Origin of the sequence: Candidatus Photobacterium acropomis (genome assembly GCF_030685555.1) — a bacterium.
GTDB classification, from domain to species: domain Bacteria; phylum Pseudomonadota; class Gammaproteobacteria; order Enterobacterales; family Vibrionaceae; genus Photobacterium; species Photobacterium lucens.
In genome coordinates this window covers 576,714-807,399 of record NZ_CP131608.1, presented here as the reverse complement: position 1 = coordinate 807,399, position 230,686 = coordinate 576,714, and the positions used below count along the sequence as shown (strand labels likewise).

Here is a 230,686-nt window from a genome sequence, read left to right as displayed (position 1 = left end):
ACTGGGTATTACCATGCATACCTTCACAACGTTTAATTAAGTTATCAATAGTCCTTCCTGTCGCTAACGAATACTCTAATTGAAGAAAAAAATCATTCCTAAATTCAGCAAGGTTAATCATTTATAATTCCTTTATATCAACATATCGATAGGTATTGTAATAAATATAATCTATAGTAAAACCATCTAGTAATAAGTGGTTATTTTTATAAAAATAGACACAGTTCAAATAAGAACTGCATTTGTTATCGAAAGGAAAAATAAAAATTATAACCTAAAGATTTAAGTAACCTTAGTCCAAGTTTCCACATTAGTATCTTCCGGCCACTGAATCCCCTTCTCAACATCATTATCACTAATCACAAAAGGAACGACCCATAGCTTTAAGGTTTTCTCACCTTGAATCGGGAAATCAAAACTATGTGGTATAGCCTGCTTAAAACCTGAGTGGGAAGGATATACCAAGAACATCTCTGGACTTTCTATTTCAGTGTCAAAGTAGTGATGACCGTATGCCAACATCTGATAAAAATCACTTTGCGATAAGCCATATTTATCAGTGCCATTGGCTTTTGATGAATCAAGTAATTTCCACTTAGTGTCTAAGACAGTTACAACTCTACTATTATGCTCAATTACCATATCGGGCTTAAGCTTGAACCAGCTAGAACCCTTGTGGGTAACTAAACTCTTACTTTGTACCTGTGCTTTCAAACGATGTGTTTGTTTCAACGTTTTACTAAGTGATTGAGCAACGTAGTCTTCAAATACACGTTCCATTGGGAACAACAGCGAAGCGGCATGATGATCACCTTTCATTGTTTGTGGCGAGAATCCGTCTAAAATCAACTTCACCCAAGCTAAAGGCAATTCATAATGATTCATCCCCCTACCTAGAGCCACCAGCGAAAAATCATGTTTATGGTTAAGGCTGACAGGCACATCATGAAAGACGAACATCAATTCTTGTAACAACTTTTGATTTTCTGCGCTTCGTACGACTCCATTTACTTTCATTAAAGCGGCATGAATTAATCGATTGGCAGGGCGATCTAACAAGAACTCATCATATTCACAGTAAAATTTGTGCTTATTAATAAAATTATTACGAAGTTGCTTTCCTACATTGAGCTTACCTTTTAAGAAGGCAAGGTTATCCTCTTTAGGCACATAATCACTGCGCAAGCCACGCTTAACGAGAGCATTAATCGATTGCAAAAACTGACTAATGAACACTTCAAGCAGTGGCATTTTTCGACTCACAATATTAGCGTTAGAGGTTTGAATATGTTGAAAGCCTTTTAACGCCTTTAACATGATCAATAACGACTGACGTGCATCTTCTTCTACTTTTTTGCTCGCTGATCGGTTTTTACCGATTTTAGGTAAGATCTCAAGTTGCGTACCATCAGGGGTAAATAACACCCCTGCATAATTTTGTACTTGCAGCACTTCCATACCTTGAACACTTTTTAGTTTAAGTAAGTTACGTTCCCGCTCATCGCTTAAACACATGCCTTTGAGGTACAAGTAAGCGTTATCTGAAATAACCTGAATATGATCATGTTCGTTCGCTTTACGATCGTTGGTAATATAGCCAAATTCAAATAGCGTAACGGTGTTTTTCACTTTCATGCTCAACCATTAGCCCTTGGTATAAATAGCAATATAAGCTTCAGGTTGATCCCATACAGAATCATGACCATCAAACGACGCAAGCAGGAAAGTCACTTTTGTATCTTCATAAAGATTAAGCCCGTGATCAGCTCCAAATAAAGATTCATAGTTATCTTCATGTTTGGTCACGAAACACAATGCTGCTTCTTTTTGATTATCACCCAGTACAAGACGGATCTTGTTCCAGTCATCAAAGAAGTACTCTTCCAACAATGGAATAATTTTGTTTTTAAATGCCGATTTTAACAGTTGGAAGGCTTTATCTTCGTCTTGTTCATTGTAGACAGGGAACAAAAAGGCGTGACCAAGGGTATGCTCACGATCATAAAGCACTTCAATACGCTTATTGAGTGTTGTTAACAGTTCAGATAAGTCGATATTTTTAACAGTCTTATGTTCAAATAACTCAGGTTTTGGCATCATCTCAACGAAATCAAAGCGGCGACGCAGTGCGGTATCTATCATAGCAAGAGAACGGTCAGCCGTGTTCATGGTACCGATGATATGTAGATTATCAGGTACAGAGAAAATATCGCCAGAATATGGCAAGGTGACTTCTAACGCTTCCTCTGCCCCTTTACGTTTTGATGGCTCAATTAAGGTGATCAATTCACCAAAGATTTTAGAGATATTGCCACGGTTAATTTCGTCGATAACTAAAACATAAGGTTGTATTTGCTTCTCATGTTGTGAAATCGGCGCTAAATTCAAATGTTCTCGCATATATTCAAGCAAACCTCGAACATACGAAATATTATAAATACCATCTTTATTACCCGTTAAATAGAGTTTTTTGATGTTTTCAAGAGATGCAGAATACCCACAAGACCTTCCAGCCGAAACGGGGTCAAGTAAAAATGTCTTTCCACCACGATAAACAACATCAAACTCAGACTTGTTCGACGTTTTCACACGCAAAGGATTTTGCTCGTCTGAACATAATTCTTTTAACTTTTCTAGAGCACTATCAAATTGTTGGTGTTCGGCATTAGAACTTTTAGCATCTTGGCATATTTGTTTAAAAATACCCGCCTCAACACAATAGCTGATTTGACCTTCATCATTACATTCAGCTTTCAATCCTTCCACAAACTCTTCATAGCCATAGCTTTGATGGAAAGTTACAAAACGGATGCGTTTAGAATCAGATAACGCTTTGAACTTACTTTGAAGTTGAGCTCGTTGTTCTTGTGTTGCCCCTTTTAGCTGGTCGATATTTAAATCTAGGTAGAATGTCGGCTCAGCTGCTTTTACGGCGGCTTCTATGGTATGAAAGGTTTTGCCTGTACCAGGAGGGCCATAAAGGATTTGATTTAATGGCATAAGTGATACTTTCTTATTTTTTATTATATTATCGACTTTCACATGATCCGATTTCGAGGAAGCGCCCTCTTTAATATCAAGCCATTCAGATAAACATTCGTTCGCAATATCTATATCAGCTTTATTCGTTATTAAAGGATACATATAACCAATGCCTTTTATATGTTCCGGTATGCGCATCTTCTCATCAGAAGATAAATTTTTTAATGAAAACTCTAATTTTAGGTTTCCTTCAGAACTAAAATAAAATCCACCATAAGCATTTTTTGCTGATTTATTAATATATTTTTCGGCAAAAAAAATAGCACCACCATCATGTTTCTTCGTATACGCGACAGCAGATTTTTTCTCTACATATTGAAGAAAAGGTCTGAAATCATCACCTAACAAATAGGATTTTGCTAATGGTGATATGTTATCTAACTTAGTTTTAACTTCATCTAAATTTGAATTTAGAATCGATATATCAATATTGAATTGATGTAGATATTCAATAAATTTTTGTGAAAATTCCAAAACCTTTCATCCCTAAAAAAGCACGCCCGAAAGCGTGCTGATGATTTCGATTATGATTCTTGTGCAGATTCTTTCTTTACTGTACGTTTTTTTGCTGTTTGCGCTTTCTTGGCAGCTTTGGCCAATGCTTCTGCTTCCTTGCGAGCTGCTGCAATGCGCTCTAACAGTTTATCGGCAGGCTCATCGTTTGGATCTTGTTCCACCAGCTCACCACGGAAGGCTTTTGCTAAAATGCTTTGGGTCAGGTTGTCTACTCGTGTTTGCGCTTTTTTCACTTGCGCTTCAATTGTGTCAGCGAAAGCGAAGTATTGATCGACTAAGCGTACGATTTCTTTTTGTTCTGAAATAGAAGGTAGTACAAACTCCAAAGCAGATAATTCTTTTGAGTTAATATTATTTACTCCACTAGTCGAACGAGCACCCAATTCGACAACATCTCTCACGACTCTTGAACTCAAAACATTTAACAAGAAACTTGGTAATATTTTTTCTCTATCACACCTAATTCTGATCAAGTAGCCAGCATATAAAAAACCTTCGTATTGAGGTTCTACTAGTGCGGGTTTGGCCACGAGTTCTAAACTACCATTCGAACGAATAACTAAAAGATCGCCTGTTATAAGAGCTAACTTTTCAAGTTCTCTCTCAGTAAAGTCTGCTGATTTCAAATCTGAAGTATCTAGTTTTCTATCCCCAATATTAGGAATTCGAATTACAGGTGTACTTCCACCTTTATAATCACATTTTTTGGAAGTCCCATATCTAATATCTTCAGATACTTCCCCTATTGTTGTAATTTTCGTTTCATTAAGATCAATCAACTTACCCGATACCGCAGCAGCGAGGACAGATTGACGAAAGCGTTTAAGAATCGCAGGAATGCCATCTAAACGAGCTTTGATGGTGTCGACCTGTGTCAATACTTCATCGAGTTTTTCAACGATGCGTTTTTGTTCGTTTAGTGGAGCTACAACAATGGGCGCTTTCTTACCGTCTTTGGTACCCAATCTAGGCATATTTACGCCATAACTAACAGCGTTAACATAATCACTAAACTGCTTACCTTTAAGCCAATAAAAGAGGAATCGATTATCAAATAATTCTCTAGGTATTTTTAGCGGAACTATTTCAGTCGTACAAATACCATCTTCCGAAGCAATTAAAATCTTATTTAAATATGGACGAAGCTTGCCATAAAGAACGTCACCTTTCTTAAAAGAATTCTTCGAACTTTTAGGCATACGCTCAGAAAAGTTTATACGCTTTAGTAGCTTAGATGAGTCTTTTTCAATATCTTCTAACTCCAAGACCCAACATTCTCCATCAATATTAATTAAATCAGGTTTTTCAGTTGCCCCATAGTTAGTAACATTTCCTAGTTCTGTTTCAACCCACCCATTCGGCAATTGACTCATCACACTTCCTCCGGCTTTTCTTCTAAACCAAAGGCTTGTTCTAGCAGTTGCTTTTGCGCTTCTGCTTCATCGTTCGCACCCAATGCTTGCATCAACTGATAAATACCTGCCATGGCTTCGGTAAGCTCCGCCATTGCTTCACCTGCAAGCACTTCTGGTTCCGGTAGGTTTTCTGCGCTGCTGGCTTCTAAGTCTTTCATCCACGATATATCAAGGCTATCGCCCTTTTGATCACGAATATACTCACGGCTAAATTGGCGAAAACGGGCATTCTCTAACGTTGGTTCATTGTCAGATTCTACTTCACCTAGCTGCTGCCACACACCTTCTGCACGCTTTGATAAACCATTTACATCATCACCAAAAGCGGCAATAAAGGAATCAAAGTGTTTTGCCGTTAATGGGCGGCGCTTACCAAAGGTATTCATATTGGTACGCATGTCGTACACCCACGTAGATGTGGTGCAATTTTCCTCTTGCTCTGGGTTATCCTTCGTGCCTTTTTGGAAAAACAGGACGTTAGTTTTCACCCCTTGTGCATAGAAAATACCCGTTGGCAAACGTAAAATGGTGTGCAAGTTACACTTATTCATTAAGTCAGCACGAATTTTTTGCCCTACGCCACCTTCAAACAATACGTTATCAGGCAGTACCACAGCCGCTCGACCACCCGGTTTTAAATGGCGATAAATATGCTGTAAGAAAGCCAACTGTTTATTACTGGTGTCAAAGGTTAAATCGTCACGCGTTGGACCGCCGCCACCCTTAGAAGTACCAAATGGAGGGTTAGACAGAATGATATCGACTTTGGGTAGTTTCGCCCCTTCACCGCTTAACGTGTTACCTTGGAAAATAACGCCTTCGCCATCACCTTCAATACCATGTAATAAGCAGTTCATTAAAGCTAATCGGCGTGTCGATGCCACCAGCTCCATACCGTTGTAAGCTTTGCGCTTTTGGAAATCTTGCTGCTTTTCATCTAAGTCAAACAGATCATCTGTGTTGGCTTTAATAAACTCATGGGCTGCAATTAAGAAACCCGCAGTACCTGCCGCAGGATCTTGAATGGTTTCCCCAACTTGTGGGTTAGTCAGTTTTACAATGGTGTCGATAAGTGGACGAGGGGTGAAGTATTGACCTGCACCCGATTTGGTTTCGTTGGCGTTTTTCTCTAATAAGCCTTCGTATAAGTCGCCTAAGCCATCTTCACGCGCAGAGAACCAATCTAACTCATCAATACGCTTAACAAGCTGACTTAAATGTTTTGGCTCTTTTAGGCTTGTTTGCGCCCCAGCATAGATTGCAGCTAATAATGGATCGTGGTGTTTACCTAAATCTAATAGCATTTGGCGGTAAAAGTCGTACTGCTTGATACCTGTTTTGTCGGTGATATCTGTCCAGCGCAACCCTTCTGGTAATACGTGCTCTGTGATCCCTGCTTCTGCCTGCTCGTTTTCCATTTTGATGAATAACAACAGCACCAACTCAGTCACATAGTCAGTGTAGGTAATGCCGTCATCACGTAATACGTCACACAGCTTCCATAGTTTTTGTACAATTTCGTTGTTATTCATAAGGCTCTCGTTTGAAAATAGCGTTTCGCTCGATGGCTCTTATACACCACTAGCGATAAAAATACGTTTAAATGCAATACTGCCGCTAAGTTTACCACTTAGCGGCAAGGTAAAAATAAGATTAATAATAACGTCGTTGTGATTGGCTAGGCTTTAAGCATATTAGGTGGCTTGCTGCTGCCAAATTTGATCGTTGAGCGCGATTAATACTTGCTCTAACTGTCCACCCAACTGTTTATCCAGCCCTTTGCTGCCACCAGCTTGAGCAAAACTGCGGTTGATGTCTTCGTTTTGCAATACCACTTCTTTTTTCAACTGCTTGGCAATGCGTTCAAGCCATTTTAGTTGCGGTTTCGTCCAAGAATGCATGGCATAAATGCTATCCATCGCCATATCAATACGGCGCTCAAATGGCATTAATGCTTCACCCAATGCCGCACGACGAATATGACCCACGATGGACGCGGCAATGTCTCGGTTGGTGGTTTTCTTCCAAGCACTTTGTAGATCCACTTCTTTGAAGTTTTGGTTATCCAATAAAATGCGGATCTCTTTTAGTTGCTCGCGAGTCAGCTCTTTCGGTTTGTTGACGACTGCTGCCAATGCCGCATTGTTATTGATATTGTCCTTGATGAAATGATCAAAAGCGGTGAGGTAATCTTCTGGCTTACTGTAAGCAGAGAAGTTCTGTTCACGCACTAAAAACTCATCATCGTGGTTAGAAATTACGTATTTTTCACCACCACCGAGCATTGAACGAACACTTTCTACTCTTTTGGCCAAGTTACTGTGTACTTTAAGCATTTCAGCCGCTTTCGCAGGCCCTGCTTGATGCAATTTCTGATGAATTTGATCAGCTGGACAGCCCCACTCCTGCTCGATACTTTCAAGCTCTTGTTTGATGATGGGATCTTTTTCTGCTTTAGCTTGCGCTTTACGCATTACACGCATCACTTTCTGGCTGAGCTCATCCAATGAATCTTGTGCAAAGCTGCTGCCTTCTTCTCGCCCTGATAGTTCAAGATTACGAGGTTCGGAAATCTCATCAATAAGTTGCTCAATGGAAATATTCGGACGCTTCACCACAGATTTCATGGTGTTGACTTGCTCCAATGATGCATAGAGATCGACTGGATCAAAAATACGGAAGACAGTTTTACCAATATCATCACAACGGCGCGTCGCACGACCTAACATTTGCTCGTATAAAATACGTGACTTAACACGACGCATGAACACGAGGTTACAAATTTCAGGTACGTCTATTCCCGTTGTTAGCAAATCAACGGTAATCGCAACACTTGGGTAAGTTTCGTTTTTGTATTTTTTGATCGCCTCTTTGACTCTGTCTGTGCTGCCTGTGATTTTTTGTACTGCATGTGCTGGCACATCATCACCATAGGCTTTTTGAAACGCTTCAACTAACAGTCGTTCAACCCGATCAGCATGTTGATCGTTAACACAGAAGATCATGGTTTTTTCTTTACCTGTTGGGTCGATATCTTCTGCTAACGCTTCACATACGGTTCGATCAAAGTTTTCATTGATGACGGTACGGTTGAAATTCTCTACGTTAAAATCCAGCTCGTCTTCAAGTTCTAAGGTGTTAACTTCACCAGAGAAGGTATCCACCATTTCAACCATTTCACCTTCTTCAAACTTAATACCTGCTTGGTTCAGTTTGGTTTTGTAGAGGATAGGTGCTTCATGATCGATCAGGTAATCTTCAGCTACTGCTTCACGGTAAGAATAGGTATAAACCGGGTAACCAAAAATTTCGGAGGTATGTGCTGCAGGTGTTGCTGTTAAGCCAATTTTCACTGCATCAAAATAATCCAGTACGCGACGGTAACTAGAGCGATAAAGGTTTGGATCTCGTGCAATCAGTTCGCTTTCATCCATTTCTTGATCGAGGGTATAACCACGGTGCGCTTCATCCACAATGATGCAATCGTATTGATCGATAGGCAAAATGGTGGCATTAGCGTTATCACTATCTTTGTCTTCAAATAAGCGTTTTACCATCGCTTGTACCGTTGCTACATGCACACGGGTTTCCGCTTCTGGTAATTTATCCGCCATTTCTTTGATGTCATAGATCTGGGTAAGCGATTGGTTTTGCTCTAAGCGTGTTTCTGTAAATGATTCGGTTGCCTGATCCCCCAGCGATGAGCGATCAACTAAAAATAGAATGCGCTTAAAACGTTCTGCTTTCAGAAAACGATAAAGTAAACCGATGATAGTACGTGTTTTACCTGTACCTGTTGCCATCGCTAACAGACACTCACGTTTATTCTGCTGTAATGCTTCCTCTACGGCGATTACAGCCTTTTTTTGGTATGGACGTAAGCCAAGGTATTCAAAAGGCTCTAACGCCATCTCATGCTGTGCTTGTTGATGATCTCGTGTTAGGAGGTCAAGCAAGCCTGCTGGACTATAAAAACTTTCACACGCACGTTTAGCATTCGTCGGTAAACGACAGTCTCGAAACCATGTACCACTCTGCTCAGGCATTTGTCTTAAGAACGGCTTACCATTACACGCAAACACGAAAGGAAGTTTATACGATGCCTCCCCTTCGCATCCTTGCCAAGGACCTTCACGTTTCATGAGTTCCCACGCAGGTACCATAGGTTGTTCTAACTCTGTCGCAACAGGTGAAAAAGTATGGCTGTAACGTTCAGCTTGGGTGATAGCCCCTGAGACATTAACACGCTTACGTTTTGCTTCTACTGCAGCAATAGGTGTCATGCCAACAAATAAAACGTAGTCTGCTGGGCCTGATGCCGTTGGCCATTCAGCTATCGCAAGGTTTTTCTTAGGATGAGGACGAGCACCGTTATTGAAGGTCAATTCCTGGGTATCCGCTTCCCAACCAGCATCACGCAGTTGCTGATCGATAATAAATCTTGTTTGAGCTTCGTTAAGATCAAAATGACTATGCTTTAACAGCTCAATTCGCTGTTTGAGCTCTTGAGATGCTTTTGCTTCATCTTCTGGCTCAGTATTTAGTGAATCTTGTTGCTGCAGTTGCTGTTCAAGCTCTCGAATTCGTGCTTGAGCTTGATTTAAACTTTCATTGTCTTTTGCTTCAAGAAATGCAAGCTGTGCTTGTCTAACATCAAGTTCAGGTGACTTCTGTGACTCTAGCTTTTCGATAATCGCGTTAAGACGAGCAATCTCTTCATTCGATTGTTCAATCAAATTATCGTTCTGCTGTTCTGAAGGTGCTTGATATGGATTAGGTTTAAAGCTGCCATTACCCGTTTTAACACGGTAATAAATTGTTGCAGCCTTGTGGGCAATTTCTAGCGCATAGGCCGCAGCGGTGGCATTGTTGTAATAACCATGCGCAGCTTTGTTACCGTGTTTACGTAAAGCATGAAAGATGGCTTGACGTTCTTCATCTAAGTAGCCCTTATTCCCAAGCTGCTTCAGCTGTTCAAATGTCGATAACCCTTCATCAAGTTTCACTAATTCAGAAATGTAATTAACAATTTCTTCAGACAGTAAACGCACCTTAAACAGCGTGGTATGCGGATCTTGATATAAGTTACGTTCAGCAGATAAAGCTATGACATACAGTGTGTCGTTAACACCTTGTAAAAATTCGAAATTTGATGAATACATAGGTCATCCTAGACAAATGAGAGCTCACGCAATAATACAACAGGTTGCATTTATTTGTCACACATAGTGTATGTGTACTCCCCTCATATTATCTAAGAATTTAGACTTCGACTAAAAAACGATCATAATTGCTATTCGTTTCGTGCCGACAGCACTTTTTACTTATTTCTTTTTTAATGCCCCCCTCTAGATTAAAACAAAAAACAACATAACTAACTGTTTGTAATACGTTTTATTATTAAGCAGATTTTTTGCGTACTAAAAAGCGATCATTATAGAAAAATTTATTGTGATCGCTTTTCCTCAAATCCAACAAAAACTTATTCAAATAACAGCTAATTTCCACTTTTCAACATAAATAGTTGTATATTCCCCTGTGATAAATTCTAAAATAACCGTCTAAGCCTTACTGTATATGGTGTTAGCTGATCAGGTAATACAAAACATACCATCCATGTACCGACACAATAATTTAACGTTCTTAACTTTTTTAGATAACTCACTCCTTTATTATTTCTTTATTTTTAAGGTTAATAATATTGGTTATCAAATGGTTGTAAGATGGTTATATATGGTTACATTGCTAATTTAATAGTTACACCATAAAAATAAGCCATTGTTTTACATTGAAAATATTGAAATTCCGCATCTATTTTATGTTTTTAGTAAATCTAGAATGATGGAATTAGGAATCTTGAATTATGTAATTTGGAATCTAATATGGTGTGAAAAGGTATCCAGCATGATAATACTTGGTATGTAAGATGATGGAAAACAGATCAAACACCAACAGTTTTTAAACACAAAACAAACAGGTTATGCACAGGTTTTATAGTCACTTCAAAGCAGCAATGCCTATCTATATGTGCAAACTTTCAAAACAATACTTGTAAGAAACGATGAAGATATAATGGTATGGCATCAAGCTCCGCATATCGGAGCTGCCAAGAATTGAGAAAGGCCGAAGTCTTTGAACGTCTGTGGCAAAAGGGGCGACTGAAAAGTGAAGAGCTTAACCTCATCGAATGGTCATGGTTATCAATGGATGGCGCTTTAAAGAAAGCTCCCAGGCGGGTTCAAAAAACAGGACGGAATCCAACCGATAGAAGCAAACAAGGAGTAAAACGTAGCCTACTGACTGACACTCATGGTCTTCTTTTGGCAATCGTCATTAATGGAGTAGCACTTCATTCCTCATGTTTGTTCTCATGAAGAAGAAAAAATAGAGATCGCAAACTCAGAAGAGAAACAAGCTCGTCGTTAGCTTATAATCTCATCGTTTGGAATAAGAACTATATTTATAATATACACTTACAAAAAATGCCCTCATTTTATTGAGAGCATTTCACCGGTAATGAAAGAAATTATTTATACTTTAATCTATCTGAGTCTTTATCAATATACAGATCGATATTAAAAGACTTCAAGCAATCTAAATTCTTATTTAAACTCTGGCGAAAAGTTTTTACCGATTTAGCTTTGGAACCACATATTTTCATTGCAGTTTCGATTGACATTGCATACTTATTATTTTTTTGATGACTTCGATGATATAAATGCATCCACTTAGCTATATTACTCTTTAGAACTCGGCGGTGTTCAATCTTTATTCTTGTGTAACATGATGATTGATAAAACACCTCTAGACCTATTGGCAAGCGATAACAGATTAATCGAGATGAATGTTCACATTCTAGCGACTCAATTAAATTAAAATTAAAATCATATTTCTCATTCACCCCATCATAATTTTTACGAGTGATGAAACCATCAATGTTTGCATTTAGAAGTCGACGTAAACATGCATCTAGCTTTTTATAATAATGCGTTTTTTGAGGCCATCCTAAAGCATTCAATAATTTAGAACGTTTAATTTCCAACATTACAGAGATATCCTTGTCTCGAGCATAATGTAACAATTCAAGAAAAACATCTAAATCATCTTGCCTCAATACACGACCAGTATAATTAATTTTTGTGGGTTGATTTTCTGGTTTAGACTCAAGAATAGTTTTATTTTTATAATTAGAACGAGCTTTATTTTGACAAACAGAAAACATTGGGCAACGAATAAACTCATTCGGTATACATCTAACGTTTTTAGCCCAAGGCTTATTTAATAAGCTTGTACTTTTTTTATTAGCTGCTGGTTTTGAATAATTACGCTCTGGAGGAATAGAGTCATCATTACTTGCAGAATCAGACAAATAGCGTTTACCGGTATTATAAGAGGTGCGTGAAAGTGATTCACTAGAAATGATGACACCACCGCAGATACAATTAAACATGTAAGCTCCTTACCTATTTGCTGCTTTTTACTGTTTCAATACGACGCTCTAACCAAAGCTCAATATCACCTTCAAGCCAGCCAACAGCACGAGCACCTAAAGAGATAGATTTTGGAAAATCTTCATTTGACATAAATGCATAGATGCTGCTTCGTGAAAGGCCAGTTCTTGCTTTTACTTCTGGTAGGCGAATAATTCTTTTTGTCATAAGAAATCTCTTATCAGTTAGCTATCGTGGCTTTTCCAGTACCGTACTAAGCCGTTTGATAGACAGTCTAAATGGCTCAGTTTTTACATCATCAACATAAAAATGTTTTTTTACTTTTATGATAAAAAAGGCTTCGACCATATTGAAATCGATCAGGATTAATACATAGAAACTAAAACGATAGCTTTGCTTGTAGAGAGTCAACTCACATCAATTATGATAAACTTAGCCACAATTTTTAAGCGCTTGGCAGTAAAGTCTTTATCAACAATAAAGTATCTATCTCCCTAGCAGAAACTTTTAGTACCCCTGGTTGTACCCCAAGGGACACATAGAACAAATAAAGAGTATATAAATCAAATGAGTAGTAACAGTATCCAGTGGTTTCCGGGCCACATGCACAAAGCTCGTAAAGAGATCGAGGAAGCACTACCGAAAGTTGATGTGATCATTGAAGTATTAGATGCTCGTATCCCGTTTAGTAGTGAAAACCCACTGATCAAAACGTTTCGTGAAAAAAATGACAAACCTGTCGTTAAAGTACTGAATAAGCGTGACTTAGCTGATCCTGAAATGACTCAACTTTGGATTGATCATTTAGAAAAAGAACAGAACGTTAAAGCTATTGCGATCACGACTGAAAATATCAACGAAGTGAATATGATCACTGAGTTATGTCGTAAACTTGCGCCTAACCGTGAAGAGATGGGCAAGAACATTCGTACCATGATCATGGGTATTCCAAACGTTGGTAAATCAACCATCATCAATACCCTTGCAGGTCGTAAAGTCGCAATTACAGGTAACCAACCTGCTGTTACTCGTCAGCAGCAACGTATCAATTTACAAAATGGTATTGTGCTATCAGACACACCGGGAATTTTGTGGCCAAAAGTTGAAAACCCACACAGTGGCTTCCGCTTAGCAGCAACCGGTGCCGTTAAAGATACAGCGATGGATTACATTGATGTGGCGTTCTTTACGGTTGAGTATCTTGCGCAAGCCTACCCTGAATTATTAAAAGCTCGCTATAACCTTGATGATGAGTTCCCTGAATCTGAAATGGAGCTACTAGAGGAAATTGGCCGTAACCGTGGTTGTCTACAAAGCGGTGGCCGTGTAGATCTACATAAAGTTTCTGAAATTCTAATCAACGAGCTTCGCAACGGTACGCTAGGTAAGATCACGATGGAACGCCCTGAGATGATCACTCAAGAGTTGATTGATGTTGCGATTGAAGCGGAACGCAAAGCCGAAGAAAAAGCAAAAATCAAAGAAGAACGTCGTAAGCGCTACCTGAAAAATAAACGCTAATCGATAATACTCTAAACCACCTCGCTATAGTCCATAAGCTATCGCAGGTGGTTTTTTACTATTTGTAATCCAAACATCATCTTAGTTAATCAAGTTACTTATACAATTTTGAAAATAATTTGTTCTAATTGGCGCTTTTTATATATAAAGCAACATTTACAACACTAATCATTTCCGTGACTATAAATCATTTTTCCTCATTCTTTTTTGCGCTAATACCTTAATAATAAATATATTAAACAATAAATTCTCACTCATATAATCATTAGAATAAGCATAACTCTAATCATTATTTTTTATCATTATCGAATATTATCAGAAACGCCATTTCTCATTAGTTTTTCTCATTTTACTAATCTGAATATTAGATGAATAATCGCCGCGTTTTCAATCGAAACACCTTTACAATCAGTGCTGTCTTCTTAGTGCCAGTGATCATTCCTTGATTTCTGGACTTTCGCATTCTTAGCGTCAAATTCTTTAATAAAGACAGTGAATTACAACCTCTTTAACTTGGAGATCAAGGTAGTGCAAGACATCACTACTTCTCGCGCAACTAATGGCGTTTTCGTGCCAGTTGCAGGACTAACGGTATTCGCAATTGCATCAGGCTATCTAATGAGTCTGATCCCACTATCATTAGGTAATTTTAATATTGATAGTTCTTATGCCAGTTGGTTAGCGAGCATTTATTATGTTGGTCTTCTTGTAGGATCAATGATGATTGAGCCAATCATTGCAAAAATTGGTCACCGTGTTGCGTTTATTACATTTTTAAGCTTACTTGCTGCCACTGTCGTTGTATTACCTATTTTTCCTAATAAGGAAGTATGGTTATTTGCACGTTTAGTCGCAGGTATGGCTGTGGCTGGGATCTTTGTCGTTGTTGAGTCTTGGTTACTGATTGGTGATAGCCCAAAAGAGAGAGCAAAACGCTTAGGCTTTTACATGACATCACTGTACGGTGGCACTACGATCGGTCAGTTAGCTGTAGGTGTCTTTGGCGTGAAAGGCTTTATTCCTTTTATGGTTGTTATGGCGTTACTACTTATCGCTATTTTACCACCACTATTAGTAAAACAAGGTCAACCAAACAGCGATGCGCACCAAGTGCTGTCATTTAAACAAATTACACGTTTAAGCAAGCCTGCGATCATCGGTTGTATGACTTCAGGTGTTGTGATGGGTAGCATTTATGGTTTAATGCCACTTGCTTTAAAGCAAAGCTCACTTTCAACAAACCAAGTGGGTGTACTAATGGCATCCATTATCCTAGGTGGTATGGTGATCCAACCGATCATCAGTAAACTTTCAGTGAAAATGAGTAAAACACTGCTATTAGCACTGATGTCTTTAGTGGGTGTATTTGCAATGGGTATCACGCATTTATCATCTGATTTTACTGTATTGGTAACAGCACTTGCACTGCTTGGTATGTCGTCTTTTGCGCTATACCCTATTGCCATTACACTGGCATGTGACAATTTAGATTCGTCTTACATTGTTGCTGCAACACAAGTGATGCTATTTAGCTACAGCATTGGCTCTGCGCTTGGTCCTATTGGTGCAAATACCTTTATGGCTCAGCCAAATGGCTTGATGGATTTCTTCTTCATTGTGCTATTAGCAACAGCAATTTACATGCTATTTGCAAGTCTACAGCGCAAGCCACAAGTATTGGCAAGCTAAGACAAAAGAACTTTAAAAGGCGTGTCTTCTACTCTTTAAGTTAAAGGGTATGAGCCACGCCTTTTGTTTTATTTATACGTTGCTAAAGATGTTTTACCAATGCAGCAGCCCCAAATACTCCGGCACTGTCGCCTAATTCTGGTTTCACAATCTGGGTATTTAATTCTGAATTAAACAAATGTGGAAGAATGAGTTGGTCAATATTTTGATAAAGTTCATCAACATTACCGACACCACCACCAATCACGATAACTTCGGGATCAATAACATTAATGATCTTCGCAACCGCTAACGAAAAGTAATGACGTAAACGCGCTATCGTTTTCTCGGCATTCGCATTACCATTTTTTGCAGCGGCAACAATTTCAGGTAACGGTAAGTCTTGCCCTGAAATCTCACGATAATAACGCTCTAAACCTTTTCCTGAGATCACTGTTTCAACGCAACCTTGCTTACCACAGTAACAATCTGCGCCTTGTGCTTCGATAACGTTATGTCCCCATTCACCTGCAATACCATGACAGCCATATAGACATTTACCATCAACCACAATGCCCGAGCCAACACCCGTTCCCATGATGATACCAAACACAATTTGCGCATCAGGCTTGATGCGTTTAACAACACCATAATGGGTTTCAGCAAGAGCAAAGCAGTTCGCATCGTTGGCTAATACTGCTTTAATATTCAACAACGCATTAAGATCTTTATCTAATGCTTTGCCATTTAGCGCTGTGGTATTGCAGTTTTTCATTACCCCATGAATAGGATCTAATGTACCAGGAGTACCAAACCCAACAGATTTAGGATATTGACCTAATTTATCTGCGCAGCGATCAATGAGTGTCTTTATTTGCTGCAAAATATGCGTATAACCTTTTGCACTTTCCGTGGCAATCCGCTCACGAATAACACTTTGCTCGGTGTCACGATCAATCACAATACACTCAATTTTAGTGCCGCCTAAATCTATTCCCCAGTAATAACGATCCATTTGATTCCCCTAGAAAATTCACCTTGAGAGTATAGCTGGTTTGATATTTTGTTCTCTGGGTTCTATCACTAATTAGATTAAAATCATTTGGCTCGGCTCCCTTTTCACAAGCCTGTTTTCAATAAATTTATCACTTAGATTTTCACTCACTTTATTCACAAATTTGCTCACGGTACATTTCGTTGCACTTTTTATCTTGCAGACAACGAGAAGTCACCTAAAGTGTCGGTTATTTATATCTTCTGCGTAAATTCGCGTGAATATTGAAGTACACGATGAATAAATTCCGTCCTTATATCGATGTTCCATTACTGATATCGATTTTAATTCTGATCACTTTCAGTTCATTGAGTGTGTGGAGTGCCAGCAGTTTTAGTGTTCCTATTATTGAACGTCACTTAATCCGTGCAGGCGTAGCGATTGCTGCACTGTTGTTTATGTCGTCAATTTCACCGGCTACATACGAGCGCAGTGCCCCTTATTTATTTTTAATCACTGTCCTACTTCTGGTCGGTGTATTTGTATTAGGTGACAGTACCAACGGTTCACAACGTTGGTTAGCATTAGGCCCTATTCGTTTTCAGCCTTCTGAATTGGTGAAAATAGCAATACCTATGATGATGGCATGGATCCTGGTAAGTGATGCCGGCCGACCTAGCCTCAAGAAAATCATGATCTGTTTGATCCTAACCGCTATTCCTGCCGGTTTAATTTTTATTCAACCCGATCTGGATGGTGCGATTTTCACTATCATGTATGCCCTATTCGTCCTGTATTTTGCAGGTATGTCATGGAAGCTAATCGGCTCTGTGGTGGCAATTATTGGCGTTAGCTTGCCCCTTGCTTGGTACTTTGTAATGGAAACGTACCAAAAGAAACGTATTTTGCAGTTTTTAGATCCAGAATCCGATCCACTTGGCTCGGGCTATCAAATCATTCAATCAAAAATTGCCATTGGTTCTGGTGGCATGACGGGTAAAGGTTGGATGGATGCAACCCAAGGTAACTTAGGTTTTATTCCAGAAAGCCATACTGACTTTATCTTCTCTACCTTTGCTGAAGAATGGGGCTATATCGGTAGTTTTGTGATTTTAGCGATATACACATTTATGACATTTCGTGTGTTATGGCTGGCGAACCAATCTGAATCAACGTTTGCTCGATTAGTGAGTGGCTCTTTTGCACTGAGCTTTTTCTTATATAGCTTTATTAACATCGGTATGGTGAGTGGTGTACTTCCAGTTATGGGGAGTCCGCTACCTTTCTTTAGTTATGGTGGTTCAGCAATTATTACCCAAGGTGCAATCTTCGGGATTATTATGGCGTTATGTCTGCGAAAAAAATCAATTTGTGCGCCAACTAAGTAATTGTATAAACATAAAAAAAGCGCCTAATCGGCGCTTTTTATTATAAGTAATTCAGTTATAGATTGTTTTCCATCGCACAGCAATCTGGACGCTCTGCAGCATCTTCTGTCGCTAGTTTAAACGCAGGTGAATATACCTCTACACGGCGGTTAGCTGCACGACCTTCCGCAGTATTGTTAGAAGCCACTGGATTTTCTTCACCCATACCCTTTGCTGTGATCTGATTTGGGTTTGCTACATACTGAGAAAGTAAATGAGCGACATTCTTTGCACGCTTTTCAGATAATTTCTGGTTATAAGCAGCAGAGCCTGTATTTGATGTATAGCCAGTAACTTCCACTGTCGCACTTGGGTAACGAGTTAAACGCTGCATCATTGGCTGAAGTTTCTGTTGATCTTCAGCTGATAAATGTTTTCCATTCACACCATAAGCAATACTTACTGTCGCAGGTTCAATTGTGATTGTTTTTGCTTCTTGTGGTGGCGCAGTGTTTACAACAGGTTCAACAACAACAGGCTTCGCCGCTCCCCAATTGTACACAAGGCTTAAACCATAGAATTGAGTATCGAAGTTATACTCTTGGTTTGTGTAACGCGGATTAGACTTAAGATCATGATATAGCTGATACTCAAGACGTGTAGATAAATGATCTGTTAATTGATATTCCACACCAGCACCAACAGTACCGACAAGGTGCTCATCAATATCTTTAATACCATAGCCATGGAAGTCAGTTAGCATGTAACTACCACCTAACTTACCAAATACCCCCCACTTATCATTTAAGTGCCATGTTGCTTTGCCTGTTAAGTCAAAAGCATGTTGCTTAATTTTATTGTGTTGGAATTTAGCTTCGCCTAACCATGTATAACCAGTTTCAACAGCAAACCAAGGCGTGATGTTGTAACCAGCAAACAAACCAGCAGCAACGTCATCTTTGTTTAAGTTAATGCCTGTTGCATCTTGGTAGTTTTGTTGAAAATTAGAGTAATGAGCACCACCAACACGTACACCAGCATAAAATGGGTTCATAGTTGCAGCAGAAGCTGCTGTAGAGATAATTAACGCAAGCGGTAATAGTGCGATATATTTTTTAGACATATTCATTTTCTTTATTATTGTTTAAATATTGAACAAATATTACATTTCAATAAATATTTGTATTAGGAATAATATTCTATATTTAATCATTCAACTAGCTTATTTATCAATAAAGTGACAATGAAATATCCAAAATCAATAGCAAATGGAAATTACATTCACAAAACTAATAACAAGTAATCGCAATACCTATTTCATCTGCTAGTAATCGTAATTGTTCATTTGAATCTAACTTCACTGACCAATTTATTCCACTACCAACAGCCGTTACCACATTTGCACCAGCAATAAGAGTAAGCTCGTCTATTTGTGCTTGAAGGTTAATCCTTGCATTACCATTAATACGTACAACAACTTCATGCTGTGTCGCTATTATCTTTCCTTGTTCAAATTCTATTATCATTACGGACTACTTCTTTTTATTACTCATTACAGCCATAGTTAAACGACTAGTGCAAATTAAACGCTGACGTTCATCTTTTATTTCGATTTGCCATACCTGAGTCGTTGCACCAATATGTATTGGTGCTGCGCATCCTGTTACAGTCCCCTCTCTTATTGCCCGTATATGGTTAGCGTTAATATCTAAACCGACGCAATATTTATCAGTACCCACAGCTAGATTTGCAGCCAAAGAACCTAAGGTTTCTGCTAGCACGACAGATGCCCCACCATGAAGCATACCAAGCGGTTGATGTGTACGATGATCAACGGGCATCGTTGCCGATAGTGAATGATCATCAAAAGCGGTGTACAAAATTCCTAAATGTTCAATAAGGGTCTGTTTTGATGTGGCATTTAAGCTCGCGAGGCTAAACTCTCGTTTCCAAATAGACATACTAGTTTCTCATCTCTCAACAACGCATCTCATTTAAGCAGCCAGTTTACCACTATTATCACAGACACAAAAAAAGCGCCTTTCGGCGCTTTTTTTTATAACTCAGAAAGAGTTAATTATTGTGCAGCAGCTGCTTCTGATTCGATTTCGAAACCAGGAGTAGTTACGTCTACACGACGGTTTTGTGCACGACCTTCTGCAGTATCGTTAGAAGCTACTGGATCTAGCTCACCACGACCTTCGCCTTTAACACGGCTTGCATCGATGTTGAAGTGCTTCATTAGGTATAGAGCTACAGTCTTAGCACGCTCTTCAGATAGCTTCTGGTTGTAAGCTTCTGAACCACGGCTATCAGTGTGACCGATAACTACTAGTTCTGCGTTAGGGAAGTTAACTAGACGCTGAGCGATTGGCTCTAGGCGTGCTTCGTCTTCTGCAGTTAGCTTGTCGCTGTCAAATGCAAAAGGCATTGTTACAGAGATTGGCTCAACTTGAACAGTTGTTGCTTCAACAACTTCTTCAACAACTGGTGCAACAACTGGTGCTGGAGCGCCCCAACCGTAAACTAGGCTCACGCCGTAGTAGTTTGCGTCCCAGTTGATCTTAGTATCTGTACCAGTCGGCTTAGTTTCCATGTTGTGGTAGTACTGGTATTCAGCACGTGCAGATAGGTTGTCAGTGAAGTGGTACTCAGCACCTAGACCTGCAGTTGCAATTAGGCTGTCATCACGGTCAGTCGCGCCAAAACCTTTAGCACGAGTGAACTGCCATGCACCACCAACTTTAGTGTATAGATCTACTTTATCAGTAGCTTGGTAAGTGAACTTACCTACTAGATCGATAGCTTGTTGCTCAATTTTACCTAGATCGTGGTGTTCGTCGTACTTAGCAGTAACTTCACCTAACCAAGTGTAACCACCTTCAATTGCAAACCATGGAGTTACGTTGTAACCCATGAAAATACCTGCAGCGAAGTCATCACGATCGATACCGTCAGAACCGTTACCGTAAGTACCGTTTGCGTAATCTTTAGTATCGAAATCAGCGTAATGAACGCCACCAGCACGAACACCAGCGTAGAATGGGTTTTCAGTTGCTGCGTTTACTGCACCAGAAATAAGAAGTGCAAGAGGTAAAATCGCAAAACGTGCTTTAGACATGTTTTTTATCCTTTATTTTATGATTGTTGCCACTACAGGTGCTTTTTTAGATGCTTAACGTCACAAATACAAACCTAGATTTATCTTTTGCGGTACACCTCAAAAAAACAGAGTTTAATTTAGCAAAGAAAAACACAAAAAGCTATACTAAAATATTTTTTGTAACATTTAATAAATTTAACTCGCTGTATTTTAAAGATTCATAAATATTACAAATAAAAACCAGCTCGTATAAAAAGAAATCGACATCACATTTTAGCAACAAATATAAAACCATTCACAAAGATGGAATTTTACATTTGCAATATTGACTGAGCATATATTTATATTTTTTGTATTTTCCAATTACTATTTAATCAACCTGTCGATAACTCATCCGGAAAAACATAAAACCAAAGTGGATCCAACTTTATATTTCTCTCGTAGTTTTAAACTTGTAAAATGCATTTCAATTGGTCAGCACAATTCATGTCAGACAAAGCATTTAAAATAACTATTATTGAATTTCAGATTTAAGCTTAATCATTATGAATATATCGAGAAACAACTCATCTGAGTGTATGCCCCATGCTACCGTTGGGATCATTGGAGGCGGCGTGGCTGGCTCAACCATAGCGCTTCGTTTAGCTGAATTAGGAATTTCAATAAACTTGTTTGAAGAAGGAAGAAGCCTTGTAAATGGCCCACCCATCTGCCATTTACATGCAGGAGGTAACCTTTATCGAGAGATCTCTGAGAAACAATGTCTTGATTTATTGAAGCAATCTATTGATACATTAAGAGTTTTTAAATATACAGCAAATATTCGTCCAACAGTCATTGCGGTACCTATGGATGATAAGGGCTTTCCTTGCGAGTTGCTCCCAAGGCTTAAAGTGCTTAATGATGCATATTCATCACTCGTCGCACTTGATCAAAAGAATAAAGTGCTAGGCGAGCCATCAGACTACTTCACTTTATATAGCCAACAAGATTTAGAACGTTTACAACAATTAGATAATCCAACTCACCCAGTAACGCCTGATGAATGGATGATCCCTGTTGCTAAATCATTACAGCTAGATCAATTCAAATACCCTATTGTAATGGTTCAAGAGTACGGCTTAAGTGTATTTCGTATTGCTGCCACCACTGCTTTGGCTCTAGATAAAATGGTTAACTGTCATACATTAACCTCAACTAAGGTCACGAACGTACAGTACGAATCCTCATCTAAACAGTGGCAGATTACTTATCGAACTTCTGATAACAGCGAGCAGCGCTGTCACGTTAATTATTTAATAAATGCTTGCGGTTACCGCTCAGGTTCTATTGATGATTTAGCCCATATACCTCGTGAACGTATGGTGGAATTTAAAGCCGCTTATGTCACTCACTGGGCACAATGTGAAGGTGAATGGCCTGAGCTGATCATACATGGTGAGCGTGGCACACCAAAAGGTATGGCACAGTTAACACCCTACCCTAATGGCTATTTCCAATTACATGGTATGACCCAAGACATCACCTTATTTAAAGATGGTTTGGTGTCATCATCAAAGTGTACGGCTCAACCAGTACTGAATGCCTCATTCCAAGAAAAACTAAACCGCCAATGGCCACAAACTGAAGTCGTTGAACGAACAGAAAGAGCCATAAAGCATGTGGCTCAATACGTACATTCATTTAAAGATGCTGAAGTTGGTGGAAAACCGTTATTTGGAGCGCAACAGATCCCTGGCACAGATCCAACGTTACGTGCTGCTGATATTTCATTTTCAGGCTGCAATTATGCACGTTCTGAAATAGTTAAAGCTTCTTCAGCACTTTCGGCAGCCGATGCTATTGTAGCCGAACTAATTAATAAGCAATTAATCGCTCAACCTGATAAAAGCAACGCAAGAGAGCAATCATTCCCTGTCACGCTAGGACTATCAAAAGATGAGATCGTCAGTTACGCAGAGAAAATTGCTGAAGAACGAGGGTTCCCTGCATCCTTAGCTCAACCTATTGGCTAATAAGAAAAGAAAACGCCACTAATATCTACTGGTAATCATAGATATAGTGGCGTTTTTGTATTGAAAAAGGGCAATTTAAGAGATTTAAGCACCAATCTTTTTATTTAGATCTGCTAACGCTTGCTTTAATTTTAGCTCCTTCGCTTCTGCTTTACTGACCTCTGCTTGCTGGGCATTGTATTTATCACAATCTTTTTGTGATACCCAATTCCAACTATCACCAGATTTAAATTCATCACACGCTTTTTTTGATTTTTTGCTTTGCGCTTTTAAATCTGCAGTCACTTTTTGCGCTGCCGCTAGCTCACTTTGTAATTTTGCTTTTTGTTCGAATAGTTGACTAGAGTTATCAATTACTTCTTTTTGTTGCTTAGTTTGCGTTTTTAAAGCTACTACTTCTTTGTCTAATTTTTTCTTTGTGACAACCAGTTTCTTTGCTTGTTCTTGCTGCTTTTGTTTAACTTGCGCTTGTTGCTTCTGAATCGTTTCCAGCTGCTGACTTAACGCCACTAGCTGCTGTTTCTGCGTATCTAACTGTTGATTTAGCTCTGTCAGTTTGTTGCTGGAATCATCCATTAATTGTGTTTTTTCTTCCGCAAGCTGCTTTACCAACGCTTTTTCATGATCCAATTCGGAAACTAAGCTTTGATGCTCGGCTTGTAATGCCTTGTAAGCCTGATTATCAGGGACGTTATTATAATATTGCGCTCCAGCTCCCAAAGCACCGCCAACAACTAACCCTGCAATTAAAGACAGTTTCCAATTAATTTTGGCAGTATTTGTTGCCATGTTGCTTCTCCCTTAATAATAAAAACAGCAAAATTTATAAATATATTGAATGTCTTACTGCGTAATTTAACACTTAAAATGTAAACAATTGTCATAATTATGATATAGCTATGAGCATCTTCACTACATCAGCCTTAAAAAGTACTCTATCAAGTAAAGTAGGATACTTGTCTCAAAACTAATAATGTGTATCACAAATAATAGATCTTGCTGTTAGCTACATTTTCATTTGCCACAAGCACTAGTGTTTAAGTAGAGGCAAAATGTTGTAGGTATTTGTTAACTGTCTTTATCTTTTAAAAATGGTGCGCACTATGATTACACCACTACTTTTTCTGACTGTATCGGCATTTTCAACTCCACTGCTTGAAAACTCTGCGTACATCAAAAACAACTCAGCATGTACTTTACGTATAAAAGAAGAGCGCTATCAAGATAAAATTGTTTTAGCATTATCTTCTAATTACCATAGAAACTTTGAAATTAAAATATATCATTTCAATGACTTGTCAGCACCTTCACGTGGAAAACTAATACAAGAGCCTATTTTCAATAAAACTAAAGCTGACATTAACTATCTTGTTGATCATAACTTTTTTAAGCGAATTGATAATGAGAACGTTATCTACAGCACCACTATCGCTAATGATAATGTCAGTCCTAAGTTATTTATCGACACTTTTCGCTCTCATGGAAACCGCTCCCGCATTCAAATTGAGGGATTAGAACATCCGCTTTCATTTGTTGCGGATCATAAGCAAGCCCAAGACTTTTATAAGTGTACAGATAATTACACAGCTAACTCTGGTGTTTTAGCAAAGAAAACGAAAACAATTTCACCGTTTACGACACCCTAAAACGATAATGAATGCACATTTCTGTTTAACGGTTTGCGTGTGTTAACAATCGCATTCCGAGTGATGGCACAATACAACAATATGAAACCATATTGATATTTTTCATTACCTTCAAGCTCTCATACTTTATATTTGATAACAGTAGTTTGGAGGTTGTGCGATGACGTATACAGTTAGCCCTGACGTTAACAAAGTTAAAACTCCCCTCAATCCTATCGCTGCACTGATTTTATTATCACTTTCATTTTCGGCTCAAGCCGGGCTAGAGATAATGAAAGCAGAGTCCCTTGATATCCAGAAAATCACCGCCAACAACGCTGAGACAAATTCCCCTGAATTTGCAATCAGCGAATATTTGATCAGTGAAAAACTAGATGGCATTCGAGCCTATTGGAATGGCTCAGAATTACTAACACGCTCAGGCAATAAAATTTATGCGCCAAGTTGGTTTACCGCAAACTTCCCCAATACCACTTTAGATGGTGAATTGTGGATAGATAGAGGTAAGTTCCAGTTACTCACCCAGATAGTTATGGATAAAAAACCAGACGAAGCAGCGTGGCGCTCAGTGAAATATATGGTATTTGATTTACCCCAATCCCCCCTTCCTTTTGAGCAACGTTACTTAGCACTAGAACAATTGATCACCAGTATCTCCATGCAAAATGATTATCTTTTTGCAATTGAACAAAAACGTATTAGTGACATTACTATTTTGACTCAGTGGCTCGATATTGTAGTCAACAATCATGGTGAAGGCTTGATGCTACAACACAGCGACAATCTCTATGTAGCAGGAAGAACCCATCAACTATTAAAGCTCAAACAGCATCAAGATGCTGAAGCCATTGTCATTGGTTACGAAGAAGGGAACGGTAAATACCAAGGACTAATGGGAGCTGTTTGGGTAAAAACAGCAAGCAATGAAACCTTTAAAATAGGATCAGGTTTCACCGACCAACAACGAAAAAGCCCACCAGCGATAGGCACTACCATTCAGTATCGCTTTAACGGTTATACCAATCGAGGCATACCTCGTTTTGCACGCTTTAGCCGAGTCAGAGTCTCACCTGATAGTTAGTTAGCATATTACTTCAAAAGCAAGTCGAGTTATCAGTATAAAGCTCCAGAAATTATTAACTGATAACTCTATTTACGAACCTTTCCACTGTATTCTTTTCTTTACTGTTATATCAGCAGGAAACCTCAAGCAAGTTGTTGTCAATTCGTTACACTTAAATTATCCAGTTCAAGCCGTTATAACGATTAGCCTCTTTAGTTGATGACTTTAGAGCGATAAACACAAGGAGCTTGGGATGACCATTCAAACACAACCCATGCATCGTTATATTGATCATTGTGGCAAGCTTGTAAGCCCCCTTCCAGATTGGGCTAGCAATGAGTTATTACTACGTTTTTATCGTGACATGGTATTAGTTCGTCACTACGACAAGAAAGCGATAGCGTTACAAAGAACGGGAAAGTTAGGGACTTACCCTTCACACCTCGGCGCTGAAGCCATTGGTATTGCCATTGGTCGAGCCATGAAACCAACCGATACCTTTGCCCCCTACTACCGAGATATGCCAGCATTATGGGCCCGTGGCGTTAGCATGGAAAAGAATCTCCAATACTGGGGCGGTGATGAATTAGGTAGTGATTTCCCCCCTGCGCCAAACCAATTACATAATGACGATATGCCATTTTGTGTGCCTATCGCGACACAATGTTCTCATGCGGTCGGCATTGCCGCTGCCATGAAAATTAAAGGTTCACATCGGGCTACTGTTGTCACCTGCGGTGATGGTGCCACTTCTAAAGGGGATTTTCTGGAATCACTTAACTGTGCTGGAATCTGGAATATTCCATTAGTCTTTGTCATTAACAATAACCAATGGGCGATATCAGTCCCGCTTCATTTACAATGCCATGCTGAACATCTGGTCGATAAAGCTAAAGGCGCAGGTATTGAAGGGATATTAGTTGACGGTAATGACATTATTGCCATGTACGACACCATGCTATACAGCTTAGATAAAGCAAGAAAAGGCAAAGGTGCCACCTTAATTGAAGCCGTTAGTTATCGACTCTGCGATCATACCACCGCCGATGATGCCTCTCGTTATCGTCCTGATGATGAACTTGAGCAAGCATGGCAATTTGATCCTATCGCACGCCTTAAAACTTATCTCATCAATCAAGCCTTATGGTCGGAAGCACAGGAAATCGAGTGGCAGCAAGAATGCAAACAACATATTAATGAAGCCGTTGAACACTATCTTGCTTTAGTCGCACAAGCGCCTGAATCAACCTTTGATCACCTTTATGAACATATCGATGACGATCTGCAATATCAACGTGACAGCTTGATCAATAAAGCACTTCGAATGGAGAAACAATCATCAGGAGGTGATCATGGCTGAAATCACGTTGTTAGAAGCGGTTAACCTCGCCCTTCATTATGAAATGCAACATGATGATAATGTTGTTGTTTTAGGTGAAGACATCGGAGAAAACGGTGGTGTTTTTCGAGCAACCGTTGGGTTAAAACAAACGTTTGGTTGCAAGCGAGTAATGGATACCCCTTTGGCAGAAGCACTCATTGGTGGTATCACTGTTGGCATGGCATCACAAGGGCTTCGTCCTGTTGCCGAATTTCAATTCCAAGGCTTTATTTTCCCCGCCATAGAACACTTAGTTTGCCATGCCGCAAGGCTGCGTCATCGTACCCGTGGTCGTTTAACCTGCCCTGCGGTTTTTCGTGCGCCTTTTGGTGGCGGTATTCATGCGCCTGAGCATCACTCAGAAAGTGTCGAAGCATTATTTGCTCATATTCCCGGTTTAAAAGTCGTCATTCCCTCTTCTCCACAGCGCGCTTACGGCCTATTACTTGGTGCGATTAGAAGCAATGATCCCGTATTATTTTTTGAGCCAAAACGTATTTATCGCACTGTAAAGTCGCAGGTTGAAAACAACGGTATTGCGCTACCTATTGATTGTTGTTTCACACTTCGTGAAGGGCAAGATATCACCTTAGTCACTTGGGGAGCCTGTGTGGTCGAATCTCTTCAAGCCGCAGAAACCTTAGCACATCATGGCATAGAACTTGAAGTTATTGACTTAGCCAGCATCAAACCTATCGACATGGCAACTATTCTGCACTCACTAGAAAAAACAGGGCGTTTATTAGTTGTCCATGAAGCAGTTAAAACCTGTGGGGTTGGTGCAGAGATCATTACGAGAGTAGCAGAAAGTGCCATGTGCTTACTCAAAGCACCACCCAAGCGGTTAACTGGGTTCGACACCATCATGCCTTACTACCGCAATGAAGATTATTTTATGATCCATCACGATGACATTGTAAATGCCGCACGTGAACTCATGGAGGGTTGGCAATGAAAGCATTCACATTACCCGATCTTGGTGAAGGTCTAGCAGAATCAGAAATTGTACAATGGCATATCAATATTGGTGATACTGTTACAACGGATCAAGTCGTTGTTACCGTTGAAACCGCCAAAGCAACCGTCGATGTCCCCGCGCCCTATAGTGGCAAAATTATTCATCGCTATGGTAACGAAGGTGACACCATCAATATTGGTCAGTGTTTATTAGAAATCGATGAACTTCGTACTTCAACATCATCGACAACCATTGATAAAGTAGAACAAGAATCAAACGACAATTCATCAGCGACTGTTGTTGGGCAAATATCGCAACTCGATAAACATGTCGATATTGATCATTTCTCTTACGATGAAGTGCATGCCATTCATGTTAATTCCATTACCAATGCCGATCACCCTTTGATTGCTACCCCCTCTGCCCGATTACTGGCTCAAAAGCTAGGCATAAAAATAGAGGACATAGAAGGTTCAGGTACCAATCACCTTATTGTTGATAATGATATTTATCAAGCCTACCAACAACAAACACCGGGCACAGAATTACTCAAAGGTGCGCGTCGCAACATGGCTAAAAATATGGCGCAATCACACCATGATGTCGCCTCAGTCACCATTACTGAAGAAGCACACCTATATCACTGGCATAAAAACGATGATATTACCGTTAATCTTGTTCAAGCGATTAATCATGCCTGTCATACAGAGCCTGCGTTAAATGCATGGTTTGATGCCGATACCATGACACGCTGCTTGCATAAAACCGTCAATATTGGGATTGCCGTTGATAGTGCCCATGGGTTATATGTTCCCGTGCTGCACCATGCAGAGCAATACCATAATGAAGGAATTCGTCGTTGGATTGATCGTACTGCAGCCAGCATTCGTGGTCGAAAAATAAGCCGTCATCAATTACAAAAAGCGACAATCACCCTATCTAACTACGGCGCAATTGCAGGTATTTATGCCACCCCTGTCGTCACACCGCCGCAGGTTGCGATTGTCGGTGCAGGTAGGATCATGGATAAAGTCATGATGGAAGGTGAACGAATAAATACCGTGAAGGTGTTACCACTCTCTATCACCTTTGATCATCGAGCATGTACTGGTGGTGAAGCCGCACGATTTATTAAAGCGCTTGTGCACAGTTTGGAGCACCTAAGCCATGACAAACTAGAATAACCTTAACGTTAAATAACAGTTTGTTACATCAAACCATAACAATATATTGCATCGCTGCAACAAGTGCCTATGATGAATATTACCTATTCTTATTCAGTCGTACTTATGCGCTATTCACTATTTACTGCAAGTCTTGCAACCCTACTTTTTTCCAGTTCGCTAATGGCAATGCCTGAAGGTGATGCAAGCAAAGGTGAAATTAAAACCCCAAGCTGTCGTTTTTGTCACGGCAGCGACGGTATTGCTCCTCGTCCTGACTACCCTAACTTAAAAGGTCAACAAGCGGAGTATCTCTATAACGCTATGCAAGCTTATCTCGATGACAGCCGTACTGGTGCAATGTCGGCAATGATGAAGGCGCAGCTTAAAAATTTATCGCAACAAGACATTGCTGATATTGCTGAATATTACGCCCAAATGAAGTAATAGATAACCAATCACCAGCCGCTATTTCCATTGTGAACAGCGGCTGGTGTTTTATTAGTCATACAAACTTATTTCCCAAACTTTATAGCGGAAAAAACATCATAGGCAGTCTATCTTTGTGATAACTTGAGATTAAAACCTATAACGAGAATCATAAAATGAAAATCTTCAGTAACTTTGAAAGTGGAAGTATCAATGTCGTAAAAGCAGACAGCAAAGACGATATCCAACTTACCATTCCTAACGACAACAATTCAGAGCTACACCAATGGTTCCATTTCCGCTTGGAATCTGAAGCTCAGCAAACACATAACTTCAAAATTCTTGATCTAGCAAATTCAGCTTACCCAGAAGGCTGGAAAGGCTATGATGTAGTCGCATCTTACGATCGTGAAGAGTGGTTCCGCATTCCATCTGAATTTGATGGCGACACCTTAAGCTTTAGCGTGATCCCTGAACACGGTTCAATGTACTTTGCCTACTTTGCACCATACAGCTACGATCGCCACCAAGATCTACTGCACCTTGCACAAAGTCACTACAACTGTCGCTTAGAGACACTAGGTCATACACTCGATAACCGTGATATGAGCCTACTGGTGATCGGTGATGAAGCAAGCGACACAGAAAAGAAAAAAGTATGGGTTATTGCACGTCAACACCCAGGTGAAACCATGGCGGAATGGTTTGTTGAAGGTTTAGTACAACGCCTGCTTGATGAAACAGATACGGTAGGCCGCGCTTTACTAGAAAAAGCAGTATTCTACGTAGTGCCAAATATGAACCCAGACGGTAGCGCCCGTGGTCACCTACGCTTAAATGCAATTGGTGTAAACCTTAACCGTGAATGGCAAACACCATCATTAGAAAACAGCCCTGAAGTGTACTACGTACGTGAAAAAATGTTTGAAACAGGCGTTGATCTCTTCCTAGATATTCATGGCGATGAGGCGATCCCTTACAACTTCGTTGCAGGCTCTGAAGGCATTCCATCATACGATGCTCGCCTAGAAAATCTTGAAAATATGTTCAAGCAAGCACTGCTAACTATTACACCTGAATTCCAAGTAGAACACGGTTACGACAAAGACAAACCAGGTGAAGCAAACTTAACCGTTGGCTCTAACTGGGTTGCAGAGCAGTTTAACTGCTTGTCTTACACTATTGAGATGCCATTCAAAGATCACAATAACCAACCAGATAGTCTGTACGGTTGGTCACCTGAGCGTAGTGTTGCTTTTGGTAGCGATACTCTAGCAGCAACGCTTGTGGTGATGGATCATTTGCGTTAATCGCATCTAACTCCTAATAAAAACGGTCACATCAGTGACCGTTTTTTGTTTATTTCGCCAGCATCGGATAAGTGAAAAATATCAAATGACTAAGATTAAATAGAAAATGTACAGCAACTGCCGCCCACAATCTGCCTGTTAAATAGAAAACCAAGCCATAACCCAAACCTGCAAGCGCTGCGAATACAACCAGTAACATCCCACCAGCGAAATGTGCTAAACCAAACAGTAAACTCGCAACAATAACGCCCGTTACCCAACCAAACCGTTGCGATAATCCTTGTTGGATAAAGCCTCGGAATAAGGCCTCTTCAGCCACACAAGTAAATAGCAAGTTGTTCAGTATAAATAGCCATAACCAATGGGGAGTCGATAGCGAAAACGTTAATGCACCTAAACCCACAGCAATTGGCAATAACGATAAAACGCCTACCACCACCAAGCCAATCACTTTCAGATCACAAGTTTTCTTTTGCCCTAATAACGTTGGGAATGCCAGTAATAACCCAAAGAAAACAAGAGGCTTATCAAGATTGAAGTACATGGTAAATGGGATGCTATCACTACTTGCATATACTTTGTCGAGCACCTTTAGGTTATCAAAGCCCGGAATCGCATGAGCAAAAAACGCTAATGACCAAATTAACATGAACGTTAATCCGGCATAACGCCACTTCCCTTCTTGCTTGGCTGTGAAATAAGCAACACCAAAGCCAATCACAATACTACTTAGGGCAATAATTGATAATCGAGCTTGCAGTAGAGCAGCAACAATACTCAATACAACTAGCGCTATTGTCAGCCACTTTTGTCGAGTAAAACCACTGATCACAGCACACGCAAGTGATCCCCATATCCAAACTGTTGGTTCCATTTGTTATTCCATTAATAATAAGAGTCTTTATCATCTAGATTATCAAAAGCACAATATTCCATGAAGTAATAATCATTCATTCTTTCATTTTTATGCCCAATAAATCGGACAAAGGTAATACTAACCATCCTGACATCGCCAAATTTCAGGTTATACTGCTTGTTCACCAGTAAAAGAGATCCCCTATCCATGGCAAAAAACAAACCAGTCATTCACTTACATTCATACGGTATTTTCACCACTTGGGATGCAGAATCCAAAAAGCTACCGAAAATCAAAGAATTTACACTAGATATACCTGCCGAAATTGATATTGAATTTGGCTTTACTGTGAATATCAAAAAAGCCAAAGGGGAAAAGCTTCATTACTGCATTTATCACCCCAATATCACCAATGATGACGGTGAAGTACTCGACCCCTTCGATGGTTATGTCTATGTTCGCAGCAATGACTGGGACTTTTACCTCGGCGACACCATATGGTCGCCAATAAGTAATAAGATTGGTCCATGGCGGATGACGTTAGAAATGAACGGCACCATTATCGCGGATAAAACCTTCAATGTTTTTAATCATGATGAAGGACAATTCTGGAAACGTCGCGGCTGTTAATTCATTTTTGGAACAAGATGATTCCATTATTGAAATCTAACCTTGATTAGCAACGTCCTTTTTTGAAACAAAGTTGTCACATGGCCACTTTAGTTTAGTGAGCAAATAACTAAGCAGCCAAAGGACGCAACATGACTAAGTCACTTCTTACACTTTCATTAATTCTAAGCACTGTCGCAGCTTCAAGCTCAGCGATGGCTGCAGAGCACATTGCTGTATCAGGTTCTACATCTGTTACTGATGTGATGGAAGTTTTAGGTGAAACTTATCACAAGAGTCATCCAGACGTATTTATCGACATCAATGGTACAGGCTCAAGTGCTGGCATTAAATCTTCAATTGAAGGTGTGAATGATCTAGGTATGGCATCACGTAACCTATCTGCAGATGAGAAAAAAGCAGGTCTGGTTGAAACTGAAATTGCACGTGATGGTATCGCCGTTGTTGTAAACCCGAAAAACCCTGTAAACAATTTAACAAAAGCACAAATTGAAAAACTGTTTAAAGGCGAAATAACGCAGTGGTCAGCTGTTGGCGGCAACAGCGATCCTGTCGTAGTCACAACACGTGAAAATGGCTCAGGTACGCGTGGTGCGTTTGAAGAGCTAATGGAACTAACCACCAAAATCAACGGTGTGAAAGTATCGACAATTAGCCAAAAAGCACAAGTGGCCAGTGGTAATGGTATTGAAAAGACTGTTGTTGCTAGCAACAAAGATGCGATTGGTTTCGTTTCACTAGGCTCTGTTGATAAAACTTTAAAAGCTGTCAGTGTTGATGGTCACAAAGCATCGGTTGAAGATGTGGTTAACAAGACTTACCCACTATCACGTCCATTCTTGGTACTGAACCAACCAGGTAAACTAAAACCTGCTGCTAAAGCGTTTTTAGCGTGGATCATGTCGCCAGAAGGACAAAAAATCATTAAAGATAAAGGCTATATTTCAATGTCTTAATTTTTAAGATTGCATCGCCACATGCCTTTCTGTGGCACGAATGAACTTTCACCCAAAGTATTTCGGTACTTTGGGTTGAAACCCTACTCGTCTCATATTCCGTAACCACCTATCGCACCATATATTTTCTCTATCACATCTCACTTTTAACCTGATCTTTACCTTAAGTCCTATACCATGGTGTTATGTTTCTGCTAGTGTAAAAAACACAATTCGATTAAAATCGAAAAACGACACATAGATGAACTAATGTTTTAGTTATCAAGGATAAAAGGAATAACAAATGGGTCTTTTTAACGCGCTGTTAGGCAACGCAGGTGAAATGAGCATCGCTGACGCGACTGAGGAACTATCAACTATCCTTGGTCCAAACGAACATATTGAATTAGCTTACAAGCTAGTTCGTGACATGATTGTTTTAACCGATTACCGCTTAATCCTTATTGATAAGCAAGGTTTGACAGGTAAAAAAGTGGAATACCGCTCTATTCCTTACAAAGCAATCACCATGTACGCAGTAGAAACCAAAGGGCATTTTGATTTAGATGCTGAACTAAAACTGTGGATCTCTGGTCAACACGAGCCAATGACACTAGAGTTCAACGGCAAGACCAACGTTTATGCGATGCAAGGTCTGTTAGCGGCAAAAGTCGCTGGTAAATAATTCCTCGCTCTGAACGGAAAAAGCCTGTTACTTCATGTTTCAGATAGATACATTGAAGAACAGGCTTTCTTTTTAGATGTTATTAGCGAGAGACACTGATCAACGCATCTGCTAAATGATCAATCTGTTGCTCTTGCAATCCGGCAATATTAATACGGCCATCCCCTACTGCATAAATCCCATATTGTTCACGAAGGGTTAGAATTTGCTCAGGCGTTAACCCTGTTACCGAAAACATACCTTTGTGCTGCTCAATAAAATCAAACTGATTTGAACCTCGCTGGCGAATCGCTTGAGTTAACCCTTGTCGTAAACGCAAAATACGACCATGCATTTGATCTAATTCATCTTTCCACGTTTGGGTTAACTGTTGATCATTTAAAATTTCAGCCACTAAAGCTGCACCGTGATCTGGCGGCATAGTGTAGCTTGAACGCGCTAAAGTAAGAATACGACCTTTGGCTTTTTGCGCTTCTTGCTGGCTATCACTAATAATAATTGCAGCTCCTGTACGCTCACGATACAAGCCAAAGTTCTTTGAACAAGAGGTAGCAACAACCATCTCTTCAACATTATCAGCCATGTATTTAAGGCCAGCACCATCTTGCTCAAGTCCATCACCAAAACCAAGATAAGCAATATCAACGAATGGCATAAAACCGTTTTTATTGGCTAATGCTGTAATGGCTTGCCAATCTTCAAAGCTAATATCAGCACCAGTTGGGTTATGACAACAACCGTGTAGTAATACCACATCGTTAGGACCTGCTTTCGCTAATTCCGCTAACATTGCTTGACTGTTAACTTGCTTGGTTTCAGGATCAAAATAGGGATAAAACTTCACTTTTAGCCCAGCAGCTTCCATCACTGGCTTATGATTAACGTAACTTGGGTTTGTTAACCATACCGTTGTATCTGGCTGTGCTATATGAATAAGATCTGCCAACATCCGAAGAGCACCACTTGCTCCCGGTGTTTGTACAGCCGCGCATCGAGCATGAGCAGATGTCTCTGACAATAACAAGTCGATCATTGATTGATTAAACACTTCACTTCCCGCAAGCCCGACATAAGACTTGGTGGTTTGTGATTGTAGAAGACGTTGCTCTGCGAGAGAAATAGCTTGCATGATCGGTGTTTCGCCTTGACTGTTGCGATAAACACCAATACCTAAATCCATTTTATTTTCACGGGGATCTTCTCTATACGCTATCGAGAGAGAAAGGATAGGATCTAACTGGGCTGGAGAAAGCGATTTAAACATCAAATTAATTCCATTTATATAACAATGAAATTAAGTTATCACTTCATTTAATTAACGTCATTAGAAAAGCGACAAATCGTGTTTTTTCTTAATGGAGCACAAACAAACTGTACTACTTCCATCCTAGAAGTAGCACACATATTTATATTAGTAGCGTAAATTACCTGATATTGAGTGCAAACATGTTGCTTGTTCAATACTGGTATATAAACGCTCAGCATGTGCATACAATAATTTACTCGCAAGATCTGCATCGCGACGTAATACTGCATTCATCACCGCTTCATGCTCACCTTTGTCATGATAACGATTCATTGGTTCGATATCTTTTCCTAATAAGAAATGACGATATCGATCTTGCTGATCATAGATGTGGGACAGTAGATCTAACAAAAATTCAGAGCCTTTACATTCAACAATGGAAAGGTGAAATTCTTTATGACGTTTATCCCATTCATCAACATCAAAGTCATCACTGTCAGGATTTAAACGGTTAAGCTTATGAAAAGCTGTAAGAATATTTAATTCCCATTGTTCATCACCGACTGCAACAGCTTCTTTTAAAGCGATACGACCAATAGCAAAGCGGCTTTGAATAATGTGCCTTAATTCATCCAGTGAGACATCAGCAACCCAAAACCCTTTTTGAGGTTTCATTACTAAGTACTTTTGCCATGCTAATTGCACCATTGCTTCGCGTAGTGGTGAGCCACCAACCTTATAATGTGCTTTTAAATCGTTAAGAACTAACTTCTGTCCGGGCTGATAGGTCCCATTAAGAATGTCTTTCTTAATAACTGAAATTAAACGATCGCTGATCGTCGTAAATTCCACTTTTTCCATAGTAATTTATATTACCTATTTAAACTGACTTTTTTATTTTTATAATTAGGGTGAAGCTTTATTCGTTGAGTATAGTTTTTTTGCATGAATTATCATACTAAATCAACCAATATACTTTAAAAAGTATTAGTAAATGTCACAAATATTCACTGAATCATTGATATTGCAATATTATGCAATCAAATATTTTAGCATATCTAGTAGTGATTATTTATATTCCAATAATTAAGCATAAAAAATAAGGTTAATATTTATCGTTATTTTTGTTGTCATTTAGCAAGAAAACAGATAAAAACAGTAAAATCATACATTTAAAACCAAACCCCATTTAAAGCCTTTATTACAATCTAATATAAAAAAATGATAATAATCAGATATCATATAAAATTCGCTACGCTTAATTTGTAAAAAAAGTAATGAATTATTTATATTATTGGTAATTTATTTTTATAGCTTAGTAACAAAATGGACTTTTAATACAATCACAAAAGTTAATAAACAATTAACCACAATATTAATACAAGTATTAATGCATCAAATATCACACAGGTTTTTAACAAAAGCTGTTAAAATAAAACACAACTTCAAACATAACCCAGTTCAAAATTTTCACATTACCTTTATCGTAAACCTCATTTTTTAACGTTTTATTGATTTAGTTTCTGATATTTTTATTTTTATTCCGTTTAGAGTGCTCTTTATTACTCCTATTAAGTGGTTAGAAGCGATATGACAACAATCAATCAAGAGCGCCTTATCTCTCATTTTATTGAGCTAGTAAAAATTGATAGTGAATCTGGTGATGAGAAAGCCATTGCAGAAACGTTAGCTGAACAACTTGGTGTACTTGGTTTTAGTGTTACCAAACTGCCAGTTCCTGAAACGATTTCAAACGGCTTCAATATCTACGCCAAGCTTCAAGGTGAATTAGATGACAGCATCGTTCTAAGCTGCCATATGGATACAGTAACACCGGGTAATAACATTGAGCCTATCATCGAAGACGGTGTGATCCGCTCTAAAGGTGACACCATTTTAGGTGGTGATGATAAGTCTGGTATTGCAGCCATTATGGAAGCCGTACGCACTATCCAAGAGCAAAACCAAGCCCATCGCACCATTGAACTCGCTTTTACAGTGCATGAAGAAGGTGGTCTACAAGGCTCGAAACACTTCGATATGTCACATATCACTGCCAACAAAGCAATCGTGCTAGATTCAGGCGGTGCCATTGGTGCAATTGTAACTAGCGCACCGGGTCAACAAAGCCTAAAAGTCACCATTAAAGGAAAACCTGCACACGCGGGGCTTGCGCCAGAAGAAGGGATCAATGCCCTAACGGTAGCATCAGATGCGATCATGAATATGAAACTGGCACGTATTGATAGCGAAACAACCGCCAACATTGGTGTGGTTTCTGGCGGTCAAGCCACAAATATCGTTATGCCAGAGCTGTACCTTGCCGCAGAAGCACGCTCATTAAATGATGATAAACTGGCTGCGCAAGTAGATCACATGGTGGAAGTATTTAATCAAACTGCTGAGAAACACGGTGCACAAATTGATATTCAATCAAACCGCGCTTATAACGCTTACTCTATTGCAGATAACGATCCACACGTTGAAGACATCATGGCAAGTTTCACCCTAATGGGCTTAACGCCATTTACTAAATCAACAGGTGGCGGTAGTGATGCAAACATCTTCAATGAGAAAGGTTTGAAAACAGTTAACCTTTCAACGGGGATGAGCAAAGTTCACACCACTGAAGAGTTTATTACCGTTGAAGATATGACCAACATTACTGAATTTTTATACACTTACTTGACTAAAAAGTAAGACAGCAACGTCTATAATTTAACATAATAGATAATGACAACCTCAAGCCTGCACCATTTACCATGCAGCTTGAGGTTTTTTATAACCACAAATTTTGACCCACTATTAACATTTGCCGCTCAGTTATTCAGATATTATTCATCTACGTTGTGCCATGATACGGGTGCTTAATGAATAGATGTAGGATGACTGCGATGAAATCTAACCAGAATAACGCCATTGATAAAGACACAATGATCACTGCGTTAAACGAATGCTACCGTCGTCTGAACGAAGCTGGCTTAACGGTAAAAGACCTTTCTAAAGAAGGCTTTACCCTACTTTTCCAATCTGCTTATAAATCAGTGACAGCCAATTAATTCACTTTTACTGGCACATGTTTCCGTAAACTTAGAAAGAATATTCAGAAAATATTCAGGATGAACAGTTGGATGAATTCTCTTCAAAAAAATGACGTTAAGCATTAGCTTTAACGTCATTTTTTGTATTAGCCTTTAATCTAACAACGAGAGCAAGTTAATTAACCACGATAATAACGCTGTGGCACAAATGGCATCTTTTCAATGGTCATTGGCAGTTTCTTACCACGCACTTCCGCAAAGACCACCTCACCCAACTGATTGGCTTCAGTAGCAATATACCCCATAGCAACAGGCATGCCTTTAGTCGGACCAAAAGTACCACTGGTTACAATGCCAATTTCATTATCATCAGCATCAAACAATTTAGTGCCTTCACGCACAGGCGCTTTAGACTGCCCCACTAACCCAATACGTTTACGTGACGCTTGTTTATTCGTGATTTGCTCTAGAATGATCTCAGCGCCCGGAAAGCCCCCTTCACGCTCGCCACCAGCACGACGAACAGGCGTAATTGCCCACAATAAACTGGCTTCAAACGGTGTAGTCGTCGGATCAAGATCATGACCGTATAAACATAACCCACACTCTAAACGCAATGAATCACGGGCTCCTAAACCAATCCACTCCACATCATTAAAAGCTAGCAACTTACGAGCAAAGGCTTGTGCTTGATCACTCGGTACAGAGATTTCATAGCCATCTTCACCCGTATAACCAGAACGACTGACGTAACATTCAACGCCCATTAGTTCGATATGTGCCGCATCCATAAACACCATATCCGCAACCGCAGGGTTGAGTTCAGACAATACTGCAGCGGCTTTTGGTCCTTGTAACGCCAGCAAAGCACGATCTTCAATCACTTCAAGTTCAACACCATCGACCAAATTGGCTTTAAGGTGTGCGATATCTTGTTCTTTACAGGCAGCATTGACCACAAGGAATAAGTGATCACCGAAGTTTGTCACCATCAAATCATCTTCAATACCACCTTGAGGATTGGTAAATAATGCATATCGCTGTTTACCAACAGGTAAATCAATAATATCGACAGGGACTAAACTCTCAAGAAACGCAGCCGCTTTGTCACCTTTCAAACGCAGTTGTCCCATGTGCGACACATCAAACAAGCCCGCAGCATCACGGCAATGAATGTGCTCTTTCTTCACCCCTAATGCATATTGCACTGGCATATCATAACCAGCAAAAGGCACCATTTTTGCGCCCATTTCAACATGTAGGCTGTGTAGCGGGGTTTGCTTAAGTTGTTGCGACATAATTGCACTCCGTTTGTAAATTGGTATCCATCAACGTGGTTAAACTTTCAAAGCTGCGATGATTAAGAAGCGGTAACCCATAAGATCAACGCATCATCTTCACTGAACGATATCAGCATATGCCCCATAGTGGCATCGTAATAAACCGAATCACCTTCTGTTAAATTAATGGGTTCGTAAAATTCTGAGAAAAATGTGATCTCGCCTTTTAGTACCAATAAGAACTCTTCTCCGTCGTGACGGATCCAATCACCATAATCATTAAACGAACGAGCACGAACGTAAGATTTAAATGGCATCATTTTCTTATTGGTAAGCTGAGTGGCGAGCAGTTCATGTTCATAAGTCGAGGTAGGATGCGGTCGCCCTTCACCACAGCGAGTAATATCACGACGACCTGTCGCTGTTATGGTTTGTGGCGGCTCAAATAACTGAGGAATATCAATCGCCAACCCTGCGGCTAATTTTTGCATGGCTTGAAAGGTGGGTGAGATCTGCTCGTTTTCTATTTTCGATAAGGTTGAGCGTGCAAGCCCGGTCAGTTTACTGGCTTCTTCTAAGGTTAAACCGTGAGAGACTCGGATCTCTTTCAAACGCTCACCGAGCTTCAAAGGCGCAATAGGTTGCGATGCCTGCTCTTTTGCGACACGCATGGATGGATAGATGTCTTGGATCTGTTCCTCTGCCATATTGCTTCCTTCTCAATCCCTTTTCGATTAACTCAATCACGAGATATATCAATCATAGTTTCCTATAGGAAACTTAATAAAACCTAGCTCACAAAGTCACAATATTTTTAAAATAATGTTACCTATAAGGCATACTTTATTGCAATTTACCCCTATAACTAAGCGATAACATGAGTTTTATTCGTGATTAAACGCAATTTTTAACTAAATTTAAACTAAGTATAACCATTAGCGCAACAATCTAGCATGACAAATAGCAAACGTTTGCGTAGAATCACACAAAACAAATTAAAAACGTGTTCCACTATAAGAAACTTTGTATCAATACATTTTTATCGGTGAGTTAAGGAGTACAAACATGGAATCAACACTAAAGTATACCAGTAGCCACGAGTGGGTCCGTGACAACGGTGATGGCACGGTAACTGTAGGTATTTCTGATCATGCGCAAAGTTTATTAGGCGATGTGGTTTTTGTTGATCTTCCTGAAGTGGGTGACACAACAGATGCAGGCGATACGTTCTCTTTAGTCGAATCAGTAAAAGCGGCATCTGATATCTATGCCCCAGTCACAGGTGAAATTGTTGCAATTAACGAAGATCTTGAAGATAGCCCAGAGCTGGTGAATGAAGAGCCTTATGAAGGTGGCTGGATTGCAACAATCAAACTCAGTAATGCTGATGAGCTGGCTGAATTAATCGATTCAACAGCTTATCTTGCTTCTATCGAAGAAGACTAATTCATAACAACAAAGATCGAGCCCATGCTCGATCTTTGTTTATCTAGCGTTAACTCATCATTAATGAAACCGTTAGCGCTTATGTGAAAACGTACAACGTTCAGGAAAGAACCATGACCAATACTACTTTTCTACAAACACTCAGTGACGATAACTCTTTTGCTCATCGTCATAATGGCCCTAATGCCAACGAACAACAACGTATGCTAGAAACTATCGGTGTCGGTAGTATTGACCAACTTATTGCGCAAACCGTGCCCGCTACCATTCGCCTCTCCTCGCCGATGGAACTGCCGCAAGCTCAAAGTGAAGCCGCTATGCTTGCCGATCTGAAGCAAATTGCCCGTAAGAACATTATTAACAAAAGTTATATTGGTCAGGGTTACTACAACACCTTTACCCCTAACGTCATTCTTCGCAATGTATTAGAAAACCCAGGTTGGTACACCGCTTACACCCCTTACCAGCCAGAGATCTCGCAAGGTCGTTTAGAATCATTACTGAACTACCAACAAATGATCATGGATTTAACCGCGATGGAGCTCGCCAATGCCTCACTGTTAGATGAAGCAACGGCAGCAGCAGAAGCCATGACCTTATGTAAGCGTGCAGGTAAAAATAAAAGCAATGCGTTTTTCATCTCAACGGATCTTCACCCACAAACCATTGATGTAGTCGTCACACGTGCTAAATACGTCGGCTTTGAAATCATCACAGGTAGCGCAGAAGAATTAGCGCAACACGATGTATTCGGTGCTTTATTACAATACCCTGCCAGCAACGGTGAATTACTTGATCTCACCGACATCATTGCAGCAGCTCATGAGAAGAAAACATTAGTGGCTGTGGCATCGGATCTATTGGCATTAACCGTACTAAAAGCACCGGGTGAAATGGGTGCAGATGTTGTTATCGGTAGTGCGCAACGCTTTGGTGTACCAATGGGCTTTGGTGGTCCACACGCTGGCTTTATGGCAACGAAAGATAAGCACAAGCGTACAATGCCGGGGCGTGTTATTGGTGTATCGAAAGATGCCAAAGGCAATCAAGCGCTGCGCATGGCAATGCAAACTCGTGAGCAACATATCCGCCGTGAAAAAGCGACATCAAACATTTGTACCGCCCAAGCACTGCTTGCCAACATGGCGGCATTTTATGCTCTCTATCATGGTCCTGAAGGCTTAAAGAAAATCGGTCGTCGTGTACACCACTTCACAGCTGTATTAGCCGCAGGTTTAACCAACAACGGTTTCGAGCTAGAAAACCAACACTTCTTTGATACTTTGACCATCAAAACTGGTGTTCAAACTGACGCTTTATATCAAAAAGCCCTCGATGCTGGCGTTAACCTTCGCAAATACAGCGATAAGCTAGGCGTAAGTATTGATGAAACCACCCTTGCGACAGACATTGAGCAACTACTTAGCTTGTTTACCAATCAAGAGCTAAAAGTGTCGATGTTCAGTGATGACATTGCCGCCGATGAGTTTGCCGCCATTCCACCAGCGTGTCGTCGTAGCAGTGAATACCTCACACACTCTGTGTTTAATCGCTACCACAGCGAAACACAAATGATGCGTTACATGAAGCAGTTAGAAAACAAAGACTACTCATTAACTCACGGTATGATCCCGCTAGGTAGCTGTACCATGAAGCTCAATGCCGTCGCTGAGATGATCCCCGTCACTTGGCCTGAATTTGGACAACTGCACCCATTTGCACCAGCAACGCAAACCCTTGGCTATCAAGAGCTGGCAACCAAGCTATCAGACATGCTGTGCTCAATCACAGGTTATGATGCGTTCTCGCTACAGCCGAACTCTGGCGCACAAGGTGAATACGCAGGCTTAATTGCGATTCAACGTTACCATGAAGCCAATGGCGATACTCACCGTAATGTGTGTTTAATTCCAAGCTCGGCACACGGTACTAACCCAGCATCGGCTGCCATGGTTTCAATGAAAGTGGTCGTGGTCGGTTGTGATGAGCTAGGTAATATCGATATTGATGATCTGAAAGCGAAAATCGACCAACACCGTGATGCGCTGTCGTGCATTATGATCACCTACCCATCAACTCACGGTGTGTATGAAGAAGCAGTACAAGAAGTGTGTGATCTGGTACATGCTGCTGGCGGTCAGGTTTACCTTGATGGTGCTAACATGAACGCCCAAGTGGGTTTAACCAGTCCGGGCTTTATTGGCTCTGATGTTTCTCACCTAAATCTACACAAAACTTTCTGTATTCCACACGGTGGTGGCGGCCCGGGTATGGGACCTATTGGCGTAAAATCACACCTTGCCCCCTTCCTACCGGGACATGTTGAAGGTTCAAATACACACGAACTGCAATATGCAGTTTCTGCGGCCGCACTAGGATCTGCGTCGATTCTGCCGATCTCTTATGCCTACATTGCCATGATGGGCACACAAGGCTTAACCCAAGCAACCGAGCTTGCGATCTTAAATGCAAACTACGTGATGGAACGCCTACGCCCACACTACCCTGTGCTTTACCGTGGTACTGAAGGTCGTATTGCTCACGAATGTATTATTGATCTGCGCCCTATTAAAGAAGCGTCCGGCATTTCAGAAGAAGATGTAGCAAAACGTTTAATGGATTACGGCTTCCACGCTCCAACCATGTCGTTCCCTGTTGCTGGCACATTAATGATTGAGCCAACAGAATCTGAAGATCTTGCTGAGCTTGATCGCTTCTGTGATGCGATGATCGCCATTAAAGAAGAGATCAACCTTGTGCAATCTGGCGAATGGTCATTAGACGATAACCCACTGGTTAACGCCCCACACAGCCAAGTCGATATGATGGAGCAAGAATGGCAACACGCTTATAGCCGTGAAGTGGCTTGTTTCCCATCCGCACACACCAAAGCGGCGAAATACTGGCCGAGTGTCAACCGTGTCGATAACGTATTTGGGGATCGCAATTTAGTGTGTTCATGCCCGAGTATTGAGAGCTACATCGAGGACTAAACACCTGTTTTGGTACAATAAAGTTTGTGCACTAACCAAACGCTACCCTTAAAATAAAACAAAGGCTAAGTGCTGAACACTTAGCCTTTTTCGTGTGTTTAATTCACGGTTTGTATCAGCAAGCTAAATATATTAATTAGCTACTTTGACCATTCAAAGCTAACTTAATGCGCTCATGAGTACGGTAATTTGGGATCGAAATAAACTGATTATTAATGGGTTTAGTTCGAGGGTTATCGTAACCATAAATATCAGGACGCATCGCTAACTGACCTTCTGGTGTGACCCAAGACGTTAAGTAAGCCACATCCAGATCCACATGCTTCTTCAAACCAATCTCACGGTGCTTATTTGAATTAATCATGTCATCGACAGATGGCAAGTTTGACATATTTTGGTAAGACAAAATAATCTTTGCCATCTCACGCGGCTTTTGCACACGCATACAGCCAGAGCTTAAATCACGGTGACGACGTTTAAACAACGGATACTCTGATTGCTCTTCATCGTGCATATACACAGAGAACGAATCAGGCATCAAGAACGCCACACGACCTAATGCGTTTTCAGGACCGGGATCTTGACGGAACTCATGTGGGAATGTCTTTGGATTCACCGTAGCCCAATTAATCGAACTTGGTGGCACAACAGAACGATCACTCCAACTGTTAATCACATCCATATGGTTACGCTGTAAGAAATTAGGATTCGCCTTAGCCGATGGAATCGTATTCTGCACTTTGATGGTTTCAGGCACATACCAGTAAGGGTTAATCACAACCGTATTAATGTATGACTGGAACAAGTTCGTTGGGCGTTTTGGCATCCCGTCAATAATGTCCGACTCAAACACCGGCTTTTGATTCTCGTATAGCGTCATTGTGTAATCAGGAATGTTCACAATAATTTGTGGATCATCCCCTTCCAACTGAGCAAAACGCTCACGCTGTAGGTTCAATGCCGCAATACGTGCCAAACTCGAATATGGGCGAGTTAATTGCGCTACCACTTCATGCCCAATAATACCGTCAGCCTTTAAGCCATAATTCGTTTCAAAGGCTTTGATCGCTTGATTCATTACACCAATATTGATGATTTTCTTCTGTGCAATCACTTGTTGGTACTGAGGCTGAGTTAAATAACCCAAATTCCAAAGCACAGTCGCCACATCACTACCATAAGGAATGGTTTCACCCGGTAACACCGCCTTAGCAAAGTGAACGTTATCGGCATCAAGTGGATTAGCTGGCAAACTTAACAGGTGGTTAATCACCCCCATTGTTGGAACAAATTGCGAAGAAGGCAGAAGAGAATTGATCTTTTGTACCGTTAATGGGAAATAACTCTGTGCCATTTGCAGCGTTAACGGTGCTAATGTCACGCGTTTTGAATTATACAATGGACGCGGATCTTGCATTAACTGATGTACATAATCGATGTAAACCAAGTAAGTATCGGTTAATAACAGATCAAAACCACGCTCATCACGCTGTGTCTTTAGGTTCTTCAACTCATCTAAACGCTGCTGCATACCCGGTAGTGTTTTAGAATCTGCTACTGCTTGTAATTGCGGCATAATGGCATTCACTAATGCAGGATCTAACCAATATGGCATAAAGTTATTATCCGCATACAACGCATCTAAAATCTTATCGTTGCATACTTTAGTCATCGCATTCGGAGACAAAGACGCTGTGCTCTTAACCGTAACACCATCTAATACATGCCAATCCAGATCCGTCTTTGCCGCACTCTCAGCAGCGACAGCCGAACCACAAGCCAATAATGCCGAAATGGTCATTACCGAACGAATTACTGTACTTATCTTTTTACGACTAAATTTCATCTAACGTTCCTTATCTAAAAAAGCATGCTTTTCTAGAATCGAAATCAATCACCATTAACAGTGATAATGATCTCAAAAATAACTAATGAACGTAATCTATGCTAAAAAACGATACGTGAAAATATCAGTTTCGGAATATTAAATTTTATCTGAACTTTGTTCGATTAAGGTTGGTAAATTAATTGATGCAATAAAGATAATGAGTTGTTTGTTTTATTTAAATAAGTATAAGTTATTAAACAAAAGTTTAAATCTGTCTTAGACTGTATTGCTTACTTATACCCTTCAATGAGTTAGTTCAAATATTCATTCATGTCGTATTAATGTGATTTGAGATTAATTTTCTTTATATAGCTCCCCTTATTAACAGCAATTATTACGTTTTCTCTGTGATCTTCTATAAGCGTAACAAAGTATTTCTACCATCGTGACTAAATATGAACAAACAAGTATATTTGCCTAAATTTTTAGTCAGTACTGTAATAGTAAAGGTACTGATTAATAATCTATTAGCAATACAAATTAAAACAACATACAGACGAAAAAGGTGTACGTAGTATGGCTAGGAAAGATGATATTAAAAAGATACTGGATAAGCGTGGTATTACAGTACTGTTGCACTTTACTCAACTTGAAAATTTACCAAGTATTCTGAGAGAAGGGTTAAAAACTAAGGATGATTTAAATGAAAAAGCCAAATGCAATGATAAGCTTCGCTTGGATAACCATACAGATACAATCTCTATGTCAATTCACCATCCAAATGACCCAATGTTCTATAAATATAGAACCGAACTAAAGAAAGAAAACCCTAAAACAGATTGGTGTATTTTGGGGATACCAGCAAGTATCTTACTCGAACAAGATGCACTATTTTGCAAAAGAAATGCGGCTTGTGCTTCTATTAGTGCTCAAAGCGAAAATGATTTACGTAAACCCGAATCTCTAGAGGGCATGTTTGACGAAATTCCGGGATATACACCTCGAGACGAGCATTGCTTGAAAGACAATGACCCGACAGATGTACAAGCAGAAATTTTAGTCAAAGGAACAATTTCACCTGATAAAATTAAAGCTATAGTATTTACCTCAAGACAAGCTAAAAAAGATCATCAAGATATCATTGGTGAGCGTGAGACAAGAATTCATGGTGAAAAAGTGACATACTTATCCAGAAGAGATATTCAAAGGAAGTTTAAGTAATGGCAAAGAGACCGGTATTTTCACCAAATCTTAGCAAAGTTGGAGTTGAGGAAAAGCTTATAGACTTTAAATGGTATTCAGGCTTTGCCGTGTCTCAAAAGCAAAAATCGATACAATCTTTACATAAAGAAGCGCAAGTCTTTGGCTATCATGATTTGCTAGAAATTTCTAGCAAATCGGAAGATGAGCTAGGCGTTTCTATGAGTGCATTTAATCTGACAATAACTACAAAAAAATATAATCGTTCGTTCTCTGTAGAGTCAGCATTTCAAGGAAGTAAAGTCTTTGAGAGGGGTGGGCCATATACAGACTTGTTTATGGTAGACTCGCTGACAGCTAAACGAGATATAAGAATCAAGGACTCAGGGAATCTAACCGGCTTCAAGTTTTTTAATCAAAACTTCCCCAACGAGCCTCGAACCTTTTTCTACGACTGGCTGTATATTAATGCGCTTGTTCAGAATGTTGATATTTGTAATTCAATTCGTGATTACGATGGGTTTACAGATATAGAGTTTAACCCAGAAAAATCAATTAACTGTCAAGCTCATGCTGTAGCTCTATATAGAAGTCTTGTTCATAATGGCGTATTGCAACAAGCCTTGAGTTCATCATCTGAATTCTTAGTATTAACAGCAGAACACTATGAACGCCAAAAAAGAAACGTAATGATTCAAAAACATATGTTTTAGATTAGAGTACTTATTTTTGCACTGCAAACTATTCAAGAATAATTCACAACGCATGACATTTTAGCTATGCGTACATTCAAAATGGTATGCGTTGACTTGATATTGCATTACTCATCAACTTAATAAAGCTATAATTATTAGGAGATTTCACATTAAATGGACTTAGTTATAGAGTTACTACAAAATGATGATTATTGGATTGCTATTGTTGTTGTGATCATAACCATTGCAGCAAATGCTCCTAAAATAACTGAATACTACTTCTCCCTTCGTAAAAATAAAATGTCTCAAATTTTATCTTCTTTACAAGAACCAAGTATTTCGGAAGAGCTAAAGACCCATTTAAAAAATGAGCTAGATATTGAGTGTTTTAAAAGTGTTCATGGTATTCGTATTAGCCTACCAATGTTAAAAACAGTCTATGTACTCAATGAGAGGGTTGGAGGGTCAGTTTCTTTCAGACATGTTTTGAAAACTGTCCAACATTTACCAGATATTTCTGGTATAGAACTCCTATCATACCAAATAAGGCTAAGTACCCTAGATAAGGTAATCGCTTTTTATAACTTATTGCTTGGGTTATTCATAGCTTGCTTTGGGTTTATAACATTTTTGCTATCTATTAATTCTATTACTTCTGGTTTTGACCCAAGCCTTCTTCTTACTGGTATTATCTTCTTGCCTTTAGGTTTTTATATGATGAATGACGGTAGTGCAATTTTTTCTGTACACCATGTTAATAAAGCCCTTAGTGACTATGAGAGGGCTATAGAGACAAAACCTTTATAGCCAGGTGTTACATTGCCGAATGCTATCGTTATTTTTCCTAATATCCACAAATGAGTTAGCCATCTAGCTAACTCATTTGTGATTAACGGCAATTCTGCCGTATCGTCGTTACCAAACAGCTTTTAAGCTATTTACCCTACCTCACGACCCCAACAGCTCTTTCCTAATAATCTCAGCACCTGCACTTAAAGCTTCTAATTTACCTTGTGCAATGTCTTGTGCCAGTGGTGCCATACCGCAGTTGGTGCATGGGTAGAGTTTATCTGCATCAACGAATTTCAGTGCGTTGCGTAAAGTGTTAGCCACTTCTTCAGGTGTTTCAATCTTATTGCTGGCGACATCAATCGCCCCTACCATGACTTTTTTACCACGGATCAATTCGAGTAAATCCATTGGTACATGGGAGTTATGACATTCAAGCGAGATAATATCGATGTTTGATTGTTGTAATTTCGGGAACGCTTCTTCGTATTGTCGCCATTCAGAGCCGAGGGTTTTCTTCCAATCGGTATTGGCTTTAATGCCATAGCCATAACAAATGTGAACAGCGGTTTCGCATTTCAGCCCTTCAATGGCTCTTTCTAAACAAGCGATACCCCACGCATTCACTTCATCAAAGAACACATTAAAGGCTGGCTCATCAAATTGAATAATGTCGACACCTGCCGCTTCTAGTTCTTTCGCTTCTTCATTCAGGATTTTGGCAAATTCCCACGCCAGTTTTTCACGGCTTTGGTAATGCGCATCATAAAGGGTATCAACCATGGTCATCGGCCCCGGCAATGCCCATTTGATGGGTTGTTTGGTTTGCTGGCGTAAGTATTTTGCATCTTCAACAAACACCGATTTTTGACGAGAAACAGGACCAACAACAGTAGGTACACTGGCATCATAACGATCACGGATTTTAACGGTTTTACGGGTTTCAAAATCGACGCCATTAAGGTGTTCAATAAAGGTAGTTACAAAATGTTGGCGAGTTTGTTCACCATCACTGACAATATCAATTCCTGCTTGTTGTTGATTTTGCAGCGATAAACGTAGCGCATCTTGTTTACCTGCCGATAATGCATCCCCTTCTAGTTTCCACTCAGACCAAAGCTTTTCAGGCTCAGCCAGCCAATCTGGTTTCGGTAAGCTTCCTGCTGTTGATGTCGGTAATAATGTTTTCATGATAGTTAACGTCCTATGTTGATATAAATGATGAAAGCAATGTTGATGTTAGCTAGTCACGAAATTCGCTGACCATTGCTCAAGCACGGTTTGGTATGGTTTGATGAAGTGCTGCTCGGCAAATTTGCCTTGTTCACCCGCCAACCTGCTGCGCTCTTCTCGGTCATACACAATTTTGGTCAGTGAATGATCCGGGCACTTTAAGTTGGGTTTATAGGACTTTCCAGCCACTGCGTTTGCATTATAGATTTCTGGTCGATAGATCTTTTGGAATGTTTCCATCGTGCTGATGGTGCTGATCAACTCAAGGTTGGTGTAATCATTTAATAAGTCACCAAAGAAGTAGAACGCCAAAGGAGCAACACTGTTTGCAGGCATGAAGTAACGTACCTGTAAGCCCATTTTTTGGAAGTATTGCTCGGTTAATGACGACTCATTGGGTTTATATTCCACGCCCAATATTGGGTGCTGATTTTCGGTGCGGAAATAGGTTTTATTGTCTGACACGCTTAAACAAATCACCGGTGTCTTTTTAAAATTCTCTTTATAAACAGTAGAGTTAACAAAACTTTGGAAGATTTTGCCATGCAGCTCGCCAAAGTTATCTGGAATACTAAACTGCGGCTTACCTTTATTATGGTTTTGCAGTAATACGCTGAAATCGTAATCACGCACATAAGAAGAAAAGTTATTACCGACAATCCCTTCAATACGCTGGTTGGTTTGATTATCAATAATGTGGGTTTTTAATACTTCGATGGATGGGAATGTTTGACCTTGCCCTTCAATGTCGATATCAACCGAGACAATTTCAAGCTCAACGGAATAACGATCACCTTGAGGGTTATCCCAGTTCGCCAAGGCATTAAAGCTGTTATTGATCATGTTTAATGCGTTACGTAGATTCTGTTGGCGACTTTCCCCTCTCGCTAAGTTAGCGAAATTGGTAGTAATACGTGTGTTGCTAGCGGGATGATAATTTTCATCAAGGCCCGTCTTATTAATAGTAAATGTGAAATCCTTTGTCATAGCGGCCTCTTCCTTTTAGCTGAAATAAGTAGAATGCTGATGCGCTGTCTGTATTTAGTTATACGGAGAGGAGTTGATGAAAAAAAGTGGATTTCTTTCACATTCAACATGAGAAAAATTCAAGTTAATAGGTTTGAGTTGTTACAAACTTGTAAGCTATAGTGCTCAACCAATTTTGAATGGATGTATTTTTGTTCAATAACTTAACTAAGATTGCGATGAAGAAGTGAATGGAATGACTGAATTATTGTTAATAATATATTGCGCATTACTTGGCAGTGGCGTGGGCTTTTTAGCGGGATTATTAGGTATTGGTGGCGGCTTAGTCATTGTGCCTATCTTGAGTATTATTTTACTCCACTTTGCGATTTTACCACCTGATCAGGTGGTGATTGTTGCCATTGCTACTTCGTTAGCGTCTATCCTGTTTACTTCGACTTCTTCAGCAATTGCTCACCATAAAAACGGCAATGTGCCTTGGGAGTTAGCCCCTTGGATCATGACGGGGGTTGCCCTTGGCGCTCTGATCAGTGGCTTTCTTGCCGCCTTATTACCAGCCAATGTGGTACGTATAGTATTTGCTGTGAGTGTGGCATTAATTGCACTAAAGATGTTCTACAGCAGCACCCAAAAGGACAACGCCAAAACACGTAATATGCCAAACAATGTTGTGCTTACCTTTTTAACTACGATAACGGGCGGTTTGTCTGCGATGATTGGCATTGGTGGCGGTGCACTGTTAGTGCCTTTATTAACTTTCTTCTCGCTTGATATGAAAAAGGCCATTGGCTGTGCCTCGGCATGTGGCATTGTGATCGCGCTGTTTGGCTCGATTGGTTATATCACCTCTGGTAGCAGTTATTTAGCTATCAGTGATGGTTTTGCAGGCTTTGTATATTTACCAGCACTATTCGGTATTGTGTGTACCTCTTGGTTCACCGCTCCATTAGGTGCAAAAGCCACTCACCATTTACCTGTGCCGACGATCAAAAAAATCTTCTCAGTGTTATTACTAGCAATGGCGACCAATATGGCGATGAGTTAACAACTTTTCATAATTAAACAAATAAAGATAAAAAAGCGAACTCTAAGGTTCGCTTTTTTATCTTCATATACAGTGATATAGATACTTAATAGATCCTAAAAGTATCGCAATATAAGGTGCCGTAGCCTACGTTGTAACATACCGCACTTTTCTGATTTGATGACTTGTTAGAGCCAATCACTTTCGTACTATAGTTGCCTAATGGTACGATAGGTGTGCCCGTTAATGGTAATTTGATTGGGTTAGTATCAAACTGCTTATCTTGATTTAAGTAACAATTGACTGCGTTATTTGTTGGATCGTATTTACACAAATCATCACGTCCATCGCCATCCACATCATTAAATTCGGTACCGCCTAAATCAAATATTTGGAATGGTAGATGAACTGAATAATCCTCAAGCTTATTGTCTTTATTAATATAAGAGCAATGGAAATAGTCATGATTACCAACAACGCGACAATAGTGCGGATGTTCGTAGGTCATTTTTAGTGAGAATCTTAAGTTGCTATAACCACCATCAACATAGCCTGTTTCCACGGTTTGCCATGTATTATCCTTTTTGTGCAAGTTACAGCGTAGATGCGTCCAGTTATACACCAATCGACAGTAATCCTCTTCACCATTCCCATCAATATCTAACCAAATACGAGAATTAGCCCAGCCGCTATCATCATCATTAAAATCACTAGAGTTACCTGTTAAATCACTACATGTTGTTTGTGTTGATGATATTTGTCGGCATAAATTGCTTTTATGATCAGAAATATTTGTCCAATGGCGGCTTGAATCATAGCCAGCATTCACATATTCACCTTCCTGGTTAACGCTAAATGGTTTTTCAATGGTTGATAATGAGCACACTGGGTGTGTCCTATTGTATTGGAGCCGACAGTAATCGGTTTTTCCATCACCATCAGCATCGACAAAATCTTGCCCTGCTGCCCAACCATAATCAGGTAATACCACTGTGGTAGTTTTAAAATGAAAGTTACCGAGATTTCGTAAACACGTAATGTATTTTTTATCACTATAGGCATCGGTATTAAAACCACAGTAGCTTTGATTACCTAATCCATCCAGATCAACCCATTTGTGTGGATAATCATGAAGTGGAAATACCATGCTGTTACTTGTGGTTGTCTCTGACTTTTTAACGATTTTAGAAACGTGCATTAATGAACGAACATTTTCTAAATACTGATAAGCCTTATCAGATTGTGCTTGTAAACAGGCTTGGGCATCTAATGCTTTTTGATTATCTGTGGTGCTTCTTTTCACTATTCGCGGAACGCCACATAAATCAACATAGTTATGCCAAGGAAATTGTCGCCAAGCGTTGTGATCAATCGGGAAACCAGCAAATTGGTAAGCATCCCACGCTGGTGAAATATGTAAGTTCTCATACAAGCTGCGTCGATAAGCTCTATTTTGCGTCATCGATGCTGATATCACACCGCTAGTGACAGTGTACCAACCCATGACTTGTGACCATGGAATACCCCCTAGCGCCGCCACTTCGTGTTCATCTGGGTGTGGTGAAAAACGACCTAGCACTTCATTAACATCAATTAAATTAGGGGCTGTCGCTATAACATAAATATAGTAACGAGGATAACCAGACAATATAGTTTGCCCCACGACGTGAGCACTACGCATAGAATGTGATGTCGAGACATAACCATCATTATCACGAGCCATACCCGTTTGTGTACCTTGAGCATGAGTCAATAAATTAATATTCATTGGCCTATTACGGCTGAAATACTCCTCGAAGCCTCGCGGATTAAAACCATTAGTGGCTTGTATGTCTTCAGGAGAACGCGAATCTGCCCGATATAATGGTGGATCGTCAGCAAAAACGGGAAACGATAAAAATATTACTAATAATATTCCGATATAATTAAACATAAAAAATTTAAATGCAAAAAAAGGTGACAACAGAATAACTAAGCATTTTATTTAACTAAATAGAAGATAATCAAAAACAACAAAAAGCAATAGTATTTGGTTTCATATATAAAAATAACAAAAAGTAATTTCCAGTGTTTTTATTAATTAGAATAAAAACAATTAACATCTATAAATATCTAATAAAATAACGAGATAATAATAAAACCATGAAATAGAAATAATATCGATTTTATTATCTGATATTTAATTTGAATCTATTTATTAAATACTGCATATTCTTATCACTAACTATAAGCAGCCAGATAAATGGCTCAACTTCAAAAGGCAGGTGACGTAATGCGTGAGATAATATTATTACGCGGATTATTTAGAGGCAGTTTCCATTGGGGGGATTTTCCAACAACACTACAACATGCATTTCCTCATTGTTCGGTTACTTGCATTGATATACCCGGCAATGGTGAGTTATCGACTCTCACCTCCCCTATGAGTGTTGCTGCTATGGTAGAAAGCATTCGTGCCCAACGACAAGGTAAAGGTAGTGTGAATCTTCTTGCTATTTCTATGGGCGGTATGATCGGACTTAAATGGGCAGAGCTTTACCCTAGTGAAATTCAATCGCTCATTTGTATTAATACCAGTGCTAAAGGTTTTAGTCCGTTCTATGAGCGTTTACTGCCACAAAATTACTTTAAAATTCTAAAGGCATTAGCCTCTAAGCCATTAGCAAGAGAAAGTGCAATTTACCAGATGGTTGCCAACCAACCTCTTGATATTAATATCGTTAATGCATGGGCTAAGTATGGTAACGAGCACCCAATGAGTGTAGGTAACTTCTTGCGCCAATTGTACGCTGCCAGCACATTTAAAACCGTACGCCCTCAATGCGAACTGCATTTTATTTCTTCCACACAAGACAGACTTGTCAGCTGCAAAGCCAGTCAAGCTATCGCAAACGCTTGGCATAGTCCGCTGATCACCAATAATACTGATGGTCATGATATTCCGTTAGATAATCCACAATGGCTAATAAACACCATCAGCACCCTGTGGCAGCAAGCGTCGACTAATTCTTAAATTGATATCGTCGTCTGAGTTATCAGACGACGTATTTTTAGTCCTTATCTATTTTTAAATTTTGGCAGTAACCCATTGACCTTACGCATATAATCAATGTACTGGCTGCCAAACTGACGAATAAGATCCTTTTCTTCCAATGACTTACCAATAGAAATATAAACAATCACAAAGACCGCAAACAGCAAGTGCTCTATGGTCATAACATCAGTGAACATAAAGCCTATAATGAATCCAAGATAGATTGGGTGTCTTACATATTTATAGATATAAGGCGATTTAAGCTCACCTGTTAGCTTGCTACTGATACCAAATGACTGCTTTACGCCATACATGCCTAATGGGTCAATCAGTAACGATGATATTAACGCAATACACCACCCCAATAACGAAACAGCAATTAACACATAGCCAAAGATTGTTCCCTGAAAATCCCACAACACTATTCCTGATTCTTTAAAGTTAAACGGAATTAAAAACATCAAGCTGCTGGCGATTAAAATATATGTTGCACGTTCAACGCCATAAGGAATAAATCGCTTTATGCTATCTCTTGCGAGTAAACTATGATGAACAGAAAAGATAAGAAGAAAAAATGTATTGTTTATTATCGCCAATAATAACGGTGATTGTTCTTGAGGTTGAAATAAGTCAAAAGAGAAAAATCCAATGGTATAAACACTTGCCAACAGAAATAGTGTAATAGAGAAAACACAATATGTTATTTTTATAAAACGCATAAATTTAAAGCAATAATTTGATAATTAAATTATTATATCAATAAGTAGTTATTATTTACATATCAATGGGTGCTTAACTTTTTACTATTCAAAAACACTATTACTAAAAATGAAAACGTTTATTTGACAGCAAATTTTATTACTAACAAATCCAACGATAAAAACTTACCAGTCGTTATATACAACTTAATTTAAAGTGTTATTTGTTATTAGAAATTTGATTGATAAATATCAATTCAAACATAAATTAGTTTAAATTTTTCTATACAAGATCCATCATCGACCTCAATATGACCACAGGAGCATATCGATACAGGGAGGTTATAAAAAATGGTATTAAACATCAGTGATAATTTAACACTAAGGCAAAAGCTCGATCATCTTAATACGCTGATCCAAGACTGGTATCCTGATTATGTCGGCTTTGCGATTGCTATGTTAGACAATGATAATAACTTGTATTCGGTTTATCGCAGCCAAGGTTATGGGGCTAAGTTTCCTGATTTTATTGAAGCTATTCATAAATCATCAAGACTTTCCACACTAAGAGAGAAACGCTCTCCTGACATTATTGATGATATGACCTGCCACTTACCCTCAATCAAGCATATTCATCAAACATTGATCAGGAAATCTTGTTTATCAAGTATGGCTACGCCTATTTATAATAAGAACGATGAGTTCGTTGGGATAATGTTTATAAACGCTCGTATTCCCTACTTCTTCAGCCAAAATCTCAACTTTTTCAATACAATTTCGCTTATCGCCTCACTCTTTATTAATGATGATCTCAATGTGAAGCGTTCCTTTCACAATATAATTAAAACCATCTTACTGATCAGCCACCACAAAGATCCTGAAACCCAAAATCACTTAAAGCGAGTCGCTGAATACAGCCGCTTAATTGCACTCTATCTTGGTAGAAAAAAACGCTGTAGCGGTGATTTTATTGATGCGGTTTATCACTATGCCGATATGCATGATATTGGTAAGTATATGATCCCTGATGAAATTCTATTTTCTACTAAGATTTATACGCCAGAAGAGCGGCAGATCATGAATGAGCATCCAGAGCTTGGCTATCAGCTTATTTTAAAAACCTTAAAACAATGGGGTGGGATCACTGATGATAATTTAAAAGTCATTCTCAATATTATTAGGCATCATCATGAGCGCTTTGACGGTGAAGGATTCCCACTAAAGCTTAAAGGCGAAGATATTCCTTTAGAAGCCCGTATAGTCACCGTTGCTGATGTCACTGACGCCCTACTCAGCTACCGCCCTTATAAGAAGCCATGGCCTGTAAGTGACGTTATCAACTATTTGCAAGATGGCAGTGGTAAACAATTTGATCCTCTTTGCGTTGAAGCAATCACTAAAAACATCACAAAAGCGACGTTAATTCAAAATAAATACCCAGATCATCTCACTGATGAAGGCTAATGATAAACAAAATCACATTAAGGATTGAGTTATGAATGTAAGCTAAATGTCATGAAAATCGCCAAAAACAGCCATTAAAGTCATCTCTTTGTTAAAACCAAACCATTCACACCATGAATGCTTGTTTGTGCTTTGTTCATAATCTAACATCCGCTGCAACATTTATTCATAAATTGAAAAAAGGGTCTTGCATGAAGAAGTTATGTTTAGCAGCAATGGTAGCTACAGTACTTGTTGGTTGTAACGCTGGTGATGAAGTTGTAGAGCATGGTGGCATCGATATTAATAATATGAGCCAAGCGGATCTACAAGGCTACGCTGACGTGACAGCTGACGCAGTGACTGTTGTTGCTCGCGCTGCACAAGACTGTGCGACAGGCCTTGCAGTAGGTAATACTAATCAATGTGATATCCCTGAATTTCAAGGCAACATCGATATTGCCGTAGCTAAAGGTAGTGTGAAAGTAGAACGCCAACAAAACGAAATCATTATCCACACACCGACAGCAATGCAGTTCACTACTCATAACGCTATCACCAATGGCGAAGTGATCACTTTAAGCTTTAACAGCACAACAGATGATGATTACATCATGACAATGAATGACTACGGTCAGATCATGTTTAAAGGTATGTTGATTAATACTGCTGAAAGTAATGCTAAATACTGGTCTACAGAAGCGAAAGCACCATTTACTTACCAATACGATGCAAATACTGTTCACCCATACCTAACAAAAGGTAACGGTGTTATCACAGGTAGAGATAACCAGCACTTTAACTGGTATGCAGACGATGAAGGTCACATTTCAGTAGCACGTTAATCCTAACGTATGAATAAAAAAATAGCCCAGCTCTCATCAAGCTGGGCTATTTTATTGATTAAATTAACTGAAGCACTTGTTTAATCATTGCCATTCCTTCAGGTGTGAACGACAAAATAAACGCTGCACAGTTAACAATAATGGTTAACCATAAAATCGCTTTAAATGGCTGTTTTTGCGATTTATGACGTAGAATTTTTTGTGCCCATAATGCACCAGGCCAACCGCCAATTAATGCTAATAAATGCAGTGTTGCTTCTTTGGTTCGCCACTTATCAGCTTGTGCTGCACGTTTATCATGAGCATACACAGCAAAGGTCACCACACTTAATACTAAATACGCCACCAGCACTTGGTATGGGCACTGAAATAGCACTACTGACAAAGCAACAAAGCCTAAGAAGATCACGCTAAACCACTGTGCTTTTGAAAATGGTGCGGTGTATTTATCTAATCCTGAATGAGCATTTACAAACGCAACATTACTTGCTGATAAACGCCCTTTGCTATCAGTACCCAGTTTAAAGTTCACTGGTTCTTGGATACGTGGACGACTTTGCTTATCAGTTAATGCTGAAACGTGAAAAAAAACATCATCACCGCCATTGTCTGGCGCAATAAATCCAAAGCCTTTTTGCTGATTCCAGCTAATTATTTTTCCCTTTTGGGTCATGTCTGTTCCTAGCTAATCAATATTACTGACCGCTACATGATGCGTTGTGTTAGGTGTTGGTGCGCTGAATCTGAAATATCATTACCCCACGCTTGGCGAGATAACTTTTTCGCAGCAACGAGTGTTGAACCTGAACCAAAGAATGGATCAGCAACCACTTCTCCTTCCACACTGCTTTGTTCAATTAAAATCTCTAGTAGCGGTACGGGTTTTTCTGTTGGATAGCCGCGATATACCCGCTTACATTCCAATACATCTGGAATTGATAAGTTATTGAGTTTTCGTTTCCCTTTTTCGAAAAACAATATGAATTCATAACGGGCACGATAATGGTATCCCATACCAATCGCGACTTTATCCCACACTATTGGTTTCCAAAATTTGAAACCCACTTGTTCTGCAATCGGCTTAATGTGAAACATGGTTTCTTGATCGCAAAATAAGTAGAAGTGACTATTTTGTTTTAAAACTCGGTAGGCTTGTGTCAGCAGAGTTTCAAATCGCTCGTTCGGGAAGATATTAAACCATTGGTTACTCGAACCTTTACTCTGTTTTAAGCGGGTTGTTGTACCAACTGCACGATGCTTTTCCAATGATTCATAAGGTGGATCTGTGATCAATAAATCAATACTTTGATCGGGTAAAGAAGATAACCACTCAACCGCATCTTGTTGGAATAACTGCATCGAAAAACCTAACTAACCAATGAAATATGTAAATAGCGAGCCATATCATACGTCAAATTATCTGTTTTCTCATAAATATGTGATCCTGCGTTCAATCTATTGATATTCTTAAGAGTAATATCTATAAATTCCATATAAGAATAATCAACATAGGAAATAGTAATGAGTAAACGCGCTTTAGTTGTCGAGGGTGGTGCAATGCGTGGTATTTTCGCCACGGGGGTTTTAGATGCCTTTATCGAACGAGAATATAACCCTTTTGACTTTACCATCGGCGTATCAGCAGGCTCGGTTGTTCTTATGGGATACCTTTGTGAAAGCTATCAACGTAACTACAAAGTGATCACCGAATATGCTCGCAGCAAGGAATTTATTAATTACAAACGCTTTGTTAAAGGCGGCAATCTCATTGATATTGATTGGCTGTGGAATACCAGTATTAACAACTTGCCGTTAGAGATCCAAAAATACGAAAACCGTAACGTACCACTTTATGCAACGACGACTGTGGTTGATACGGGAGAGCCTTCTTATGTTGAAGTCACACGCCATAATTTAGATGAAGTGATGACGGCAACATGTGCCCTACCTATTATTTACCGTCAGTTTCCACAAATAGATGGTATTGCAATGAGTGATGGCGGTATTGCCGATCCTATTCCAGTGATTGAGGCCTATAACAAAGGGGCGCGTGATATTACGGTGATCCTGTCTCATGCTCAGGGCTTGTTTGCAAAAAATCGTCAAGTGCCTTGGCTTACTCGTCGCTTGTTTAGAACTAACCCTGTATTTGGACAAGAGTTTCTCACCAAGGAATCACGTTACAATAAGGCGTTATATTTTATTCATAACCCACCGAAAGATTGCAAAATCACGGCGATTGCTCCTGACAAAACTTTTGTGATCAAAAGGCTCACTAAAGACTTAGAAAAATTGGATCAAGGCTATCAGCAAGGACGTAACGCAGGGCTTAAATTAGTCGATAATGATCCTAGCTTTAAGGGCTAGTCATTATTTATTCATTATCACTACTAAAAAAATAACAATTACGTATACTGCCGTCTTCACTTAACACCACGGTTAGTTTTACATGATTATTTTTACGACCAATGTTGGCGATATCACCATTGAGCTTAATAAACAAAAAGCCCCTGTTACTGCAAAGAACTTTTTGAAATATTGCCAAGATGGTTTTTATGAAGGAACGATTTTTCATCGCGTGATCAAAGGCTTTATGATCCAAGGTGGTGGTTACACCGCTAACATGAAAGAAAAGCCAACACGTGCGCCTATCGTGAATGAAGCTAACCGTGGGTTAAAAAACGTAATTGGTTCTATTGCAATGGCAAGAACAGATGCCCCCCATTCTGCCACTGCTGAATTTTTTATTAATGTCGCTGATAACGATTTTCTCAATCACACTGCAACAACAAATGCTGGTTGGGGATACGCGGTGTTTGGTCAAGTGACTGCTGGTATGGATGTGGTTAATAAAATCGCCAAAGTGAAAACAACCTCTATCCGTGACTATGAAGATGTGCCTAAAGAGCCAATCGTGATAGAGAAAGTGACTATTCTTGATTAAGCGTTTAACGCTATACAACCAACACAAAAAAGCCCGCCTCTTTTGCTCTTAATAATAGAGCTCAGATTCGGGCTTTTTTACTGCGTCTTTGACTAACTATTCGCTATCAACCGATAACACCATCGACACTTTTCTAGCTTCACGTCTAGCTTGTGATTGTAAACGTGAAAAGTGGGTTTTAATAAATTGATCGACAAACGGAAAATCCGTTTCACTGTAGTTACGTAGTGCTAAGCCAATCGCTTGTTGCACTTCATATTCACTGTCATCAGCAAGGTGCAAGATGGTGTCACATAACAGCTCAACATTGGTCTCTGTTTGATGATTCATTTGCGCTAATAACGATGCGCGTCTTAACCATTTATTATCAGAGTCTCGCCAAGCAATCACATCTGATTCAAATTGACGATGTTGCTTCAGTACAGGGCTGATCAAGTTTGTCACTAAACGATCGCCTACGTCTACACCGTCAACTGTTTCTAACATTTCAGTATAAATAGGCCATGCCTGTTCATTAATAAACGACTGATAATACTCGCCTGCATCCAATGCAAGATAACGCTCTTCACGATATACCCCCGACCACAACCAAAGCAGTAATCGATGATAATTATCAGCTGTATCAATCGTAGTATGAGCCACTGCCAATTGAAAAATGTCGTGTCGTTGTTCTGTGCTTATCCCATAACAAGGCTGTTTAACACTAAGAGAAGATTGCATCTGTGCTGCAACAGTTTTATTAGCCGATTGCGCTAAATGCTGCTGCATATAGATAACCATGGGTATAACAAATGACATGATGGAAACATTTCCTTTTGCACAGTGTGGTCGTGGTATCACAACTACACATTGTTACGAAGTTACTGACTTATATTTATATATATCTTTTATTATTCTAGCGAAACCAAATGGAGTGCTGTTTATTGAACTGTTTCATATTAGCAGAGAAAGCACAATAAATTTATAAACATAGCCCTGTGAACATTGGTATTGTGCTGCTGTCTTTCTGTCCACTTGCCACCTTGAACAATGTACAAAACCTCCGTTCTGTAAACCTCAATTCACAAAAACGTAATTTTTCGCATAAATCGTACTTTTACAACCATTAGCTATTTGCAATCAGAACAATGCGTGATAGAAATGTTAAATATGTAAACACAAACAGGCTAAATAACTTAATAAGTAACGATTCATGGTTAAACATAAGCAATCACACACTTAGTAAATGGTTATTAAGCCAACAATATTTATAACAATTAAGATTTAACATTAAATAGCTAACAGGATGTTTTATGGACGTAAATAGTTCAACTAGCCCAAGCCGAGGAAACTGGAGTTCCAAAGTCGGCTTTGTGATGGCAGCAGCAGGATCTGCTGTTGGTCTTGGTAACATTTGGAAGTTCCCTTATACCGCAGGTGAAAATGGTGGTGGTGCATTCGTTGCCATCTACCTACTTTTCGTTATTTTTATTGGTTTTAGCGTGATGCTGACCGAATTTGCTGTTGGTCGTAAAACAGGTTTATCAGCCGTTGGCGCATTTAAAACTACAGATCGTCGTTGGACCTTTGTCGGTATCATCGGGGTATTAAGCGGCTTACTAATCATGGGCTTCTACCCTGTTGTTGGTGGCTGGGCAATTGCTTATATCTACAAAATCTCTACTGGTCTATTAAGCCAACCTGCAGCTATTGGGGATAGCTTTGGTGGCTTTATTGCAGATCCAATGCAGCCACTATTCTGGATGGGACTTTACCTTTTACTGAATATTTTTGTCGTTATCCGTGGTGTCTCAGGTGGTATTGAAAAAGCAGGTAAAATCTTAATGCCACTGCTTTTCATTATCTTGATTATTGTATCTATTAAAGGCTTAACCCTACCGGGTGCAATGGCAGGTCTTGAGTTCCTTTTCAAGCCAGATTTCTCGAAAATCGATAGCTCGGTAGTGCTTGCAGCACTTGGTCAGGCATTCTTCTCACTAAGCCTTGGTATGGGCTGTATGCTAACTTACGGTAGTTACTTACGTAAGAAAGAAAACCTTGTTCAAACCACAGCAATGGTCACAGCAATGGATACCGGTGTTGCGCTACTGGCTGGTATTGCAATGTTCCCGGCGATGTTTGCATTTAGCATGGAACCATCAGCAGGTCCTGGCCTAGTATTCGTGGTTGTTCCTCAACTATTTGCTGAAATGGGTGGCATTGGCTTTATTCTTGCGCTGCTATTCTTCATTGGTTTGAGTGTGGCTGCATTAACATCGTCTGTATCGCTACTTGAAGTGGTTGTCGCTTACTTAATTGATGAGAAAGGCTTTAGCCGTGTAACAGCGGTGATCTCTGCAAGTATTGTAATGGCGCTACTGTGTATCTTGGCATCACTGTCTATCGGTGGTCTTGGTCCTAAGCTGTTTGATACAGGTGCATTTGATGTATTCGACCTATTAACCGATAAGATCTTCCTAGCGGTTGGCGGTATGTTGGTGTGTCTATTTGCAGGCTGGCGTTTAGATCGTAGCGAGCTGAAAAAAGAGATCACTAACGACGGTAAAGTATCATTCCCACTGTTCAACCTATGGTACGCACTGATCAAGTACATCATTCCTGTTGCTATCGCTATTGTTGCAATCTCTGGTGTGAAAGCAGGTTTCGACAGTGATAAGGGCGACATCATGTTACTTGGTTTAGCCATTATTGCGCTGTGTGGTGTGTTCTCTAAGAAACTATGATCTCGCTAACAAGCTAGAAACCAAGCAACCTAGAAAAACAAGGGCTTACTATATGTAAGCCCTTTTTAATTTCTAATAGCAATAATTTATCCAGCCATTATCCATTTAGAGGATAAAGCTGATAAAATCTATTTATCGGATACTTAACACCAAGGATATGAAATGAAAACGACGACTAAACTAGGGCTGCTATTTGTAGCAATAACAAGTGCTCACCCTGTTTGGGCTGCTGATCAAACTATTAAATTGGAAGATGGCCGCCAAGTTGTTCTTCACGATGACTTTACATGGAGCTATTTACAGCAACCTGCCATTGCTTTGTCTGCCAACAGTGCAGCTACAAAACCAGCAACTACAATCGAAGCTATTCCAGTGAAATCTGGTCTTAATAGTCAAAGCGCAATCCCTGTAATTACAGCGGCAAAAACGGCAAAAGTTTCATTAACATCACCGAAAAATATTCAGCAAATTAGTGATAGCGGTGTTGATATTCTACTACAAGCGCCACGTTACGAAGATGGTGAGCTGATCATCCCAACCATGATGACTAACCAAGGTTCAAAATCCGTTATGTCTGTTGCTTTGCGCGTTACGCTAAACGATGCAGATAACCAAAAACTTGAATCAAAAGACGTTGTATTGTGGCGTTCAATTAAGCGTATGCCTGACACTTACTTCCGAGCAAAAACACAAGAGCATGGCAAAGATATTATTTTCTCAGTACCTAAAATGGATAACTACACCATTCAAGCTGAAGTGATTGATATCGAGCTTTGGTAACAACAATATTCGCGCTTAGGGTATCGAAGCTCTAAGCGTTTAATTATAAAACCAAGTATAACCGTATAAAAATAAACATCTTTTCAACATCATACCTTTTTTATAAAACTCACTTATCACATTGATAGTACTGCATAAAAAACATACAATGCAAAAAATAGCATTTTGTTTATCAGTGCCTTAACGACTATATTAGACTCAGAAAAATCGCTTAAAGCCTCCACCTTCATCTGAATTAAATAATTTCGCTAGAACCAATATAAAGATAATAACCATATTATTAGGTGATCTATGTTTAAACGCTTCGAACGTTTCACTGAAGCTTTTCCTCAGCAAGAGCCAACTCAACCACCCGAAGGGATCTTCGCTTTTTGTCGTCATTATACCCGTGGATTTGAAAAGCCATTGCTCTGTATGGCACTACTCAGTGCGACCGTGGCTATCATTGAAGTGGCCTTATTTGGCTTTATGGGAAAGTTAGTCGATTGGCTTGCAGCTAGCGATCCTAAAACCTTTTTAGCAGAAAATAGCACGACATTGCTCTGGCTATCGCTGGTGATCTTGATTGTTATGCCTCTGCTGGTGTTAGTTTCTTCCCTGCTTTCACACCAAACGTTACTGGGTAACTACCCAATGTCGATCCGTTGGCAAGCACACCGCTATTTGCTGAAACAAAGTCTGTCTTTTTACCAAGATGACTTCGCCGGACGTATCGCAACCAAAGTCATGCAAACCTCATTAGCAGTACGTGAAACAGTAATGAAAACCGCTGATGTGTTTGTTTATGTGTCGGTTTATTTCACTTCAATGTTGGTGATCTTAGCCCAAGCAGACTGGTTACTTATGCTACCTATGCTTGGCTGGCTAATTGCCTATATTGGCATTCAGATCCACTACATTCCTCAGTTGAAAAAAGTCGCAGCCGAGCAAGCTGATGCCCGTTCACTCATGACTGGGCGTATTGTGGATAGCTACACCAATATCGCCACGGTGAAATTGTTCTCACACAGTAAGCGTGAAACAGAATATGCCGAAAAAGGTATGCAAGGCTTCTTGGCGACGGTTTATCAACAAATGCGTTTAGTCACAGGCTTTGATGTATGTGTTCAACTGGCGAACTATATCTTATTATTTAGTATTGCTGCTCTGTCGATTTACCTATGGATGCATGATGCTATTCAAATCGGTGCTATCGCCATTGCTATTAGTTTAGCGTTGCGTATCAACGGCATGTCGATGTGGATCATGTGGGAAGTCGGTGCGCTATTTGAAAACATGGGTACTGTGGTTGATGGCATGAAAACCCTATCTAAGCCTGTTGAGATCCAAGATGCACCACAAGCTAAACCGCTAGATGTGAAACAAGGTGGTATTGAGTTTGATAACGTCAGTTTTAACTATGGCGAAAACAAAGACGTGATCAATCAATTAAACCTAAATATTAAACCCGGTGAAAAAGTCGGTTTAGTGGGACGTTCAGGCGCAGGTAAATCAACACTGGTTAACCTATTACTGCGTTTCCATAATCTAGAAAACGGTCATATTCGTATTGATGGACAAGACATTGCTCAAGTGACCCAAGATTCGCTACGCAGCAAGATTGGTATGGTGACACAAGATACGTCCCTGCTTCACCGTTCAATTAAAGATAATATTTTGTACGGTGATCCTGACGCTAGCGAAGCGCAATTATATGCCGCTACCAAACAAGCACATGCTCATGAATTTATTGAGACCCTTACCGATCCGTTTGGTAATGTGGGCTATGATGCGCAAGTAGGTGAACGTGGTGTGAAGCTTTCTGGCGGTCAACGACAACGCATCGCTATTTCACGGGTACTACTGAAAAACGCGCCTATCCTGATCTTAGATGAGGCCACATCTGCGTTAGATTCCGAGGTAGAAGCCGCGATACAAGAAAGCTTAAACGAACTAATGGAAGGTAAAACCGTTATTGCGATTGCTCACCGTTTATCGACCATTGCTGCGATGGATCGTTTAATTGTGCTCGATAAAGGGCAAGTTATTGAACAAGGCACCCACCAAGAGTTAGTCCATAACGGTGGTATTTATGCGCAGCTTTGGGCGCATCAAACCGGTGGTTTTATTGGTGAGAAAAACGAGACCGCTGAAACCATTAATTAAGCAATAAACTTTCCCTTGCAATAACGAAGAAAGCCGCTAACTTTTAGCGGCTTTCTTATGCTTACTCAATGCGTTAGATGATCTCATTCATAACTTAGTGCTGATTTCTTTCAAGACTTTCGCCGGGTTACCACCAATAACGACATTGTTTCCAAAACTCTTTGTCACAACGGCACCAGAAGCAACAACCACATTATCACCGAGCGTTACCCCCGGATTAATAACAGCATGACCGCCAATCCAACAGTTATCACCGATAGTAATAGATTTTGCACATTCTAAACCGCTATTGCGTTCAATAGGATCTAACGGATGTGTTGCTGTATAAATACCAACTTGAGGTGCTAGTAAGCAGTTTTTTCCAAATTTCACTTCCGCAACATCTAAGATCACACAGCCAAAGTTTGCATAAAAATTATCACCAACATGAATGTTAGCGCCATAATCACAATTAAAAGAAGATTCTATATAGATATTGTCACCTGTTGTGCCAAATAAACGCTTAATTATCTCCACACGTTTATCCTGACACGCCACAGACGTTGCATTTAACTCTTCCGTTAGCAATCGCGCATTCAACCTTAACTGCACTAATTCGTCATCAGTTGGATCATATAGCTCACCTACTAACATTTTTTCTTTTTCAGACATTAACTTTGGCTCTAAAAGCAAGTGACTCATAATAGAAATCCCTTAGATGAAACGCGCTCGATATCAATAAAAGAGGCTTAGATGTGTTAAACACCTAAGCCATTCATTCTTTATTTATAAAAACCTCAGTATGACGATTAGACTAAGGTTTTAACGCTTATTTTGTTGTGACTATGGACACGTTACTACATCCCAGAACCACGAATTTGCACTTGGCGTTTCCCAACTCCCCGGACTGTTCTTTGCTTGATAACAAGTATTGTTATAAGTAACGATATCTCCATTTTTAACCTTAGTTGAACCCGGTATAAACTCAACAGCGGTTGTTGGTGGTAGAGGATCTGTTGGCGGCACAGGCTCTGTCGGTGGTTCAGGATCAGTTGGTGGCGTAGGGTTATCTAAACATTCAACGGCAGTCCAAAACCATGACGTATTGCTTGGGATCTCCCAACTGCCAGGATTATTTTTGGCTTGATAACATTGTCCATCGTACGAATAGATATCACCATTGATGACTTTGGTTTTACCAGGGATAAACTCAACGACTTCTGTTGGTGTTTCGGGATCAGTCGGTATCTCGGGTTCTGTAGGCGGATCAACAACAATTGAATCACTAGGAAGTAGCTGCCAATCATCAAGATAAGCTGAAAGGTTATCAGTGCGGATACCTATCGTACCCTCTGTTAATAAGTCATTGTTAACAGAAAGTAGTTCAACGCCATCAAGGGCGAGTGTTAATTTATTACCCACAACAGAAAAGTGAATGTCATACCATTGACCAGCAGCAAGTTTACCTTCTGTATTAAGGTAGTTTTTAACGCCATTGGTTAATTTGGTTTGAGCAAGAGTGGTATATGCCCCTTGGTATTTAACTTTAATCGTGACATTACCGTCATAACGAATAGAGCCAACATACAAGTCATCAGATGTTTGATAACGAGCAAACGCATGTAAACCAGACCATGCAGGTATAGAGCCGGAGTTTTGCCATGTTTTAATGTACGCCCGATATTGATTCGTGTGGTCGGTGTACTTTATTTCGCTACCGTTACTGTCTTTACCAATCGCAACAACACGAAATACTTTATCGTCCGTCCAACCTAGTTTCCAACTATCCACATATTTAGCCTGTAAACATCCAGAAGTAACATCAAAATGATCTACGGCGCTTTTATTATTCGAACATTCTAGCTGCTGACCATCGGTATAGTTTGAGAAGTCTTCACCTAACCACTGTAAATTTTCAGATGCAGGACCACTAATATAAGGCCCTTCACTTTCAGGATATGCATCATAAAATGCAGCAGCCGAGCTACTCACTGTAATTAAACAAAGGCTACCAATGTAGTTAAATATATTTTTAACTCTAAAGTAATTTTTGACCATTTTTGTATCCTTACGTTATGGTTATCTATCCGTTAAGATAATTATTATCAATATCACCTTAGTCACCCCACCAAACAAAATAAATGAACACCAACCATCAATGGCGATAGTAGTGCACTCCATCCCATTACTCGTTGGTTAGATACATCACTAAACTTCAAATATGTGCCGACTACTCGACACATATCCTTATTTGTTAGCTATGGCTTATGATTGGAAGAACCTCAGCACTTTCATTATCGAGCATACTTAATACACTCTCATAACCATATTTTGACTGCCAACCAAGTTCTTGTTGTGCCAACGTTGAATCATAAACACGATCAAGTGATTGAGGCAAACGCCAACCTCGATTCGCGAAACTTTCAGCAAGGTCTGGAGCAAACTCTTGTATAATCTCATCCGCGTTTTGATACAGCCTTTCACAACATGTTTTGTTAAATGGTGTTTGTCCAGAAATAATATAACGTCTAAATCCCGATAAACGTTTTTCTACAGCACAAGCATGAGCACTGGCAACATCTCGAGCATCAATGCCACGAGTTAAACGATAAACAGCCATTAAGTTTACTGGCTCTGGGAAACAGCGAGACATTTGCAGAACAGTGACAGGTAAATTGAATAAATTAGAGATATTTTCAAGTATCTGTTCTGCCTGAATCTTTGATTTATGGTAAATCGTTTTAGGGCTTGGCGTTACTGTTTCATTCACCCAACCCGCGATTCCCTCTGGTGTTGATGCAAAACCATAAAGGGCTGTCGTGCTCGTAAACACAAAATGTTTAATGCCCTTTTTTACACCCAGCAAGGCTAATTGCTCGGTTGCTTTTATATTAATGTCTTCAAATTCATTGTCAGATACCAGTCCTACATGAGGGGCATGCAGAGCCGCAGTATGAATAATAACCTCCACACCCTCTAAAGCTTTATTCAATAAAGCGGTATCACGGATATCCCCAACGTAATCAGCGGTTGAACATGGTGTCCTATCTATTCCAACAACTTCATGGTTTTTCATTAGGTTGATGTAGATTGCACGACCTACTCTACCCGCCGTGCCTGTAATTAAAATTTTCAACTTTACTGCCTATTTGAATACACGAAACTGTTTTAACAGCTAACGCCTGCATTGAAGTTTTTCCCCTGCTGCCAACATGTCATGCAATTAACGGGATTTTATTATAAATCAGAGTATTAAAATTATTGGTTCACACCAAAGATAACGCTCGACTACTTTTTGTAATCACCCTTCATGCTATTTCCAATATTTACTTATATAAGGTGGCTTGGGCTTGTCCAACACTTCGGATAGGTGTCGACTTCGCGACACATATCCTTATTTATTATACGTTTACTCAAAGGCTGCACAGTTAAAACCTTGTAGCATCAACCCTGTTTCGTTGTTTATTTTGCTGTTACTGACTTTGTTCTGTTTAACAAATGAAGAGTATTCTTGGTCGATACGGTTTAATGGCTTTCCAAACAATACACGCGTGTTGCCACCTTGCATTGCAATAACTTTATGCCCCCAAACTGGATCTGCCTCTAGCAACAGATTATCTTTAATTTCTGTTACTTTGTATTCCACAGCTACGTTTCTATTTTTGTTTATTACATAAACACTATCACCAACTTGAACTTGGCTATATTCCTCCCAGCCATGTTGAGAGCTTTCTAAGTCAAAGAATGCACCCGCGCCATATATCTTCGCATGGCGCCGATCCGCAATGTTAGAAACTAAATACTTAGGCATATTTCCCTCCGAAACGTATAACGCTGCATTAAGGTGATGAGATGGTCTCCCTCTACCTCTTCGCATGGTCTTGAGCCATGCTTGATATATTCAATCAATGTGCAGATAAAGACCATGCCTCAGAATAAAATCATCAGTATCGACTTAGCAAAAAGTATTTATTTCTTTTTGAAATCAATCATAAAAGAAAGAATTTTTGTCCTTAATACCAACATGTCATGCAACGAGCGAGAATATTTCGCCCTAGATAACCGACGTTCAATAATAAGGATAATGGCTTTCACGCTTCAGAACTAAAGAGGATTTTATTATAAATCAGAGTGTTAAAATTATTGGGTTACACCAAGGATAACGCTCGACTGCTTTTTGTCATCACCCTTCATGCTATTTCCAATATTTACTTATATAAGGAGGCTTGGGCTTGTCCAACACTTCGGATAGGTGTCGGCTTCGCGACACATATCCTTATTTGTTATACAAATTTTAGAACGGTATCTCTGGGTCATCACTCACGTATGGCTTAAATAACTCTAACCATTCAGATTCACTGCCACCTAATGATGAAAGTAATAGTCCACAAAATGAGATGTAAAACTCACTGACATTTGGCTCAACACGTTTATAGAACTCACAAAGCGAATTACTGCAAAAAATTTCTAGACCTTTAAACTCTTTGATATTGGCTTTTTTGACATCATCTGTAATCTTACTCGAATGCTTCAAAGCATTCGACACCTTACGCAGGTCGTTAATTGCCTGATAATGTTTTACTTGAGAAATACTAACGCTCTTAGACTTGGTAAACGCTTTTAGGTTACTCCAATTGTAGAGTCCATGGGTATCTGCGTCAGGGTAAGCTAATGAAACAAAGTGCTTTAGCGCTATTTCGATATTCCTATATTTATAGATAACTTCAAGCTCTCTCATTACATATATCTTCGATTCAACGTACTCCAACTCCATCTGGTTTTCCATTTGACCAATTATTAAGTCATTGTAATAGTCAACGCTAGTTTCATTGCTATCAACCAAACCAAGTTCATTTTCAATACGGAATAGTTCACCTTTACACTCATCAATCTGAGCAGCAAATTCTGAGTACAGTTCATCACTTAAATAATCGAGAGTTGAAGTCGTGCTATTCACTAACTTCAAGTACCTGTTTCTAAGTTCATCAATGTTCATGGAGTACCTATTTGTATAACGCCAAATTAAAGTGAACAACGCTAACCACCCGACCTAAAGCATTGTGCCATAGACACTAAACTGGCTTGAAGTGAAAGCACCAAGCGTTGTGAATCACTCTTAAATTTATTGTTAGCTCACAATGTACGAAGCTCGAAACTCTTCAACTTTATCGACAAACTCTGTTTTATGAATCATGCGATGACAGTTGGAGCACAGCACCGCGAAATCTTTTACAGGGTCTAATCCCACTTTCCTGCCCTTGATTTCGCTAACCGGTGTAAGGTGGTGAGCCTCAATGAACCCCTTACCAACTTCTCCGTATTTTTTCTCGAAGTCAAACCCGCATGCTTTACAAGTAAAGCCTTGTACTTTTTTTACCTTTTTAGATAAGGCTTGATTTCTTTCGACTCTCTTGTGCTGCCTTAATTTTGTGCCATCTTCGATTGATAGGCCCATTTCATCATCTTCTGCTTGCCCTGAACTCCCAACACTAAGATTTAGAACTAATTGAAGATAGAGCGTGATAAATTCTTCAAGATCGTTTTCAAGCGTTTCATTATCAGGGAAATTGCCTGATTCATAATAGAGTGAATAAATAGCACCATGTTCATATAGATTACCTAAAGAACCTTTTTGAGACGCAGCAAGATCAATAGGTCCTTCAATTAATCCATTTTTTGAATACTTTAATTGTTCACGAAAATCAGAGCCACCAATCTCTAATGCACGAGAAACTGACCGGCCATATTTTTTCTTGAGATCTGTTACACCCTGGTTGAGCGAAAGGTATAGACCTTTTCCATCCTCTCGAAGCAAATAAACTAAATAAAAGCCATTCTGTGGAGATGTAGTAATTGTTATATCCATAACTGCAATCCAAGGAATGTTTGCCCAATTACTTTGACCAGCGCTACCTTTAACACAATATCGATCTTGAGCTCCTAGCAAGGAAACCACTGACGATGGGATTACTTTTCTTAAATGATTGGCAAGCGCATTACCGGTGAATATTTCTTCTTTCTGTTCGATATAATTATCAGACAAATGTACTAAAGACTCTCTTAATTTCACTTACTACTCCGAAATCAATTTTGTGAGCTAACGCCGCATTAAGGTGATGAGATGGTCTCCCTCTACCTCTTCGCATGGTCTTGAGCCATGCTTGATATATTCAATCAATGTGCAGGTAAAGACCATGGCTCAGAATAAAATCATCGGTATCGACTTAGCAAAAAGTATTTTCTTTCTTTTTGAAATCAATCATAAAGGAAAGAATATTAGCCGTAAAAAATTACCTCGAAGTAAGCTTCTAAACTATATCGCACAACAAAATGAATGCACCATCTCGATGGAAGCTTGTTCCTCTGCACATTATTGGGCTAGAGAATTTTCCAAACTTGGGCATCAAGTTATGCTCTTTCCACCACAACATGTAAAAAACCAGCGTCATAAACAAAAGAACGATTACAACGATGCCGAGGCTATCGCTGAAATAACGCTTTATCAAAGACATCATCCCGTACCGCATAAATCTATCGAGCAACAAGATATTCAATCGGTCATTAAAATGCGCAAGCTTCTTATCACTGAAAGAACTCGTCTTATTAATCAAGTTAGAGGACTTTTATCGGAATATGGCATCATTATTCCAAAAGGAAAAACAGCATTTGGTAAAGCCATACCAAGTATCCTTGAAGATGCTGAGAATCAACTTTCATCGATGTTGCGAGAACTCATTTACCATCAACATGAAAGATATAATTATATCAACGAGCAAGTAAGCTGGTTTGATAACAAGCTAAATCACACCATTCAGCATTTTGCTAATGCCAAACTACTTACTTCAATCCCTGGATTTGGCCCTTTAACTAGCCAAGCTGTTGCTGTTTGGATGGGTTCTGGACAACAATTTAAAACAGGAAGAGATGCTTCCGCAGCCATGGGTCTTGTACCCAAGCAGAATTCTACAGGTGGTAAAACCACGCTGCTTGGTATCACTAAGCAAGGCAATACCTATATTCGTTCCTTACTTGTTCATGGCGCAAGAGCGGCTTTAAGACGAGCCAAATTTAAATCAGATAAACTAAGCTTATGGGCTGTAGATATTGAAAAGCGACGAGGCGCAAACCGTGCGGCTGTCGCTTTAGCCAATAAATTAATGCGGATAGCTTGGGCGGTAATCAGTAAAAGCGAGGAATATAAACCAGCATAAACAACAATCACCAACCTTTGCAAAGTACGTAGTTAGATGAATATCAGGATAAAATCCTACACGATGAAAACCTTCTGCTCACACTGGCTTTTAAAGTCGATAAGGTGATTAGGACTTCGTGTTCGACTGCCTCATCTTGGCCAAGGCACAAGCCGATTTAACAGGCCGTATATATGGTAGTTAACCTGCACTTTTGATCAAACTGCTGGCTTGCAAAACAGAGGGAGACCATATATGTGAGCTGCGCTCGGCTATACTTGAGCGAAGCGAAAATGCCGAGCGTTGCGAATCACTCTTAAATGCTTTGTTAGCAATACTATGCCACTTGTCTTAAGTCAGCTGCTTGCAAGTCATTGATTCGTTGCTGAACCGAACGTTGGATAATTGCATTATTCTGTTCATTTGAACAAACAACGAGGAATCTAGACCGGAAAGTATTCTCACCCAGTTCTAGGAGAGCTTTACCCAACACTTCATCTGCAAAGCTACTCGAAATTACGGGCAAATCATTAAAATTCACAATGATTTTACTCTCGGTCATTCCGACAAAATTGACTAACCGCGCCTTTAGCGGAGAGCCAGCAAACCTAGTTCCATATGAACGAGCTTCATCTTTCACTATGAAGTTAATGTGATCATGATCCTCATCTTCATAAGAAGTACTTATAAAATCAACTGGCTCATACTGCTTACCGTTAATTGTCAAAGCACTTGCCATAAGATTTTTAGTCGAAAAATCAACTGTTACCTCAACGATAGTCCCTTTATAAATCGAATCAGTTTTACTGATTGATAGGTTTCCTTTTTCATGACTCAGGATTGCATTATTTGAGAGTGCCTTAAAGGCACCTTTTCCCTGATGGCTTATTTCATAAGATCCAAACAAACCGTTACCTTGACCAACACTTTTATCACGAGTAATACCTTCCCGAACTGCTTTATCAAGTACAGAAACCTCTGACTCACCCTCGAACACTTCGCCCAGAGTGTCTGTAATGCCACGACCACAATCAGCAACAATAAAGTTAACTTTTCCCGCACTACGATCGATTTTATTAACCAACAGAATTCCCCCTATTGGCGATTCTGAGTGTACTAGGACATTGTCAGACACTTCATTTATTGACCATTCTAATGCGGCATAATCAGCACGGCCAATACCTTCAGCACCGGAAAGTATAACTTTAAATATCTCATTCACAATTGCGAAATGCTCATCACTATTAGTGTATTGCTGCGCAGGATAAAAGCTAATGCCTTGGTATTTGGAAATCATTTGATCCTGACCTAAGAGGTATAAAATATTCTTATCTCGCCAGTCCTTCGAAAGCGAAGTCTTCTTAGGTGGAACTATTTCGAAATGATGCCCATCATGTTTTTTCGATACCACTTGACACACCAATCCTAAAAGCTCTCCCATTGGTGCAGACTCGATATTTTTAAAATCTAAATTCCATTCATTATAGCTTTTAGAGTTCAATACTATTGCTTTCTCTAAGACCTGAACATCCGACAGAGTTAGCTTTCCTTTAAATGTGAATTTATTTTTTCTTCTGTTTATCACGAAACTCTCTCTGTATTGCTAACAGTATATTAATAAGCATTCTTACTTTCACGCTCTATTAATACGCTAAATAAACAGCATTTTACTCAATAAAAGCATTATTTTTCATAGCATTAATCGCAAAAATCAACTTTCAATTGATAAATTCCTTTTGATAAAAGTAAGAACTGTTTTTCACCCGTCGGATTAAAAACACATCCACAAGAATAAAACCATTAAATATCAATAAGTTATAAATTTGCATTGAGATAATTAAGAAATTTTTCTTATTAAATACAGAGAATAACTAGATATTTCCCCTAGCTCTATTATAACTGTATATAAACACAGCAATGGAGCGCATTATGACAACATCCCCATTTATGCAGAAAGTAAGAACGGAGTTGCGCACTCATCAATACAGTCTTCGTACCGAAAAAAACTATATGTATTGGATCCGTTTATTTATACGTTTTAACGATTTAAAGCACCCCGAAGATATGGGTAATCACGAAATTGAACGTTTCCTTAATCATCTTGCCGTTAATCGCCAAGTAAGCGTATCAACGCAAAATCAAGCCTTATGTGCCATCATTTTTCTTTATCGCTATGTCGTAAGAAAAGAAATTAGTAATCTCAAATATCATAATGCCAAATTACCTAAACGTTTACCTACAGTCCTTAGCAATAATGAAGTTAAAGCTATTTTTAATAATTTAACAGGTGAATATAAATTAATTTCAGGCATTCTCTACGGTTGCGGATTAAGAATAAATGAAGCACTTTCACTAAGAATTAAAGATATTAATTTTGAATCTAAATCTATTTTTATTTTTAATGGCAAGGGACGAAAAGATAGGTATACACTCCTGCCTAATACCATAATTACCCCTTTAAAAAAGCAAATTGAATACGTAAAAAGAATACACTCTGATGATCTTCATCATGGTTATGGTACCGCTTCAGTCCCAACAGCACTTTATCGAAAATACCAAGGCGCATTAAAACTTTGTGGTTGGCAGTATATATTCCCATCAAAACATCGTTGCACTCATCCTTACGATGGGTATATTTGTCGACATCATTTACATGTATCGGCATTTTCAAAACATTTACATCGTGCAGCAAAATTAAGTCAAATAGATAAACGTGTAACTGCACATACTTTTCGCCACTCTTTTGCTACTCGATTATTAGAAAATGGCACCGATATACGTACAGTACAAGAACTTCTCGGACATACTGATATTCGAACTACTGAAATTTACACTCATGTTGTTGGCAATCGCAGAGCGGGGACTAAAAGCCCTATGGATTGTCTTTTTAACTAAAAAAAGCCCTGACTTTCATCAGAGCTTTGATTTTCTTTTACGGCTTTAACAGTAATGCTAATTACAACAAGCGATTACCGTTTTCATCGATGATGACTTCGCCATCTTCTTTGATTAATGGTCCTTTCGGCCAGTTTTCTAATACGTCTAATACTGCTTCACTTGGTCGACACAGTTTCACGCCTTTAGCAGTACATACGATTGGGCGATTCACCAATACTGGGTGCTCTAGCATGGCTTCTAGAATCACTTCGTCTGATACGCTTTCATCCAATAAACCGAGCTCTTTCGCTGGTGATTTGCTGGTACGCAGTGCTGTGCGTGGGGTTAGGTTTGCCGCTGCAAATAACGCTTGAAGCTGAGGCTTGGTCCACCCTTCTTGAATGTATTCAATCACGACTGGCTCATAGCCTGCATCTTGGATAATTTGCAGCACGTTTCTTGACGTACCACATTCTGGATTATGGTGAATAACAACCATGTTTTACTCTCCGTGTACTTTTGAAATAGTGTTTGATGGCATTTCGTTTTCATCAAACCAATGACGGGTACGGTTAGCAAACCATACTAAAGACAACATTACAGGTACTTCTACCAGTACGCCCACAACCGTGGCAAGGGCTGCACCTGAATGTAAACCAAACAGTGAAATCGCAACGGCTACTGCTAATTCAAAGAAGTTAGAGGTACCAATCATACACGCGGGTGCTGCAATGTTGTGGGCTAACTTCATGCGTTTTGCAGCCCAATAAGCAATAGCAAAAATCGCATAGGTTTGAATTAACAATGGGATCGCAATTAAGACAATTGCTTCAGGGTTTGCCAGAATCGTTTCCGCTTGGAAACCAAACAGTAAAACCACTGTTGATAACAAACCAATGATTGACCAAGGCTTTAGCTTGGCTAGCAGGTTATCTAAACGAGAATGATCATTTGATTTATCAAGCGCTTTACGGGTAATTGCACCTGCAACTAATGGGATCACCACATACAGCACCACTGATAATACTAGGGTATCCCAAGGTACAGTAATGTCTGTCACACCTAGCAAGAATGCAGCAATCGGTGCAAACGCAAAGATCATGATCAAATCGTTAACTGATACTTGTACCAAGGTGTAGTTCGCATCCCCTTTGGTCATTTGGCTCCACACAAATACCATTGCGGTACAAGGTGCAACACCCAATAAGATCATACCTGCGATGTATTGAGAAGCAGTTTCTGGCTCAACCCAAGAGGCGAAAAAAACTTTGAAGAACAGCCAGCCAAGAAACGCCATGCTGAAAGGTTTTACTAACCAGTTAATCACCAGCGTTAGTACTAGGCCTTTCGGTTTTTTACCCACATCTTTGATCGATGAGAAATCGATCTGCATCATCATTGGGAAGATCATTAACCAGATCAATACCGCAATCACGATATTAACGTGTGCATATTCTAGTGAAGCCACCACACTAAACAGTTGTGGGATTGCACTGCCAAGAATAATACCGGCAATAATGGCAGCCCCTACCCAAACTGTTAAGTAACGTTCAAACAGTCCCATTTTTTTACCCTTCTTTTTGGTTTACACGTTGCATTAATTGTTCTGCACTTTCGACACGTTCTGAATAACGATCGACTAAAAAATCACTGTTATCACGGGTGAGCAGCGTGAATTTTACAAGCTCTTCCATGACATCAACGATGCGGTTGTAATAACCTGATGGCTTCATACGATCGTTCTCGTCAAATTCTAAAAACGCTTTTGCGACAGAAGATTGGTTAGGAATGGTCACCATGCGCATCCAACGACCCAATACACGAAGCTGGTTCACGACATTGAACGATTGAGAGCCACCACACACTTGCATTACCGCCAGTGTTTTACCTTGAGTAGGACGAACAGCCCCCATTGATAGTGGGATCCAATCAATTTGCGCTTTCATAATGCCCGTCATCGAGCCATGACGCTCTGGCGAACACCACACTTGCCCTTCAGACCACAGGACTAATTCTCGTAGCTCTTCCACTTTTGGATGCGTTGGATCTTCAGCATCAGGAAGCGGTAAACCTTCAGGATTAAAAATACGTACTTCTGCACCCATTTTAACTAATAAGCGTGCGGACTCTTCTACCACTAAACGACTAAATGAGCGTTGGCGAAGTGATCCATAAAGCAGCAAAATACGTGGCTTATGCGTCGATTTTGGTGCGATTAAATCTTCAGAAACCGTTGGTTTAAACTGGCTTTCATCAAGATTCGGTAATGAGAAGTCTTTGATTTCCATGTAATGACCTATGATCAATATGTCGTTGATATTCAGTAAGTAATCTAGCTTTGACCTTGCGATTAGCAGTTAGAGCAATCGCTATTTAATCGAGATAGACAGTCTTCTAAATATTGATGACTGTTTTGTGACGATGTTGAAATAATGTCATTCATCCATGTCGGCATTGCTGGGTTTAACTTGTAATACACCCACTTCGCACGACGCTCATCCACCAGCAGTTCATTACGACGCAACTCCGCTAAATGACGGGATACTTTCGGTTGGCTGATCTCTAGTGCATTTTGTAAATCACAGACACAAAGCTCCCCTTTTAGGCTAAGAAGCATCAGTACTTTAAGGCGAGTGTCGTCCGCCATGGCTTTGAAGAATGATAGTGTTTCCATAAATCTCACATACGATTTTTCATATATATGATTATACATATATGACGAGATAGATTTTTTGTCAACGAATGAGGTGAAATAAACAGTAAAAAGAGGAATAAATGGTGAGATTTTCACCATGAGTGAGATATTTTGCGAAAAAGCTTTCCTAAGCAAAAGACGATGAAAAACAAGTAAAACGATTCTACACATTGAGACTTATCACAATACATAAAGCCTATGTTGATAATGTCATCGGAAAAGAGTCATTAAGATAACGAAATAAAATTAATTATCACACTGAATATATCGTTAACAATAAATACAAATAGCTTAAAATAAGAAATAAATAACTTAATAGTTATATTAAGCGTATAAGAAAAACATTATCTCGATTATCTAAACTGCATTAAACCAGTCAAATTATTGACCATCATGATTATTTATTAACTCAAAAACAATAAAACTGCTTAACATAGTAATATTTTTGCATAAAAGCTATTTTTGATAACTATATTTCTATTACTAGCTATATTCGCCTTCTGGCATTCCTCTATATGCTCATGCTAATAAAATATTGGAGATTTTATCATGCGTGAAAATATAGCTACTTACCTATTATTATCTTTTTTTTCACTACCTTGCTTTGCACACAGCATTAAATTAGGTCAACAGCAAACCGAAGTCTTACCTAAAGATGCTCAATATTCTAATAACGTGATGATTGGTGATAATACCTCGATCACTAATAGTAATAATTCGGTATCTATTGGTTATGCAGCATCTGCGAAAGGACAATCCAGTGTTGCTGAAGGCTATTCATCTGACGCTGATGGTAATGCTGCTGTCGCTATGGGTATTGCGGCAAAAAGTAAGGGCGATCAGTCCGCAGCGTTTGGTTCAAATGCTCAGACTTATGGTAACAGTTCATCTTCTTTTGGCTCGGGTGCTGTAGCGAAAGGTATCCAAACGGAGGCTTTTGGATCTACAGCACAAGCCAAAGGTAATACTGCTATTGCTTTTGGCTCCAGTGCTAAAGCGACAGGTTATTCAACAACAGCGATGGGTACTACAAGTGAAGCAAAAGGTGCATATACAATGGCTTTAGGCACAGGTAGTAAAGCAGATGGTAACTATTCAATCGCTATCGGTACAAAAGCGACAGCATCAGGAACATCAGGCTCAATTGCAATAGGTAACCAATCTGTATCAACAGACGGACAAATTTCATTCGGTAATAGTAAAACACAACGCCGTTTAGAGCATGTTCATGCGGGTATTGCTGAAACTGATGCAGTCAATGTTAGCCAGCTTCATCAAGGGATCACACAGGCAAATAACTATACTAACGCCACAACAACAGCAACATTGAATAAAGCCAATAGTTATACTAATCAACGAGCGGCAATAGTTATTAACCAAGCTAACCACTACGCAGATCGTGATGCAAATAAAGCACTTAGCACATCAGAACACTATACCGATACACGCTCAGCTTCAACATTACGAGCCGCCAATAATTACACAGACCAACGTGTGAACGCGCTTCACCAAGATATAGATAAAGTTCACAATGAGGCCAACGCTGGCATTGCAAGTGCCATGGCAATGAGTGCTATCCCTATGCGTCAGGGCTACCATTACACCATAGGTTTAGGAACCGCTAACTATGATAATCAATGTGCTGTAGCTATTGGGGGTAAATTTGATGTTGGCAAACGTTGCATTGTCACTATCGCAGCTTCAGATGATTCTGAAAATAACACAGGAATAACTGCAGGTGTGGGTTTCGGTTTTTAACGCTAAAGCATTATTAATACAATCAGTAACCACGTACAAAACTATCAATTGTTATGTACGTGGTTACTACGGTGAGTTTGTTTTACTCAAAGACAAATAAACAAAGTAGAGAAGAAAGCAATTAAAGCTATTCATCACATTGGTTAGTCTCGTAATTGAAGCTATTGCCCGCATCTAAACACGCATCAACGGCAAAGAAATCTTTAAGTACGATACCGCCATAAAACAATGCTGATACCACTGTTATTCGAATCACAACATCAACCCAGTTGTAACCCGTCCACATTCTTTTCCCGTTCATGAACTATCCCTGCTCTCTAAGATTTTTTGGTTCGTGTTCGCTTTGCTTTTTCATGCAGCCAATGTTCGCCATCAATTTGAGTATTGTTGTGCTCTTCTGGTTTTAACTTTCTTGGCTTTTTGACTGGTTTAGGTTTCGTTGTTTTTTTTGCTGCTACTGGTAGTTCTGGCTCTATCTCTGATTCAATTTCATCATCATCTTCGTCATCAACATCACGTATCGCTTGAACACTTGACACAATACGACGCTTCAAAATAGTAAAATGGCTTTCTCGACGCAACGGTTTGCGTTTTCGAATAAACAAATTGAAGATCAAAAATAAGGCGACAAAAGGAACAAACCACAACAGATCATTTAACATCTCTTTGCTCCTTTGTGATAGATATTCGTAATTATTTCATTAACATAGCAAAAATATATCGGACTATTCTACCGTCTATCTCGGTGAAATGGTAATGCAGATCCATCTGAATCACGCATTCATGCCAAATTCAGTCAATAGAGCACATGATGATAGACAGCATTAAGTAAACAATTGCTTTTATTGCATCCAGCGATAAGACTCTCCATAATTTATGGCGATGGAATTTGCTGGATATATATATGAAGCTAAACTCAGCCCTTTTACTGTTAACCACAACAATGATTTTAACTGGCTGTGTGACTGAAAGTGTCAGAGTCGTGCCGAAAAAAGTCAGTGTTGATGCTGGAATTGATTTTAATCCTTGCGGTAGTGATGTTGAAGGCTATCAGTTTTCACCTAATGGCATGATCACTATTTCCTGTACTAATGGCACTGTGTATTCTGTGCGTAACAAAGCCGAATTGAATAAACTGAAAGAGAATGTGATTCAATGCCAAAATAAAGGCTTTGACGATTACACTGAATGTTTAGCAGAAATGAAAAATAAGAAAAAGTAACCCTTAATTTATAAAATACGGTATTTTTTAAACAAAAATAAATCGCTGTATTTTATATTTCTCAATTATTTTTATAATTTAACCTAATGTTAACCTGAATTAAATCGTCAAAAAACTGACGCTTTATTACTTTTTTTAACTATATACTCACGCTTATTTGCATAAATAAGCAACTTCCCTGCTGATTATGCATTTTTGATATCTTTAATACCATTCCTATCTATATAAGTTTTAATCTTGATTCCTATATGCTGCCGCCAACGACAATATTAGAGGGCGTATTATGCTATCAAATAAAACAGCCTACTTATTAGTTTCTCTTTTCTCATTACCTACTTTTGCTCAAAGCATCAAAATAGGTAATCAGCAAACAGAAACCTTACCTAAAGGCGCTCAGTACTCAAATAACATTATTATTGGTGACAATGCATCTGTCACCAATAGTAATGACTCTGTATCCGTTGGCTACAACTCATCAGCAAAAGGACAATCAAGTGTTGCCGCAGGTTATGATTCTCACGCTAACGGCAATGCAGCTATCGCAGTAGGTATTGCAGCAAAAAGCAACGGTGAGCAATCTGCCGCTTTTGGCTCTAATGCTAAAACTGATGGTAATAGCTCCTCTTCTTTTGGCTCTGGTGCTGTTGCAAAAGGTGTTCAAACTGAAGCATTTGGTTCTACTGCACAAGCTACTGGTGATGCTGCGATTGCTTTTGGCTCTGGTTCAAAAGCTAATGGTTTTTCAAGCGTTGCACTAGGAACGAATACCGAAGCGAAAGGTGAATATGCCATGGCGGTCGGTTCTCACACAGTGGCAGACAAAAAAGACATTGCTATTGGTAACTATGCTAAAGCCACTGGTAATGGCTCAATGGCAATTGGTAACCAATCAGTCTCTACTGATGGTCAGGTATCTTTTGGTAGCGATAAAATTCAACGTCGTTTAGAGCATGTTCATGCTGGTATTGCTGATACAGATGCTGTTAACGTCAGTCAGCTTCACCAAGGTGTTGCACAAGCTAATCACTATGCCGATCAAGATGCCAAGAAAGCTGTCACTCAAGCCAATCAGTACACTGATAGCAAGGCTGTAACAACATTAAACCAAGCGAATAGCTACACCAATCAAAGAACAGGTGCTGCTGTTCAGCAAGCTGAGCACTATAGCGATCAAAGTGCCGCATCAACATTAAAAGCTGCAAACAACTATACCGATCAACGTTTTAATGCATTAAGCAAAGATATTGATCGTGTTCATGACCAAGCTAACGCTGGTATTGCTAGTGCAATGGCAATGAGTGCAATTCCAATGCGCCAAGGCTATCACTATACCTTTGGTTTAGGTACGGCTAGTTACGATCACCAAAATGCGATTGCCATTGGTGGTAAGTTTGATGTGGGCAAACGTGGCATTGTCACTGTGGCTGCTTCAGATGATTCTGAACATGATACTGGCGTTTCTGCTGGTGTTGGTTTTGGCTTCTAACTAAACCAAATTGAGTGGCTCAAACCACGTTCTAAGCGTATTTGTTTACAACATTACTCAAAAGTACGTGGTTGCCACCACCAATGATAAAACCGTTTCATCCCTCTTTTAATGTCTGCCAAGATCAAATATAGCGAAGGGACAAGTAACAGTGTAACAACGGTAGCAAACAAAATACCGAACGCTAATGAGGTCGCCATTGGGATCACAATTTGCGCTTGTAAGCTATCTTCTAGCAAAATTGGCGCAAGTCCGAAGAAAGTCGTCAGCGAGGTTAACACTATCGCTCTAAATCGCGAACATCCAGCATCGACCACGGCTTGATCTAACGCTACACCTTGCTTTAATGCCCGATTAATAAAGGTAACTAGCACCAGTGAATCATTCACCACCACCCCTGCCAACGCCAATATGCCAAACACACTGAGCAGATTTAAGGTAAGTCCGGCTAAGTAATGCCCTGCAATGGCACCAATAATACCAAATGGGATCACCGACATGATGATCAAAGGCTGACTGTATGAACGTAACGGGATCGCCATTAATGCGAAGATAGTGAACAGTGCCAATATCGAATCTCGGATCAAACTACCTTTAGTATTCTTTTCATCCTTAGCTCGCCCATCTAAAGCGAATTTCACATTTGGAAATGCCTGTCTTAACTTATCTAACTTATTATCTAGTATGTCGTTATAAATATCTGACGGTGAGGTTTGTGATTTATCAACGTTAGCAGAAACAATCACCGAGCGTTGGTTATCTACCCGATTAATACTGGTATATGACGATTCAATATTCGCTTTCGCAACTTCAGTAAAAGGGGCAAAACGCCCATTGGGTAATGCCACTTTCATGTTTTCTAAATAGCCTATCGTGCTGCGCTCTTGTTGGGGATAACGCACCATGACCTTTACTTCTTCATTATTTCGCAGCACACGCTGCACTTCATAACCATAAAACCCATGACGCACTTGGCTTGCTAATGAGGCTAACGACAATCCTAATGCTTCCCCTGCTTTAGTAAGTTGCAGTTTCACTTCTGGTGTGGGTGACGAAAGATCATCTTTGATATTCAGTGTGCCATCATATTGAAAGAGCAATTGCTGCATCGCTTTTGAAGCTTGCGCCAACTGAGCTAAATCCTCTCCTTTTAAACTAAACTGCAAATCACTTTGTTTTCGCCCAATAGAGGCTTCAAAGGTGATGTTTTTCACGCCCACTAATGGCGGCATTTGAGCTTGCCACTGCTTTAAGATCTCAAAGCTAGTAATAGGCAATGTTTCGGTTTTATGCAGTTCAGCAAGAATGAATAAGTCTTGGCGGTTCTCCATATTGATATAAGAGTGCTTAACCACATGCACGCCAAGCCCTTGATAAATTTGGGCATCGGTTTGATACAACGCCTCTTCTATTTGAGCGGCAACTTTGGCGTTATTTTCATCCGATGAAGAGGCATTCATATCAACATTGACCTGAATATAATCAGAAGGAAGATTGGGGAAAAACACCCAACGCAATTGTCCGCTTATTACTAAGGCTATCGCTAATAATAAAATGCCACTAAAAGTCGCTAACACACTGTAACGATGCACAATACATATTGAGATAAAACGACGATAGCCCTGATTAATAAACCGATCGACCGCCAAATTAAAACGCTGTTTAAGGCGAGATAATGCATTGGTTCGCGACTTAGCTTGTGCTAATCGGGCACGTGCTAAATGCGCAGGTAAGATTAATTTTGATTCAATTAATGAAAAGGTTAAACACAGTAAAACAACCCATGCAATTGCTTTAAAAAACTCAGTACGAGGCGCATCCGAAATCAACATCGGAATAAACGCTGCCATGGTTGTTAGCACCCCAAATGTGGCAGGAATGGCAACTTTCTTCGCCCCTGCGATAACGTTATCAATACTGTGCCCTTTGTGTTCAACTTCACTATAAACACTTTCGCCCACTACTATGGCATCATCCACCACTATCCCGAGCACCAAAATAAAGCCAAATAGCGAGATCAAATTAATGGAGACAGCCACCAGCGGGGTTGGCATGAAAAGCAAGGTTCCAAGAAAACAAAAGGGAATGCCAAGGATCACCCAAAAAGCGACACGGATATCGAGAAATATCGCCAAAATAATAAAGACCAATATGCCACCATAAAACATATTGGAGAGCATCATGTTCAAACGCCCTTCCAAATAATGGGACATATCAGCCCATGAATCTAAATAAACCCCTGTTGGTAATTTTGCTTGTGCTTGTTCAACATATTTACCAACTTGCTTGGCAATTTTTGTGGCATCTTCATCGGTGAGATTACGCACTCGGATCACAGCGGCACGTTCACGATTAAAGCGATTTAAAATACGATTTTCGATAAAGCCATCAGAAACAGTCGCAACGTCAGCCAGATAAAGCCGACTACCATCTGGGCGGGTTTGCAGCACTATCGACGAAAATGCATCACCGCTATCAAGCTGACCATTGGTGCGCACCAGTAAATCACCGTCTTTGGCTTTGATCATACCGCCTGGTAAATCAATCGAACGCTGCTGGACAACTTGCGCTACCTGCTCAAAGGTTAAGCCATATTTACGCAGCGCATTTTCTGACACATTAATGGCGATTTCATAATCCTTAACGCCAGATACAACAACATCAGATGCCTCGGTTTGTTGTAAAATATCGTCACGAATTTGCTTGGCATATTCCTTTAATTGACCTTCATTCAAATTGCCATAAAGAGAAATGAAAACAACGTTACTGGTAAATTCTGCCCGTTTGACTAACGGTGTTTCCATATTAACGGGAAAAGTAGAGATTGCTTCAACTTGCTGTTTTACATCATCTAATACTTGTTCAAGTTCCGCACCAGATTCAAGCTCTAAGGTCAGAGAAGCAGATCCTTGTGACGCCACAGATTTAATCCGTTTAATGTTTTTAACATTATCTAACGCCTGCTCTATTTTAACGTTAATACTTTGCTCTATATCTTCAGGTGAAGCTCCGGGATAACTCGCTGAGATCATGATCCGATTTAAGGCAAAAGCTGGAAAGATCTCCTTATTGATCAAGTTAATAGAAAACAAACCACCAAGCATCACTACCAGCATCAACAAATTTGCAGCAACATGATTATGGGCAAACCAAGCAATCAATCCCTTGTGCTTCATGGCGATTCTCCTGCATTCACCACTTTAGGCTCTACTGCCATTAACGGTGTGATTTCTGGCGAATAGCTTTGACTCATGACAGTTTTTACTTCGGTGCCATCAATTAAACGGTCAGATCTGATCAGTGAAACAAGCTCGCCATCTTCTAACCCACCGATGACATATGCATTTTCATTATCAGCACGCACAACCTTCACCTGACGGGTTTGGGTTTTATTCTGGCTATCAACCACGATGACTTGCTCGGAGCGAACAACGTGACGAGGTAACTTGATCACATCTTTGACGTTCTTGCCTTGAATGGTGGTGGTAACAAAGGTACCAAACTGCAAAACAGGTAAATAGAGAGACGGTGATGAGGTAGATTGTGTCGAGGGCTTAATCAATGGGGATTTTAAATTGTACGGATCATCAACTTCCGCAATAAGGTAAATCATCCGATTGTCTTTATCGATGATCCCTTCACTGCGTACTAGTTTCGCAGCCCAATGGTTGGCTTTTATCTCACCATATTGCGCTTCAAGGTTGAGCTTTCGATTATCTAACCGATTAAGATCCAAATAAGACAAGGAATTTGGGGTAACAGGTAAGCGAATTTCTGCAGTTTCTGTGCCATATAGCTCACCAATTAATTTACCTTTGGTTAAATAACTCCCCATATTGATGTTCTTCATTTTAACTAACGCATCAAATGGTGCTCGAATTTCAGTTTTAGCTAAATTACGTTTAGCACGCTCAACAGCCGCTTGTGCAAACTTAACATTAGCTTCTTCTTGTTTTCGTTGCGGCTCCCGTAAACCTAATGCGGTTTGTTTATTGGGCGACACATCACGCAAGGTCTTTTTTGCCACTTTCCCTCGGGCAATTTCTTCTTTCAGTTTGGCCTGAGCTTGTGCCAGAGACGCTTCTGCTTGAGCAAGATCCGCATGGTAATCGCTATCATCTAATCGGGCTAATAGCTCACCTTTACTAACAAACCTACCGACTGCGAAATCGGGTGAAATATAATTAACGGAGCCGATAACTTCTGAAACCACTTCCGCTTTGTATTTGGGCTCTACTACACCATAAGAATTGACGGAAAGTTGAACATCTTGCTTTTCTATTTTGATCACTTCGAGAACAGGCGTTCTCACTTGTACTTTTTGTTGTTCAGGACGTTTCTTGTTATTGAGCAGTAAAACAGACATCGCAATAAAGATCGCAATGATCACTAAGGGCAATATTCGCCTTACTATTACATGCATGCATTCCATCCCTAATCAGCGCATTAGAATTATCAGCCTTGCTATTTTAGTGTAGAGCAGGAAGTGCTGCTGACGTTAAAAAGGCTTCTTCACGTTATACGCAATAACAAGACAATTCGTTCACACTCTATTGAAATACCTCAGACTGTAATCCGGCACAAGTTCAAAGAGAAAAGGTTGAACTCTTCTCACTTTTCCCCTTGAAAAGGCAAATATCGCCCTTATTTTTATATGAAGAGCAGCAAGATTGTTTTCAATCTTACGTCGATTCAGGCTTATAAATGGCTTAATGTCGTTAATGCTCAACTTTTTTAGTCTTGGTTAAGATGTAAAATCAATTAGTTACACAAAAACCAACAAAAAGATTAGAAAAACTTATTAAAATGTGTTGACCGGATAACTCCGGAAGCATATATTAATTACACGAACTGCCAAATGGAGTTCTAAATGCTAGTAAGATTCGCCTTTTTAGGGAATGCCTTATTAGTGATGTTTTATCGGATCACTCTATCGATCCGCTTAGTGTTAAACGACAGCTTTATCTATCTTCTGTCGACACTAAGACTATTGCTTATTATTGAGGATAGTTACTATGCGTAATGTAGATTTCACTCCCCTATACCGCCACGCTATTGGTTTTGATCGCTTATTCAACCTCGTTGAAGCAAGCAGTAACAAAGCACAAGCAACCGGATACCCTCCGTACAATATCGAGCAAACTGATGAGAATAATTACCGCATCACAATGGCTGTTGCTGGATTCTCTGAAGATCGCTTAGATCTTACTCAAAATGAAAATATGCTTGTTGTAACAGGGACTAAGGCTCCTGAAGAAAACAAGAACTTTATCTATCAAGGTATTGCAGAGCGCAACTTTGAACGTAAATTCCAACTTGCGGATTACGTAAAAGTGGTTGGTGCTAACTTAGAAAATGGCCTACTTCATATCGACTTAGAGCGTGAAGTACCAGAAGCGATGCAACCACGTAAAATTGCTATCGGTAAAGCAGCAACACTGCCAACTGAAGAGTAATCTCAGCGCTATTTATTAGCCTTGAATAGATAACAGAGTAAAGAGCTATCACCCTTTTATTTCGACCTAGTATCGACTGGTTGATAGCTCATCATATTTATCCCCTATCGGGAAATCGTATTTAAATTACATTGATATTTCATTTTGATGCCACTTCATCAAGTGAAACATTCTTATCTTCATTAAAATATCGAACAGAGTTCAGATAAGAATAACTAATCAATGTAATACATTGAGGAAAAAATTTATGAGTAAAATTATCGGTATTGACTTAGGTACAACTAACTCTTGTGTTTCTGTATTAGACGGTGACATGCCACGCGTGATTGAAAACGCTGAAGGCGAACGTACCACCGCTTCTGTGATTGCTTACACCGATGGTGAAACCCTTGTTGGTCAACCTGCGAAACGTCAGGCGGTAACTAACCCAGAAAATACGCTATTTGCAATTAAGCGTTTGATCGGTCGTCGTTTTGAAGACGAAGAAATTCAACGTGATCTTTCTGTAATGCCTTACAAAATTGTTAAAGCAGACAATGGCGATGCATGGGTGGAAGCGAAAGGCCAGAAAATGGCTGCGCCTCAAGTCTCTGCTGAAGTTCTGAAGAAAATGAAGAAAACAGCAGAAGAATACCTAGGTGAAAAAGTCACTGCTGCGGTAATTACTGTACCTGCTTACTTTAACGATGCTCAGCGTCAGGCAACCAAAGATGCTGGTCGTATCGCAGGGCTTGAAGTTAAACGTATTATCAACGAGCCAACAGCCGCTGCGCTTGCTTATGGCTTAGATAAAAAAGGTGGCGATCGCACTATCGCTGTGTACGACTTAGGTGGTGGTACTTTTGATATTTCAATCATCGAGATTGATAACGTTGATGGCGAACAAACCTTCGAAGTATTGGCAACCAATGGTGATACTCACTTAGGTGGTGAAGATTTCGATACTCGTTTAATCAACTACCTTGTAGATGAATTTAAGAAAGAGCAAGGCATCGATCTACGTAATGATCCACTTGCAATGCAACGTGTAAAAGAAGCCGCTGAAAAAGCAAAAATTGAGCTTTCTTCTGCACAGCAAACAGACGTGAACTTACCTTATGTGACAGCGGACGCAACAGGTCCTAAGCACTTGAATATTAAGATCACACGTGCAAAATTGGAATCACTGGTTGATGAGCTAGTACAAGGTACTTTAAGCCCTGTAAAATCAGCGCTAAAAGACGCTAACTTGAGCGTGAATGACATCACAGACGTTATCTTAGTGGGTGGTCAAACACGTATGCCACTAGTACAGAAAACTGTTGCTGATTTCTTTGGTAAAGAGCCACGTAAAGACGTAAACCCTGATGAAGCTGTCGCTATGGGCGCTGCAATTCAAGGTGGTGTGTTAGCCGGTGACGTGAAAGATGTGCTTCTTCTTGATGTAACACCACTCTCCTTTGGTATCGAAACCATGGGTGGTGTGATGACAACATTGATTGATAAGAACACCACGATCCCAACTAAGGCAGAACAAGTGTTCTCTACGGCGGAAGATAACCAAAGTGCGGTAACCATTCACGTACTACAAGGTGAACGTAAACAAGCGATGCACAATAAATCACTTGGTCAATTCAATCTTGAAGGTATTCAAGCTGCACCTCGTGGTATGCCGCAAATTGAAGTGACATTCGACCTAGATGCAGATGGTATCTTGAATGTTTCTGCAACAGATAAGGCAACTGGCAAAGCGCAAAAAATTACGATTCAAGCATCAGGTGGTTTAACTGAAGCTGAGATTGAGAAAATGGTTCAAGAAGCTGAAGCGAACAAAGACGCTGACATGCAATTTGAACAACTGGTCACTGCTCGTAACCAAGCTGACCATATGATCCACAGTACACGTAAGCAATTAGCAGAAGCAGGTGATACACTTCCAGCGGCTGATAAAGAGCAAGTTGAAAGCGCTATTACTGCACTTGAGAATGTAAAATCTGGCGACGATAAAGATGCCATTGAACAACATACTCAAGCACTAATGGCTGCGGCACAAAAGCTGATGGAGCATGCTCAAACTCAAGCAAACAGCCAGCAACAAGCTGATGCTCAAAGCAATGCAAAAGACGACGATGTTGTTGATGCAGAGTTTGAAGAAGTGAAGTAATTGCTATAGATAGGACGCTATCAGTGATAGCATCCTAGCGCAAAGAATAGATACGGGCGTAGAGATCATCTCTCTCGCCCTTTTCTGCAATAACAACCCGTAAAATGTAAATCTAATTTGGCTAACTATCTGCGCCTTTTATCCATTCAATACGCTTAAACCAATTATCGTTTTTGGGTATGATAAGCCACAGAATGTTCCAGATAGTTATCTCAATTGGGATAAGAGGTGTTACCAATGTCAAAACGTGATTTTTATGAAGTTCTTGGTGTCGCCAAAACTGCATCAGAAAAAGAAATTAAGAAAGCTTACAAAAAGCTCGCAATGAAGTTTCACCCAGACAAAAATCCGGATGATCCAACTGCTGCTGACAAATTCAAAGAAGTAAAAGCAGCTTACGAGATTTTAACTGACAAAGAAAAACGTGCCGCTTACGACCAATTTGGTCACGCTGCGTTTGATAACCCAGGCATGGGTGGCGGACATCATGGCGGTGGTCACCAAGGTTTTGGTGGTGGCTTCGGTGGCGGTAATTACGCTGATTTTGACGATATTTTTGGCGGTGCATTTGGTGATATGTTCTCTCATGCACGTGGTGGTCGTGGTGGCTTCGGTAGCCGTCATTCAACACGCCCTCAAAAAGGTGAAGATCTACAATACACCATGGAAATCGATTTAGAAGATGCGATTAACGGTGCATCTCGTGTGATTGATTTACCTGTGTTTGAAGGTAGTACCCAAGTCAATAAAAAGCTAAACATCAAGATCCCTGCTGGTATCGAAGATGGTGGTCGTATCCGTTTAAGCGGTAAAGGTCATCCTGGTATCAACGGTGGTCCACAAGGTGATGTGTTTATTCAAATGAATATTCGCCCTCACCCACGTTACACTCGTGAAGGCAACAATTTACATTGTAAAGCTACCACTGACTTCGTAACGGCTGCACTTGGTGGCAAAATCGAGGTGAATACCTTAGGTGGCGCAATTAGCCTTAAGATCCCAGAAGGGACACAAAGTGGCCGTAAGTTCCGTCTAAAAGGTAAAGGTGTTACCGATCGTAAAGGCAATACCGGTGACTTAATTGTTCAATTACACATTGAAACACCACAAAACCTAAGCGAGCGCCAAAAAGAATTACTTGCCGAATTTGCGACAGCATAAACATCATTATCGTTCAGGTTCCTATAAAGGAACTACTGGTAAGATGGACACAGACAAGATATGAGAAGCTATAACCAACATGAGGATCGAATGCTCCTCTGTTAAAACAGGACTAAGAGCCATCATTTGGTTATAGCTATCAACAGGATTCAGGTCACATAGTGCGTAATGATCGGGACATCATTATAGAAAGCCGACCTGTAACCAACGTCATTATTAAGCTGATCAAGAACGGAAAAGCACTCACCATTGTTATGGTAGTGATGGATAAACTCTGCTGGGCATTAACCACTCGGCAAAGTCATTGTCCTATCTCATCGCTTTTTTATATCGCGCATTTAGTAAGTAACTGTAAATTAAAACTCTTATGACAACATTCAAACAGCTTTCCTTAGCAGCAACTATCGCTGCATTATTCTCCTCCAGTACAGTATTTGCTACGCCTAGCAACGATGCCGTGAACACTATGCCGAATAGTGATTACTTCGCAGCAACGCAATACAAAGACGCTCAAGCGCCACTTAATAGCTTCGGTGCTATCGACGTAAAAACCAGTATTCCAGAAAGTGTACAAGTGCCAACTGCACCAGTAGAAGCCGGTGGTAATAATGGGATCCCAACACCGCTAGTACAAAAGTGGACTCAGGCAGGTGTATTCCCTCCTAAACTTGATGCACGCGCTTTTATTTTAATGGATGCTAATACCGGACAGGTGATTGCCGCTTCCGATGCCAATATGCGTATGGCACCAGCAAGCACAACAAAGTTAATGCTCATGTACATTGTTGAGCAAAAACTGGCTAACGGTGAAATCTCACTAGATTCAAAAGTACAAGTGCCAGAAGTCGCATGGCGCACCGGTGGCTCAAGAATGTTCTTAAAACCTGGCACTTATGTTTCAGTGCAAGATCTTATTCAAGGTGTGATTGTTGAATCAGGTAACGATGCCGCTGTAACACTGGCAAATTACATAGCAGGCTCACAATCTTCATTTGTTTCGATGATGAATGCCACTGCCGTTAAGCTCGGCATGCACAATACCCACTTCACCACTGTCATGGGTTTACCAGCGCCAGCACATTTCTCCACCGCTTATGATCTTGGGCTGCTCGGACAGCACATCATGAACGACTACCCTCAGTACTTTCATTTTTACGGTCAAAAGTACTTTGAATACAATCATATCCGCCAACCAAACTTCAATCGCTTATTGTTCACTTATCAATATGCGACGGGTATGAAAACAGGTAGTACAGAAGCTGCGGGCTACTCACTGGTAAGCTCTGCAGAGATACCGAATAACCCGATGAAGTTAGTAGGCGTTGTTCTAGGTACACAATCATTAAATGATGTTGCCGCTCAAAGTAAGGCACTATTTAATTACGGCTTCCGCTTCTTCAAACAAGACACCTTATATGCGGCAGACAGCAAACTTTCTGAACAAAACGTTTGGGGAGGAAAACAAGATACTGTCTCTGTAGGTCTTGAGAAGCCACTCACCTTGGTTCTTCCATCCAGCATTGATGAAAAAGCACTGCAAAGTAAGCTCCAAATCGACAGTGAAATCAAAGCACCAGTTGATAAGGGAGAGAAATTAGGCGAAGTTACCGTGACTTATAATGGCAAAGTGATTCAAACCGAGCCACTTGTTGCCCTTAACAGTGTTCAAGAAGGTGGTTGGTTCACCCGAATCTGGGCAAATATCTCACTGTATTTCCATAACTTGCTAGCTTCTCACAGTCTGTAGCCCCTAAAAAAATAGGACTGTGGTTTGGGGTTATCTCACTAACGGATAACCCTTAGCACCACAACATCATACGAATAAAGCCAATATTTTCACTTTAAAAAGAATAAGATATTGGCTTTTTATATGGATATAACAATGCCAAAAACATTACTTAAATCATCTTTTACGCTGCTCTCTTGTACCCTTCTGCTTACAACATCAACGGTATTTGCTGCAGGGATCAATGATATTAACCGAGCTGTAGAGAACAGCCGTCATCTAGAGCCGGGAGAGACGTTTACTCTTGATCAACCTTGTAAACTGTTTAATAACTACGAGCATAAAATCTACCATTGCACTGGCATGATTGGTCCTTTATCTCTGCTCAAAGATAAAACCTTAGCTGCGACGAGTTCGAGTGATGATCTGCTCTATCGCGATATTGCTTTTGTGCGTAAAGAAGATGGTCAGCCCGTATTTCAACTCCTACCCAAAGCAGCCAATAAGCCTAAATCGCAAACAGAGCCAAGCGAACAATCTGCCAAGCAGCAACTTTCCCATGTTGGCTTTCTCGCTAAGTAACACTTGTTTACAATATCAATTAAACACTGCTTTATTAAATCTATCCAACTGAAAAATAATGAGTTAGTTTCAACTCATTATTTATAATTTTTAACTAATTAGCTTATTAATTGTTTGTTTTCAGCACTCCAAAATAAATTCGCTATGTAATTTAAAGCATGCCACTTAAAATGCGCCTGCGTATTCTCGCATTATGATGTTCTACTCACGTTTGATAGTTAAAACATGATTGAAGCAAAAATTGAGCATTGGGGACTAAGACGTGTTGAACGTTATCTACCCGTCACCCATAACCTTTTCAGCAAAATTACTGATAAACGACTGTGCCAACTGTGTGTTGCTCTGTCATTTTTTATTGGCTTTATAACGACTTTCTTTATCGTTGCATTCGAGATTTATTTAGAGTTATTAGGAGAGAACTGGTTAGCCTTAGATAACCTGATCAAGCTGGCGTTAATAAACTTAACCTTTATTGGCTTAGAGCTATTTTTGTTGTTTGAAGTCGGCTTTATTACTACTGCAATTCTGATCAATCGTGCCAGTGCTAAATATCAGTTTTGCGATAAAATGAAAGCCTCACTGGTACGTGCTGTTATGGAGTTATCTGAGCCTATTGATAACATTCACGGCATAAAACCGTATAAGCAATACAGTAAGTTCCGTTACATCAAAGTGGCGCTATACACTGGTAAAGACATTCTCAGCAACTTTTTGATTAAGGCGATCCTACAAAAGTCGATTTCACGTAGCAGTGTTCGAGTGTATATCCCATTGGTATCAACTCTGATCACAGGCTTTTGGGATGCTTGGGTACAACAAAAAGCATTAAGTGAAGTACGTTTGCGTATTTCAGCCCGTGTTTATGTCCTTAACCAACTGGCAGAGCTTGAAGCAAAAGAAATGAGCCAAGCTTATATCACGGCATTACTACGCTTAATCGCTGTAAGACAAAGCTACAAGCAAGAGTGTGATGTGAATTTGGAGTATTTCTACGATCAACTTAATAAGAGTAAGCAATGTTGTTTAACGGAATTAGAATCGGTGGATTTGCTGCTAGATAGCGTAGATGCCCTGACAGCAGAAGAAAAAGCAGAGTTAATTGTGATGACGGAATACCTATTCTATTTCCGACGCTCTCCAACCCGAAATGAAAAAGACTTGCTGTGTAAACTCGGCGTGTTGCAAGCGTCTAAAACAAACCCTCTTCTTTGCTAACAAGCATCATTAACAATCTAAAAGCTAGCGGATACTTTCTAATTTTACAGGTGAAGGTTTGACGCTAGCCTTTTTGTCTCTGCGACAACTTAAATGCAGTCAAACTTTGCTCTTACTGATACAAGATCAATACCTTCAATCTCACACACCGCTTGAATCGTCGTATTACACATCAATCGCTCTAAGTATTGAGATAAATGCGGCAATGGTGTCGATGATGTTAGCGGAAAAGACCACCCCACCAACATAAATAAAAAATAATCACAGGCTGATAACCTATCACCTAATAAATACTGCTTATTCGATAATTGGTCATTAATCATTGCTAGGCTTTCAGCAATACGTTGCTCTTGTGCTGAGACAATACTGAATATAGCACTTTGATCTTCTGTATTACGGTGTGGGTAATAACGAACCATCAACTGTGCTTGCAATGTGTTAGTGAGAAACATTAACCACTGAAAGAATAACGGACGAGTATGATCACCAAGCTCAGGGATCAATTGATACTGCGGGAACAACTCACAAATATGAATACAAATGGCTGCACTTTCAAAAATAACCTGATCGCCTACCACCAAGGTAGGAATACGACCCGCAGGATTTAACGCTAAATAGGATTGGGATTTATGTGCCTCTGATTTTTTATCCACCAATACCAATTCATAATCAGCATTAACGTGATGAAGTAAAAAGTGCGGAGCTAGACTGGCATTATTGGGATAGTAATAGAGTTTCAACTTCGTTTTAATATCCATCGATTTCCTCTATGACTGGGTTTTAGCAACGAAAACATAGCTACATAACGTCAAGCCAACCACAAAACAGACAAACTGAAATGTTGGTAAAACGCTTGATAATGAACCGACCATTAATCCAGCCCCGAGCCCTAATGCTAACTTTCGATAAAGTGCCATAACAAAATCCTTTAACTAAACTAACGTCTAGGACACAGTAATAAGATCTTGCCGTTTCCCCAACGTTAATATCCTATTATTAGAAAGGCTTCATAAATAAACCTGCACAATTGCAACAACATAAACGTAAAACTGTTTCTCTCCCACTTCAGTATATTTACAGTTGTAAGTAGCGTCGGGTATTCGTTTCTATTATTTGCTGTAATTGCGCTACTGCTAGTTGGTGATGTGCTGCTAACGCCGCCACTACATCATGGATCATCATTGGCTCTCCAACTTTACCATTGTATTTACATGGTGAATCAGACTCTACCAGCAACATATCAAGCGGTATTTTCTTGGCAAACTCAAAATAATGTGGCTCAACAAAAATCCAAGGGCTGACTGAGATGAAATGTCCTTGTTGATGAAGTAAGTCAAGATTTTCATCGCTCCCCTCATACCAATGAAATAACGCCCCTTTTATTTTATAGCGTTGCAAAATCGGTAAGGCATAGTGGATATCCTCTTCCACAACATGAAGGTTCACAGGTAAGGAAAGCTCTGCAGCAATCTTAATAAAACGCTCTAACAATACACTTCCCTGTTGTTTGATAAGATGTTTTTCTGGCTCGGTTTTATCATCCAAATAGAAAAACGGAATACCAATTTCGCCAATGCCAGAAAGTAGATCTCGATGACTGTAAATCAAGTCGATAACAGTTTGGATCATCACCTCGTCACAATCTTTTTCAGGATGAATACCAAGGAAAAGGTAAATATTGTCAAGATATTGCAGCTTCAATTGGATTAACTGCTGAGCACTTTCTTCCGTCATTGATACCGCACCAATGCGTCCATTTTGCGCAATGAACGTATTTAATCGATCAAACGGAACACTTTCTAAATGGCAATGAATATCGGTCAACACAGTATTTTCTCCAAACGAAAACAGTAGGGATTATACCCAATTACATAATGACTGAAGCTCTATTTTCCCATTTGCTTTCTTCGTGATATGAAAAAGCCTCCAATAGTCATGAATACTATTGGAGGCTTTCCTAACAAGCTAACCGCATTTATTTGGTCGTTGTTTGTGATGCTGTAGGCTGAGCAGGAGCTGCATCTTTTAATTCAATTTTATGATTAGGTTGCTGAGCCATGTTTTGCTGCGCAAACTGTTGAAACTGCTTTTGCATTTCTTGCATTTGCTGTTGTTGTTGCGCCATTAAATTTGCCATGTTCATTTGCATACCGCCCATGTCATTCCACGAGTTGGCAAATACGTTATTCATTTCAATCTGTTGTTTTTGTAGTTGATCAAAGAAGGCTTTATCAACTTTGGCGTTATCACCCTTAGATTGGAACTGGACAATTTCGTAGTTCATTGGACCTTGTGGGGTTTGCACCGTACCTTTGGTAACGGTTTTCTCACCATTGTCTGTTTTAATGGTTTTCGTGGTCTGGTTTGGCTGAACATTCGCTTTTGCTGTTTGTGCATTTTTAACGTTTGCCAGCTTGATCCAACCAGTTTGACCATTGCTTGGGTTGCCGACTTTCGCCCAACCATCTTGCTTATAAATCGTAATTAATGGCGTATCAGCTTTAACCGTTTCTAATACTTTTGCTGATACATTTGGCTCATTGTATAACTTTACACCATCGGCATTGTTCGTTGCAGCCCATACAGCTGTACTCATACATGCAACTGCTGCAATACCTGCGAATGCTAAAACTGAACGCTTCATAAGATATCCCCTATGCATAGTGACTTTGATTAAAAGGTGAAAAATACTGTTACACCATGCATAACCTTTAATAGATATATTATGTATTTAAAATTAATTGAAGATGAACGAAATACTGTCTGTTTACTTTTCAGCCGGAGAGACAGTGATGTATTGTCGTTTTAATTTTGACTTTTTATTCTCATACATTTTTTTATCAATGCTATTCATCGTTTTGACTAAATCACTTTGATAAAAATCTGCACCATAACTGAAAGTAATAAATGAAAACTCATCAAATTCATGGCTAATCTTTTGTTTTAAAAGCAACATTCTTTTATCAACAGCTGAAATATAATTACTCTCAGTAATAATAATAAACTCATCACCACCATAGCGAATAACACTATCATCTGAACGAAACACTGAGCGTAATAATGCAGAAAAACGTTGTATTAATTCATCGCCTTTTACATGCCCGTAATGATCATTTACTAATTTAAAATTATCTAAATCAATTAAAATGATCAGACTCTGGGCGGTGAAATGATAGTTTTTCAAAAAACGCTTGTTGTACAGACCACTCAACTCATCAATTAATGATGTTTTTAAGTACAGTTCTTTTTCACAATAAAGATCCGTAATATCTTTGGCTATCATATAGTAGAAAGTATTACCGCCAACTTGTGTTTCAAACTCCACCACATCAAAATAGCTTGTTGTATCTCCTAGCTGACACTCTATTACATTGCTAGATGACTGCGTATCCTGAACGATACTCAGGTGATGATAAACTCGCTTTATAGAGCAAGTTGGAATAATACGCTCAGCAACTAACTCATTGTATGTTTTACCTATTAAGCAAGTCTTAGTGTAGGTTTCTACCCACTGCTCTAACCTATTATTTATAAATACAATGCGATGTTCCGTATCTCTTACGCACAGTAGTCCAGGAAAATTGACTAAAAAAGGCGTTAAATAGCCATCAACTTTATCAACCATGATTTAATGTATAAATGCGTGAATATTTGCAAAATGTATAATAGAAACCACTCTAAAAGCAAGGTTTTTATGCAATAAAGTGCACATGCATATATTTCAATTATCTTACTCTTTTATCACTATAATCTGTTTCGGATAGCGTTGTACTAACTCATTAGTCAAATAGGACGATGTTCCTTGCTCAAGCTCAGAAATGGGAGCTTCAGTAACAACATCAAGGCGGATACCAAATTCGTGTTCATGCGCTTTAAAGCTATCAAATACCTTTTTCTCTTCTTCCGTTAAATGCGTTAAGTCTTTACCTTCCAATGCCATGACTTTATCTAATAATGCTTTATTTTCGATATTCATTTATTCACTCACTCAACAATAACCATTCTTATAACGGTACTCCTCTCACTTTTTTATTGCATCTTTATCTATGTAGAATAGGGTCTTAATTATTGTAATTTATTAGAACCCATAAAATAAAACGCCTCATTTAATAACGAGGCGTTTATTTTTTCGATAATTATTCATTTTGTTCAGACTTTGCAACCCAATGCTCCGTTTCATCAAAAGCGTTATCACACAAATCAATTGAGAAGCCCATTTCAGCAATTTCTTTCAGTGTTAAATTATCAGCTAATACTGCCACTTCGCCTTTATTGTTTGTTAATTCCATTCTATTTCTCCATTATTAGTCTCAACATCTATATGAGTATAACCATGGATAAAATTATCGATGAAAAAAAAGCCTATTCTGATGACGATTCACAATAGGCTACTTTTACAAGGTGTCTTACTTCAACTTTACAAGTTCCCACGGCGAATCAGGGCGATCTGGTTTGTCGCCTTTCGTCCACCACTTCGCTTGGTATATATTACCTCGATATTCAACTCTATGACCGCCACTGTAAGCAACTGAGGGCTTCCATTTGGCAACCGTACTCGATTCTGTTGAGCTGTCTTCAACCCAAACCGGTGATATATCTGGTCGCTCACCTTTTGTCCACCACTGAGCGATATACTTCTTACCGTCATAAGCAACTTTATCGCCACCGTTATAAACAGTATCTGCATTCCATTCATTCGCATCTGGAGCTAATGGGGCAGGCAATACATCAACTAGCGTTGATTTAGACACGCTCGCCTCTCCATCAGAAACAATGATGGTAATACTGCTCTTTATAGCTTCCGTTATGTGTGGTGCAGAGTAAGTCACTGTAGCGGTGCCATTATTATGATTTGTAACATTGGCATTAACAGCAGTAAATGTTAAAGCATTATTATCAATATCTGTCGCTGAAACTGAAAACGTGACAGTCTGTCCTGATTCCACAGTTAACATATTAGGTGTAGTTAAAACTGGCGGTGTATTTTTATCACTGTGACTAAAAACATGATCTACAGCTTCAGCGAGTGGTGAGCGTAACTGAGTACATTTCTTTAGCCTATTACCATAATTAATAAATGTTCCTTCACACTGAATATCTCCATTTGCTTGCCAAATAATCACACCACCCAGATCATGATTAAGAACATATTCTGCTTTTTTTGTGATCGACTCAGGGTTATCGTAACTTAAGATATATTGATCTTTTACTGCATAGGGAATGTCTGCATTGGCATCCCACAGATGCTCCCATCCTGTCGATTTTACAATTTCATTATAATTAGGCTGTCCATCATGTGCAGGCCAATTAGTCACATCGGCAGCTGAATATGCAGGTCCATCAATTGCAAAAGTCATATTTCTTTTCGCTGTTGGAGCACCGATATAAGCTTTAGACGCAGTTGTTTGTACCCCTCTGCCGTAAAAAGCCAAACCTAAATTAACTTTTTCAGATGAAATACCATGCTCAACCAACCATTTTCGCAATAACTCTAAATTTAGCGCTTCACTTTCTTGCTCAGGGTATGGGTATAAAGGCGCATTATGTCCAGCAACATCAGACCAGCCGCCATCAAGATTGAATGTGAGCATATTAAAGAAGTCCATCGACTTATCTAACCGATTCCAATCAAAGCCTTCTAATTTTGCAGTCGATGCAGAAAATGCCGCTGAAAGTAATTTATCACTACCAATGCGAGCACGAATATCTTCCATCAATTGAGCAAAATTATCGAAATCATCAACACTGCCACTAAAGTTTAAGCCACCAAAACCAGGGTATTCCCAATTAATATCAATACCATCGAACCCCAGTGCCATTAAACGATCAACATCAGCTAAAAAGCGTGCTTTTTTTGCAGGATCTGCGGCCATTGCCGGAAAGTGTTTAGACATGCTCCAACCACCAATCGACGCCATGACTTTAACGCCATTTTGGTGTGCTAAATCAATTAAACCGGGGGCTCCCCCTTCCTTTTTTAATGGAATAGGTAAATTACCGGTAATACCTGAAGGCTCGTGTAACCAACCATGTCCTGATTTCACAAAACCTTGTTCTTTTACTTTTGCCATATTTTCCCCATCAGAAACTTCATCAAATGGAAAATAATTCAAGTATTCAAGTTCACCCCATAAAATAGGTAAGTCCCAACCGCTATTCTGTTGAGTATTCAATAATGATGCAGGCTCTTGTTCAGCACCTTCTACATATAATGTCGGGTTACGAAAATCAGCACTGTGTAACGAGCCATTATTCGCCACCCCAAAGAATGAGAAGTTAATAATAGAATAAATGTCTAAATTGACATTTAAGTGTGTGGCCTCACCTTGAGTAGAATACCCAGCTTCAACACCTTTTGATGCTTCCCATTGCGTTAAATAGCCAATGACATTTTTATCGTGTGTCGGTGCTGCGCTAATACTCATGGATACGCTACTGAATAATACTCCAGCTGCAACATTTGCAATCCATGCCTTTTTATTAATTTGTTTCATATTCCGCTCCACATATCTATATAGATAGTGCAATTACCTAACCAACAGAAATACACTGTAGTTTCCAACTACTTATTCTGTTATCATCCATGCATTAAGCTTTATATTGTTATTATTAAACCAACTTCCTATTTGTATTGTCATAATTAAAAGCCATATAAATACAAATGATGATTGGTAGTTATTATATTTATGTATTAATCAATATTATTAACAAATCAAATAACATTGAAAAACATAACGAATAAAGCGTATAAGGTTACATAGATTTAATTATCAAAATAATCGATCGTGTGCGGATATTCCCACAAATAAATTAATTTATAAATAATATTTGTTTTACTATTAAAGCAAGATCAACAAGTAAAGTTTATTAATTTTTAATAATGTGACAGATATAACACATCATAAAATATATAAGTTATTTATGCGTAACTTTAGCAAGTTCACAATTCATTGCTACAATGTTACAAAGATAGTAAATTAATATAAAATATCAATTTAATGGACTAGGTATGATAAAAAATACGACTAATACATCACAAGGGATGTTGTTATTTAAATTATCTGCTCTGCAAAGCTTTGCCATCGGGACTCTTAAAGTCAGAGAAATCGTGCCTTACACCAATTTGAGTGTTATACCAAAATCTCATCCTACCGTTTTAGGGACTACCACACTACGCGGGGATACCGTACCCGTTATTGATATGGCAAAAGCCATTGGCTATCCTGCGATCAGTCAAGAAGAACGCCAGCGCTGTTTTATTATTATTACCGACTGTCGTCGAAAGCTTGTCGGTTTTTTAGTCCGAGGAATTGATCGAATCACCGAATGTAATTGGCAAAATATTGAAGCGCCGCCACAACATTTAGGCAGTGATATTTTCGTGACGGGTGTTATGCGTGAAGACAATAAGCTAATTCAGTTATTAGACGTCGAATTACTCCTCTCTAAAATATTTCCAGATGATCCTTCTACGTTATTACCTTCGTTAACAGATATTGAAAGAGAAACCTTACGTCCACTTAAAATCTTATTAGTCGATGATTCAGCTGTAGCCAGAAGACAGTTAACTCAAGCATTGGAAAGTATCAGTGTGCCCTATTTTGTGGCAACAAACGGACAAGACGCTTTTAATATGATGCAAAGTGCAGCTCAAGCCAATGAACCGTTCCATATTTTAGTCAGTGATATTGAGATGCCGGGGTTAGATGGCTATGAGTTAGCCTTTAATGTGAAAAATAGCGACTTACTCGTGTCGACCTACATTATACTTCACACATCACTATCAAGCGAAATCAGTGTGTCTCAAGCACATCAAGTTGGGGCACAAGAAGCATTAACGAAATTTGAAGCCAATGAACTGATTCACGCAATGCTTCGAGGCGCAGAGCAGCATAAAGCCTTAATCAGTTAAATAAACAAAAGCGAGAAAGTGTCATTATATTTGACCCTTTCTCGCTTCTTACTCACTATTTAGCTTATAACTTAACGAATAAAGCGGTTATAAATAAATAGAATGATGAAAGCACCTAAGGTTGCAGTCACAATACTACCGATATTGACACCTGTCGCATGACCTAAACCAATAAACTTACCTACATAACCACCAACAAATGCACCACCAATACCTAGTGCCATTGTTACGATCCAGCCACCGCCGTCTTTACCTGGCATAAGAAACTTAGCCAATGCGCCTGCGATCAAACCAAGAATGATCCAAGAAAAAATACCCATAGGAACTCCTATATAAACCCAATATAGTAAAAACGCATATTTGTTAATTGTAGACTGATCTTATTTGGTAAGGTTCAAAGCTAATAAGGTATATTTATAAAAATATTGTTCAATTGCTTATTAATCATTCAATTACAGTATCTTTTGCACGTAAAACATTCCCGATTTATTGATAATTATATAAACATATAGCTAATTCTTAGTGTAAGATGCGCGCTTGTTGATGATTTTCAGATAAAATAACATGCCGGGGTAAGTGCAAAATGAAATACGATTGGATTCTCTTTGATGCAGACGAAACTTTGTTTTCTTTTGATGCATTCAAAGGGCTTGAGCTCATGTTTTCTCGTCATGGTATTCGCTTCACTGAAACGGATTTTATTGAGTACGAAAAAGTTAATCGTCCATTATGGGTTCAGTATCAAAATGGGGAAATTACCGCGACAGAATTACAACAAACCCGTTTTCGACCATGGGCTAAAAAACTCAACACCACTGAGCAACAACTCAATGATGATTTTATGAATGCTATGGCAGATATATGCCAAGCCTTACCGGGCGCAAAGTCTTTATTAAATTCATTAAAAGGCAGAGCTAAATTAGGCATCATTACCAATGGCTTTACCGCATTACAGCAAATTCGTTTAGAAAAAACAGGCTTTGCCTCTTACTTTGATCTGCTTGTTATTTCAGAACAAGTGGGAGTTGCCAAACCCGATCGCCGTATTTTCGATTACAGCCTTGAGAAAATGGGCAATCCAGCTCCTTCCCGTGTATTGATGGTTGGCGATAATCCCCAATCCGATATTCTTGGTGGTATTAATGCAGGCTTTGATACTTGTTGGTTTAACCATCAAAACCAACCTCAACCAGAAAATATTACCCCAAACTACCAAGTTGCTACCTTGGCTGAGCTTGAAAAAATCCTTGAATAATATCAACAGGTTGTAATTTATAAATTGTATTTATCACTATTTTATCCTGCATTATGGTGATAAATACACTGTTCATGAAAAATGAAGTACAAATAAATACCGATTATAGCTTTACAATCCACTTAAATAGATTTAGTTTTAGGTCAATTATTTCATCAGGCGCATATATTATGTATTCAATTAGCCAAAACAATTTAACAGTATCTTCTGCTGTATTTGTTATGAATACATCTGTGCTTGTCTCTGTCGTCGTCGTCAACTAAACGCTGACGTTTAAGTTTATTCGTCAGTTACTGCTGGCGGATACTATCTCACCTCTTTTATCTTCCAGCACACTGACTTTCATTGAGAAGGTATGCCATTTGAAGAGAAGAGAACTAGCCGCGATTGGATTTATGACCTTTGCCTTGTTTTTAGGGGCAGGTAATCTGATCTTTCCACCTATGATGGCGCAGCAAGCTGGTGAAAACTGGCTGATTGCAATTGGTGGCTTTCTATTAACTGCTGTTGGTCTACCCGCTTTAACCTTGATTGTTCTTGGTCGCCTATCTTCAGCCAACAAACTTACAGCTTCGCTACCGAACTGGATGGATCGCACTTTCTGGTTCTTAGTATTAACAACCCTTGGTCCTGCCTTTGTTTTACCACGCGCTGTAACTGTCGCTTATGAAATGGGCATTAAGCCTTTCTACCACGGCGACGGCTTAATGGTGTTCTCCATTCTGTTTTGTTTACTGACGTTAGTATTGGCACTAAAGCCGGGGAAACTCGTTAATTACATCGGTAAAGTAATGACACCAGCCCTGATCGCGATGCTGGCTTTATTAGTTATCGCTGCACTTGTTAATCCATTAGGCTCACCCACTGATGCTAACGCTGTTTATAAAGCAGCACCAACCGTAAACGGTATGATCCAAGGCTACATGACGCTCGATGCTATTGCTGCTGTCGCATTTGGTTGGGTGATCATCCAAACGATCCGCAGTACAGGCGTTAAGTGTGATAAAGCCATTTCTTACTACACCTTACGTGTAGCAGGTATTTATGCGGTATTGATGTCGCTATGTTACCTAGCGATGGGTTACCTTGGTGCAACATCATCGTCTATCGCGCCAAACTCTACCAATGGTGGTGAAATTTTAACGCGCTACGCTGCTGGCGAATTTGGTACCTTTGGTCAAATCCTCTTAGCAACCATCACTTTAATGGCATGTTTAACCACCACGATTGGTTTAACTAACGCAAACGGCGAATACTACAAAAATACTTACCGTGTACCATTTACCATTAGTGCAACGGTGATCATGACGCTAACAGCACTGATCTCTAATGTGGGCTTAGAAACCATTATCGAAGTCAGTTTACCTGCTATTTTGATCTTATGCCCAATCGCTGTATCACTGATCATTGCTATTATTTTCATGCCGAAAACAGTGAGTAATGAAACACGTAAACTGTCTATGAGCCAAACCATTATTGTGATTATCGCAACCCTATTTGGCACCATTGATGCGTTGAATATTCTAGGCAAGATACCAGCATCAACCCTAAAAGAGCTCAATACATGGTTGCCTCTTTTCCATGCTCATGCCTCATGGTTACTGCCTGTGTTAGTAACGGTTGTGATCAGTAAAGTGATCCATACGACTCAACGTCGTAGTGATGTTGTAGCCCAATAATACCAACGGCTGAAGTTATGTTCTCTTCCCTAACTTCAGCCTTTTCCTCTTGAAACCTTCAATTCGTCCCTAAGTTAAAGTATTTATAAAAAACCGATTTATATTTCATTCGCTGCTAATATTTTGATTATTAACAGTCAATTCATCTACTATTGCTAGTAAAAAAACGCATACCATAAAAAAATCATTTACAACACTACGTTTTCTTTATATGTTGTAAGCGTTAATTTCGTCACATACCAGAAGTTGTTAAGTTATGTATTCAGCAAAGCTAGAACATAAAACAAGAAAATACTTAGCATCGAACCAGCTATCCAGTTGGGGCGAAACTTCTGCTGCTGTGTTACAACAAACAGCACGAATTATTACCGCTATTATCCTAGTGATTATTCGCTAGGCTGGCGGTTAAACTTCCGTCAGCCGAGCTGGCGGAGGATACTATCAAGTCAACTATCTTCTATCAGCAAACCTGCGGAATACAATTTTAATCATGGATGTGTAGCTCATTGCGCAATACGCCGATGTTTGTCTATAACTTCAAAAAATGCAGGTATCCAATTTGAAAACACAAGACATCTTCGTACTAGGTCTCACGACATTCGCCCTCTTTTTGGGCGCTGGTAACTTAATTTTTCCACCAGCGATGGGTTTAGACGCAGGTACTTCACTTACTTCTGCCATGGGTGGCTTTTTGATCACAGCAGTTGGTCTACCTGCTTTTACTATTATCGTGTTAGGTCGTATTGGTAATACCAATAACCTTACTAAAGCACTGCCTAAATGGTTAGGTACAACGTTTTGGGTGCTTCTATTTACTGCAATTGGCCCGGCTTTTGGTATGCCACGTGCTGTAACAGTAGCTTATGAAATGGGTATTCAGCCATTTTTCAAAAGCGATCACCTTGTTGCGTTTTCAGTGATCTTTTCAGCACTCACATTATTCCTTGCTTTTAAACCGGGTAACCTTGTGACTTACATCGGTAAGATCATGACACCTGCATTGATCCTTCTATTATGTGGTCTTGGTTTATCTGCTTTTCTAAACCCATTGGGCGTACCAGCAACACCGTATGGTGATTACCAAACAAGTGCTGTGACTAGTGGCTTGATCCAAGGCTACATGACAATGGATGCGATTGCGGCAGTTGGTTTTGGTTGGGTGATCATCCATGCAATTAAAGCGAAAGGTGTTACCACTCAGCAAGGAATTGCTTCTGCTTCTATTAAAGTAGCATTGATTTATGCTGCATTAATGGCTGCTTGCTACATTGTAATGGGCTACGTAGGTGCAACCTCTTCATCTATTGCTGAGCATGGCGTAAATGGTAGCGTTATCTTAACCCGTTACGTGGCTGGTGAGTTTGGTCACTACGGTCAATGGTTACTGGCAGCAATTATCTTGATGGCATGTTTAACGACAACGGTTGGTCTAACGAACGCTTGTGCTGAATACTACCAAGATACGTTTAAAGCTTCTTTTGGCTTAACCGCGACCATTATTGTGGTACTGACTTGTATCATTGCAAACTTTGGTCTAAACGACATTCTAAAAGTAAGCTTGCCTGCTATCTTAGTGCTTTGCCCTGTTGCGATTGCACTAGTATTAGCATCATTAGCAGCCTCTACACTGACAGTATCTCGCTTAACGCATACTACAGTATTAGTGACAGCCACGGCTTTCGGCACTATTGATGCGATTAATATCTTAGGCAAAATGCCAAAAGAGTTAGGTACTTTCTTTGCTGACGCATTACCGCTATACAATGCCCATGCAAGTTGGTTATTACCTTCTCTATTCATGCTGATTGCAACAGCGGCTATTGGACGCACAGCAGTGGCTGAGAATAAATTCGGTCGTGTCGATTACCGCTTAAAAACAGCGAACAACGAGTAATAAAAAAGCAGCGATAGTTGGGGCTATCGCTGCTTTTGTTTTCTCGAAAGTAAAAAGCCTCTGTACTATTCAGTGCAGAGGCTTTTTTAATGCTTATTCAGGCTTACGTTCGCCAGTCATAAATGCATGAAGAATTTCTGGCGTTAGCTCACCTGCTTCTTCTAAACGCTTTAATTCAGCAACAATTTTCTTTTGCTCATCAATCTCAGGGATCGGTAACTCTGGCTCTTTTTCGAAATCATCAGGAATAGATAGATTTAAATCATGCATAGGAAAACCCTAACTTTTTAAAATAATAAATATTGGCTTGATTATACACGTAAATGACCATTGAGCGCACCTGGATTAGGCAAGACGCTTTGGGGAAGTCTTTGATGAAAAACAATTTAAAACAACAGATAACGGTTATAAAAACAGCAGTGATATCTGTAATATCACTGCCGTATAACAAGCTAAATAATCGTGTTATTAATTACTTAATAGATTGCTGATGCTTAGCAATTAACTGCTCCATTGCCTCTTGAGCACGTTGCTGAGCATGTACCATGGTATCTTCATGCAGCATTGGCTCAACCACCTCGTAGTAGCATTTTAATTTAGGCTCTGTGCCTGATGGTCTTACAATCACACGGGAACCACCTTGTAAGTGATAAATAAGCACATCACTGACAGGTAGATCAATCGCTTCTACTGTGCCATCACTGAAAATACGTAGCGATTGTTTATAATCTTCTGTGCAAACAATGGGCAAACCAGCTATTTCTGTCGGTGGTGTTGCACGTAATGTGTCACCAATCGGTGCAGCTGTAGGATCTAACGCAATACTTCGTTGCGCATTAACATATAAACCATGTTCACGGTAAATCGCTTCAAGTTGATCCCAAATGGTTTGTCCTTTGGCATGTAGCTCTGCGGTTAACTGAGCAAAAGCGACCAATGCTGATAAACCATCTTTATCCCATACTTTACTACCAACGGTGTAACCTAACGCTTCTTCATAGGCAAATAGGAATTGATGCGTTTCTGTTTGCTGTGCCATAGCAACATTCGTCAACCATTTGAAACCCGTTAAAGTCTGGTAATAACGAGCCCCTAATGTAGCCGCAATTTTGCCTAATAGGCTTGATGAAACAATGGTGTTACCGACAAGGTTTTGGTTTGCTGGCGCATGACTTAATAAATAATAACCAAACAGAATGCCCACCTGATCCCCTGTCAGCATTTGGTATTCACCATCATCTCGACGAACAGCGACAGCAAAACGATCAGCATCAGGATCGTTGGCACAAGCTAAAACGGCATCATGCTTTTTCGCTTCCGCAATAACAAGATCCATCGCCCCTGCTTCTTCAGGATTCGGAAATTTAACCGTTGGGAAAGTACCATCTGGCTCTCTTTGCGCTGCAACACTGTATACATGGGTAAAACCAACGTCAGCCAATAATGTTTCTGCCATTTCAGCACCCACACCATGCATTGCGGTGTAAGTAACTTTAATCGCTTGCGGCTCGGTATGATTCGCCAACAACGGATTACTGTTCATGGTTTGACGATAAGCTTGGTAATAGTCATCATCCAGCCATACCAATAGCCCCTTTTCCGCCGCAACTTCTAATGATAATTGTGATAATTCATGCGTTGTCGCTTTATCTATTTCTTCAGCGATACCCGCATCTTGCGGTGGAATGATCTGAGCGCCATTACCCCAATACACTTTAAAGCCGTTATATTCAGGAGGGTTATGACTTGCAGTAACAACAACTGCGGCTGCGGTATTCAGATGTTTAACACCAAAGGCGACCACAGGTGTAGGGGCTACTTTAACCGTTAAGTACACTTTGATGCCCTGTGCGGTTAACACTGATGCCGTATCATGCGCAAATTGCTGAGAATCAGGACGACCATCATAGCCGATGACCACACCTTTACTGGCTGCTTCAGGTACTGAGCGCAATAAATATTGCCCTAACCCTGTTGCAGTTTCCTGTATCACCAGTCTGTTCATTCGATTAGGACCAGCACCAACAACACCTCGCAGACCCGCTGTACCAAATGCTAAACGACCATTAAAACGATCGGCTAATTCTGCTTGGTTATTGTCTTTAATTAGCTGTTCAAGTTCATTACGTGTTTTAAGATCAGGGTCACGTTCCAACCAACGAGCGATATCACTATTCATTATTATTGTCCTGCTATGTTGATGATTATCTTAATCACTATCGAATGTCTGATTCATATAATAGCCATTTGCTATTGATATCACTACTTAACCACAAATGATAAACATTCGCATTAGATATAATGATATTTTTACCACACTCACACCCATCTGTTTAATTATTGCACACGCAAACGATAGCGTAAGTTCAAAGTTATACAATGCTATTACTGCGATAATCTTGGTTATATTTAAGTACCGTTTATTGCTTTCTAGGTCGCGAAATACCTAGCCTACCACTGAAAACACATGAGTAAATTCCGCTCTTAACCAATGACCAACACACCGATAAGATTTGACGTAATAACATAAAATCATGGGGTTATTCGCACATAATTATGATTAAACACTGACACAAGCCCATTAGGCTAAACCTATATACCTCATTTTGCTGTCGTTAACTGAATATATAAGGATATTGTCATGCGTGCGATTCTCCTCTCTCTTGTCCTGCTTATTACTGCTTGCTCTCAGGCTGAAAGCTCACCTGAAAATGCAAATGTAGATCTCGCATTTTTACTGAATAACCAACGTTTAGTGGCAACAACACCAAAGGAAATTATCCCCCCTCTTGCGGTAAAGGTGTATTCATTAACAGAGAATGGTGAATGTGATAATGGCTCATGCCCACCAACACAATTTTATATTGCTGTATCACAATATGGCGAGATGCCACAGCAAACCTATTTCGTAACAGAAAAAGAGCCGAATTTAACCTTTGAGCATTGGGATTGGATGAAAACAGCTAAATATTCTGAAAAGCGCCCATCAGTGTCGTTTGTGGTCAGTTATAGTGAGAACGGAAAGAAAGTATTTAAAACCATCACGGTTGATATGAATGACATTCACTACGCAACCGAAGAGAAAAAATAAGCCATATTTGTGAATAGAAAAAAGCAACAAAAAAGCCGATGTCGTAAATAACATCGGCTTTTTTCATGCATTACTAGCAGTAATGATTTACCACATCAGATCGTCAGGGATAACAAAATCTGCATATGGGTCATCTTCATCAACAATACTGTCATCAACCGTATTGTTAAGCACAATGCTAGACTCATCACGAAGTGCAATCTTATCCGCAACAGCCGCTGGGATCACTTCGTAACCGTCTTGGTAACGTGCAATCGCTAAGCGACCATTTACTAACTGATCTTGCATTACTTTATCAACATAAATCTTCTTAACCGTTGAGCCATCAGTAAAGTTATAACCGATGTCACCGTCTTTACGATCTAAGCGATTCATCTCAATAAGCTGTTTAATTTGAGAGGCTAACTCTTTTGCCTTCACTTCTTCGTCACGGGCACGGTTAAGCTCTTTATCTTTTTCTAACTGCGCCTGACGATTTGCTTCAACAGCAGCTTTTGCTTCTTTCGCTTGAGTGCGCGATTTTTTAGACGATTTACCCGCCTTTTTAAGCTTTTTCTTATCAATAAGCCCTGCTTGTAGCATCTGCTCTTGTAGACTTAGCTTTGCCATTGAAACTCCATAAAATTATTCATGCATTACCAGTGTAGACCCACTGATTTATGGACGTATTATCACTTTTAGCGCTAAAACAGGTCAAGCGTAAACACAAAAATTACCTCATCGTTATTATGAGCTTTACTCCCAGAGATTAGACAGATACATTCATGCAATAAATCAATGTTCAAAATTTAACCAAACACCATTCTATATATTGCAATAAAACACTGTTGTCATTCTTCATTTTTAAAAAATATGCTTTCTTATAAGGATATAGCTTATCGATAAACGATGACCTAGTATCGAAATCAAACCGTATCTCAATAAAAATGACAACAACATCTAAGCACAACAGAGAGTTGGGATTGAGCATACTTTCCATAAGACTTAATTCAATAAAAATGAGTTGTTCTTAAATTTTCGTCTAGTCTTTTTAATGACTATTTCTTCATTTAGGGAATGTAAACAATGGGTTTATTAGATTTCGCACGTAATATCGGCACAAAATTATTCGGTAACGAAGAAGAAGCACCTGAGAAAATCACACAGCATATTGAAGACAATAACCCTGGTGTTTCTGATCTTAAAGTTGAAGTAAAAGACGGTGTTGCAACACTATCTGGTCAAGCTGATAGCGCAGAAGCACGTGAAAAAGCGATCCTGATGACAGGTAATACTGAAGGTATTGAATCTGTTGTAGATAACATTTCTGCACCTGCATCAACAGAAGAAGTGTCTTACTACGAAGTTCAATCTGGTGACAGCCTATGGAAAATCGCTGAAAAAACACTAGGTAACGGCGCTGATTACGAGAAAATCTTTGAAGCTAACCGTGAAGTTATCATTGACCCAGACAAAATCTTTCCAGGTCAAAAGCTTCGTATCCCAGCAGCAGCTTAAGTTCAATATTTAAGGTTTAATTATGGATATCGCAGAGATTCTACGTATTGGTGCTCAACTATTTGCACAATCAAGTGCAAATACTGATGGCCTAAACGAAAACAACATTATGTCAGCACTGGCTCGCCTACTTGGTGGTAACAGCAATGGTGAAGGTATTGATTTTAACAGTATCCTTCAATCACTTAACGGTGCTGGTTTAGCGAATATCGTTGCATCATGGTTGGGTAATGGTGAAAACTCACCAATCTCTGCTGATGATATTGCTAAAATTTTCAATCCAGATCAGTTATCAAACTTTGCTAACGATCTACAAATGCCTAAAGATGAAGCTGTAACAGGTTTACAGGAAACGTTGCCGGGTATGATTGATAAAGCAAGTCCAAACGGTGATATCGCATCTGAGTTGTTCCAAGCTGTTGGCGGCATGGACGGTATCATGAACCTAGCTTCAAGCCTATTTGGTAAAAAATAACCATTAGCTTGTAGATATGTTTCTAAAGGCGATAAGTAGACTTCTACTTATCGCCTTTTGTTTATTTATAAGATCATTGTTGAAAGTTATAAATCGAGCCAAGGTTTAATATTTGCGTTAGCTCATCTAATGCCGTGCGTGATTCCACCAGCAAATTAGGATCTGCTAAATCCGCTTCTACCAAGCAATCACGATAGTGCTTATCAACCCACTGATTCAAGATAGTAAACTTTGTATCTGTCATTAACACATCAGGATTCACCGCTTGCAGTTCTTGTTCATTAAGCACCACACGCAATCGTAGACACGCAGGTCCCCCGCCATTTGCCATGCTCTGCTTTAAATCGAAGATCATCACTTTATCTATACCTTGCTGACTATTTACTAGCTGCTCGACATAGTGTTTCACTTGACGGTTTTCTTCACACTCCTGCGGTAACACCAATACCGTTTCCCCATTAGGTAACGATAACAATTGCGAATTAAACAAATAGCTGGAAATCGCATTATCAATCGACACACTGGATGTTGGTACTTCGATGATCCTGAAGTCATCCCCCATTTTTTGCCTTAACTCTGCATAAACCTTGGCTTGATCAACATAGGCTTGCTCGTGGCAAAACAAGGTATTTCTGTTACCCACGGCTATGACATCGTTATGGAATACACCTTGATCAATCACGGCTGGATTTTGTTGCGCAATAACAACACCTTGCTCATCTAACTGATGCAAACGAGCTAACGCTTCACAAGCTTCAAATGTTTGTCTTGCCGGGTATTTCTGAGGTTGAGTAAAACGACTATCAAAGGCATAACGTCCATGAACAAAAAACTCAACACCTGCATCACCGTATTCATGACAAAAACGCGTATGGTTTGCCGCTCCCTCATCGCCAAAGTGATTTACTGTTGGTAAAGCATCATGATAATGAAAATGCTGCTCATTTGGAAACATTGCTTTTAGGATCTTTCCTGTCGTTACATGCTCAATCGAGCGATGGAACTGGTTAACCAAATTTGCAGGTGTAAAGTGAACCCGCTTATCTGATGTATCAGCAGAGGGAGAAACCGTCGCCGCATTAGCTGTCCACATACTCGACGCAGAGTAGCAAGAAGCCAACAGTTTCGGACTGTATTTTGCTGCCTGTTGAATGATATGTTGCTCAGAGCCAGAAAATCCCAAACGACGTAATGTGACAAGATCAGGTCTTTCTTGTGGAGCAATGATCCCTTGTACTAAACCAAGATCAGCAAGAGCCTTCATTTTCGCCAGCCCCTGCTTGGCGGCTTGCTTCGGGTTAGAGGTTTTTGCGCTGTTTTTAGCAGACGCAATATTACCGTAAGAAAGTCCACTGTAATTATGCGTAGGACCAACTAATCCATCAAAGTTTGCTTCTACTGCTTTCATTTCTCATCCATGTTATCTGCTAATCACATAACAATTAACATAACAAAGTTTTTACATTTACAGCAACTAAACCTATTTATGGTTATTTAATCATTATTAGTAGATTATTATTTCATTGAAATTGGAGATCTTCGCTATTTCGCTATGTTGCCGTATTTTTGAGGTATACAAGTGAATAACTACGCAATTTTAGGCAAAAAAAAGCAGCCAGATTCGGCTGCTTTTTTCCTTTATATTGCTAACTAGTGCGTGTTATCTAGCTTAAATGCATTGTGATCGAACAGTGAATTCACAATATCAACAGACGATGCACCATCCATTAAACCAAGATCCTGAACAGGGTTAATGTTATCTAAAACAATGTTTTGCTGTTTACCATCATCTGTTGTGATATCCAGTTCAACATTACCTTTATCATCAACACCTGCGCTAACATGCTTCAGTAAATTATCCATATCAGATTGGCTGTCATCACCTTCATTTGATAACAACTCACGGATATCGATCTTATCTTTTCCTAGCTCAAAATCAGCAATGGTATCGGCATTTGGCTTATCTGATGACAATGATGTTTCATGCCATGTAAACAGATCATCACCAGCACCACCAGTTAAGATATCACTACCTTGACCTGCAACTAACGTATCGTCACCATCAAAGCCAAACAATGATTCACCTTGGTTATCTGCAATTAAGTCATTGCTCTCTTCATTACCAAAGTTCTTACTAAGCTCAAGGCTACCGTTATTCAATAACGTCGTTAGCTTATCCGTTGCAGTCATCTCACTAGACGTGCTACCAAATAAATCATGGTTAGTTACGCCATCAAGAATGATATTCTGAACCACCTTATCTTGATCATTAGATATCTGGATTAAGGTGCTACCATCTTGCTCTGTGATGTTTAGGCGATTATTCAAATCCGCTAATGAGTGGATATCTTTGGTGTCTAACGCATCACCTAGGCTGATGGTATCTATGCCAACTTCAAAGTCCATGATCTTATCTGTTGCTGGTGCATCAGCAGTGCCAAAGTCGCTAGCAGTCCATAGGAAGGTATCTTTCACCCCATCACCATGACCGCCTAACTCACCACCCCATAGGATGTCGTCACCTGCACCACCGACAAGAATATCTGAGCCTAAGCCACCCACTAATACATCATCGCCGGCACCACCATACAATGTTGCTGCAGCTGTACTGTCGATGATCAGATTATCTCCATCAACATTTGAGTTATTGCCTATCACATTATTTGTTTGTGATAGATCATCAACCACTACATTGATGTTTACAGGGTCTGATTCTGCATAAGAACCATCAGATTCAGTCGAAACAGCAACAACATTAATTGAGTGCGTACCTTGATCAAGATCTTTGATGTACAAGCCATCAACCTTGTCAGCTGGTACTTCCCAGTTACCATTACCAAGATCTTTACCAATCACATTGCCATCTTTATCAACAACCTGACCTGAGCCTAAATTCGTTAACTTAACGGTTAAAGTTTCAGATGCATCTGCCGATGCCGCAGCAATCAGCCCAATCAGTGGCAACATCGTCCCCATAGAGCTTCTGATCGCAGCAGTTTGTAAATGCTCTGGGTTAATACTTAACGATGGCGCATCCGCTTTCGGCACCACATTAATCTCAACTTTATTGGTAGCAGACTGATTACCGCCTGATCCTGTATTACCACCATCATTAGTAGTAATAATTAACTCATCTTTACCACTGTAGTTTTCATCACTAACGTAGCTAACATTACTGTTAAGTACCGCATTAATGTCATCCATCGAGCCTTCAAGAGTGACATTACCCGTACCATTATCTACCACTTTCACTGAGCTGTTTTCTGGTAATGTAATAATTAACGAGCCATGAGCTACGCTTAGCTGCACAGACATACCCGTATTATTCGGTAACTCATTAAAGTCTGCATCAGATACCTGCAACCCTGTGATCACCGTTGCGATATCTTCATCTGCCGTAATACTCGTTGGCACATGGTTAACAGGCGCATCGTTAACAGGCGTAACCGTAATATCAACTGTATCGGTATCGGTTAGTACACCACCAGCACCAGCGTTACCGTTATCACTTGTGGTCATGGTTAGCTGATCTTTACCAGCGTAATTCTCATCACCTGTATATTTGATACCATCAGCCAGTAATGCGTTGATCTTATTAATATCACCGCTGATAACTAACTTACCGTCACCGTTATCAGTAATATTCAAGCCTTGTGTATCAGTCGCGATAATCGCTAATTGGCCATGACCAACAGCTAACGTCACTGTCATATCACCAGATGCACCATTTTCTTTCGCGTCCACATCACTGATCTTAAGACCACTGATCACATGGCTACTGTCTTCATCAACAGTAAATGCATCAGGTACTGTATTCACTGGTGCATCGTTAACGGGTGTAACGGTAATATCAACGCTATCGGTATCTGTTAATGCACCACCTGCACCAGAATTACCGTTATCATTGGTTGTCATGGTTAAGCTATCAGTGCCGTTAAAGTCTTTATCACCAACGTAATTGATGCCTTCATCCAGTAGCTGATTGATCTTAGTAATATCACCTTCAATGGTTAATGTGCCATCACCATTACCTTTGATCACTAGACCTGTTGTATCAACACCATCAGCAATGCTCAATTGACCATGTTGAACACTTAGCGTCACTGTCATGTTCATTACAGCATCATGATCATTACTATCTACATCAGTCACTTGCAGATTTTTGATCACTAATGTTGTGTCTTCTTCAACCGTTAGCGGATCCCTTGGCATATGGTTCACAGGCGCATCGTTATCAGGTGTCACATCAACGTGGATTGTTTTATCCACCGCGACGCTATCTGTACCAACAACACCATTATCCACTGCACGAATATCAAAATCTAAATCACCCGTCCAAACCTTACCGTCAATAACGGTTTGGTTATTCGCATCACCTGGGTGGAAGATCAATTTATCAAGTTCAGAACCATCAACTTTAATGATCCATGAGCCATCTGCTTGTTTCTCACAGCTACCTTTTACGCCATCTGGTAAGGTAAATGAGCTTGAATCAGGCACATTAGTAATGGTGATTTGTAGCGATTCAGCACCATTTTCATGCACATTGGAGTCAGGATGCTTAACTGTATTTTCATCATCGTAAGCTTTAATACCTAGATCTAATGTGATTGAACCATTTTCATCACCAGACGCATTCGGATTAACATCAGTATCTACTTTGTCAGCAACAGGCTGAACATCAATCGTGATAGTTTCACGGTTTGCTGCTGGTATATCTAAAGTATCTTCTTTTGAATACACCACAATACCAATATCAACTTTACCGCTGAAATCTTTTGGCGGCTCAACCTTCACGTTACTTAAATCGAACGTTTCACCTGATGCCGTAATCGTCCATACGCCATTGCCATTGTTCACCGCACCTTGAACGATAAAGCCATCAGGCACGTTTTCTAATTTGATTGAAACAATGTGCTCTGAACCATCACTATCTTGTAATGAACCACCAATACCACTCAATGAAATTGCTGTATCTTCATTACCAATAACTGGCTTATCAGTGCCATGCCATTTGATATCGTCATTAACCGCAACAACCTCAAAGCTCACTGTGTTATCAAATGTCTTTGATGCTGATACTTCTTTGCCACCAGCAGTTTCATCATAAACAGTGATATCGACAACTGTGGTTTTAACATCAATATCAACCTTGCCACTAAAATCAGGTGCTGGACGGAAATGAATATTCCCCATCTGGCTAGCATCAATGATGATAGATGAACCTAGTACATTGCCATTTGCATCAATAAACACACCGTCAGTGCTGTCTTTAAGCGTTAATGTCACAGACTCAACGCTTTCTTTACCATCAGTTAGTTCTGTGCTGACATCTTTTAGTGCAACAGATAGATCGAGCTTGATATCGCCATCTTCATAAGCAACATCTTTGTAAACTTGCTCTGTTTTATCATCAGATGACGAGATCGGCTGCTTATCACCATTTAAACCATCAGTTTCAACAACCTTAATTTCAACCGATTTAGGACCATCAACTTCAGGTGCAATTTGAACATCAAGGGTGGTTGTTTGTGTTTTATAATCACCACTTTCAATATCAGTCGTTACAAACTTCACATCTAACTTAAAGTCACCTGCGAAATCTTTTGGCAAATTAATGTGAATGCTAGATAAATCCACTTCACCAGTGTCAGAAACAGGCACTTTCAATACATATTCACCAGTTTGGTGGTTATAGTCAGAGCCTGAGATCGAAGCACCTTTAGGTAGATCACTTGCATCAATAACAATAGTCAATTCATCATGCGATTGATGACCACCATCTGTACTCACTTTAATAATGTGATCAGTGATTTGTTTACCTAAATCAACGGTGTGATCTTCTGTACCCGTTACAACGTGATCTTCAATGACGATGTCTGCCGCTTTTTCATCGTGACTTTCAGTATTCTTACTAAAATCAAGCGTAATAGTGTCTTTCTTAACCACTAATGCACTTGGATCACCATCGTCACTTAAATCTTGTACAACCGCACTAATTTGCAGCACTAACGTATCTTTAAAGCCTTCTGGGGCTTTGATCTGCAAGTTGCCTAATTGCGACTGAGGAATTGTCCAGCTACCATCACCATTGTTAATACCACCAACAATCACAAAGCCTGTCGGAATTGGCTCAAGTACCACTTGCTGAATCACTTCAGAGCTGGATTTATCGTCATTCACCCACGTAATTTTGCCGTCTGAATCAGTACCATTAGAGAGATCAATAACACCATCACTGTCACAACTAATATTGGTAACAGTATTACCATCATGGCGAACAACTAAATGACCATCACTTTCCACAACAGCTTGAATATCAACAGTTAAAGTACCTGTAATATCTTTCGTGACGGTCTCTTTATCGCCATCAACATCCGTTTCAGATACCGTTACTGTTGAAGTTAAGGTGATATCTTTATCTGAGTCATCTGGCGCATGCAGGGTTAACTTAGTGCCATTCAATAGCTGTTGTAATTGGCTATCCGTAAAGGTGATTTTTCCTGAAGCATCGGCAACTAATAACGTATCACCTAAGAACAACTGATAACCTTGCGGTAAACCATTTAGCGCTACTGCGGTAATGTGTTCTTTCGGATCAGTAAACTCAGGTGGTAACCAATCAATTTGAATCGGTTGATCTTCAAAACCTTTAGAAACCGTATCGTAGTCAGTCGCATCAATTACAGGCGTAACATGAATAACCAATTCGCCATCAAACGCCTTACTCGCACCGTCGTTTTCAGTCACTACGACACGAAGATCAAGCGTGATATCTTCTAAGCTATTTTCTGGCGGCACGATTTTTACATCGTTCAACGTTGTTAGGTTTACCTGATAAATAGGTTGACCATGTTCATCTTCACCAGCGTAAACCAAGGTTTGAAGATTACCGTTCTGATCGTACAGTTTTGCTCCTTCTGGAATACCAGAGACCACAATACTTAAGGTTTCAGAACCGTCAGTTTTACCATCAACAGTGTGCTCGCCTGACACCACTTTAAAATCAAACTTAGCGCTACCATCTTCTTTAATGGTTGTTTCAAGTCCGATTTTGCCATCTTCTAATGGTTTCCAATCTGCACTATCAGATTCAATCACTGGCGCATCAACCACACCGGTTAGTGCAATATCAATAGATTGTGGGCCAACCACTTTCTCGCTAGTTTCCGTTGTCACATTACCATTAGCATCAGTAATGGTTGCGACATCTCGGATCACGCCTTTAACTGAGATACTAAAATCAACGTTGCTATCTAATGGCGGCTGAAGTGATAAACCGTTTAGATCTTCATATCTAATTTCATACATACCATCGGCATTTGGCGTCAGGATGTGATTATTTAAGTACAATACTGCACCTTCAGGAAGTGCTGATATTTGTAGGAATAAATGCTCAGAGTTATCGGTATTATCATCTAACGACACAAAGTTAATATGAGTAGATAGATCAATACGCTCATCTTCTTTCGATTCAACACGTGTCACTTTTAACGTGCCATCATCGGCTTGAGGATTCACATTGATAACAATTTCTTTCGCTGTCGATTCAGCTGTCTGATGACCATTTACAAAGTTATCTAGCTCTTTACTTTCAGCGGTAATGGAAAGCTTAATATCACCACTGAAGTTATCTGCAGGATTAACCTCAACAGACTTCATTTGCTCAGCATCTACCTTGTAGATACCTGAACCCGGTGATGTTTCAACTAACGTTTTACCGTCAATTTCTAGCGTACATTTATCTTGGTACTCTTTTGGTACCGTAATGTAGTAGAACAGTGCTTCTGAGCCGTCAGTATCTTGCAGATCAGCAACCACACTTAACTGAACATTTGAGCCATCTTCGTCGACAACATAGTGATCAACAGAGCTTGAATTCCATGTTGGCGTATCAGCAATACCTTGAACATTAATCGAGAATTCACCATTCATTACAGGGTGATTACCGCCATCCGTGGTATTAACTTGTGCGCTAACATCAAACTTAATGCCGTTAGCAGAGGTCGAGAAATCTTCTGCAGGAACAAAGGTTATGCCTTGCAGGGTATAATTCTCACCACTAGCGTCTGCTTTAAATGCACTTGCAGGGATCGTAATTGAACCATCGCTATTTACAGCTAAAGGTTGACCGTTAAACATAAAGACACCGTGTGCTTCACCCTGTGGATGAATCGTTACAGTACCAATGTGTTCACCACGATCGTTATCACCAACGTTAATACTCATGTTGATGGCAATACCATCACGATTTACATCAACGTTATCGTTAGGATCGGTAGAGTGACGACCGTCTTCTTCCTGACCTGTGCTGTTTTGCAAGCTTAAGGTTGCATCTTTATCCGACACTTCAAGCGTGATCGTACCTTGTGCCTTATCACCGTCACCATCGGTCACCTCAAAGCCAATCTTCTTGATGATCTCTTCTTGGTTATGATCCAAATTATCGTTAGCAGCAAAGTAAGTCTCACCATTAGGTTTGATCATCAGATCACCTAACTTTTGACCATTTTCTGTGACTTCATAGATACGGTAACCGCCAGACTCACGCAGTGTTGATAGATCAATATGCTGACCATCAACAATCAGGGCAGTAACTTGTGCGCCATCAGCACCAACATTGACTATCACGTTTTCAAGTGTCGTTGTGCTGTGTTCAACCGTATTAAGCGTTACGTCATGTACAGATGGAATATCATCTTTAATTAATACATCAATATTAACTGCACCGCTGATATCACCGTCTTTATCAACGGCGTAAACAGGGAACTCAATCTTAAACTCATCTTCACCTTGAGTTGGGTGATCAATGGTTCCTTTCAGATCGAAAATATAGCGACCATTTGGTAGCAAGGTATACGTAAACACAACTTGACCGTTTGCCGTACCTTGATATGTCCCAGGCCCTACCTCTTTCAGAACAACATCATGCCCTTCAGATTTAATGCTGTTTTGCTCATTAAACGCGTTAACATCAACTTTAAAGTCAGCAACATAGTCACTACCTTGATCGACCTGAATATCACCTAAAGCAGACACGCCACCATGTGAAGTATGCGAACCATTCGCCAATGCATCTTCATCAACACTCAGTGCTGGTGCAGAAATAATGACAGGTGCAGCACCATCATTAATAGTGATTTGCGCATTTACATAATTATCAGGTTTATCTTCGTTACCTAAGTAATCACCATCGGTATCTTTAACTTGTATAGGCACATCAATCACGATCTTGCCGCCATCAACGGAAACAAAACCATCGTTGTTAGTTCCACTATGATCTAAAGGCACATACTGAGTAATAGAAACTTTTACATCAACGTCATGACCGTCAGCAGCCTGCTCAGCAGAAACAGTTACCGTTAATACTTTTTCACCATATTCCGAGATGCCCACTAGTTGACCATCTTGATATTCAAAGTGAATTTTTTCACCCGATGCGGTTAGCTCTGACTGTAACTCGTTTATTAAATCAGTAAGATGCTTATCATCAATCGATACTGTATTAGGATCTAAACGATCGGCACCAGCTTTAACGGCAATGGTGACATCACCAGAAACTGGATAGCCTTGCTCACCTGCTGTTGGCTGTAAGTCGCCTTCAGTGATAACAATAGAGCCAGTTTCACCACCTTTTGCGTTTTCACCATCATGAATATTGATCGTGATCTGACCTGGCTTACTCTTATCACCGTCATAGTCTTGAGCAACCACATCTAGCTTAATAACTTCATTATCTTTCGCTGTATCGTCAACCTGATCAATAGGTTGCTGCTGCTCAACAACATAATGACCATTCACATCAATCTTGATTTCCATGACAACTTGAGATGGATTGTCTTTTAATACAACGGTGATTGTTGAACCATCTGGACTCAATGAATACGTTGTCACATGGCCATTACTGGTTAAACCGTCTAACGATGATTGCTGATCCGTAAAGTACACTTTCGCAACTTGGTCACTACCAGTATCAATATCGATAGTGCCAGATGCCGTGCCATGACCAGATGCACCTTCTTCAACAGTCGCTGTTGAATCATGACCGAATGAAGGATTTTGACCATCTTCGATAGTGATATTCACATCGACAGGTTTCTGTAATGAGTCGCCATCAGCATCTTGCATTTGAACAGGTACATTAATCGTGATCTTACCGTCTGTAACATCAATGTACTTTCCATCAGCATTGAGGTGATCAAGTGGTAGAGACTGCTTAATAGCCAAATCAACCGTAACATCACCATTCGCTAATGAAGATGGCGTCATGGTAATACTCACCGCTTCCTGACCACTCGCTGTCACACCTGTAATCGTGATCACACCATTAGCATCAGTATGTACCGTGAAATTCAGTACTTCACCATTTGACGTTAAGCCATTGAGCTCTTTCACTAAGTCAGCTTGTGCGCTATCAGCAATCTTTAAGCTGTTCGCCACTAATGCATCATCAGTTGCATTAACAGTAAAGTGCGTATCCGCAGAAACTGGGTAACCCTTACCTGCTTTTGGATCTTCAAGATCGCCTTCTGTAATGGTGATGTTTGCGACAACACCTTCACCAGTTGGGTTTAAGCCATCTTTAATATGAATTTCTAATTCGCCTGTGTTACTTACATCACCATCTTTGTCGGTTGCAGTAACTGCCAGATTAATATCAACGGTATCGCCTTTGCTGTTGTCTTGCTCTATTGGCAGATATTGATGAACCGTGTAACTGCCATCGATATTAATTTCAATCGTCATGACCGGTGCGCCATCATTCGCACCACCATCGATAACAACTTTAATTTCATTACCATCAACCACATAACGGGTTGCTTGGTTATTAGAAACAATACCTTCAAGTGACGGCTGAGACTTCGCAAAATCAATGTGCGCAATATCATCAGAGCCCACATTTAACGGGATCTTACCACTTGCAGTTGCGCCTGTTTCGGTTTCCGTAATCGTAGTACCAGAATCTTTACCAAATTCAGGGTTAGCACCATCAACAATGGTAATATCAACAATCGCAGGCTTTTCTAATGAGTCGCCATCAGTATCTTGTGCTTGAACAGGTACATTAATTGAAATGTCGTTACCGTTAACCGTTACAAAACCTTTGCCATTGCCCGAGTCTTTATGATCAAGCGGTAATTCTTGGGTGATTTTGATTTCAACGTTAACGTTTTGACCGTCTTGCTTTGATGTTAATTCAACACGTACTGCAACCGTATCAGTCCCTGCAATCGTACCAATCAAGTTACCATTAGCATCAACAGTAAAGACTAGCGCTTGACCGCCCGACGTCAGTTCAGTATTTAACTCTTTGATTAAATCTGCTTGCTTACTTGCATCAATAGCTACAGAGCTCGCAACCAGGCGATCTTCACCAGCAACAAGAGTTAACTCACCTGTTTTTTCTACTGGATAAGTCGTATCTGCACCACCAGTACTTGTGCCACTACCATCAACATCACGGTCGCCTTCAGTTAGAGTGATCGTTACCTTCTCACCACCAGCAGCGTCATTACCGTCTTTAATCGTGATATTTAGCTCACCTTTCGCGGTGTCACCGTCTTTATCGGTTGCAGTTACATCAAGCTTAATATTGGCAAGATCTTCACTATTTTGATCAACAGGACCTGTCACTTTTACCGTGTAAGTGCCGTCGTTAGCGATAGTCACTACCATCACAGGATTTGAGTGTGAATCAAGTACGGTTAAGACGTTACCTTCCACAGTAAACGTGGTTTTCTCACCGTTACTGGTGATATTGGCAAGGTCTGTTTGCTCAGCATTAAAATGAATTGACTGAATATCATCAGAACCCACATCTAATGGAATATGACCATTCATTACCTTGTTTACGTCTTTCGACTCATCAATGGTAATGCCTTCGTCTTTACCAAATTCAGGGTTAGCACCGTCAACAATCGTAATATCTACAGTTGCAGAATGCTTTAACGGATCACCATCAGTATCTTGCGCCTGAACTGGCACCTTGATAGAGATATCATCGCCATTAACCGAAACATAAGTGCCATTGACTGAACCATTGTGATCCAGTGGAAGTTCTTGGATGATTTTGATTTCAACGTTAACGTTTTGACCGTCTTGCTTTGGTGTTAATTCGACACGTACAGCAACCGTATTCGTACCTTCAATAGTACCAATCAAGTTGCCATTAGCATCAACAGTAAAGACTAGCGCTTTACCGCCAGAGGTTAACTCTGCGTTTAACTCTTTAATAAGCTCAGCTTGTTGAGATGCATCAATAGTAACAGTTGTTGGATCTAAGCGATCTTCACCTGCAACTAGAGTTAACTCACCAGTTTTAATAACAGGATAAGTCGTATCATCACCACCTGTACTTGTGCCACTACCATCAACATCACGGTCACCTTCGGTTAGGGTGATATGTACATTCTCACCACCAGCTGCATTAGTACCGTCTTTAATGGTAATGTCCAACTTACCTTGAGCGGTATCACCGTCTTTATCGGTAGCGATAACATCAAGCTTAATATTGGCAATATCTGCACTATTTTGATCAACAGGACCTGTTACTTTAACTGTGTAAGTACCGTCATTCGCGATAGTCACCACCATCACTGGGTTTGAGTGAGAATCCAGTACAGTTAGAACGTTACCATCAACAGTAAATGTGGTTTTCTCACCATTGCTGGTGATATTAGCAAGGTCTGATTGCTCAGCATTAAAGTGGATATGTGCGATATCATCAGAGCCCACGTCAAGCGGGATTTGACCATTAATGATTTTATCTGCATCAGTGCTTTCATTGATCACGACACCTTTATCAGTACCAAACTCAGGGTTCGCACCGTCAACAATTGTGATATCAACTGTTGCTGCGTTATCTAATGGATCACCATCGGTATCTTTCGCCTGTACAGGCACTTTAATTGAGATGTCATTGCCGTTAACCGTAACAAAACCGTCGCTGTTACCAGATACATTATGATCAAGCGGTAATTCTTGGATGATTTTGATTTCAACGTTAACGTTTTGACCATCTTGTTTCGGTGTTAATTCAACACGTACCGCAACGGTATTCGTACCTTCAATGGTACCGATCAAATTGCCATTAGCATCAACAGTAAAGACCAGCGCTTTACCGCCAGAAGTTAACTCTGTGCTTAACTCTTTAATTAGATCTGCTTGCTTACTTGCATCAATCTCAACGCTATTTGGATCTAAGCTATCTTCCCCTGCAACTAGGGTTAACTCACCGGTCTTAACAACAGGATAAGTCGTATCATCACCGCCCGTACTTGTGCCGCTACCATCAACATCACGATCACCTTCGGTTAGGGTAATGTGTACATTCTCACCACCTGCAGCATCTTTACCATCAAGAATATTGATGTTCAGCTCACCTTGAGCCGCGTCACCATCTTTATCCGTTGCGGTTACATCAAGCTTAATATTGGCAAGATCTTCACTGTTTTGATCAATAGGACCTGTTACTTTTACTGTGTAAGTACCATCATTAGCGATAGTCACTACCATCACAGGATTTGAGTGTGAATCAAGTACAGTTAGTACGTTACCTTCTACAGTGAATGTGGTTTTCTCACCGTTACTGGTGATATTGGCAAGGTCTGTTTGTTCAGCATTAAAGTGAATTGACTGAATATCATCAGAGCCCACATCAAGTGGGATTTGACCGTTCATTACCTTGTTTAAGTCTTTCGACTCATCAATGGTAATGCCTTGGTCTTTACCAAATTCAGGGTTAGCACCATCAACAATCGTAATATCTACTGTTGCAGAATGCTTTAACGGATCTCCATCAGTATCTTGCGCCTGAACTGGCACCTTGATAGAAATATCATCGCCATTAACTGAAACATAGGTGCCATTACCTAAATCTTTGTGATCCAGAGGCAGCTCTTGGATGATTCTGATTTCAACGCTAACGTTTTGACCGTCTTGCTTTGGTGTTAATTCAACACGTACCGCAACCGTATTTGTACCTTCAATAGTACCAATCAAATTACCATTAGCATCAACAGTAAAGACCAACGCTTTGCCGCCAGAAGTCAGTTCGGTGTTTAGCTCTTTAATTAGGTCTGCTTGCTTACTTGCGTCAATAGTCACGGTAGTTGGATCTAAACGATCTTCACCCGCAACTAATGTTAACTCACCGGTTTTAACAACAGGATAAGTCGTATCATCACCACCCGTGCTAGTACCGCTACCATCAACATCACGATCACCTTCAGTTAGGGTAATATGTACATTCTCACCGCCTGCAGCATCAGTACCGTCTTTGATCGTGATATTTAGCTCGCCTTGCGCCGTATCACCGTCTTTATCGGTGGCTGTCACATCAAGCTTAATATTGGCAAGATCTTCACTTTTCTGATCAACAGGACCAGTTACTTTAACTGTGTAAGTACCGTCATTTGCGATAGTCACTACCATCACAGGGTTTGAGTTTGAATCAAGTACAGTTAGAACGTTACCATCAATAGTGAACGTGGTTTTCTCACCGTTACTGGTAATATCTGCAAGCCCTGCCTGTTCAGCATTAAAGTGGATATGTGCAATATCATCAGAGCCTACATCTAGAGGGATCTGACCATTAATGATTTTATCTGCATCAGTGCTTTCATTGATCACTACGCCTTTGTCAGTACCAAACTCAGGATTCGCACCGTCAACAATCGTAATATCAATATTAGCAGCGTTATCTAGTGCATCGCCTTCAACATCTTGCGCTTGCACGGGTACTTTAATTGAAATGTCATTACCGTTAACGGTAACAAAACCATCGCTGTTACCAGATGCGTTATGATCAAGTGGTAATTCTTGGATGATTTTAATTTCAACGTTAACGTTTTGGCCATCTTGCTTTGGCGTTAATTCAACACGTACCGCAACAGTATCAGTACCTACTATCGTACCGATAAGATTACCATTAGCATCAATCGTGAATGTTAATGGTTGACCACCAGAAGTTAACTCTGTGTTTAGCTCTTTAATAAGTGCAGCTTGCTGGCTTGCGTCAATCGCAACGGTATTCGGATCTAAGCGATCTTCACCTGCAACTAGGGTTAACTCACCCGTTTTGACAACAGGGTACGTGGTATCAGCGCCACCTGTGCTTGTGCCGCTACCATCAACATCACGATCGCCTTCAGTTAATGTCACTGAAACGACTTCACCGCCAGCGGCATCAGCACCATCTTTTACAAAGATGTTAACTTGACCATTTGCAGTATCACCATCTTTATCAGTGGCAGTTACATCTAAATTAATGGTTGTTAGATCATTAGTGTCTTGATCAATAACACCCGTTAGGGTCACAGTGTAACTACCATCCTTAGCCATAGTCACAACCATTACAGGTTCGTTGTCACTATTTAAAATGGTTAATTCATTACCTTCGCTATTAATAGAAAAGCTCGTGGGTTTACCATCACTTGTGATGCTTGATAGCCCAGCTTGCTCACCATTAAAACGAATAGAAGCAATAGCATCAGATCCCAGATCTAATGGCACATCACCACTGATGGTTTTACCCGTTTCAGTAGCTTCATCAATGTATGTACCTTTATCTGTACCGAATTCAGGGTTAGCGCCATCAATCACACCAATATCAACATTAACTGGTTTTTCTAGTGAATTACCGCTGCTATCTTGCGCTTGAATAGCCACATCGATATTAATTTGATCGCCATTGTGTACTACATAACCATCGGTGTTATTGCCCGTATGATCGATAGGCTGATTGATGGTTGTTGTCACAGTAACTGTCACATCACGACCATTGATTGACGTTGCTTCAAGTGCAATAGACATCACTTGCTTGCCATCAAGCGTACCAATAATGGCATTAGCTTGAGTGTCATAAATGAAAGTAACCGCTTGACCACCAGAGGTAATATCGTGGCTTAATTCAGTCAATAATGCGTTGACGGTGAACGGGTCAAAAACAAAAGATTGAGGATCAAGAGGTAACGTGGACGCTTCAACTAAAACAGATGTTGAAGAGCTCACTGGATATGTTTTATCGCCAAGATCACCTTCAGTAACCACTAAAGATGCAGATTCACCACCATCTGGTTGAACAATAACAAGAGGATCAAGCTCATTACGTGCTTGATTTGGATCGTAAGCTGTATCAAATCCCGCCTCAGCAAGCATTGAGTCGTTATCATAATTAATCGATACAAAACTCGCAGCTGAAGACGAGCCATTGATACCTACATTACCTGCAGATTCATTACCAGCTGCCGTTGGTTCAAACAACAATGTCGGGTCTTGACCCAACAAAATGGCAGATTGAATTGCATCAATATTATTAGAGTCAAAAGACGCATTACCCATGCCTTCATAGTTAAATGCGATCTTTTCATCTAAATCAACAGATTGAATACCTTCTGGTGTGACAACAGTACAAGTTGGGCATGGTTGATTAACCACCTGTTCAACGCCATCTTTTACAAAGATGAACTTTGCATCCCCATTAGCAACCAAAATTTCATCAGGCTGAAGCATAAATTCGTCAATTACAGGCTGAACATCTTTTCCAGCTTTGATTAAAAATCCATCACCAGATACTAGTTTCATTCCGTCCTGAGTCTTTCCATCAGCTTTCATAACGTACTTTCAACCTTCCTATTCATTTATTCAGTTTGCCAATTCAAATATTTTTTAAGAAAAACAGTATAAAAAAACGCCATTTTATTGATATTTAGTCTTATTTTTATACTTAAACAGCAATTTATTCTACTTGAGCAAATTTTTCGCTCTAAAAAAAACTTTACGTCAATAATTTGACGTCATATCATTGGCAATGCCTAATTAAAATACAATTGTATTTTTGTAAGTCTTTGTAACAATATTTATATGAGACGCAACCAAAAATACCCTTGTCGTATGCAATTAATGTACAATATACTTCAATAAATTATTGATAGCTATATCACCAAATGGTCATGTACCTGATAAAAAAATCATTAGGAATGACATTTTATTTTACAAATAAATATTAAAAAATTAGACGATCACTGACCCTTAGTGATTTCCTGACTTGGATAGATAATGAGCAAAAAAGACACCCCTGTTGCTGCTAGTAATCTAGATTTTGTCGATGATAAGTCGGCTGCTTTGTTACTTAACACCCCAAAAAGTGCACGTGTTATCTTATGGGTAATGGTGCTCTTTTTTATTACTGCTTTTATATGGGCATATTTTGCTAAGCTCGACAAAGTCACAACAGGCTCAGGTAAAGTGATCCCATCGTCACAATTACAAGTCGTACAAAACTTAGAAGGCGGTATTGTTAAGAAGGTACTGGTTAAAGAAGGCGAACAAGTAAAGAAAGGTCAAACCTTACTTTTAATTGATGACACGCAGTTTAAATCAGATTTTAAAGAGAAAACGCAGAGCTTAGCTGCAATGCAAGCCGATTCTCTACGTTTAAATGCCCTACTCGCTAGTGTAACGGTTAACAATAAAACAGATAACACCAAATGGCGTAACAGTGTCACCGTTGAGAGTAAGCCACCTGTATTTGATGATGCATTTAAAAAAGCACACCCTGAATTGGTACGTCGTCAACTAAACCAATTTACAGATAAATTAAACAATTTACAAAACCAGCTTGAAGTTGCCTCACAACAAGCATCGCAAAAAGAAAGAGAATTAGCAGAAACACGTTCTCGTGTAAGTAACTTACAAAGCAGTTACGGCATTGCGATGAAAGAGTACAACATTACAAAACCACTTGCTGAAGAAGGCGTGGTACCGCGTATTGAGCTATTAAAATTACAACGCTCACTCAACGATACCAAACGTGATCTGAACTCAGCAAAAATGCAGATCCCAGTGACCCAAGCGGCCATTCAAGAAGCGGGATTTAAATACATTGATATTGCTTTGCAGTTCCGCTCAGATATTCAAGCGCAACTGAATGAAACAAGCGATAAATTATCAAGCCTTAGCGAAACACAAATTGGTCTAGAAGATCGTGTTAAACGAACCACTGTTGTTTCGCCTGTTAACGGTACGATTCAAAAGATCCACGTGAATACAGTAGGTGGCGTTATTCAACCCGGCATGCCGTTAGTTGAAATAGTCCCAACTGAAGACACGTTACTCATAGAAGCTAAAATTGCGCCACAAGATATTGGTTTCCTACGACCAAATTTACCAGCGATAATTAAATTTAGTGCCTATGATTTTACTAACTATGGCGGTTTACATGGAACACTCGAAACCATCAGTGCAGATACAATTCAAGACAAAGAAGGTAATAGTTTTTACCAAGTAAGGATTCGTACTGATGCAAGTAGTTTGAAGGGACCCGATGGGGAGGCTCTGCCCATTATTCCTGGTATGACAGCCACAGCTGATATCATTACAGGCAAACGCTCTGTTCTTGATTATCTTCTTAAACCAGTCCTCAAAGCGCGTCACACGGCGTTAAGAGAATAATAAAATGACGATGAAACATAAATTAAAAAAAGCAGCCCTTCTCGTTGGTCTTCAATGTGTTACTGCACCAGTAATGGCACAGTCACTGGAGCAAGCAGTAGCGGAAACTATTTCGACAAACCCAGAAATTAAGAGTGCTTACAATGAATTCCAAAGTAAGCATGAATTAATCAATGCGTCTAAAGGTGACTACTTACCTTCTGTCGATCTTGAAGCGGGTGTTGGCTATAACAAATACAATAACTCAAATTTAAAGTCAGAAACGGATCCTCGTAGCGCATCGATTAATATCCGCCAGCTTATTTGGGATGGTTCTATTACGTACAATGACATTCAACGTAATAAATCTGAAACAGAAGCTGAACGTTACCAATTACTATCTGATGCTCAAGACAAAGCACTGAAAGCAACAGAAGCATACTTAAACGTATTGCATGCACAAGATGTCCTAGCACTGTCTGAATCGAACCTAAAAGTTCACCAAAAAATGTATTCAGATATCAAAAAACGTGCTGATTCAGGTATTGGTTCAACAGCCGATCTAGCACAAGTTGAAGGTCGTTTAGCAAGTTCTAACGCTAACCTACTTTCAGCAAAAAGTAATTTACATGACAAGATCACCCAGTTTATTCGTGTTGTAGGCCAGTATCCAAAAGATCTTGTTAAGCCAGAAGTAGACGTAAATTATTTACCAAAATCGCTAGATGATGCGTTAGAAAAAGCCAATAAATACAACCCTGTTGTACATATGGCAGCTAACGATGTTGATGCGGCTGAATACCAATACAAGCAAGCAACAGGTACTTTCTACCCTTCATTTACTATCGAAGCATCTCAAGAATGGGGTGACGATCTAAATGGTGTCGAAGGCAATACTGATGAGCTTAAAGCGATGCTGAAAATGCGCTACAACCTATTTAATGGTGGTAGTGATGTTGCTAAGTCTCGCCGTGCGGCTTACCAAATCAATAAATCTAAAGACATCCGTGATCGTGCTCATCACATGTTAGAAGAAGGTACACGCCTATCTTGGAGTGCGCTTGATTTAGCTAAGAACCAAAAACTGTTCCTACAAGAACACGTTGATGCTTCTGCACGCACTGTTATTGCATATGAAAAGCAATTTAAGATCGGTCAACGTACACTACTTGACGTTCTAAACACTGAAAACGAACTATTTGAAGCACGAAAAGCTTATTTAACGGCTGAGTACGACGGCATTTTAGCGAAATACCGTGTACTTAACGCAACCGGTCTGATCCTTGATGAGATGCGTGTTGACATCCCTGAAACTTGGGCTAAGTCAGTTAAATAAGAGGATTTAAGAATGAAATACGTAATTACTGGTTTACTGGCTTTATCTCTATTTGGTTGTTCATTAACTGTTCAACAGCCACCAGTGGCAAAACAAACTAAAAACCTTTACGACCAAGACAGTGATGGTGTGATTAATCAACGTGACCGTTGCGCAGATACGCCTATTGATGCTGTGGTTGATAACGATGGTTGTCCAACGTTTGTGAAAAACTCTGAAGAAAATAACATTCACGTGCTATTTGCGAATGACTCTTCAGAAATCCCAGAAAGTTACATGGAAAATATCGCTAACATGAGTGCATTCTTAGCGAAATATCCTGATACACACATTGAACTGAAAGGCTATGCAAGTCCAGTAGGTAGCGCATCTTACAACGTTGCTCTGTCTAAGCGTCGTGCACAAGCTATTCGCCAAGCATTGATCACTGAAGGCGTATCACCAGCTCGCATTAAGACTGTTGGTTTTGGTGACAGCGATCCAGTTAAAGCTGACGATGTTGAAGAAAGTAATACACTTAGCCGTCGTGTTGTGGCTCAAGTTGTTGGCTCTCAAGGCGATGTTGTGAAAGAATGGACTATCTACACGGTTCGTGAAAACTAATAGATAGAATCCACGTTGAAGAAAATAACATTCTGGATACTGTGTTTTGTGCTGGCAGCGAACGTGTTTGCTGCCAGCAACAAACAACAGATCGATAAAATAAAGCAATTTTATGGGGAACGGGCTGGCAAACGAGCAACGGCATGGCGAGCGCTAATCCAAAATTCACAGCATTTATCGGAAAGGCAAAAGCTACGTGCTGTCAATAACTTCTTTAACCAATTTGTTTTTATTAGCGATCAGAAACTTTGGGGAAAAGAAGACTACTGGGCTACACCTTATGAATTCGTAGGTGTTGGTGCTGGTGACTGTGAAGATTTCAGTATCGCAAAATACCAAGCTTTAAGAGAGCTCGGCGTTCCTGACAAAAAATTAAGACTAGTTTACGTTAAGGCCCTTGAATTAAATCAATTTCACATGGTAGTTGCCTACTATCCTACTCCCTCCTCTGTACCTGTGATTTTAGATAATCTCAAAGGCGAAATTTTACCTGCAACACAAAGAAAAGATTTACTACCTATCTATAGCTTTAACGGTAGCAAATTATGGCTGATCAAAAAACAAGGCCAAACCCAAGTTGCAGGCAAAGCGTCACGCTTAAGTCTATGGAATGATCTTCGTAATCGTTCTAATAAAATAATATTACACCGCCCTAAAAATACTTATTAACGAGTGAACACCAATGACACTTTACCGACAACTTCTATTATGGATGCTAGTTGTATTCTTCGCGCTGATAAGTGCAGTCTTTGCTATCCAATTTAACACTACCAAAGACTACCTTGTACACCAGCAATCAACAGAATTGAGTAATGCAATAAGTTCAGTCGGTTTTGCCCTTTCTCCTTACCTTGAAAACAAAGATATGGTTTCGGCAGAATCTGTAATTAATGCAACGTTCGACTCAAGCTTTTACAGTGAAGTAAAACTGTCACTACTTGATTCTGATAAGGAGATTGTTCGTCAATACCCTCAGTCAATCGCTGGTGTTCCTGACTGGTTCCAAACATTAGTAAGTATTAAACCGATTACCCAATCAACGACTTTAACCAGTGGTTGGATGCAACTTGCAAACCTGACGGTTACCAGTAGCCCTGCGTCTGCTTACCAACAGTTATGGAAAGCGACACTACAACTAATGCTTGGCTTTGTGGTGTGCTCTGTTATCGGCGCAATTATCTTGTCAGTAGTATTAAGAAAAGTACTAGAGCCACTAAAACAAATTCAGAAAAGTGCAAAAGAAATGGCTACTCAGCACTTTACTTCATCTTTACCAACACCACGTACTCGTGATCTGGCAGACGTTGTTACTGCGTTTAACGCAATGAGTGAACAGTTACAAAGCCATTTTGAACAACAGGCACAAGAAGCAGATAACTTACGTATTCGTGCATACCAAGATCCTGTATCTGGCCTTGCGAACCGCAGTTACTTACTATCAAAAATCAATTCATGGCTTTCATGCAAACCTAACGGCGGTATGGTGTTGTTAAAAGCAGATGCAATTGAAGATAGCTACGCACAATCTGGCTATGAGTCTGGTGATAAACTCGTTCAAGAGCTGTCTGCCCGCTTAAAAGACTTGGCAAATGATGATGTAACCATTGCTCGCTTAAACCAATCTGAGTTCGCTTTAATCTCACCGAATGCAACAAAAGATGAGTTAATTCAAGCTGGTCGAAAAATGCTATCAATGACATCAGATCTTAATGCTGATCCTCTTGGTATTGCCCCACTCAATGCTGCCGTTGGCATCGTACTTTGTTCTGAAAATGAAACTATTTCTACTCTATTAGCAAGTGCAGATAACTCATTAACCAAAGCTCGCCAAGAACCAAAAGAACCATTAGCAATTATTGAGCCTAGCGACAAAAAAGAAATGCCAACCCTAGGTAAGCAGCAGTGGAAAGCGCTAGTTGAAGAAGCTATTGCTAATAAGCTGATTCACTTTACGTTCCAAAAAGCTATCGATGTTGCAAACAATACAATCCATAAAGAAGCATTTGCCTACATAAAAAAAGATAACCAACGTTACAATGCAGGCCAATTCTTATCGGCGATTGAACAGCTAAACGAAGGTGCTAACTTTGACCGCTACATCGTTGAACAGCTATTCAATCAATTAGAACAAAATCCGAAATCAGTTCCTGTTGCTATCAACATTACTCAAAGCAGCATCAACGATACTGGCTTTATTCGCTGGTTAAACAGTAAGTTAAAATCAACACCACAACTAAAAGAGCGTGTATTATTTGAACTTCCTGAAATTTGCTTTATTAAACAAGTAGATAATGCATCACTGCTGTGTGAAATCATTCACCAAAATGGTTTCCGATTCGGTATTGATAATTATGGGCACAACTTCAGCTCTACAGGCTACTTAAACAAACTACGTCCAAGCTATGTAAAACTAGACTTTGCGTATACTTCGCAACTTGATGATCAGATTAAGACAGATGTACTTCAATCTATTACACGTACGGCAAACAACTTGTCTGTGAAGACAATCGCCACACGTGTTGAAACAGTTGAGCAAAAGGATAAATTAGCCGCAATGGATATTCTCGGCTTCCAAGGTTTTGTTACTGATCAGTTGAAACACGAGAATTAAAATGAAAGATCCTTTACTGCAGTCACTCGTATACATCAGCCGCTTTTATGGTCAGGCAAATTCACCTGACGCACTAATTGCAGATTTACCCCTAACTGATGGTTTACTGTCTCCTTTTCTACTGCCGCGTGCAGCAGAAAAGGCAGGCTTACAAGCGAAAGAGAGTAAAATGGAGTTAGAGAGTCTCTCTTCACTCCTATTTCCTGTTATTGCCCTACTTAAAGGTGGCGAAGCTTGTGTCGTTTTAAGCATTGATAAAGAAAAAGGCGAAGCCGAAGTTGTGCTACCGCAAAATGACGGTAGCGAACAGTGGATCAAGCTTGATGAGCTTAATGCGCAATACTCTGGTCGTTTATTCCTGATCAAAAAACGTTTCCGTTATGATGAGCGTTCACCGGAGATCTTAAAAACCCGTGATGGTCACTGGTTTTGGAGCACCCTATGGGAATCACGTAGCATTTACCGTGATGTATTTATTGCCTCAATCTTAATTAATATTTTTGCTATTGCGGCTCCCCTATTCACACGCTTGGTGTACGACAAAATCGTCCCTAACTTAGCGTTTGATTCACTGTGGGTATTAGCAATCGGTATCAGCGTGATCTTTATCTTCGATTTAGTATTAAAGCTACTGCGAAGCTATTTTATCGATCTAGCTGGTAAGAAATCAGATTTGCTCATTTCAGCTAAAATTTTTAGTCGTGTCATGGGTATTCGTATGGAAGCAAAACCAGCCTCTGTTGGTGCTTTTGCTCGCCATTTGCAAGAGTTTGAATCAATCCGTGAATTCTTTACATCAGCAACGGTGTCATCACTGATTGACTTACCTTTTGCTCTGTTCTTCTTGCTGGTGATCTACATTATTGCAGGTCCTTTAGCGTTAGTACCTTTGGTTGCGGTTCTGATCTTAGTGGCTTACAGCTTCTTAATTCAGCGCCCATTACGTCGCAGCATTGAAGAAGGTTCACGCCTTTCTTCTCAAAAACACGCAAACCTCATCGAGAGCTTATCTGGCCTTGAAACAGTGAAAATGTTTGGTGCGCAAAACCAATTCCAATACCGTTGGGAAGAAGCTGTATCACACATGTCAAACTGGGGCTTAAAAACCCGTCGCTTGACTGATTCCGTGCAAAACACCGCCGGTTTCTTACAGCAGTTTGTATCTGTTGCCATGATCGTAGTGGGTGTTTATCTGATTGCTAACGGTGACTTGAGCATGGGTGGCTTGATCGCTTCGACCATGTTAAGCGGTCGTGCTGTCGGTCCTTTAGTGCAACTTGCTTTACTATCAACGCGTTACAATCAAGCAAAATCTGCGATGACAATCCTTGAGCAGCTAATGGCAATGCCGTTGGAGCAAGAAGATGGTAAGCGTTACATTCACCGCCCTGTTATTCGCGGAAAAATTGAATTTGATAACGTGTCATTCGCCTACCCTAATGCAACCCATGCTGCGCTTAGGAATATTAACCTCACCATTAATCCTGGTGAAAAAGTAGCGATCATTGGTCGTATTGGCTCAGGTAAAACCAGTTTAGAGCGTCTATTAATGGGCTTGTATAAGCCAACGGAAGGTTCTGTATTAATTGATGATACTGATATCAATCAGCTACATCACATTGATATTCGTCGTAACATTGGTTGTGTACCACAAGATATCACGCTGTTCTTTGGTTCAATCCGTGACAACATCACCTTAGGCCGTCCATTAGCAAGCGATAAGGAAATTCTAAATGCAGCAGACCGTGCTGGTGTAACAGCCTTTACTCAGCATGATGCAGCGGGTCTTGAGAAACAAATCGGTGAAGGTGGTCACGCTATTTCTGGTGGTCAACGTCAGGCAATTGCAATTGCTCGTGCGTTTTTATCAAATCCACCTGTGATGATCATGGATGAGCCAACCAGTAGCATGGATAACCGCTCAGAAATGTTCATCAAGCGTCAGCTACATAATATGAGTCCGGAAGAAACATTAATTCTGATCACTCATAAAACCAGCATGCTTGATGTAGTAGATCGCCTTATCGTTATGGAACAAGGTCGTATCGTGGCCGATGGTCCTAAAGAAACGGTATTAAAATCGCTTCGCGAAGGTAACGTAGCTCAACCAAAAGCAAGCTAATTCACCTTAGCGACATAATCAAAAAAAGCCGATAACTTAAATTGTTATCGGCTTTTTATTATCTAGAAATCAGCCATGTGTTTATTGTGTTGAGATTTCCCACACGGCAACACTGCCTGAAATTTCATTACCAATAATAACTAGTGGCTTACCTGTTGCGCTGTTTTTTGCAGAAACAAATGTCATCCCTTCCGGTGCTAAATCCCCCGTAACCGCTTTAGCTTCTTCTAAACCTCTATTGATAAAATAATCAACATAATGCGCCTTACTTGGTTCCGTAATATCATAAACAACCACGCCCCCCATACGCTCTAGGCCAATAAAAGCATATGTTCTATCGCCTACTTGACCCACCGTTAATGCTTCAGGTTCAGCACCTTTTGCATCTGAACGCGCATCACCCGCATTTTCATCTTCATCATTATTAAATGCCTTACCGTGGATCTTAGCGGTTAGCTGTCCAATCTCATCACCAGAATCAAAAATCATCTTACCTTGGCTATCTAAAATAGAAAATGAACGCCCACCGAAGGTATATAGTGCTTCATATTTTCCATCGCCATCTTTATCACCTAGTTGAGGATTGACTTTCAAACGACCAATATCACTTTCATCATTTTTTAAATAATCAAAGTTACTTGCCAGTGTTAATTTCTTAGCGCGAATATCATTAACAAAAGAGACACAGCCATCTTTCTTATCAAAATCAACACCACCTTGTGCTTTACAAGTCGCTTCATCTTTAGCATCAAAGAAATACTCTCGCCCATCACCTTCATTGGCAATCACAATATAATTTTTACCATTAACACTATAACTCGCTAATGTATCTGGTTGGTACATGCCATATAAGCCAGGATAAGCCTGCATATTAATGCCACCATCTTTATCAGAGGCGTCCATTTTATATTTTGACCAATCCTTAAAACCTAGCCCTTGCAAAGTAATGCTATTGGTTGCCAGATCAACAATCGCAATACCGTTATTTTCTTGCAATGAAACATAAGCAGTTTTGCTATCTTTTGATACTGCGACATATTCAGGCTCAAGATCTTGAGCAACCGATGTGCTAATTTTCTTACCTTTTATAGTCTGTCCATTAGGATTTGAGAAAACCATTCCTTGTTTTTCAAGCTTGGCTTGCTGCTTATTAAATTGGCTAAAGCCTAGTAATGTTGCTTTATCAGCTATTTTTCCATTATCAATCGTGATAATACCAATCGATCCTTCTGGGTCTATGAGATAATCACCAGATGGCTCGCTTTCATTGGCAACAATGACTTTGGTTTCATCTGGCGTAAATGTCACCATATCAGGCAAATAGCCCACTTCGACATTCTTAATAAAAGCAGGCTTATCTCCACTTATGTCATAAAAAGCAATCGCGCCTTTTTCACCGGTTTTATCTGCAGCAATCGCCACAGCAGCAAGTGCCTGTTTTTCCGCTATCGCAATGCTATTTGCATTACCTTTCGTATGTTCTGCTAAATTAATTGTATAAACAGAAGATAGATTACTATTATTAGTTACATCATTAGCAGATTGTTTTAAATCAGATACATTAAATTTAGCGGCATCAATAATTTCGACTGTAGATGTTTTACCTGAGCCGTTGATGGCAAAAATTCGTTTTTTACTATTTTGATAAGCGACAATTTCTGCTGCACCTTCCGGTGATTGTGCATTTAATAAAGCGCGACCAATAAGTTTTATTTCAAATGGCTTTTCAGTGGCGTGGGCAAAATTAAATGAAGAGGATAAAGAAGAAATTACTAGTGCTGCCAATAATTGTTTTTTCACGGTCAATCCTTAACGTTAACAAAAAACTGCCACACTTTTGCAAAGCTATATGTAATTTTTACTACGATTGTGGGATATATTTATGACAACTAAGAAAAAATTCATATTTCCTAACATCACAACTCTCTCTCTAAGTCATTCATTTAATAATGGAAATTTTTTAAATGAATGCAACATAACTGATTAATTCACTTTTTTGGATTGCGCTATTTGATTGATTTAACTAAAATCAACTCATCGGATGAGTCGTATAGTGCGACACACTCCACAAATAAATTTGTGCGAATGTAAATTATCGCTACAATACGCGCCCTCCCCAAAGGTGGGATTTTCAACGAAGGTTATGCTCTATGAAAGAAAAAGTAGTCGATTTCATCAAACGTAAGCGTGAAGTTTTATCACATCACCAGTTTGAATTTAAAGACTGGCTATCACCAACAATCCGTGACTATTGGGTTGAGTTCCTAAACAAAGCGAACAACAGCCAATTGGCTTCATGGGTGAAAGAGCATAATTTAGTCTCTGTGGCGAATGGCAACTCAGTAGAAACAGCAAAACCAGAGCCGATTGAAATGCATCCTGAAGCTGAAAAGCTGATGAATACATTACTGGAAACATTAGGCGAAGAGATCCATGTTGGCCAATGGTTAACCGTTGATCAGTCTCGTATTGATCGTTTTGCTGATGTCACTGAAGATCACCAATGGATCCACACAGATCCTGAGCGTGCACAAGCAGAATCACCATTTAAAACCACTATTGCTCATGGCTTTTTAACGCTATCACTACTGTCTGTACTAACAGATAGCGTTGATCCTGCAAATCAGAAGTTCCCAACAGCAAAAATGACGGTGAACTACGGTTTAAACCAAGTTCGTTTCCCATACCCAGTGAAATCTGGCACAAATGTTCGTGCACGTACTAAAATTCAATCTGTAACACCTATTAAACGTGGTTTAGAAATTGTTCAAGAAATCACGGTAGAAATTGAAGGTTGTCGTCGTCCAGGTTGTGTTGCTGAATCTGTTGTACGTTTGTACTTCTAAATTATCAACGTATTATACAAGCCGAGCCTCTGCTCGGCTTTTTTATATCTTAATATCCAAGCACAAGGCTGCTTCAGGGTAAACCTAACTTTTCATTAATCGATCTTTATCAAATTAAATACGGTGGTAAGGTACAAAGCTATTCCGACTATTGGTATCTCATCATGAAAAAGTGGTTTAAATTTATCCCTCTTATCCTACTCGTTGGCTACTTCATTACCTACGATGTAGTAACTCAGGTTGAAAGCCCTACCCCTTCTGCACAAACAAGCCAACAATAAACGTATTTTCATAATTAGCTGCAGCATGGTTTTATGCCATGCTCTGATCGCAACTTTTTTAAACTATTGGCTTTTCAGGTCAAATATCTTTGACTACGCTTAATAAAAGAAAAGGTTAGAAAATAAAACATTATGTTATCAACCTAACCTTTCAATTATCGCTATACATACGTTTAACAGCCAATGTTATGCTTAATACACGCACTAGAAAGCATTAAGACTCTCTAAAGCGAAAAAACACTGTTACCAAATCATATATTCTTCCAGTTTATAGTATATGATTTGGTTTTTTTTCATCTCCTCTATTTTACCAATACCATTCTTATCGCTTTGCCATATAAGACAGAATTTGTCGTTATCTTCCACACCAACAGCACGTTATACTGCTTTACCTGCATAAACTTACCATGTAAATTTAAAAATATTCTCAAGTAACAGTCAGGTATACTTAATGCCATCCACTACTCGCGTTTTTATTTCTCAATCTACACACCCATGGTTCAACCTTGCTGTTGAAGATGCGATTTTCCGTAATATGCCAGCAGATCAACAAGTTCTCTTCTTATGGCGTAATGCTGATACTGTCGTTATTGGTCGCGCTCAAAACCCATGGAAAGAGTGTAATACAGGAAAAATGGAGCAAGATGGGATCACGCTGGCTCGTCGTCAAAGTGGTGGTGGTGCCGTTTTTCACGATTTGGGTAATACCAACTTCACTTTTATGGCAGGTAAGCCAAAGTACGATAAGAATGTTTCCACTAACATTGTATTGTCAGCATTAAAAACACTAGGCATAAATGCTAAAGCAACAGGTCGAAATGATCTGGTTGTTGAAGTGGGTGAAGATGAGAGAAAATTCTCAGGTTCAGCTTACCGTGAAACCATGGATCGCGGTTTCCATCACGGTACATTATTACTCAATGCCGATCTCACGCGCTTAGCAAATTATCTAAATCCCGATAAAAAGAAACTGGAAGCAAAAGGGATCACTTCGGTACGCTCACGTGTAACTAACCTGTGTGATATAAACTCTGAAATCAATCACGATAGCGTCTGTGAAGCCATTAAAGAGGCTTTCTTTGCCCACTATGATGAACGGGTAGAGGTTGAATATATTTCACCTGAAAACCTACCTGATATGCCAGGCTTTACTGATAAGTACCAAACTCAATCAAGTTGGGAATGGAACTTCGGTAACACGCCCCAATTTATGCATACCATCGATGAGCGTTTCACATGGGGTGGTGTTGAGTTACATCTAGATGTCAAAAAAGGCCGTGTTATTGCTATTAAAACCTTTACCGATAGCCTAGATCCGGCCCCTATCGAGTTATTAGAAACCGCGTTACTTGACATCGAATATAACGCGACAGCATTCGATGCAGCGATAACTCAACTCATTACGCAATACCCTGAGCATCGAGATGTGCTAGGTGACATTAACCAATGGCTTAAAGACACCATTATCTAATTCATTAATAAGCGACTCTTTCTATAATAAACACTGAGTCGCTTATTAGCTATCATCCCAATTAATCACCGAGCCATGATCATAAACACCATCACTATAAGCTGGCGTATAACTTATAAATACATTATCTTTATTAATCGGCAAAGTTGATGATATATCTTTAGCTATCAGTTCCATTAGAAACATAATATTTTGTTGTGAGTAATAATTAGGTGCAGTTAATTCAACTAATAACGGATGCGTTAATTGCTGCTGTTTATCTACCACTTCCCCATTATGAATATAATGATCGTTCTTTATCCATTCCCAAGTGATCATAATATGTTCTAATTTTATTTTACACTGAAGCGAAATTTGTTCTGATAAAGACTTCAATGCATCTTCTATTTCAACACCAGTCTCGAAAGGCAAAGCTTTAATCGCGATTAAGGGCATAATACAACCTATTTAACGGCATATAGGTAGTTTAACTATAGTAAGAGGTGTAGTTCTGCTATATCACGAAATAGCGAATGTCTTGCTAATAATACGATGGCTTAAAAACAAAAACGGCGATGTTAAATACACCACCGTTTAGTTTCAATCATCAAGTCGAGGATTTCATATCACTATCACAGTCATCACAACACGGATTAAGCACTCTTTCTTTACAGTTAAACGGCTCAATGTGAATGATAATATCAACAACCTCATCTAACTCTTTCAGTAAGTGAGATTTAAAGTTCTCAGCAATAGTATGTGCTTTATCCACGCTCATATCGGGATCAACTAACAGGTGAAAATCAAGCAGAATCGTACTGCCCGTTCTACGACTACGAATAGCATGAACTTCTTTAATGTCACTGTCTTCTGCCGCATAAGATTGAATTTTGCTTTCCATATCAGCATCAGCTTTCGCTTCTGTGATTTCTAACACTGCGGGCCATAAAATTTCAGCGGCGGCTTTCAAGATCATCGCAGTAACAATCAAAGCTGCAATTTGATCTAAATAATGAAGCTCTGGCACAAAGTAGTTTGCAATTACAGCAATGGCAACAGGTAGTGAGCTCAACGCATCAGAACGGTGATGCCATGCATTAGCATACAGAGCACGACTATTGATTGCTTTCGCTTTAATCACTGTCCAGCGATATAGCACTTCTTTCACCACAATAGATGCAACAGCGGCTGCAAAAGCTAGCATCCCTGGCTTACTATGCGCCTGCTCACTGATTGAGGTTAATGATTCCCAACCAATACCAATACCAACCAGCGCCAATAACACACCAATAAAGATATTCGTAAGAGTTTCAAAACGACCGTGACCATAAGGGTGCTCTTTATCAGCAGGAGCTGTCCAATAACGAGAACCTATTAGGATTGCAGTATCTGTTACTAAGTCAGAGAAACTGTGCACACCATCGGCAATCAATGCCTGGCTTCCAGTCATCTTACCGATAGTAATTTTTATAAATGCGAGTGCAATGTTCGCTATGGACCCTATCCAGGTTACTTTTTGTATTACTTTTACAGCAGCTTCAGACATAACCAACCAATCGAATTATTACTTATAAGTCGAGCATATGATAACTAACTTCAGCTGCAAATGAGACAACTTTTCGCTTATTCACCTACTTTTTACAAATATCACACTTCATTTTTCTAAAAAATATATCTTATAGATAATTACTTAATACAAGAAAAATGCATAAAGTATAAATAAAAGTAGCTTTAATAAATTAATACCTATATATAAACATAGAGATTCAAAATATACCCTTTAAATATATTGTCATGCTATAATATATATAACAATTAGATAATAAAATAATAAAAAACATACTCATCTGTATAACTTAATAGCTATTTGAAATATCAATGACATTTGTAGATGCTATTTTATCTATACAATTTATGAGAAAAAATGTTGATAAAAGTAATAATTACCTTAAATATAATTTCTGATCACATTATCCGTAAAAATAATCAGGCTTATATTTAATAATTCGAGATTTGGTACATAATGGAGATTGTGAGTCAATATCTTTATATTGATCAGCAAAAAGGAACTTTTTATGAGAAATCTGGCAGATTTTATACACCATACGGAAGGTGAAAACCAAAACTTCACAATTTGGGTGCATGACTCAAATAAACGCTATAAAAAGCTGCTTATTTCTGATTATGCTAGTGACAACATGAATATTGATAATTTATTAGCAAGTCAACTTCATGTCATCATTGAAATCACAGCAGAAGATGGCGCTAACCAAGCTTATCTCCTACTTCCTGAAATCAACGCAGCAGCAACAATCAGCTTCGACAACGGAGAAGTCATCTCTTACATCGATGCTAAAGCAGCTTAAAAAGGCAAGGGAAATTCGAACAATTAAGAAATACTACGGCTAGGCTTTCTTTATTCTTCCCTCTAAAAACAGATCCTCGGATCTGTTTTTTTTTGCCTCCACGAAGGCAATATCCATTTTCTTTTAGGTGATATTACAAGAATCACTATCTACTTACTAATAATTTTATAAATTTATTAGAAGTGTATCTCAAATTATAAATAACTACTATTTTCCGATTTGTTAATCATAAGCTAGGGGTATTTGACGATAACCCATAGATTGTTTTACGACTGCCGGAAGAACAAGCTTTTTCACCATCATCCCAGCCTTCATTAAACCGCGTATTAGAGCCATCTAGCGCGGGATCTTTAATATATACAGCCTCGTTATTACCTTTCTTAGCTAATGCTGACTCACAACCTTGGTTATAGCCATAGTGATAAATACTATTGTATTCCACATTACTTACGTACTTATCTGGCACAAAACGAAAACCATCATCAGTTGTGTGGGCACATCCCGTTACCATCAATGTAGCAAAACAAACTAAGCCTAATTTTTTCTTCATCACATTACTCAATCGAATATTTATACTGAGACAAAGAAAGTTTGGTTCACATAAAAAAAAACTGTTAATTTAAAATCGCTCTTTTTTACAACCGATATCACATTTGAAGCAAAAAAAACGGCTATCAAGTTAAATACTCGATAGCCGCTTTAATACAGATTAATTGTAACGATTAAGGCTCATCAACAATTGGCTTTGGTTGGTAATGCTCTGGCTTAAGACCTAGGAACTCAGGAAGTAATGTACCTACTGAAATCGAAGACCAAGTACCTGTTAAGATACCGATGAACATTGCAATAGAGAAACCTTGTAGCGAGGCGCCACCTAATAACCATAGTGAGCCTACAGTCATCAGTGTTGTACCCGAAGTCACCATTGTACGTGAGAATGTCGCAATAATAGCTTCGTTGTTTGTCGCTTCAATATCTTGGTTTGGTTTCGCAATCAATAGCTCACGAATACGGTCTGCAATAACGATGGAGTCATTCAGTGAGTAACCTAGAATTGCCAAGATTGCAGCAAGTACTGTTAGGTTGAACTCCATTTGTGTCATCGCAAAGAAACCAACCGCTAAGATAACATCGTGTAGTAGCGCAAGTAATGAACCCGCAGCTAGACGCCATTCAAAGCGGTAGCTCAAGTAACCTAAGATACATAGCATAGTCACAAGTAATGCTAGGCCACCTTGCTCAGCAAGCTCTGCACCAACTTGAGGACCAACGATACTGGTATTTAGCACTTGTACATTTGCATGTAGTGGCTCAAGCACCTTTGTGATCTCAGGGTATTGTACACCTTTAGCTGGTGCTGCGTAACGTAATACCCAACGACCAGGTTCATCAGCGGCAATAACAACCACTTCTTGGTTAAAGCCAGCATCCATCAATGGTGTAATTTCACTACTCGTGATCTTACTGTCCATTTGAACTTCACTAACAACACCACCGGTGAAATCTAGGCCCCAGTTCAGACCACGAACACAGATAAACGTGATAGAAATAACCATTAATGCGATCGAGACAATACCCGTCATGTAACGCAATTTGGTTAAGTTTTTAATAATCCAATTTTTCATTGCGTTAAACCCTTACATCTCGACGCGAATCACGACCCCAAACCAAGTTAATAATGGCTCGAGAAGCGAAAATACCAGTAAACATACTTGTTAGTAGACCTAAACCTAGCGTTAATGCGAAGCCTTGGATTGGACCGTTACCGATAGAGTAAAGAACAACTGCAGTGATCATGGTTGTGAAGTTAGCATCGAAAATAGTACCAAATGCACTACTGAAGCCACGGTCAATTGCTTGTGCAAAGCTACGACCTTCACGGATCATATCGCGAATACGTTCAAAGATAAGTACGTTGGTATCAACCGCCATACCGACCGTTAGTACCAGACCTGCGATACCTGGAAGCGTAAGAACCGCACCTGGAATAAGCGCTAACAGACCAAATAGCATGATCATGTTACAGATAAGTGCAACGTTTGCTACCCAACCTAGACGACGGTACCACACAGCCATAAATAGCAGTGTTACACCCATACCTAGAGCAAGTGCAGCGAAACCATTTTTGATGTTTTCAGCACCCAGAGTTGGACCAATTGTACGTTCTTCAACGATAGTCACAGGCGCTGTTAACGAACCTGCACGTAGAAGAAGCGCTAATTGTTGTGCATCTTCCAAAGAACCAGCGCCAGTAATACGGAAACGGCTACCTAGCTGGGTTTGAATTGTTGCAACACTGATGATCTTGTTAGTTTGAACAGTTTCACCTTTAGCATTACGGCTGTACTCACTGTAAGAGGTTGCCATTGGCTTGCCCACGTTCATACGTGAGAAGTCAGACATCATCTTACCGCCTGCACTATCAAGCGTAATGTTTACTTCAGGCGTACCGTTTTCACCAAAGCTTGCTCGTGCATCAACAATGTGATCACCACCTAGAACAGGCTTACGGCTAACACGTACTGGGTTACCGTTTTTGTCAGGTAGGATCATTGTGCTACCTGTACCTTCTTCTTTCACAGCGTAGAAAGCAAGGCTTGCCGTTGCACCGATAACGTTCTTCGCAGCAGCAGGATCTTGAACACCTGGTAGCTCGATACGGATACGGTTTTCACCTTGACGCTGAACTGATGCTTCAGTAATACCTAGCTCTTCAATACGGCTACGCATTGTTTGTAGGTTTTGCTGAACAGTTAAGTTACGAAGATCTGTTTTTTCTTTTTCACGAAGAGCAAGAACTAGATTATCACCTGAACCATTTGTTGCTTGCCATTGTGGGTATTGTTCACGAATAAACTGACGGATCTTGCTGTTCGCTTCTTCGCTAGGTAGGCGAACAATAACTTCATCGTTGCCTTTAAGCTCTGCACGACCACCACGGATCTCTTGCTTGCGGAAATCAACACGTAAGTCATCAGATAGCTGCTGCGCATGGTTTTTGTAAACTTGGTTTACATCAACATCTAGCAAAAACTGAACACCACCGCGAAGGTCAAGACCAAGTTTAATTGGCTCAAAGCCCATGTCTTGTAACCACATCGGTGCAGCTGGCTCTAATGCAAGCGTTAAACGCTCTTCGTTTTTCACTAACGTGTTTAACGCAGCTTTCGTGTCTGTTTGTTGTTTAGTGCTGTCTAATACAACAATCGTACGATCTGGTTTTTGCTCAATTTTAAGCGGATCGATATCGTGCTCTTTTAACACCTTCTGAATTTCAAAAGGTGTTGGCATTGCACCGCCCTTCTTACTGATTTGAACTGCTGCATTTTCGCCAAACCATGTCGGAATAGCACTTAATAGCATTATCGAAACCGTCACAATTAGCACAACATATTTCCATGCTGAGTAATGATTCAGAATCTGTTTCGTATTCTTTTTTCTCATTATTTTTAGCCATGTATCTTGCAACAGACAGCCTGTTGCAGTCGATAGAACACCTATAATTATACCTTTATAGCATGAAAATGTTGCGAGTACTCTTTAATGCATTCGACATAAAAGGAGCAGTACAACTATAGGTACGATAACAAATCTTAATAACGCGATGATTATTAATAATTTTATTAATTTCTTGAGAGGTTATTACTACTAGCAGAAAACTCGTGTTCTCTAGTAAATAATAGGATTAGGCAACTTGACGAAGTTGGCCGTATTGGGAGTAAATCAGGTTAGAGTCTTTCCAACCTGAAATACGGGATGAGGAAGATTTTACCTTTAATGCCCATTCTACTGTTGGCGATAAAGGTTCAGCATATCCCACCGTGAGTGGAATCGCCGTTAAAATAGGAAATTCAAATGCCAGTCGATAGTCAGGAGAGACCTCTTCCGGACTTAAATGAATAGCATTGATCAAGCGGTTCGACGTACCCAACGCAATATTATAATTACTAAACTCGATACGATGATGTTTACCATGTTCGGAAACACGATTTGTACTTGAAAGCGGGAAATTCCATACCAATTTAGAGCCATTAACAGAGACAGGTAAACCTTGATTCACTTTACCCTGTGATAATGGATGATGCTTGCCTGATGAGTGACCAACATGATGTTCTGATTGAGAAAATGGTGCAGGTACTGGTGCAATATGGGCATGGGATACAAAATCTGAAGAATCATCAGCCAACTGGCTAATTGTATGCATTGTTGGTGCTGAATTAATTAACCCGAAAGTTTCTACATGCGTAGATGCCGAAGCTAATGAGGTAGCCCCTAAACAAATACTTAAAATTAGAAAACGAAAAAAGGTTAAAAACATAACACCTAAAAACAATGTACAAAAAAGATTATCTTCGCAATGATAAGGGGCGATAGTCAGTGATACAAGAAAATTATTAACAAAATAGTGTTATATTTTAGTTTTATTAACTTTTATCAAATAATTTCCTACCGCAATAAGCCGTTATAATTCACTAAGATAGTTTAGAACTAATGTAAGATACAAAAAAGCCGCAGAGCGAACCCTACGGCTATCAATGCTATTTCTTTATCTCACTTATAGTGAAACGAAGATACCTGCAAGTGCTGCACTCATTAGGTTAGCCAGTGTTGCAGCTAGAACCGCTTTAACACCCAGTTTTGCCACATCACTACGACGCTCTGGAGCCATCACACCAATCGAACCGATTTGAATTGCAATTGAACCAATGTTTGCAAAACCACATAGTGCGAAAGTCACAATGACTTGAGTGTGCTCAGAAAGTGCTTGTTTTACAGAAGCGAAATCCATGAAAGCAACGAATTCGTTAAGGATTAGTTTTTCACCAATGAAAGTACCTGCTTTCATCATCTCGTGTGCCGGCACACCCACAGCGAACGCCAATGGTGAGAAAATGTAACCAAGAATTGCTTGCATTGTTAGTGGTGTCGTTGCAAACCAGTGTGATACAGAATCAAGACCAATAGCACCTGTAATGCTTGCTAACCAGTGACCTACACCTTCAAGACCTGCGTTTGCCATTGCAATTACACTCACGAATGCAATTAGCATAGTACCAATAGCGACCGATACCTTCATGCCGTTCATTGCGCCCGCAGCTAATGCATCAATCGCATTGCTGTGTTCACTTTTCGCCATTTCAATTTCAGTTTGTTCCTGTGGCGTTTCTTGCTCAGGCACAAGAATTTTCGCCATTAACAGACCACCCGGTGCTGCCATGAAACTTGCTGCGATAAGATATTTAAGATCAACACCTAAACCTGCATAACCACCCAATACAGAACCGGCTACCGATGCCATACCACACGTCATTACTACGAACAGTTCAGAGCGAGTCATGCTTGCAAGGAAAGGACGAATAAGAAGAGGAGACTCACCTTGAGAAAGGAAGATGTTACCAGTAGCAACTAATGATTCTGCGCGGCTAGTGCCAAGGACTTTTTGAATACCACCACCAAGGACCTTAATGACCCATTGCATGATACCAAAGTAATAAAGAAGAGAGATTAAAGCACTAATGAAGATAACAAGAGGGAGAACACGAATGGCAAAAACGAAACCGCTTTTTTCAATATTAGATAAATCACCAAAAACAAAGTTAATACCAACATCAGCAAAACTAAGAAGACCGGCAACACCATCGCTCATTGCACCTAACATCTTCTGACCGATCGGGATATATAATACAAGAGCTGCAAAGCTTGCTTGTAAAAATAAAGCACCACCAACGGTTCTCCAATTGATCGCTTTTCTATTATCAGAAAGCGCCACTGCGCATAGAACCAGTACTACGATACCAGCTAATGTAATTAACAACTGCATTATTTCGTCCTGCTGTTTTTTAAATGGGTGTCGAATAATGAAGGTATTGCTGTTTGTTGCCATTGAGGAACGATTGCTTTTGGGGAAAAAGCAAAAAAGGTAGGATTAACGCAGTTAAACGTCAAAGATATGATTGTGTTCGCCCAATTATACAACATACGAGTCACCTAAATTAACAAGCTACAAATAACGCCGGTCCAACTCCGTGGGTCGTTCACTAATCCATGGTGACAGCTTGTAAAATAAGGTGGCTGAACATAAGTGTTCTGACCGAGGCGAGAGTATATAGAGATCTTGCTCACATTAACAATATCATTTTTCAATAATTGCATATTCAGCAGTTAAATGAATACAATCTGAACAAATGAGATAAAAATCGCAATCCAATAAGGCATACCAGCAACGTTGTAATGTAAAGTAAACCTTGTCGTAACAAAAAGCCGAGCATATTTAGCTCGGCTCTATGTCAATTGAAACAACTTCGTTTATTTTGTCAGTGCTTCATTTAACCATTGATCAAAATGCGACTTAGGTAGCGCACCATTTAGCATATCGACCATTTTGCCACCTTTGAATACCATAATAGTAGGAATACTACGGATACGGTATTGCGCAGCTAATGCTTGTTGAGCTTCTGTATCAATTTTCACGAAGCGAGCCTGACCATCTCGTTCATTAGACACATCAGAGAAAATTGGCGCAAAGCCGACACATGGGTTACACCATGGTGCCCAGAAATCAACAACGACAGGCTTATCGCTTTCTAACAGCGTTGCAAAGTTATCTGATGTACCTTCAATTGGCATACCATCAAACAGTTTTTCTTTACATGAACCGCAGCTTGCTTCGTCATTTACGCGCTCAGAAGGTAAACGGTTCAGTGCTTTACAGTGTGGACAGCGTGTTGTGATTGTAGTCATTGTTATTATCCATCTTTAAACTTCATCTGTATTTACTGTAACGCTTACAGCTGAAAAAACAATATGATTCAACTTATTAGAGCAATAGTTTAAAGCTATCAATCACATAAACACATCGCGATAACCCAAACACTGTATTTAATACAAAAGAAAATGGGATGCTAGCAGCATCCCATTACGTGTTCTTATTTATAAAGCAGTTATTTATACAGCAATCATTTTGCTAACAACTGGCTATATTACCCTCTAAATTTACTCATGCCCTCTTCTACTCATTGATAGCAATCAATATGTGACACGGTAACAACAAATTTATTCTTCTATTCTTTAGGTGTTATATTACTTTGCTCCACGCATTGCATATAAATAGTTATGAAATAGGATTAAGTGACGATTATTTCCTTATAACGTTTAGTGCAACAGCCCAAGCTCACGTGCTTCTTGGATAGTTAAACCACTGGCTTGAATATCACGGAACAGTTCAATACGTCGTCTTGCTGCTGCTTGTTGTTTTTTACTCTCAGCAATATTAGAAGCGGATTCATCTTTGTGTTCCCACTTAGATGAGACGGATGAGATTTCTGAATAATCGATAGAGTTAATAGACACAACAACCTCCTAAAGCAACCTGTGTCGTCATGAGTTACTTAGTATCAAAGGAAATTAGCTGAGTTAAGCCGATAAATTTCAGTTTGTGATCAATTCGAGGTTCACGAAATAAAGTCATCAAATCAGAATAAAATGACTAGTCAGGTGCAAATAACAAGCGTATTAATAGAATTTCTGGACGCTTAAAGAATGGTGAATATTTAGACATATTTGACACAAGTCCTTTATATAAAAAACATCGCCCTTCCCTTTCAACAACAAATAAAAGTCAGAGCTAGTTCAAATAATTTCTTATTCCTCACTTCGATTATTTTATATGTGACATCTTTGTGCTTTCTTTGATATTTAATGTTATCCAAAAATAAAAAAGCAATAACAATTAAGCATCGGATTTATCCGTATCACGTTCAGCATTGTTACTAAGATCACAATCATAAAATTTAAAATAGTTGATTTATGTCAATTAGTTACTCTTATTTTTAACTCGCTTTTTTTGGCAACTTAACATTACATTTTTCATACTACAGTTAGAAAAATAAAAAGCGTAATGTAAGTAAAAAAATACTTAAGGTTTCTATTATGAATATTCAATTAGCTGAACTTGCCCAACCCGGTGCTATTTCAAATCCAAACACTTTCGCTGAATATCTCACTTTCGTGTTTAAGGAAAATAGTAATAACGATGACGTAAAAGAGATCTTCGCCAAAATACAAGTGATTGAGAAATCCATTGCTCAAAAAGATTTAACCGCGCAACTTTCATTAACCATCGGTATATCTAATCATGGCTGGTCTAGCGTATTTCCCGATATTCAAGCACCTGCGTTATTACATGATTTTATTGAAATGAAAGACGGTGAACGTCACTTCCCAAGTACACCGGGCGATGTCTTCATCATGATTAAATCTGAACGTATGGATTTGAATTTCCAAGCGGCAAAATACATCGCATCAGCTCTACAGCCTGTAGCAACGCTAATTGAAGATATTCAAGGTTTTAAATATTTAGACAACCGCGACATGATCGACTTTGTTGACGGTACTGAAAACCCGAAAGATGAAGCGCGATACAACGCCGTTTTAGTCGCTAATGACTGTGACATTCACCAAGGTGGTAGCTACTTAACAGTACAACGCTATGTTGATCGCCAAGGGCTATGGGATAAACAAGCAACAGAATATCAAGAGCAAGTCATTGGCCGTACTAAACTTGATGACATTGAACTTGATGATGATGTAAAACCTGCTTGGGCACATAACAATAAAAGCAAAGTGATCATTGATGATCAAGAGATCAAAATGCTACGTCAGAACCGTCCATTTGGTAATGCGATGGAACACGGTACGATGTTTGTAGGCTTTGCAGCATCACCTGAAATTTTAGATATCGCTTTAAAACAAATGATTTATGCTGACAATAACGGTGATTACGACCGTTTACTTGATTTCGTTGAAGCGAAAACAGGTACGCACTACTTCATTCCTTCACAAACATTAATGAACACTTTTGCAGATTAATATCGCTAATATTCCCTTGCCCGCCAATAAAAATTGGCGGGCATTTTTCTTTTAAAATCAGAAACTAATAAAACTATAAATTATTACAATTATAAGCCTTTGAAAAATAACAAATACATTATATTTTACAGAATAATTTCTTGATTCCTCGCACGTTCTGTTGTCCCCTATACACTTAATAATTAACTCTATCTATTTATTAGCACTTACGAAGACTATTTCTGGGGGCAAGAATGCGCAAAACCCTTTTAACCCGAGTATCATTAGTAGCACTTGCTGCTGCAGTTGCGGGTTGTTCATCGACACCACCTCCGCCGCCAGCACCAACGGTTGAAAAGAATTTCAAAACAGTAGCAAGTCAATTTATGACTTCAGATGCAACGCGTAGCCAAGGCACCGTTGTCGATCAAGGTATGTTCTACCCTAAAGAAACCTTCTCATTAAGCTACCGTTACTGCTCAGCAAGCCCAGAGCAAGCGACACAAGACATTGAGCAGTTCTACCAACTAGCGAAAAAAACGTGTAAAGCTAACGCTGGCACTATGATCAACCAAGAAAACGACGCTTGGTGTGTTACGCATCCTAATACTGCCGAAGAAACACCTGTGTTCTCTGCACGTATTACATCAACAGATCTATGGGCTGATGTATGTCCAACTGGACCTTTTGTAACCATGCGTGTGATTGAGAACAAAGACGTTGATCAAGCCGCATGGATTGATGGCGCAAAACAGCTTGGCTACCAACCTTTCTCTGTACACCGCAAAATCGTACCGTCAAGCCAATCACAAGCCGCTTTATTTAATGAAGTAGAAACCCCTGCACCAGAGCAAGAGCCATGGACAGAAGAAACCGGCTTTATTGCAACACACGTGGGTGAAACGGTTTGTATGTACAAAAAAACCAAAGATGAAGCTTACGGCGTAACCTATAAAGGTAAGATCCAAAGTATCAAAGACAACCGTGTTACTGTATTAGCAACAGAAAAGCTAAAAGGCGATATTCGCGTTGCACCAGAAATGGATCAACTGCCTTGGTATAAAAATGCGGTAATCGAAGCAGATGCTCGTTCTTGGTTCATTTGTCACTAATTCAACCTATTTAAACTCTCTTTCTTTAAATAGTGATTAAAAAATAAAAGCCCAGCGATACTGATCCTCGCTGGGCTTTTTGTTTTCGTTTACACGTTAAATTAACTATATAGTTCAAAGAACTCTAACGTGTCTTTTAACGCCTGATTACGTAAACAGTCTTTTTCCATCAATAATTCATGGCGAGCGTGGGGAATAATCTTCATTTTACATTCATCGCATTTAGTACAAAAAATGACGTGCGAGTGATTATCTACCACCTTATCATCCCCAGCTTGAAGTAATAATACAGGCGTATCAATCTGCTCAACGTCCCGTATACAACTTTTAGCTGCCGCTAGTGCTTGCCATACCCAACGAGGGCTAGGACCGCCTAGACGCAACTCTGGATGTAATTGATAAAGATGTTTTGCCCAGCCATAACGTAGTTGGCTCTGACACTGATCATTAGTCTCAAATGGCTCTTCATGGTAGGGCTTTTTGCCTAACACATAAGAAGGCTGTGCTTGATAATGTTCCATAATTTTAGCAATGGACGAAGCCACCAGCTTTAATGGCGCTGGCATGTTGATACCAAACATTGGAGCATTGAGAACAACCGCATTAAACGGTGTTTGATAGTGCTCTAGATATAAGGTGGCAACAGCACCTCCCATAGAATGTGCTAGCAAGAAACGATGTTGATAAGCATGTTTCTTAACGACATTTTCAATGAACGAATGAAGATCGGTAACGTAATCATCAAAACAGATCACATGCCCGAGTTCTCTATCGTGAGTTAAGCGACCTGATGCCCCTTGCCCACGATGATCGTAAGCGTATACATCATAACCTTTGCGTGAAAACTCATAGAAAAGCTCCTGATATTTCCAAAAGCTTTCATTACGACCATTCACTATCACAACACAGCGTTCATTCTGAGGTTCACGAATACTGATCCAACGGATCGGCACGCCATCTACCCCTTTAAACTCACCCTTTTGTCTCTTCTGCCACATGGCATGGACTTCGCCTGCCATTAATTGAGTAAATACCGATTCCTTGGTAATAAAATCCCTCTCACAATATTGTTTCATCATGACAGCATCTTATTTTTATAATTATTACGCGTATTTACAGAGCTCTTTCACGTCTTCTTGCGTCAAATGAGGTATATCACAGTAAGGTTCTTGAATATGGATATGACGACCTGTGGTATTTAGGAAATACTTTCCAGATTGAAAGCCCAGACGATAGTCATCTTCTAATGATTGCGCATCACTGCCGATCATTTTAGATTTCAACGCTTTCTGAGGATGGATTTCGTAAATAGTCACGTCATCAGGTGGATTACTAAGAAATTCTTGCGTTTTTCTATAGTTATCTTCATGTTCAAGCAGCATTTCGATCATACCAGCCGCTTTTGAGTGACCTAATGCTCGCCGAATATTGGTCATCCAGCAATGATCAAAAGAAGTATCAATCGGTACTGTTCTGATCACAACAATATGGCGATAGCCACGCTCGTAAGCTTCTTGAACGGGAATAGGCGCACATAAACCGCCATCAACCCAGTACTCATTCTGAGAATAAATAGGCTGTTTATTGAGTACAGGAACAGCACAAGATGCTTTTAATGCTAAAGACCAGTTTTCAGTATTTAAATTAAAATACGATGCCTGATGGCTGACCATGTTACTTGCTGATGCTAATACCGTACGGTTACGCATATTCTCACGCCCTTGATGCCAATCTAGCTCAAAGCGAGTTTGCGTTTGCTGCATTAACCAATCGAGATCTAACCCTTCGCGACCGAACAAGAATCGGTACACATCAAAGAAATGATGATTTGTGGTTGCCTCTGTGATCACCTTATAGGCATGTTTTTTCTGTCCACAAATATAAGACGCTAAGTTTAACGAGCCTGCTGATGTACCTATCATTAAAGAGAAAGGATTAAAGCTTTGATCTAAAAATGCATCCAATACACCCGCAGTAAAAATCCCTCTTTGGCCGCCACCTTCCGTAACCAGTGCTATCTTCGATATATTCTGAGGTGAAAAAGACAATGCGTCATAATTTTGTACTGCATAAGACACATGCTTACCCGTCATGCTCCCCTCTCAACACTTCACGTTTTCGATGTTTTTTCATCATACAATAATTACGGGTGATACTAACAAACCGAGTTATAATGTCGAACTGCAAAGTATCAATATTTGATTGTAAAAATATTTGCCTAAATATCTAAACAATCATGTCTTGATATATTTAACCTATTCATTTATGAACACTTTTTAAGCACATGAATAAGCACTCGTTTGAATTACTCAATCATGTAAGGTTTAAACAACGCATAAACATTCACTCGGGCTTTTAGCTTAGCTGCCAATAAATACAAACCACCTAACTTGCGGTGTAAGAAAATCGCATCAGCAGGCGGTGTATGCCAATAACCGCTGTTCATACTCAAAGCACTACCAGCATCACGAATACGCTTACCCATATCTGTGACACCAAAATCATATTCACCATTAAAGGCTAATGGTTCGCACGCTTCTAAACACAAATTTACCACGGCTTGTTTTGCGACATCTTCAATAGGCTGATGGAAAAAACCAATCTGCTTTAATGCCGCTAGCATGGCTTCACGATCTTGTGTAATAGCCCCAGACATTAACTGACGATAACCTTCCGCAACATGCTCAGGGTAGGCACGTGTTGCGCCAAAATCTAACAAGATGAACTGATTAGTCTCGGGGTTATAGCGGTAATTCGCAAAGTTAGGATCGGTTTGGACTAAACGGAATTCAAATACTTCTTTAAACAATAAGGTGAATGCCAAACTCATGACTTCATCACGAACCGCTTGAGGTTGTTTTGCTAATTGTTCGATTTCAATCCCTTCGACAAAACTCATAGCAAGAATGGTTTCACAAGTTAAGTCATCATAGATCTCAGGAATTAAGAAACGAGGATCATCAGCCATTAAGCGTGAAAAGCTTTTTAAATAGTTGGCTTCTTGCTGATAATCCGCCTCAGCATGTAACTGCTTTTTCGCTTCTTCTAATAATTCAGAGACATCAATTGACTTAGGGATCAAACCAGAAAGATTCAATAAAGTTGAAACGTTATGCACATCGCTATCAATGCTTTCACCAATACCGGGATACTGGATTTTTAATGCTAGATCTCTGCCATCTTTGGTTTTGGCACGATGCACTTGTCCAATCGAAGCAGCAGCCACAGGATAAAAAGAAAATTGCGCAAATTTATCTTGCCAATCTTCACCCCAATTATGGATCAATACATGATTTAGCTGGCTGATCGGCATCGGTTTCGCATCGGCTTGCAAGCGAGATAATAACTCGGTTAACTCTTTCGGCAGCAAATCACCGGCATCCATCGACAACAATTGCCCAACTTTCATTGCTGCACCACGCAATTGCGCTAATTGATCAGCCACACGCTGGGCGTTCTTTGGAGTTAATAATAGCTCTGATGCTTTAGGACGATGCCCAGCAGCTAATTGTTTCACCCCTTCCGCCACCATACCCGTCGCCACTTTTGATGCTAACGAGCCTAGCTTGGTTAAACGAGATAAACGCCCTTTCGGCACTTTAGAATACTGGTGTGAGTCTTTCATTATTAAACCTTGTTTATCTTGTTTGATTATTGGAGCTAAACGAGCAATGCGGTTTATTACATTGCTTACAGCATATCTAAATCATTAAGGTAATGCTCTGCTTGGGCAATAATCGATGCTTGTTCACTGTCATCAAGCTTATCCCAATGCATGAATAACATGCCTACGCGAGGGTTCTTGGCTAACAATGCCCGATGTTGTGCCATAAAACGCCAATATAAACTATTAAACGGACAAGCATCGCCACCGATTTTCTTTTTAACGTCATACTGACATGATGTGCAATAGTCACTCATTTTATTGATATACGCACCACTCGCTGCATACGGTTTAGTGGCAACCATACCACCGTCAGCAAACAGTGCCATACCTAAGGTATTAGGCTTTTCAACCCACTCAATTGCATCAATGTAAATACCCAAATACCAGTGTTCAACCTCACTCGGTGCTATTCCAGTTAATAGGCAAAAATTTCCCGTCACCATCAAACGCTGAATGTGATGCGCATAACTGTATTCCAGCGACTGTTTTATCGCATGAGACATACACTGCATCTGGGTTTTACCATGCCAAAAAAATGCTGGTAATCCTCGGTCAGCTGCAAGTGTATTGTTCTCGCCATAATGGGGCATATTGAGCCAATAAACGGCACGAATAAACTCTCGCCAGCCCAATATTTGGCGTACAAAACCTTCCACTTGCGCAATGTTGATCTCGGAATTAGGCTGCTGATAAGCATCAATAGCGGCTTGTATCACTTGCATTGGCGCAAGCATTTTTGCATTTAACGCAAACGACAACCTGGCATGGTACAAGCTCCATGCACTATCACTATGGGTAGTCATTGCATCTTGAAAGCGACCAAAATGAGGAAGTAAATAACGACAAAAGTACTCTAACAATGCTTGAGATTGCTTGCGGCTAACAGGCCACAACAAATACTGTTTAGAAAAGCCAATGGTACGGACGTTATGCCTTGCTAATCGCTCTGTAATATCACTGACATCATTCGTGAACATCAAAGGTTGTGGAATGGTCGCAATATCAGCTGGTTTTAGTTTGTTTCGATTCGCTTGATCGAAGTTCCATTTACCCCCTTCAGGTTTTCCTTCACACATCAAAATATCAAAGCGTTTACGCATCGCACGATAGAAATGCTCCATCCTATTGTGCTTACCTGCTGTTAAATACTGATCAATGTCAGTTAACGGCAATAAGAAATGATCCGTATCAGTGGTTTGAATAGTGACACCATCAAGGGTGAGAGAGCGAAGTTGCTCTGATAAGCGATACTCATCAGGTTGTTGATATTCAAATCCTTTACATTGGTATTGTTCACAAAGTGAGGCAATCAACTGTAATAAATCTGTGTATGGCTCGGTATCATCAAGTGTAAGGTGTAAAACCTCATGTCCTGCTTGCTGTAGAGCCTTCGCAAAGTTTTCCATTGCAGCGAAGAAAGCACAGATCTTTTGCTGATGATGTACCACATAATCAGTTTCTTGCTTTAATTCAGCAATAACGTACAACACTTCAGGATTGGTTGATTGATACCAATGATGCGTTGGATTGAGTTGATCGCCAAGAATGAGGCGCAGCGTGGTATAACGTTCTCGCATATTCAAGTCCTAATCACTCATTGGCCAATCATCAATATTATAGGTATCTAACGGGCACAACGTCTCATCTCCGCGCCAATGACGAATAAATGCCAGATCAGGATCGAATAGGCATGTTTGTTTATCAATATCAAACCAACGTTTGTCTCGGCTGTCAGTCCCTACACCTGCAATGTATTGCCAGTTTCCCCAATTTGATGCCACATCATGATCGATCAATTGCTGCTCGAAATATGCAGCGCCATAACGCCAATCAAGTGATAATTCATTAACCAAACAACTGGCGACAATCTGACGACCTCGGTTAGACATATACCCTGTTTGATTTAATTGCTTCATAAAAGCATTCACCAAGGGATATGGCGTAGAGCCAGAACACCATTGCTTAAAACGAGCAGGATAAAAGCTCGTTAACAAACGTTTATTTTGCACACCAGAAAAGCGATACAAATGACGCCCTACCACATGGGCATGCCATTGAAAGAACTCACGCCAGAGCAATTCAAAGAAAATCCAATAGGTCGAACTGTTAGCAGTTACATTCTGCTCATAGTCCTTAAGCGCAGCCATAATAGTTTTGGCAGATAACGCCCCACATGCCAGCCATGGTGAGAACTTGGTTGATAACTCCCAGCCTGCGAGTGCATTACGCGTTTCTTTATAATTAGCTGGTGCATCAGATGAGAAATAACGCTTTAGATGCATTAATGCTGCGTTTTCGCCACCTTGCCATTCGACATTCGGATTGTCTGCAATATAGACACGACCAATATCTAAATAGTCCGAGCACTTCATTTTAGGTGGTGGTGGTAAATATTCAGGCTGTGGTAGCGGCTTAGCAACGCTTGTATCGCGCTCAATTAGCTTGCGAAATTTCGAATAGCCGCTTGGCATGTCAGATAAGTGAAACGGTAGTTGTTGCTGTGAATATAAAGTATGAGTATCGGCTTCAACAAAACGTAAATGTGGAAAGCATTGCTTAATATATTGCCACTGTTGTTGCTCATACCAGCCGCAATGGCGACTTCGATAAATCACATTAATTCCGTGTTGTTGAATCAAAGCAGGAAGCAATAACAAAGGATCGGCCTGTACCACCATTAACTGCTGCCCTACGGTGGCAAGGTTGGTATGAAGTGTTTGTAAAGATTGGAGCAAAAACCGATGTCGGATCTCCCCCATCGATTTAAGCTGGTAGCGATTAAATGCCTGCCACTGAGGTTCGATAAAATAAACGCACAGTAAGCTATCACCATGATCCCGTACTTGATGAAAGATGGCATTGTCGCGTAAACGAAGATCATGGGTTAGCCAATAAAGCGCTCGTACCGCCATAAGAATCTACTCTGCTTATTTGTTATCTCGTTAATACGAAACAAACAGCAATAGCGATCGCTTGGCTCACTGATTTTTTTACGCTTAAAAGGATATAAAAAAGCCAGTGTTATTAACGCTAAACGCAATAACACTGGCTGATATATCGACTTAGTTTAGGTAGAACGATTAATCGAACTCTGGTTGGTTACGATTGAAGAAGTTCACAAGTAAACCAATCACTAACACCACAACCGTTACCACTAAGATAGACTGGAATACGTGGTGGTATTGCGCTGCAGATGTGATCAAATCAAGCGCATCACCTTTTGGTGTATCCGTTGCAGTTAGCTCTGCAATGTTTGCTGCTAAGTAGTTTGCTACTGAGCCACCCATTAGCATGTAAATACCTGCCACTGTACCTGTTGCCCCTTGAGGGTTCATACGTGTGATCGCAGATAACGCCACAGGGTCAATGAACAATTCAGCAACACCAATTAAGAACAGACCAATGAATAACCATAGGAATGTTGTGTGACCAGTTGCCATTGCAAGCTTAGAAGATAGCGTGATCAAGCTGAAGCCCGCAGTTAAAAGCAATAGACCCATGTTTAATTTAGTTAATGTACGTACAGAGATCTGACGTGACGCTAATACTTTCCATAACCATGTTACTGCTGCACCACCTACGATAACCGCAACAGGGTTAACTGACTGGAAGAAAGCCGTTGGAATGTGGAAGCCAAAAATATCTGTATCAATGTTACGTTCAATGAACAAGCTAATTGAACTACCACCTTGTTGGTCAAATGCCCAGAAGACAGTACCGAAGATCATAAAGTACATGATTGAGTGTAATTTCTTACGATCTTCTGCATCACTCTTACGGTACAAACGTAGCATCTGTAGTGCTGAGAACGCTAAGATCACCGCAAGAATATAACCTGCAAGTAAATCTTTAAGTACGAATACCAAGCCTACTGCTGCGGCAATCACACCCACAATAATTAATAGCCAGTGACTAACACCTGCTGTTTTACGAGTTAATGCAACCTTGTTAGCTTTTTGAACGTGAGCAAAGTTTTTACGACCAGTGCTGAAGATCAAAAGACCAATCAACATACCGATACCTGCTAGTGCAAAACCAACATGCCATCCCCAACGGCTTGCTGCATAACCACAGAAAATAGGTGCTAAAGCTGAACCGACGTTACCACCGATATAAGAAATCGAGAAACCAGATTCACGCGCACTGTCATGACCTTTATATAACTCACCCAACAAACAGCTAGAGTTAGTTTTAAAAAAGCCATAGCCACAAATAATCAATGCAAGCGCACTATATAGCGTCATATGATCGTTGCTAGGAATACTCAATACAACGTGACCAGCCACCATTAATAATGCACCAATCACCACAGACCAATAGTTACCTAAGTAACGGTCTGCTAAATAACCGCCTAAAATGGGAGTCACATAAACTAATGATGTATATGCGCCGTATAACGCATACGCATGTTCATCTGACATTAAAAGTTTTTGGGTTAAAAAGAGAATTAATAGCGATCGCATACCGTAGTAGCTAAAAAATTCCCACATTTGTATCGCGATGAGGTGAAAAAGCCCTTTAGGCTGAGAGGATAGTTGCATATTGATTCCTATAAAAGGCCCGTTTAGCTAACGGTTGTCATTCTTATTTATACACCCAAGTAACTTGGGTATTTATGAATGAAAATACACTGAACTCCCCCAAGCTCAAGCATATTCTTGCCCCATATTTAGCATCTTAATTTTCATAGTTTTGAGTATTTATTCGTTGCTTCAATGAAAATTTCTTATTCTATTTACATGCAATAAACAAACATTATTCCATTTCTGAGATTTATGTCTCAGCATATTTGCAACCATTAATAAATTCATAAAGTTAGAAAGATCCGCTAAACATGAAATGATCACAGCAATCGTTATCCTGTGACATTAATCACAACATTTGCGCAACAAAAAAGCCGTTAACTGTCTCCAGCAACGGCTTTTTTAAATAGAATTTCGAACCCGAAATTACAGTGTTAAATCCAATTCATTATGAATAAGGACAATACACTGGGAAGCAAATAGCATTTTAGGGCCTAAGCTGATTTTCTGAGCACCTAAACGTTTTAGGCTATTAAAGCTCTTTTTCGGCATTGGCATATGATCGGTTAATAAGAAACAAGGATTAGCCGCCAATTCAATATCACGTACGAAGTCGCCTTTTTTGTCCAACATATACAGTTGGTAATCTTCAGCTAACTCACCCACTAACTTTTCAAAGCTAATAGTGCGTACAGTAATACCAGGCTCAACCACACGGCTTTGCTCTTTACCCATACCTAATGACTTATCAAGCGCATGAGCAATCTTGTCTAACCATGCTTGCTCGTGGAAACCCGTCAGATTGGTAATATCATTTGAGCTAAAACTAATGGTACGTGAGAAATCTTGCGTACTTTCAAGCACTAAATGCACCATGATATCTTCACGGTGAGACTGCGCCACAAAAATAGCATTCATTAAAACGTGAGCCAAAATTTCAGTGTGAGCATCTTGACCAACAGATGCTAATAACATTTTGCTATCTGTTGGGGCTGAACGGGCTCTTAATACGAAAGCGCGCATAGTTAATATCCTAGAAATTGAAAGTGACACTTGCTTCGCCACACAATGGTACATACCAATCATATATCGGTAGCGAGCGCCGTATTATCCCCGCTTTTTAATAATATGTAACCCCTGTTGATCAGATTCCTATTTCCATTCGTATTATTTGGGATTTTTACTAAGGTTTGCTAACACTAAGCAATAGAAGCGTATACAAGGAAAGAATAATGGAAAAGATGATTATCTTTTATGATGGCAGTTGCCCACTTTGTGTTGCTGAAATGAAGCAATTGCAGCAACTCAATATACGCAAACGCCTTATGTTCGAAGATATATTAGCCGCAGATTTCCAACAACGTTTCCCGAATATCTCAGTAGAAAAAGCCAGCAACGTTTTACATGGTCTGCTGTATCAAGACACAGGCATCATAAATAAGTATCAAGCAGAAACAACCTTATTACTCGGCTTAGATGTCACCTACCAAGCATGGAAAATGGTAGGTAAAAAGCCTTGGTTAAAGCTCTTACGTTTACCAGTGATCCGAATTTTTGCCGATCGTGCTTATCTATTCTTTGCCCGAAATCGTTACCGTATTTCAGCACTATTGACGGGAAAATCTCGTTGCGATCAATGCTCAATAAAATAACCAAATCTCATCAGCGCACTCAAAAAAGATATTCCTTATAAGCAATATTAATTCAGAGAGTTTTAGCTTTTTTGCGTTGTAATCAGCCCATAAATCATTCGCAATATATATAGATAAACCAAGCCACATCAGCGCAAATAAGAAACAGCGATAAGCCATCAAAAAATAAAAAGAACAAACCGCCATAAAACAGACACAGTTTAAGAATTAAAACGTCAATAAAAAATCCTTTATAGTCATATATCTAACTTTTACACTTTTCTGCGTGCATAAATAAAAAACACTATTTACACTCGCCGCACTTTCTAACACCACATTTTTCTGAGACAACAATGCAACTATCACTAAAACAAAAGCTGATCAGCGCGAGCTTGTCTGCTGTTGTCCTTATGGCAGCAGTATTAACTTGGCTTGCAGCCAGTAATTTACAAGAACAAACCAACGAAAATATCTTAGAACGTGTACAAAGCGTGGCAACCACAGCCACCAGCGGTATTGAAGATTGGGTTAATATCCGTCGTAGTATTACCTCCTCTGTTAAAGAACCTTATCAACAAACCGATCTAGTGCCTTTCCTACAACAGGCACGTGATGCTGGCGGTTTTGATGATATCTACTACGGTTCTGTTAATGGTGAAATGACACGTTCACACCCAGAGCGTAACCGTGCTGATTACGATCCTCGTACTCGCCCTTGGTACGGTGATGCCGTAAACAGCAATAAACAAGTGATCACCACCGCTTATCAAGATGCCATCACTAATGCCCTATTGGTGACGATTGCCGAACCTATTCGTAATAAAGGCACACTGGCAGGTGTTATTGGTGCCGACGTATTAATTGATCAGCTTATTAACGATGTGATCAGTTTGAACATCGGTGACAATGCTTATGCCATGTTGATCGATAAGAAGAACGGGACTTTCCTTGCTCATCCTGATAAGTCACTGTTATTAAAGCCGATTGCAAACTACAGCAATCAATTAAACATGGGTAACATCGAGCAAAGTGCCAATACAAACAGCTTGGAGCAGTTCTCTATCAAGGGGAAAGAGAAGCTATTTTACTTTGCGAATATCCCAAATAGTGACTGGGTATTTGGTCTTGAAATGGATAAATCCACAGAAGAAGCCAGCTACTATTCGCTATTAACCGAACTTATCATCACAGCGATTGTGATCACCTTGATCGTGGTTGTCGCGGTGGCATGGTTAGTTAACTTCTTACTACGTGATTTAGATCGAGTGTCAAAAGCACTGGCTGAAATTGCTAACGGTGAAGGCGATTTAACACAGCGTTTAGAACCTCGCAGTGATGATGAAGTGGGCAAACTGGCACTGAACTTCAACCAATTTGTTGGCAACATGCATCAAATGGTGACTCGCCTGCGCCATGTTTCAGAATCATTGAACCAGCAATCGCACATCACCGCATCACAAGCCGAAGAGCGCAGCGCACGTATTCAGCTACAGCAAGATGAAATCAACATGGTAGCGACTGCTATCAATGAAATGGCGGCAGCAACGCAAGAGATCGCATCAAATGCAGAAAATACCGCAAGAACATCTGAAGAAACGGTCACTGCATCAAATCACGGGGCAACACAAGTAAACCAAAGCCAACAGTCGATCAGCACCTTGGCACAAGAAGTCGAAACAGCGACGACAGTGATCAGTGATTTAAACCATCACGCACAAAGTATCACTACTATTCTTTCAACGATCCAAGGCATTGCTGAGCAAACTAACCTGCTTGCTCTCAACGCTGCAATTGAAGCAGCACGTGCTGGTACACAAGGTCGAGGTTTTGCCGTTGTTGCTGATGAAGTACGTGTGCTTAGCCAACGTACTCATGCTTCAACCCAAGAGATCCAACAAATGATTGAAGCGCTACAGCAAACCACACGTCAAGCAGTAGGCATTATGGATGATAGTCGCCACTTGTCTGAAACCAGTGTTGATGATGCTAATGCAGCTGCGGTTAGCTTGTCGCAAATCACCAATGCCGTGACCACCATTAATGATATGGCGACCCAAATTGCCTCTGCCGCTGAAGAGCAAACCTTAGTTACATCGGAAATTACCCGTAACACTGAAGGGATCCGTGACGTGTCTAACGAACTTGCTGTTGAAGCGGGAGAAGCGGCAAAACAAGCGGCAGAGTTGTTTAACTTATCCCACGAGCTGCAACAAGAAATCAGTCGTTTTAAACTCTAAACATACCGTTATAACAACGAAAAACTAACTACAAAAGCTAGCATATAACGTGCTAGCTTTTGTTCTATATACAACTAACTACTATGCCAATATTTCTATTTCTCTTAACCCTATGTTTCAGTATTAACGCCAATGCAGCATGGGATAACCCAACCGATCGCTATAAAGATGAATATAAAAAACACTTAAACGCAAGCTGCCCTATTGCCCGTGATAGCATGAAACATTTCGTCTATTTTGCTAAAGACAGAAAAGCCATTAAATCTCATCCTTTACTCAACAATCCTCGTTTTGTAGGCGCACAAATCATGTATTCATGGTCTGACTTAGAACCTCAAAAAGACGTTTATGATTTCTCTATTATTCTTGAAGATTATGAATACCTAAAAAAGCACGGTAAAAAGCTCTTTATTCAACTTCAAGATGCGACCTTCTATTCTGAAAATAAAGCTGTACCAAATTACCTTCTCGATAAAGCCTATGATGGTGGCGCAGTTCAGCAATACACTGATGATGGAAATAGCGAAGGATGGGTAGCTAAACGCTGGAATAAACAAGTTCGAACTCGCTTCTCACTATTAATGCAAGCATTAGGACGCCAGTTTGATGGAAAAATTGAAGGGATAAACCTACAAGAAACCGCTATTGGTGTATCAGTAAAAACCGATCCAAGCTTTAATGAAAAAGACTATGTAACAGGTATCAAAGCAAACATGCTGGCCTTGAAACAGGCTTTTCCTTCTTCAACAACCATGCAATATGCCAACTTTGTTAACGGTGAATGGCTTCCTTGGGAAGACAAAGGTTACCTTAAAAGTATTTACCAATACGGTGAAGAAATTGGCGTAGGATTAGGTGCACCCGATCTTATGGTTAAGCGTCGAGGACAACTGAACCACGCTTTAGCTATGATGCATGAAAATAAGTATTCCGTCCCTTTAGGGATTGCTATTCAAGACGGTAATTACATAGGGCAAACCAACACGACTGAAGTGGTTGAAAAACGAAACAACATCGTACCCATGTTGCACTCATTTAGTCAGCACTTCCTGAAAGTAAAATACATGTTCTGGGGATACCAAGAACCCTACTTTACAGAAGATGTTCTTACTTGCTTCAACGCTTAACTTAGCCCACATAAGGTTAACAGCAAAGCCAGCACAATCGTTGCTGGCTTTACAAAATCACTTACACTTTACGTTTTCCAATCAAACGTCCTGTCCAGTTTTCTACAACATTATTTTGTAGTCGGCGTTCAAATACGCCTTTAGTTTCTTTAGCTAACACATCTAAATCAACAAGCTGCTGCATTGCCGTTTTATTTTCAGTATCGACATAAAGGTAATGCTGTACTTTTGCTACCGTCCACTCTGGATGTAAGCGTTCAGTCACTTCAATCGTATCGCCAGCATTTATTGTTCCCGTTTGCAATACACGGTAAAACCAACCCGTTTTAAAATTATCTTGAACATAACGAGACAGCGTTGGTTCGCTAAAACGGCTATTTAACTTAAAACATGGCTGACGAGGTTGAGTAACTTGTAGCACTACCGATCCTATCTTCACAATGTCACCAATACACATGTTTTGCTCATTCATTCCTGTTGCAACAAGGTTTTCACCAAAACCACCTTTAACAAAATAGGCTGTTGACTCAGGAAATTGCTCTGCTAAATCAACATAATGAGCAAAGTCATATTGCAGCACAGCGCGATCTTCACCGCCATGAAAGCTTTCAGCTTGCTCATCACCAGCAAGCCCCAAGACAGATAAATCACAAGTATCAACAGTGTGCTTATCAATCGCGGTATTGCTGTCATACTGCGATTTCACTTTACCTAATCGTAACTCATCAAGGTTTGATACTGGGTACATCGTGCTTTCCTTTACTGATAAAACCATAAGAACTGTATAACAAAGTGTGTCGGGAAAATAGGTAAGAAAAATCGCTATCTATCATCTAACAATCTTTATAACCTGATACTCCCCGATCACGCTAACATCTCACATCCTTTCTGTACCAAGCATTCGATCACATTCGTAAATACAGGGTGTATCTCTTTACCTATTGGAAAAAACACATTTAGCCCTATCATTTTGCTGCCTGGTAATTCTTGCAGCGATAGCTCAACTAATTGACCTGATAACAGATAGGCACTCATGTACTCTTTTGGCATCACCGCCCAACCATCTTGCTTGATCAGTTCACACAATACATCGTTATTACTCACCACATGTAACCGAGGCGAGACCTTGGCAAAGTCGACATTCAGTGTCAGAAAGTTCTCGGAAATATATTGGGTTTCCGATTGTAAGTGAGCCAGTGAAACCTGCCCCATCTTTGCAAGCGGTGACTCAGGTCGGGCGTAACAATTAAGATGAATATGACCTAAAGTTTTCCATGTAATTTCGGTTTCAGCAAACACCTTTCCTCGGTTTAGCATCAACGCAAAATCAGCAGTTCCCGCTTTCAACATGGCTAACGCTTCTTGGCGAGTACGATGAAGCCAATTCACAACAAGGTGCGGAAAAGCTTGTTTAATGCTTTGCTCCGTTTCCACCATCAAGTTAAGCGGCACAAAAACATCATGAGTGATCGTCAGTGTATGAACGTCACTGCTAAATAACGCCTGACTATAGTCAAATAGCTCTCGGCTTTGTTTCTCGACCACCTTGGCACGAAAATACAATTGCTCTGCTTTATCTGTTGCGACTGCTTTCTTGCCAACAATCTCAAACAGGGGATAACCCAAAGTATCTTCATACGCCATTACATGCTCTCGCACCGTTGTACGAGACTTACCTAATGCGGATGCTGCCCCACTGTACGAGCCATTTTCATATACCGCAATAAACGTGGCTAACTGCTCAAAGGTATGCACACCAATTCTCTTTCGCCAAATAAATGTACGTAAAACCCTATCAAAAGTGACTGTAATGTAAATTTTAACTTGCGCAAAATGTGAACCATCAAAGCAGAAAACCTATTTCAATTTGCTGTGTTCAGGAGAACAACATGATGAAAACACCGCTTTCTCTTCTTACTTTGGCACTGACTTCCAGCATGGCATTTGCAGCACCCGATTTGATCTTAACCAATGGTGATATTGTGACTGTCACAGGGGAGAAAGTGCGTGCGCAAGCTGTAGCAATTAAAGACGGTAAAATTGTCGCTGTCGGTAGCAACCAAAGCGTACTTAAAGACGTTAACAACAACACCAAGATTCGAGATCTAAAAGGTAAAACCGTCACTCCCGGCTTTATTGATGCTCACGGTCACTTTGCTCAATACTTACCATTGATTGAAAACGAATTTCTCTACCCTGCTCCAATGGGCAATATCAGCTCGATTAAAGATATCGATGACAAAATGCGTCATTACTTTAACCAAGACGGACTAGATAAAAACATGCTTCACGTTGCCTTTGGCTATGATGATGCAGAGCTTGCCGAAAAGCGTCATCCAACCAAGCAAGAATTAGATGCGTTCAGTGAAGATTTCAGTTTCTGTGCGGTGCATGTATCAGGACACTTAGCGACCTGTAACAGTAAAGGACTGGCGTTCATTGGTTATGATGCCAAAACCCCAAATCCTGATGGTGGCGTGATCCGTCGTGATGCCAATGGTGAAATGACAGGTGTACTTGAAGAATCCGCTATTTACACCATTCTTGGCGCTTTACCAACAGAAACCAAAAGCGATGCCATTCGTAAGTTTCTCAAAGTGCAAGACATGTTCGCGAGCTATGGCATTACCACCGCCCAAGAAGGATTAGCGACCTTACCAGCCTTAAAAGCAATGAAAACCATGGCTGATGATAACTTAATGAAAATTGATTTACTCGCATACGCCAAATGGGTGGATTTGGATAAAGCGGTAGAGATCATGCCAATGAAAAGCACCCACAATGGTTTTACACTAGCAGGTGTTAAGTTGGTTGGTGATGGCTCACCACAAGGTAAAACCGCTTATTTATCGTCACCTTATTACGAGCCACCACATAACCACAGTTTCGACTATCATGGCTACCCCGTACTATCACAATTAGAGGTCAATCAATGGGTAGAAAAAGCCTATGCTATGGGCGCACAAGTATTAAGTCATAGCAATGGTGATGCGGCAGCAGATATCCTGATGAATGCTGTAGAGCGCGCAAACAAGATCTACGATAATGATGATCGCCGCACCGTGATGATCCATGCGCAAACCACACGCTTAGATCAAATCAAGCGCATGAAAGAAAACGCTGTGATCCCATCATTCTTCCCTGCTCACACCTATTTTTGGGGTGATTGGCACAAAGACTCAGTATTAGGACCTTGGCGAGCAGCGAATATCTCACCAATGGGCTGGGCGAACTCAAATGAGTTAATGTTTACCATTCACATGGATGCACCTGTGCTATTCCCTGACATGATGACCAACATGTGGACAGCGGTAAACCGTGTGACACGCAGTGGCGAGGTGTTAGGCGAGCACCATAAAATCACCCCGTACCAAGCACTACAAGCCATCACCATTAACAGTGCTTATCAGAACTTTGAGGAAGCAAGCAAAGGCACCATTGAAGTCGGTAAACGCGCTGATTTAGTGATTTTAGATGCCAATCCACTAACTGTTGATCCAATGAAAATAAAAGACATCACCGTACTAGAAACCATCAAAGACGGTAACACCGTATATCAAAAGAGTTAATCTTCGCACCTCATCAATAAGCGCAAAGCCAGCGTTAATATCGCTGGCTTTTCTTATTTTTATAACCGCTATGATTTATGCGTTTTCCAGAGCAAGACAATACATACTCAGCGGTCCTTTCAACATTGAAACATCAAGTGGCAAATGACCACTATTGCAGTTAAGTGCAAGCGCATAACCATGAAGATAATCCACCAGCAAATCGAGCGCATCTTTCGCCGCAGTTTCATTTAATTGCAACGGTGCAATCACTATCTTAAATCGCTCAATAAACACTTCAGCAGGGCTAATTGAATCCATACTTAATAATGTTTCTAATAGTCCAGAATAGTCATTGAGCAAAGAGACATAGCTAGTACACAGTGCGTTTAGCTCGACTTTCCACGCATCGCTCACCTTTGGCTCATAAATATCTTCAATAAGCGAGGTCGTGATCGCTTCTAACAGCTGACTTTTATTATCGAAATAGTAATAAATCGCCATTGCATCAACGGATAAGCTCACTGCTAATTTGCGAATACTAGGGACTTTACCCTCTTGTTTCATCAATGCTTTCGCCATATCCATGATGACGACTTCACTTAATTGACTGCCCGATCCTTTTGGTCGACCTCGTTTCTTCTCCTTGACAGACATTCAACCACCTCGTTAGACTAAATATAATTTCTACACTGTAGAATTAATTATAACCGATGCTAAACCTTGCGCCAAGTATGTGCCACGGTTAGCTAAAAATGTGAGAGACGAAATATGAAATGCTCTGTTTATATAGCAACCAGTGTCGATGGCTTTATTGCAAGAAAAAACGGCAGTGTTGATTGGTTAGATGCGGCTCAAGATCCAAATATCGATATGGGTGATCACGCTGATATGGGATTTGCCGATTTTATGGCATCGGTGGACTGTTTGATCATGGGGCGTAAATGCATGGAAATGATTTCAAGCATGAACCTGACGCCTGAACAATGGCCATATGGTGCTACCCGCGTTATCGTGCTGAGTAATACCATTAAGCAAGCCCCTGAGAATGTCAGAGAGCATGTCGAAATGTACTCAGGTGATATTCAAGAATTAGTGACCAAACTAGAAAGCGAAGGACACCAACATGCTTACATTGATGGTGGTACGACGATTCAAGCTTTCATTAACCGCCAATTGATTGATGAAATCAGCATTACTTACGCCCCCGTATTACTAGGCGAAGGCATTCCACTGTTTGGCAAAGTGCTTAAAGATATTAAATTGGAGCAAGCACAGGCGACTGCTTTTGCTAACAATTTCATTCAAGTGAAATACAGCGTAAATTATCAGTAATTGCTTTGTTTTGATAAATAACGCTATAAAAAATAACAAAAAAGTCCGCAAAAACTTGCGGACTTTTTCATTTGTATAACGCTATTAAAAGCATTGCCTTTTCATGGCAAGGCTGAATTTAATTAGTTATCAATACCGCAATCAGTACAACTTAGCAGTACGATTTCGTGTTCAAATACCGCTACATCGCTGCCATCAGCAAAAAGCTCAGCGATTTCTTCCGCGACTTCCTGCTCATCTTCAGCTTTAACTTGGTTTGATAATGCTTCTTCAGAGTAGCCGTAGAAATTAAGTAATAAATAGTCACGCGCTTCATCTTTTGTACACGTCACGTTCACCGACACTTCTGGCTCAACGTTACCTTTCGCAATAATCGCAGATGCTTGGGCAGCAACATCTTCTTTCATTGCAGCTGTTAACCAACCAAGATCAATGCTTACTGTGTTATTTTTACAGCTAAAACAAGGTAGTTTCTGAAAGTAATATTGAAAGTCAGTCATAGATAATTTCTTCTTTAAATGTTGTTTTGCACGATTATGAGCATTTCCTAGCAAAATACTAGCGCAATAGCCTGTGAATATTAAATATCTAAGATAAACGTTCGATCTACAAGCAACCTTTTCTGACTCGCGCTTACAAATACTTCTCTATCGGCAATAACTGTAAGAACTCTGATTTCATCCGATCCCATTGCTCGGTTTCAGGTTCGCTATCCCATGTTTTACCATCGGAGTGCCAATGTACTGTGCCGTTATCAAGGCTTAGGTGCCAACTGTTATTATCTTGCATTGCACCCTCTAAGGTCCTGGCAAGCTCTGCGGCAACCTTAGGGTTTTCAATCACCAATAACGATTCAGTATTGAGATAAGTCGATCGTAAATTGAAGTTAAAAGAGCCAATCGTCGCGATTTTATGGTCAAACACCGCTGATTTGGCATGTAAACCATAAACCGCATTCGGTGCACATTTATCGCTATCTTGAACAACAATCTCGCATAACTGAGCGTCTGGCTTTAATTCAAATAAATCAACACCACTTTCCAGCATCTCTTGGCGTCTGCCTGCATAGCCAGAGTGATTAGTGACCAAGTCATTAGATGCCATTGAGTTCGTCAAGGCTCTGATCTCGACTCCTCTCTGATTGAGCTGCTGTAAATCGGCTAACTGATTGTCATCAAATACAAGATAAGCAGATTCAATAATGATGTCGTTTTGAGTCTTTTCCGCCAGCTTAGATAAATACTGCGCAGTGGCTTTTGGCTGATCGGTATTATCAATATCATCGGGAATTGGCTGATCAGCAATATAGGTTGCTTTTACCCAAGTCATATTATCCACCAGCGACGCTAAGTACTGCGCGGCTGAAGCTTGGCTTTGTGGCAATGCTGGGTAATGTTTGTAATGGGGAACTGAAATGCTTGATAAATCCGGTTGCTCAAAACTAAGCTCATCACTTAACAGAGCAACATCGTATGCCCATTGACTGTTCCAGTAATCATTAAAGCTCTGTTGAACCTCAGTAACCACTTCCCCTCTTGCTAATACATCTCGATCACGCAAATTCAGCTCATGAGAAAGATCGAAATATTCATCACCAATATTGCGCCCGCCCACGACTGTAAATACGCCATCCACAGTGAAAGACTTATTGTGCATTCGACGATTTAAACGCGAGAAATCCCCTAAGAAGCTCATCCATTTACCCGCATTACGGGTCGGGATAGGATTAAAAATACGGATCTCGATATTCGGGTGTTTATCTAACCCTGCTAATAAAGCTTCACGCTCGTTTAAATTAATATCATCAAGTAGAACGCGAACATGGACACCACGATCAGCCGCCGCCACTAAACGACTAGCTAAATAACTACCCGAAACATCAGAGTTCCAAATATAGTATTGAATATCAATGGTATGCTCTGCGGTTTCAATCAAGGCTAGACGTTGCGCCAGCGCATCCCAACCTGTGTTTTGCACCAATACCGCACTCGGTGTTTGTGGGGTTTGTTGCTGACGATGACCATCATTTAGTGTCGATAACAAGCTGGTCATTTTCGGGGTTATAGGCGCAGTTAAGTGCTGAGCTTCTTTAGGTAAAGACGAGCACCCTGTTAGCATGGCAATACAAAATAACGGGGCGCGCATCCCTTTATAATTAGGCATATAACAACTTCCTTGTTCATCACATCTGCAATAAGGTTCTCACTTAAACCCCATTATTTATTGGCTGATGGCAGATCGTGAGTTAATTCTCTTTTATCACAAGCAGCGTAGTGCTGAGTTTCCATCACGTACTTTGCAGCAACCCAACCTTCTGTGCCTTGGTAATTCACTTTACACCAACGTGGGCGCTGCTTTCGGATCACTGCTAACTCAGCGTCAGATAAAGTACTAAATTCTTGATAAGTCACACCACCAACACAACCGCGATTTTGTAAACAGATCCCATCATAAGGGATCTCACCTAACTTTTTGGCGCTATAAATAGGCTCTTCACGGATATTGAGCACATCATGTTTTTCAACTAAATGTACATCATAGAAATCTGGCCCACCTGCGGTAGCGTAAGCAAGGTTTATAAAAGTGCTACATAATCCTAAAGCTGTAACAGTCAAAATTGCAGGTTTGATAATGGCTTTTTTCATTAGATTGTAGCTCCTCACTCCCTTATCCATTTGATAAAACTATAAACGCTATCAATGAATAGACCAATGAACCGCTCCTGAATTTTAACTATTTTGATACAAATTTGACGTAACAGCACTTCGACAGATTTTTCACCTTTCATTTATTACTCTCCACCGACAGAGAAAATAGACACGATTTTTTAACAACATCACTAAAGCGTATTGCGATTATTCCTCAAAGGAAAACCAATCGAAACAAAACAAAAAACCAAATGTTTTCTATATGTTTCAGTTTAATTATTTTGGTAAACAAAAAGTAACCAAAGCCATTTTTCGCATGTGTTTTATTAACGTCTGATGTGACTCTCGTTGCATGTTTTTTATGCTTTTTTATTAGAAAACCAAAGCGTGATAGAACAAACAATTTCAAACAAGCAGATACGTATACTTTTCTCTAACTTAAATGGACTTTGAGAAATTTTATGCTTTCCACATTAGTAAATACTCATCACATCAAAATCAATTTAAACGCCACCAGCAAAGACGAGCTATTCCAAGAGCTGGTTGATGTACTGCACGCCAACAACCGCATTTCAGATAAAGCGCAGTTTCTAGCCGACATTCAACAACGTGAATCCGACAGCATCACTTGCATGGATGGCATTGCCTACCCTCATGCCAAATCAAAAGCGGTATTAGAACCTGCTATTGCCGTTGGGATCAAAAAAGAGACCATCGCATACGGTGATGAAGACGGTGTAGAGCCTTCGTTATTTTTCATGATTGCGTCACCTGATAACGGTGCAGATCACCACATTTATGTGCTTCAAGAACTGTTTGGCAAGTTCGGCGATGAGTTTCTTGAAGCCATGCATAACGCTACCTCAGAGCAACAAGCCTTAGACGTGCTGTTATCTGATCAATTTTCATAATCACCTGTTTCAACATTCCCCCATTTATAATTAAAAAAGAGTGATGTACCCATGACAACAACAACAATGACCAACGGTCAAGGCAGTGATTGGAAACAAACACTGTCGACCATGAAACAACACTTATTATTTGGTACTTCCCACATGCTACCTTTCGTTGTAGCCGGTGGTGTATTGTTGGCCCTAGCTGTAATGGCAACAGGTCAAGGTGCGGTGCCTGATACAGGTATTCTGAAAGATATCTCAACCATTGCTATCAAAGGCTTGGTGCTATTCCCAATCATTCTTGGTGGCTTTATTGGCTACTCAATTGCAGATAAACCAGCTCTTGCACCAGCATTTATTGCATCTGGCATCATGGCTGACATGGGCGGCGGTTTCCTTGGCTGTATCATTGCCGGTTTCATTTCGGGTTTTGTGGTTCTACAGCTTAAGAAAATCCCAATTCCTAACCACTTATCAGCACTGGGTGTGTACTTCCTATACCCACTTGCAGGTACATTGATCAGTGCAGGTATCGTAATGTGGGGCTTAGGTGCTTTCATTTCGACTTTTATGGCAAACATGAACGAATTCCTAGCATCAATGGCGGGTTCTTCTAAAGCAGTACTAGGTGCAATTCTAGGTGGTATGACAGCGTTTGATATGGGCGGCCCTATCAACAAAGTTGCTACTCTATTTGCACAAACTCAAGTTGATACTCAACCTTGGCTAATGGGTGGCGTGGGTATTGCTATCTGTACTCCACCACTAGGCATGGCACTAGCAACATTCCTATTTAAGAAGAAGTTCTCTACTGAAGAGCGTGAAGCAGGTAAAGCTGCTGCAATCATGGGTTCTATTGGTATCTCTGAAGGTGCAATTCCATTTGCAGCTAACGACCCAATGCGTGTACTTCCTTCTATCGTGATCGGCGGTATGGTGGGTTGTATCTTCGGTTTCGCAACAGACGTATTACTTCATGCACCTTGGGGCGGCTTAATTACAGCACCTGTTTCTAGCAACATTCCAATGTACGTGGCAGGTATTCTAGCGGGCTCATTCACTACCGCTATCATCGTTGGTTTCTGGAAGCCTGAAGTCAAAGAGGAAGAAGAAACAGCAGACATCGCACCAAAAGCAGAGCAAGCAACACAAGTTGAAGCTGCACCAGTCGCGGGTGAAGGCGAATACGATGTTATCGCTATCACTTGTTGCCCTTCAGGCGTAGCGCATACGTTTATGGCTGAAAAAGCGATTTACAAAGCAGCGAAAGAGCTAGGCTTGAAAGCGAAAGTAGAAACTCAAGGTCAAAACGGTATCCAAAACCGCTTAACCGCAACAGATATTGCCAATGCGAAATACGTTATCTTGGCACACGACATTGCAGTTAAAGAAGCAGAGCGTTTCAATAGCGTAAACGTGATTGAATGTTCAACCAAAGAAGCAATGAAGAAAGCAAAAACCTTTATGAGCTAATGCCGTAAAAGTTAGACAGAAAAACGGAAAGGCTATGAGCGTAATGTTCATGGCCTTTAGTTTTGGTGTGGATAGTGAAATCAGGCTGATTACGGTAGCCCACTCATATCAATTAGTCAGTTTTTGTATTAACTTTAATAACTATTGAAGCCCTACTTATTTAAAAGCTTTTTATGTAAGTGAGAATCATCTTACGGGTTATCAAACAATACATTTAAAACATATAGTTTAACAAACCCAGATCCGGTCTGATTTTAGGACTGGTACTTTCTAACACGATAATGCCCCAAAATGTGTTTTGCGTATTATCTTAACCTTAAGATAAAAGTATGTAGGACTAGCGTTATAATCGAAACCTGTTCCTTATTCCTAAACCAACTAGGAATAATAGAGAAAAACACATTATGGAATAAATGAGAGAAAACACACTCGTGTTTTGATCTAAAAATAGGTGTTTAACAGAATCACCTGCATCTTTTGCACCACTAATAAATGGTATAGCTTTACTTAGAGATAACAATATAGCTTCTTGAATATGTTCAAGGTTCCCATGGGTAAGATAAAGTACGAATATAGAAATAACTAATAATAAAAATATTATTGGTTTAATAATACTTTGCCCATAGTCGCAAATAATATCGTAAGCGGCATCTAATAATCCCGCGCCAAAATTGTGAGCATGCCAACGTTTCGCTTGCATTTCCATCTGAAATAGCTTTAGAGATAACTGATGATTTTTGTTAGATTCAGATATTTCTCTCAATCGACATAACTTATCACCATCTTCTATATTTACCGACTTTAAAAATAGCTTATCTCTAGTTCTTTCGAGCGATAATATATTGGGTTCAAATGTAAAGTGACCATCGATTTTAGAACCAATTAGGTCAGGAATTATTCCCAAAGGTGCATCAGAAGAAAGATCAATACCCTTGTCGAAGCGAGCATGTCTAAATGACAGGCTTTTCAGTGGTTTAATTATTTCTAAGTTTGAAAATTCGGCATGTTCTTTAAAGTGAGCCGCCTTAAAATCAATATCAGATTCACTTAATATAGAGTGTTCTAAAGTGATACTTTTTAATATAGAAAACTGAAAGTCCAATTTTGATTTATTAATTTTTGATTCTCTAAACTCAATGAAACATGATGAAAGATCAATTCCCCAAAAAAGACATGTGAAGAATAAAACTCTGAGCCTCTAAATTCTATATTTGAGTTTTTTAATTTAGAGTCAAAAAAATATATATCATTACTAAATTTACTATGTGATAAATCAATAGTTGAATAATTAAATATACAGGAAACAAAAAGTAGCTGACCTCGAAAATCATTCCGTGAAAGCAATATTTTTTTGCAATTTAACGTGCTAAATGAAAAGTTAACAATCTTGTCTGAAAATATTGCATCAATAAAGCTAAGTTCGCCACTTGGAAACGTGAAGTACTTAAAATCTATTTCATTATTAGGTATTGCTGAAAAATCAGCTTGTTCAAAACTGATGCTTGCATCTGGGTTCTTACTAACCCACTGATTCCAAGCATCCTTCCCTAAAGACCAAAGTTCCAGAGCTTCTCCGCAACTCAGATGAACATTACTCAAGATTTAATCATCCACAATTCGAACATACTTATACTAAAGTACTACTAGAATGGTGTTCTTCCAACTCATTTTTGTCCATAAGTAAGTTACTAGACATAATTATCACCTCAAATCCTCCGCTTCTTATGCCTCAAGTTAATCAACTCTTCTAACTGCTTTTGCTCTTTACGGGCTTGTTCATATTGTTGTTTGGCAAGCCATCGTTTTTTCACTTCTTCAAAGCGTTTTACTTGTTGGTTACTGGCTTGCAGTTGCTGGGCACTGTGATCACATTCCGCACTCATGATTGCTTGTTCATGTTGGTGATGGTCAATCATGGTCGTTAGCTGTGAGGTTAATTGATTGCTGTTAGTTAGCATGGCGCTATTCATCGTAGCACCATGAGTTTGTTCTGTGCCCGTATAATGTTGTTTAAGTTGGCTTAATAACTGGAGTTGTTGTTGATAGTTATCGACTTGCTGGCGTTGCTGTTGGTAAATCGCACTAAGTTTGTCGCGCTTTTGTTCTGATAATCGTTGTAACTGCTCAACCGCTCGTACATTCATAAACCCTTAATGCTCCATTGTTGAGGTCGCTGTTTGTGGTGAAAACAAATTAGCTAATTGGGTTAAGCTCGCTTGGTAATCACAATGCTCACTCACAGACTGCTGCAAGAACTGTTTTAGCTGAGGTTGCATCATTACCGCTTGATCTAATTCAGGATCTTGTCCTTGTTGGTAGCCACCTAATGGTAATAACTCTTTTACTTGCTGATAGTTCGCATTTAACTGTCTAAATTGATTCGCAACAGTAACATGGGCTTGCTCGGTACAGCTGCTCATACATCGGCTGATGGAAGCATTAATATCAATGGCAGGATAATGTCCTTGCTCTGCTAAGGTGCGAGATAACACGATATGACCATCTAAAATGGCGCGGGCAGAATCCACCACGGGATCTTGTTGATCGTCCCCTTCTGCTAACACGGTATAAATGGCGGTTAAGCTGCCGTTAGGATTTTCTCCATTACCAGCACGTTCTAATAGCTGTGGTAATAAGCTAAACACTGACGGTGGATAGCCTCGTGATGCAGGCGGCTCTCCTAACGCAAGGGCGATTTCACGTTGCGCCATGGCATAGCGAGTTAATGAGTCCATCATCAGTAATACGTCTTTGCCTTGATCACGAAAATATTCCGCAACTCGATGACAAAGCTTGGTGGCACGTAACCGCATAAGTGGCGATTCATCAGCAGGCGCGGCGATGATCACCGCACGTTTGCGACCTTCTTCACCAAGATTACGCTCTATAAACTCACGGACTTCTCGACCACGTTCACCAATTAGCCCGACCACAATAATATCGGCGGCGGTGAATTGGGTGATCATTCCCATTAAGACACTTTTACCCACGCCACTGCCTGCCATTAAGCCTATACGTTGTCCTTTGCCAACCGTCAGTAAGCCATTAATCGCTTTAATGCCAACATCTAACGGTGATTCAACAGGTTGGCGTTTCATTGGGTTAATGGGTTTGGGCTCTAACGATAAACGCTCACCACCTTGTAACGGCTCACCATTATCTAATGGCTCACCTAACCCATTTACGACGCGCCCGATCCACTCATGGCTAACATTAACAGTACTACCGCCCTGTATAGGGATCACTTTCGCGCCTGCATATAATCCACCGAGTTGGCGAACTGGCATTAAATACGCAATGTTATGATCAAAGCCAACCACTTGCGCTTCAATTTGCTCGCCATCATCAGCCACTATTAAGCAACGTTGATCGAGTTTGAACCGACAACCCACCGCTTGCAGCATCAAGCCATTCACTTTCACTAATCGCCCTGTGACCTTGGCAATAGGCACACTATCAAGGGCGGCAAGTGCTGTTAAGCTATCGGCTTGCAAGCGGTTCATTCACCCTCTCCTTTACTGGCATGACTTTGATCATCGGGCTCTTGCTCTACGTTAATAGGTGTTTCCAATGGTTGATTTTGTTCGACTAAATGCTGCTGAACATTCTCAATACAGGCTTCTAATCGGGCATCACAACCAACATCCGCTTCTGCGTTATCGGTAATAAGCAGACAGCCTCCAACGGGCAATGCAGGATTAGCAATTAACTTCCAAGCCTCAGGTAAGCTCTTGTTAATGGTATGGATGCGATCTATATCTTGTGGGTTAAGCTCGATGATGATTTTTTCGGTTTTACCCGGAATCGCCTCTAATGCTTCATCCACTAAGGCGAGAATTTGTTGCGGCATTAATGTTAATTCAGCACGGATCACTTGCTGTGAGACTTTCTGGACTAAATCGCAAATAAGCTGACGTTGTTGTTTGTCTTTTTCTTGGTGCCATTGTTCTAACTCAAACAAGATTTTCTCTACCGGTCGTACCGCTTGGCTAAAGACTTCTTGCCCTGCTAATTCACCTTGAGCAAAGCCTTGTTGAAAGCCTTCTTTTCGTCCTTCCAGTAATCCTCGTTGATGACCTTGATCGACGCCTTGCGCTATCCCCTCATCAAATCCTTTAGCTAAACCTTGCTGAAAGCCTTCATCAAGTTTTTGTTGTAATTCAAACTGGCTGTCTTGCCAATTTAAAGCAGGATCGCTATCACCAAAGCCATCAGATGAATGGTGATTAACAGGATCGGCAATCGGAGGAAAACGATGTAAACGATATTGCCCCGGTGAGAGCTGCTGAATAGTGACTTTCTTCATCATTACTCCACCGTCATTTCTTGATAAAGCTGAAGATCGATTTCACCGTTTTCTGCCAGATCTCGTACTTGCTCCATAATAGATTGGCGAGCACGTTCTACTTCACTGACTGGCACTGCACCTTTTAGCGCCATTTCATCTTCTAGGGTTTTCACCATACGTTGTGGCATTGAACGTTTAATGGCTTGCTGCAAGCTGATCTCCGCCCCTTTTAATGCAATCACCCAAGTGGCAACAGGGATCTCTTGCACTAGTCTATCCATAGTTGATTCTTTTTGACGCCCTAGCACCATGAAATCAAACATGTTGGTTTCAATTTCATCCACCATCTCTTCATCATGCAGACGGAGTAATTCCATCAATTGACCGCGATCACCTTCGAAACGGTTGATAATATCGGCAACTTGCTTAGTACCTAGTATTGGGGCGTTTTGCGCTTGTGACATGTGCGCAATGCAGCGTTCAATCAAATCATGGAGATCGGTTGCTACATCATGATCAATCTCTTCAAGTTGAGCGATGCGATAGAGAAGCTCATCGTGATAATCCACAGGCATTTTCGCTAACACTTTTGATGATGTTTCTGGCGGTAAATAAGCTAAGAATATTGCCTGCATTTGGGGGTGCTCTTGGCTGACATATTTCGCCAGTAATTCTGCATCTACCCACTGTAGTCGCTGCATGTTATTACGCAGCTCATCACCATAAATGTTATTAAGTAGTCCTTTAGCTAAATCATTGCCCAAAGCTTTGCGTAATGTGTTGGAAAGGTATTCTTTCGATGCGCCACGAATGCCACTGTGAGCGCGAAAGTCATCAAAAAAATGCTGGATCACGCCTTTCGCACTGTCACTTTGAATACCACTTAATGATGCCATTGCGCGTGTGACACGTTGCACTTCATCACGAGAGAAGTGCTTTAATACCTCAGCTGCAGCATCTTCTCCCATTCCGAGCAGAACCACGGCAGTTTTTTCTACAGGTGATAGCGGTGCTGGCGTGCTATCAGTCGGATTGTTTGCTTGCGATTGGCTCATTGACGTTCACCCATTGTTTTAAGACTTCAGCAACACGCTCTGGCTCTTCGTTAGAGATCAGCTGTAAATGTTTAAGCTGAATTTCTAATGGTGAGCCTTGTGGAGGTAATAAATCATTACTGGCATTCAGTGCGTTATTGGCACTTTCAATCCCTTTGGCAGCTAAACGTTCATTTAACGACTCTTCGTGCTCTTGCTCGGCGCGGGTTTTAAGGTTTTCATCGTATTCTTGTGGTATGTCTTCTTCAGCAAACGTTAGCTCTTTACGACCACGATCAAGCCCAGTTAGATGCGTGATGAGTGGACGTAACACAAAGAAAATCATCGATAAACCAAGAATTCCGCCAATCATGTAGCGTAATGGCTGCTGTACGGTAGGATCTTGCCACCAAGGGATCGCTGGCGGTGCTTCAATAGCGATGGGTGTGAAATTGAAACTTAAAATACTCAAGCTATCGCCACGATCAGCACTGATCCCTACCGCATCTTTGATCATGGCGCTAATTTGCTGGGTTTCCGCTTCTGTCCATGCACTGCCATTTGGCGCGGCGGTGGAATTAAGCAGTACTGATACATTGAGTTTATTGAGTTTGCCTTGCTGATATTGCGTATGACGAACACTACTGCCTAAGGCATATTGGCGGTTGATCTCTGTTCGTTCATTGGTGTTTTTACTGTCTTTATTTTCTTCTTCACCCGTGACTGGCGGCTTATTACTGAGCGAGCCCGGCACACCTAACGCAATATTATCAATGCTGTTATTTTCTATCCGGTGTTCGTTTTTCACTACAGGCGTTGAATCAACAACCTCTTTGGTTTCTTGTACATGGCTAAAATCCAGATCGGCTGCAACTTGAACCCGATAATTACTCGGCCCGACAATGGGCGTTAGCATATCAGCAGCACGTTGGATCACCTGCTTTTCGAGATTCTTCTGATAATCAAGGTACTTTGCATTCACTTTGCCCATTTCAGTCGAGCCAATATCAGCACTGAGTAAACGCCCATACTGATCAACTACTGATACGTTTTCTGTTTTCATTCCCGTTACGCTACCAGTAACAAGATTGATGATGGCTTCAACTTGCTCGGTTTTTAGATCTTCACCGGGTTTAAGCTCAACCATGACCGAGGCTGTTGGCGCTTCCGCATTGTGGCGAACAAATAGGGTTTTGCGTGGGATCGCTAAATGAACACGAGCATTGGCAATAGCATCAAGGGCTATGATAGTTCGCACTAACTCGCCTTCTAATCCATGACGATAACGTGCGGTTTCCATAAACTGGCTAGTACCTAACGAAGAATCTTCTTTTAATGAATCTAACCCTGTTGGCAATTTGGCTTTGATCCCTTTTGCAGCCAGTAACATACGAATTTTGGCGACTTCCCCTTCTGCCACCAGCACTTGTCCATTAGCTTCTTGTAAGCGATAGGGAATACCTTCAGTTTCTAATACTGAGATGATCTCGCCACTATCAAATCGCTCTTGTTGACCATAGAGCGGACGATAATTTTGGCTTGAACTCCATAGTGCCACCACAATGATCGCAGCAACAATGGCAGCCAATACCGCAGAGAGCACCAGGTTACGTTGGCTGCTGTCCCATAAATTTTTTATATTCTCGATATAAGGGTTTGAGGAGGCTGATTTTACTGACGCTGCACCTGTTGCCGTGTTCGCCATGGTAGGTTGTGCAATGATTTCAGACATAAGCTACACCGGCATTTTCATAACATCTTCAAATGACGCAACCACTTTATTACGCACTTGCATTAAAGCGGAAAAAGACAAACTGGCTTTTTGACTCGCAACCATTGCCCCAACTAAATCATCACTTTGCCCTAACTCAACGGCGGTGATTTTGTCACTGGCTGTTTTTTGATGCAGGTTCACCGTGTTAAGTACACCAGTCATGGCTTGAGAAAATGACAATGGTGCAGGTGTAAACTGAGTATTGGTGGCTTCTACCGTCATCATATTGGGTTTTACGATGAAATCTGCTTGAGTACGGTGCTGCATCTGCTGCATTTTCTCAAGCATGAGCTGTTCTGATGTTAAAGACGATATTGGGTTATTCGTGGTCATTTAACTCTCCTTTATGCTGCCGAACCTAATACAGCATCAATGTCTATTCCTTGCTCTCGCATTGCCGCTAGTTTGTATCGCAGCGCCCGTGTCGTTACGCCCAGTTGTTGAGCCGTTTTGGTTCGATTACCACCAAATTGCTTGAGGATCTTAATAATGTATTGAAACTCTGCCATTTTCTTTGCTTCGACTCGGCCATTCTCACCACTGGTTTGCGGTAAGTGAGCAGGCGATGTGGCATCAACAGGCAACATCAGATCTTGGGCTGTAATATAATCACCATGACGCATCACCAAAGCCCGTTGCACGACGTTTTCCAATTCACGAATATTGCCCGGCCAGTGATACTGCGCTAACGCAAAACACGCATCTTCCGATAGCTGACAAGCACTACCCATTTGGTATTTATTTATAAAGAACTGTGCCAGAGGCAGAATATCAGCAGTGCGTTCACGTAACGCTGGCCAATGCAGAGGAAGGACATCTAAGCGATAGTAAAGATCTTCTCGAAACGTCCCTTTTTGAATTTCAACTCGCAGATCTTTGTTGGTCGCTGCTATCACGCGAATATCAAGTGGAACGGTTTTATGACTACCGACTTTTTCAACTTCACGCTCTTGTAATACACGTAATAACTTGGCTTGTAAGCTCGGCGACATTTCCGCAATTTCATCTAATAAAATTGTACCGCCATTCGCTTCTTCAAATTTTCCTGTTTGGGTTTGGGTTGCGCCAGTAAACGCTCCTTTAACGTGCCCGAACAGTACTGCTTCTAGCATGGATTCAGGGATAGCTGCACAGTTAACAGCAACAAAAGGTGCTTTAGAGCGGGATGAATGTTGGTGAACGTATTGCGCTAATACTTCTTTACCTGTTCCTGATTCACCAGTGATCAAAACTGTAGCATTGGTACCCGCTGCACGATGAGCTAATTGCAATACCTGTTTGCTGCGCCATGATTCCACTACGATATCGGTTAATGGTTTGTCTAAGGCTTCAACGCGAGATAACAATCCTAGTAATTGCTCAGATTCAAACGGACGCAGCAAATAATCAGTTGCTCCTGCTTTCATCGCTTCTGCTGCCATCATCCCTTGTGCCTGATCGACAATCGCAATGGAGACAGGTGTTGTTCCGTTATTGGTCGCAGACGCTTTTTGATGAAACTGACGAATAAAATCTGTTAATGAGATATCCGTAATATGCGAACTTACTAAGGTAATAGCCGAGGATGATTGGTATAACGCAGCACGACCTGAGGTGAAATGGTTAACCTGATACCCTTTACTCTCAAGCACAGCAATCATTTGATTGGCGGCATTTAAGTTTGGCTCAACTAATTGAATATTGTTAGGTTGCATTAGCTACCCTTCCTTTTTACTGCTTCTTCCTTGCGAATAGCGCGAATAGTCACGCGACGGTTTTTCGCTTTTCCCTGCTGGGTATTGTTATTGGCAACAGGATAACGGGAGCCATGAGAGCGTATTTCTATCAATGATGAACGCACACCGTTTTCTCGCAGAATGCTGGCAACATCATCTGCACGGACTTTTGAAATTTGAAGATTGGCAACACTAGAGCCAACATTATCGGTATGCCCATCAATCAACACCCGTTTGATATTTTTGTCGCGTTTTAAATAACTCGCCAAATCCACCAAAGTTTGTTTTTGCGATGAGTTAACAACCCGTTGACCCAAGTTAAATTGCAGCACCACATCCCTTGCATCTCGGTATGCCATGGCAGGTAATTGCACTCGACACTGATTAAAATCCGCCATTGCCTGCGTAATATTGACCGATGGAACCGTGACATCAAACGGCTCATTTAACTGCGATGACGACAAACGAAATCCAAGCCATTGTCCTTGTGCCATCGCTTCAAGTAGTTTTTCGATATCATCATAAAAACTCACTTTGCCTGCTTTTTTTGCTAATCCAATTTCTTCGATCACAACAGAGTGGTAATCACTCTCCCATGGCGATGTCACTTGGCTAAGTCTCGCTCGTTCATAAGGCTTTTTAACATGGAAGCTATTTACCTGAACGCCTAATGGTTGCTTAGGTTTAGCGACAAAGTTAATAGATCCAAAATGACGAACAGATTGATTTAATGAACAACTAAATTTATCCCCTTTATATTTCCATTGAACTAAATCCATAGGAATAATAAGTTCTTTCGCAAAGCTATTAAGTGGAAACAATATAAATAGAATAGATAGTAATAGTATTTTTAGTGAATATACCATGAGTGTCATAATTAGCACTCACCTCTTCATAAATTAATCACATTTTTATTATAGCTAAACAATTGCATATCAAATTGAATTTTAAAACTAATTAATCACAGTGATGATATCTATATAATATTTATAGAAATTAAATTAAATAAATATTATTTGACGCTATTTTAGACATTATTTTGACGATTATTAAAACACGCTAACACAAGACTAAAGCATAATACTAAACCATTAATATTCATAAGCTTACCTATATCTAATTATTAACTTATTTTCATCATAATCAAAGTTTCTGAAATTAAAACATCAAAACAGTTTTTATTTCATTGAATAACAATGGTATGAACTAACGTCACATTTTTGCTCTCAATATGTTTTATTTTATATATTCACAGTTATAAAAACACTACACATATTTATATGAAAAGAATAAACATCAACTACACTTTAATTTTATCCACTTAATTATGATAACTATGGAATATATAAAATCGGATTTTGACAATAAATATCCCATGTTAAATGTGGAACTATTAGGAAAGCCAATTCATACCATTAAAGATGAATTAGCTAATATTTTAAATCGTTCACTAACCGAACTCACTGACCAAATTCAAAAATGGATTAAATCCACTGAATTTACGATCTCTATCGTCAGTATTGATTTTCAATCACCGCAACAGGGGCAACATACGGCCCTGACTTTAGAGCATGATGACTGTGGCATGATCAATTTTCACTGCTCAGCCCCACTGCTTATTGCGCTGGCTGATCGTTTTTACAATTCACCCGTTAGTCGTTTAAATAGTGAAAAAAGTCAGAAACTTACTGCAAGTGATTTTCGATTGCAACAACGTTTAGGGCATCTCTTTGCCAGCGTCATTGCCCCAGAAGATATGTGGAATGAATGCGACAGCTCACTATCTGGCGATATAGGTTTGGTGATCCACCTTGCCGTTAGTTGTGAAGAAACACTCGGCACAATCACCCTCTGTATTGATTCAAGTTTGATCCAAACCTTAACCACTGTGATTGGCTTACAACCAACAGCCAATATTAATGAGCAATTTACCCAAAAACTCGAATCCACCAAGGTCGTGCTCAATACCATTTTGTGTGAAAAACAAATGCCATTGGACCAAGTGCTACAACTCAAGCCCGGTGATGTGTTCGATATTGATTTGATCCAATCTTCACCCATCAGCATTGGGCAAGAGCACTTATTTAATGGTCATGTAGCAGAGCAAAATGGACAGCTTGTTTTAATCATCAACACCTGTAAGGACGCATAACTATGAGCGACATTAACGAATCCGATCTATTTAATGATGATGACTTAAATTTTGATGATCTTCAGTTGGAACAATTTGATGAGTCCCCTCAACTTGATACGCCTAACCCCCAACGTGGCCTAAGTTTTTTTAAGAAAATCCCTGTCACTGTAACCCTTGAAGTAGCAAGCACTGAAATCTCATTAGGCGAATTAATGAAAGCCGGTGAAGGCAGTGTGATTGAGCTAGATAAGCTCAATGGTGAACCGTTAGATGTCAAAGTGAATGGCTCACTAATGGGTCACGCTGAAGTGGTAGTGATCAATGAGAAATACGGTTTACGACTGATTGATGTTGTCGATTCACCGCTAAATACCATGGACAACTAAGCATGAACTATCAGGGATACCGCTTATTAACTTGTGTTCTCACACTCGTTGTTATTATTGGCTGTCTGTTCTTTTCTTCACAGGTAGAAGCCAATAGTGGGCTGAGCTTTCTCACCGTAACTGATGAACAAGGCGAGCAAGAATACAGTGTCAAATTACAGATCTTACTGTTGATGACGGCACTGAGTTTTATCCCTGCTTTTTTGCTAATGGCAACCAGCTTTACCCGCATTATTATCGTGCTTTCTATTCTGCGCCAAGCACTTGGGTTACAACAAAGCCCACCCAATCGTATTCTGGTGGGTATTGCCCTTTCTTTAACCATTTTAATCATGCGTCCCGTATGGAGTGATGTTTACGATAATGCTTTTGTCCCTTATGACAACGGCGATATCACACTCTTACAAGCCTTTGATACTGCTGAAAAGCCCGTACGTGATTTCATGCTAAAACAAACCCATCAAAGTGCGTTAGAGCAGATGATGCGCATAGCTAACGAACCACTAGATCAAGATGTTGAAGATATTTCTTTTGCGATTGTGTTACCTGCGTTTGTGGTCAGTGAGCTAAAAACCGCATTTCAAATTGGCTTTATGTTGTTCATCCCTTTTCTGATCATCGACTTAGTCGTTGCCAGTGTCTTAATGGCAATGGGTATGATGATGCTATCTCCGCTTATCATCTCATTGCCTTTCAAACTGATTGTGTTTGTTCTTGCTGATGGCTGGACCATGACTGTCGGTTCGCTTTCAGCCAGCTTTGGATGACAAAGGGAGAATGCAATGACGCCAGAACTTGCGGTAAACCTATTTTCTAATGCTGTTTGGATCATCATTAACATGGTGATGGTGTTAGTTGTGCCGGGGTTATTAGTCGGATTAGTGATTGCGGTTTTTCAAGCTGCCACCCAAATCAACGAGCAAACACTTAGTTTTTTACCTCGTTTGATCATGACCTTACTCATGGTTATTTTTGCCGGACATTGGATGTTAAGACGCCTCATGGAATTATTTGATCACTTATTTCATAACATTCCGGGAATGATTGGCTAATGGCTATCTCGTTTGCAGAGCTCAATGCCCTTCTCGCTCAGTTTTGGTGGCCATTTTTTCGAATTGGGGCAGCCATGTTAGCCATGCCATTTTTTGGTGATGCATTAATTCCTATTTGGGTTCGTGCGTTGCTAGCACTTGCTATCAGTTTTATTGCCGCACCTCTTATGCCTGCGATGCCAACCACGGATTTACTCTCGTTTAATGCATTAACACTGGCATTTGAACAAGCGATCTGGGGGATTTTATTTGGATTAATCTTGCACTTTTTATTTTCCATCATGACCTTACTTGGGCAAATCATTTCGCTGCAAATGGGGCTAGGAATGGCAATAATGAATGATCCAGTAAATGGGGTTTCTATTGCCATTCTTGGACGCATGTTTTTACTCTTCTCGACCCTGCTATTCCTTGCCCTTGATGGGCATTTATTAGTGATTGATATTCTGGTGCAAAGCTTTACTTCTTGGCCTGTTGGCAGTGGCTTAGCGCTTTCCTCGGTAAAACAAATACTCACACTTTTTGGTTGGATGTTCAGCTCTGCCCTTGCTATTGCGCTACCTGCAATTGTGTCCATGCTTTTGGCGAATATCAGTTTCGGGGTGATGAACCGCGCCGCACCTAGTTTAAACGTTTACGCATTAGGCTTTCCTATGACCATGTTGTTAGGGCTGTTTAGCGTTTTAATTTCAGTGAGTGGTGTGCCTACGCGTTACGCTGAGTTAGTCCATTACAGCTTAGATCAGCTCCAACTGTATATTTCGGGGGGCGCATGAGTCAGTCATCAGCACAAGATAAAACCGAAAAAGCCACCCCACAGAAGATCCGTAAAGCTCGTGAACAAGGTCAGATCCCACGTACAAAGGACTTCACTGCCGCAACCATTTTTATTGCAGTTATCGTTTTCTTTTATTTTCAAATTGATGTGATTTGGCAGGCGTTAAATGGCGTCTTTCAGCTCAATATGACAATCTCTCATGATGATTTGCGCTCTCCTTGGCTTGCTATAGAAGCATTAGGATCAAGTCTAGGGATCATCATCCAACTGTTACTGCCATTATTTGGTTTAATATTCATAACAGCTATTGCCAGCAGCTTATTGCTTGGCGGCTGGCTTTTCTATCCTGCGGGTGTACTACCAAAACTCTCAAAAATAGATCCCATTGCAGGGATAAAGCGCATGTTCTCAACCCGATCCTTAGTTGAACTTTTAAAATCGACACTCAAAGTCTGCGTGATTTTCCTGCTGTTATATCTCTACCTTGATGTCAATTTAAGCCGCTTATTAGGGATGCAAAACTTGCCGCTGAAACAAGGCGTATCGTTAATTCTCACCATTCTCTTTCATGGCATTTTACTCATGGGAATTGCTCTTTTTATCTTCGGTCTCATTGATATTCCTTACCAAAAATGGGAACACGCTAAAGAGCTAAAAATGACTAAGCAGGAATTGAAAGAGGAATTTAAAACCAACGAAGGTAACCCTGAGATCAAGCAGCGTGTTCGCCAAATTCAACAGCAGTACGCCCGTAGAAAAATTGATAAAGCAGTACCTCAGGCTGATGTGGTGATCGTCAACCCAACCCATTATGCCGTTGCGATTAAATATGACACGGCACTGTCTGAAGCGCCCTTTGTGGTAGCAAAAGGCATAGACGAAGCGGCAATGCATATTCAAACCATCGCCAAACAACACGATGTAGAGATCTTACGTTCACCACCATTAACTCGTGCGATTTATCACAGCACCCAGATAGAACAAGCGATCCCAAGCCAGCTCTATGTCGCCGTGGCACATATTTTAACTTATGTCTTACAGCTCAAAGCCTTTCGACAAGGGCAAGGCAATCAACCACAACAGTTACCTAATTTTGTTATTCCGAAACATTTACAGTATTAATCCCAGCGCATTGTCACCTGATTGGATGAAGGACTTCACATGTTAAATTGGCTCACAACACTCAAACAGTCGAGTAAAGGTTATATCGGTATTCCTATCGCCTTACTGATGATCTTGGCAATGGTGATTTTGCCCCTACCGCCAATGCTGCTCGATGCCTTATTCACCTTTAATATTGTGTTAGCCATCTTAGTCTTGCTAGTCAGCACAACGGCAAAACGACCATTAGATTTTTCCGTTTTCCCTACCATTTTGCTGGTAGCGACATTGATGCGCCTGACATTGAATGTGGCTTCAACACGTATTGTGTTATTGGAAGGTCATAATGGTGGCGATGCTGCAGGTAAAGTGATCCAAGCATTCGGTGAAGTGGTGATCGGTGGTAACTATGTAGTAGGTATGGTTATCTTCGTGATTTTAATGATCATCAACTTTGTGGTGATCACCAAAGGTGGCGAACGTATTTCAGAGGTAGCAGCTCGTTTTACCCTTGATGCCCTGCCCGGTAAACAAATGGCGATAGATGCGGATTTAAACGCTGGCATCATTGACCAAAACCAAGCTAAACAACGCCGTCGTGATGTTGCCAATGAAGCGGATTTTTACGGTTCAATGGATGGTGCATCTAAGTTTGTTCGTGGTGATGCCATTGCAGGTTTGTTGATCCTGTTTATCAATATCATCGGTGGTATCAGTATCGGTGTTTTTGAGTACGGACTCAGCGCTTCTGATGCTTTTAAAACTTACGCCTTACTGACCATTGGTGATGGTCTTGTCGCTCAAATTCCTTCACTACTATTAGCAACTTCTGCCGCTATTATTGTCACTCGCATTAACGACAGTGATGATGACATGACGCAAGCCATGCAGAATCAGCTGCTTGCCTCGCCAGCCACTTTATTTACTGTTGCCTCCGTCATGGCAATCATCGGCATGGTGCCGGGTATGCCGCATCTTGCATTTTTCAGCTTTGCCGCCGTATTAGCCTTTGCGGGCTGGCGACAATATAAAAAGCCCCATCACCACCAGCAGCTCGATGAAGTTGAAGCCGTTTCTCAAGCGATGCAACTAGACCACGAGACACCTTTAACATGGGATGATATTCCTCATGTTCAAAGTATGTCGTTATCACTTGGCTTTCGTTTAGTACATTTGGTGAATAAAGAACAAGGCGCACCACTGACCCAACGGATACGAGGTGTACGTAAAAATTTATCAGAGCAAGTGGGTTATTTACTGCCTGAAGTTAATATTCGCGACAACCTGAGTTTAAAACCGAATCACTATACCATTGCGGTCCATGGTGAAATCATTGAGCAAGGCAGCATTGAACCTGAACGTTTAATGGCTATTGCCGTGGGTGATACTTATGGCGAAATAGATGGCATCCTTGGTCACGATCCAGCCTATCAATTGCCTGCGGTATGGATTGAGAATAACAACAAAGCAAAAGCACTGAATATGGGCTATCAAGTTGTTGATGATGCCACCGTGATTGCGACTCACTTAAGCAAGGTAATGAAAGTCCATTTAGCGGATTTGTTTACCCATGATGATGTGGATTTTATTAACCAACGTTTGGCGCAACAAGCACCGAAATTAGCGGAAAGTTTAAGTGCAGCATTAACACCTGCTCAGCAACTCAAAGTGTATCGCCAATTGCTAATAGACCAAGTGCCGCTAAAAGATATTCGTACCATTGCCAATACCATGTTGGAAGCCTCTGAAAATACCAAAGATCCGATCTTAATTGCTGCTGATGTACGCTGTAGCTTACGCCGCACACTGGTAAATTTAATCAATGGCGATAAGAAAGATCTTAATGTGTATGCCCTATCCGATGAACTTGAACAGATCTTATTAACCTCGCTTCAACAAGCGCAAGCCAGTGGCAATGTCATACTTGATAGCTTCCCTATTGAACCTAATATTTTAAGCCAATTTCAACAAAATATGCCGCTGGCAAAACAACAGTTAAAACAGCAAGGAGCAGCCCCTGTTTTATTAGTGATGCCGCAATTAAGACCGTTACTGTCTCGTTATGCCCGCACTTTTGCCCAAGGCTTAGCGGTGTTGTCTTACAACGAAGTTCCTGAAAATAAGAACATCAACATTATTGGTAACTTAGGCTGAACCATTCACCACAATTGCACAAGGATGAACTATGACAGCTCAACAAACATTAACTAGCGTGGACGATCTTTACCGCTATATTCAAAGTATTATTCCATCACTCACCCGTAACAATGACGATGCCATCTTGCTTGACGCCTTTGAGCAAAACGATTTACGCCATGTATGCCAAGCCATTCGTGAAACCATATCGAATCAAGTAACTTATCAGCACCTAACCTTGCGTTTTGGTAGTAATAGCGAACAAAGTGTTTATCAATTTGATGTTTCTAAACCTGTGCAGTTTCTGTTTGATCTCTACAGTTTATATTTAGCGATTCGTCACATTGAGTTTCAACTCTGCACATTTCACAAAGACGTGATTAATCCTTTAGTAGTGCCGATAAATTCGGAAACCCTCTCTTGGCCTATAGGACAAGGCTTTATTAATCAGGTTTATCAGCATCACTCTACCGCTATGAAATACATTATTCCCTGTGTTCAACTTCATGATACGGAAAACAATAAATGCCATAACGAAATGACATTAAATGCAAATTTAGAGTCACTTAAAAAGAAAGCCGTACAACTGTGGGTAGATATTATTCCCCCGACTCGATATTTAGAGACAATTAAAACCATCAAGCCGGATGCCATTAAAACGTCGCATATCCTTAATGATGATCATAAACGCTCAGGATTAATTCCTGTGATACGCTTTATTCGTAAAAACAACACATTATTTATTGCAGGTCGAGTGGGAAGCCAACACGAACTCAATCAATATCGTCTACTTGGTGCGCAGTATTACTTCGGTTACATCAGCGATATTCCAGTCTCGGTTTCAATGAGAAAACAAGTGGCAAATAACTCTTAAATACCAAGTAGGATTTATATGTTCCCTGCACCTAAACGTGTAACGTTGACTTTAACAGTTAATACCTAAGCTTGTGTGGATGAACTGAAAGAAAGTTCTGTTCTTATATGGCACGCTGTTTCTTTACTGATATAAATTGAATAATGATGATTTTATCGCTTAAGTTCCGTTTTTAATAAGACAGATTAAATACATTTCTTACTTTATACATTCTCTCACAAAGCGTTAGATGTAAAAAATTGCTACCAACGTCATAATATATAAAGCTTATATCGAGTATCATAAAGACATTTTATGAGTATATTTTTGCACGAAAGTAAGAATGCTTATTAATACACTGTTATGAATTGGTCGTGAGTATATTATGATGGTAATGATAATTGTATCTCTTGTGCTTGGGGGAGTAATTGGAGTTTTACTGCACAAGGTTCCCAAAGAGAAAAAAACTCTATCTTGGACAATTTCAAGTCTAATACTAATACTATCAATTACTGTGTCAGCATCAGGTATTTCAGACCCTCATTTATTATTTTCTTCATACATAAAAATAGATGATTGCTACAGCAATCAGTTCAGCTTAGTTGAGGTTAGACGGAGTAAATCAAGAACCACATTTAAGGTACTTGAAGGAGAAAAAACCAAAAGCATTAAACCTGAAGGCGGTTTGGGTTACTGGGTCGGTAGTGATCCCGATAGAAGGCATTGGAATGGTGAAAAGATAACAATTACTCAATGCCCCTATTGGGGGTACGGAGTACTATCAAATATGGTTGCGAAAATCTCCATAAATAATGAAGTGATTTTTACCTATCGCAGTAAAAATGATTATTTAGAATTGCAGCGTTTCAACCGCTTCTTCGGTTTCATTTTACTTCCTATATCTTTGTTATTGTTCATATTTTTACAAGTTCACGTAATTCGTAAAACAATTCATAACAAATAAATCAACGTTATATGCCCAGGATTTTTGATGACTCTTTTAGCTAATACCCCAAAGCCACCTTATTATGCTGTTATTTTTACTTCAGTGCGTACTGCAGGCGATAATGGATATGGAGAAGCTGCAAATAGGATGATTGAGCTTGCTGAACAGCAACCAGGGTATTTAGGTGCAGAATCAGCAAGAGAAGATGTAGGTATTACAGTTTCTTACTGGGCTGATTTGGAGTCTATTAAAAACTGGAAAGCTAATACTGAGCATCGAGAGGCTCAAAAAACCGGTCGTAAGTTATGGTACGAGTCATTTAAGGTTCGTATTTCAAAAGTAGAACGTGACTATGGCATATAACAAGGTATTTATAATCTAAACTGATTCTGTCCAACAATTAGCTAGCTCATGTCCACCTACGCATAATATATGTATTTAAACGCATTAAAGATTTAATAAGGTTTTCTTACCTAATCGGTTATTAAGTAAGAAAGCCTCGTTAAATTTGGCTCAATATCAAATTTCATCCCAATTCTTTCCTTATTTTAAAAATATCAAAAATAATAATTAATGATCTTTTCTAACTGTCCGCATAGATACAGTGAGCAGGAAATACCTCGATAGATTGATTACAAGGAGAACTATCATGGCTCTATCTATGCACACTAATTACGCATCACTGGTTACACAGAACACACTGAACAATACGAGCAATTTGTTAAATACGGCAATGGAGCGTTTAAGTACTGGTTTCCGTGTAAATTCAGCCGCAGATGATGCTGCAGGTCTTCAAATCGCAACTCGTCTTGATGCGCAAACTCGTGGCATGTCAGTAGCTATGCGTAATTCACAAGACGGTATTTCAATGATGCAAACCGCTGAAGGTGCGATGGATGAAATGACTAACATCGTTTACCGCATGAATGACCTTGCGACACAGGCATCGAATGGTACCGCTTCAGCAAGCGACAAAGTTGCTCTTAATCAAGAATTCAATCAGCTGAATGAAGAGCTTGTTAATATAATGAGTTCAACCAGTTTTGGTGGACAAGACATTTTGACTGATGCTGGCTCATTTGGTGCTGGTGCAGTTAATTTCCAAATTGGTACTCAATCAGGTGATCAGCTTGCAGTTGATGTGTCAACTGAAGTACAGGCCATAAATGGAGCAATTGGCGCAGCTGGTGCTTTTGCTCTTGGTAATTTAACAGCAGCTGGAGGAGCGCAAACAGCGCTAACTACCCTAACAGGTGCTAACGGTGATGCTGGATTACTCAAACTAATAGGTGACGCACGTTCAGCCCTTGGTGCCAACATTAACCGCCTTGACCATACCATCACTAACCTTGGCAATATGGTTGAAAACGTCTCTGCAGCCAAAGGTCGTATTGTTGATGCTGACTTTGCAGTGGAATCTTCAAGCATGACCAAAAACCAAATGCTAATGCAAGCGGGTACAACGGTACTTTCCCAAACTAACCAATTACCTGGCATGGCAATGTCACTCTTGCGTTAACGAAAAACATACTCCCTTTTATTTACGCAGCCTCCTTCGTGGAGGCTTTTTTATAACTGGCACATTGAGCGAAAGAACAGTTAACAAACGCAGTAATCACGAAAAAAGTAAGTAAACGGAACATGGGAATCAGAGCAGGAAAACGCAAACGGAAGTCCCCTTTCCGCCATTACCAGAAACACAGGTAAGCACTTGTTTTTATTTGATTTTAATTAACCTCATTGTGGCATAGCTCTTGCCAATATAAATAGTCACTTAAGGAGCAATCATGAATTCATTAGATCCCATTCAAATGGCAACCCAACTCGCCACTTTTGATGTACAGCCATTTCAGCAGCGCTATCAATTACAAGCTGATAAATACCAAAGCCAATTAACAGCGCTTGGTAAGGTGGAATCTGCCCTACGTGATTTTCGCTCAACCATTCAAGAGATTAACAGTTCAACCACCAGCATTATTCAGAATAAAGCAACATTAAGTAACGATAGCCACTTTAGTGTTAATGCCAATGCTCAGGCGTTAAATGGCAGCTATCAAATCTTTGTTGAACAAGTAGCAAGTGCGCATCAAGTTAAAACTGATATGCCATCGAATTTAGATTCAACAACGTCAGTTCCAAATACAGGCACGCTATCACTGACTGTTGCAGGTCAAACCCTTGATCTCGATCTTTCAACCATTGATAGCGATGGTGACGGGCAGTCCACCATGGCTGAGCTCACTACAGCGATTAATAACCATCCCGATAATCCCGGTGTGAATGCCACCCTAGTACGTACCAGTGGGCAAACTCACTTTATGCTATCAAGTACTGAAACAGGTATTGCGAATACGTTAAGTGTTAATGCAAGCACTGGCACAACTTGGTTTGATGATGCTTTTACTAATTTAACCGAAATCAGTGCACCACAAGACGCAGTGATTTGGCTTGGTGCTGAAACCACAGGCTTACAACTCACAAATAGCAGTAACACCTTTTCTAATGTGATTGATGGTATTGATATTACAGCAACCAAAGCACAAACCTCAGGTGATCCTGCCATTTCAATGGCTATCGATGCAGATCAAGATGCCACATTAGAGCAAGTGAACGCTTTCATTGATAGCTATAACAAGGTGATGAGTACGCTTGATAGCTACACCCAAACAGGCTCAGCAGACAGCAAACGTGGTGCCCTTGCCAATGATCCTACCCTTCGTTCAATAGAGTCGCAGTTAAACAACTTATTACGGGATCAATTTGACGGCAAAAGACTGTCTGAAATTGGGATCAGTATTAACCGTGACGGCAAATTAGAAGTAGATTCAGATACCTTTAAAAGCGCCCAACAAACCATGGGTTCAACCATTGAATCCATGTTTAACGGCGATGGTAACTTGCTCGATTCATTAGAAGACTCACTCAAACCTTTTCTGCAATTTTCTTCTGGCATGTTCTCTTCTCGAAAAGATGCCCTACGTAACAACATCGATCGCATCGATGACAAGCAAGCCAATCTCGAGCGCAAGTACGACATGGCTTACACCCGTTATCTCAAACAATTCACCCAAATGAATCAAATCATGACCCAAATGCAGCAAACCCAAGGTTTATTTGGTTAAAAGGAGCACCACTATGTTAATGCAAGATGCAGGTTTTAATTCATACCAACAAGTTGACTTAGATGCACAAGCTGCCTCGGCCTCTCCGCATCAATTAGTGTTGATGCTCATTGATGGCTTTCAAGATGAACTGATCCGCGCCCAAGGACATATCGAAGCCAAACGACTTGATGCCAAAGGGATCAGCATTAATAAATGTATGAATATCTTAATGGGGTTAGACAGTGCGTTAGATTTAGAACTTGGCGGTGAAGTTGCCGCTAATTTACATGATCTTTATGAATTTTGTCAGCTAGAGCTTTACCAAGGTAGTGTTAAAAATGATACCGCACACCTTAATAACGTTGCTTTAGTCATGGATAACATTCGTGAAGGCTGGCAAGGATTCGGACAACATGCAGCTAAATAAGCCAGTGTCGTTCAATCAACTCACCATACAAATTCAACAAGCTGCTGAGGATCAAAATTGGTCCCGCTTGCAGCAGCTTGATGATGCACTGCGCCCACTGTTATTAGCTGTTAAATCAAAACCAATGACACCACCACAACAAGCACAGATAAATGCGTTAAAAGCGGTGCATCATCAAGCCTATCTCGCACTGCAGCAAGCACAACAACTACTTCAACAAAAAATAGCGACAGCTGATAAGGAAAAAGAACGCCTTGAAGCTTACCAGTCAGCCAACAGTATGGAGTGATCGATGTTAATTAATAATGCGCTAAGCAAAGTCGATAATATGGCTTCATCATCTGATATCAAGCAAGCTGGGATGCCAGTTAAAAGCTCTGATAAAACAGAAGCACAAGGGAATTTCTCGCATACTTTACAAACGCTCCCTACGACTCAACAACAAGAGAATGTATCGCCTGATCTACCCTTTGGCTCAATGAACAATGTCGTTTTCGATCAAGGCAATCATCAAATAGATGAACAGCTCACTATGCTCATTGATGTAAAAGAAACACAAAGCCCATGGCAAAGCCAAACTGATACTAACTTAAAAACAACACCTATACTGGCTTTGCCGCTAAATCAAGAAGCTCTGCAATACCCCAAAGCACAGCAATCAAATATCACTAATACAGCAGAAGTATTAGTGAACAATCAGCGAATCGTTGATGGGATAAATAACTCGCCTATCACAGATTCAAACACGATAAAAAGCTCAGTAGCACCACTTACCACCACTGCGCTATCAAGTGAGCCTCTAGCAGAAATATCGTCACTAACTGCGGTAAAAACGCCAGCTTCTAATCGGGAGTTCACTATCTCGCAAGTAGTACAAAACCTCACAACAGTAGAGCAAACATTACCTGCAAATACCCAATCCCAAGTGAATATAACTGCCAATCGTGCAAATTGGGCACCTATCAGTATCGATCCTCAATCACCGCAATGGGGGGAAAAGATGATCAATATTCTTCAAGATCGGGTATCGCTTCAAGCAACGCAAAATATGCAAGAGGCTCGTATTCGCTTAGATCCGCCAGATCTCGGTAAGCTTGATCTGATCGTCAAAATGGAAGGCGATAAATTAAACGTCCAGATCAGTGCTAATAACAGTGCTGTACGTGATGCCCTTAGCCAAGTCTCTGAACGTTTACGTCATGATCTCCAACAACAGTTTATGAGCGTCAACGTCAATATCAGCCATGGCGAACAGCAATCTCATCGCCAACAAACCACAGAGCACACACTTCAAGATGACAATGATCATCGGGTGATGGCAGCGTCATCAGCTACCCCCATCGACGCATCAACAGCCAATGAACATTGGCTCTCTACACTCGCATAATATTTTTCTATTTAGGATCAGGATGATGGCTAATAAAAAAACGCTCTTTAATCTCTTATTTCTACTGCTATTTAGCATCCTTGTGGCAGCTATCACTTTTGCTGCAACCTTGTGGTATAGCCAACAAAATGCGCCCTCTGCAAGTATGGATGCATGGCTAGCATCCCTGTTTCAATCAGAGCCAGAAGCCACTCGTCAGCCTGCTTTTCATTCTCTCGATAAAATTGTTGTTAGTGTCAAAGGCGAGCGTCAAACCCATTTCGTGATGTTAGAGCTTGCCGTACAAACCCACTATCCCGAGCGTATTAAACAAATCGACAGCTATATGCCTTTAGTACGTAACGCATTACTCAAGATGTTCAGCAAAAAGAAATACGAAGAATTACAGAATCAGCAAACCATTGAGCAATTACAGCAAGAAGTGAAACAAACCCTCACTGATGCTTTTGCCAATACCACCATTGCACGTGATATCGATGATGTGCTGTTTACTAAATATGTCATTCAATAATGAGGTGAGTATGTTAGATAACACCCAGAACACTCACTATGACACCAGTACAATACCAGCGTCGCAGCAACATGATGTTGATGAGAACGTACTGATCAAAAAACACCTTAACTTAGTTAAACGCGTCGTCAATCAGTTGCGTCATCACACTAGCTCTCATTGCAGTTATGAAGACATGCAACAAATTGGCTTGATTGGTTTATTAGAAGCAGCTCGTCGTTACGGTGATGTTGATGATCCCCAATTTCCTGCCTTTGCTGTTTGCCGTATTCGAGGTGCCATTTTAGATGAGCTTCGTCGCCTTGATTGGCGCTCACGTCAAACTCGTCAGCAAGCGCATGAATTAAATGACGCTACCCGTGATCTCATGAAACAACTGGGACGTCAGCCTACAGAAGCGGAAATCACTCACGCATTAGGCATTGATAACAATGATTACCATCAGCGATTACAAGCCAGTATGGCGAGCGAAATGCAAAGCCTTGATCAACTACTTGAAGCAGGCAAAGAACTAGAGACACCCTTTACTGACACAAGTATTGAACATGAACATTTACGTCGTTCGCTTACCTATGCCCTCACCCAATTAACCAAACGTGAACAGTTGTTGCTCACTCTATTTTATCAACATGAGCTCAATCTTCATGAGATAGCTCTAGTGCTTAACCTCACTCCACCTCGTATTTGTCAGCTGCATAAACAGGCACTGAAATCCCTCAATCATTATTTATCGACTTAGGAGCTTGATATGCAGAAGTTTATCGGTGCCATTATCATTATTATTTGTGTTTTCGGTGGCTATATTTGGGCTGGCGGTAATTTACGCGCCATTTGGCAACCAGCAGAGTTATTGATTATTGCAGGGGCAACCATTGGCTCACTGATCATAGGTAATCCCCCTCATGTATTAAAAGAAATGCGCTTGCAGTTTCGAGAAATATTGTCTCCTAATCATCATGAAGAGCAATACTACATGGAGTTAATGGCACTCCTCCAAGCCTTGCTCGACACGGTACGAAACAACGGATTTAAAGCGTTAGACAGCCATATTGAATCACCACAAAGCAGCGCTATTTTTAATCGCTATCCACTGATCAGCCACGATCATCATGTTATTTCCTTTATTACCGACAATTTACGTTTAATGGCAATGGGACAAATGTCGCCTTATGAACTTGAAGGGTTACTCGAACAAGAAATCAGTGCCATCGAAGAAGATTTATTGTTGCCATCACGTTCAATGCAGCGCACCGCAGAAGCCTTACCCGGTTTTGGGATTTTAGCGGCAGTAATGGGGATCATTATCACCATGCAAGCCATTGATGGTTCGATAGCCATGATTGGTTATCACGTTGCAGCAGCTTTAGTTGGGACTTTTCTCGGGATTTTTGGCTGTTATTGCATTCTCGATCCAGCCAGTAATGCCATGGCACAACGTGTTAAACGTAACATGTCAGCATTTGAGTGTATCCGCGCAACCTTAGTCGCCTATGTCGCTAAAAAACCAACACTACTCGCCATTGATGCAGGAAGAAAACATATTCAGCTAGACATTAAACCAACGTTTAACGAAATGGAGAAGTGGCTAACTGAACAGGAGGGATAATGCAAAAAACAGAGCACATCGTCTTTAAACGTGCAGCAAAACGACATTCAAACGAACACCATGGTGGTGCGTGGAAAGTCGCCTTTGCTGATTTTATGATTGCTCTTATGGCACTATTTCTGGTGCTCTGGTTGATGCAAGTTGTTGATCAACAAGAGCGCAAAGCCATTGTCGCTTATGTAAATAGTGCCAGCGTTTTTGACGAAGGCGCTGGCAATCCTTTTGATACCGCCAACAGCTTATCCCCTATTGATTTCGGTGGTGAAGCTGCCGATCTAAGCTCTCACAATGCAGCCATGACAATAAAATCGTTTTTTGATGGTAATGGCGATGGACCAGAAAGAGACGCATTAATTCCGGGTAGCTTTGAAACTCAAGCGCAACTTGCAGTGCTCGCTTCTGTCGTAGAGGAGACAGCTAAGCAAGTTTCAGCACAAGGTAATATCTCGGTCGATGTCACTCCTCAAGGGCTGAGAATTATTTTACAAGATGATTTTAAACAAAATATGTTTCATCGAGGCAGTGCCAATTTAACGCCTTTTTTTGAAGACGTATTACTCAATATCGCCCCTATTTTTAAGCAAATTAGCAATTCACTGATCATTAGCGGTCATACTGATGCCACACAATTTAAAAGTAAATTTAGCCGTAGTACCAATTGGGAGCTGTCCTCTTCTCGCGCAAATGTAGCGAGACAAACGCTTATTGCTGGCGGTATGCCAAGTAACCGTGTGCTTCAAGTGGCAGGGATGGCAGAGCGTGCGCTTCTCAATAAACAATCACCTAATGCCAGTGAAAACCGACGTATTGAATTATTTATCTTAACAACACCCGCTGCCAACATTGTTGATGCCCTGTTTGGTACAGGTAATCCTGACAATCTTCTCGATAAAGCCCGTAGCAAGGCAAAGTTTAATCAGCCGGTTATACGCAGTGACTTTATTAACCACGCTCAACCAACACCAAAAAATAGCCCACAACCTCTTTCTCATTTATAAGTAGTTTCCAAAAAAGGTGTTAGGCAATAAACAAATTTGTTGATGAGTAACGAATGACATATTCCGAATTGAAACAGAGAAAAGCCGATAATCTACAGAAAACCTTTTTATGGTTGATTATTATCGACTACATTTTGCTGTCTTTTTTCCTGTTCCAACTCTCATCACTGGATTTAAAAACAGGCACAATGATCAGTCTACTGCTGGTTTTATATAATGGTTTACTGGCTGTTTTTTGTTTTCATCGTGCAAATAGAACAGATGATGGCTACATTATTTACCCTATTATTTCGGCAATCCTATTAGCCTTCATCTGTTTTCTTTATTTCTTCTTTCTCGTTGCTTAAGAGCATCTAGCGGTGCTTACAGATCCAACGTGTCAGCACTTTTCCGATCCAAAAACTCACCGCAAACAAAGTAACAAAAAAGACACCACTGCACACATATGCCCACACCGCTTGTAAACGAAAGAAATAACCAAAGCTAAACGCGATACCATTTACAGCTTCTAACGGCATTTCAAGCCATGCAGCATTGGATGAATAACCTATGCTAACAACAACATAAAGTAATGCGATACAAGCGACAAAGAAGCCGACTTTATTTTCAATACGTTTCATATAACTATCTAAATTTAATTTATAGTCAATAGGTTACTATAAAGATAAACCTGTTATGTCATGAGTACCGTAGAAGAATGGTAATGACAATCTTAGAAAGGAAAAACAACAAGCATTAAGCAAATTTCGATATTAAACACCTAAATAACGAAATCACTATTTAGGTGTTTTTATGATGATTACTTCTTCACACAAACAAATAATGCGTTGCCTGAAGTACCGTTCCAAGGCAATAGTTTATCGTAATCATGCTCGAACATATGCACTTCAAAGTAAGGCTCTAGCAATGCTTGTAATTCTGCAAAGCTCACTGCCACCATTGGGTGTTCGTCATGCCAAACTTCTGTCGTGATATCACATGCTTTTTCAATACTTAGCTTGAGTGCTTGTTTCTCGCCTTCACCTTGATAAAACCAACCTGAGCTAAAGGTAAAACGGCTATTATCGTGCTCAACGCTATGGCGAACAAAAGAATCATTGTTGATTAAATTCTTTTCCACCGCATTGAAACAAAAGATACCGTCATCTTTTAGGGCTGTATGAGCGCTTTCAATACAGCGTGTTAAGTTTGCAATGCCATCGCTATAGTGAATCGAATACAGGAAACATGTGATCAAATCTAACGGCTGATCGACTTTAAATTCACACATGTTCTGCAATACAAAATCCGCTTCTGGGCAGCGAAGTTTTGCAAGATCCAACATTGGCTGATTAATGTCTAAACCAGAGCTTTGAAAGCCTTTATCGATAAAGTGACGAACATGAGGCCCTGTACCACAGGCTAAATCTAAATGACGTGTACCTTTATTACCAAAAAGCTGGTGAAGTCGACGAATACACTCAGCTTGAGCTTGATAATTAATATCAGCACACATTAAATCGTAATAAGAAGATAGATCTGTATACAGCGCTGTAGAAGTGGTTGTTGCCAATATCTTATACCGTGTAGGGTTATTAACTGGCGCGGATAGTATAGTAATTGACGCCTGTTCAAAAACACGGATTTTTATCATTACGATAAATTTTATTTACCAAACACTGTAAAAGTAATATTTATTGGGCGCATTCCTTTAATCACAGTTCTAACAACACGCTATGCAGATGATCATATCAGCTTTATTTACATATGGTTACAAACAAAAATGAGAGAATATCCCTTGTGTGCCTAGTAATTGTTCACATAGGATAAAAGCATACTTTTACAGCCATATTGAATCACAACGCAATAAGTTAAATATTATTTCAATGTATTAGCAGCACCAAAGACGTATTACTCAAACTTTATTTTTTCAATTTTTATACGCATGGTGAAATATAGAGGAATAATGATGGCGATTAAGTTTCAGTTTTTTACGCTTAGCAACGACAGAAAACAATTCACTTTTCTTGATATGTCATCATCGACATTTCTTAAAGAAAAAGAAACCTTACTCTCTCAAGGTTTTGAAGTCCTAGATGATGTGATTTATGCAGAAACAAGTGAAGAAGCAGTAGAACACTATAAGTCGAACTATATTTACGTATTAGAAGAATATAACAGAGCATCAAACCCTTTTTATATCATTATTGATTCTATAAAAAACCTCTTAAAACGATAATAAAAAAAACCACTAACTATAATATATAGCTAGTGGGACGTCTATAAGAAATATAACTTATAAAAGAGAGAAAAGTAAACTGAATTTATAAAAAGAAATTGTATTACGAAATAGTACTGAGCATTTTCCTCTTTGTTTTTAAAATGATTTTCATTGCTTCAGTATTAATTTTTTTTCTAACTAATTTTTTATCTTGATGCATAACGAGTAACTTTATTTATATGATTACAAGAATTACAACGGAGAATTTTTTTTAAATAAAGTCGATCTATTAAATTACGTTTCAGCCTTGATATATCAAAGCTTCCACATTTCATACATTTTCTTTGCATATTATATTTTTAAATTAACAACATTTAAAGTTATGTTATTTATATTTTTCAAGATAGATTATATCTGAAAATTAATAAAGTTATGTGTAATTTAACTTCTTTTAATATAAACAACTCATTGATATATTATCTATTGACACTTTTGATGGCGTCCTAAAAGCTAATGTACAAACATCATCAATAGCAAAATATCTATGATTAACTACAGGTATCACCATATTTTCATTTTTTAACACATTAGCATTCTTTGTTGTCTTACTGATAACGTATTGATAATGCATAGAGTTAACTTTATTGTTCTCTGAATAATAAGTCGTTAGATAAATATCTAAATCATTTTTATATTGCACTAAATGCGTTGTGTATGTGCGATCAGGTAGACGCGTATGCCCTATCCAAGTTGATGTCTGATGATAAGTCAAAACTATGATAATAGTATTTAAAAAGACAAAGAACATAATTGTCAGCGCAAACCTACTGGCAAATAAGTGTTTTATTTTCTCTTTCATAGATACATTCATTGCTTCCAACTTTTAACATAAGCTCATCAGGTTCATCTGTTTCTTCAATTCTGGGATAAGGTTTATAAAATCTTAAATTTATATATTCTTCTTTATCTGTATAAGCATCGTAAAAGTTATAAATATTAAAACCAGTCAAAACTGCTACCCCTAAAAGACAAAAACGCTTGAATAAAGATACAAAAAAGCTATCCGCCACTACTTGGCTTTCTTTCATTTGAAAGCAATCAGCCTGCTTAATGGTTAAAGAATATCCCACGTTTGAACGATATTTTATAATATCTTTATCTTTATCATTAAGCGTTTTACGTGTTCGATTAATAAGCTGAGGCAAACTCTCTGGTGATATATTACTATTCCAAATTGCCGTTATGAGCTGTTCTTTTGTCAAGCAATGTGGATAAGCATCATATAATTGGCAAAGCAATAATTGTTGCTTATTTGTTAATCTTTTAACTTCAGATGTAATACTTTGATCAGTAGAGATGTAACTAAGTGATTGTTCTTCAATATCCCATAAATAGTCACCGAGAATGATCAAGGTTTCTTTACTCATTGCTTGTTTTTAACTCATATAGCAAGACCCATTTATGGTTTTATAGCATACCATATGGAAATAATAACTTGTACAGCTCTAATTAATATTTAACCCTTTTAACTAAAATAAACCCAAATACCCACAAGGTAAAAGAGTTGAATAACCAACAATCTGTGTGCAAATTTATACGTAATAACAATAATTTAATAGTTACATTTTCTAAATAATCACTCTTTCACTTAAAAGGCACGATAAAAAAATAAAAACCAATAAATCATACACTTAAAAGCAATATAAAATATAAAAATTCACAAATGTAAGTGACTTATACACTTTCAAATATCGCAATGTAACGTTCACTACCCATATAAAAAACACAAAGATTATACCGACAATAAAATACCCTAAATCATAGCATAAAAACTATAATTACCATTCAGCACACGAATCAATTATAGCTAATACATTTACATATGAGTGCCAGTTTATGTGATACAACTTAAATGTAGAGGGAATTAATCTATGCACATTTTAATCTTAGGGGGCACAGGAGGCATTGGTTCAGCTTTAATAAACGCATATCTAGGCCAAGGCGCAGTTAATCATATCCATGCAACATACCGCAGCAACCAACCAACTATTGAACACCCTCAGCTCACGTGGCATCGTGCTGATGTCAGCAAAGATTCTGATGTGGCCAAGTTATCAGAAACATTTGACCAACTTGATATCGTGATCAATGCAGTTGGCATATTACACAGTGGCGATATGATGCCAGAAAAAACCATAACTCAATTTGATAGTGATTTTTTCAATCAAAATATCGCAACGAACGTATTACCTACTCTGCTCCTCGCTAAGTACTTATCTCCTAAATTAAAATCAAAAACATTGAATTACTTTGTTACTGTTTCGGCAAAAATTGGCAGTATTGAAGACAATCATTTAGGTGGGTGGGTAAGTTACCGAAGTTCAAAAGCGGCATTAAATATGGCTTTGAAAACCATTAGCATTGAATGGAAAAATAAAGCCTTTAATACCTGTGTTATTGCGTTTCATCCCGGAACAACTGATACCCACTTATCAAAGCCTTTTCAGCGAAATGTACCTGAAGGTAATTTACAACCGCCAGAAAAAGTCGCTGCAGCATTAATTCACTTACTGCAGCGACTGAGCTTAGAAGATAATGGTAAGTTCTTTAGCTACGATGGTACTGAAATTCCATGGTGAACATTAAAATATCCAACCATATATATAACCTGCACTCATCGCCATGGTTAAAATCACAGTAACAAAAGCAATGATCATTGGAGTTTTAAATATTGATTTCAGCAAGATAACTTCAGTTAAACTCGCGCCAGCACTACCAATAATTAATGCCATTACCGCACCTAATCCCATTCCTTTTGCTGCTAATGCCGCACTTAATGGGATCACCGCTTCTGCGCGAATGTATAACGGGATACCAATAATAGCCGCTACCGGAATCGCAAATGGGTTATTTTCATTAGCTACTTTGGCAACAAATTCCGTTGGCATAAAGCCATAAATTACAGAACCTATCGCAATACCACCAATTAAATACGGCAGTACTTTTTTAAAGTCTTTCCAAGTGGTATCCCAGATTTTTTTCCATTCATTGGTTTCAACCTTAGTACCGCTACAACTCTTCGCACAACATGATGGTTCAGGCTCAATATAGGCTTCTGGCTTTACAAAACGCTCAAAATTAAGCTTTTCTAACACCACACCCGCAATGACAGAAACTCCCATCGCCATTACAAAGTAAAACACCGCGACTTTAATGCCAAAAGTAGCAATAAATAAGCCGATAATGATTGGATTAAGTAACGGGCTTGCAAACAAAAACACCATCATGGTGCCAAAACCTGCTTTTGCTCTGAGCAAGCCTTTTAAAAACGGAATCGTTGAGCAAGAACAAAAAGGCGTAATCGCACCTAACAGGCCAGCCACGATATAACCTCTCCCTTGTTTACCACTCAGTATCTGCTGGATCTTTTTCGGTGGAATATAGCTTTGCAACACTCCCACTAAAAAGCTAATCAATAAAAACAGTAGTGTTAGCTCAGTAGCTAAAAAGAGAAACATCTCTAACGTATCTTTTAACATCACAAAACCTTTAATCTATATTTCTAGAATAATCGAAATATAGATTAACCGATTGGAACGATCAAGATATTTCTAGTATTATCGAAATATAAAATCAGTACGAGACGTAAGATGAATACAGAAATTATCGCTAAAGCATTGAAAGAATTAGGTCATCCGACACGATTAATGATTTACAAATCGGTGATAAGAGCAGGTCATCAAGGTATTGCTGTGGGTGGTTTACAAGAAAAACTGGCGATTCCCGGCTCTACTCTCTCTCACCATATTTCAGGACTAGCATCAGCAGGATTGATTTCACAGCGTAGAGAAGGACGAACCTTATTTTGCGTGGCGGAATACCAGAAATTAGATTCAGTGATCGCATATTTACAAGATGAATGCTGTGCCGATGAAAATCAGCAATAGGAAAAGCGACCGTTATTTTAATAAAGCAACAACAGTATGACGGTGAACGTTCGCTTGTGCCGCTAAGGTTCGATAAGTTGCGCTAAACTGTTGGTTACCCGTACCTGACAGCTGGCTAAGCTTATCTTCCACTTGTTTGATATCACTCACAGCAGTGTTAGCTTTCGCTGCTGCCATTTGTTTCGCCAATGCCGTTTGGTAGGCTTTTATATCATCGAGACTTTGTTGCACTTGCCGTAAATGCTGATTCACTTTTACTAATGTATCGCGAATTTGCTCGCGGTTATTTAAGCTAAGTTGCCCATCTTCAATCCCTTCCGGTTCAGGCTTAATCGTTAACGTATTTGCCTGTCCCGCTGGGTATCTATGCCCCTGACCAACAACCTGCACTTTACCTTCAAGACTTTGGTAATCATGTTCATTGGCACGAAATGTAATATCACCATTATCTTGCACTGATGCGCGAAGACCAAAAGGGATCACATGACGATCTATCTGCGAAACTAACGCTTTATCACTTAGTTTCGCATCCATATTAACAACAACCGTTCCTAACTGTGAAAAGCTTAATTTAATCAGTTCACTGTGCTCTCGCTGACGCTGGACATTCAAACCGGGTACTGAAAATGTCCGTGTTATTGGCCTATCAATATTCACCTTTAGCTCGGCATCAATGACACGTAGACCATTACTTTTGACTTGATTAAGTATGTTTTTTAGCGAATCCAAATGGCGATTAGCTTTTGTTTGAGTGGATGGTTCAATAGCACGCTGAACAATAAGCTCTGCACTTAATATCTTCTTTATGGCTTGTAATTCTCGCCCTACCGCACCTAACGCTTGTTGTGCAATTTGTACTGATGTTGCTTGCTGCTGCCCTTTCGCAAGTAGTGTTTTAGAAACTGCATACCCATCAGGTTGATAACTCAATTGCTTTAACGGCGAAGTCGAAGCATTTTTAGCATCAACCTTACCAGCCACAGCAGGAGTTACCACCGACTGCTTGTTGGCATTGGTAAAGTGAATATTCTGGGTTCTAACTTCCGCTGTACTGGTCACCATAATACTGCACTACCTTACAAACGATTAAACAATGATAAATCGTTAATTTTCATGTAGCTCGCCTGTGTTGCTTGTAATGCCGCCATATAATTATTTAAACGTACCGACGCTTCACCATAATCCAACGCTTCTAGATCATTGGTTACCGCTTCAACAAATAGCTTATTATCACCATGGCTGGTTTCCATTAAATCTAAATTATTATGACGCCCACCAATATCGGTTACTGCTGCTAAAACGTTATCATGTGTTATATCTAGAGTGTTTAACGTTGCTTGTAAGGTGTTATTGAGGTTTGCTGTCGGTGTTTGTAACTCGGTTATCGCTGCGTCAATCTGATTTAAGATATTATTACCGCCAAGATCGAGCATTTCTTGTGAAGCAAAATTGGCTTCCATCGTCACGCCCTTTGCTACCGTCACCACACGTTTATCACTGTTGCCTTCAAAAATATAACCACCAGCAGACTGCGGTGTGATCGCTGGAACATCACTTTGAGTACCGGAAAAAAGGTAATTGCCTTCTTCATCTTGAACATTAAAAGAAGAGATCAATGCATCACGTAAACTGATTAATTTACTGGCATAACTATCTCTATCTGCGTTAGAAATGGCACCATTTGACGCTAATAATAAGGTATCTCGCATATCTTTTAACGTATCACTTGCTGCCATTAAATGAACCTCTTGCGCTGACAACGCTGTTTTCACATTATTGATATTGTCTTGATACTGATTTATTGCGCTATTTTCACGTTCAAGATTCAATAAGTTGATGGAATCAATCGGGTTGTCAGACAATTTTAGTAATCGCTGACCTGTCGACATCTGCGCTAACACTTCACCTAAGCCTTGGTTATTTTTTGATAGGCTAGTTAACATTAGCTGACTAAATTGCGTATCACTGACTCTCATCATTCATCCCTTACAGTAATCGTAATACTGAATCGAACAACTCATTAGCTGTGCTGATCACTTTCATATTGGCTTGATAAGCATTGGTAAATGTCATCAGGTTTGCCGCTTCTTCATCACTGTTAACCGCACTTAAATTATCTCTCGCTGCGTTGGCTTGGCTAAACAAGGTTTCCGCTGCTTTTTGATCAACTGCAGCTTGTCGTGTTTCAATAGCCGTTTTACCCACCATAGAAGCAAATGCATCATTCAAGCTGACATTACCTAACCCAGTGATCGCCATTGGTTTTGTCGACAAATCGATCAAGGCTTGCAGAGTATCACTGTTGCCCGGTGTCCCATCTGACGACAGTGCAAGCTCTGCTGGCGTAATATCCGTTATCCCTAAACTTGCCGCTGGAGAATTAGGATCAAATGAAAACAATGCTTGTCCTGGAACGCCATTTAAATCAAAACCACCAGCCAGTACCTGATTAAATTCTGAAGCTAAATTTTCTGCCATTTCATTAAGCGCTTGCTGAGTGGGTTTTAAGGTATTTTTAAGATAGTCATCGTAAGCACCAAGTTGACCACCAAGTTCACCTGTGACCGCAAAAATTTGCCCGGCAAAGTCGATTTCAATATTCTGAATGAAAGGTTCATTCACGATTGGTGTCGCTTTAAGTTGTGCAGCATCACTGCCTAATATCAAAGGTTGCCCTGATGCTAACGTGACTTGCAAACTACCATTAGGTTGTTGCGTTGAACTGATCTCTACGACTTCAGAAAGCTGTTTGATTAATACGTCTCGCTCATCAATAAGCTGAGAAGGATTACCACCGGTCGCTTGTGTCTCAACAACGCGATGGTTTATATCAGCAATATTGCTCATTAAGCTGTTAGCATGCTCAATAGATGCCGTCGCCTTATCACTGATACGGTTACCTTGACCATGCAAAGATTCAGACAAGGTATTAAAACGACGAGATAACGCTTTAGCTTCATTAATAATTTGCTGACGATTAGGGGTAGATTCAGGCTTTAACGTCGCATCATTTAATGCTGAAAATAACGAGTCCAAGCCAGCACTAATATTAAAACCCTCGCCACCTAATAGGCTTTCTAGCATCGTCATATTAGCTAAATTCGCATTGCTTGCTGCTTGTTGACTGGTTGCCGCCCACATTTGTTTTACAATGAATTGATCCGATACACGGCGAATGCTATCAACTTCCACACCACTGCCAGCACTGAAAAGTTCACGTCCCGCTAACGCACTCATCATCGCTTGTTGTCGGCTATAGCCGACAGTGTTGACATTAGCAACATTATGGGCCGTGACATCAAGGGCTGTTTTATTGGCATTTAAACCACTTAAGCCAATATTGATCATATTCATAGCCGTTAACGCTCCTTGTAATATTGCAGTGATTGTTGAAAGGCAACGCTATTACTCATAGCAATAGCATGAGCCGTGTCTTGCTGAATAACTGACTGTTTTTCCTGTGATGGTCGCGCTTGATGAGTTAAGGCGACAGAACTATCAGCATTATTAAATTGGCGATCAGGACTTAACTGCTTCATAAGCATTTCACTGATCCCCGTTTGTTGCTGTTTTGCCATTTCAATTGCTAACTGGCCATCGTAAAAATCTCGATACACGCTCTGCTGTTTACTCGAAAACGGATTGTCTTCATCCGCTAACACATCGCTACTGCTCCGCATTTGACGTAACACCATTTGCAAAAACATCGCTTCAAATTGCCCTGCAACCACCTCTAACCCTTGTTGATCGGAGATCGAATGTTTAATTTGCTGCAAGCCATTATTATCGTGATAAAGCATATTATTCTTACTGAGCGTCGTGATATTAGTTTCGCTATTCATTAAAGCCTCCTAGATCACTACCAGCTCAGCATTCAATGCGCCTGCTTCATGTAATGCCTGTAAAATAGACATCAAATCATCAGGTGACGCACCTAAGCTGTTCACGGCATTAACGATAGTATTAAGCTCAGTTCCTTCTGGCCAAATGTACATTTGCGCCTCATCTTGGTTGATATCGACAGTGGAATTGTTGACACGCTCTGTTGTGCCTTGACTAAAAGCATTAGGCTGGCTGATTTGTTGGCTTTCCGAAATCGTCACTGTAAGGTTACCGTGGCTAACCGCCGCTTCACTCACACGAACATTTTTACCAACGACCACGGTTCCTGTTCTCGCATTAAAGACCACCCGTGCCGCCTTTCGCCCCGTCATTACTTTTAAGTCTTCCAACATCGACATAAACGTCACTCGTTGTTGTAAGTCTTGCGGCGCACGCATTTCCACTCGCCCTTTACTTACTGCTGTCGCGACCTTAGGTCCAAAAGTAGTATTGATTGCACGAGCAATATTCTTTGCGGTAGTAAAACTTGGTTGGCGTAAATTCAGGGTGACTATGCTGCTGTTATTAAAGTCTGTCGGTATTTCTCGCTCTAACGTTGCACCATTAGGAATGCGTCCTGTTGTTGGAGTATTGACCGTGATTTTTGAACCGCTTTGCCCTTCTGCTTTTACCCCTCCAACAACCACATTGCCCTGTGCAACAGCATAAACTTCACCATCAATGCCTCTCAGTGGCGTCAGTAATAAAGTACCGCCACGTAGGCTTTTCGCATCACCAATAGATGAAACAACGACATTGAGCTCTTGACCAGGTCCCGCCATCGCTTCAACGGTAGCAGTCACACTTACTGAAGCGACATTTTTAAGCTTTGGATCGATCCTATCGCCAATTTGTACCCCAAATTGACGCAACATATTGGTAATTGACTGGCTAGTAAATTTCACTTGATTACGATCACCTGAACCATCAAGACCAACCACTAAGCCATAACCCACCAGCTGATTTGAACGTATGCCTTGCACATCCACTAAATCCATCATAGGTACCGCTGTTTTCGCGCTAACGTTATGCGGCATCCAACCAAACGTCACACACAAAAAAGACAGGATAAAATAAACAATTTTTTTCATTAGAATGGCATCCATGGGCTAGTGAAAAATTGTGTTAACCAGCCTGCAGCATTGCTATCAGCCAGTGCCCCTCGTCCTGAGTAGGTGATCCTTGCGTCGCCAATTCGCTGTGATGAAACTTGATTATGACGATTCACATCATCAACCCGAACCACGCCCGTTAAGCGTATGTATTCATCCCCTTGGTTTAGTCGAATCCACTTTTCACCTCGGATCATCAACACCCCATTAGGCAGAACTTTATGCACCGTTACCGTGATTGCACCTTGTAGTTTATTGCCTTGCGTACTAGCAGCTGCACCATCAAAACCACGATCGCCACTGACACTGGCAGAGAGATCATCAAAGGATTTATTACCTAGTGTCGGCACAGCAAAATCAATAGATGATGATTTACCAAATTTGGTATTGGCTTTTTTACTCGATTGGGTTTGCTCATTAAGTAATACAGTCAGCACATCACCCACACGGTAGGCACGACGATCTTGAAATAAGGTCATCGAGTAATTATGACGATACAAACTGCCATGTTTAGCTTCGGGTAAGCTGTAATCAAGATCGGGTGGCGCAAAAGCAGCATCATTAGGCTCTGGCGGAATAAACTCTTCACGTACCGCACAACCTGAAATTAGAAAAAGAATACATAGCAATAGTAAAAGCGGATTCATCCTCACTCCTTACACGGCTTGAGCGACAAATTTCAGCATATCATCAGCAGCAGAGACGACTTTGGCATTCATTTCATAAGCCCGTTGGGTGGTGATCATATCAACCATTTCTTCCACCACCTGTACGTTTGAGCCTTCTAATGCCCCTTGCTTCAAACTGCCTGCGCCATCAGTGCCTGCTATGATCTCTTGTGCCTGTCCACTGGCTTGTGTCTCTTTATAAAGATTACCGCCAACCGCTTCTAAACCCGCAGGGTTAATAAACTTGGCTAAGGTGATTTGACCTAACTCTTGCGGCTCAGGATCTCCTGCTAAGGTGGCTGTAACAATGCCATCCACACCGATAGAGATACTATTGGCTTCTTCTGGAATTTGGATTTGAGGCTGTAATGGTAAGCCTTGTCCGTTAACCATTAAGCCTTCTGAATTAACGTGGAACTGCCCATTACGGCTATACATAACTTGACCATCAGAGTTTTCAATTTGGAAAAAACCCGATCCCATAACCGCTAAATCCAGCTGTTGTTGGGTATTTTGTGAATTACCTTGCGTAAACACTTTTTGTGTCCCAACAACTCGAACACCACTGCCAAGTTGAACACCACTAGGAAGTTGATTTAACTGATCAACTTGCGCACCTGGTTGGCGTTGAATGCTATAAAACAGATCTTCAAAAACCACCCGATCACGTTTAAAACCTACTGTGTTCACATTGGCTAAATTGTTAGAAATCGCAGTCATTTTGGTATCTTGTGCTGCCATTCCTGTTTTACTAACCCAAAGTGCTGAATGCATGACGACTCTCCTTGTAACTAATCAGTACCAACGCCATTAGCGAGGATTCATTAACCGTGTGCCTGCTTGTGCTAACGTTTCTGCAGTTTTCATCATCCGCACTTGCATTTCAAAGTTACGAGTCAGCGACATCACGCTAACAAGCTCATTAATCGCAGAAACATTACTGCCTTCTAAATGCCCGGCCGTTATAGCCACAGTAGGATCTTGCGCAAACGCTTGATCGTTTATAGGATGAAATAGACCATCACTGTGTTTTTGCAATTGAGTAAACTCAGGATCAACTAACTTCAATTGCCCCACTTCCAACTTGGCACCACCGCCAGGCGGCACGACAGTCACTACACCTTTATCGCTAATTTCCACATCTTGATGCTCTGGTAGCACTAAGGCTTCCCCTTCTGACATCAAAGGAAAACCATTAACACGCATCATGCCCTCTTCATCGACTCGAATATTACCTGCTCGGGTATAGGCTTCATTACCAGCAATGGTTTGCACGGTAAAAAAGCCATTACCGTTAATCGCAATATCTAATGCTCGCCCTGTTTTGATCACATCACCAGCATCAAACCGAGTGGCTGCTGAATTGGTGACCACAACGGTGCGACCATCAAACCCTGCACCTTGCAAAGGAATACTTTGTACCCGCTCCATATCTGCTCGAAAGCCAGCCGTGTCTGCATTTGATAAGTTATTAGAGCGCACATGCTGCGCTTTCATTACTCGGCTTGCACCACTGGTTGCGGTATATAAAAAACTATCCATGACAACCTCTTACTACACAGCATTGAACAGTGATTGAGTGAGTTTGTCCGACGTTGAAATGGTTTTGGCATTGGCTTGATAGTTACGCTGAGCTGTCATTAAGCTAACTAATTCACTGGTCAGATCGACATTTGAACCTTCTAGCGCACCTGCAACCAACCCGCCTAATGTGCCCGTACCCGGTGCACCATTAACAGGAGCGCCTGAACTAAAACTTTGGATCCAAGAAGTGCTATTGGTTTTTACCAAGCCTTGAGGATTAGCAAAATCAGCCAGCATCACCTGACCTTGTAATTGAGATTGTCCGTTAGTGTAAGTGGCAAACACCATCCCATTATCTTCAACACGCACGCCAGCCAATTCACCCGATGTATGCCCATTAGGCGCATTAGTGCTCACACCAAAATCAGCACCAAATTGAGTTGTCCCTGCTATATCAATATTTATATTCGCCGCATCCGCACCAGCAGGATTAAAATTCACAGCAAAAGGAGCCGTTGGTGATTGCAGTGTACCGTCGGTATTGAAAACAACATTTTGGGTTTGCGACGGTGTAGCCGCGCCATCAACGACCACATTCACTTGCCATTCATTAGCATTAGTTTTGGTGAAATACTGTGTGACGGTATGAGGGTTACCTAAAGAGTCATACACTTTCGAGGTGTAGGAAGAGTTAAAGCTATCCGTTGAATTAGGATCAAACGGATTAATAGCAGTATCGATAACACTCGAACGAGCATCAAGATTCGCTATAAACGTCAGCTCATCTGTCGCTTTTGCTGGCAACGATGCCGTCGTGATTTTTAAATCACCTACCGCACCTGTCTGCAAATTATTATTCGCATCAACAGGATAACCTTGAAGTTTCGCCCCATTATTACTGACAATATGGTTGTCTTTATCTGAACCAAACACGCCAGAACGGGTATATAGCATCTGCCCAGTATGATCTTTAGTGACAAAAAAACCACTACCCGAAATCGCTAAATCTAACGGTCGACCAGTCCCGGTGATCGTCCCTGTTTTATCAAAATTTTGCGAAATTGCGGCAACTTCTACACCGCTTGCCTGCATCCCGTTATAAACGGCTGAAAACTCAGTACGAGACTCTTTAAACCCTGAGGTCGATACATTGGCAATATTATTACTAATAGTATTTAACTGAACATTAGTTGCGTCTAATCCACTTAATGCGATATCAAAACTCATAACATCCTCTTTTCTTTAATTCCTTTATTACTTTCGCTAACGATGAAAACCCAGCGAAAGCTTACATAGCTTTACTCGCCAAACTGGCTAATTTGATAAAACGGTACTCGACCAATACCTTCAACATTGACCAACGCGGCACCGCCATTAGAGGGCACGCGAACCTGTGATACTTCTCCTGCCAGCAAAACACTGGGTTGTGGTATATCTTTCGCCACATCAACGCTGATTTGATATTGCCCTTTGGCTAAACCCAACGCGTTAGGATTAATCGTAAATTCCACTTCACCTTTATTTTTAGGGCCTAACGGCATGATTTTTTTGTTGCCAAGTTGATCTGTTAAAACAACCGAGACGGTGCTTGATGCATGTTCTAATTCAATTCGTCCTTGCTGCTCAGCATCCGTTAATTCAACCTCATTGCCCTCGACATAAACGGTTTGCCCTACTAACCCAGCCGTTGATAGCACTTGCATGTTATCGAGTAATACCATGCTGTTTTGCATCAACTTCGCCATATTCTCAGTACTTTCTACTTGGGAAAATTGCGCTAGCTGACCAACATATTCAGTGCCATCAAGTGGATTGAGAGGATCTTGATTTTGGATCTGTGCCACCATCAAATTGATAAATTCATTTTTCAATCCATTGGCATCATTGGCACTATTCGGATTGCCAGCAACGGCAGACGTTGATGACTCTATAGCGGGAACATCTGTGCTTAAGGCACTAAATTGGGCAATAGTCATTAATTACCCTCCCCTAAACGCAGTAACCCTTGCTGCATACTTTTTACGTTACTCAGCACTTCAACATTCGTTTCAAAGCTTCGGGTCGCTGACATCATGTCTGCCATTTCGGCTACCACATCAATATCAGGGTAATAAACATAACCTTCATCATTAGCGAGTGGATTACTGGGTTCAAAACGCTTCTCTGCCTCTCCTGCGTGTTGAACCACATCCATGATCCTCACTTCGGCACTGGGATAATTAGCTTGATCGCCAGTTAACTGTGTTTTGCCATAGACCGTCGCAAAAACAGGTTTCAGCGCTTGATAAGCATCATCAGGATTTGCCGCTACCGCATCAGCATTCGCTAAATTACTTGCGACAGTATTTAAACGTATGGTTTGTGCATTCATTGCAGAGCCAGCAATGGCATAAATATCAGTAAAAGCCATGGTTAACGCCCCTTAATTACTTCAGCCAAGCCTCTAAATTTCATATTCATGAAGGTTAAGCTGCTCTGAAAGTCCATATTGTTCTTGGTAAATTTGGCTTGCTCGACACTCAGTTCGACCGTATTACCATCCTTGGAGTTTTGATATGGCACGCTATAACCATCAGACACCACCAGCTGAGAAGTGGCCTTTTGTACTTTTCCCAAATGCATCTGATTTGCGATGGCATCAAAACGAATATCTTTGGCAAGGTACCCAGGGGTGTCAACATTTGCTAAATTACTGGCAAGCACTTTGGCTCTTTGCACTCGAAAATCGAGCGTTTGTGGATGAACTCCCAATGCACTATCAAAACTTATTGCCATCAACCTCTCCTTAGCAAGCACCATAACGATTGCAATAAAAAGAGAGAATCCAAAATACATGCCACAACAATAATCATTACTTTTCAGTAAGTTAAAATCATAACGGAATAGAAACTTCCTCCAAGGGAAGTTAAACGGAAAGGAAAAACTGTGCAGATATTACATGTAATTTCATTACTAACGTTCTTGCTGCTACCCACATTAGGTGGAGCGAATGCAACATCACTGAAAGTCGCCTTACAAGATCATAAACTTGATACCAAATTGTTAGTACAACAATTAAAAAAAGCCATAAAGCAAGATATCGACAACTATAGCGAGCGACACCAATGGTCGAACGTTACCAGCAAAATTAAGGTAAAACTGCCAGCAGCAGCTTCATCACTACCTTCTTGCCCAACACCATTACGCTTTTCTAGCCAAGATAACCAAACCCAACCGATTGGGCGTTTAAAACGACAAGTTACGTGTGAAAGCACGGCTGTGAACTGGCAGTTCAATGCAACCATTTATGTTGAAATCACCCTGCCCGTACTGGTTGCTAATACACTAATCAATCGCAATGAAATGATTACCAGAGACATGCTCAGTCACCAATCAATACAACTAAAAAGCCCTAAAGCCATCATGACATCAATAGATCAAACTGTCGGTTCATATACAGCAAGAAGAGTTCGCCAAGGGCAATTGATCACTGAAAACTTAATAAAGAAACCATTTTTGATAAACAAAGGGGATGAAGTACTCATTGTGGCAAAAAAAGGAGAATTCCAAGCCACAACTAAAGGTATCGCTTTAGAGCATGGAAAACTGAACGAGCACATAAAAATTCAAAACAAAAACTCGCATAAAGTGATCTCTGGCAGAATTTTCGCCCAAGGAAAAGTGGAAACAATATTTTAAAATACGCCAAAAAACCAACTTGTATACAAAGAATATACATCATTATTTTGACATCTTTTAAGGTATTTATTCCATAAATAACTATTCCTTTTATCAATAATTAAAAGTTAAACCTATATTGTTTCAACATGTAAATAACCATACAAATAACATTGTTAAGATATTTTTTTTACAATATATAGCAGCAATAAATTACTTTTTCAGGTTATGCGTTCATGCAAAAAAAACTTATTGCTGTTGCTATTAGCTCATCAATTTTGTTGATGGGTTGTCACGATGATAATTCCTCTGACGTAACTATTATTCCCCCAACGGAGATGCTGCCGGGAGAACCTCTTCCTGAGCCAGAGCCTGATATTGGTGATCCTGAGATCACACCTCCACCAGTTGAGCCACCAACGGAGCCTGAGATCACGCCTCCACCAGTTGAGCCACCAACAGAGCCTGAGATCACGCCTCCGCCAGTTGAGCCACCTGTAGAGCCAGATCCAACCGCCACTGCGCTTTTTGCTTTAGATAGCGATCTTAGTTTTGGCAACAGCGTGTTATGTAATGGCGAAACCGCAAACAGTCTTATTATTAGCAATGGCGATACTGTTAGTTGTTACTATGGTGCAGTTGAGCTTGCCACATTTAGCAATGTCGAGCTCAAGATCACCAAAGGTACGACATTGGAAAAAGTGAAGCGTTTAAACTTGGCGGATTCAGATCGTTTTATTGCGATCACTGATGCTATTGAGCTACAAAATGCGTTAGATAACACCCGCAGTTTATTGCTTAAAAATGGTACAGAAATCGGAGGTGTTATCGAACTATCGCTAACATCTGCCGAGCAAGTACGTTTTAACAGCTTGTATCACTCCACAGAATTACACACATTAAATAATACTGAATTTAAGAAGCTATTAGATAATAAAGTCGAAGAGAATACAGAAGCTGATAGCAAACCTTCTACTCACGAACCCGATGTAAAACCAGAAGTCACTCCCGGTACAAGTGACGATCTAAACTCAAACTTTGTTTCTGCTAATGCGGAATCAAACTTGGTTTATCAACCAACTGAAGTGATCTTATCGCAAGGAACACTGGTTGATAGTCATAACAAGCCAGTACTGGGTATTGAATATTACAGCCACTCTTCTCGTGGTATTACTGATGAGCAAGGCAAATTCACCTTCAACTGGGGTGAGACGGTCTCATTTGGTATCGATACTTTTGAGCTAGGTGAAATTAAAGCGAATAAAACACAATTGACCATTGCCGATCTCGGTGCAGAGCACATAGGCCGTAATGCTGAGCGTTTACTGCAGCGTTATTCTCATGATGATGCGCAATTAGTGATCAGCGATCGTGTACGCCAAGTATTTGCTATGTATCCGAACGTCATCAATGAGGCTATTAACCTATCATTGTCTGAATCTGTGATGTTAGATAATGGTACAGGAACGTTAGAGTCTGTTGATGGTGAGTTTGATAAGCAATTTAGCCAAGGCTTAGCACTGGATATCGACACTGCTATTTGTGGTAATCAATGTAGTGCAACTCGTACCCTTTCAAGCCTTTCTTTCCCTCGCACCATGGATGCTGGCGGTAATATTCAAGCCGATATTTTAAAACTGTGGGGAGCAGGTACTGATGCCGTCAATCAAGGCTGGTTACCGGTTCAGAATTTCCACGCTTTTACTGATGAATCTTGGTTTTACGGCAGTCCAGGTTACCCTCGAGGGCAAGCTGCGATCAATATTTCTAATGCCGCATTTCCAGTGTTAATGCCACGTAACGATAATAACCACTGGCTTCGTTTTGGCGAGAAAAAAGCATGGGATGAGCGTTCGCTCGCTTACATTACGGAAGCACCATCCAAGGTGAAACCCGATAACGTCGGTGGCAATACTGCAACCTTTAACCTGCCATTTATCAGTATTGGTGAATTGGGTACAGGTAAAGTCATGCTATTAGGTAATAATCGCTATAACAGTATCTTAGTATGTCCAACTGGCTATAGCTGGAATAACGGCGTCAATAATCAAGGCCAATGCTGGACTACTAATAATGACACAGAAGATATGGCGAATTTCTTCTCCAATACCTTCCGTTACCTCATTGGTGAAAAATATGCTTCAAGTGCAGAGCCTATTACCATAGGTACCAATATTTCTGATGTATATTTCCGTAGCTCTGGACATCTAGTGATTGGTAATAAAGCACCATTTGTGCTTGATCCTCGCTTTAAGATGACAGCTCAACAGCTTTCAAGCTTTAGTGGCATTGATCCTAACACCATGCCTCTGTTGATCCTCAATGGTTACGAAAACAGTGCACCAATTAGCTCTGGTACATATGGCGTGCTGCCTTCATTAGCCGATACCAATAAACCCAAACTGACTCAACAAGATGTGACAGAACTACTCAACTATGTTGAACGTGGCGGTAATATCTTGATCATGGAAAGCATTGCTAACCGCGTAAATGATGATTTTACTCGTTTATTAGATGGCGCTGGTTTGGCAATTAATGGTCAGTCAACGATTTCAGGAAATGGACCGAGCTACGGCTACCCTGATCGTGTACGTTCACAACGTCAACACGGTTACTGGGTATTAGAACGCTATGCAGGTAGCAAAGACGAAACAACCGGTAATATTAAACTGCCTTATACCATCAACTCCGATGGTACTGTTAGCTGGGATTTCATCACTAACAACAAACCTGATGATAAACCTCAGTTAGAAGTCGCCCGTAAGACAATTCAAAACGCACAAGGCGAGAATGTTCAATTACTGGCATTCGTTGATACTTACGAAAAAGGGGAAAAAAGAGCGCCAGATGCGATTGAAGCAGACAAACAACGTATTCTGAAAGAGTTCAATGTCAAAGAATGTACGCTAACGGATTATCACTATGAAATTAACTGCCTAGAGTATCGCCCTGGAAATAATATTCCACTAGAAGGCGGTATGTTTAGAGCACGTTATAAAAAACTGCCACTGGATGAAGCAACAGCGAAAGCCATGGTGAAAGCAGCCGATCTTGGTACCAACATTGAACGCTTATACCAACACGAACTGTACTTTAGAACAAAAGGCAGTGAAGGTGAGCGTTTAAGTAGTGTTGATCTTAACCGTATTTATCAAAATATGACGGTATGGTTATGGAACGATCTTGATTATCGCTTTGAACAAAACAAAGAAGACGAACTTGGCTTTGAGCGCTTTACCGAGTTTCTAAACTGTTATGGCGATACCGCAGCAGGACAAACCACCTGTGGCAATACGCTCAAGCAAAGTCTTGAAACCAATAAGATGATCTACGGTGAGAGTGCCGGGAAATACACTGGCTGGATGAACCCAAGCTACCCATTAAATTACATGGAAAAACCGCTAACACGCTTAATGTTGGGGCGAACTTACTTCGATCTTGATATTAAAGCCGATGTACGCCAATACCCAGGTGAAGTCACAACCAGCGGTGGTAGCACTAGCGTCACTGTTGATTTAAGCAATAACACCGCTGCTTGGTTTGCAGGAAACCGTCAAGCTACGGGTCAATGGGCTATTGCACATGAACCGATGAGAATTACAGCATCAGGCAATACCAACCCGATCATGGTAACCGTTGCGCTAGCAGATGATTTAACGGGTCGTGAAAAACATGAGTTAGGTTTAAAACGTCCACCTCGTATGACCAAAACCTTTACGCTACAACCTAATGCAACCGCTAGTTTTACAGCGCCTTACGGTGGTCTGGTATATGTACAAGGTAATGAAGCCAGTCCTGTGACCTTGAACTTCTCTGGGACGGTTAATGCGCCTTGGTTCAGGGTTGATAAATGGGTTAACGATCAAAGCTCACCGGCTCCTATTGGTGAAATTGAATCAAATAGCTTTATCTATACTGCTGCCGCTGAGAACTTAAAAGCGACAAATTATGAGGGTGATAGAAGTAAATTCGCTTCAGAACTTGATATGTTCTCTGCAGATTTAAATGACTTCTATGCACGTGATGAAGCGGTCGGTGAAGGAAATGGACGCAATGGCAAAGCGACAGATAGCTCTCGACCAAATAACAAGCACCATTTTGTCAACGATATCGCTATCTCTATTGGCGCAGCCCATTCGGGTTACCCAGTGATGAACAGTAGCTTTAATAAAACCTCAACAGCCCTATCAACAACACCATTAAATGACTGGTTGTTATGGCACGAAGTTGGTCACAATGCGGCTGAAGCACCATTTAATGTGGAAGGTGCAACAGAAGTGGTGAACAACATACTAGCGCTTTATATGCAGGATAAATACCTTGGTAAAATGTCCCGTGTTGAAGCTGATATTAAAATGGCACCGAATTTTGTTCGCTTAGAACATGGACATGCGTGGGCAGCTGGCGGTAACGGTGAACGCTTACTGATGTTTGCTCAATTAAAAGAATGGGCTGAGCAAGAGTTTGATATCTATAACATGGTTAAAGCACCTTTACCGTCCTACTACGCACATACGGTAACGGGACTAAAAGGCTGGGATTTGATCAAACTCATGCATCGCTTAACTCGTAATGATGTAGAAGAGAACATGCTATTACCAGCCAATAACATGTGTCACAGTCAAAGCGGATTGAGTAAAGGTGATCAGCTGATGTTATGTGCTTCTTACGCAGCACAAACCGATCTGTCTGATTTCTTTGCAGCATGGAGCCCAGGTTCAAAAGCCTACCTTGTTCCAGGTGAATCTGAGCCTCAATACGAAGGTGGGATCACCGCTGCAGGTTTAAACGCAGTACAAGCACTTAAACTGCCAAAACCAACGTTAGATCCGCTATCAATTAACAGTGTGACAGTCGCGCCTCGTTAAACGATTAAACACCATAACCCAAGCCGCTAGTCACTGACTGGCGGCTTTTTTTTATCAACGCATTATTTTTATTTAATTTTCCTGTGTGTTTGGTCGCCCAACAACATTGAGCTTCTTGTGCAGGAATAAAACTAATGAAAATAGATAAGATCGCCACTACTCACTTCAATCAGACACAGTTAACAACAGCACAGCAACAATCAACCACCGGGCAACAAACTGTAGCTAAACAGACTGCGTCAACGGCCATTGACAGCCAACTATTAACGCAAGCAATACAACCGCTAAACGCCTTACCTGATGTGGATATAGCGAAAGTCGAGCAAATTAAAGCAGCACTGAATCGCGGTGAAATTAGCTTAGATGTTGAGGCGCTCTCAAGCGCAATTTTGCAATTTCATACTGGACATGAATAAAGCCAAGGCTCACTAAACTTGCGGAGTCACCTATGCCTCAAGCCTTCACGAAACAGCAAATGATTATCAGCTTAATAAAAGATATTCAGCGAGATATTGCTGATTATCGTCAGCTTTATGCACTGATGTTAAAGCAACATCAGTGCTATTTGACCTTTAATGGCAAATTGTTGGAGCAATTAACAACCCAACAGCAACCGCTTATTGATGTGCTAAAACAGCGTAGCCAACTGCGTTACCAATCGCTGCAAAACCTTGGCTTACCTATTTCGGCTCAAGGCATCGAAAAATTACACAACGTATTACCTGCGCAATTACAAAAACAGGTTCAGCAGCAATGGGCTCAGTTAGAAATTATGATCAAACAATGCCACGCCCTTAATCAGCGTAATGGTTTGCTATCAGCAAACTTTACCGAATTGCTTTGCCAGTTATACGAGCCAGAAGCAAAGTCACGCTATGCATTTCCTCATCTCATGCAGGATTAATAGTATGAGCTCTGGTTTACATCGCTATCAAAGCATCGCCACCCACTCTCTTTTTCGTATCGGGATCATGATACTCATATTGCTTTTTTCACTGCCAAGCCAAGCAATACCGCCCCATTATCAAGCCAAGTTTGAACAACAAGTTAGCCTGCATTACCAGCGTTTATCGCCCCATAAAAAAGTCATCAATAACCAGTTCACTCGCCATCAAAAAACTGTGCAACATATCATTCAGCAATTAGATAAGAATAAGTTGCCTCGCAGCATGATTTTGATCCCGATGATTGAATCTACCTTTGATCAACATGCGGTTTCCCATGCAAAAGCGGCAGGCTTATGGCAATTGATGCCGGCAACCGCCAAGCGTTTTGGTCTTACGGTTTCTAACCAACAAGATGAGCGGTTTAATATTGCTCGTAGTACAGAGGCGGCAATGCAATATTTGATCTTTCTTTACAATAAATTTGATAGGGATTTAAAACTGACTTTAGCGGCTTATAATTCAGGGGAAGGACGTGTGCAACGCGCCTTAAAACGTGTGGTTGATAAACATTTTTCTGCGCTTCGTTTACCGAATGAAACTGTTGATTATGTACATAAGTTCTATGCCTTAGCGAAACTAGTTAACCTTAAAGCTCTGGCTAATCCATCAACAGACTCTCATTCCCCCCCTTCCACCAGCACAGTATCAGCACATCATGAGGTACGTTTTCTTAAACAATTATTTGAAACCAAAACCGTCATTAACATGGAGCCAATCAAACCTTTAGTGCATTTTAACTAAACATCTCTTTGTCTTGACTAAGTAATTAATAACAATAAGTTAAACATCACAACATATCTATAACGCGCTAACTCTCAGTTTTATTCATCGCTTTCTTCCACTTGCTATTTAGTGTTTTAGCTCTCAGCTTTTATCTCAGCTTTACGCCACTATGCACGCCTATCGGATACCTTTGTCATGGAAAGACAACCTAGATACGGCTATGAGTTTAAATAAAAAACATTTTGATATTGTCACAGCACTGAGCCATAGCAATAAAAGTGTTAGCGAGCTTGCCGCTATATTTTCAATGAGCTCTCGTAACGTGCGTTACGCAATCGACAACATTAACTATTACTTTGAAAAACTTGAGCTACCTGCGATCACTATCGATCATGGTTCACTGCATTATGGCTTCGATGCCAGTGCTTTCTTTAGCCACCACTTTGCCCATAATTTTGTGTTTAGCAAAGAAGAGCGTGATGAATACATTGCGATCAATGCCCTGTTTCATCCACAGCCGACTGTGAGCCATATCCGTGATTATTTGAAGATCAGCCACACCACCTTTAATAAAGATATAAAACGTGTGAACGAGGTGTTTAATTACCTTGCTATCAACATTACTCTTAATGGCGACAATATCTGTGTAACAGGGAAAGAAAAACAGATCCGCTATATCGCCATGCGTTACGCCAGCAAGTATCTATTTTTTAAAAACAATACAATCCATTATCTGGATAAATCTTATTTCTATGAACAAGATCTGCTCACACATCTTCGCCAATACTTTGAGAAAGCTGATGTAAATTTTGCTATCACTGCGGTTAATGATATTGAACGACAATTTGGTAAAACCATTGAACCTGATTTTAAAAATATCCTGACGATTTACTTGATCATTACACTAATGCGCATCAATCAAGGCGTAATGATTGATAAAAAGAACAATGGCGATTTTCTTTCATTAACCCAGTTATATCCACTTATCTGTCGCACGCTTAATTGGCAACAACAGCACTATAAGTATGAAGCTCTTCATCTTACTGAGTATTTTTTAGGTGGCTTTAACACCGAAAGTTTCTTTGAAAAACGTTTTCAAGCAGAAAGCTTTATCTATCAGCTATTAATTACCTTAGATGGGGAATTAAATACTAACCTTGTCACTGATACACGCTTGATCAGTGACATTATTAGCTACTTAACCACTGCGGTTTACCGTGCCAAAAACAACCTCACATTAAGTGCTTTTGAGCATAGTGATGCGGGAATGGGTTTATTTTATCAAATAAAACGAATAACAGAGCAATATCAACAGCATTTCATCGAACCATTACGCGATGAAGAGATAAGTTACATTACCCAAATCATTCATGACGCTATAACCCGAACCCAAGATCAACGATTACCCCTAAGCCAGTTAATCAAACTTGCAGAGCAAAATGCCGATAACCTTAATTATGAGCAATTTATTAGTGACACTTTAGCAACACTAAATCCGCTGATTTTTGATGATAGAGATCTCCCTGATCTTATGGCTATCACCCATAGTATCGAAGATGAACGCGCCAGCGATGAACAAAAATCACTAGTGAAAACCATCAAATGGCTGTGTGACAAAATGGAGCAAAAACAGATTGTACATAGTGATTATGCTAAGGGCGTGTTATCACTACTCAATGCTCATAGCCATGACTATTTTGCCCATGACGGTATGCTGATTTGCCATGGTAAATCCCCGGCCCATAGCCATAAACTGACCATTACCCTATTAGTGCTTGATCAACCATTACGTGATGCACAAGGGAGAAACATTGAGCAGCTCGTTATGATCACTAATATTGATAATGTACGTCATTTACGGGCAATACATCAGCTTCAGCATTTCCTTAATCAAACGAGTCATAGTGAACAATAGCGAACAAAAAGTCGGTTGAATGTATGGTCTTACATCCACAACCGACTTTTCTTGTTTTACGAGGAGCTTAATGAAGCGAATGTCATTGTTTATCTCGCTTTATATCA

At 40.1% G+C, this 230,686-nt stretch carries 202 protein-coding genes (1 of these 202 running past the window's edge); 96 read left to right on the top strand and 106 right to left on the bottom strand.

Annotated elements, in window-relative coordinates:
• From Q7657_RS03625 to Q7657_RS03590, 8 genes are all read right to left on the bottom strand, one after another.
• Positions 1-121, bottom strand: partial view of a zincin-like metallopeptidase domain-containing protein gene (locus Q7657_RS03625; RefSeq protein WP_107165640.1) — the beginning only. 1,283 nt of this gene lie to the left of the window's left edge; the window shows 121 of its 1,404 coding nt (coding positions 1-121); its start codon is at positions 119-121; its stop codon lies off the left edge, out of view.
• Between the two features lie 161 nt (positions 122-282).
• Complete coding sequence (locus tag Q7657_RS03620; protein WP_107165639.1) at positions 283-1,635, bottom strand: McrC family protein; 1,353 nt, start codon at positions 1,633-1,635, stop codon at positions 283-285.
• 9 nt (positions 1,636-1,644) lie between these two features.
• A complete protein-coding gene (locus tag Q7657_RS03615) occupies positions 1,645-3,516 on the bottom strand; it encodes an AAA family ATPase (protein ID WP_258178233.1) in 1,872 nt (623 codons plus the stop codon).
• Positions 3,517-3,566: 50 nt separating this feature from the next.
• The gene (locus Q7657_RS03610; RefSeq protein ID WP_146146401.1) at positions 3,567-4,931 is read right to left on the bottom strand and encodes a restriction endonuclease subunit S; all 1,365 of its coding nucleotides are present in this window, start codon (positions 4,929-4,931) and stop codon (positions 3,567-3,569) included.
• Complete coding sequence (locus tag Q7657_RS03605; protein WP_107165638.1) at positions 4,931-6,505, bottom strand: class I SAM-dependent DNA methyltransferase; 1,575 nt, start codon at positions 6,503-6,505, stop codon at positions 4,931-4,933. Before Q7657_RS03605 ends, Q7657_RS03610 begins: the two co-directional genes overlap by 1 nt.
• Before the next feature lie 162 nt (positions 6,506-6,667).
• The gene (hsdR, locus tag Q7657_RS03600; RefSeq protein ID WP_107165637.1) at positions 6,668-10,135 is read right to left on the bottom strand and encodes a type I restriction-modification system endonuclease; all 3,468 of its coding nucleotides are present in this window, start codon (positions 10,133-10,135) and stop codon (positions 6,668-6,670) included.
• Positions 10,136-11,499: 1,364 nt separating this feature from the next.
• A complete protein-coding gene (trfA, locus tag Q7657_RS03595) occupies positions 11,500-12,423 on the bottom strand; it encodes a plasmid replication initiator TrfA (RefSeq protein WP_107165635.1) in 924 nt (307 codons plus the stop codon).
• A 13-nt stretch (positions 12,424-12,436) separates the two neighbouring features.
• Entirely contained in the window at positions 12,437-12,631 is a 195-nt protein-coding gene (locus tag Q7657_RS03590; RefSeq protein ID WP_107165634.1) for a helix-turn-helix transcriptional regulator, read from the bottom strand.
• Positions 12,632-12,991: 360 nt separating this feature from the next.
• Here Q7657_RS03590 and ylqF point away from each other — a divergent pair, with 360 nt between their 5' ends.
• Positions 12,992-13,945, top strand: a complete 954-nt coding sequence (gene ylqF / locus Q7657_RS03585; RefSeq protein ID WP_107165633.1) for a ribosome biogenesis GTPase YlqF — start codon at positions 12,992-12,994, stop codon at positions 13,943-13,945.
• Positions 13,946-14,473: 528 nt separating this feature from the next.
• Positions 14,474-15,634 carry an MFS transporter gene (locus tag Q7657_RS03580; RefSeq protein ID WP_053988919.1) on the top strand — a complete coding sequence of 387 codons (1,161 nt, stop codon included), beginning with the start codon at positions 14,474-14,476 and terminating at the stop codon, positions 15,632-15,634.
• Between the two features lie 82 nt (positions 15,635-15,716).
• Here the strand turns inward: Q7657_RS03580 and Q7657_RS03575 are convergent, their stop codons facing one another.
• On the bottom strand, positions 15,717-16,628 hold the full coding sequence (locus Q7657_RS03575) for an ROK family protein (protein WP_107165632.1): 912 nt from the start codon (positions 16,626-16,628) through the stop codon (positions 15,717-15,719).
• A gap of 275 nt (positions 16,629-16,903) precedes the next feature.
• On the opposite strand from Q7657_RS03575, the gene rodA reads away from it, so the two are divergent.
• Positions 16,904-17,995, top strand: coding sequence for a rod shape-determining protein RodA (gene rodA / locus Q7657_RS03570; RefSeq protein ID WP_107165631.1), 1,092 nt, complete (start codon positions 16,904-16,906; stop codon positions 17,993-17,995).
• Positions 17,996-18,050: 55 nt separating this feature from the next.
• Here the strand turns inward: rodA and Q7657_RS03565 are convergent, their stop codons facing one another.
• The 4 genes from Q7657_RS03565 to Q7657_RS03550 all read right to left on the bottom strand — a co-directional run bounded on the left by Q7657_RS03565 (position 18,051) and on the right by Q7657_RS03550 (position 21,095).
• A complete protein-coding gene (locus Q7657_RS03565; RefSeq protein ID WP_107165630.1) occupies positions 18,051-19,097 on the bottom strand; it encodes an outer membrane beta-barrel protein in 1,047 nt (348 codons plus the stop codon).
• A 166-nt stretch (positions 19,098-19,263) separates the two neighbouring features.
• Positions 19,264-19,500: a DUF3389 domain-containing protein gene (locus Q7657_RS03560; protein WP_107165629.1), complete on the bottom strand. Its 237-nt coding sequence runs from the start codon at positions 19,498-19,500 to the stop codon at positions 19,264-19,266.
• A gap of 6 nt (positions 19,501-19,506) precedes the next feature.
• Positions 19,507-19,935: a hotdog fold thioesterase gene (locus tag Q7657_RS03555; RefSeq protein ID WP_107165628.1), complete on the bottom strand. Its 429-nt coding sequence runs from the start codon at positions 19,933-19,935 to the stop codon at positions 19,507-19,509.
• Positions 19,936-20,051: 116 nt separating this feature from the next.
• Positions 20,052-21,095 (bottom strand): OmpA family protein, encoded by a 1,044-nt coding sequence (locus tag Q7657_RS03550; RefSeq protein WP_107165627.1) that lies wholly within the window; start codon positions 21,093-21,095, stop codon positions 20,052-20,054.
• A gap of 527 nt (positions 21,096-21,622) precedes the next feature.
• On the opposite strand from Q7657_RS03550, the gene Q7657_RS03545 reads away from it, so the two are divergent.
• Complete coding sequence (locus Q7657_RS03545; RefSeq protein ID WP_107165626.1) at positions 21,623-23,092, top strand: FAD-dependent oxidoreductase; 1,470 nt, start codon at positions 21,623-21,625, stop codon at positions 23,090-23,092.
• A gap of 84 nt (positions 23,093-23,176) precedes the next feature.
• Here Q7657_RS03545 and Q7657_RS03540 read toward each other — a convergent pair whose 3' ends face one another.
• Positions 23,177-23,881: a hypothetical protein gene (locus tag Q7657_RS03540; protein WP_107165625.1), complete on the bottom strand. Its 705-nt coding sequence runs from the start codon at positions 23,879-23,881 to the stop codon at positions 23,177-23,179.
• A gap of 314 nt (positions 23,882-24,195) precedes the next feature.
• Here Q7657_RS03540 and Q7657_RS03535 point away from each other — a divergent pair, with 314 nt between their 5' ends.
• The 7 genes from Q7657_RS03535 to Q7657_RS03505 all read left to right on the top strand — a co-directional run bounded on the left by Q7657_RS03535 (position 24,196) and on the right by Q7657_RS03505 (position 31,042).
• Positions 24,196-24,738, top strand: coding sequence for a hypothetical protein (locus Q7657_RS03535; RefSeq protein ID WP_107165624.1), 543 nt, complete (start codon positions 24,196-24,198; stop codon positions 24,736-24,738).
• A 160-nt stretch (positions 24,739-24,898) separates the two neighbouring features.
• Complete coding sequence (locus Q7657_RS03530) at positions 24,899-25,819, top strand: DNA ligase (RefSeq protein WP_258178232.1); 921 nt, start codon at positions 24,899-24,901, stop codon at positions 25,817-25,819.
• A 235-nt stretch (positions 25,820-26,054) separates the two neighbouring features.
• Positions 26,055-27,161 carry a pyruvate dehydrogenase (acetyl-transferring) E1 component subunit alpha gene (pdhA, locus tag Q7657_RS03525; RefSeq protein ID WP_107165623.1) on the top strand — a complete coding sequence of 369 codons (1,107 nt, stop codon included), beginning with the start codon at positions 26,055-26,057 and terminating at the stop codon, positions 27,159-27,161.
• Positions 27,154-28,137, top strand: a complete 984-nt coding sequence (locus Q7657_RS03520; RefSeq protein WP_107165622.1) for an alpha-ketoacid dehydrogenase subunit beta — start codon at positions 27,154-27,156, stop codon at positions 28,135-28,137. Before pdhA ends, Q7657_RS03520 begins: the two co-directional genes overlap by 8 nt.
• Entirely contained in the window at positions 28,134-29,324 is a 1,191-nt protein-coding gene (locus tag Q7657_RS03515) for a dihydrolipoamide acetyltransferase family protein (RefSeq protein WP_107165621.1), read from the top strand. Before Q7657_RS03520 ends, Q7657_RS03515 begins: the two co-directional genes overlap by 4 nt.
• Before the next feature lie 105 nt (positions 29,325-29,429).
• Positions 29,430-29,750 (top strand): c-type cytochrome, encoded by a 321-nt coding sequence (locus Q7657_RS03510; protein WP_053989430.1) that lies wholly within the window; start codon positions 29,430-29,432, stop codon positions 29,748-29,750.
• Positions 29,751-29,908: 158 nt separating this feature from the next.
• Positions 29,909-31,042 carry a M14 family metallopeptidase gene (locus tag Q7657_RS03505; protein WP_107165620.1) on the top strand — a complete coding sequence of 378 codons (1,134 nt, stop codon included), beginning with the start codon at positions 29,909-29,911 and terminating at the stop codon, positions 31,040-31,042.
• 49 nt (positions 31,043-31,091) lie between these two features.
• On the opposite strand, the gene Q7657_RS03500 is transcribed toward Q7657_RS03505, so the two are convergent.
• Positions 31,092-31,916: a CPBP family intramembrane glutamic endopeptidase gene (locus tag Q7657_RS03500; protein WP_107165619.1), complete on the bottom strand. Its 825-nt coding sequence runs from the start codon at positions 31,914-31,916 to the stop codon at positions 31,092-31,094.
• 189 nt (positions 31,917-32,105) lie between these two features.
• Between Q7657_RS03500 and Q7657_RS03495 the strand changes: the two genes are divergently transcribed.
• From Q7657_RS03495 to Q7657_RS03485, 3 genes are all read left to right on the top strand, one after another.
• Positions 32,106-32,528: a DUF3859 domain-containing protein gene (locus Q7657_RS03495; RefSeq protein ID WP_107165618.1), complete on the top strand. Its 423-nt coding sequence runs from the start codon at positions 32,106-32,108 to the stop codon at positions 32,526-32,528.
• A 131-nt stretch (positions 32,529-32,659) separates the two neighbouring features.
• Complete coding sequence (locus Q7657_RS03490; protein ID WP_053988901.1) at positions 32,660-33,484, top strand: phosphate ABC transporter substrate-binding protein; 825 nt, start codon at positions 32,660-32,662, stop codon at positions 33,482-33,484.
• A gap of 283 nt (positions 33,485-33,767) precedes the next feature.
• On the top strand, positions 33,768-34,148 hold the full coding sequence (locus Q7657_RS03485) for a PH domain-containing protein (protein WP_107165617.1): 381 nt from the start codon (positions 33,768-33,770) through the stop codon (positions 34,146-34,148).
• An 82-nt stretch (positions 34,149-34,230) separates the two neighbouring features.
• On the opposite strand, the gene Q7657_RS03480 is transcribed toward Q7657_RS03485, so the two are convergent.
• Entirely contained in the window at positions 34,231-35,412 is a 1,182-nt protein-coding gene (locus Q7657_RS03480; protein ID WP_107165616.1) for an amino acid aminotransferase, read from the bottom strand.
• A gap of 147 nt (positions 35,413-35,559) precedes the next feature.
• Positions 35,560-36,255, bottom strand: a complete 696-nt coding sequence (locus tag Q7657_RS03475) for an FCD domain-containing protein (RefSeq protein ID WP_107165615.1) — start codon at positions 36,253-36,255, stop codon at positions 35,560-35,562.
• A gap of 729 nt (positions 36,256-36,984) precedes the next feature.
• Here Q7657_RS03475 and Q7657_RS03470 point away from each other — a divergent pair.
• Together Q7657_RS03470 and Q7657_RS03465 are read left to right on the top strand one after the other, a co-directional pair.
• Complete coding sequence (locus Q7657_RS03470) at positions 36,985-38,094, top strand: M20/M25/M40 family metallo-hydrolase (RefSeq protein ID WP_107165614.1); 1,110 nt, start codon at positions 36,985-36,987, stop codon at positions 38,092-38,094.
• A 194-nt stretch (positions 38,095-38,288) separates the two neighbouring features.
• Positions 38,289-38,453, top strand: coding sequence for a hypothetical protein (locus Q7657_RS03465; protein WP_164488060.1), 165 nt, complete (start codon positions 38,289-38,291; stop codon positions 38,451-38,453).
• 161 nt (positions 38,454-38,614) lie between these two features.
• Here Q7657_RS03465 and gcvT read toward each other — a convergent pair whose 3' ends face one another.
• Both gcvT and Q7657_RS03455 read right to left on the bottom strand, forming a co-directional pair.
• Positions 38,615-39,733: a glycine cleavage system aminomethyltransferase GcvT gene (gene gcvT / locus Q7657_RS03460; protein ID WP_107165613.1), complete on the bottom strand. Its 1,119-nt coding sequence runs from the start codon at positions 39,731-39,733 to the stop codon at positions 38,615-38,617.
• 62 nt (positions 39,734-39,795) lie between these two features.
• Positions 39,796-40,422, bottom strand: coding sequence for a helix-turn-helix domain-containing protein (locus tag Q7657_RS03455; RefSeq protein WP_107165612.1), 627 nt, complete (start codon positions 40,420-40,422; stop codon positions 39,796-39,798).
• 358 nt (positions 40,423-40,780) lie between these two features.
• Between Q7657_RS03455 and gcvH the strand changes: the two genes are divergently transcribed.
• Both gcvH and gcvP read left to right on the top strand, forming a co-directional pair.
• Positions 40,781-41,161, top strand: coding sequence for a glycine cleavage system protein GcvH (gene gcvH, locus Q7657_RS03450; RefSeq protein ID WP_107165611.1), 381 nt, complete (start codon positions 40,781-40,783; stop codon positions 41,159-41,161).
• Between the two features lie 113 nt (positions 41,162-41,274).
• Complete coding sequence (gcvP, locus tag Q7657_RS03445) at positions 41,275-44,154, top strand: aminomethyl-transferring glycine dehydrogenase (protein WP_107165610.1); 2,880 nt, start codon at positions 41,275-41,277, stop codon at positions 44,152-44,154.
• Between the two features lie 136 nt (positions 44,155-44,290).
• On the opposite strand, the gene Q7657_RS03440 is transcribed toward gcvP, so the two are convergent.
• On the bottom strand, positions 44,291-46,000 hold the full coding sequence (locus Q7657_RS03440; RefSeq protein WP_107165609.1) for a L,D-transpeptidase family protein: 1,710 nt from the start codon (positions 45,998-46,000) through the stop codon (positions 44,291-44,293).
• Positions 46,001-46,558: 558 nt separating this feature from the next.
• Between Q7657_RS03440 and Q7657_RS03435 the strand changes: the two genes are divergently transcribed.
• The 3 genes from Q7657_RS03435 to Q7657_RS03425 all read left to right on the top strand — a co-directional run bounded on the left by Q7657_RS03435 (position 46,559) and on the right by Q7657_RS03425 (position 48,684).
• Positions 46,559-47,203 (top strand): DarT ssDNA thymidine ADP-ribosyltransferase family protein, encoded by a 645-nt coding sequence (locus Q7657_RS03435; protein WP_107165608.1) that lies wholly within the window; start codon positions 46,559-46,561, stop codon positions 47,201-47,203.
• Positions 47,203-47,895 (top strand): DarT1-associated NADAR antitoxin family protein, encoded by a 693-nt coding sequence (locus Q7657_RS03430; protein ID WP_107165607.1) that lies wholly within the window; start codon positions 47,203-47,205, stop codon positions 47,893-47,895. Before Q7657_RS03435 ends, Q7657_RS03430 begins: the two co-directional genes overlap by 1 nt.
• A gap of 156 nt (positions 47,896-48,051) precedes the next feature.
• Positions 48,052-48,684, top strand: a complete 633-nt coding sequence (locus tag Q7657_RS03425) for a hypothetical protein (RefSeq protein WP_107165606.1) — start codon at positions 48,052-48,054, stop codon at positions 48,682-48,684.
• 141 nt (positions 48,685-48,825) lie between these two features.
• Here Q7657_RS03425 and Q7657_RS03420 read toward each other — a convergent pair whose 3' ends face one another.
• Together Q7657_RS03420 and Q7657_RS03415 are read right to left on the bottom strand one after the other, a co-directional pair.
• A complete protein-coding gene (locus tag Q7657_RS03420) occupies positions 48,826-49,857 on the bottom strand; it encodes a methionine synthase (RefSeq protein WP_107165605.1) in 1,032 nt (343 codons plus the stop codon).
• A gap of 48 nt (positions 49,858-49,905) precedes the next feature.
• Positions 49,906-50,886, bottom strand: coding sequence for a DUF1852 domain-containing protein (locus tag Q7657_RS03415; protein ID WP_107165604.1), 981 nt, complete (start codon positions 50,884-50,886; stop codon positions 49,906-49,908).
• Positions 50,887-51,121: 235 nt separating this feature from the next.
• On the opposite strand from Q7657_RS03415, the gene Q7657_RS03410 reads away from it, so the two are divergent.
• Positions 51,122-51,931: a sulfite exporter TauE/SafE family protein gene (locus Q7657_RS03410; protein ID WP_107165603.1), complete on the top strand. Its 810-nt coding sequence runs from the start codon at positions 51,122-51,124 to the stop codon at positions 51,929-51,931.
• An 85-nt stretch (positions 51,932-52,016) separates the two neighbouring features.
• Here the strand turns inward: Q7657_RS03410 and Q7657_RS03405 are convergent, their stop codons facing one another.
• Positions 52,017-53,843, bottom strand: a complete 1,827-nt coding sequence (locus tag Q7657_RS03405; protein WP_107165913.1) for an enterotoxin A family protein — start codon at positions 53,841-53,843, stop codon at positions 52,017-52,019.
• A gap of 309 nt (positions 53,844-54,152) precedes the next feature.
• On the opposite strand from Q7657_RS03405, the gene Q7657_RS03400 reads away from it, so the two are divergent.
• On the top strand, positions 54,153-54,923 hold the full coding sequence (locus tag Q7657_RS03400; RefSeq protein ID WP_107165602.1) for an alpha/beta fold hydrolase: 771 nt from the start codon (positions 54,153-54,155) through the stop codon (positions 54,921-54,923).
• A 44-nt stretch (positions 54,924-54,967) separates the two neighbouring features.
• On the opposite strand, the gene Q7657_RS03395 is transcribed toward Q7657_RS03400, so the two are convergent.
• Complete coding sequence (locus Q7657_RS03395) at positions 54,968-55,663, bottom strand: methyltransferase family protein (protein WP_107165601.1); 696 nt, start codon at positions 55,661-55,663, stop codon at positions 54,968-54,970.
• A gap of 330 nt (positions 55,664-55,993) precedes the next feature.
• Here Q7657_RS03395 and Q7657_RS03390 point away from each other — a divergent pair, with 330 nt between their 5' ends.
• Together Q7657_RS03390 and Q7657_RS03385 are read left to right on the top strand one after the other, a co-directional pair.
• Positions 55,994-57,106: an HD-GYP domain-containing protein gene (locus Q7657_RS03390; protein ID WP_107165600.1), complete on the top strand. Its 1,113-nt coding sequence runs from the start codon at positions 55,994-55,996 to the stop codon at positions 57,104-57,106.
• 191 nt (positions 57,107-57,297) lie between these two features.
• On the top strand, positions 57,298-57,930 hold the full coding sequence (locus Q7657_RS03385; RefSeq protein WP_053988873.1) for a hypothetical protein: 633 nt from the start codon (positions 57,298-57,300) through the stop codon (positions 57,928-57,930).
• 58 nt (positions 57,931-57,988) lie between these two features.
• On the opposite strand, the gene Q7657_RS03380 is transcribed toward Q7657_RS03385, so the two are convergent.
• The gene (locus Q7657_RS03380; RefSeq protein WP_107165599.1) at positions 57,989-58,603 is read right to left on the bottom strand and encodes a DUF1294 domain-containing protein; all 615 of its coding nucleotides are present in this window, start codon (positions 58,601-58,603) and stop codon (positions 57,989-57,991) included.
• A 32-nt stretch (positions 58,604-58,635) separates the two neighbouring features.
• On the bottom strand, positions 58,636-59,289 hold the full coding sequence (locus Q7657_RS03375) for a DNA-methyltransferase (RefSeq protein ID WP_023934443.1): 654 nt from the start codon (positions 59,287-59,289) through the stop codon (positions 58,636-58,638).
• A gap of 162 nt (positions 59,290-59,451) precedes the next feature.
• Between Q7657_RS03375 and Q7657_RS03370 the strand changes: the two genes are divergently transcribed.
• Positions 59,452-60,297: a patatin-like phospholipase family protein gene (locus Q7657_RS03370; RefSeq protein WP_107165598.1), complete on the top strand. Its 846-nt coding sequence runs from the start codon at positions 59,452-59,454 to the stop codon at positions 60,295-60,297.
• 82 nt (positions 60,298-60,379) lie between these two features.
• Entirely contained in the window at positions 60,380-60,874 is a 495-nt protein-coding gene (locus Q7657_RS03365; protein ID WP_053988870.1) for a peptidylprolyl isomerase, read from the top strand.
• Positions 60,875-60,970: 96 nt separating this feature from the next.
• Here Q7657_RS03365 and Q7657_RS03360 read toward each other — a convergent pair whose 3' ends face one another.
• Positions 60,971-61,672, bottom strand: coding sequence for a DNA alkylation repair protein (locus Q7657_RS03360; RefSeq protein ID WP_107165597.1), 702 nt, complete (start codon positions 61,670-61,672; stop codon positions 60,971-60,973).
• Between the two features lie 494 nt (positions 61,673-62,166).
• Here Q7657_RS03360 and Q7657_RS03355 point away from each other — a divergent pair, with 494 nt between their 5' ends.
• The 3 genes from Q7657_RS03355 to Q7657_RS03345 all read left to right on the top strand — a co-directional run bounded on the left by Q7657_RS03355 (position 62,167) and on the right by Q7657_RS03345 (position 66,522).
• Complete coding sequence (locus Q7657_RS03355; protein WP_107165596.1) at positions 62,167-63,597, top strand: sodium-dependent transporter; 1,431 nt, start codon at positions 62,167-62,169, stop codon at positions 63,595-63,597.
• Between the two features lie 162 nt (positions 63,598-63,759).
• Positions 63,760-64,377 (top strand): DUF3157 family protein, encoded by a 618-nt coding sequence (locus tag Q7657_RS03350; protein ID WP_107165595.1) that lies wholly within the window; start codon positions 63,760-63,762, stop codon positions 64,375-64,377.
• A gap of 291 nt (positions 64,378-64,668) precedes the next feature.
• Complete coding sequence (locus tag Q7657_RS03345; protein ID WP_107165594.1) at positions 64,669-66,522, top strand: ABC transporter ATP-binding protein; 1,854 nt, start codon at positions 64,669-64,671, stop codon at positions 66,520-66,522.
• 87 nt (positions 66,523-66,609) lie between these two features.
• Here Q7657_RS03345 and Q7657_RS03340 read toward each other — a convergent pair whose 3' ends face one another.
• The 6 genes from Q7657_RS03340 to Q7657_RS03315 form a co-directional block, all read right to left on the bottom strand.
• On the bottom strand, positions 66,610-67,173 hold the full coding sequence (locus tag Q7657_RS03340; RefSeq protein ID WP_107165912.1) for a sugar O-acetyltransferase: 564 nt from the start codon (positions 67,171-67,173) through the stop codon (positions 66,610-66,612).
• A 171-nt stretch (positions 67,174-67,344) separates the two neighbouring features.
• Positions 67,345-68,559, bottom strand: a complete 1,215-nt coding sequence (locus Q7657_RS03335; protein WP_107165593.1) for a LamG domain-containing protein — start codon at positions 68,557-68,559, stop codon at positions 67,345-67,347.
• A gap of 196 nt (positions 68,560-68,755) precedes the next feature.
• Positions 68,756-69,637: an NAD-dependent epimerase/dehydratase family protein gene (locus tag Q7657_RS03330; protein ID WP_107165592.1), complete on the bottom strand. Its 882-nt coding sequence runs from the start codon at positions 69,635-69,637 to the stop codon at positions 68,756-68,758.
• Between the two features lie 273 nt (positions 69,638-69,910).
• Entirely contained in the window at positions 69,911-70,312 is a 402-nt protein-coding gene (locus Q7657_RS03325) for a hypothetical protein (RefSeq protein WP_009696424.1), read from the bottom strand.
• Between the two features lie 483 nt (positions 70,313-70,795).
• A complete protein-coding gene (locus Q7657_RS03320; protein WP_146146400.1) occupies positions 70,796-71,458 on the bottom strand; it encodes a hypothetical protein in 663 nt (220 codons plus the stop codon).
• A gap of 171 nt (positions 71,459-71,629) precedes the next feature.
• On the bottom strand, positions 71,630-72,571 hold the full coding sequence (locus Q7657_RS03315; protein WP_107165590.1) for an MrcB family domain-containing protein: 942 nt from the start codon (positions 72,569-72,571) through the stop codon (positions 71,630-71,632).
• Between the two features lie 124 nt (positions 72,572-72,695).
• On the opposite strand from Q7657_RS03315, the gene Q7657_RS03310 reads away from it, so the two are divergent.
• Positions 72,696-73,712, top strand: a complete 1,017-nt coding sequence (locus Q7657_RS03310; protein ID WP_107167511.1) for an IS110 family RNA-guided transposase — start codon at positions 72,696-72,698, stop codon at positions 73,710-73,712.
• 316 nt (positions 73,713-74,028) lie between these two features.
• On the opposite strand, the gene Q7657_RS03305 is transcribed toward Q7657_RS03310, so the two are convergent.
• Positions 74,029-75,276 carry an STAS-like domain-containing protein gene (locus Q7657_RS03305; RefSeq protein ID WP_107165933.1) on the bottom strand — a complete coding sequence of 416 codons (1,248 nt, stop codon included), beginning with the start codon at positions 75,274-75,276 and terminating at the stop codon, positions 74,029-74,031.
• 344 nt (positions 75,277-75,620) lie between these two features.
• Between Q7657_RS03305 and Q7657_RS03300 the strand changes: the two genes are divergently transcribed.
• On the top strand, positions 75,621-76,586 hold the full coding sequence (locus Q7657_RS03300; RefSeq protein ID WP_107165934.1) for an integron integrase: 966 nt from the start codon (positions 75,621-75,623) through the stop codon (positions 76,584-76,586).
• A 61-nt stretch (positions 76,587-76,647) separates the two neighbouring features.
• On the opposite strand, the gene arsC is transcribed toward Q7657_RS03300, so the two are convergent.
• The 4 genes from arsC to Q7657_RS03280 all read right to left on the bottom strand — a co-directional run bounded on the left by arsC (position 76,648) and on the right by Q7657_RS03280 (position 79,215).
• Positions 76,648-77,067 (bottom strand): arsenate reductase (glutaredoxin), encoded by a 420-nt coding sequence (gene arsC / locus Q7657_RS03295; protein WP_053988859.1) that lies wholly within the window; start codon positions 77,065-77,067, stop codon positions 76,648-76,650.
• 3 nt (positions 77,068-77,070) lie between these two features.
• The gene (arsB, locus tag Q7657_RS03290; protein WP_107165935.1) at positions 77,071-78,132 is read right to left on the bottom strand and encodes an ACR3 family arsenite efflux transporter; all 1,062 of its coding nucleotides are present in this window, start codon (positions 78,130-78,132) and stop codon (positions 77,071-77,073) included.
• Between the two features lie 4 nt (positions 78,133-78,136).
• Entirely contained in the window at positions 78,137-78,856 is a 720-nt protein-coding gene (arsH, locus tag Q7657_RS03285; protein WP_107165936.1) for an arsenical resistance protein ArsH, read from the bottom strand.
• 62 nt (positions 78,857-78,918) lie between these two features.
• Positions 78,919-79,215 (bottom strand): metalloregulator ArsR/SmtB family transcription factor, encoded by a 297-nt coding sequence (locus Q7657_RS03280; protein WP_407082013.1) that lies wholly within the window; start codon positions 79,213-79,215, stop codon positions 78,919-78,921.
• A 597-nt stretch (positions 79,216-79,812) separates the two neighbouring features.
• Here Q7657_RS03280 and Q7657_RS03275 point away from each other — a divergent pair.
• Positions 79,813-81,021 carry a YadA-like family protein gene (locus Q7657_RS03275; protein ID WP_107165938.1) on the top strand — a complete coding sequence of 403 codons (1,209 nt, stop codon included), beginning with the start codon at positions 79,813-79,815 and terminating at the stop codon, positions 81,019-81,021.
• Positions 81,022-81,148: 127 nt separating this feature from the next.
• Here the strand turns inward: Q7657_RS03275 and Q7657_RS03270 are convergent, their stop codons facing one another.
• Complete coding sequence (locus Q7657_RS03270; RefSeq protein WP_181319844.1) at positions 81,149-81,322, bottom strand: hypothetical protein; 174 nt, start codon at positions 81,320-81,322, stop codon at positions 81,149-81,151.
• 16 nt (positions 81,323-81,338) lie between these two features.
• Positions 81,339-81,683, bottom strand: a complete 345-nt coding sequence (locus tag Q7657_RS03265; RefSeq protein ID WP_107165939.1) for a hypothetical protein — start codon at positions 81,681-81,683, stop codon at positions 81,339-81,341.
• 242 nt (positions 81,684-81,925) lie between these two features.
• Here Q7657_RS03265 and Q7657_RS03260 point away from each other — a divergent pair, with 242 nt between their 5' ends.
• Both Q7657_RS03260 and Q7657_RS03255 read left to right on the top strand, forming a co-directional pair.
• Positions 81,926-82,243, top strand: coding sequence for a hypothetical protein (locus Q7657_RS03260; protein WP_258178243.1), 318 nt, complete (start codon positions 81,926-81,928; stop codon positions 82,241-82,243).
• Between the two features lie 283 nt (positions 82,244-82,526).
• Positions 82,527-83,729: a YadA-like family protein gene (locus Q7657_RS03255; RefSeq protein WP_107165940.1), complete on the top strand. Its 1,203-nt coding sequence runs from the start codon at positions 82,527-82,529 to the stop codon at positions 83,727-83,729.
• A gap of 53 nt (positions 83,730-83,782) precedes the next feature.
• Here Q7657_RS03255 and Q7657_RS03250 read toward each other — a convergent pair whose 3' ends face one another.
• Complete coding sequence (locus tag Q7657_RS03250; RefSeq protein ID WP_107165941.1) at positions 83,783-86,905, bottom strand: efflux RND transporter permease subunit; 3,123 nt, start codon at positions 86,903-86,905, stop codon at positions 83,783-83,785.
• Positions 86,902-88,152 carry an efflux RND transporter periplasmic adaptor subunit gene (locus Q7657_RS03245; protein WP_107165942.1) on the bottom strand — a complete coding sequence of 417 codons (1,251 nt, stop codon included), beginning with the start codon at positions 88,150-88,152 and terminating at the stop codon, positions 86,902-86,904. The genes Q7657_RS03250 and Q7657_RS03245 overlap by 4 nt, the downstream gene beginning before the upstream one ends.
• A gap of 447 nt (positions 88,153-88,599) precedes the next feature.
• On the opposite strand from Q7657_RS03245, the gene Q7657_RS03240 reads away from it, so the two are divergent.
• The 7 genes from Q7657_RS03240 to Q7657_RS03210 all read left to right on the top strand — a co-directional run bounded on the left by Q7657_RS03240 (position 88,600) and on the right by Q7657_RS03210 (position 96,012).
• The gene (locus Q7657_RS03240) at positions 88,600-88,752 is read left to right on the top strand and encodes a hypothetical protein (RefSeq protein ID WP_498827293.1); all 153 of its coding nucleotides are present in this window, start codon (positions 88,600-88,602) and stop codon (positions 88,750-88,752) included.
• Entirely contained in the window at positions 88,745-89,185 is a 441-nt protein-coding gene (locus Q7657_RS03235) for an Hsp20 family protein (RefSeq protein WP_006644850.1), read from the top strand. The genes Q7657_RS03240 and Q7657_RS03235 overlap by 8 nt, the downstream gene beginning before the upstream one ends.
• Positions 89,186-89,432: 247 nt before the next feature.
• Positions 89,433-91,328 (top strand): molecular chaperone DnaK, encoded by a 1,896-nt coding sequence (dnaK, locus tag Q7657_RS03230; RefSeq protein WP_107165943.1) that lies wholly within the window; start codon positions 89,433-89,435, stop codon positions 91,326-91,328.
• Positions 91,329-91,565: 237 nt separating this feature from the next.
• On the top strand, positions 91,566-92,489 hold the full coding sequence (locus Q7657_RS03225; RefSeq protein ID WP_107165944.1) for a DnaJ C-terminal domain-containing protein: 924 nt from the start codon (positions 91,566-91,568) through the stop codon (positions 92,487-92,489).
• Between the two features lie 367 nt (positions 92,490-92,856).
• Positions 92,857-94,236, top strand: coding sequence for a D-alanyl-D-alanine carboxypeptidase family protein (locus Q7657_RS03220; protein WP_053988850.1), 1,380 nt, complete (start codon positions 92,857-92,859; stop codon positions 94,234-94,236).
• A 135-nt stretch (positions 94,237-94,371) separates the two neighbouring features.
• The gene (locus Q7657_RS03215; protein WP_107165945.1) at positions 94,372-94,797 is read left to right on the top strand and encodes a hypothetical protein; all 426 of its coding nucleotides are present in this window, start codon (positions 94,372-94,374) and stop codon (positions 94,795-94,797) included.
• A gap of 225 nt (positions 94,798-95,022) precedes the next feature.
• Positions 95,023-96,012, top strand: a complete 990-nt coding sequence (locus Q7657_RS03210) for an LBF_2804 family protein (protein WP_107165946.1) — start codon at positions 95,023-95,025, stop codon at positions 96,010-96,012.
• Between the two features lie 89 nt (positions 96,013-96,101).
• On the opposite strand, the gene Q7657_RS03205 is transcribed toward Q7657_RS03210, so the two are convergent.
• From Q7657_RS03205 to Q7657_RS03170, 8 genes are all read right to left on the bottom strand, one after another.
• On the bottom strand, positions 96,102-96,770 hold the full coding sequence (locus Q7657_RS03205; RefSeq protein ID WP_107165947.1) for a glutathione S-transferase family protein: 669 nt from the start codon (positions 96,768-96,770) through the stop codon (positions 96,102-96,104).
• Positions 96,771-96,779: 9 nt separating this feature from the next.
• On the bottom strand, positions 96,780-96,929 hold the full coding sequence (locus Q7657_RS03200) for a hypothetical protein (RefSeq protein ID WP_181319846.1): 150 nt from the start codon (positions 96,927-96,929) through the stop codon (positions 96,780-96,782).
• 157 nt (positions 96,930-97,086) lie between these two features.
• Positions 97,087-97,839, bottom strand: a complete 753-nt coding sequence (locus Q7657_RS03195; protein WP_107165948.1) for a TatD family hydrolase — start codon at positions 97,837-97,839, stop codon at positions 97,087-97,089.
• A gap of 148 nt (positions 97,840-97,987) precedes the next feature.
• The gene (locus Q7657_RS03190; RefSeq protein ID WP_053988845.1) at positions 97,988-98,656 is read right to left on the bottom strand and encodes an SH3 domain-containing protein; all 669 of its coding nucleotides are present in this window, start codon (positions 98,654-98,656) and stop codon (positions 97,988-97,990) included.
• 123 nt (positions 98,657-98,779) lie between these two features.
• On the bottom strand, positions 98,780-99,637 hold the full coding sequence (locus tag Q7657_RS03185) for a GGDEF domain-containing protein (RefSeq protein ID WP_053988844.1): 858 nt from the start codon (positions 99,635-99,637) through the stop codon (positions 98,780-98,782).
• Between the two features lie 105 nt (positions 99,638-99,742).
• Complete coding sequence (locus Q7657_RS03180) at positions 99,743-99,988, bottom strand: hypothetical protein (protein WP_107165949.1); 246 nt, start codon at positions 99,986-99,988, stop codon at positions 99,743-99,745.
• Between the two features lie 160 nt (positions 99,989-100,148).
• A complete protein-coding gene (locus Q7657_RS03175; RefSeq protein WP_164488058.1) occupies positions 100,149-100,301 on the bottom strand; it encodes a hypothetical protein in 153 nt (50 codons plus the stop codon).
• Positions 100,302-100,418: 117 nt separating this feature from the next.
• Entirely contained in the window at positions 100,419-102,506 is a 2,088-nt protein-coding gene (locus Q7657_RS03170) for a glycosyl hydrolase family 18 protein (protein ID WP_107165950.1), read from the bottom strand.
• A gap of 515 nt (positions 102,507-103,021) precedes the next feature.
• Here Q7657_RS03170 and Q7657_RS03165 point away from each other — a divergent pair.
• Positions 103,022-103,924 (top strand): chemotaxis protein, encoded by a 903-nt coding sequence (locus Q7657_RS03165; protein WP_107165951.1) that lies wholly within the window; start codon positions 103,022-103,024, stop codon positions 103,922-103,924.
• A 71-nt stretch (positions 103,925-103,995) separates the two neighbouring features.
• Here Q7657_RS03165 and Q7657_RS03160 read toward each other — a convergent pair whose 3' ends face one another.
• Complete coding sequence (locus Q7657_RS03160; RefSeq protein WP_053988841.1) at positions 103,996-104,244, bottom strand: GlsB/YeaQ/YmgE family stress response membrane protein; 249 nt, start codon at positions 104,242-104,244, stop codon at positions 103,996-103,998.
• Positions 104,245-104,507: 263 nt separating this feature from the next.
• Here Q7657_RS03160 and yjjG point away from each other — a divergent pair, with 263 nt between their 5' ends.
• The 3 genes from yjjG (at position 104,508) to brnQ (Q7657_RS03145) (ending at position 108,752) form a co-directional block, all read left to right on the top strand.
• Entirely contained in the window at positions 104,508-105,179 is a 672-nt protein-coding gene (gene yjjG / locus Q7657_RS03155; protein WP_107165952.1) for a pyrimidine 5'-nucleotidase, read from the top strand.
• Between the two features lie 395 nt (positions 105,180-105,574).
• Complete coding sequence (brnQ, locus tag Q7657_RS03150) at positions 105,575-106,858, top strand: branched-chain amino acid transport system II carrier protein (protein ID WP_392397321.1); 1,284 nt, start codon at positions 105,575-105,577, stop codon at positions 106,856-106,858.
• A 559-nt stretch (positions 106,859-107,417) separates the two neighbouring features.
• On the top strand, positions 107,418-108,752 hold the full coding sequence (gene brnQ, locus Q7657_RS03145; RefSeq protein WP_107165954.1) for a branched-chain amino acid transport system II carrier protein: 1,335 nt from the start codon (positions 107,418-107,420) through the stop codon (positions 108,750-108,752).
• Between the two features lie 93 nt (positions 108,753-108,845).
• Here the strand turns inward: brnQ (Q7657_RS03145) and Q7657_RS03140 are convergent, their stop codons facing one another.
• Together Q7657_RS03140 and Q7657_RS03135 are read right to left on the bottom strand one after the other, a co-directional pair.
• Positions 108,846-109,022, bottom strand: a complete 177-nt coding sequence (locus tag Q7657_RS03140; protein ID WP_008989033.1) for an ATPase — start codon at positions 109,020-109,022, stop codon at positions 108,846-108,848.
• 202 nt (positions 109,023-109,224) lie between these two features.
• Positions 109,225-110,931, bottom strand: coding sequence for a phospho-sugar mutase (locus Q7657_RS03135; protein WP_107165955.1), 1,707 nt, complete (start codon positions 110,929-110,931; stop codon positions 109,225-109,227).
• 462 nt (positions 110,932-111,393) lie between these two features.
• On the opposite strand from Q7657_RS03135, the gene Q7657_RS03130 reads away from it, so the two are divergent.
• Entirely contained in the window at positions 111,394-111,843 is a 450-nt protein-coding gene (locus tag Q7657_RS03130; RefSeq protein WP_053988836.1) for a hypothetical protein, read from the top strand.
• An 87-nt stretch (positions 111,844-111,930) separates the two neighbouring features.
• On the opposite strand, the gene Q7657_RS03125 is transcribed toward Q7657_RS03130, so the two are convergent.
• On the bottom strand, positions 111,931-112,452 hold the full coding sequence (locus Q7657_RS03125) for a DUF2058 domain-containing protein (protein WP_107165956.1): 522 nt from the start codon (positions 112,450-112,452) through the stop codon (positions 111,931-111,933).
• Positions 112,453-112,908: 456 nt separating this feature from the next.
• On the opposite strand from Q7657_RS03125, the gene lysM reads away from it, so the two are divergent.
• Positions 112,909-113,340: a peptidoglycan-binding protein LysM gene (gene lysM / locus Q7657_RS03120; RefSeq protein ID WP_023934748.1), complete on the top strand. Its 432-nt coding sequence runs from the start codon at positions 112,909-112,911 to the stop codon at positions 113,338-113,340.
• A 22-nt stretch (positions 113,341-113,362) separates the two neighbouring features.
• Positions 113,363-113,815 (top strand): YidB family protein, encoded by a 453-nt coding sequence (locus tag Q7657_RS03115; protein ID WP_053988834.1) that lies wholly within the window; start codon positions 113,363-113,365, stop codon positions 113,813-113,815.
• 73 nt (positions 113,816-113,888) lie between these two features.
• Here the strand turns inward: Q7657_RS03115 and astB are convergent, their stop codons facing one another.
• The gene (gene astB, locus Q7657_RS03110; RefSeq protein WP_107165958.1) at positions 113,889-115,223 is read right to left on the bottom strand and encodes an N-succinylarginine dihydrolase; all 1,335 of its coding nucleotides are present in this window, start codon (positions 115,221-115,223) and stop codon (positions 113,889-113,891) included.
• A gap of 242 nt (positions 115,224-115,465) precedes the next feature.
• Positions 115,466-130,399 carry a retention module-containing protein gene (locus tag Q7657_RS03105; RefSeq protein ID WP_258178245.1) on the bottom strand — a complete coding sequence of 4,978 codons (14,934 nt, stop codon included), beginning with the start codon at positions 130,397-130,399 and terminating at the stop codon, positions 115,466-115,468.
• A 474-nt stretch (positions 130,400-130,873) separates the two neighbouring features.
• On the opposite strand from Q7657_RS03105, the gene Q7657_RS03100 reads away from it, so the two are divergent.
• From Q7657_RS03100 to Q7657_RS03075, 6 genes are read left to right on the top strand one after another with little or no spacing between them, the layout of a single operon-like run.
• On the top strand, positions 130,874-132,268 hold the full coding sequence (locus Q7657_RS03100; protein ID WP_053988831.1) for an HlyD family type I secretion periplasmic adaptor subunit: 1,395 nt from the start codon (positions 130,874-130,876) through the stop codon (positions 132,266-132,268).
• A 4-nt stretch (positions 132,269-132,272) separates the two neighbouring features.
• Positions 132,273-133,583 (top strand): TolC family outer membrane protein, encoded by a 1,311-nt coding sequence (locus Q7657_RS03095; protein WP_107165960.1) that lies wholly within the window; start codon positions 132,273-132,275, stop codon positions 133,581-133,583.
• 12 nt (positions 133,584-133,595) lie between these two features.
• The gene (locus tag Q7657_RS03090; RefSeq protein WP_107165961.1) at positions 133,596-134,186 is read left to right on the top strand and encodes an OmpA family protein; all 591 of its coding nucleotides are present in this window, start codon (positions 133,596-133,598) and stop codon (positions 134,184-134,186) included.
• A gap of 15 nt (positions 134,187-134,201) precedes the next feature.
• Positions 134,202-134,855 (top strand): transglutaminase-like cysteine peptidase, encoded by a 654-nt coding sequence (locus tag Q7657_RS03085; RefSeq protein WP_053988828.1) that lies wholly within the window; start codon positions 134,202-134,204, stop codon positions 134,853-134,855.
• Between the two features lie 13 nt (positions 134,856-134,868).
• Complete coding sequence (locus Q7657_RS03080; RefSeq protein ID WP_107165963.1) at positions 134,869-136,797, top strand: bifunctional diguanylate cyclase/phosphodiesterase; 1,929 nt, start codon at positions 134,869-134,871, stop codon at positions 136,795-136,797.
• Between the two features lies 1 nt (position 136,798).
• Entirely contained in the window at positions 136,799-138,919 is a 2,121-nt protein-coding gene (locus Q7657_RS03075) for a type I secretion system permease/ATPase (protein WP_107165964.1), read from the top strand.
• A gap of 81 nt (positions 138,920-139,000) precedes the next feature.
• Here the strand turns inward: Q7657_RS03075 and Q7657_RS03070 are convergent, their stop codons facing one another.
• The gene (locus Q7657_RS03070) at positions 139,001-140,719 is read right to left on the bottom strand and encodes a choice-of-anchor I family protein (protein ID WP_107165965.1); all 1,719 of its coding nucleotides are present in this window, start codon (positions 140,717-140,719) and stop codon (positions 139,001-139,003) included.
• A 350-nt stretch (positions 140,720-141,069) separates the two neighbouring features.
• Here Q7657_RS03070 and Q7657_RS03065 point away from each other — a divergent pair, with 350 nt between their 5' ends.
• Positions 141,070-141,765, top strand: a complete 696-nt coding sequence (locus tag Q7657_RS03065) for a MaoC family dehydratase (RefSeq protein ID WP_053988824.1) — start codon at positions 141,070-141,072, stop codon at positions 141,763-141,765.
• A 732-nt stretch (positions 141,766-142,497) separates the two neighbouring features.
• On the top strand, positions 142,498-143,517 hold the full coding sequence (gene lplA / locus Q7657_RS03060) for a lipoate--protein ligase (RefSeq protein ID WP_107165966.1): 1,020 nt from the start codon (positions 142,498-142,500) through the stop codon (positions 143,515-143,517).
• Between the two features lie 45 nt (positions 143,518-143,562).
• On the opposite strand, the gene Q7657_RS03055 is transcribed toward lplA, so the two are convergent.
• Both Q7657_RS03055 and Q7657_RS03050 read right to left on the bottom strand, forming a co-directional pair.
• Positions 143,563-143,952 carry a hypothetical protein gene (locus Q7657_RS03055; protein ID WP_053988822.1) on the bottom strand — a complete coding sequence of 130 codons (390 nt, stop codon included), beginning with the start codon at positions 143,950-143,952 and terminating at the stop codon, positions 143,563-143,565.
• Positions 143,953-144,103: 151 nt separating this feature from the next.
• Complete coding sequence (locus Q7657_RS03050) at positions 144,104-145,042, bottom strand: cation diffusion facilitator family transporter (RefSeq protein WP_107165967.1); 939 nt, start codon at positions 145,040-145,042, stop codon at positions 144,104-144,106.
• A 529-nt stretch (positions 145,043-145,571) separates the two neighbouring features.
• On the opposite strand from Q7657_RS03050, the gene Q7657_RS03045 reads away from it, so the two are divergent.
• Positions 145,572-145,862: a hypothetical protein gene (locus tag Q7657_RS03045; RefSeq protein ID WP_053988820.1), complete on the top strand. Its 291-nt coding sequence runs from the start codon at positions 145,572-145,574 to the stop codon at positions 145,860-145,862.
• Between the two features lie 226 nt (positions 145,863-146,088).
• Here Q7657_RS03045 and Q7657_RS03040 read toward each other — a convergent pair whose 3' ends face one another.
• The 7 genes from Q7657_RS03040 to Q7657_RS03010 all read right to left on the bottom strand — a co-directional run bounded on the left by Q7657_RS03040 (position 146,089) and on the right by Q7657_RS03010 (position 153,212).
• Positions 146,089-146,412 carry a hypothetical protein gene (locus tag Q7657_RS03040; RefSeq protein ID WP_053988819.1) on the bottom strand — a complete coding sequence of 108 codons (324 nt, stop codon included), beginning with the start codon at positions 146,410-146,412 and terminating at the stop codon, positions 146,089-146,091.
• A 172-nt stretch (positions 146,413-146,584) separates the two neighbouring features.
• Entirely contained in the window at positions 146,585-147,487 is a 903-nt protein-coding gene (secF, locus tag Q7657_RS03035; RefSeq protein WP_053988818.1) for a protein translocase subunit SecF, read from the bottom strand.
• 4 nt (positions 147,488-147,491) lie between these two features.
• Positions 147,492-149,306, bottom strand: a complete 1,815-nt coding sequence (gene secD / locus Q7657_RS03030) for a protein translocase subunit SecD (RefSeq protein WP_053988817.1) — start codon at positions 149,304-149,306, stop codon at positions 147,492-147,494.
• A gap of 241 nt (positions 149,307-149,547) precedes the next feature.
• Positions 149,548-150,180: a hypothetical protein gene (locus Q7657_RS03025; protein WP_107165968.1), complete on the bottom strand. Its 633-nt coding sequence runs from the start codon at positions 150,178-150,180 to the stop codon at positions 149,548-149,550.
• A 237-nt stretch (positions 150,181-150,417) separates the two neighbouring features.
• Positions 150,418-151,683 carry a NupC/NupG family nucleoside CNT transporter gene (locus tag Q7657_RS03020; protein WP_107165969.1) on the bottom strand — a complete coding sequence of 422 codons (1,266 nt, stop codon included), beginning with the start codon at positions 151,681-151,683 and terminating at the stop codon, positions 150,418-150,420.
• 485 nt (positions 151,684-152,168) lie between these two features.
• On the bottom strand, positions 152,169-152,603 hold the full coding sequence (gene trxC / locus Q7657_RS03015) for a thioredoxin TrxC (RefSeq protein ID WP_053988814.1): 435 nt from the start codon (positions 152,601-152,603) through the stop codon (positions 152,169-152,171).
• Between the two features lie 411 nt (positions 152,604-153,014).
• Complete coding sequence (locus Q7657_RS03010) at positions 153,015-153,212, bottom strand: hypothetical protein (protein ID WP_053988813.1); 198 nt, start codon at positions 153,210-153,212, stop codon at positions 153,015-153,017.
• A gap of 579 nt (positions 153,213-153,791) precedes the next feature.
• Here Q7657_RS03010 and Q7657_RS03005 point away from each other — a divergent pair.
• On the top strand, positions 153,792-154,730 hold the full coding sequence (locus Q7657_RS03005; RefSeq protein ID WP_107165970.1) for a Dyp-type peroxidase: 939 nt from the start codon (positions 153,792-153,794) through the stop codon (positions 154,728-154,730).
• Positions 154,731-154,963: 233 nt separating this feature from the next.
• Positions 154,964-155,821 (top strand): hypothetical protein, encoded by an 858-nt coding sequence (locus Q7657_RS03000; protein ID WP_053988811.1) that lies wholly within the window; start codon positions 154,964-154,966, stop codon positions 155,819-155,821.
• Positions 155,822-155,922: 101 nt separating this feature from the next.
• Here Q7657_RS03000 and Q7657_RS02995 read toward each other — a convergent pair whose 3' ends face one another.
• The 7 genes from Q7657_RS02995 to trmY form a co-directional block, all read right to left on the bottom strand.
• Positions 155,923-156,840 carry an alpha/beta fold hydrolase gene (locus tag Q7657_RS02995; protein ID WP_107165971.1) on the bottom strand — a complete coding sequence of 306 codons (918 nt, stop codon included), beginning with the start codon at positions 156,838-156,840 and terminating at the stop codon, positions 155,923-155,925.
• 84 nt (positions 156,841-156,924) lie between these two features.
• Positions 156,925-157,914 (bottom strand): patatin-like phospholipase family protein, encoded by a 990-nt coding sequence (locus Q7657_RS02990; protein ID WP_107165972.1) that lies wholly within the window; start codon positions 157,912-157,914, stop codon positions 156,925-156,927.
• A 212-nt stretch (positions 157,915-158,126) separates the two neighbouring features.
• Positions 158,127-159,446: an ABC1 kinase family protein gene (locus Q7657_RS02985; RefSeq protein WP_107165973.1), complete on the bottom strand. Its 1,320-nt coding sequence runs from the start codon at positions 159,444-159,446 to the stop codon at positions 158,127-158,129.
• 65 nt (positions 159,447-159,511) lie between these two features.
• The gene (locus Q7657_RS02980; protein ID WP_107165974.1) at positions 159,512-161,065 is read right to left on the bottom strand and encodes a cryptochrome/photolyase family protein; all 1,554 of its coding nucleotides are present in this window, start codon (positions 161,063-161,065) and stop codon (positions 159,512-159,514) included.
• Positions 161,066-161,074: 9 nt separating this feature from the next.
• The gene (locus tag Q7657_RS02975) at positions 161,075-162,400 is read right to left on the bottom strand and encodes a DASH family cryptochrome (protein WP_107165975.1); all 1,326 of its coding nucleotides are present in this window, start codon (positions 162,398-162,400) and stop codon (positions 161,075-161,077) included.
• 168 nt (positions 162,401-162,568) lie between these two features.
• Positions 162,569-164,029, bottom strand: coding sequence for a peptide MFS transporter (locus Q7657_RS02970; protein ID WP_107165976.1), 1,461 nt, complete (start codon positions 164,027-164,029; stop codon positions 162,569-162,571).
• Positions 164,030-164,437: 408 nt separating this feature from the next.
• A complete protein-coding gene (gene trmY / locus Q7657_RS02965) occupies positions 164,438-165,034 on the bottom strand; it encodes a tRNA (pseudouridine(54)-N(1))-methyltransferase TrmY (protein WP_053988804.1) in 597 nt (198 codons plus the stop codon).
• 209 nt (positions 165,035-165,243) lie between these two features.
• On the opposite strand from trmY, the gene Q7657_RS02960 reads away from it, so the two are divergent.
• From Q7657_RS02960 to Q7657_RS02950, 3 genes are all read left to right on the top strand, one after another.
• Complete coding sequence (locus Q7657_RS02960; RefSeq protein ID WP_107165977.1) at positions 165,244-165,663, top strand: thiol-disulfide oxidoreductase DCC family protein; 420 nt, start codon at positions 165,244-165,246, stop codon at positions 165,661-165,663.
• A gap of 332 nt (positions 165,664-165,995) precedes the next feature.
• Positions 165,996-167,879 carry a methyl-accepting chemotaxis protein gene (locus tag Q7657_RS02955; protein ID WP_107165978.1) on the top strand — a complete coding sequence of 628 codons (1,884 nt, stop codon included), beginning with the start codon at positions 165,996-165,998 and terminating at the stop codon, positions 167,877-167,879.
• 83 nt (positions 167,880-167,962) lie between these two features.
• Positions 167,963-169,006 (top strand): hypothetical protein, encoded by a 1,044-nt coding sequence (locus Q7657_RS02950; protein ID WP_107165979.1) that lies wholly within the window; start codon positions 167,963-167,965, stop codon positions 169,004-169,006.
• 61 nt (positions 169,007-169,067) lie between these two features.
• On the opposite strand, the gene Q7657_RS02945 is transcribed toward Q7657_RS02950, so the two are convergent.
• Both Q7657_RS02945 and Q7657_RS02940 read right to left on the bottom strand, forming a co-directional pair.
• Positions 169,068-169,754: an MOSC domain-containing protein gene (locus Q7657_RS02945; protein ID WP_181319848.1), complete on the bottom strand. Its 687-nt coding sequence runs from the start codon at positions 169,752-169,754 to the stop codon at positions 169,068-169,070.
• A gap of 116 nt (positions 169,755-169,870) precedes the next feature.
• Entirely contained in the window at positions 169,871-170,761 is an 891-nt protein-coding gene (locus tag Q7657_RS02940) for a LysR family transcriptional regulator (protein WP_107165981.1), read from the bottom strand.
• A 137-nt stretch (positions 170,762-170,898) separates the two neighbouring features.
• On the opposite strand from Q7657_RS02940, the gene Q7657_RS02935 reads away from it, so the two are divergent.
• A complete protein-coding gene (locus tag Q7657_RS02935) occupies positions 170,899-172,575 on the top strand; it encodes an amidohydrolase (protein ID WP_107166173.1) in 1,677 nt (558 codons plus the stop codon).
• Positions 172,576-172,650: 75 nt separating this feature from the next.
• Here the strand turns inward: Q7657_RS02935 and Q7657_RS02930 are convergent, their stop codons facing one another.
• Positions 172,651-173,211, bottom strand: coding sequence for a TetR/AcrR family transcriptional regulator (locus tag Q7657_RS02930; RefSeq protein WP_107165982.1), 561 nt, complete (start codon positions 173,209-173,211; stop codon positions 172,651-172,653).
• 114 nt (positions 173,212-173,325) lie between these two features.
• Between Q7657_RS02930 and Q7657_RS02925 the strand changes: the two genes are divergently transcribed.
• Entirely contained in the window at positions 173,326-173,889 is a 564-nt protein-coding gene (locus Q7657_RS02925; RefSeq protein WP_107165983.1) for a dihydrofolate reductase family protein, read from the top strand.
• A gap of 122 nt (positions 173,890-174,011) precedes the next feature.
• Here the strand turns inward: Q7657_RS02925 and Q7657_RS02920 are convergent, their stop codons facing one another.
• The 3 genes from Q7657_RS02920 to Q7657_RS02910 all read right to left on the bottom strand — a co-directional run bounded on the left by Q7657_RS02920 (position 174,012) and on the right by Q7657_RS02910 (position 176,534).
• Entirely contained in the window at positions 174,012-174,389 is a 378-nt protein-coding gene (locus Q7657_RS02920; protein WP_053988796.1) for a hypothetical protein, read from the bottom strand.
• Positions 174,390-174,522: 133 nt separating this feature from the next.
• A complete protein-coding gene (locus Q7657_RS02915; protein WP_107165984.1) occupies positions 174,523-176,052 on the bottom strand; it encodes a phospholipase D family protein in 1,530 nt (509 codons plus the stop codon).
• A 53-nt stretch (positions 176,053-176,105) separates the two neighbouring features.
• Positions 176,106-176,534, bottom strand: a complete 429-nt coding sequence (locus tag Q7657_RS02910; RefSeq protein ID WP_107165985.1) for an SH3 domain-containing protein — start codon at positions 176,532-176,534, stop codon at positions 176,106-176,108.
• A 464-nt stretch (positions 176,535-176,998) separates the two neighbouring features.
• On the opposite strand from Q7657_RS02910, the gene Q7657_RS02905 reads away from it, so the two are divergent.
• Both Q7657_RS02905 and Q7657_RS02900 read left to right on the top strand, forming a co-directional pair.
• On the top strand, positions 176,999-177,448 hold the full coding sequence (locus tag Q7657_RS02905; RefSeq protein WP_060988604.1) for a PTS sugar transporter subunit IIA: 450 nt from the start codon (positions 176,999-177,001) through the stop codon (positions 177,446-177,448).
• Between the two features lie 51 nt (positions 177,449-177,499).
• The gene (locus Q7657_RS02900; RefSeq protein WP_107165986.1) at positions 177,500-178,906 is read left to right on the top strand and encodes a PTS fructose transporter subunit IIBC; all 1,407 of its coding nucleotides are present in this window, start codon (positions 177,500-177,502) and stop codon (positions 178,904-178,906) included.
• A 343-nt stretch (positions 178,907-179,249) separates the two neighbouring features.
• On the opposite strand, the gene Q7657_RS02895 is transcribed toward Q7657_RS02900, so the two are convergent.
• The 10 genes from Q7657_RS02895 to Q7657_RS02850 form a co-directional block, all read right to left on the bottom strand.
• Entirely contained in the window at positions 179,250-180,008 is a 759-nt protein-coding gene (locus Q7657_RS02895; protein ID WP_107165987.1) for a hypothetical protein, read from the bottom strand.
• Positions 179,984-180,505, bottom strand: coding sequence for a hypothetical protein (locus Q7657_RS02890; protein WP_107165988.1), 522 nt, complete (start codon positions 180,503-180,505; stop codon positions 179,984-179,986). Before Q7657_RS02890 ends, Q7657_RS02895 begins: the two co-directional genes overlap by 25 nt.
• 107 nt (positions 180,506-180,612) lie before the next feature.
• Positions 180,613-181,050: a flagellar export protein FliJ gene (gene fliJ / locus Q7657_RS02885; RefSeq protein ID WP_107165989.1), complete on the bottom strand. Its 438-nt coding sequence runs from the start codon at positions 181,048-181,050 to the stop codon at positions 180,613-180,615.
• Positions 181,051-181,056: 6 nt separating this feature from the next.
• The gene (gene fliI / locus Q7657_RS02880) at positions 181,057-182,409 is read right to left on the bottom strand and encodes a flagellar protein export ATPase FliI (RefSeq protein WP_107165990.1); all 1,353 of its coding nucleotides are present in this window, start codon (positions 182,407-182,409) and stop codon (positions 181,057-181,059) included.
• Complete coding sequence (gene fliH, locus Q7657_RS02875; protein WP_107165991.1) at positions 182,406-183,215, bottom strand: flagellar assembly protein FliH; 810 nt, start codon at positions 183,213-183,215, stop codon at positions 182,406-182,408. Before fliH ends, fliI begins: the two co-directional genes overlap by 4 nt.
• Positions 183,215-184,249 (bottom strand): flagellar motor switch protein FliG, encoded by a 1,035-nt coding sequence (locus tag Q7657_RS02870; RefSeq protein ID WP_107165992.1) that lies wholly within the window; start codon positions 184,247-184,249, stop codon positions 183,215-183,217. Before Q7657_RS02870 ends, fliH begins: the two co-directional genes overlap by 1 nt.
• Complete coding sequence (fliF, locus tag Q7657_RS02865; protein WP_107165993.1) at positions 184,218-185,960, bottom strand: flagellar basal-body MS-ring/collar protein FliF; 1,743 nt, start codon at positions 185,958-185,960, stop codon at positions 184,218-184,220. The genes Q7657_RS02870 and fliF overlap by 32 nt, the downstream gene beginning before the upstream one ends.
• Positions 185,961-185,963: 3 nt before the next feature.
• On the bottom strand, positions 185,964-186,335 hold the full coding sequence (gene fliE, locus Q7657_RS02860) for a flagellar hook-basal body complex protein FliE (RefSeq protein ID WP_107165994.1): 372 nt from the start codon (positions 186,333-186,335) through the stop codon (positions 185,964-185,966).
• Between the two features lie 11 nt (positions 186,336-186,346).
• On the bottom strand, positions 186,347-187,696 hold the full coding sequence (locus Q7657_RS02855) for a sigma-54-dependent transcriptional regulator (RefSeq protein ID WP_107165995.1): 1,350 nt from the start codon (positions 187,694-187,696) through the stop codon (positions 186,347-186,349).
• The gene (locus Q7657_RS02850; RefSeq protein ID WP_498827275.1) at positions 187,696-188,496 is read right to left on the bottom strand and encodes a MotY family protein; all 801 of its coding nucleotides are present in this window, start codon (positions 188,494-188,496) and stop codon (positions 187,696-187,698) included. The genes Q7657_RS02855 and Q7657_RS02850 overlap by 1 nt, the downstream gene beginning before the upstream one ends.
• 596 nt (positions 188,497-189,092) lie before the next feature.
• Between Q7657_RS02850 and Q7657_RS02845 the strand changes: the two genes are divergently transcribed.
• The 20 genes from Q7657_RS02845 to Q7657_RS02750 all read left to right on the top strand — a co-directional run bounded on the left by Q7657_RS02845 (position 189,093) and on the right by Q7657_RS02750 (position 205,483).
• Complete coding sequence (locus Q7657_RS02845; RefSeq protein ID WP_053988781.1) at positions 189,093-189,869, top strand: FliM/FliN family flagellar motor switch protein; 777 nt, start codon at positions 189,093-189,095, stop codon at positions 189,867-189,869.
• Between the two features lie 2 nt (positions 189,870-189,871).
• Entirely contained in the window at positions 189,872-190,237 is a 366-nt protein-coding gene (gene fliN, locus Q7657_RS02840) for a flagellar motor switch protein FliN (protein ID WP_107165997.1), read from the top strand.
• A gap of 2 nt (positions 190,238-190,239) precedes the next feature.
• Positions 190,240-191,004: a flagellar type III secretion system pore protein FliP gene (gene fliP / locus Q7657_RS02835; RefSeq protein ID WP_107165998.1), complete on the top strand. Its 765-nt coding sequence runs from the start codon at positions 190,240-190,242 to the stop codon at positions 191,002-191,004.
• Positions 191,005-191,019: 15 nt separating this feature from the next.
• Complete coding sequence (fliQ, locus tag Q7657_RS02830) at positions 191,020-191,289, top strand: flagellar biosynthesis protein FliQ (protein WP_107165999.1); 270 nt, start codon at positions 191,020-191,022, stop codon at positions 191,287-191,289.
• Positions 191,289-192,065 carry a flagellar biosynthetic protein FliR gene (gene fliR / locus Q7657_RS02825; protein WP_107166000.1) on the top strand — a complete coding sequence of 259 codons (777 nt, stop codon included), beginning with the start codon at positions 191,289-191,291 and terminating at the stop codon, positions 192,063-192,065. Before fliQ ends, fliR begins: the two co-directional genes overlap by 1 nt.
• On the top strand, positions 192,062-193,189 hold the full coding sequence (gene flhB / locus Q7657_RS02820) for a flagellar biosynthesis protein FlhB (RefSeq protein WP_107166001.1): 1,128 nt from the start codon (positions 192,062-192,064) through the stop codon (positions 193,187-193,189). The genes fliR and flhB overlap by 4 nt, the downstream gene beginning before the upstream one ends.
• A gap of 39 nt (positions 193,190-193,228) precedes the next feature.
• Positions 193,229-195,322: a flagellar biosynthesis protein FlhA gene (gene flhA / locus Q7657_RS02815; protein WP_107166002.1), complete on the top strand. Its 2,094-nt coding sequence runs from the start codon at positions 193,229-193,231 to the stop codon at positions 195,320-195,322.
• Positions 195,323-195,353: 31 nt separating this feature from the next.
• Entirely contained in the window at positions 195,354-196,178 is an 825-nt protein-coding gene (locus Q7657_RS02810; RefSeq protein WP_107166003.1) for an EAL domain-containing protein, read from the top strand.
• Between the two features lie 364 nt (positions 196,179-196,542).
• On the top strand, positions 196,543-197,121 hold the full coding sequence (locus Q7657_RS02805) for a hypothetical protein (protein WP_107166004.1): 579 nt from the start codon (positions 196,543-196,545) through the stop codon (positions 197,119-197,121).
• 27 nt (positions 197,122-197,148) lie between these two features.
• Positions 197,149-197,466 (top strand): antibiotic biosynthesis monooxygenase family protein, encoded by a 318-nt coding sequence (locus Q7657_RS02800; protein WP_053988772.1) that lies wholly within the window; start codon positions 197,149-197,151, stop codon positions 197,464-197,466.
• A 286-nt stretch (positions 197,467-197,752) separates the two neighbouring features.
• Positions 197,753-198,622 (top strand): lateral flagellin LafA, encoded by an 870-nt coding sequence (gene lafA / locus Q7657_RS02795; RefSeq protein WP_107166005.1) that lies wholly within the window; start codon positions 197,753-197,755, stop codon positions 198,620-198,622.
• Positions 198,623-198,890: 268 nt separating this feature from the next.
• Positions 198,891-200,225 carry a flagellar filament capping protein FliD gene (fliD, locus tag Q7657_RS02790; protein ID WP_107166006.1) on the top strand — a complete coding sequence of 445 codons (1,335 nt, stop codon included), beginning with the start codon at positions 198,891-198,893 and terminating at the stop codon, positions 200,223-200,225.
• Between the two features lie 13 nt (positions 200,226-200,238).
• Entirely contained in the window at positions 200,239-200,634 is a 396-nt protein-coding gene (gene fliS / locus Q7657_RS02785) for a flagellar export chaperone FliS (RefSeq protein ID WP_107166007.1), read from the top strand.
• A complete protein-coding gene (locus Q7657_RS02780; RefSeq protein ID WP_107166008.1) occupies positions 200,621-200,923 on the top strand; it encodes a hypothetical protein in 303 nt (100 codons plus the stop codon). The genes fliS and Q7657_RS02780 overlap by 14 nt, the downstream gene beginning before the upstream one ends.
• Before the next feature lie 3 nt (positions 200,924-200,926).
• Positions 200,927-202,021, top strand: a complete 1,095-nt coding sequence (locus tag Q7657_RS02775; protein ID WP_107166009.1) for a flagellar hook-length control protein FliK — start codon at positions 200,927-200,929, stop codon at positions 202,019-202,021.
• Positions 202,022-202,046: 25 nt separating this feature from the next.
• Positions 202,047-202,532, top strand: a complete 486-nt coding sequence (locus tag Q7657_RS02770) for a flagellar basal body-associated FliL family protein (RefSeq protein ID WP_107166010.1) — start codon at positions 202,047-202,049, stop codon at positions 202,530-202,532.
• Between the two features lie 10 nt (positions 202,533-202,542).
• Positions 202,543-203,271 (top strand): FliA/WhiG family RNA polymerase sigma factor, encoded by a 729-nt coding sequence (locus Q7657_RS02765; protein WP_107166011.1) that lies wholly within the window; start codon positions 202,543-202,545, stop codon positions 203,269-203,271.
• 9 nt (positions 203,272-203,280) lie between these two features.
• Positions 203,281-204,138, top strand: a complete 858-nt coding sequence (gene motA, locus Q7657_RS02760; RefSeq protein WP_045065676.1) for a flagellar motor stator protein MotA — start codon at positions 203,281-203,283, stop codon at positions 204,136-204,138.
• Positions 204,138-205,136 (top strand): flagellar motor protein MotB, encoded by a 999-nt coding sequence (locus Q7657_RS02755; protein WP_107166012.1) that lies wholly within the window; start codon positions 204,138-204,140, stop codon positions 205,134-205,136. Before motA ends, Q7657_RS02755 begins: the two co-directional genes overlap by 1 nt.
• 53 nt (positions 205,137-205,189) lie before the next feature.
• Positions 205,190-205,483, top strand: coding sequence for a hypothetical protein (locus tag Q7657_RS02750; RefSeq protein ID WP_107166013.1), 294 nt, complete (start codon positions 205,190-205,192; stop codon positions 205,481-205,483).
• A 6-nt stretch (positions 205,484-205,489) separates the two neighbouring features.
• Here the strand turns inward: Q7657_RS02750 and Q7657_RS02745 are convergent, their stop codons facing one another.
• A complete protein-coding gene (locus Q7657_RS02745; protein ID WP_107166014.1) occupies positions 205,490-205,756 on the bottom strand; it encodes a hypothetical protein in 267 nt (88 codons plus the stop codon).
• A 179-nt stretch (positions 205,757-205,935) separates the two neighbouring features.
• On the bottom strand, positions 205,936-206,688 hold the full coding sequence (locus tag Q7657_RS02740) for a class I SAM-dependent DNA methyltransferase (protein WP_061012607.1): 753 nt from the start codon (positions 206,686-206,688) through the stop codon (positions 205,936-205,938).
• Positions 206,689-207,084: 396 nt separating this feature from the next.
• Here Q7657_RS02740 and Q7657_RS02735 point away from each other — a divergent pair, with 396 nt between their 5' ends.
• Positions 207,085-207,354, top strand: a complete 270-nt coding sequence (locus Q7657_RS02735) for a hypothetical protein (protein ID WP_053988760.1) — start codon at positions 207,085-207,087, stop codon at positions 207,352-207,354.
• Positions 207,355-207,787: 433 nt separating this feature from the next.
• Here the strand turns inward: Q7657_RS02735 and Q7657_RS02730 are convergent, their stop codons facing one another.
• A complete protein-coding gene (locus Q7657_RS02730; RefSeq protein WP_107166015.1) occupies positions 207,788-208,195 on the bottom strand; it encodes a hypothetical protein in 408 nt (135 codons plus the stop codon).
• Positions 208,161-208,763: a winged helix-turn-helix domain-containing protein gene (locus tag Q7657_RS02725; RefSeq protein ID WP_107166016.1), complete on the bottom strand. Its 603-nt coding sequence runs from the start codon at positions 208,761-208,763 to the stop codon at positions 208,161-208,163. Before Q7657_RS02725 ends, Q7657_RS02730 begins: the two co-directional genes overlap by 35 nt.
• A 504-nt stretch (positions 208,764-209,267) precedes the next feature.
• Between Q7657_RS02725 and Q7657_RS02720 the strand changes: the two genes are divergently transcribed.
• Positions 209,268-209,975, top strand: a complete 708-nt coding sequence (locus Q7657_RS02720) for an SDR family NAD(P)-dependent oxidoreductase (RefSeq protein WP_107166017.1) — start codon at positions 209,268-209,270, stop codon at positions 209,973-209,975.
• A gap of 3 nt (positions 209,976-209,978) precedes the next feature.
• Here Q7657_RS02720 and Q7657_RS02715 read toward each other — a convergent pair whose 3' ends face one another.
• Positions 209,979-210,875: a permease gene (locus tag Q7657_RS02715; RefSeq protein WP_107166018.1), complete on the bottom strand. Its 897-nt coding sequence runs from the start codon at positions 210,873-210,875 to the stop codon at positions 209,979-209,981.
• Positions 210,876-210,986: 111 nt separating this feature from the next.
• Between Q7657_RS02715 and Q7657_RS02710 the strand changes: the two genes are divergently transcribed.
• Positions 210,987-211,283 (top strand): ArsR/SmtB family transcription factor, encoded by a 297-nt coding sequence (locus Q7657_RS02710; protein ID WP_008988946.1) that lies wholly within the window; start codon positions 210,987-210,989, stop codon positions 211,281-211,283.
• Between the two features lie 12 nt (positions 211,284-211,295).
• Here Q7657_RS02710 and Q7657_RS02705 read toward each other — a convergent pair whose 3' ends face one another.
• From Q7657_RS02705 to flgB, 12 genes are all read right to left on the bottom strand, one after another.
• The gene (locus Q7657_RS02705) at positions 211,296-212,345 is read right to left on the bottom strand and encodes a flagellin (RefSeq protein ID WP_107166019.1); all 1,050 of its coding nucleotides are present in this window, start codon (positions 212,343-212,345) and stop codon (positions 211,296-211,298) included.
• 14 nt (positions 212,346-212,359) lie between these two features.
• Entirely contained in the window at positions 212,360-213,259 is a 900-nt protein-coding gene (flgL, locus tag Q7657_RS02700) for a flagellar hook-associated protein FlgL (RefSeq protein WP_107166020.1), read from the bottom strand.
• 10 nt (positions 213,260-213,269) lie between these two features.
• The gene (gene flgK, locus Q7657_RS02695; RefSeq protein WP_107166021.1) at positions 213,270-214,637 is read right to left on the bottom strand and encodes a flagellar hook-associated protein FlgK; all 1,368 of its coding nucleotides are present in this window, start codon (positions 214,635-214,637) and stop codon (positions 213,270-213,272) included.
• A 5-nt stretch (positions 214,638-214,642) separates the two neighbouring features.
• Positions 214,643-215,125, bottom strand: coding sequence for a rod-binding protein (locus tag Q7657_RS02690; RefSeq protein ID WP_107166022.1), 483 nt, complete (start codon positions 215,123-215,125; stop codon positions 214,643-214,645).
• A 9-nt stretch (positions 215,126-215,134) separates the two neighbouring features.
• Positions 215,135-216,256: a flagellar basal body P-ring protein FlgI gene (locus Q7657_RS02685; RefSeq protein ID WP_107166023.1), complete on the bottom strand. Its 1,122-nt coding sequence runs from the start codon at positions 216,254-216,256 to the stop codon at positions 215,135-215,137.
• Complete coding sequence (gene flgH / locus Q7657_RS02680; RefSeq protein WP_107166024.1) at positions 216,256-216,924, bottom strand: flagellar basal body L-ring protein FlgH; 669 nt, start codon at positions 216,922-216,924, stop codon at positions 216,256-216,258. Before flgH ends, Q7657_RS02685 begins: the two co-directional genes overlap by 1 nt.
• Before the next feature lie 9 nt (positions 216,925-216,933).
• Positions 216,934-217,719 (bottom strand): flagellar basal-body rod protein FlgG, encoded by a 786-nt coding sequence (gene flgG / locus Q7657_RS02675; protein ID WP_008988938.1) that lies wholly within the window; start codon positions 217,717-217,719, stop codon positions 216,934-216,936.
• 36 nt (positions 217,720-217,755) lie between these two features.
• Complete coding sequence (gene flgF, locus Q7657_RS02670; RefSeq protein ID WP_107166025.1) at positions 217,756-218,487, bottom strand: flagellar basal-body rod protein FlgF; 732 nt, start codon at positions 218,485-218,487, stop codon at positions 217,756-217,758.
• Positions 218,488-218,499: 12 nt separating this feature from the next.
• On the bottom strand, positions 218,500-219,696 hold the full coding sequence (gene flgE, locus Q7657_RS02665; RefSeq protein ID WP_107166026.1) for a flagellar hook protein FlgE: 1,197 nt from the start codon (positions 219,694-219,696) through the stop codon (positions 218,500-218,502).
• Between the two features lie 71 nt (positions 219,697-219,767).
• Positions 219,768-220,445: a flagellar hook assembly protein FlgD gene (flgD, locus tag Q7657_RS02660; protein WP_107166027.1), complete on the bottom strand. Its 678-nt coding sequence runs from the start codon at positions 220,443-220,445 to the stop codon at positions 219,768-219,770.
• A complete protein-coding gene (gene flgC, locus Q7657_RS02655) occupies positions 220,445-220,879 on the bottom strand; it encodes a flagellar basal body rod protein FlgC (RefSeq protein ID WP_023935271.1) in 435 nt (144 codons plus the stop codon). The genes flgD and flgC overlap by 1 nt, the downstream gene beginning before the upstream one ends.
• Positions 220,880-220,881: 2 nt before the next feature.
• Positions 220,882-221,244, bottom strand: coding sequence for a flagellar basal body rod protein FlgB (flgB, locus tag Q7657_RS02650; protein WP_107166028.1), 363 nt, complete (start codon positions 221,242-221,244; stop codon positions 220,882-220,884).
• 150 nt (positions 221,245-221,394) lie between these two features.
• On the opposite strand from flgB, the gene flgA reads away from it, so the two are divergent.
• The 6 genes from flgA (at position 221,395) to Q7657_RS02620 (ending at position 230,579) form a co-directional block, all read left to right on the top strand.
• A complete protein-coding gene (gene flgA, locus Q7657_RS02645) occupies positions 221,395-222,147 on the top strand; it encodes a flagellar basal body P-ring formation chaperone FlgA (protein ID WP_258178248.1) in 753 nt (250 codons plus the stop codon).
• Positions 222,148-222,362: 215 nt separating this feature from the next.
• Positions 222,363-226,994 (top strand): SslE/AcfD family lipoprotein zinc metalloprotease, encoded by a 4,632-nt coding sequence (locus tag Q7657_RS02640; protein WP_107166029.1) that lies wholly within the window; start codon positions 222,363-222,365, stop codon positions 226,992-226,994.
• Between the two features lie 134 nt (positions 226,995-227,128).
• Positions 227,129-227,410: a flagellar biosynthesis anti-sigma factor FlgM gene (gene flgM, locus Q7657_RS02635; RefSeq protein ID WP_107166030.1), complete on the top strand. Its 282-nt coding sequence runs from the start codon at positions 227,129-227,131 to the stop codon at positions 227,408-227,410.
• 32 nt (positions 227,411-227,442) lie between these two features.
• Entirely contained in the window at positions 227,443-227,898 is a 456-nt protein-coding gene (flgN, locus tag Q7657_RS02630) for a flagellar export chaperone FlgN (protein ID WP_107166031.1), read from the top strand.
• A gap of 4 nt (positions 227,899-227,902) precedes the next feature.
• Positions 227,903-228,682 (top strand): lytic transglycosylase domain-containing protein, encoded by a 780-nt coding sequence (locus Q7657_RS02625; RefSeq protein ID WP_107166032.1) that lies wholly within the window; start codon positions 227,903-227,905, stop codon positions 228,680-228,682.
• A gap of 202 nt (positions 228,683-228,884) precedes the next feature.
• A complete protein-coding gene (locus Q7657_RS02620) occupies positions 228,885-230,579 on the top strand; it encodes a helix-turn-helix domain-containing protein (RefSeq protein WP_181319850.1) in 1,695 nt (564 codons plus the stop codon).
• The last annotated feature ends 107 nt before the right edge of the window (positions 230,580-230,686 follow it).

What these genes read in the sequence shown, in the direction of transcription:
- Q7657_RS03620 (WP_107165639.1), bottom strand. Translation starts at nt 1,635, where the DNA reads ATGAAAGTGAAAAACACCGTTACGCTATTTGAATTTGGCTATATTACC.
- Q7657_RS03610 (WP_146146401.1), bottom strand. Translation starts at nt 4,931, where the DNA reads ATGAGTCAATTGCCGAATGGGTGGGTTGAAACAGAACTAGGAAATGTT.
- Q7657_RS03605 (WP_107165638.1), bottom strand. Translation starts at nt 6,505, where the DNA reads ATGAATAACAACGAAATTGTACAAAAACTATGGAAGCTGTGTGACGTA.
- hsdR (WP_107165637.1), bottom strand. Translation starts at nt 10,135, where the DNA reads ATGTATTCATCAAATTTCGAATTTTTACAAGGTGTTAACGACACACTG.
- trfA (WP_107165635.1), bottom strand. Translation starts at nt 12,423, where the DNA reads ATGTTTAATTGTATCTGCGGTGGTGTCATCATTTCTAGTGAATCACTT.
- Q7657_RS03590 (WP_107165634.1), bottom strand. Translation starts at nt 12,631, where the DNA reads ATGACAAAAAGAATTATTCGCCTACCAGAAGTAAAAGCAAGAACTGGC.
- ylqF (WP_107165633.1), top strand. Translation starts at nt 12,992, where the DNA reads ATGAGTAGTAACAGTATCCAGTGGTTTCCGGGCCACATGCACAAAGCT.
- Q7657_RS03575 (WP_107165632.1), bottom strand. Translation starts at nt 16,628, where the DNA reads ATGGATCGTTATTACTGGGGAATAGATTTAGGCGGCACTAAAATTGAG.
- rodA (WP_107165631.1), top strand. Translation starts at nt 16,904, where the DNA reads ATGAATAAATTCCGTCCTTATATCGATGTTCCATTACTGATATCGATT.
- Q7657_RS03565 (WP_107165630.1), bottom strand. Translation starts at nt 19,097, where the DNA reads ATGTCTAAAAAATATATCGCACTATTACCGCTTGCGTTAATTATCTCT.
- Q7657_RS03560 (WP_107165629.1), bottom strand. Translation starts at nt 19,500, where the DNA reads ATGATAATAGAATTTGAACAAGGAAAGATAATAGCGACACAGCATGAA.
- Q7657_RS03555 (WP_107165628.1), bottom strand. Translation starts at nt 19,935, where the DNA reads ATGTCTATTTGGAAACGAGAGTTTAGCCTCGCGAGCTTAAATGCCACA.
- Q7657_RS03550 (WP_107165627.1), bottom strand. Translation starts at nt 21,095, where the DNA reads ATGTCTAAAGCACGTTTTGCGATTTTACCTCTTGCACTTCTTATTTCT.
- Q7657_RS03545 (WP_107165626.1), top strand. Translation starts at nt 21,623, where the DNA reads ATGAATATATCGAGAAACAACTCATCTGAGTGTATGCCCCATGCTACC.
- Q7657_RS03540 (WP_107165625.1), bottom strand. Translation starts at nt 23,881, where the DNA reads ATGGCAACAAATACTGCCAAAATTAATTGGAAACTGTCTTTAATTGCA.
- Q7657_RS03535 (WP_107165624.1), top strand. Translation starts at nt 24,196, where the DNA reads ATGATTACACCACTACTTTTTCTGACTGTATCGGCATTTTCAACTCCA.
- Q7657_RS03530 (WP_258178232.1), top strand. Translation starts at nt 24,899, where the DNA reads ATGACGTATACAGTTAGCCCTGACGTTAACAAAGTTAAAACTCCCCTC.
- pdhA (WP_107165623.1), top strand. Translation starts at nt 26,055, where the DNA reads ATGACCATTCAAACACAACCCATGCATCGTTATATTGATCATTGTGGC.
- Q7657_RS03520 (WP_107165622.1), top strand. Translation starts at nt 27,154, where the DNA reads ATGGCTGAAATCACGTTGTTAGAAGCGGTTAACCTCGCCCTTCATTAT.
- Q7657_RS03515 (WP_107165621.1), top strand. Translation starts at nt 28,134, where the DNA reads ATGAAAGCATTCACATTACCCGATCTTGGTGAAGGTCTAGCAGAATCA.
- Q7657_RS03510 (WP_053989430.1), top strand. Translation starts at nt 29,430, where the DNA reads ATGCGCTATTCACTATTTACTGCAAGTCTTGCAACCCTACTTTTTTCC.
- Q7657_RS03505 (WP_107165620.1), top strand. Translation starts at nt 29,909, where the DNA reads ATGAAAATCTTCAGTAACTTTGAAAGTGGAAGTATCAATGTCGTAAAA.
- Q7657_RS03500 (WP_107165619.1), bottom strand. Translation starts at nt 31,916, where the DNA reads ATGGAACCAACAGTTTGGATATGGGGATCACTTGCGTGTGCTGTGATC.
- Q7657_RS03495 (WP_107165618.1), top strand. Translation starts at nt 32,106, where the DNA reads ATGGCAAAAAACAAACCAGTCATTCACTTACATTCATACGGTATTTTC.
- Q7657_RS03490 (WP_053988901.1), top strand. Translation starts at nt 32,660, where the DNA reads ATGACTAAGTCACTTCTTACACTTTCATTAATTCTAAGCACTGTCGCA.
- Q7657_RS03485 (WP_107165617.1), top strand. Translation starts at nt 33,768, where the DNA reads ATGGGTCTTTTTAACGCGCTGTTAGGCAACGCAGGTGAAATGAGCATC.
- Q7657_RS03480 (WP_107165616.1), bottom strand. Translation starts at nt 35,412, where the DNA reads ATGTTTAAATCGCTTTCTCCAGCCCAGTTAGATCCTATCCTTTCTCTC.
- Q7657_RS03475 (WP_107165615.1), bottom strand. Translation starts at nt 36,255, where the DNA reads ATGGAAAAAGTGGAATTTACGACGATCAGCGATCGTTTAATTTCAGTT.
- Q7657_RS03470 (WP_107165614.1), top strand. Translation starts at nt 36,985, where the DNA reads ATGACAACAATCAATCAAGAGCGCCTTATCTCTCATTTTATTGAGCTA.
- Q7657_RS03465 (WP_164488060.1), top strand. Translation starts at nt 38,289, where the DNA reads ATGAAATCTAACCAGAATAACGCCATTGATAAAGACACAATGATCACT.
- gcvT (WP_107165613.1), bottom strand. Translation starts at nt 39,733, where the DNA reads ATGTCGCAACAACTTAAGCAAACCCCGCTACACAGCCTACATGTTGAA.
- Q7657_RS03455 (WP_107165612.1), bottom strand. Translation starts at nt 40,422, where the DNA reads ATGGCAGAGGAACAGATCCAAGACATCTATCCATCCATGCGTGTCGCA.
- gcvH (WP_107165611.1), top strand. Translation starts at nt 40,781, where the DNA reads ATGGAATCAACACTAAAGTATACCAGTAGCCACGAGTGGGTCCGTGAC.
- gcvP (WP_107165610.1), top strand. Translation starts at nt 41,275, where the DNA reads ATGACCAATACTACTTTTCTACAAACACTCAGTGACGATAACTCTTTT.
- Q7657_RS03440 (WP_107165609.1), bottom strand. Translation starts at nt 46,000, where the DNA reads ATGAAATTTAGTCGTAAAAAGATAAGTACAGTAATTCGTTCGGTAATG.
- Q7657_RS03435 (WP_107165608.1), top strand. Translation starts at nt 46,559, where the DNA reads ATGGCTAGGAAAGATGATATTAAAAAGATACTGGATAAGCGTGGTATT.
- Q7657_RS03430 (WP_107165607.1), top strand. Translation starts at nt 47,203, where the DNA reads ATGGCAAAGAGACCGGTATTTTCACCAAATCTTAGCAAAGTTGGAGTT.
- Q7657_RS03425 (WP_107165606.1), top strand. Translation starts at nt 48,052, where the DNA reads ATGGACTTAGTTATAGAGTTACTACAAAATGATGATTATTGGATTGCT.
- Q7657_RS03420 (WP_107165605.1), bottom strand. Translation starts at nt 49,857, where the DNA reads ATGAAAACATTATTACCGACATCAACAGCAGGAAGCTTACCGAAACCA.
- Q7657_RS03415 (WP_107165604.1), bottom strand. Translation starts at nt 50,886, where the DNA reads ATGACAAAGGATTTCACATTTACTATTAATAAGACGGGCCTTGATGAA.
- Q7657_RS03410 (WP_107165603.1), top strand. Translation starts at nt 51,122, where the DNA reads ATGACTGAATTATTGTTAATAATATATTGCGCATTACTTGGCAGTGGC.
- Q7657_RS03405 (WP_107165913.1), bottom strand. Translation starts at nt 53,843, where the DNA reads ATGTTTAATTATATCGGAATATTATTAGTAATATTTTTATCGTTTCCC.
- Q7657_RS03400 (WP_107165602.1), top strand. Translation starts at nt 54,153, where the DNA reads ATGGCTCAACTTCAAAAGGCAGGTGACGTAATGCGTGAGATAATATTA.
- Q7657_RS03395 (WP_107165601.1), bottom strand. Translation starts at nt 55,663, where the DNA reads ATGCGTTTTATAAAAATAACATATTGTGTTTTCTCTATTACACTATTT.
- Q7657_RS03390 (WP_107165600.1), top strand. Translation starts at nt 55,994, where the DNA reads ATGGTATTAAACATCAGTGATAATTTAACACTAAGGCAAAAGCTCGAT.
- Q7657_RS03385 (WP_053988873.1), top strand. Translation starts at nt 57,298, where the DNA reads ATGAAGAAGTTATGTTTAGCAGCAATGGTAGCTACAGTACTTGTTGGT.
- Q7657_RS03380 (WP_107165599.1), bottom strand. Translation starts at nt 58,603, where the DNA reads ATGACCCAAAAGGGAAAAATAATTAGCTGGAATCAGCAAAAAGGCTTT.
- Q7657_RS03375 (WP_023934443.1), bottom strand. Translation starts at nt 59,289, where the DNA reads ATGCAGTTATTCCAACAAGATGCGGTTGAGTGGTTATCTTCTTTACCC.
- Q7657_RS03370 (WP_107165598.1), top strand. Translation starts at nt 59,452, where the DNA reads ATGAGTAAACGCGCTTTAGTTGTCGAGGGTGGTGCAATGCGTGGTATT.
- Q7657_RS03365 (WP_053988870.1), top strand. Translation starts at nt 60,380, where the DNA reads ATGATTATTTTTACGACCAATGTTGGCGATATCACCATTGAGCTTAAT.
- Q7657_RS03360 (WP_107165597.1), bottom strand. Translation starts at nt 61,672, where the DNA reads ATGTCATTTGTTATACCCATGGTTATCTATATGCAGCAGCATTTAGCG.
- Q7657_RS03355 (WP_107165596.1), top strand. Translation starts at nt 62,167, where the DNA reads ATGGACGTAAATAGTTCAACTAGCCCAAGCCGAGGAAACTGGAGTTCC.
- Q7657_RS03350 (WP_107165595.1), top strand. Translation starts at nt 63,760, where the DNA reads ATGAAAACGACGACTAAACTAGGGCTGCTATTTGTAGCAATAACAAGT.
- Q7657_RS03345 (WP_107165594.1), top strand. Translation starts at nt 64,669, where the DNA reads ATGTTTAAACGCTTCGAACGTTTCACTGAAGCTTTTCCTCAGCAAGAG.
- Q7657_RS03340 (WP_107165912.1), bottom strand. Translation starts at nt 67,173, where the DNA reads ATGTCTGAAAAAGAAAAAATGTTAGTAGGTGAGCTATATGATCCAACT.
- Q7657_RS03335 (WP_107165593.1), bottom strand. Translation starts at nt 68,559, where the DNA reads ATGGTCAAAAATTACTTTAGAGTTAAAAATATATTTAACTACATTGGT.
- Q7657_RS03325 (WP_009696424.1), bottom strand. Translation starts at nt 70,312, where the DNA reads ATGCCTAAGTATTTAGTTTCTAACATTGCGGATCGGCGCCATGCGAAG.
- Q7657_RS03310 (WP_107167511.1), top strand. Translation starts at nt 72,696, where the DNA reads ATGGCTCAGAATAAAATCATCGGTATCGACTTAGCAAAAAGTATTTTC.
- Q7657_RS03300 (WP_107165934.1), top strand. Translation starts at nt 75,621, where the DNA reads ATGACAACATCCCCATTTATGCAGAAAGTAAGAACGGAGTTGCGCACT.
- arsC (WP_053988859.1), bottom strand. Translation starts at nt 77,067, where the DNA reads ATGGTTGTTATTCACCATAATCCAGAATGTGGTACGTCAAGAAACGTG.
- arsB (WP_107165935.1), bottom strand. Translation starts at nt 78,132, where the DNA reads ATGGGACTGTTTGAACGTTACTTAACAGTTTGGGTAGGGGCTGCCATT.
- arsH (WP_107165936.1), bottom strand. Translation starts at nt 78,856, where the DNA reads ATGGAAATCAAAGACTTCTCATTACCGAATCTTGATGAAAGCCAGTTT.
- Q7657_RS03280 (WP_407082013.1), bottom strand. Translation starts at nt 79,215, where the DNA reads ATGGCGGACGACACTCGCCTTAAAGTACTGATGCTTCTTAGCCTAAAA.
- Q7657_RS03275 (WP_107165938.1), top strand. Translation starts at nt 79,813, where the DNA reads ATGCGTGAAAATATAGCTACTTACCTATTATTATCTTTTTTTTCACTA.
- Q7657_RS03270 (WP_181319844.1), bottom strand. Translation starts at nt 81,322, where the DNA reads ATGAACGGGAAAAGAATGTGGACGGGTTACAACTGGGTTGATGTTGTG.
- Q7657_RS03265 (WP_107165939.1), bottom strand. Translation starts at nt 81,683, where the DNA reads ATGTTAAATGATCTGTTGTGGTTTGTTCCTTTTGTCGCCTTATTTTTG.
- Q7657_RS03260 (WP_258178243.1), top strand. Translation starts at nt 81,926, where the DNA reads ATGAAGCTAAACTCAGCCCTTTTACTGTTAACCACAACAATGATTTTA.
- Q7657_RS03255 (WP_107165940.1), top strand. Translation starts at nt 82,527, where the DNA reads ATGCTATCAAATAAAACAGCCTACTTATTAGTTTCTCTTTTCTCATTA.
- Q7657_RS03250 (WP_107165941.1), bottom strand. Translation starts at nt 86,905, where the DNA reads ATGAAGCACAAGGGATTGATTGCTTGGTTTGCCCATAATCATGTTGCT.
- Q7657_RS03245 (WP_107165942.1), bottom strand. Translation starts at nt 88,152, where the DNA reads ATGCATGTAATAGTAAGGCGAATATTGCCCTTAGTGATCATTGCGATC.
- Q7657_RS03240 (WP_498827293.1), top strand. Translation starts at nt 88,600, where the DNA reads ATGCTAGTAAGATTCGCCTTTTTAGGGAATGCCTTATTAGTGATGTTT.
- Q7657_RS03235 (WP_006644850.1), top strand. Translation starts at nt 88,745, where the DNA reads ATGCGTAATGTAGATTTCACTCCCCTATACCGCCACGCTATTGGTTTT.
- dnaK (WP_107165943.1), top strand. Translation starts at nt 89,433, where the DNA reads ATGAGTAAAATTATCGGTATTGACTTAGGTACAACTAACTCTTGTGTT.
- Q7657_RS03225 (WP_107165944.1), top strand. Translation starts at nt 91,566, where the DNA reads ATGTCAAAACGTGATTTTTATGAAGTTCTTGGTGTCGCCAAAACTGCA.
- Q7657_RS03220 (WP_053988850.1), top strand. Translation starts at nt 92,857, where the DNA reads ATGACAACATTCAAACAGCTTTCCTTAGCAGCAACTATCGCTGCATTA.
- Q7657_RS03215 (WP_107165945.1), top strand. Translation starts at nt 94,372, where the DNA reads ATGCCAAAAACATTACTTAAATCATCTTTTACGCTGCTCTCTTGTACC.
- Q7657_RS03210 (WP_107165946.1), top strand. Translation starts at nt 95,023, where the DNA reads ATGATTGAAGCAAAAATTGAGCATTGGGGACTAAGACGTGTTGAACGT.
- Q7657_RS03205 (WP_107165947.1), bottom strand. Translation starts at nt 96,770, where the DNA reads ATGGATATTAAAACGAAGTTGAAACTCTATTACTATCCCAATAATGCC.
- Q7657_RS03200 (WP_181319846.1), bottom strand. Translation starts at nt 96,929, where the DNA reads ATGGCACTTTATCGAAAGTTAGCATTAGGGCTCGGGGCTGGATTAATG.
- Q7657_RS03190 (WP_053988845.1), bottom strand. Translation starts at nt 98,656, where the DNA reads ATGAAGCGTTCAGTTTTAGCATTCGCAGGTATTGCAGCAGTTGCATGT.
- Q7657_RS03185 (WP_053988844.1), bottom strand. Translation starts at nt 99,637, where the DNA reads ATGGTTGATAAAGTTGATGGCTATTTAACGCCTTTTTTAGTCAATTTT.
- Q7657_RS03180 (WP_107165949.1), bottom strand. Translation starts at nt 99,988, where the DNA reads ATGAATATCGAAAATAAAGCATTATTAGATAAAGTCATGGCATTGGAA.
- Q7657_RS03175 (WP_164488058.1), bottom strand. Translation starts at nt 100,301, where the DNA reads ATGGAATTAACAAACAATAAAGGCGAAGTGGCAGTATTAGCTGATAAT.
- Q7657_RS03170 (WP_107165950.1), bottom strand. Translation starts at nt 102,506, where the DNA reads ATGAAACAAATTAATAAAAAGGCATGGATTGCAAATGTTGCAGCTGGA.
- Q7657_RS03165 (WP_107165951.1), top strand. Translation starts at nt 103,022, where the DNA reads ATGATAAAAAATACGACTAATACATCACAAGGGATGTTGTTATTTAAA.
- Q7657_RS03160 (WP_053988841.1), bottom strand. Translation starts at nt 104,244, where the DNA reads ATGGGTATTTTTTCTTGGATCATTCTTGGTTTGATCGCAGGCGCATTG.
- yjjG (WP_107165952.1), top strand. Translation starts at nt 104,508, where the DNA reads ATGAAATACGATTGGATTCTCTTTGATGCAGACGAAACTTTGTTTTCT.
- brnQ (WP_392397321.1), top strand. Translation starts at nt 105,575, where the DNA reads ATGACCTTTGCCTTGTTTTTAGGGGCAGGTAATCTGATCTTTCCACCT.
- Q7657_RS03140 (WP_008989033.1), bottom strand. Translation starts at nt 109,022, where the DNA reads ATGCATGATTTAAATCTATCTATTCCTGATGATTTCGAAAAAGAGCCA.
- Q7657_RS03135 (WP_107165955.1), bottom strand. Translation starts at nt 110,931, where the DNA reads ATGAATAGTGATATCGCTCGTTGGTTGGAACGTGACCCTGATCTTAAA.
- Q7657_RS03130 (WP_053988836.1), top strand. Translation starts at nt 111,394, where the DNA reads ATGCGTGCGATTCTCCTCTCTCTTGTCCTGCTTATTACTGCTTGCTCT.
- Q7657_RS03125 (WP_107165956.1), bottom strand. Translation starts at nt 112,452, where the DNA reads ATGGCAAAGCTAAGTCTACAAGAGCAGATGCTACAAGCAGGGCTTATT.
- lysM (WP_023934748.1), top strand. Translation starts at nt 112,909, where the DNA reads ATGGGTTTATTAGATTTCGCACGTAATATCGGCACAAAATTATTCGGT.
- Q7657_RS03115 (WP_053988834.1), top strand. Translation starts at nt 113,363, where the DNA reads ATGGATATCGCAGAGATTCTACGTATTGGTGCTCAACTATTTGCACAA.
- astB (WP_107165958.1), bottom strand. Translation starts at nt 115,223, where the DNA reads ATGAAAGCAGTAGAAGCAAACTTTGATGGATTAGTTGGTCCTACGCAT.
- Q7657_RS03105 (WP_258178245.1), bottom strand. Translation starts at nt 130,399, where the DNA reads ATGAAACTAGTATCTGGTGATGGATTTTTAATCAAAGCTGGAAAAGAT.
- Q7657_RS03100 (WP_053988831.1), top strand. Translation starts at nt 130,874, where the DNA reads ATGAGCAAAAAAGACACCCCTGTTGCTGCTAGTAATCTAGATTTTGTC.
- Q7657_RS03095 (WP_107165960.1), top strand. Translation starts at nt 132,273, where the DNA reads ATGACGATGAAACATAAATTAAAAAAAGCAGCCCTTCTCGTTGGTCTT.
- Q7657_RS03090 (WP_107165961.1), top strand. Translation starts at nt 133,596, where the DNA reads ATGAAATACGTAATTACTGGTTTACTGGCTTTATCTCTATTTGGTTGT.
- Q7657_RS03080 (WP_107165963.1), top strand. Translation starts at nt 134,869, where the DNA reads ATGACACTTTACCGACAACTTCTATTATGGATGCTAGTTGTATTCTTC.
- Q7657_RS03075 (WP_107165964.1), top strand. Translation starts at nt 136,799, where the DNA reads ATGAAAGATCCTTTACTGCAGTCACTCGTATACATCAGCCGCTTTTAT.
- Q7657_RS03065 (WP_053988824.1), top strand. Translation starts at nt 141,070, where the DNA reads ATGAAAGAAAAAGTAGTCGATTTCATCAAACGTAAGCGTGAAGTTTTA.
- lplA (WP_107165966.1), top strand. Translation starts at nt 142,498, where the DNA reads ATGCCATCCACTACTCGCGTTTTTATTTCTCAATCTACACACCCATGG.
- Q7657_RS03055 (WP_053988822.1), bottom strand. Translation starts at nt 143,952, where the DNA reads ATGCCCTTAATCGCGATTAAAGCTTTGCCTTTCGAGACTGGTGTTGAA.
- Q7657_RS03050 (WP_107165967.1), bottom strand. Translation starts at nt 145,042, where the DNA reads ATGTCTGAAGCTGCTGTAAAAGTAATACAAAAAGTAACCTGGATAGGG.
- Q7657_RS03045 (WP_053988820.1), top strand. Translation starts at nt 145,572, where the DNA reads ATGAGAAATCTGGCAGATTTTATACACCATACGGAAGGTGAAAACCAA.
- Q7657_RS03040 (WP_053988819.1), bottom strand. Translation starts at nt 146,412, where the DNA reads ATGAAGAAAAAATTAGGCTTAGTTTGTTTTGCTACATTGATGGTAACG.
- secF (WP_053988818.1), bottom strand. Translation starts at nt 147,487, where the DNA reads ATGAAAAATTGGATTATTAAAAACTTAACCAAATTGCGTTACATGACG.
- secD (WP_053988817.1), bottom strand. Translation starts at nt 149,306, where the DNA reads ATGAGAAAAAAGAATACGAAACAGATTCTGAATCATTACTCAGCATGG.
- Q7657_RS03025 (WP_107165968.1), bottom strand. Translation starts at nt 150,180, where the DNA reads ATGTTTTTAACCTTTTTTCGTTTTCTAATTTTAAGTATTTGTTTAGGG.
- Q7657_RS03020 (WP_107165969.1), bottom strand. Translation starts at nt 151,683, where the DNA reads ATGCAGTTGTTAATTACATTAGCTGGTATCGTAGTACTGGTTCTATGC.
- trxC (WP_053988814.1), bottom strand. Translation starts at nt 152,603, where the DNA reads ATGACTACAATCACAACACGCTGTCCACACTGTAAAGCACTGAACCGT.
- Q7657_RS03005 (WP_107165970.1), top strand. Translation starts at nt 153,792, where the DNA reads ATGAATATTCAATTAGCTGAACTTGCCCAACCCGGTGCTATTTCAAAT.
- Q7657_RS03000 (WP_053988811.1), top strand. Translation starts at nt 154,964, where the DNA reads ATGCGCAAAACCCTTTTAACCCGAGTATCATTAGTAGCACTTGCTGCT.
- Q7657_RS02995 (WP_107165971.1), bottom strand. Translation starts at nt 156,840, where the DNA reads ATGGCAGGCGAAGTCCATGCCATGTGGCAGAAGAGACAAAAGGGTGAG.
- Q7657_RS02990 (WP_107165972.1), bottom strand. Translation starts at nt 157,914, where the DNA reads ATGACGGGTAAGCATGTGTCTTATGCAGTACAAAATTATGACGCATTG.
- Q7657_RS02985 (WP_107165973.1), bottom strand. Translation starts at nt 159,446, where the DNA reads ATGAAAGACTCACACCAGTATTCTAAAGTGCCGAAAGGGCGTTTATCT.
- Q7657_RS02980 (WP_107165974.1), bottom strand. Translation starts at nt 161,065, where the DNA reads ATGCGAGAACGTTATACCACGCTGCGCCTCATTCTTGGCGATCAACTC.
- Q7657_RS02975 (WP_107165975.1), bottom strand. Translation starts at nt 162,400, where the DNA reads ATGGCGGTACGAGCGCTTTATTGGCTAACCCATGATCTTCGTTTACGC.
- Q7657_RS02970 (WP_107165976.1), bottom strand. Translation starts at nt 164,029, where the DNA reads ATGCAACTATCCTCTCAGCCTAAAGGGCTTTTTCACCTCATCGCGATA.
- trmY (WP_053988804.1), bottom strand. Translation starts at nt 165,034, where the DNA reads ATGCGCGCTTTCGTATTAAGAGCCCGTTCAGCCCCAACAGATAGCAAA.
- Q7657_RS02960 (WP_107165977.1), top strand. Translation starts at nt 165,244, where the DNA reads ATGGAAAAGATGATTATCTTTTATGATGGCAGTTGCCCACTTTGTGTT.
- Q7657_RS02955 (WP_107165978.1), top strand. Translation starts at nt 165,996, where the DNA reads ATGCAACTATCACTAAAACAAAAGCTGATCAGCGCGAGCTTGTCTGCT.
- Q7657_RS02950 (WP_107165979.1), top strand. Translation starts at nt 167,963, where the DNA reads ATGCCAATATTTCTATTTCTCTTAACCCTATGTTTCAGTATTAACGCC.
- Q7657_RS02945 (WP_181319848.1), bottom strand. Translation starts at nt 169,754, where the DNA reads ATGTACCCAGTATCAAACCTTGATGAGTTACGATTAGGTAAAGTGAAA.
- Q7657_RS02935 (WP_107166173.1), top strand. Translation starts at nt 170,899, where the DNA reads ATGAAAACACCGCTTTCTCTTCTTACTTTGGCACTGACTTCCAGCATG.
- Q7657_RS02930 (WP_107165982.1), bottom strand. Translation starts at nt 173,211, where the DNA reads ATGTCTGTCAAGGAGAAGAAACGAGGTCGACCAAAAGGATCGGGCAGT.
- Q7657_RS02925 (WP_107165983.1), top strand. Translation starts at nt 173,326, where the DNA reads ATGAAATGCTCTGTTTATATAGCAACCAGTGTCGATGGCTTTATTGCA.
- Q7657_RS02920 (WP_053988796.1), bottom strand. Translation starts at nt 174,389, where the DNA reads ATGACTGACTTTCAATATTACTTTCAGAAACTACCTTGTTTTAGCTGT.
- Q7657_RS02915 (WP_107165984.1), bottom strand. Translation starts at nt 176,052, where the DNA reads ATGCCTAATTATAAAGGGATGCGCGCCCCGTTATTTTGTATTGCCATG.
- Q7657_RS02910 (WP_107165985.1), bottom strand. Translation starts at nt 176,534, where the DNA reads ATGAAAAAAGCCATTATCAAACCTGCAATTTTGACTGTTACAGCTTTA.
- Q7657_RS02905 (WP_060988604.1), top strand. Translation starts at nt 176,999, where the DNA reads ATGCTTTCCACATTAGTAAATACTCATCACATCAAAATCAATTTAAAC.
- Q7657_RS02900 (WP_107165986.1), top strand. Translation starts at nt 177,500, where the DNA reads ATGACAACAACAACAATGACCAACGGTCAAGGCAGTGATTGGAAACAA.
- fliJ (WP_107165989.1), bottom strand. Translation starts at nt 181,050, where the DNA reads ATGAATGTACGAGCGGTTGAGCAGTTACAACGATTATCAGAACAAAAG.
- fliI (WP_107165990.1), bottom strand. Translation starts at nt 182,409, where the DNA reads ATGAACCGCTTGCAAGCCGATAGCTTAACAGCACTTGCCGCCCTTGAT.
- fliH (WP_107165991.1), bottom strand. Translation starts at nt 183,215, where the DNA reads ATGATGAAGAAAGTCACTATTCAGCAGCTCTCACCGGGGCAATATCGT.
- Q7657_RS02870 (WP_107165992.1), bottom strand. Translation starts at nt 184,249, where the DNA reads ATGAGCCAATCGCAAGCAAACAATCCGACTGATAGCACGCCAGCACCG.
- fliF (WP_107165993.1), bottom strand. Translation starts at nt 185,960, where the DNA reads ATGTCTGAAATCATTGCACAACCTACCATGGCGAACACGGCAACAGGT.
- fliE (WP_107165994.1), bottom strand. Translation starts at nt 186,335, where the DNA reads ATGACCACGAATAACCCAATATCGTCTTTAACATCAGAACAGCTCATG.
- Q7657_RS02855 (WP_107165995.1), bottom strand. Translation starts at nt 187,696, where the DNA reads ATGCAACCTAACAATATTCAATTAGTTGAGCCAAACTTAAATGCCGCC.
- Q7657_RS02850 (WP_498827275.1), bottom strand. Translation starts at nt 188,496, where the DNA reads ATGGATTTAGTTCAATGGAAATATAAAGGGGATAAATTTAGTTGTTCA.
- Q7657_RS02845 (WP_053988781.1), top strand. Translation starts at nt 189,093, where the DNA reads ATGTTAAATGTGGAACTATTAGGAAAGCCAATTCATACCATTAAAGAT.
- fliN (WP_107165997.1), top strand. Translation starts at nt 189,872, where the DNA reads ATGAGCGACATTAACGAATCCGATCTATTTAATGATGATGACTTAAAT.
- fliP (WP_107165998.1), top strand. Translation starts at nt 190,240, where the DNA reads ATGAACTATCAGGGATACCGCTTATTAACTTGTGTTCTCACACTCGTT.
- fliQ (WP_107165999.1), top strand. Translation starts at nt 191,020, where the DNA reads ATGACGCCAGAACTTGCGGTAAACCTATTTTCTAATGCTGTTTGGATC.
- fliR (WP_107166000.1), top strand. Translation starts at nt 191,289, where the DNA reads ATGGCTATCTCGTTTGCAGAGCTCAATGCCCTTCTCGCTCAGTTTTGG.
- flhB (WP_107166001.1), top strand. Translation starts at nt 192,062, where the DNA reads ATGAGTCAGTCATCAGCACAAGATAAAACCGAAAAAGCCACCCCACAG.
- flhA (WP_107166002.1), top strand. Translation starts at nt 193,229, where the DNA reads ATGTTAAATTGGCTCACAACACTCAAACAGTCGAGTAAAGGTTATATC.
- Q7657_RS02810 (WP_107166003.1), top strand. Translation starts at nt 195,354, where the DNA reads ATGACAGCTCAACAAACATTAACTAGCGTGGACGATCTTTACCGCTAT.
- Q7657_RS02805 (WP_107166004.1), top strand. Translation starts at nt 196,543, where the DNA reads ATGATGGTAATGATAATTGTATCTCTTGTGCTTGGGGGAGTAATTGGA.
- Q7657_RS02800 (WP_053988772.1), top strand. Translation starts at nt 197,149, where the DNA reads ATGACTCTTTTAGCTAATACCCCAAAGCCACCTTATTATGCTGTTATT.
- lafA (WP_107166005.1), top strand. Translation starts at nt 197,753, where the DNA reads ATGGCTCTATCTATGCACACTAATTACGCATCACTGGTTACACAGAAC.
- fliD (WP_107166006.1), top strand. Translation starts at nt 198,891, where the DNA reads ATGAATTCATTAGATCCCATTCAAATGGCAACCCAACTCGCCACTTTT.
- fliS (WP_107166007.1), top strand. Translation starts at nt 200,239, where the DNA reads ATGTTAATGCAAGATGCAGGTTTTAATTCATACCAACAAGTTGACTTA.
- Q7657_RS02780 (WP_107166008.1), top strand. Translation starts at nt 200,621, where the DNA reads ATGCAGCTAAATAAGCCAGTGTCGTTCAATCAACTCACCATACAAATT.
- Q7657_RS02775 (WP_107166009.1), top strand. Translation starts at nt 200,927, where the DNA reads ATGTTAATTAATAATGCGCTAAGCAAAGTCGATAATATGGCTTCATCA.
- Q7657_RS02770 (WP_107166010.1), top strand. Translation starts at nt 202,047, where the DNA reads ATGGCTAATAAAAAAACGCTCTTTAATCTCTTATTTCTACTGCTATTT.
- Q7657_RS02765 (WP_107166011.1), top strand. Translation starts at nt 202,543, where the DNA reads ATGTTAGATAACACCCAGAACACTCACTATGACACCAGTACAATACCA.
- motA (WP_045065676.1), top strand. Translation starts at nt 203,281, where the DNA reads ATGCAGAAGTTTATCGGTGCCATTATCATTATTATTTGTGTTTTCGGT.
- Q7657_RS02755 (WP_107166012.1), top strand. Translation starts at nt 204,138, where the DNA reads ATGCAAAAAACAGAGCACATCGTCTTTAAACGTGCAGCAAAACGACAT.
- Q7657_RS02750 (WP_107166013.1), top strand. Translation starts at nt 205,190, where the DNA reads ATGACATATTCCGAATTGAAACAGAGAAAAGCCGATAATCTACAGAAA.
- Q7657_RS02745 (WP_107166014.1), bottom strand. Translation starts at nt 205,756, where the DNA reads ATGAAACGTATTGAAAATAAAGTCGGCTTCTTTGTCGCTTGTATCGCA.
- Q7657_RS02735 (WP_053988760.1), top strand. Translation starts at nt 207,085, where the DNA reads ATGGCGATTAAGTTTCAGTTTTTTACGCTTAGCAACGACAGAAAACAA.
- Q7657_RS02730 (WP_107166015.1), bottom strand. Translation starts at nt 208,195, where the DNA reads ATGAAAGAGAAAATAAAACACTTATTTGCCAGTAGGTTTGCGCTGACA.
- Q7657_RS02725 (WP_107166016.1), bottom strand. Translation starts at nt 208,763, where the DNA reads ATGAGTAAAGAAACCTTGATCATTCTCGGTGACTATTTATGGGATATT.
- Q7657_RS02720 (WP_107166017.1), top strand. Translation starts at nt 209,268, where the DNA reads ATGCACATTTTAATCTTAGGGGGCACAGGAGGCATTGGTTCAGCTTTA.
- Q7657_RS02715 (WP_107166018.1), bottom strand. Translation starts at nt 210,875, where the DNA reads ATGTTAAAAGATACGTTAGAGATGTTTCTCTTTTTAGCTACTGAGCTA.
- Q7657_RS02710 (WP_008988946.1), top strand. Translation starts at nt 210,987, where the DNA reads ATGAATACAGAAATTATCGCTAAAGCATTGAAAGAATTAGGTCATCCG.
- Q7657_RS02705 (WP_107166019.1), bottom strand. Translation starts at nt 212,345, where the DNA reads ATGGTGACCAGTACAGCGGAAGTTAGAACCCAGAATATTCACTTTACC.
- flgL (WP_107166020.1), bottom strand. Translation starts at nt 213,259, where the DNA reads ATGAGAGTCAGTGATACGCAATTTAGTCAGCTAATGTTAACTAGCCTA.
- flgK (WP_107166021.1), bottom strand. Translation starts at nt 214,637, where the DNA reads ATGAATATGATCAATATTGGCTTAAGTGGTTTAAATGCCAATAAAACA.
- Q7657_RS02690 (WP_107166022.1), bottom strand. Translation starts at nt 215,125, where the DNA reads ATGAATAGCGAAACTAATATCACGACGCTCAGTAAGAATAATATGCTT.
- Q7657_RS02685 (WP_107166023.1), bottom strand. Translation starts at nt 216,256, where the DNA reads ATGAAAAAAATTGTTTATTTTATCCTGTCTTTTTTGTGTGTGACGTTT.
- flgH (WP_107166024.1), bottom strand. Translation starts at nt 216,924, where the DNA reads ATGAATCCGCTTTTACTATTGCTATGTATTCTTTTTCTAATTTCAGGT.
- flgG (WP_008988938.1), bottom strand. Translation starts at nt 217,719, where the DNA reads ATGCATTCAGCACTTTGGGTTAGTAAAACAGGAATGGCAGCACAAGAT.
- flgF (WP_107166025.1), bottom strand. Translation starts at nt 218,487, where the DNA reads ATGGATAGTTTTTTATATACCGCAACCAGTGGTGCAAGCCGAGTAATG.
- flgE (WP_107166026.1), bottom strand. Translation starts at nt 219,696, where the DNA reads ATGAGTTTTGATATCGCATTAAGTGGATTAGACGCAACTAATGTTCAG.
- flgD (WP_107166027.1), bottom strand. Translation starts at nt 220,445, where the DNA reads ATGACTATTGCCCAATTTAGTGCCTTAAGCACAGATGTTCCCGCTATA.
- flgC (WP_023935271.1), bottom strand. Translation starts at nt 220,879, where the DNA reads ATGGCTTTTACTGATATTTATGCCATTGCTGGCTCTGCAATGAATGCA.
- flgB (WP_107166028.1), bottom strand. Translation starts at nt 221,244, where the DNA reads ATGGCAATAAGTTTTGATAGTGCATTGGGAGTTCATCCACAAACGCTC.
- Q7657_RS02640 (WP_107166029.1), top strand. Translation starts at nt 222,363, where the DNA reads ATGCAAAAAAAACTTATTGCTGTTGCTATTAGCTCATCAATTTTGTTG.
- flgM (WP_107166030.1), top strand. Translation starts at nt 227,129, where the DNA reads ATGAAAATAGATAAGATCGCCACTACTCACTTCAATCAGACACAGTTA.
- flgN (WP_107166031.1), top strand. Translation starts at nt 227,443, where the DNA reads ATGCCTCAAGCCTTCACGAAACAGCAAATGATTATCAGCTTAATAAAA.
- Q7657_RS02625 (WP_107166032.1), top strand. Translation starts at nt 227,903, where the DNA reads ATGAGCTCTGGTTTACATCGCTATCAAAGCATCGCCACCCACTCTCTT.
- Q7657_RS02620 (WP_181319850.1), top strand. Translation starts at nt 228,885, where the DNA reads ATGAGTTTAAATAAAAAACATTTTGATATTGTCACAGCACTGAGCCAT.